A 221817-nucleotide genomic window follows, 5' to 3' on the forward strand; every position below is an offset into this window, starting at 1 on the left:
AGAAGGTCACCTCGGTGCCGGTCAGGGTCTCGCCCGCCTTCGGCCCCTCCTGACGCACGGGGGAGTCGCCGGTCACTTTCAGCGAGGTCACGGCGTCGCCGCGCTCGAAGCGCATCTGGTGGACCTTGCCGTTGCGGTGGATCAGCAGCTCCAGCCAGTCCGATAGCGCGTTGACCACCGAGACGCCCACGCCGTGCAGGCCGCCCGAGACCTTGTAGCTGTTCTGGTCGAACTTACCGCCAGCGTGCAGCTGGGTCATGATGACCTCGGCCGCCGAGACGCCTTCGCCCTCGTGCATGTCGACCGGGATGCCGCGTCCGTCATCGGTGACCGTCACCGAGCCGTCGGCGTTCAGGATCACCTGGACCTTGGTCGCGTGCCCGGCGAGGGCCTCGTCGATGGCGTTGTCGACCACCTCATAGACCATGTGGTGCAGGCCCGAGCCGTCGTCGGTGTCACCGATGTACATCGCCCGGGCGTTTGCGAACGGCGTCGAGGCCTTTCAGCACCTTGATCGAGTCGGCGCCGTACTGGGCGGCGGCTTCCTCGGTCGTCATTTCCGGGGTCGACAGTTCGGGAACTTGGTCTTCGGTGTTCTCGGTCATTCGTCTTCCAGAGTAGTCAGGCCGGCGTCGCACACGCGAACACCTAGCGCCCGACCCTTGAGATGGTCGAACAGCGACTCGTCCGTGCCGGTGAGGAAGGCCTGGAGCTTGAGCGCCGTGAGTTCGTCGGCCAATGCGGCTCGTCTCGCAAGATCGAGATGCGCGGCGACTTCGTCGAGCAATATTACAGGATTCGGCGCGGATTCCGCACGCGAAAGTCGCGCGGCCTGGGCCAAAACGAGGTTCAAAATCAGCGCTTTCTGCTCCCCAGTCGAGCATTCGGCCGCGGGCCGGTCTTTCTCGACATGGAAGATGGCCAGATCGCCCCGGTGCGGACCCGTCAGGGCCCGTCCGGCGGCGCCATCTCTTGCCCTGGCGGACAGGAGCGCAGCGGCGAGCTTCTCTTCTATTTCAGCGAAGGGAACGCCTTCCAGCGCGAGCTTTTCCCAATCGCCGGTCAAGGTCAGGCGCGCCTGGGGGAAAGGACGATCGCCGCGTCCATCGATCTCGGCCTGCAAGGCCTGGAGCGTGCGAGCCCGGGCTTGCGCCATCAGCGCGCCGCTCTCGGCCAGCCTCGCCTCCAATGCGTTGAGCCAAGTCGCATCGGGTGGCGCTCCGCGTTCGACCGCCTCGATCAGAAGACGCATCCGTTCGCGTTGGGCCTTGTCATAGGCGTTGGCGTTCGCCGCATGCTGAGGCTCGCCGGCGAAGACGAGCCGGTCAAAGAAACGCCGGCGCTCCGACGCCGCTTCCAGGAAAAGGCGATCCTGGGCGGGGGTGAGCCAGATTGGCCGGACGTGATCGGCCAAGCGGCCCGGTGAGACGGTTTCACCGTCGAGGCGAACCGTCCGACGGCTGGCGCCGCCCTGCTCGACGCCCGTTCCGATCCGAACGGGCGCGTCGGGGCCGCTCTCGACCTCCGCCGCGACAGCCCATGGTCGGCCAGTCGCCTCGCCGGGAAGCCTTCGTCCAACCTCGGCGAGGTTGGCGCCTCGCAGCCCCTTGCCGGGCGTCAGAAGGCTGATGGCTTCCAGCAGGTTGGTCTTCCCAGCGCCGTTAGGGCCGAACAGATAGACGCTGCGCCCGCTCGTCTCGAGTCGCGCGCGCTCGTAGGAGCGGAAGTCGGTCAGTGTCAGGGAAAGCAAAGCGGCCGACGCCATAAGCGCCTAATAGCACTTCACGCGAGATACGCAGCCTCGGACTTCAGGTGAAGCGGCCGCCCCCGGTCGCCAAATGCGCGAAGGCCTGAAGATCGCCCCGAAGGAGGTGAATCATATGCCGCCCGCCCACCAGGACGACCGCCCAGACGCCGACACTCAGAACGACCGCGGCGACGCGTTCCCAGGAAATGCGCATGTCCAGACTCCGTGAGAGTACGGACATGCGCCAGCACCTTGGCCGCAACAGGTCGGGATAATGGCGAAAGCTTGCGCCTTAACCGATCCTGTAGCCGCAGAGCTTGTTGCCATCGAGATCGCGGAAATAGGCGAAGTAGGCTTTGGGCATGCGCGAGCCTGGAGCGCCCTCGTCCTTGCCGCCGAGTTCGATCGCCTTGGCGTGAAAGGCGTCAACCTCCTCGACCGTGTCGAATGCGAACCCGCCCATCATGCCGTTGCCGACACAGGCCGGATTCCCGTCATAGGGGCCGAGCACGCCGAACATGCAGCCGTCGCCGCGGTAAAGGCGACCGCCCGAAGGATGGTCGAACAGCGGCTTGAAGCCGATCGAGCCCAGGAGAGCGTCGTAGAAGGCCTTGGCCTTCTCCAGATCGTTCGAGCCGACCGTCACATAGTTCACCTTGGCCATGGCCACCTCCCGTTTTCTTAGAAAACGGACCTTGGCATGAGCTTGGCGTGATCGCAACCGGACGAACTATTGGCCCAGGCCGAGGACCTTGCGCAGGAACTGTGTCTCCACCTCGCGGCGGCGGTCGTTATTGGCCTTCTTCAGGAAGCCGTGACCCTCGTCCTTGAACTGCACGTACCAGGTCTCCACGCCCTGCTCACGCAGCTTGGCGACAACCTGGTCGGACTCGGACTTGGGGACGCGCGGATCGTTCCAACCCTGCATGACCAGCATCGGCTTGTTGATCTTGCCGACATTGTTGAGCGGCGACATCGTCTCGAACGCCTTCAACATTTTGGGATCGCGCTCGTCGCCATACTCGGCGCGGCGCAGGTCGCGGCGGTAGGCTTCGGTGTTCTGGAGGAACGAGACGAAATTGCTGATCCCGTAACGCTCGACCCCGCCGGCCATACGGTCGGAATAGTGGGTCATGACGGCCAGAGACATGTAGCCGCCGTACGACTGGCCATAGACGACGACCCGGCTGGAATCGAGGTCGGGCTGGGTCGCGATCCAGTCGAGCAGCGCGCCGATGTCCTTGACCGAATCCTCGCGTTTCTCGGCGTTGTCGAGGTTCAGGTAGGTCTTGCCGTAACCGCTGGAGCCACGAACGTTCGTGACGATCACCGCCGCGCCCAGTTCGGCGACGCTGTGCTGGTGGAAGGCGTTGAAAGTGGGCCGCGACTGGCCTTCCGGTCCGCCGTGGATATCGATGATCACCGGCGCCTTCTGGCCCGCCGCCAGCTTGGGCTTGTAGAGGAAGGCGGGGATCGAGCGCTTGTCGAACGACGGGTAACGGATCAGCGTCGGCGCCGTCAGCGCCTCGGAGTCGAGACCGCCCAACTCCGAAGCCGTCCAGCGCTCCAGCTTGCCGTCGACCACGCCCCAACTCCAGGCGTCGCTGACGGACGTCGGCGTCGCGAGACTGAAGCCCAGTTTTGCGCCGTCCGCCGAAAAGACCAGGTTGCTGACCACGCCGGCGGGCAGGGGAGGGCTGGGGCAGCGCCCGGCGCGTGATGAAGTCCTGGACGATCAGTTTCGAATAACCGTCCTCGTTGACGACATAGGCCAAAATCCGTCCGTCACCCGAGAGCGCAAATTCCTCGACGTCCCAGGGCCGGTCCCCGGACACGATGCTCTTCGCGCCGGTCGCCAGGTCGATCCGTACGAGACGCTGGAAGTCCGAACCCTCGTCCGAAAGCAGCAACACAGATTTGCCGTCCGGCGTGAACGATCCGCCCTGATAGGCGACCTTGCCCTTCGAGGGGTTCAGTTCGGTCAGCTTCCCGCTGGCCACGTCGAGCAGCCAGCGCTTGGATTCGACGATCGAGAAGTAACGCCCCAGCAGCACGGTCTTCCCATCGGGCGACACCGCCATCGGCGAGACCTGACCCTCGCCCTTGAAGATCACCTTGGTCGCGCCCGACGCGTCGCGCATCAGCACGTCATAGTTCGCCGAGCCCTTGACCGCGCGCGACCAGACCAGAACCGAACCGTCCTTGGACCAGGCCGGCGAGCCGTTGCGGGTGGCGGGCTCGGTCAGTTGGACGGTCTTGCCGTCGGGACCGCGCAGGAAAAGCTGGAACCACTCGTCGCCGCCGGTGTCCTTGGAGAACAGGATTTGGCCGTTCGGCAAGACGTGGGGCGAGGCCACAGGCTCGTCATAGAAGGTGATCTGGCTGCGATCCGCGCCAGGCGCGCTGACCACATGCAGCTGATTGGTGTTGCCGAACCGCGTGGTGATCAACATGCCGCCGTCCGACAGCCAATCGCCGAACGCGGCGGATCGGGCGTTCTGGTAGCGCGCCAGGCCTTCACGGATCGAAGACGGCGCGACCGGCACATTCTCGAGGATCTGATTGCCGATTTCGCGGCGCTCGACGGCCTGCGAGAAGGCCGGCGCGGCGGAGGCCAAGGCCAGGACGGCGACGGAGGCGACGAGCAGCTTCTTCATGCGAGACCCCAGACAGCAGAACGGGCGCCTGTAAGCGCCCGTCCTTGAACTCGGAAAAGACCGCGGATCAGACCCGCAGCGGCATCAGAACGTACTTCACGCCGGGGTCCACCGGATCGACCACCAGGGTCGGACTGGCTGGATCGGCGAAGCGGAACTCGGCCTGCGGACCGGCGATCTGGCCGCAGACGTCCAGCAGGTAGCGGGCGTTGAAGCCGATTTCGAAGGGCTCGCCGTCGTAGTCGACCTCGACCTCTTCGACCGCCTGGCCGGCTTCCATGTTGCGGACCGTCAGGGTGATGCGGCCCGGCTCGACCGCCAGCTTCACCGAGCGGCTCTTCTCGGCCGAGATCGTCGCCACGCGGTCGACGGCCTTGGCGAACAGGTCGTTGTCGAGCGTCAGGATCTTGGCGTTGTCGCGTGGAATGACGCGCATGTAGTCCGGGAAGGCGCCGTCGATGACCTTGGAGGTCAGGGCGGCCGCGCCGAACTCGAAGCGGACCTTCTGGGGCGAGACCTGCAGGTCGACCGTCTCGCCGGCCGACTCCATCAGGCGGCGGGCCTCGGCGATGGTCTTGCGCGGCACGATCACGCCCGGCAGACCCACCGCGCCTTCGGGCGCCGGCATCTCGGCCAGGGCCAGGCGGTGACCATCGGTGGCCACGGCGCGCAGCTTGGTCTCGCCGCCGTCGTTGACGGTGTGGAGATAGAGGCCGTTCAGGTAGTAGCGAGTCTCTTCGGTCGAGATCGCGAAACGGGTCTTGTCGATCAGGCGGATCAACTCGTTGGTGTCCACCGCGATGCGGCCCGAAAGACCGTCGCTGCTCATCACCGGGAAGTCGCCGGCCGGCAGCACCGGCAGGTTGAACCGCGAGCGGCCCGCCTGGATCACGAGGCGCGGATCATCGCCGCTGAAGCTCAGCGAGACGTCGGCGCCGTCCGGCAGCTTGCGGACGATTTCGTAGAGCGTGTGGGCGGGCGCCGTGATCTGGCCAGGCACATCGATCTGGGCCAGGCCCTCGTCGATGATCTCCATGTCCAGGTCGGTCGCGGAGAACGACAGCTGGTCGCGCTCGGCCGACAACAGGATGTTCGACAGGATCGGGATGGTGTTACGCCGCTCGCGACGACGCTCTGCACGTGCCCCAGCGCCTTCAGGAGCGCCGCCCGTTCGATGGTAAGCTTCATAGTCCGGTCCAGATCGTGCGAGCGCCCGAAAACAGAATCGCCCGCTACCCCCGTGATGATTGGACCGCCGACATTATCGCAAAGCGCGAAGGGGGAAAGGGGGCGCGCCCTTCATTTGCGCGCCCCAAGAGGCAAAATCGAGGAAGCTCAGGCCTTGGTGTCGAGAGAGCCACCCGAACCGTCGGCGTCGGAAGCCGCTTCGGCGTAGGGATTACCCCCGACCGAGGCTTCGGCCGCGGCCGGACCAGTCGAGCCCTTGGCGGCGACCGCGACCATGGCGGGGCGCACGAGGCGCCCCATCAACTCGTAGCCGGCCTGCAGGACCGCGACGACGCCGCCAGCGGCGACCTCGTCCGACGGCTGCTCCATCATCGCCTGGTGCAGGTGCGGGTCGAACTTCTCGCCCTTGGCCGGATCGATCTTCTTCAGGCCGTTGCGCTCGAAGGCCGTGAGCAGCTCCTTCTCGGTCATCTCGACGCCGATGACGAAGTTCTTCACGACCGGATCGGCCGAGTCGCGCGGGCTGTGGGCCGTCGCCCGAGCCAGGTTGTCGGCCGCGCCCAGGAGGTCGCGGGCGAACTTCTGGATCGCGTAGGCGCGCGCGTCGTTCATCTCGCGCTCAGCTCGGCGCTTGGTGTTCTCGGCCTCGGCGGCGTAGCGCAGGGCCTGCTCCTTCAGAGCGGCCACCTCGGCCTTCAGCGCCTCGACCTCTTGGGCGAGATCTTCGGTCTCGAACGTCGTGTCTTCAGCCGGCGTTTGTTCGTCGGTCATCTCTTGAGGTCCTTATCCATCCATCATGCGTCCGAGCACCCGGGCGGTATAATCCACCAGCGGGATGACACGGGCGTAGTTCAAGCGGGCGGGTCCGATCACGCCGATCGCGCCCAGCACCTTCTGCCGGCCTGTCATATAGGGCGCCGCGATCACGGAGGAACCCGAAAGCGAAAACAGACGCGTTTCGGCCCCGATATAGATGCGCACGCCCTCGGCGTCGCGCACATCGTCCAGAAGGCCGATCAGCTGTCCTTTCTGCTCCAGGTCGTCGAACAGCTGACGAACCCGGTCGATGTCCTCGCGGGCTCGGGCGTCAGCCAGCAGGTTGGCCTGCCCCCGGACGATCAGCGAACGGGCGTCGCCCTCTCCACCGCTCCACGCCGCGAGTCCGTCCTCGACCAGGCGGGCGGCCGTCTCGTCCAGTTGGCGGCGCGCGAAGTCCAGTTCGGCGCCCATCTCGACGCGGGCCTCGCTGAGGGTGCGGCCTCGCAGGCGGGCGTTGAGAAAGTTGCTGGCCTCTTGCAGCGCCGAGGGCGTCACGCCCGGCGCCTGGCGCATCAGCCGGTTCTCGACCTGGCCGTCCTCGAAGACCATGACCGCCAGCACCTGGCCGCCGCCCAGCGGCACGAACTCCACGTGCTTGACGCCGCCTTCGCGGACTGGCGTCACGACAATCCCGGCGCCGCCGGCCAAGCCCGACAGCACCGCAGAAGCCTCGGCCAAAGCCTCCTCAAAGGAGCGGCCCTTGACCGCCAGTCGCGCCTCGATCGCCTGCTTCTCGGCCTCGGCGACGTCGCCGACCTCCAGAAAGCCGTCGACGAACATGCGCAGGCCGGCATGGGTCGGCATGCGGCCCGCGCTGGTGTGTGGCGCGTCCAGCAGGCCCAGCTGCGCCAGATCCTGCATGGTGTTGCGGATCGAGGCGGGCGACAAAGCCACGCCACCCTTGGAGATCGTCCGCGAGCCGACAGGCTCGCCCGTCTCGAGATAGGATTCCACCACACGCCGGAAAATGTCGCGGGCGCGGGCGTCCAGATCGGTGAGACCGGGCGTGCGGACGATCGGCCCTGGAAACAACTGCGTCATGTCGACGTCATCCTGAGCGTGTCGTCCCGAGTCGTGTCGTTTGGGACCCGGTGGGCGAACAAAAGCAGTCGGCCTCTTTCAAGTTCCGCTGCCAATAGGATAAGCGGCCCCATCGACCTATTCAAACCCCGGAGTTTCCCATGCGTCCGTCCGAACGCGCCCCCGACCAGATGCGCGCCGTCACGCTGGAAACCGGCGTCAACCGCTACGCCGAGGGCTCGTGCCTCATTTCGTTTGGCCACACCAAGGTTCTGGTCACCGCCACGGTCGAGGAGAGCCTGCCCGGCTGGCTGCGCAACAAGGGCCAGGGCTGGGTCACCGCCGAGTACGGCATGCTGCCTCGCGCCACCCACAGCCGGGGCCGCCGCGAAGCGGCCGCCGGCAAGCAGAGTGGCCGCACCCAGGAGATCCAGCGCCTGATCGGCCGCTCTCTTCGGGCCGTCGTCGACCTCAAGGCTTTGGGCGAGCGCCAGATCACGTTGGACTGCGATGTCGTGCAAGCCGACGGCGGCACCCGCACCGCCGCAATCACCGGCGCCTGGGTCGCGCTACGGCTGGCCACCAAGTACCTGCTGGACGAAGGCGTTCTGAAGACCGACCCGATCGTGGGCCAGGTCGCGGCCGTCTCGTGCGGCGTCTTCAACGACACGCCCGTCCTCGACCTCGACTACGAGGAAGATTCCAGCGCCGAAGCCGATAGCAACTTCGTGCTGACCAACGCCGGGGACATCGTGGAAATCCAGGCCACCGGCGAGAAGCGCGGCTTCAGCCGCGCCGAGTTCGAGGCGCTGTTCGGCCTGGCGGAGAAGGGCATCGGCGAACTCTTCACCCTCCAGCGCGCGGCGATCGGCGGCTAAGCCCTTGCCGGGGGCGGCGCCAGGACCCAGATTCATATCCTGTAGATCAGGAGTTCTGTGTGCCCACCCCGTTCGAAGGTTACGAAGTCGAAGCGCGCCTGCGTCCGTCGGCCGAAGCCTATCGGTTCGACCTGGACCAGACCTTGGCCAGCGTCGTCGCGCTGGAGGCGAAGGTTCCGTCTGACGCCTACACGGCGGCGATCCTGGGGACCGAGCGCGTCGGCAACGGCGTGGTCATCAGCCCCTCGGGATTGGTGCTGACCATGGCCTATCTGATTACCGAGGCCGAAGGGGTCATGCTGACCAGAGGTGACGGTCGCCGCATTCCGGCCCACGTGCTGGGTCTCGACAGCCGTTCAGGTCTTGGCCTGGTCCAGGCTCTGGAGCCTCTGGATCTGCCGGTTATGAGGCTGGGCAGCGCCAAGGACCTCGAAGCCGGCGCCCCGGTGATCGCCGCTGGCGCGGGCGGGCGGGCGCACGCGGCCGCCACGAAGGTTTTGGCCCGCATCCCCTTTGCGGGCTACTGGGAGTACCTGCTGGACGAAGCGATCATCACGGCGCCCGCGCACCCGCATTGGAGCGGCGCGGCCCTGATCGGCCCCGATGGAGACCTCGTGGGCCTCGGTTCGCTGACGCTGGAAGGCCGCGACCAGAATGGCGAGACGCGGCCGCTCAACATGTTCGTGCCGGCCGAACTGCTGCCGCCCATCCTCGACGACCTGGCGCGGGGTCGGTCACCCCATCCGCCCAGGCCCTGGCTCGGCGTCTTCGCTCAAGAGATGGAAAACCACGTCGTGGTGGTGGGCGTCTCGCCGAAAGGCCCAGCCGCTCGCGCGGAGATCAAGCCTGGCGACCTTATCCTGGCAGTCGACGACAAGCCTGTCTCGGACCTCACGGAATTCTACGCCGTGATGTGGAGCCTGGGCGAAGCCGGCGTGACGGTGCCGCTCAAGATCCTGCGCGAAGGCGACGCTTTCGAGGTCGAGGTTCGCTCGATGGACCGCAACACGCTGCTCAAGAAGCGACGCCTGAACTAGTCTTCCTCATAGCCGCTGGGCGGACCGCTTTCGAAGGTCAGCAGATCCCCCGGCTGGCACTGCAGCTCGCGGCACAGGGCGTCCAGCGTCGAGAACCGCACCGCCCGCGCCTTGCCGGTCTTCAGGATCGAGAGATTGGCGATCGTGACGCCGACACGGTCGGACAATTCCGTCAGCGACATGCGGCGATCCAGCAGCACGCGGTCGAGGTTCACGCGGACGGGCATAGAGAGGTCGCTCCGGGTCAGATCGTCAGTTCGGCTTCGCGGCGAAGGCGCGCGCCTTCGCGGAACACCTCGGCCAGAACGAACACCACCAGCACCGAGAACCAGGCGGTCAGGGTGAAGCTGTCGTCGATGACCTTTGTCTTGGGGGCCAGCCACCGGGCCATGCCCGAGAAGACGTAGCGGCCGACCTCCAGCCCGGCGAGCACGAGGCCGATCAGGCGCAGGCGCACGACATTGTCGGGGTGGAAGGGGTCGCCGGCGGTCAGGGTCGCGAAGATCTTCCGCAGGCGCTCGACAATCACCATCCAGCCACCGAGCAACAGCGCCCAGGCGGCCAGGGCGCCGGCGAACAGCGGGCCGTCACGGCTCACCGCTTCGACCGCGTCGCTGATCGGCAGCATCGAGGCCAGCAATTCGGGATTGAAGCTGAACAGCAGGGCGACCAGCGTGAACAGCGACAGAAGACTGACGAAGATCCATAGCCCGACGTAGATCACGTCGAGGATGATCTTCAGGAAACTCGAAACGGAGCCTGGCCCCAAGGCGCGCATGGCTGCTCCCCGACAGCGACGCTGAACAATACGCCCCGCGTCGCGGGAGACGTCAAACGGCGGCCTCGCGCCGGACTTGGCCCTTAGAGCGTCTGCGCCACGAAGGCCACGGCCGAGACCGGCACAGCCACGATCAACGCGGCGGTGATGGCGGTCATGACGACCTTGTCGGCGAGGCGGAACAGGCTGGCGGCGGACATCGGGTTTTCCGGTTTGAGAAGTGGGGCGCGCGCCGACGATCCGGCGTCGCCCACGATCAACAAATAGGATCCGATTTCCGTTCCGCCAATCGCGATTATCGAAAAACGATATTAAACTCTAGTAATGTTGCGCGGCCATCGAGGGACGTGTCTCGGCGGCCACAGTCAGCCCGCGCTCGGATCGCTAGCCACCATCGACGCGCGTTTCGAGACGATCTCGAACCACGACGCCAGCGCGGGTCGCCCATCACGCCAATCCACCACCTTGCGCGCGTCGAGATAGCCGAGCTGAGCGGCCACGGCGATCTCGCCAACGCCAAAGCGATCGGCCGAAAGCCCCGCGCCATCGAACAGGTCGAGCGCCGCCGCGATCGCCTTGAGCTGGCGGTCGAACAAGTCCTGCCGATGCTCCCCCTCGGGTCGCATCCGCTCGCGGACGACCAACAGCGCCGCATCGCCCATACCGTCCGCGGCGGCTTCCAGCGTCAGGGCCCGGTGACGTTCGGGTTGGGCGGGAGGGATCAGACGCGGCTCCGAGAGGCCGTCGAGATAGTCGCAGATCACCGCGGAGTCGTAGACGGCCTCGCCCTCGTCCGTGACCAAGGTCGGAACCTTGTTCAGCGGGTTCAACGACCGGACGGCGTCGTCCTGATACGGTGTGGCGGGCTCCAGCGCGATCCGGTCGGACAGACCTTTTTCCAGCGCCAGAACGCGAACCTTGCGCGCAAAAGGCGACAGGGCGGAGTAAAGGAGCCGCATCGATCTGTTTTCCTTGGTGCTCGGAGGGACGAATGGCGCTGAAGCTTGAGATGGGGATGAAGCTTGTGGCCGCCACCCACAATCCTGGCAAGGTCCCCGAGATCATGGCGCTTCTGGACGGTCGCTTCGAGATCGTCACCGCTGGCCAGCTAGGCCTGCCGGAGCCGGAAGAGACCGAGAGCACCTTCGTCGGCAATGCGCTTCTGAAGGCCCGCCACGCAGCCGATCGCTCGGGCCTCGTCGCCCTGGCGGACGATTCGGGCCTCTCCGTCGCGGCGCTTGAGGGTTCGCCCGGTGTCTATTCGGCCCGCTGGGCGGGACCGAGCAAGGACTTCATGGCGGCTATGCGAAAGGTCGAGGAGCGGTTGGAAGAAACAAGCTCCGACGACCGCTCGGCCTGGTTCACTTCGGCCCTGGCCGTGGCCTGGCCCCACGGGCCGGCGGTGGTCGTCGAGGGCCGGATCGACGGAATGTTGACGTTCCCGCCGCGTGGCGACCGGGGATTCGGCTACGACCCGATCTTCATTCCCGCAGGCCATGAGACGACCTTCGGCGAGATGGAGCCCGCGGCGAAGGACGCGATGAGCCACCGCGCCCGAGCCTTCGCCAAGCTGAAGGCGGCGCTGTTTGAGTGATCCCGCTCCGCTGGGCGTCTACGTCCATTGGCCGTACTGCGCGCGCATCTGCCCCTATTGCGACTTCAACGTCGTGCGCGATCGAGGGCGGACCGTCGAGCAAGCTGCGCTGGCCGACGCCATCGTGATGGACCTGGAAGGTCAGCGCGCGCTGACCGGCGAAAGAAGGCTGCTGTCGATCTTTTTCGGCGGCGGCACGCCCTCGCTGATGGATCCGGCCCAGGTCGCCCGCGTGATCGAGACGGCCAAACGACTCTGGTCGCCGGCGAACGACCTTGAGATCAGTCTGGAAGCCAACCCGACAGACGCGGAGAGCGATCGCTTCGCGGCCTTGGGGAACGCCGGCGTCCAGCGACTTTCCCTTGGCGTCCAGGCGCTCGACGACGACGCCTTGAAAACGCTCGGTCGCAATCATGACGCCGGTGCGGCGCGACGGGCCATGGCCGCGGCGCGCCGGGCGTTTCCGCGCCTTTCGATCGACCTGATCTACGCGCGTCCCGGCCAGACGGACGCCGCCTGGCGCGCAGAGCTGGCGGAAGCCTTGGCCGAGGGCCCCGAACACGTCTCGCCCTACCAACTCACCATCGAGGCCGGCACCGCCTTCGACCGCGCCGTGGGCCGGGGAACCCTGAGGGTCCCGAATGAAGACCTCGCCGCCACGCTTTTCGAGAAACAACCCAGGAAATTCTCGAAGCCGCAGGCTTCGACGCTTACGAGGTGTCGAACCACGCCCGGGGCGAGGCGGCGCGGTCTCGGCACAACCTCGTCTATTGGCAAGGCGTGGACTATGTCGGCGTCGGTCCTGGGGCGCACGGACGTCTCGCCCTGGCCGAGGGACGCACGGCCACCACCGCACACCGCGCGATCGGCGAGTACGTGGCCGCCGTCCAGACGATCGGACTCGGCTTCACGCGGGAAATCCTGACGCCGGAAGAGGCGGCCGAGGAGCGTTTGGTGCTGGGACTGCGAATCGACGCTGGCGTGGCCTTCGCCGAAATGACGCCGCTGGGCCTCTCACCGGACGCGCCCAAGGTCCGCGATCTGGTCGAGGCCGGCCTGCTTGTGGACGACCCCAATCGTTTGCGAGCGACACGGGCGGGGCGCCTGGTCCTGGATCGGCTGACAGGCGTGCTTGCGACCTGATATGAGTATGGCCCGCGAAGGTTTAGCGCGGACGCCTGCTACCAACTAAGATTGAGCTACACCCAAAGGACGCGTGATTTGAGCCGTCAGATCCCCCCGCCAGCGTTATCCGACGCGCCGCTCGCACCGGGGCTCTATCTCGTGGCGACGCCGATCGGCAACCTGCGCGACATTACGTTGCGCGCGCTTGACGTGCTGGCGGGCTGCGACGTGCTTCTGGCCGAAGACACCCGCGTCACCGGAAAGCTTTTGTCCGCATACGGAATTCGCACGCGACTCGAGCGCCATGACGAGCATGTCGCCGAACGCGCCATTCCCGGCATCCTTGAACGCCTTGAGGCCGGCGAGCGAGTCGCCCTGGTGTCGGACGCCGGCACGCCGATGGTGTCCGATCCAGGCTATCGCCTGGCGCGAGAAGCGATCGCTGCGGGTCATCCGGTGATCCCGATCCCCGGCGCCTCCGCGGCGCTGGCCGCGCTGACGCTGGCGGGCCTGCCCACCGATCGTTTCCTGTTCGCTGGCTTCCCCCCGCCCAAGAGCGCGGCGCGGCGCACCTTCCTGGAGGAGTTCGCCAATGTCCGCGCCACGCTCATCTTCTACGAGGGCGCATCCCGGGTCGCCGACTGCCTCGCGGACATGGCGGCCGTCTTCGGACCGCGCCCGGCGGCGGTCTGCCGGGAGTTGACCAAGCTCTACGAAACCTGCGTGCGCGGAAGCCTGACCGAGCTGGCGGCCGATCCCAGGTTCGAGGCGCCCAAGGGCGAGATCGTCATCCTGGTCGGCCCCGGCGTCGAGAGGGCGGCGAGCGCGAACGATGTCGAGGCCGCCCTGCGCGAGGCCCTCACGAGGCTTCCGCTCGGTGAGGCGACCTCCGAGGTCGCCAAGGTTTTCGGCCTGTCGCGCAAAGACCTCTATCGGCAAGCCCTCGCGCTCAAGGAGGAGGCGGCGGGATGACGGCGAGCGCGCGCCAAATCCGGGGCGCGGCGGCGCGCAAGCTCGGTCGGCGCGCCGAGGTCCTGGCGGCGCTGTGGTTGATGGCCAAGGGCTATCGGATTCTGGGCTTCCGCCTGACGACGCCACTGGGCGAAATCGATCTTCTGGCGCAACGCGGCGGCGTCCTGGCCGTTGTGGAGGTCAAGCAACGGGCCACCATCGAGGACGCTCTGGACGCCGTAACGCCCACCCAGCGCGATCGCCTTCGCCGCGCCGCCGCTCATTTGACCGCGCACCGAGCCGGCTTGCGCGCGTTAGAGACGCGTCTCGACCTCATCGCTCTATCCCCCGGCAAAGCGCCGCGCCATCTGGCCGACGCGTGGGGCGCTGACCTTTCCCAAGGCGGACGCGCATGACGCGGGAGGAAGCCGAGGACATTCTCACCCGTGCGGGTGAAGGGCCAGACGAGGGCTTTCCGCTTTTCGAGGCGGCGCTCGCCTGCGCAGTGCATGACGACCCCAGTCGAGACACTGCGGCGGCGTTGGCCCTGGCCGCCGAGACCGTGGAGCGCCTGCGCCGTCGCCTGGAGTCTGAATCCCCGGAGGAGGCGATCGCCGAGGCCTTGGCGGGCGATCTTCGCCTGACGGGCGACGTGCTGACATATGACCATCCGGACAACGCCGACGTCATCGCCATAGCGCACCGCCGCAAGGGTCTGCCGGTGGCGCTGGGCGTCTTCTATCTGCACGCCGCCCGCGCCGTGGGTCTCGAGGTCCACGGCGTCGACTTCCCCGGCCACTTCCTGCTGCGCATCGAAACCGACGAAGGCCCGCTGGCGCTGGACCCCTTCAGCGAAGGTCGCGTGGTCCTGCCCTCCGAGCTGTCGCGGCGGGCCCTGCGAACAGGCTTGATGCCCGATGTCGCCGCGCGGCTGGAGCTGCTGATGGCGCCGATCTCGGATCGGGCCGTGTTGATCCGGCTACAGAACAACATCTTCGCCCGCGCCCAGCAGGCCAAGGACTGGGTGCGCGCCGAGCGCTCCGCCCTGCGCCGCGCGCTGCTGAATCCCAATGACCACCGCCCCTGGCTGGACGTCGCGGCGGCTCGAGAGGGCCAGGGCGCGCTGGCGGGCGCTTTGCAGGCTCTGTCCCGCGCCCAGGTCCTGGACGGCGGCGCGGCGATGGCGGCCCGGGCGGCGCGTGAGCGGATGCGGCTGAGACTGAACTGAGCTCTTGTGGGCTTCCTTGGTTGGAGCCGCGCACAAGAACGCCTAACTAAGCCGTCGCGCCAGACGCCCGAAGAACCCCAGGAGCCCCCATGTCGCTGCGAGTCGCCGTTCAGATGGATCCCGTCCTGGGGATCAACATCGACACCGACACGACCTTCCTGATGATGATGGAGGCTCAGACTCGCGGCCACAGGCTTTGGTTCTACACGCCGGACAAGCTTTCGCTGGAGGACGGCCGCGTCTTCGCCCGCGCGCAGCCGCTGGAGGTGTTCGCGGAGAAGGGCGCCCATGCCAAGCTCGGCGAACCTGTTCTCCTGGATATGAAGGACGACGTCGACGTGGTGCTGATGCGCCAGGATCCGCCGTTCGACATGGCCTACATCACCGCGACCCACTTTCTGGAGAAGGTCCATCCCCACACGCTGGTGGTGAACAACCCGGCGGAAGTGCGTAACGCGCCCGAGAAACTGTTCGTCACCGACTTCCCCGGCGTGCAGCCGCCGACCCTGATCACCAGCGATCACGAAGCCATCTACGACTTCCGCGCCCGCCACGGCGACATCGTGCTCAAGCCGCTCTACGGAGGCGGCGGCTCGGGCGTGGCGCGCTTGCTGAAGGACGACCCGAACCTCGACGCGCTGCTGGAACTGCATGCCATGATCGGCCGCGAGCAGGTCATCGCCCAGAAGTTCGTGCCGGCTGTCAGCAAGGGTGACAAGCGCGTGCTGCTGGTTGACGGCGAGCCCGTGGGCGCGATCAACCGCGTGCCGGCCGACGGTCAGGTTCGCTCCAACCTCCGCGTCGGCGGTCGCGCCGAAGCCGTAGAGTTGACCGCCCGCGACATCGAGCTTTGCAAGATCATCGGACCGGAACTAAAGCGCCGTGGACTGATCTTTGTCGGCATTGACGTGATTGGCGAGTACCTGACGGAGATCAACGTCACGTCGCCCACGGGCGCCCAACAGCTGCTGCGTTTCAGCGGCGTCAACGCCGCCGCTGTACTTTGGGACCGCATCGAGGACATTCGCGGAGTCCGTGGGTAACTTTTCCGAAATCTCGGATTTTCCTGAAACGTTCGTTTTTCGTTCTTGCTCCTCCCCATAAGCTATGCTGCAAGTTGTGGATAAATTGATTATCCGCAAGGTGGGGACATGGCGGCCAGAGTCGTCACGGTGGCGTTCGAGGGCGTCGAGGCGCGACGGGTCGACGTAGAGGTCCAACTCACGACAGGGCAGCATGCCTTTGTCGTCGTTGGCCTCGCCGACAAGGCCGTGGCCGAGAGCCGCGAGCGCGTTCGCGGCGCTTTCGCGGGCCTGGGCCTTTCGCTCCCTGGTAAGCGGATCGTCGCCAATCTGGCGCCAGCGGACATGCCCAAGGAGGGCACCCACTTCGACCTGCCGATCGCCCTGGCGGTCATGGCGGCGCTCGGCGTCATTCCCCTGGACGCCCTCGATGGTTGGGCGGCCATGGGCGAGCTGTCGCTAGACGGTCGCATCGTCCCGGCGGCCGGCGCGCTTCCCGCCGCGATGGCGGCCGGCGCCATGGACCTCGGCCTGATCTGTCCAGAGGCGTCAGGCCCCGAAGCGGCCTGGGCCGGGGGGACCCGGATTCTGGCGCCCCGCTCCCTGGTGTCGCTGATCAACCACTTCCGCGGGAGCCAGGTCCTGTCGGCGCCGACGCCAGGGCCCATCGTGGAGGGTGAGCGCCCCAAGGACCTCCGCGACGTGAAGGGTCAAGAACACGCCAAGCGCGCGTTGGAGATCGCCGCGGCTGGCGGCCACAACCTCCTGTTCTGCGGGCCGCCGGGCTCCGGCAAGTCGATGCTGGCCCAACGGTTGCCAGGTTTGCTGCCGCCGCTGACCTCGGCCGAGTTGCTGGAAACCTCGATGGTCCATTCCGTCGCGGGGCTGATCGCGCGCGGAACCCTTAGCCGCGCTAGGCCCTTCAGAGCGCCGCACCATAGCGCCAGCATGGCCGCCCTGACCGGCGGCGGCCATCGCGCCAGGCCCGGCGAAGTGTCGCTGGCCCACAACGGGGTGCTGTTCCTCGACGAATTGCCGGAGTTCGGCGTACAGGCGCTCGACAGTCTCCGAGCGCCGCTCGAAACCGGCGAAGTGATGGTCGCGCGCGCCAACGCCCACGTTCGCTACCCCGCCCGGCTGCAACTGGTCGCGGCGATGAACCCCTGCCGCTGCGGCCATGGGGGCGCGGGCCGCGGCGCGTGCGGCAAGGCTCCCCGCTGCCAAAAGGACTATCAAGGCCGCGTTTCAGGCCCCTTGATGGATCGGATAGATCTGGCGGTCGACATGCCCGCCGTGACGGCGGCGGACCTTTCGCTGCCGCCGCCTTCCGAAGGCTCCGCCGAAGTCGCCGCCCGTGTGGCCCGCGCACGTCGGCTACAGGCCGATCGCGCGGCCGACCTCGACGGCGGCGAGGCGCTGAACGGGCGGGCCGAGGGCGCCTTTCTCGAACGGATCACGGCGCTGGATGACGCTGGACGGGCGCTTCTGGCGCGCGCCGCCGAAGCGGGGCGCATCAGCGCGCGCGGGTGGACTCGCGTTCTTCGCCTGGCGCGGACCATCGCCGATCTCGAAGGCGCGGAGGCCGTTCGACGCGTCCATGTCGCCGAGGCGCTAGCCTACCGCCGGACGGCGGCCATCGGCGAGGAGGCCCTACAGGGTTGACCCGCCGTTAATTCGCTCCGGCTAAGGTCGCGCCTCATGAGCGACCCCAAAGCGACGATTGGGCGACCCGGCGTCACGCCCGAGCAGCTGGCCACCCTGAGCCATGAATTTCGCACGCCTCTCAACGGCGTGCTCGGCATGGCGCGCCTGCTCGAGAACACCAAGCTGACGGCCGAGCAACGGTCTTATGTCACCGCCTTGCGCGAGAGCGGCGACCACCTGCTCTCGCTGGTCAACGACGTGCTGCACTTCGCACGCCTCGGTGCGGCCTCCATCGAGCTGAGCCTGGGGCCGGTCGACGTGGAAAGCTTGCTGCGCCAGGTCGCTGAACTGATGAGCCCCCGCGCTCATGAGAAGGGCGTCGAGATCGCGTGGGCGCTGACCGCGCCGCTGCCCGTGATCCATGCAGACGAGGGCCGCCTGCGGCAGATCCTGCTGAACTTCGCCGGCAACGCCGTGAAGTTCACGGAAGCGGGCGGCGTCCTACTCTCCGCCTCGGCGGGCGAGAACGGCCGAATCCGCTTTTCGGTGGCCGACACCGGGCCCGGTGTCGCGCCCGAGGCCCGCGCGCGCATCTTCGAGGCCTTTGTCCAGACAGACATCACCCACAGCACCCAGCTCGGCGGCGCCGGCCTGGGGCTCGCCATTGTTTCCCGCCTGGCGACCGCCATGGGCGGCGACGTGGGCGTCGGCGGCGAGGTCGGCCACGGGGCCGAGTTCTGGTTTGAAGCGCCATTCAGCTCAAGCGCGTCCGCGACCCGCGAGGCGCCCCTGGCCGGGCGCAATGTGGCGATCGCCTCGCCCAACGCCATCGTCCGCATCGCCACGGCGCGACAGATCGAGGCGGCGGGCGGACGGGCTTTCACCGCGGTCGATGTCAACGCAGCTCTGACCGGCGCGCCGGCCGACGCCGTGCTTCTGATCGACGCTGCTCTTTCCGGTTCGCGGGGCGCGCTCAAGCCGCCGGCCGGCCGCAAGGCCGTGGTGCTGCTGACGCCGGAGCAGCGCGACCGTATCGATCCCCTGAAATCGGCCGGATTCAGCGGCTATCTGATCAAGCCGCTTCGGACGGCCTCCCTGGTCGCCCAGGTGCTGCAGGCCGACGCCGCGGAAGCCGCGCCGGGGCCCAGCACGCACCATGACGACGACCGCATCGCCGGCGCCGTGGCCCATGGTGTTCGCGTCCTGCTGGCCGAAGACAACCCGATCAACGCTCTGCTCGCCCGCACGCTATTGGAGCGCGAAGGCTGCAAGGTGGACCGCGTGGCCGACGGTCCACAGGCGATCGCCGCAGCGGTGTCGGGATCTTACGACCTGATCCTGATGGACCTGCGCATGCCCGGCATGTCGGGCGTCGAGGCCGCAAAGGCCCTCCGCGGCAAGGGCGTCACCGCGCCGATCGCCGCCCTGACCGCCGACGCCTTCGACGAAGACAAGCGTGCCTGCCTGGCTGCCGGTATGGATGACTTCCTGGTCAAGCCGCTGACCCAGGAAGCCTTGCGCGACGTGTTGACCCGCTGGACCACCTCTGGCGTCGTGGGCGCCGGCTGGACGAAAACCGCGACGCGATCCAAGGTCGCCGGCTGAAGAAGCGGGGGCGGTCCCCTCGCCGGGGATTCCGCCGCATGACCGAACAGACCACGGACACCAAGGCCAAGCCCGAGAAGAAGAGCCTGCTTCAGACTCTCGCCTTCTTCGGCGAGCGGCGTAGCCTGGTGATGCTGGGCCTCGGCTTCGCATCCGGCCTGCCCTACATGCTGATCTTCGACACCCTGTCGCTGTGGCTGCGAGATGCGGGCCTGTCGCTGGCTGTGATCGGCTTCTTCAGCCTGGCTACGCTGTCCTTCTCGTTCAAGTTCCTTTGGGCGCCGTTGATCGATCGGGCCAAGGTTCCGGTGCTGCACGGCGTTCTGGGACACCGTCGGGCCTGGATGCTCGTCTTCCAGACCGCGATGATCCTGGGCCTTTGGATGATCTCGGGCCTGAACCCGGCGGCGAACCTCGCTCTTCTCGGCGCGGTCGCCGTCGCCGTCGGTTTCGCGACCGCCTCCCATGACATCGTCATCGACGCTTGGCGCATCGAGGTCGCCGACGATGAAGAGCAAGGCCCGATGGTCGTCGCCTATCAGTGGGGCTTCCGGGTAGCGATGATCGCGGCCGGCGCGATTCCCCTTCTGCTTGCGGAACGCTACGGGTGGAACATCTCCTACGCGGCCATGGGCTTCGTCGTTTGCGTCGGCCTCCTGGCGACCCTCTGCGCGCCGCGCGAAGCCGAACACACGATCCGCCCCATCCCCACGGACGACGTCAAGCAATCCAAGGCCCTGGAGATTTTCGAGTGGCTGGCGCGTCTGGCGATCCTGTTGGTCGGCGCCCTGGTGCTGGGCTCCGGTCTCGCCGGCGACGCCACGGTCCTGTCCAAACTGGTAGGTGGCGAAGCGCTTGCGGACGCCTGGACGGCTAAGCCGAACGGCGTCTGGCTGCAGTTGCTCGGCGTCGCGGTGGGCTTGGCCATCGTCGTGATCGCGGCTTGGCCCATCCCCAAGGTCCGCACCAAGCCCGGCGTCTACATGTCCAAGGCCTTCGGTGAGCCGCTAGGAGAATTCCTCACCCGCTTCCAAGGCGTCGCCGGCCTGATCCTGGCCGCGATCTGCGTCTACCGCGTCTCCGACTTCGTGCTGAACATCATGAACCCGTTCTACCGGGACATGGGCTTCTCGCTGACCGAGATCGCCGAGATCCGGAAGGTGTTCGGCATCATCGCCTCGATGATCGGCGTGTTCCTGGGCGGCGTGGTCGTCGCTCGCCTTGGATTGATGAAGGCGCTGGTCATTGGGGCTTTCGCACAGCCGATCAGCAACCTGATGTTCGCCCTGCTGGCCATGAGCGGCCACAACATCCCAATGTTGTTCGTCTCGATCTGCTTGGACAACGTCGCCGGCGGCGTCGCGGGCACGGCTCTGATCGCCTACATGTCCAGCCTGACCTCAGCGGGCTTCACGGCGACCCAGTACGCCCTGTTCTCGTCCCTCTACGCCTTGCCTGGCAAGCTGGTCGCCTCGCAGTCGGGCCGCATCGTCGAGGCCTCGGCCCAGGCGGCCGAGCACGGCGGACCGATCGGCATGCTGAAAGGCTTGTTCACTCGCCTACCGCCCGAGAGCTTCACCGCCGCCGGCGCCAAGCTAGGCGTCAGCGCCCAGGCCATGGCGGCGGGCTATACGGCCTTTTTCATCTACACGGCGATAATCGGCGCGGTGGCGATCGTGCTGTCGTTCATGGTCGCCGCGCGCCAGAAGGCGACTGAGACGCCAGCTAAGGCCTAGACGCCCAGGCACACCACCTGGGCCACGCGCAGGTCGCGGCGCAGGCCGTCGGCGACGCGACCGTAGTTCTCGGTGGTGATCGGCTCGCTCGGCGCGAACTCGGACGGCGACGGATGTCGGCGAGGGCCGAGCAGCGTCTTCAGGGTCTCCGGCGCCGTCGTGTAGATGCGGCCGCGACGCGGCGCCTCGGCCACGGTGACGCCGATCACCCGGCCCGCCGCGTCGAGAGCCGGCGCGCCGGAGAGGCCCGATAGAGTGCCCTTCAAGGTGTCGGTGCGACCGACCTCAGCCCAGACCAACACCGGCTCGGTGCGAGCGCCACGGCCGTGGACCACCAGATTCTCTCGCCCCAGCAGCCGCGAGGCCGCTTCTCCCGGATGCCCCTGCGGGAAGCCCGGATGATAGGCGCGGGCGCCCCGGCGCAACGGTTGATCGATCCCGAGAGGCACCGCCGGCGCGCCGCCTTCGGTGGTCAGGATCGCCGCATCGGCGCGCGGATCGACGTGAATCTTGGCCGCCACGCCGCGTCCGTCGGCGACCACGATCGCGGCCTGCCTGCAACCATCGACCACGTGGCGCGCGGTCAGCCACGCGCCATCATCGCCGATCGAAAACGCCGTGCCCGATCCCGGTTCCGGCCGCTCAGGCACCTGCACCACGATGGAGGGGTCGAACGGCGAGGAGGGGCCCAGCGGCAGGCCCTCTTCTCCGGGCACCGGCGGCGGCGGCGGCGGGGCGTCGGATCGCTCCTGACGGCCCACGGCGACGACCAGCAAGGCGCTGACCACCACCGCGTAGACGAGCCAGTCAGGGAGCTTTGGGAAGTGCATGGGGACGCCTCGCGCCCTCTCAGCCCGCCACGGCGGCGGCTAGGATCAAGGCCGTAGCCAACTTCGCCCCGACCAGAAGGGCCGCGGCCGAGATCTCGCCTTCATGGATGCGCTCGGGCAGCCCTTTCAGCACCATGTCGGTGCAGCGGAAGACCAGCAGTTGGACAGCGGTCGTCGCCGCGCCCCATATGACGATCTCCGCCACCGAGGTCGCGGCGGTCAAGGACACGGCCAACGGAATGGCCAGCCCGACCATAACTCCGCCCAGCGACAGGGCGGCGGCCGAATTGCCCTCGCGGATCAGCGTGATCTCCTTGTGCGGGGTCATCAGCGCGTAGAGCGTCGTTCCCAGGATCAGCATGATCAGCGTCACGCCTGCGTGCAGCAGGGTGATCGGGAAGCCGGTGGCGAAGGCCTGGACCTCGGGCGACTGGAGCTGGGACGGCATGGACGCGAACTACCCCCGGAAAGGTGCTGCCCTCTGACTAACACGGCAAGCCGCGGCTTGCGTAGGGGGCGCGTGCGCCAGCCAATTACTTGTAGAAGCCCTCTCGCAAATTGAGGCCGTGCTCCACGAACACCTTCATCGCGCACAGCATGCCGGTCCAGCCCTCGCAGTTGCCGAACGCCGCCTTCTCGCCCGCCGGCGTGTCACTCCAGCCGGCTTCGTGGATCCTCACGAGGGTGCGGCCGTCGCCGGTGTCGGCGAGGGTCATGGTGACCGTCGTCTGGTAGGTCGCGCCAGGTTCTGATGCGCCCCAACGAAGAACGATCTTTTCGTTCCGCACGACCTCGAGCACCTCCACGGGGAAGGCGCCCGGAAAATCGTGGAAGTCCCAAGTCACCGTCGCGCCCGCCTCAAGCCGGCCCTGCGCGCCGCCCGTCGTGAAATAGCCAGAGAGCTTCTTGGGATCGACGACAGCCTCGAAAACCTCCGCCACAGGGCGGGCTATACGACCGCCAACAGTGAATTCGTGCGCCATAGGATACCTCCATCCTTGCTCGCCAGCACGATATGTTATAATTTCATAACATGTCAAACGAGGACGAGGCCGACCTGATCTTCAAGGCGCTGGGACATCGCGCCCGACGCGCCATGCTGGACTTGTTGAAGGCCGAGCCCCTGACGACGGGGGCGCTCTGCGCCCACTTTCCAGCCCTGGACCGCTGCACGGTGATGCAGCATCTGGGCGTCCTGGAAGAAGCGGGCCTGATCGTGGCCGAACGACGCGGGCGCGAACGGTGGAACCACCTCGACGCGCTGCCGATCCACGCCATCCACGAGCGCTGGATCGGCCCGTACGCGGCCTATGCGGCTAGCATGCTGAGCCGACTGAAGAGGACGGTGGAAGAGACCGAGGGGGCCTAGGCCGCCTCGTCGTCGTCTTCGCTGAGGACGCCGGCCATCGCCGCCAGCGACAACTTGCGCAGGGCGCTGGCGCGGACCTTCTCGCTCTCGCTCTTCAACTGGCCGCAGGCGGCGAGGATGTCACGGCCACGCGGGGTGCGGATCGGCGAGGAGTAGCCAGCCTTGTTGAGGATCGCGGCGAAGGCCTCGATCGTCGCCCAGTCCGAGCACTGATAGTCGCTGCCCGGCCAGGGGTTGAACGGGATCAGGTTGATCTTGGCGGGGATGCCCTTGATCAGGTTGACGAGGGCGCGCGCTTCGGGCGGGCTGTCGTTGACGCCCTTCAGCATCACGTACTCGAAGGTCACGCGGCGGGCGTTCGACAGGCCCGGATAGGCGCGGATGCCGGCCATCAGCTCGGCGATCGGGTACTTCTTGTTCAGCGGCACCAGCACGTCGCGCAGGGCGTCGTTGGTGGCGTGCAGGCTGATCGCCAGCATGGCCTGGGTCGTCGAGCCCAGCTTCTCCAGCATGGGCACGACGCCCGAGGTCGAGACCGTGATGCGGCGACGCGAGATGCCGATGCCCTCGTTGTCGCTGATGATCTCGATGGCGTCGGCGACCTGGCCCAGATTGTACAGCGGCTCGCCCATGCCCATGAACACGATGTTCGAGAGCTGGCGGTCCTCCTTGTCGGACGGCCATTCGCCCAGATCGTCCTTGGCGACCTGCACCTGAGCGACGATCTCGGCTGCGGTCAGGTTACGGACCAGGGGCTGGGTGCCGGTATGGCAGAAGCTGCAGTTGAGCGTGCAGCCGACCTGGCTGGAGACGCACAAGGCGCCGGCGCGACCGACGCCCGGAATGAAGACGCTCTCGACCTCGATGCCGGGCGCCATCCGGATCAACCACTTGCGGGTGCCGTCCTGGCTGACCTGGCGTTCGACGATCTCGGGGCGGGCGATCGTGAAGGCCTCGGCGAGCCGCGCGCGCGTTTCCTTGGCCACATCGCTCATCGACGCGAAGTCGGTGACGCCGCGATGGTGCATCCAACGGAAGATCTGGGTCGCCCGCATCTTGGCCTTGCCGTGCTCGACCACGCCGCTCTCGACCAGAGCGGCGATCAACTGCGGACGCGTGAGGCCCGACAGGTTGACCAGCGGTTTGGCGACGGGGGCTGCGGGCGCGGCGTCGGACGAGACGCGCGACAGGTCGAGGGTGACGCTCAAGGGGATGTCCGGCTCTTCGGGGTGCGGACGGACATATAGCAGGTCCGGGCCGGTTTTCCAAAAGGACCGAGCGCCGCGCCTCCTCAGACCTTCCGGAACCGGCCGCCCTGGTTGGCCATCAGCGCCAGGGCCCAGTCGTCCGGCAGCACCTTGGCGACGGCGGCGATGGCCTTGTTGGGCGAACCCGGAACACAGATCGGACGATTGGCTTCTGCGGCTTCGTAGCCGGCGGCGGCGACCTCGTCCGCCCCGAGCCACATCCAGTCCGGCACGCCCTGGCTGACCTGGGCGCGAGTGCCGTTGACGTCGTGGAATTCCGAATAGGTGAACCCGGGGCAAAGCGCGCTGACATGCACGCCGGTCGACAGGTTCTCCAGATGCAGGCTCTGGGAGAACTTGACCAGGAAGCCCTTGGTCGCCGCGTACAGCGTGTGGCCCGCCGCGCCAGGAACCAGACCCGCTAGCGACGCGACATTCGTGATGCGCCCAAAACGACGCTCGACCATGCCCGGCAGCACCTTATGGGTCATTTCGCAGACCGAGGTCAGCATCACCTGCAGGAAGGTCGCCTGGTCCGCCCAGTTCGTCGCCGCATAGGTCCCCGGCAGGCCGTAGCCGGCGTTGTTGACCAGCGCGTCGACCACGCGCCCCTGCTCGGTGATGGCGGCCAGCACCGTGTCCACGCCTGCCGGTTCGGCGAGGTCGGCGGCGACAGCGTAGGCCTCCACGCCCGAGCGCAGCTTGATCTCGGCCGCCAGGGCCTCGAGACGATCGGCGCGCCGCGCGGTCAGGACAACGTCATAGCCATGGCTGGCGTAGATGCGGGCGGAGGCGGCGCCGATGCCGGCGGAGGCGCCGGTGATCAAGGCTAGACGGCGGGCCATGCGATCGATCCGTTAAGAGCCAAACTTCGCCGGACAGCAGCACGACCGATGATTTGGTTCAAGCCGCGCCGCCGCGCGCCACGAACCAACCATTTCGGAAGCCTTGGTCGGCCTTGCCATAGACGAAGGGTGAGCCGTCCGGCTGGGTGAAGGTTCCGCCGGCGGCGACCAGAACCGCGTGGGCGGCGGCGGTGTCCCATTCGGACGTCGGCCCGTGACGCGGATAGATGTCGGCCGAGCCTTCGGCGATCCGGCACATCTTGATCGAGGAATCCATGGCCGTGCGAAGGTCAAAGCCGTACTCGGCGGCGAGCTCGGCGGCCTTTTCCTCGCGCATGGTGTGACTGATCAAGCCCAAGGCCCGACCGGTCGGCCACGGCCGGACCCGCGCCGCCGCCTCTGGAGCATCAGCGCCCATACGTTTCGTCGCGCCCGCGGCCGTGGTGTACCAGACCTCGCCCGTGGCCGGCGCGCAGACGGCGCCGGCGACCGGAACGCCATGGTCGATCAGGCCGATATTGACGGTGAAGTTCGGGTCGCCGCGAACGAAGGCTTTGGTGCCGTCGACGGGGTCGACGAGGAAGAAACGCGATCCGATGGCGTCGGGCGTCCCGAACTCACTGGCGTGCTCCTCGGAAATCACGGTGACATCCGGAAACGCCTCCGCCAAGCGCTGCAGGATCAGCCGCTCGCCCGCGCGATCCGCCTCGGTGACGGGGCTTTCGTCCGCCTTCTGCGCCACCGCCAATTCCGTTCTCCAGAACGGGAGGATGACCGTCGCCGCCTCTTCGGTGATCCTGGCCAGGGCTCGGCCCCAGTCGGCCAGGTTTTCGGTCGTCGCGGTCTCGCTCATGCCTGTCCTCGAGGGTCATCGCCGACGAACTCCAGCCGAACGCGACGGCCGTCGATCGTCTGCTTGCCCGCCTCTTCGAAATTGACGGTGACCCGATGTCCGATCACGGACTGAACCTGCCCCAGGCCCCAGTCGGGCTGGTCGGGATGGCGCACCAGGACGCCCGGCTCTAGAAACGGATCCATAACGGCCTTCCTGTAGAGGCTTGGCCCAGTTTGCCAAAGCCTCAAATCACGGCAGAGTCCGCCGCTATGACCGATATCGTCCCAGAGACAGTCCCCGCGACCCCGGCGCCCACGACTCCGCAGACGGACGTGCAAGGCCCGGACTTCGCCGCCATGCTGGCTGCGCGCCTGTGCCACGACTTCATCAGTCCGGCCAGCGCGATCGTCTCGGGCCTGGACCTCTTGGAAGACCCGGCGGCGCAGGACATGCGCGAAGACGCCATGAGCCTGATCGCCTCGTCGGCGCGGAAGCTCGCCGACCTGCTACAATTCACCCGGGTGGCGTTCGGCGCCTCGGCCTCGGCCGAGAACTTCGACAGCCGTGAGCTGGAGAAACTGGCGCAAGGCGTCTTCGCCCATGTGCGCCCGACCTTGAACTGGGCCATCGAGCCTCAGGCTATGAACAAGCCGTCCGCCCGGGCCGTACTCAACATCGCGCAGATCGCCGCCAGCGCCTTGCCCGCCGGGGGCGTGGCGACCGTGAAGGGCGTCAACGCCGACGGGCGCTTCTCGATCATCGCCGAGGCGATCGGCCCTCGCGCCCGTCTTCGCCCCGAAGTGCTCGCGGGCCTGAAGGGCGAGCCGTTGGCCGAAGGACTGGGCGGTCCATGGGTGCAGGCCGCCTACCTGAACGCCTTGGTCCGCGCGGCCGGCGGCCAGATCGCCGCCGAGGTTGGCGAGGACCGCGCCTCGGTCGCGGCCTGGGTGCCCGCCTAGGGACGGCTTCGCGCTCGGAAGTTCGGCAAACCGCTCCTTAACCAGAAGCCTTCATTGTCGCTCTCTGGATTGGAGTACGCCGTGAAGACCTGCCTGGTGGTCGACGACAGCCGGGTGATCCGCAAGGTCGCCCGCCGAGTCCTCGAGGACATCGGCTTCGACATCGCCGAGGCCTCCGACGGCATGGAGGCCCTGGCCTGGTGTCGCGCGGCCATGCCCGACGCCGTGCTGCTCGACTGGAACATGCCGGTGATGAACGGTCTCGAGTTCCTGAAGCTGCTGCGCAAGGAACGGCACGGCGACACGCCCAAGGTCATCTTCTGCACGGTCGAGAACAGTGTCGATCGCATCCGCGAGGCGCTCGACGCCGGCGCGGACGAATACATCATGAAGCCGTTCGACGGCGACATTATCCAGGCGAAGTTCGCCGAGGCGGGTCTGCTTTGACCCCTGAGCACATCGACCTTCTGGCCGCGCTCGGACGCGCCCGCGCCGGCGTACGGGTCGAGATCGAAAAGCCGTACCTGATCGAAAGTCGCCTAACCCCGCTGGCGCGTCGCGAGGGTTTCGAGAGCATCGAAGCCTTGGTCGATGAACTGCGCGCCAAACGCGACGAGCGGTTGATCTGGGCTGTCGTTGAATCGCTGTGCCGCACGGAAACGACTTTCTTTCGGGGACGGGAGGCCTTCGCCGCGCTCCGAGACGGGATCCTGCCCTCGTTGTCTCATCGTCGCGACACGCCGTTGCGCATCTGGAGCGCGGCCTGCGCCACCGGCCAGGAGGTCTATTCCATCGCCATGGCGGCGGCCGAGGCGACCGGGCTGGCGCCCGGCGCGCGGTTCGAATTTTTCGGTTCTGATCTTTCGGAACGATGCCTGGAGAAGGCCCAGACCGGGCTGTACACCCAATTCGAGATCCAGCGCGGCCTGCCGATCCGAATGCTGGTCAAGTACTTCGACAACCAGGACGACACCTGGACCATCTCGCCTCGCATTCGGCAGATGGTCCGCTGGCGGCGGATCAACCTGCTGTCGGACCTCTCTGCGCTCGGCGTGTTCGACGTGATCCTGCTGCGCAATGTCCTGCGGAGCATGGTCCCGGCGCTACGCGGCAGGATCGTCCGCAGCTTGGCCGCCCGACTCTCGGCCGATGGCGTGCTGGTGCTGGACCCTGAGGACGATATCTCGGAGCTGGGCGATGTCCTCGTGGCGGCGCCCGGCGGCGCAGGCCTCTATCTGCGCGATCCGACAATCGGGACCGCCGCCGCGGCCTGACCGGCTCTCAAGCCTTCCTGGCCCGAGCTTGCAGGCGAGCCAAGGCGGCGCCGCCCGCCAACCCACCCACCACCTCTGCCACTCGCGCCTTGATCCCGGCCCGCGCCGATGGAAGCGCCGCGAACGCGGGCGCGAGCTTGCGGAACAGGATCGGTGGCGCGCCCGGCCCCACGATGGCCTCGTGCAGATCCATAGCGTCGACCACGGCGCGCGCCGCCTTCCGCCATTCAACAGGCGGCGCCACGCCGTGCGGCGCCGGCGCGCGGCAATCGGAGAAGTTCGGCCTCAGCCCGCAGCCGAGCCAGATGGCCTGCTCGACCTCACGGGCATAGGCTCCGTCGCGGGCCAGCCGATCAACGTCGATCACAAGATCTGCGTGAGGCAGAGCCTTCAGGTGGGACGCGAGCCACACGGCCAGAAAGGCCTGGAAGGACAGGCTCGCGGGGCTGCGCTTGAATTTCCGGCGCACCGCGGCCAGGCGCCGATTCAAAGGGCCTCGGCCGTCGAAGTCGTGGCCCAACAGGCGACGGGCGGCGTCGCGCCAGACAGCCATCTCGGACAGCAGGACGTAATGGCATAGCTCGAAATAGGTCGGCCTGGGGCGCCGGCGCAGCGAGTAGAACGACAGCCACTGCTGGACGGGATCGCGCACCAGCACGACATGGAATCCGCCGAACCGCCTCTTGAGCCATCCCGCCCGCCCGAGCGTCCGGCAACAGGCCAGCACCGGTGTTTCGCCCCGGCGCTTCGCCGCGTCGATCAGGCCCTCGACATAGCTCTGCTGCGCCAGGTCGCTAGCCTCGGGTTCGATCCAGTAGCGGTCCAGCGCGAAGCTCGCGTCAAAGCCGCTTACGCCCCCGGCCGGGTCGAGAACGACCTCGAATTCCTTGAGGTAGGGCTCACTGCCCCCGGGATGCCTCAGGCCGCTGTTGTCTGGCGTTTCGGCCCGTATCGTTTCGGGTGTCACATGCGCCAATTGTTCGTGCCAGGGCTCGTAATAGGCCCGGACGTTCGGCACGGCGCGAAAGCGGTGCCATACGTAGGTGCTGGAACAGCGCCAGCCGCTATGAACAAAGACAGCGCCGCTCGACAATCACTCGATCCCTCTATCCGAGGGTCCAGCATTCATGGGCTGCTTTTCAGCCGTATCTCAGGCCGGGCCCTGAGGGTTGCGCCGCCGAAATACTTTTGGAGCCACTGAAAGAAAAAGGCCCGCTGTCTCCAGCGGGCCTTCATGTCTTCGGCAGGCTTCGTACGTCAGTTGTTCTTGACGTCCTTGGCCGTGTCGGTCACGGCGCGGCCCGCCGACGAGACGTCCTTGCCGGCGCCTTCGACCGTATTGCAGGCCGCCACCGACAGGCTGGCGGCGAGGGCGGCCAGGATCACCAGTTTACGCATGGTATTCTCCGCTGTTCGCCTCCCAGGGCTTCGTGGGAAGGCTGTGAAACAATCGCTCCGAGAGAACGTCAGCAGCGAAGCTCGGTTCCGGTCGAGGTTTCAGGATTCAGGCGGAGGGACCGACAGCCTGCGGCGTGGGGAAGACAAGCCGCACCGTGAGACCACGCGGCTCGTGGGTTTCAAAGGACACCTTCCCGCGAAGCTGACGGGCGAAGGCGGTCATCAGCGTCCGGCCGACGCCGCCGCCAAGGCTGTCCGGCGCGCCGGGACCGTCATCGCTGATCGAAAGCTCGGCCTCTTCGCCGCGGACATGGAAATTGACCCGAAGCGTCCCGCCGCTCGTACCGAAAGCGTGCTTCTGCGCATTGGTGATCGCTTCAACCGCAAACAGGGCGATGGGGGCCAGTCGGTCGGGATCTATGACCAGAGGATCCGCGTGGACCTCGGTCTGAACGAGACCCGACGTGCCCATATCGTTGGCCAGCAGCTGCGCGGTGAGCTCCTCGAGAAACGGACGAAGGTCCACCCGCTTGAGATCAGGCCCCTGGTAGAGCGCACGATAGATCTGGGCCAGCGCGGTGATCCGCTGACGCGTATCATTCATGGCCGCTTTCGCAGCCGGGTCCGCGAGGGCTCGCTGCTGCATGTTCAGCAACGACGTGATGATCTGAAGGTTATTCTTCACCCGGTGGTGGATTTCGCGCATCAGCGCGTCCTTCTCCGCCAGGCTGTCCATCAGCGACGCGTCCCGGGCGACGATGGCGCCGGCCATCGCGTCGAGGGTGGCGGCGAGCTCGCGGATTTCCGGCGGCGCTCTTTCGGCCTGCAAGGGTCGCACGGTGAAGCGCCCCCGCGCATAGATCGCCGCCACGCGCTGCAAGTACACGATCCAGCGGATCACGCCCCGTTCGGCCGTGAACCAGACCGCCCCCAAGCCCAGAACGAAGGCCAAGAGCGGCAGCAGGAGACGCGAGATCGGGTTGATCCAGGCCCAGGACAGCAGCCTTGGGGCTGGCGCCGAAAGGATGACGAACACGTCGTCGCCAACGAGCGGCGCGGCCGAGAAGGTCCGGTCTCGACGCTGGGAGTCGCGCGCGGACCACAACGCCGCGCCACGCTCCGCCGCGATGGCCCGCCAGCCGGCCGGCGGAGCGCCGAACGCCGAGGGATTTGTGGCGGCGAAAACGCGTCCGTTGGAGTCGGCCAAGGCCACTTCAGCCCCGCCTGGCAGGAACCGGTTGGCCGTCTCCACCTTCAGGTCAGCCAGGGTCAGAACCGCGGCCATGGCACCTTCGAACTGCTCTGGGGAGCCCGCGCGAACAGCCGCCAACACCGAGGGCTCGTTAGCGTAGACGGCGCCAGGATCGGCGGCCACCACCAGGGTGGAGCCGCCGCGAAGGGACTGGAACCAGCTGCGCGCGCTGCGTTGCTGGTCATACGGCGTCGTCGCAGCGGCACAGGCTACGCGGCCACGGGCGTCAAAACGGATCAGATTGGCGTAGCCGGGAAGCCGCGCCCGGACATCAGCCAGGCGCTGAGCGCACTCCAACCCCACCGAGCGCGGCCCCAAAGTCTGCAACAGCACGCCGGCGGCCTCGATGCGCGCCCGGGCGATAGCTGCGCTGCGCCCCGCCGCCAGCTCCAGGCTCTGACGGCGCGAGTCAGCCTCCGCGCGGAACGCGAAGATCGACTGCATGCCGCCGAGAATGAGCACAGGCAGAAGCGCCACGCACAGGGCGATAGCGAGACGGAAACGAATGGAGGTGACGGCCTGCTCGGCGCGGCCGGCGAGCACACTCACCGCAACGAGCTCAACCGCTCCGCGTCGGCCAAGATGGCGTGCATCGCATCTCCCGCGGCCGCGCCGTCACGGTCGTAGGCGCCTGTCTCCAGGATGGCCTGCAAGGCGCGACGAGCCCGACTGACGCGGCTCTTCACCGTGCCTACCGCGCAACCGCAGATATCAGCCGCCTCTTCGTAGGCGAAGCCACCCGCGCCCACCAGGATCAGCGCTTCGCGCTGCTCGGCGGGGAGCATGGCCAAGCCCAGCCGCAACTCGTCCAGAGCGACGGGCGCCTCCGGATCGTCGACCGCCACGAGCGTGCGCTCGGCGGCCTCCTGATCGAGCTGGCTTTGGCGCCAGCTCCGACGCTTTTCGGAATAGAACTGGTTGCGTAGGATCATGAAGGTCCAAGCCTTCATGTTGGTCCCCAGCTGGAAACTCGCGCGCGCATCCCAAGCCTTCATCATGGCGTCCTGCGCCAAGTCGTCGGCGGCGGTGGGATCACCCGTCAAGGTGCGGGCGAAAGCGCGGAGATGCGGGATGAGCGTGACAAGCTCACGCTTGAACAGCGCGTCGCGAGCGGGATCAGGCGCCGAACGCCCCACTTTTTCTTCGGCCATGCTCATTGGCCTCCCGTCGGCGGCTCAGCTTTGCGCAGAATATCGAGGAATTCGTCCGGCACGGGCTCGTTGACGACCTCGTCGAACATCTGGCGCAGCTTCACGCCGATGGCCTGTTGGCGCAGGCGCGCCTCGTCAAGCGCCGCGGCGCTCTTGCGTTTGTCTTCCATGGGTACGTGTTCGATCATGTCCTCGACACCGAAGTGCATCGGCGTCCGCCCCCTTTGGCCGAATGTCTTTCCGCCCGATGACAACGTGCTTTTCCGTACCGGGTTCCACAAGCTTGGGCATAAGATGTCAAAAATCCGCGACGGGCGGAACCGGTCAGTTGAGGAGGCGTTATCGACCTTCGATGGAACGGCGCAGCTTGACCGTACGTTCCTTGATTTTCGAGACACCGCATCGGGAGGGGTCATGAGTCTTCTTGCTCGGCTGGCGCCGCATCTACCTTACATCCGCCGTTACGCTCGCGCCCTGACCGGCGATCAGACCACCGGGGATCACTATGTCCGCGTCGCGCTGGAGGCTCTGGCGGCTGGCGAGCGCTCGCTGGACGCCGAGCTATCGCCGCGCGTGGCGCTCTATCGCGTGTTTCACGCCATCTGGCTCAGCTCCGGCGCTCAGCTTGAAGCCCGTCGCGATGAGAGCATCAGTTCCGCCGACGACGCGGCCCAACGTCTGATGCGCATCGCGCCGCGCTCACGCCAGGCTTTCCTGCTCACCGCGCTTGAAGGCTTCACGCCCACCGAGGCGGCGCAGATTCTCGATTGCGACTTTGGTGAGATCGAGCGCCTCATCGCCGACGCCCAGGCCGAGATCGACGCGGAACTGGCGACCGAAGTCCTGATCATCGAGGACGAGCCTGTGATCGCGGCCGATATCGAGGCCCTCGTCCGCGAACTGGGTCACGACGTCACGGACATCGCCGCCACTCGAGGAGAAGCCGTCGACGCTGTCGCGCGCCGCACGCCCGGGCTGGTGCTGGCCGATATCCAGTTGGCCGACGGCTCTTCTGGCATCGACGCGGTGAAGGACATCCTTGGCCGTCTCGACGTGCCCGTGATCTTCATCACTGCCTTCCCGGAGCGTCTGCTGACGGGCGAGCGTCCGGAACCGACCTTCCTGATCACCAAGCCTTTCCAGCCGGAGACGGTGAAGGCGGCCATCGGGCAGGCTCTGTTCTTCCATCCTCGGCGTTCACGCAAAGCCGCCTAAAGACGACGGCTTCAGAAAAGGCGACGGCCTCCCGATAGGGAGGCCGTTTTCTTTTGTCGAGACGAGCTTCGATCGCGCAGGTTAGGGCGTTTGGCGCGCCGGCCGCTGCTCGGTGTCGCCGGCCTGAGCCTCGGCCGGCGTCGTGGCTCCGGTGTTGTCCTGGACCGCGGCGAGGTCGCCGGCGCGGAAGCTCCAGGCGCCGAAGAGGGCCAGGGCCGCCAGGACGGTCGAGACAATAAGAATCCAGAAAATGTGGCGTCCGAAGCGCCCTTGGCGAGCGCGGGTGGCGTTCAGGCGAGGACCAGAAGGCGTCTGTTCGGCGTGATGGATGTCGGCGGGCATGATGTCATACCTCCTGAAAAGTCCTAGGGCGCCCAGGACGTGGTGATATCGGAGCGGGCCAGAGAGGCCGCGCGATGGGTGAAGCCCATCACCGTGGCGGCGGAAATCGCGGTCGCCGCGATCACAACCAGGGCCATGAGGCGAGTGCGCGTGCGGCGCTGGCGCTCGGTAAGCGCTTGAACAAAGACCGTTCCGCCATGTTCGGCTTGATAAGTCCGGATCACGACGCGGCTCCCCTTCTTCGCGGACCTCGACGCCGCTCGGAAGGTCAACGTTCCGCCCATTCAGCCGTTCCCGCTTAGAGGGATTTCGCGGCCGGCGCTCAAAGCGCCAAAAAAAATCGCGCCTAGCGGGAACTCTTTCCCTCTCGCTCCGTTTCCATCTTCGCGAAGGCGGCGACGCCCCCCCGACTTGAGGCTGGTGCAAACCAGCCTGCCGCCTTCGCACCCCCCTTTGTTGATGCGAACTCAGGCGGACCGGCTATCCGGCCCGCCCTTCTTCGCGCCTCAGCGGGCCGGCGACGCCAAGGCGAAGACAATATCAGCGCGTCGGCGAAGGGGGGCAGCGGCGCCGGACGGGGCTCTCGCGCCGGCGTCGCCAACCGCGGCCAGATCGAAATCCGCCTTGCCGAACCCATGCGCCGCCAGAGCGCTGGAGACGACGTCAGCCCGGCGCTTCGACAGAGCCAAATTGGCCTCCGACGCCCCCACCGCGTCGGCCAGCCCAATCACCCTCACACTTTCCACCCGACACCCCTTGGCCTGGGTCCGCGCATTGGCGAGCACCATCCTCGCCTCGGGGGTCAGGGCTGCGCTGTCCTGATCGAAGTAGATCGACGAGGTGAAACTCAGACAGGTCGGACCGGCGACCGCCACGGGCCTTTTCAAGGTCCGCCAAGGTCCCGAGGTCTCGGCGCAAGCCGCTAGCGTCAAAACAGCGCCGATCAGGATAGTGGCTTTCATCGTCTTCATGGTTCCCTCCTCCAGACGTGAGAACACGAAAAAGGCGACCGGCACGGCCGATCGCCTTTCGAAATGAGCGCGACGGCCACCGCCTAGTAGCGGGGAGCGCCGTCTTCCCAATAATAACGACCGCTGCGGGAGTCGTAGTAGTAATAGCGACCCGCGCGCTCATCGTAGTACTGGCGGCGATTGACCGAGTTCGCGCCACAGCCGCCGTCCTCGCGACAGCCCTTGACCGCGCCGACGGTCCCGCCCAGGGCCGCGCCCACGGCCGCGCCCGTCGTAGCGCTGCCGCCGCCGACATTGTTGCCGATCACCGCGCCCGCGAGCGCCCCGAGAGCCGCACCGCCGGCGGCGTTGCGCTCCACATTGCCAGTCGAGGTGCACGCCGCGGCGAGCACACCCACGCCCATCAGGGCGATCATGGTCATCTTCATCTTGGCTCTCCGTTCCGAGCTTGTCCCCTGCCAGCAAACGGCCACCGTCCGGGAGGGTTCCGCGCGAAGCGGAACCATGGCCGCCTCAGGACCGTTGCGTCGGCGAGTTTCTGAAGACAGGGGGCGCCCGTGCGGCGGATCGATATCGTCGTCAACACCGCGTCGGGGTCCGTCGGACCAGATGCGCCGGCGATCGCCGAGCGCCTCTTGGCCGAGCACGGGGTCGCCGGGCGGGTCCATTCGCCGCAGACAAGCGATCTCGAGCTATGCCTGCGGGACGTCATCGACTCCGCGCCGGACGCGGTTCTGATCCTGGCCGGCGATGGCACCGCCCGCGCCGCGGCGGAGCTCGCAGGACCGCAAGGACCTCTGATCGCGCCGCTGCCGGGCGGCACAATGAACATGTTGCCCCACGCCCTCTATGGAGAGCGCCCTTGGGCGGCGGTGATGAGCGACTGCCTGCAGTCAGGCGAGCCCCGGATGATCTCCGGCGGGGAGGTCGGCGGACGCCTCTTCTTTGTGGCCGCCATCCTCGGCAGCCCCGCCTTGTGGGCGACCGCCCGGGAGGCCGCTCGGGAAGGTCGCCTCGATCTGGCGGTTGCAAGGGCGCGCCGTGCGTTTCAACGCGCCTTCTCGGGTCGGCTGCGCTTTGTCTTGGATGGCCGCCCCAAGCAGCGGGCCGAAGCGCTGACCTTGATGTGCCCCCTGGTCTCCACGGCCCTCGACGCCGAAGAACGCGCCTTAGAGGCGGCCGCGCTCGACCCGTCAAGCGCGTTGGACGTCTTTCGCTTGGGGTTCAACGCCGCCCGCGGCCAGTGGCGCGAAGACCCCTCGGTTTCCGTCGGACGGTGCAGGACCGGCAGCGTCTGGGCGGGCGGCCGAATCCCGGCGATTCTCGACGGCGAACCCGCGCGTTTCGATGCGAATGTGTCGATCCGCTTCCGCCCCAAAGCCTTCCGCGCCCTGGTCCCTCCTACATGAAGCTGGTGCAGATTTCGGACATCCACTTCGGCGGCGAAAACCAAGAGGCCGTGGAGGCCGCCACGCAGTGGATACGCGACGCGGCGCCAGATCTCGTCGTCGTCGCGGGAGACCTCACGCTGGACGGCAAGGCGACGGAGTTCGACGCGGCCGCCGCTTGGCTTGAGCGCCTTCCCGATCCGATGCTGGTCGTGCCTGGCAATCACGACACGCCCTTCGTTGGACCGGGCGAGCTCTGGACACGGTTCACGCGCCCATGGCGACGGTTCAGCGAAAGGTTCGGCCTTGAAGACGGCGCGGAATGGCGCGGGCCTGGGATCACCGTCACCTCGATCAACACCGCGCGCGCAGCCCAGTTGCGCTGGAACTGGTCGAAGGGCGCTGTTTCGCGCCGTCAGATCCGCCGGGTTTGCGACAGGCTCGCGGCCGCGCCATCCGAGGATTTGAAGGTCGTGGTCTGCCACCACCCGTTGATGGAGGTCCTGGGCGGGCCGATGACCGCCCGGGTTCGTGGTGGCGTCGACGCCGCCAACCGCTTCGCCCACGCGAGCGTCGACCTGGTCCTCTCAGGCCACATCCACCTGCCTTTCGTCACCACGGTCCCCTTTGGCGACGGCAAGACACAGCTTGTCGGGTCTGGAACGCTCTCCTTGCGCGAGCGCGGCGCCGCGCCCGGGTTCAATCTGATCGACGCGGACTCAGGCTGCGTCCGCGTGACCGCTCTGGCCTATGAGCGCGGTCGCTTCGACGTCTGGCGCACCTGGGCGTTCGACCGACGCTGAAACGAAAACGGCGCGGCCAAGGCCGCGCCGCTCGAAGGGTTTGATCTTTTCCGCTAGGGAGCGCGGCGTCCTCTGAAGAGGTGGCTCACCAGCGACACCAGGAACAGGATCAAGAAGACATAGAACAGGATCTTGGCGATCCCCATCGCCGCGCCCGCGATGCTGGTGAAGCCCAGCAGGGCGGCGATCAAGGCGATCACCAGGAAGGTCAGGGCCCAGTTCAGCATTGGCCTCTCCGGATTAGCCCGGCGGATCGCCGGGGCGGGTTGTCCATCATCGAGACTCAACGGTCTCGCTTGTCGACAACGCGCCTCGCGCGCCGGGCGTTCCGGAAGACGACCTATTCCGGCGCCGGGTAGGCCCAGCCTTGGGCGCCGGCCTTGGCGGCTGCGTATTGGCTGTCGGCCAGGGTCCAGTTGGCCAGGTTATCGAAGAAGGCTTCCAGGAAGGCCTTCCGCAGGTTCTGGTAGTCCAGATAGTAGGCGTGCTCCCACACGTCGCAGACTAGGAGGGCCGTCAGGTCTTGGGTGACAGGGCTCTCGGCGTCGTGGGTCGAGATGATCTTCAGCGCGCCCGAAGCGTCCGAGACGAGCCACACCCAGCCCGAACCAAAGTGGCCGATCCCCTCGGCGACGAACTTTTCCTTCAGGTCAGCGAGACCGCCGAAGGTGCTGTCGATGGCCGCCGCGAGTTCGGCGCCGGGCGCCGTCTTCGTCGGGCTCATGCCGTCCCAGAAGAAGGCGTGATTCCAGGCCTGCGCGGCGTTATTGAACACCTTGCCCGGACCGGCCGACTTGATGACCGCTTCCAGCGAGCCCTTGTCGTCGCCATTCAGCAGACCGTTTAGGGCCGTGACATAGGCGGCATGGTGCTTGTCGTGGTGGAAGTGGAGCGTGTTGGCGGAAATCGTCGGCTCCAGCGCGTCGTAGGCGTAGGGCAGGTCCGGCAGCTTGTACATGTTCACTCCATGGGAAGGCGTTCCCATGAAGGGAGGGCGGGAACGCGACGTGGCATCTAGAGGCAGACAGGCGAAAGTGTAAGTCGCCGAGCGCCTGATCTCGGTCAAATTTTAGAGATAAATTCCCTTGGAAACTTAGGGTTTCCGGAGCTCCGGAAGAACATCTCCGCCCCGGACGGGCGCCGGTGGCGGAGATGCTGTTTTCGCTAAAGCGCTAGCGTTGTGGGGGCTTCGGGTCGAGGAAGGCCTTGGCCAGCGAAGCCGTGAGCGTGGGGTTCTTCAAGGCGATGATCCCCGCCGCGAGGCCTATGCCCAGCGACATGAGCGGGCGCTCGCGCACGATATCCACCACCCTACCGGTGATATCGAAACCGCCCTGCGGGATTTCTTGATGGATGGTTCGGCGATTCTCCGCCTTGCGCGCGGCGATCATACCCGCGATCGCGACGATTAAAGCCGCCACGGCGGCGACGATCGCCGAGGCGCCGGCCGGGCCGACCAGCGGCAACAAGATCGCGTAGACCGCGAAAGCGGCGGATACGACGCTGACGGCGGCGGCGGCGGCGATCGCCGCGGCCGCCGCCAGGGTCATGAGGGTTTTCTCGAACATCAGCGGTTGTTGCTGCGGCCGCCGGCGATCAGCAGGCCGATCAGGAGGCCGACGCCGACGCCCGCGAGCGTGGCGGTGATCGGACGCTCGCGAACGCGTTCCGACACGTAGCGCTGGGCCTCTTCGATCTGCTGGCCAGCGGTGTCGGTATAGGCGCGGCTTTGGGCGCGAAGGGTGTCAAAGCCTTCGGCCACCGACTTCTCGACGCGTTTGGCGGCTTCGGTCAGCGAAATACGAGCGGCGTGCGCGGCCTCGGCGAAGCTGCGCTCGGCGTGTTCGACGGCTTCCAGCGTGGCGCCCTTGGCCTTGTCGGCTTCCTTGGCGGCGGGATTCAGGGAATTGGCGGGCATGGTGATCTCCTGTTCGCGACGCGACCGACCGGGACGCGGGGAAGCGGCGTCCCGACAACGCCGCATTCGTTGCAGCGGTTCCAAGATAGTCAAGGAGACCAAGCTTCACCACTCGAATCCGCCAGGTGGCGCCGTGGTTCAAAGGCGCTCGCGCCGAACGCGAACCAAGTTTAAGGTCGAATCATGGACGACGCCCCAATCGTCAGTGACGATCGCCAGGAATCCGGCCGCCTCAAGGCTTTGCGCGCGCTTGGGATTTTGGACGGCGAGGTGAACGAGCCGCGCCTTCTGAGGTTGGCGCGGCTGGCGGGCCGCCTGTTCGACGCGCCAAAGGCGGCGGTTGCGCTGGTTGATCAGGACCGGATCTGGCGTAAGGCGTTCACCGGCTATTCTGGCCCGGAAGCGCCTCGCGCTGGCGACCTTGCAGACCAGGTCGTCGCCCTCGGGCGCGTGGTCGACCTCGCCGCGCCGATACGCGACTGCCAGGGCCATGTCCTGGGCGCCCTCATGGTCGAGGGCCCCGGCGCGAACGGCCCCGCTCAGCCCGAGGACCTACAGGCCCTCGAGGATCTGGCCGATCTCGCGGCGGAAATCCTGACCGCTAAGCCGGAAGCCGATCGAACGCTGGAGGGCGAGCGCCTCAACCTCGCCATCACCGCCGCGGCGCTGGGCGAGTTCGAGTGGGACATCAAACGAGATGTGTTCAAGATCAGCCCTCGCCTGGCGAAAGTCGCCGGGCTCCCACCGGGTGTAATTCCATCCGAGAACGGCGCGGCGCTCTTTCCCTATATCCATCCCGATGATCGCGAAGCCGCGCGCGAGACGATCAACAGACAGCTCGCCGAGACGGGCCGCTATAGCCTCGAATATCGCCGCCTTCCCGACGCGGACGGAAACGCCGTCTGGTACCACGGGTCGGGCGTCATGCTGTTCGGCCCCGACCATGAGCCGACCCATCTGATCGGCGTCGTTCAGGACATCAGCGAGCGCAAGGCGGAAGAAGAGCAGCGCGAGAACCTCGTCGCCGAGCTGGATCATCGGATCAAGAACCTGCTCGCGGTCGTGCAGTCGGTCGCCGCGCAGTCGGCGCGGAAGTCCGCCTCGCTCGACGTCTTCCTGAAGACCTTCGCCGCGCGGCTGAAGTCCATGAGCTCGGCGCACGACCTGCTCAGCGCGGCGCGGTGGCGGGGCGCGACCTTGGCGCGGATCGCCGCCGCCGAACTTGGAGGGCTCGCCCCGACCCAGACACGCTGGGATGGTCCTGAGCTGTTCCTGACGCCCCGCGCGGCGTCCGCTCTGTCGCTGGCCTTGCACGAGCTCGCGGTCAACGCCGTACGCTATGGTTCGTTATCGACCGAGAACGGCAAGGTGGAGGTCGTCTGGCGACGTTCGCCGGAAGGCGGCTTCGCGCTCGAATGGCTCGAGACCGGAGGCCCGCCCGCAGCCGCCCCCCTGACCAAGGGCTTCGGCGCGACCTTGATCGAGGACGTGGCGGGCCGGGAGCTGGGCGGCTCGGCCAAGATCAACTACCGCTCAAGCGGCGTCACCGCCATGATCGTAGGCTCGGCCGAAGCGCTGGCCGACGCGCCACCGGTCGAACCGGTGAGCGCCGCGCCGGAGCGGATCGTCGAGACCGTCGTGGCGGCCGACGAAACCGTACGCCCCGGCGCGATCGCGGGCCTCAAGGTCCTGATCGTCGAGGACTCGCTGCTGCTGGCCCTGGAGCTGGAGGCGGGCCTCGAGGACGCGGGCGTCGAGGTCGTGGGCTGCGCCGCGGAATTGGGCGAAGCGCTGTCGATGGTGGAGAAGGATTTCGACGTCGCGGTGCTCGACGCCGACCTCAACGGCCAGTCGGTCGCCCCCGTCGCCGAAATCCTGCGCAGCATGGGTCGGCCCTTCGTTTTCGCCACCGGCTATGCCGACAAGGCCGCGCCGATGGGCTTTGACGCGCCGATCGTGCGAAAGCCCTACAACGTTCACCAGATCGCCCGCGCGGTGGCCGGAGTCACGGGGCGGGCTTAGCGGCATGCTGATCCGCCCGGCCGCGCCGAGAGATCTTGACGCTTGGGCGGCGCTACGCGCAGCGCTTTGGCCGGGGGACACGATCGGCGACCACCGCGCCGAACTCGCCGAAGCGCTCGCGTCGGAAGGAGACTCCGCAGCCTTCGTCGCCGAAGCCTCGGACCGCCTAATCGTTGGGTTTATCGAGGCGTCGCTCCGCCACGACTACGTCAACGGCTGCGAGACATCGCCGGTGGCGTTCGTCGAGGGCCTCTATGTGCGCCCCGAGTTTCGAAAGACTGGCGTGGGCCTCGCGCTCTGCGACGCCGTCGCCGACTGGGGCCGGGGTCGAGGCTGCAGCGAACTGGCCTCCGACGCCTTGGCGGACAACCTGGAAAGTCACGCCTTCCATCAGGCCATCGGCTTCGAGGAGACCGAACGCGTGGTGTACTTCCGGAAGCCGCTCTGAAAGACCTCAGATTACGCTGCGCGCCCGCAACGCGACGAGAGCGTCGGCTTCAAGACCCGCCAGTTCCGCCAGAACCTCGTCCGTATGCTCGCCGAGCGTCGGGCCCGGCCAACGCACGCCGCCGGGGGTGTCGGTCAAGCGGGGAAAGGCGTTCTGCATCTTCAGTTCGCCAAAGACGGGGTGGGGAACCGTGACGATGGATCCGCGCGCCTGGAACTGCGGGTCTTTCAGCATATCGGGCGCGCGATAGATCCGACCCGTCGCCAAACCCGCGGCCTCCAGCTTCGGAAGCAGGTCCTCGATATCCTGATCGGCGGTCCAGGCGGCGATGCGGGCGTCGAGCTCGGCCTGATGCGCGCCCCGCGCGGCGTGGTCGCGATAGCGCGGGTCCTCGGCGAGGTCGGGTCGGCCCATCAGGTCGCAGAGCCGCTTGAACAGCGTGTCCTGATTGGCCCCGATCAGCACCAGCTCGCCCGACTTGGTCGGATAGACGTTCGACGGCGCGATGCCCGGAAGCACGGCGCCAGAACGCTCGCGGACGTAACCGGTCAGGTCATACTCGGTGATCAGGTTCTCCATCACAGTCAGCACGCTTTCGTAGATCGCAGCGTCGACCACTTGGCCCTTTCCCGTCCGCTGACGAGCGTGCAAGGCCATCATCACGCCCAGCGCCGCGTTCAGGCCCGAAAGGCTGTCGCCGATCGAGATGCCCGCGCGGGCCGGCGGCCGGTCAGGCTCGCCGGTGATGTGCCGCAAACCACCCATCGCTTCGCCCACCAGCGCATAGCCCGCTCGCTTGGAATAGGGGCCGGTTTGACCAAAGCCGGACACCCGCGCCATCACGAGGCCTGGATTGGTCTTGGCCAGGGCTTCGTAGCCCATGCCCCACTTCTCGAGGGTGCCAGGCCGGAAGTTCTCGACGACCACGTCGGCCTTGGCGATCAGCGCGCGGGCGATGTCCCGGCCGTCTTCAGTGCGCAGGTCGACGGTCACCGATTTCTTGTTGCGCCCGATCACGGGCCACCAGGGCGAGAGCCCCCTGGGCTTGGACCGTCCCCACTGGCGCATGGGGTCGCCGACCTTGGGATCCTCAAGTTTGATCACCTCGGCGCCGAAGTCGCCCAACACCTGACCACAGAAGGGCCCGGCGATCAGCGAGCCCATCTCGATCACGCGCAATCCGGAGAGCGGACCTTCGGCCATCAGCATGTTCCCCCAGCTTCACGGGAACCGATCACGGCCCCGTGATGTTCTTTGTGGCACGACGGCGAACCGCGGCGCCGAAGTTTGATCCCTCTCTAACAAAAAAGAACCCAGGGAAAGACAGAGCCATGACCCGTCACCTGATGATTGTCGGCGCCGCCGTTGCGGCGCTGAGCCTGGCCGCTTGCGGCCAAAAGACCGATGAAACCAAGGGCGCCGCGACGCCGGCCGAGCAGGCCGCCACGCCGGACGCCAATCCCGCCGCGACCGTGCCGACGCCTTCGGACGAAACCAAGGCCGACGTCTTCGTCGCCAAGGCCGCCGCCAGCGACATGTTCGAGATCGAGGCGGCCAAGATCGCCGCCAAGCGCTCGACCAACCCGTCGATCAAGACCTTCGCGGCCAATATGCAGAAGGCGCACATGAAGACGACCGAGGAGCTGAAGGCCGCCATCGCCGCCTCGGGCGCCGCGATCACGCCGCCGACGATGCTGCCGCAAGACCTCCAGGAAGATCTGGACGACCTCAACAAGGCCGACGCCAAGGACTTCGACAAGAAGTACGCCGACAGCCAGGTCGACGCTCACCAGGCGGCCCTGAACCTGCTGCAGCGCTACGCCCAAGACGGCGACACCGCCGCCCTGAAGTCGTTCGCCGCCGCCACGGCGCCGAAGGTCCAGGAGCACCTGAACATGGCCGAAGGCCTGAAGAACGGCTTCGACACTGGCGAAGATGTCGCCAAGGACAACGCCAAGCACTAGTCCGCTTAGCGCTTCAGAAAAATGCGCCCGCCGCCCCTGTGGAGCGGCGGGCGTTTTCGTATCAGTTCCCGACCGCGACCGTGTTGTCGTCTCCGTTTCGGTCGATCACGGTGTTGTAGGGATCGATCCCAGCGAACTTCGGCTTCTTGGCCACCGTGAAGGTGAAGGTCTGAACGCCGGAGCGGATGGGGCGACGCTCGTAGACCAAGACGTCCTGGGCGTCGAAGCCCTTGTCGCCTGGCTTGGCGCTGAAGAGACCGATTTCCATGGTCTCGTTCAGGGCGGCCGAGGTCTCCTTGCCCTTGCCGTCGGCGTACTTCTTCTGAGCGTCGACCGTGACCGTGACGTCGAACTTGCCGTCGGGCCTGGCTTTCACCGAGGCGGTCTTGGTCTTCAGGTCGTAGAGCGTGATCTTCTCGAAGAGGTCGGTGATCAGCGCCTGCTTGTCCGCCGGCGCTTCGGCGCGAAGGTAGGTCAGGAAGTCGGTCGTGATCGGATAGGGCGCTCCCTTGAAGGCGTACTGGGCGATCAGCTTGCGCAGCGCCCGGTTGACGGCCTCCTCGCCGACCTCGTTCTGCAAGCGGTACATGACCAGCGAACCCTTGCGATAATAGACGTAGGGCTGGTTTTCGACCTTGGCCAAGGGCTGTTCGTCGATCACGTCGCCGCCACGCGCCCGCAGGTAGCTGTCGAGCTCGAACTTCAGGAACTTGCGGATCTGGTCCTCGCCATAGGCGTGCTTCATGACCATCAGCGCGGAATACTGCGCGAAGGTCTCGCTCAGCATCGCCCCGCCTTGCTGGTCGGCGCCAATCACCTGGTGGGCCCACCATTGGTGGCCGATCTCGTGCGCCCCGACATAGGTGACCATGTCGATCTTGGAGGGATCGCGATAGTCCGAGATGAAGAACAGGCCCTCCGACCAAGGAATGGTGTTGGCGAACGACTGGGCGAACTGAGCGTAGTCCGGGAACTCCTGGAAGCGCAGCTGCCGGAACTGGTACGGGCTGAAATTGGCCTGGAAGTAGTCCAGAGACCGCTTCATCCCCGTCTTCATCCGCTCGATGTTCCAGGGGTGCTGAGCGTCGTAATAAACGGCCAGCTCCACGCCCTTATAGGTCTCGCGCGAGACCTGATATCGCGCCGACTGGATCGACACGAAGGGCATGATGGGCGCCTCGGTGACGAAGCGCGCGACGCGGCGGCCATTCCTGACGGTGTCCGACACCTTGTAGCCCGGCGCGATCGGCGTCTGGTCCGCGTCTGTCGAGACCGTGATGTCCGAACTGACGAAGTCGGCGTCCTTACGCAGGCCGTTGAACTGGCGTGACGGGACGTCCCCTAGCTTGGCCATTCGCCGCTCGGGCGGAAGGCCATACTTGCGGCGCTTTGCGCGGTCCTGAAGCAGGCCGTCGCGCGCCATGCCCAACAGCGGCGCGATCTCCATATTGTTCACGAACGTGCCATTGTCGACCACACGGCGTTCTTGGCCGCTGTTTGGGAAGCCTCGCTGGGCGCGCAGGGTGATGAAGCTCATCTTGCGCCGCTCGCCCGGCCGCATCGGCGTATCGAAGGCGAAAATCCGATAGTTGAAGGCTTCGAAGGTCTTCTTTGGCCGAGCGCCCTCGATCGACAGCCCCCGGACCTTCAGGTCGCGATCAAAGCGAACGTGAATTTCCTTCAACGGCGCGCCGGTCTTGTTCTCCAGGACATAGGAGCCCTTGGTCTCGACGCTGGGCGCGTGCGGACGCAGATCCACATCCAACGTCATCGCCACGATCTTCGGCTGCGGCGTGTTCTCGAACGGCAGCAGGGTCTTCTCGTAATCGGCCTGCCATTTCTCGTTGTCGATGCTGGTTCGATAGATGTTCCAGACGTTGGTGTTCACATAGATATAGCCGCCGACGGTCGCGAAGATCGCCAAGGACAGACCCATCAGCACGCCGGCGCCGCCGTTCAGGCGCAGCGGCAGACGACGCAGGCGCGGCAGGAGCCGGCTCTCGGTCCCCCGACGCCACAAGGCGTGAGCGAGCACCAACAGCGCGAGGGCGAAGGCGCTCCAGTACAGGCGGAGCCACCAGGCTCCGATCCAGAACTTGCCCTGGCCGTTCATGTCGGAGAACGGCGTCGGGGTCACTGAGCCGAAGTTGTAGAGCTTGTGCTCAAAACCCAAGTTCACGAACGTAATGGTCGTGATCAGATAGAGCACCATCAGGCCCCAGCCGATGAACTTGTGCGGGCTCAGCGCCTGCAGGAACACAGCCAGCGCCGCCAGCAGGATCCAGTCGACCGACTGCGGCAGCAGGTACCAGAGCAGGTACTTCTGAAGCTCGAAATTGAAGTAGCCGTGCAGCGCTTGGCTCAGCATCCCCGCCAGCACGCTGACAAAGAGCGTCGAGATCAGCACCAAGCTGATCGCCAGGGTCTTAGGCGCGACGAACGCCCAGTCTGGGACCGGGGTGGCGTCGATGATCTCGTGCGTCTTTCGCTCCCGTTCGCGCCAGACCAACTCGCCCGAGTAGTAGATCGCGATGATGATCGGGATGAGGCTGAACGAGCCGAGCAGGGGATCCAGAAGGACGCGGGTGACGGGATAGATCACCCCGCCATAGGTCCCCGCCTCGGTCGCGAACCACAGTGAGCCCATCGCATTCGCCAGGCCCAGGAACAGCAGAACGAAGTAAGCGGGGCTCTTGAACACCTGGCCCATGTCGAGCCGGGTGCGGACCACAAGCTGCGCCCAGGCGGTTCGCCGATCGAACTTTGGCGTGGGCAGGGGGCCGGCCAACGCGGGGGGTGCCGCGTCTTCGCTTTTGCCCTTAGCCGCCTTCACCTTCCGCCGACCCGAAAGGTCCGCCGACTGGAACCGGAAGAGACCGTAGGCCAGCGCCAGGAAGCCCGCCGTCAGGGCGAGGGCGAGGCCGCGGTTGAAGAGGAGCGCCCCGGCCAGCGGTGGAACGAGGCTGTTGCGCTCGCTGGCGGTCCAATAGCGCGTGGCCTGACCGAAGGCGGAGGCTCCCAACGGCTCCCAATAGGCGGCGATCTTGGCGTATTCCGGCCGGCGCAGCGCGATGCCGGCGACGATCCAGAGCACGAGGAAAGCGATCACGCCCACATACGTCCACATCATCGATCGCGTGACCGTGGCCAGGGCGAAGAACAGCGCCGAGGTCAGCAGGATCGTGGGCAGCGCCAGGACGAAATACGAGAAGAGATAGGCGTGCAGGTCGTTGGGGCCGAGGCGCTCTGGATCGATCCAGGGCATGAACGAGCCCAGCCAGATGGCCAGGGGCACGGCCATGAACGAGATCGCCGCCGCCAGGAACGCGCCTGCGAAGCGACCATAGAGGTAGTCGAACTTGCGCACCCGTGTGGAGCGCAGGATCGGCCCGAAGCCGGTCTCGTCGTCGCGAACCACCACGTTGGCCACGAAGGCCGTGGTCACGAACATGTAGAAGATGGACAGGATGATGTGCGTCTGCGCGATGGCGAACGGCGCGTTCTTGTGGATGTTGCCGCCACCGCCGATGCGGATCTGGTCGATCGTCGCCGCCCCGAAGGTCAGCAAGAAGAAGACGGTCGCCACCACCCAGAAGACAGGCGACTTCAGTTGGTAGCGGAGCTCGAAGCCCGCGATCTTGCGAAACATCGTCCGCCCTCCGTCAGGCCGCGCGCCGGGTCGTCGAGAGGGTGGAGAAATAGACATCCTCCAGACCGCCTTCGACCGGCGTGAAGCCGTCGCCCGGATTGTCGTCGGACAGGATGTGGATGACGGTCCGACCCGCCAGCAGGCGGGTGGAGATGACCTTGTAGCGAGCCTTGGCGGCCTCGAGCTCGCTCTTGTCGATGATCTTCTTCCAGATGCGGCCCTTCAGCTTGGCGACCAAGTCGACAGGCGCGCCCTCGCTGACGATACGGCCGTCGCAGATAATCGCCATCGCCGGACACAGATCCGACACGTCCTCCACGATGTGGGTGGAGAGGATCACCACCACGTTCTCGCCGATCTCGGCCAGCAGGTTCAGGAACCGGTTGCGTTCTTCCGGGTCGAGGCCCGCCGTCGGCTCGTCGACGATGATCAGGCGCGGATCGCCGATCAGGGCTTGGGCGATGCCGAAACGTTGGCGCATGCCGCCGGAGAACCCGGCGATGGCCTTCTTGCGCACGTTCCACAGATTGACCTGGTTCAGCAGGTGCTCGACCGTTTCCTTCCGGTCCTTGGCGTTGGCGATCCCCTTCAGGACCGCCATGTGGTCCAGCATGTCGTAGGCAGAGACGCGCGGATAGACCCCGAAGTCCTGGGGCAGGTAACCCAGGGTGCGGCGCAGGAGCTCCGGCGTTTTCAGGACGTCGATGTCGCCGAAACGGATGTGGCCGGACGTCGGTGCCTGCAGGGTCGCGATCGTTCGCATCAAGGTGGACTTGCCCGCGCCATTCGGACCGAGCAGCCCGTACATCCCGCGCGGGATCGTCAGATTGACCTCATCCAAGGCTCTCACGCCGTTGCCGTAGACGTGGGTCAAATTCTCGATGATCAGCATGAACGTTCCGATGCCCCCGTATGCCGCCCAAATATCCCCACACCGTCATGACTCGACGGCGCGGACAGGGGCAAGTGAAAGAACGTTTAGGCGTCCCCTTCAACCTAAGGATTTTTGAGGGGGCCCACAGCCTCGCGACTGGCGCGCTGCGCGCGCGACGAGGGTTTTTACGAGCGCGGTTTGGGTCTACAGGAGGCGCCATGACGACTTATGCCTTTCCTCCGCACGCCATCCCGACGGTCCCGGTGGAGGGATCGAACGCGGCCTTCCCGGTTCGAAGGATTCTCTGCGTCGGCCGGAACTACGCCGCGCACCGACGGGAAATGGGCGGCGACGAACGCGATCCGCCGTTCTTCTTCGCCAAGCCCGCGGACGCGGTGGCGCCCTTGCGTCATGAAATTCCCTATCCGCCCGCGACCAGCGACCTGCACCACGAGATCGAACTCGTCGTGGCGCTGAAGGCCGGCGGCTCGGATCTGACGCCCGAGCAGGCGCTCGACTGCGTGTTCGGCTATGCGGTGGGCGTCGACCTGACGCGGCGCGATCTGCAAGGCGCGGCGAAAGCCAAGGGCCAGCCCTGGGAAGCCGGCAAGGCGTTCGACGCCAGCGCCCCGATCAGCGCTATCCGGGTCATGGGCCCGCCCGCGCCCGAGGCCGCGGTGACCCTGTCTGTCAACGGCGCGGAGCGCCAGCGCGGCCAGATCGGCGACATGATCTGGAACGTCGGCGAGGTGATCGCCAAGGCCAGTGCGCTTTGGACTCTCGCGGCCGGCGACCTGATCTTCACCGGCACGCCGGAAGGCGTCGGCGCCATTGCGCGGGGCGATGCTGTGACAGGCGAGGTCGAGGGCGTCGGCCGTCTGGAATTCACCCTGGTGTGAGGCGGGCATGAAGCTCATTCTGCATAGCGCCAAGCGCGCCAGCGCGCCGTATCGGGTGCGGATCGGCCTCAATCTCAAGGGCCTCGCCTTCGACTTGCATCCGGTCGACCTGGTGGCGAACGCCCATCAGTCGGAAGACTATCGCAGCCTCAACGCCCAGGCCCTGGTGCCAACGCTCGAGGTGGACGGGCGGCCTCTGACCCAGAGCCTGGCGATCCTGGAGTGGCTGGACGAGACCTTTCCTCAGCCCCGTCTCCTGCCGGCCGATCCGTTTGACCGCGCCGCCGTCCGGGCCATGGCCGAGATCATCGCCTGCGACATTCATCCGCTGAACAACCTGCGGATTCTGCGGGCGCTGACCGCGCTCGAGGTTGGCGAGGCCCAACGCAACGCCTGGGCTTCGCGATGGATCTCCGACGGCTTTTCCGCGTTGGAGCCGATGGTCGCCCGCCACGGCGGCGCTTTCGCCTTCGGTGACGACCCGGGCCTCGTGGATTGTCTTCTGGTGCCGCAAGTGTTCAACGCCGGCCGCTTCAATGTGGACCTCTCGCCGTTCCCAGCGATCCAAGCCGCCGCCGCCCGCGCGGCGTCGCACCCGGCCATCGCGGCCGCACACCCTGATCACCATCCGGAGCGCTAGATGCTTGAGGATCTGAAAGCCAAGAACGCCGCCTGGTCGAAGAGCAAGACCCAGGTCGATCCCGACTTCTTCAAGCGCCTGGAAGGCCAGCAAAGCCCGGAATACCTCTGGATCGGCTGCAGCGACAGCCGCGTTCCGGCCAATGAGATCGTCGGCCTGGATCCGGGTGAACTGTTCGTGCACCGCAACGTCGCCAACCTCGCGCCGCCGCAGGACGCCAACTATCTCAGCGTGCTGCAGTTCGCGGTCGACGTGCTGAAGGTTAAGCACATCATGGTCGTCGGCCACTACGGCTGCGGCGGCGTGGCGGCTGCGATCGACGGTCAACGCCGCGGCCTCGTCGACCACTGGCTGCACCCGATCCGCGAGGTCCACGCCGAGCATAAGCACGAGCTGGAACAGATTCCGGAAAAGCGGGCCATGCTCGATCGGCTGACCGAGCTGAACGTGGCCCGCCAGGTGCGCAACGTCGCCGCCGACGTCTTCGTCCAGGACGCCTGGGCGCGCGGCCAATCGCTGGCCGTGCACGGCTGGGTCTATTCGCTGCACGACGGCCTGGTCACCGACCTCGATATCGGTATCGCCAACCTGGCCGACTATGAACGCGTCGTCGCGGAATCGATGGCCAGCTAAGCTGCCGGCCTTCGGCGTCAGGCGTCGAAGGCCACGGTTCCCATGGTCAGATCATAGCAGGCCGAAACGATCTTGAGCCGGCCTTCCTCCATGCGTTCGGCCAGCGTGCCGTCAGACACTTTCAGGCGGCGAGCGATGTCGCGGACGTTCTGGCGAATGGCCGCGTCCTGAAGGTCGGCCGGATGCTGTTCCTCGGCCTCCATCACGGCCGGCAGGATCGGCAGCACCATCTCGTGCAGGGCGCCATGCAATTCGGCGTGCTTGGTGGCGACATCCACCGCCGCGCCGACCGCGCCGCACTTGGTATGGCCCAGGACGACAATCAGCGGCGCGCCCAGGTGCTCCACCGCGTAGACGATCGAGCCTAGCCCTTCCCGGCTGACGGTCGAGCCCGCCACGCGAACCACGAACAGTTCGCCCAGATTGCAGTCGAAGATCAGCTCCGGCGCGGCACGGCTATCCGAGCAGCCGATGATAACGGCGAAGGGCTTCTGTCCCTTCGCCAGTTCGGCCACGCGGGTCATCGAGGGCAGCGAGATGTTGGCCCCGCCTCGCGCGAAAATGGCGTTGCCCTGCTTCAGGCGCCCCAGCGCCTCGTCCGGGCTGATGGCCATGGCCGCCTCGGCGGCGTGGGGCGCATGGGCCGGCTCCGCCTCCATCGGCTTGACCGTCGTCAGCGCCTTATCCAGCGCGGCCTTGTCGGTGGCCTGGTGCTTCAGAGCCCGCGAAGTGCGCCGGCCCTTTTTGGTCAGGAGGCTGGGCGAGCCACCTTCGCCCTCGGCGAAAGCAAAGGCCGGCGCAGCCACGCCAATGAGAGCGCCCAGCAGCAGTCGTCTCGAAACCATGTCGTCCCCCGACGTCGATGTCGGGAAGCAGCTAAACCATAACGGCTCTAAGGAACGTTAATCTGAGGCTACAGCGGCAATTCAACGCGCTTGACCACGGTGCGCATGGCGATGCTGGAGCTGACCCGCACCACGCCGGGAATCCGGGTCAGTTCCTGAGCGTGGACCCGTTCGAGGTCATCGACGTCACGCACGACCAGACGCAGCAGGTAGTCCGATCCGCCCGTCATCAGGTAGCACTCGGCGACCTCGCGCACACCGGCGATCGCCTTTTCGAAGGCGCTCAACGCCGACTCCGCCTGGGACGACAGGGTGACGGTCACGAAGACGCTGAGGGGCAAGCCGACGGCGCGCTCGTCGATCACCGCGGCGTAGCGGCTGATCACCCCGGCCTCCTCCAGGGCCCGCACGCGACGAAGGCAGGCGGACTCGGAAAGATTCACCGCCTCGCCCATTTCCACATAGCTGGCTCTCCCCCGCCTCTGCAGGAGGTTGAGGAGCTTCCGGTCGAAACCATCGAGGTTGGCGGTGGGTTTCGTCATGCTTGGCCTATCTGGCGCAGGAATCCTGCATCACGGTAGCCTCAAAGCATGAAATCACCAAGGAAACTGCGCTGATCGAAGCGCAGAATTCCAGGAAAGCGGCTTTGGAGGAAGCATCATGCGGGTTGGCGTCCCATCAGAGATCAAACCGGGCGAGCACCGCGTCGGCCTGACGCCGACGGCCGTCCGCGAATATGTCGCCCATGGACATACCGTGCTGGTCCAGTCGGGCGCCGGGCTCGGCGCTGGCTATGCCGACGAGGCCTATGTGAGGGCCGGCGCGACCATCGCCTCCGACGCCGCCGCTGTGTTCGCGGGCGCGGACATGATCGTGAAGGTCAAGGAACCGCAGAAGGTCGAGTGGGAAAAGCTCGAACCGCGCCACATCCTGTTCACCTACCTGCACTTGGCGCCCGATCCCGCCCAGACCGAAGGCCTGCTGAAGAGCGGCTGCGCGGCCATCGCCTACGAGACCGTCACCGACGCCCGCGGCGGCCTGCCCCTGTTGGCGCCGATGTCGGAAGTCGCCGGCCGGATCGCGGTCTTCTCCGCCGCCGAGACGCTGCTCAAGCACAACGGCGGCATGGGCCTTCTGCTCAGCGGCGTGCCCGGCGTCCCGCCGGCGCGCGTGGCCGTCCTGGGCGGCGGCGTGGTCGGCAGCAACGCCGCCCGCATGGCCGCGGGCCTGGGCGCCGAGGTCGTGGTGCTGGAGCGCTCCATCCCGCGCATGCGGGAACTGGACGACCTCTACCAGGGTCGCATCCTGACCCGCTACTCGACCTTCGCCGCCGTCGAGGATGAAATCCTCAAGGCGGACGTGGTGATCGGCGCTGTGCTGACCGCCGGCGCGGCCGCGCCCAAGCTGGTGCGCCGCGAGCACCTGAAGCAGATGAAGCCGGGCTCGGTGCTGGTCGACGTGTCGATCGACCAGGGCGGCTGCTTCGAGACCAGCAAGCCGACCACCCACGCCGAGCCGACCTACACGGTCGACGGCGTGGTTCACTACTGCGTGGCCAATATGCCAGGCGCGGCGCCGCGCACGTCGTCGGAAGCGTTGGGCAACGCCACGCTGCCGTTCGGTCTGGCGCTTGCCGACAAGGGCCTCGACGCCCTGAAGGCCAACGTCCACCTGGCGCGCGGCCTCAACGTGTTGAAGGGCGAATTGACCCATCCCGCCGTCGCCGAAGCGCTGGGCAAGACGTCAATCGACCCCTACGGCGCGTGGAAATAGTTTGAACGGGTCTCCCCGGCGCTGGCCCGGGGAGAGCTCATCACGCCGCGAAACGGGCGATGTCCTGTCGGCTGCCGATCAGGTCCAGCACGTCGTTCATCCGGAAGCCCGGATCCACAGGGTGCAGGGCGTCATAGACCGAGCGGGCGAAAGCCAAGTCGGCTGCGGTCTTGACCCGCCAGTCGAGACGCGACCAATCGCGGGGCGCCGTCAGATGCGCTTGGCTCCAGCGGCCGGGTTGGCTGCGGATCGCGGCGGTCGGCGAGATGCGCGCCATCGGATCGCGCTCCTCGGCGGCGGCGGCTTGCAGCGCGCCAGCCTTGATCACCTCGACCTCGAGGCCGGCGGGATAGGTCTGCCGGACCCGGTTGGAAGTGTAGTCGGCGCCGCTGGCCAGGGCCAGGCGCACCGCCTCATCGATGACGCCCGGATCGATGAACGGCGCGTCGCCCTTGAGGCGGACGACATGACTCACCGAACTGATCGTCTCGGCGCAGCGGGCGATGCGCGCCAGGATGTCTGCGCCGGCGCCGCGATGCGCCGTGTAGCCGCGCGAAACCAGGAAGCCAGCCAAAGCGTCGTCGACCGTGTCGGCGCTGGTCGCGACAATGATCTTGGAAAGGCAACGCGCGCCGCGCAGGCGCTCCAGCTGGCGGATGATCATCGGCTCGCCGCGAAGCGTGGCCATCGACTTGCCCGGCAGTCGAGTGGACCCCATGCGGGCCTGCAGCACGGCGAGGATCATATCGCGTCTCTCCCTCAGTTGGGATCAAGCTAGGCTTTAAGTCTTAAAATCCGAGTGAACCATAGGGTTAATGGGCGTTAGCGAGCGTCGCCGCGGACCTCGTCCGAGATCCTCAGCCTTGGGCATTGTCGAAGATGATTCTAGCGACGCGCCAGAGGATGAAGCGCGTCGACCGGGCATGGCTCAGGCGACCCAACGTCGCGGGTCGAGCGCGACGGGATCGTCGATCGCCATCTCGTCCCAGTCGAGATCCGGCGGCGGGCTCGAGGCGGCCGCCACCACCGCCGACAGTTCGGCGGCCGAGTTCACGCCGACCAGAACGGCCGAGCCCTCGGGGCGCGACAGAGCGAAGCCCAGCGCAGCCTGGAGCGGATCCGAACGCCCTTCGGCGATCATGCGGCGCACGCGCGACAGCCGGCCCGAGGCGCCTTTCAGCTGAGCGGGGACACGGTCGGGCGGCAGGAACAGCAGGCCGTTGAGGAAGATCGAGCGCAGGTGGACCTCGACGCCCATGCCGGCGATGCGCTGCAGCGAACCGTCAGCCAGCAGGCGCTGGTCGAGCAGGCTGGCGGGCGCTTGCAGGATATCGGGCTTGAAGCGCTTGGCGACGCCGACCGGGTCGTCCGAGGCGTGCGCCGCGACACCGACCTTGGCGAACAGCCCCTGATCTTTCAGGCGCTGGAGGCGCTCCCAGAGCGCCGGACCATGCGCGCCAAACAGTTCGGACGGCGAATGGACGATGATCGCATCCGCGCGCTCGACGCCCAGTCGGCGCAGCGTGGCGCGAGCCTCGGCCTCGACATAGTCCGGTCCGCGATCGGCGCGGCCGGCGGCGAGGGTGATACGGAACGGCGTCGGCCGCGGCAGCAGTTCGCCCAGGATGGTTTCGGCGCGGCCAAACAGGCCCGAAGCATCGAGAACCGACAGGCGCGCGCGAGCGGCGATATTCAAAATGTCGCGCGTCTCGGCGTCGGGCGAGCGGCCGCGAGGAGCGGAACCGCTTCCGTCGAGGCCGAACTGCGCGGCCGCGAGACCCAATTTTGAGACCGAAATGGACATGCCATCCGTGCGCGAAATCACTAATCGAAGATCGACGGTACGCGCCAAGGTTTGAACATGAGGTTTCTGGAACCTTGCCGAGGAGTTAAAGTTGGTCCCAATGATGAACCATCGCTATGACGACGCATGGCCGATGCACGGCATGGTCGACGACGCTCGCCCGGCCTTATCGGAGGCGCTTTCGAAGGGGGCGGCGGCGCTCGCCACGATCGTTTCGCTGGGCGACGGCGGCCCCCGTCCCGTGGGGACGCAGATGGTGTTCGGCGAAGGGATCGTTTCTGGCTTCCTATCCGGTGGCTGCATCGAGGCTGACGTTGAGGGCCACGCGCGGGCGTGCCTGTCCGATGGACGTCCTCGCCGCCTCGTCTACGGCGAAGGAAGCCCCTGGCCCGACATTCGCCTGTTGTGCGGCGCGAGGATCGAAATCCTGGTCGAACGGATCACGCCGGAAGAAGCGGCGGTCCGAACGCTTCTCGACCTCGCCCAGCGGCGGCTTCCGGCGTTCTGGATCAGCGACGGGTCTCGCCGCCTTTGCGCCGAGGAACCCCTAGCGACCTGGAGCGGCGCTTTCGAGCGCGCCTATGACCCTCAACCACGGCTCATCGTCGTCGGAGGAGATCCCACGGCCCTCGCCGTGGCCAGCCTGGGCGCGCAAGCGGGCTTCGAGACCACGCTTGTTCGTCCCAAAGGTCCGTCTTCGCCCCCGGCGCTCGCCGGCGTGGCCTATCGTCGCGACGGCGTCGAGACGGCCTTGATCGACATCGGCCTCGACGCCTGGACGGCGGTCGCGGTCTGCGGTCACGAGCCCGAGCAGGACCACGCCGCCTTGTTGGCCGCCCTGCCCTCGGATGCGCCTTATGTGGGCCTGCTCGGCGCTCGACGCCGGCTTCCCGAGCGCCTGGCGCGCCTCCGCTCCGATGGCCTGTCGGAGCGCGATCTCGCAAAGCTTCGGGCGCCGATCGGCCTCGACCTGGGCGGCAAGGCGCCGTTCGAGGTGGCGGTGGCGGTGATCGGCGAGGTGATGGCCGCGCGCCATGGCCAGCCGGCCTTGGCGCGACACCCCCTCGGCGTCTAGCCCGGGGTCGCCTCGGCCGAAAAGGCCTCGAGATCCTCAATCAGCGACTTGGCGGCCAGGTCGACCAGCGCGCCACCTTTCTCGGGCGTGGCCTGGGCCGGATCCGAACCCATCCGCCCGTCGGCGTAGCGCGCGCGGAAATCCAGCGCCTCGCGGATTGGCCCGGTGGGCGCGATCCGGGGCTCGTAAGCGGCGGTCTTGATGGTCTGGGGGTAGGCCCACTGGGTCACGGCGATCTCGGACGGCGTGGCGTGGCTGCCGTGACCGGTCGGAAACTGGCTGTTGGCCAGAGCATTGACGCCGGCGAGGTCCCACCAGTTCTTCAGCTTCAGCGCGAACGGCGCCCGCTCCTTGCGGAAGCTGTAGTCGGCGTAGATCTCGGAGAAGGCGGCCTCGATCGAAGCGACATTGCCGCCGTGGCCGTTCAGGAAATAGATACGCTTGAAGCCATGGGCGCCGAGCGAGCGCACCCAATCGCCGATCGCGGCGATGAAGGTCGAGGGGCGCAGGAAGATGGTGCCGGGGAACGCCAGGTGGTGCTGGGCCATGCCGATGTTGAAGGTCGGCGCCACCAACACCTTGTCAGCCCGTTTGTGGGCCTCGTGGGCGATGATCTCCGGGCAAAGCCAGTCCGTGCCCAACAGGCCCGTCGGCCCATGCTGCTCGTTCGAGCCGATCGGCACCACGACCGTCTGGCTGGTCTTTAGATAGGCTTCGATCTCGGCCCAGGTGGACAGCGCGAGCAGCATGAGAGAACTCCAGGAGAACGCAGCCTCGGTTTAAGCCCAAACAGGGGACCGGGCACGTAAAATGCCGTATTGCGCGATCGACGGACGTGGCGTCATGCTCAAGGTCTGGATGGGGGACACTCGTCCGCGGAGGAAACGCTATGGCCGAAGGCCATGCCGAAAGGGTTCTTTCGGTGCTGCGCGACGGCGTCGCGCCGGCCCTGTCGCCGATCGCCGCCTCGTGGCGACGGTGCCTGACCCAGCATAACCTGGATCCAGAAAACCGAAGGCCGCCCGAGACCCTTACGGGCGCGGAGCTACGCTTCGCGCAGGCCCGCATGGGCCCGCTGCTAGCCGCGGCCCAGGACAATCTCGACGCCCTGTTCCAGGCGTTGGGAGACGCCGGCTGCTGCGTACTGCTGACCGACGCCGATGGGGTGCCCGTCGACCGCCGGGGCGCGGAGAGCGACGACGCAGTCTTTCGCCGCTGGGGCCTTTGGGAAGGGGCGGTGTGGAGCGAGGCGCGCGAAGGTACGAACGGCATCGGCACCTGCCTGACCGAACAGCGCGTGCTGACGGTCCACCGGGACCAGCACTTCCACACCCGCAATATCGGCCTCTCCTGCACCGTCGCGCCACTGTTCGATCCGACCGGACGTCTCGCGGGGGCTCTCGATGTCTCTTCCTGTCGTCCAGGCATCGAGGCCCTGACCGGAATGGTCGAGCGCATCGTCACCGACGCCGCCAGGCGGATCGAGGTCAAGGCTTTCCGCGAGGCCTTCCCAACCGCCCGGATCGTTCTGCTGCCCGAAACGGGCGCTGAACGCGCCTCTGTCCCGATGCTCGCGGTTGACGGTGACGATGTCGTACTCGGCGCGACCCGGGCGGCCCGCCAAGCGCTGAAATTGAGCGACGAGACGTTGCGACGCGGGCTCGCGTCGCCCGACCGTTCGACCGACTTGGACGAGGCCGAGCGCTCCGCCGTCCGCCGGGCCCTCAATCAAGCCGGCGGTAATGTCTCCGCGGCCGCCAGCCTTCTGGGCCTGTCGCGCGCCACGCTAAACCGCAAGCTCCAGAGGCTCGACCTGAAACGCGGTCGGGAATTTCACTGAACGTGTCTCAGATCTGAGACACATCACCCTCCAGCCTTCGTGGAATAGCTTCGCTGAGCGCCGCGACAAGTCGCAGACTTCCTACCAGAGCCCGCCGGAAAGGCGGCATGGAGGAAACCATGACCAAACCCGAATTCATCGAGTCCTTGTCGCGCCCGCCGTTCAAGGCGCGCTACGACAATTTCATTGGCGGCCAGTGGGTCGCACCGGCCGACGGCCGTTACTTCGACAACAGCTCGCCGATCCACGGCAAGAAGATCTGCGAGATCGCCCGCTCGCAGGACGTCGATATCGAGCGCGCCCTGGACGCGGCCCACGCCGCCAAGGCCGCGTGGGGCAAGACGAGCCCCGCCGATCGCTCGCGCATCCTGTTGCACATCGCCGACCGGATGGAGGAGAACCTCGAGGTCCTGGCGACGGCGGAGACCTGGGACAACGGCAAGCCGATCCGCGAGACCCTGGCCGCCGATATCCCGCTAGCGATCGACCACTTCCGCTACTTCGCCGGCTGCCTGCGCTCGCAGGAGGGCTCGATCTCCGAGATCGATCACGACACCATCGCCTATCACTTCCACGAACCCCTGGGCGTGGTCGGACAGATCATTCCCTGGAATTTCCCGCTGCTGATGGCCTGCTGGAAGCTCGCCCCGGCCCTGGCGGCCGGCAACTGCGTGGTGCTGAAGCCGGCGGAGCAGACCCCCGCCTCTATCATGGTCTGGGCCGAGCTGATCGGCGACTTGCTCCCCGCCGGCGTCCTCAACATCGTCAATGGCTTCGGAATCGAGGCCGGCAAGCCCCTGGCCTCCAGCCCGCGCATCGCCAAGATCGCCTTCACCGGCGAGACCTCCACCGGGCGGCTGATCATGCAGTACGCCAGCCAGAACCTGATCCCGGTGACGCTGGAACTGGGCGGTAAGTCGCCGAACATCTTCTTCGACGACGTCGCCCGCGAGGACGACGATTATTTCGACAAGGCTCTTGAGGGCTTCACTATGTTCGCCCTGAACCAAGGGGAGGTCTGCACCTGCCCGAGCCGCGCGCTCGTGCAAGAGTCGATCTACGAGCGGTTCATGGAAAAGGCCCTCAAACGGGTGAACGCCGTGGTCCATGGCAGCCCGCTCGACCCCGCGACCATGATCGGCGCCCAGGCCTCCGAGGAGCAGCTGAACAAGATCCTCGGCTACATGGACGTCGGCCGCGAGGAGGGCGCAAAGCTGCTGACCGGCGGCCACCGCAAGGTCCTGCCGGGTCAGCTGGCCGACGGCTACTACGTCGAGCCAACGGTCTTCGAGGGCCACAACAAGATGCGGATCTTCCAGGAGGAGATCTTCGGCCCCGTCCTAGCCGTCACCACCTTCAAGACCGAAGAAGAGGCGCTGGCGATCGCCAACGACACCGCCTTTGGTCTTGGGGCTGGCGTTTGGAGCCGCGACGCCAACCGTTGCTACCGCTTTGGCCGCGGCATCGAGGCGGGCCGGGTTTGGACCAACTGCTATCACGCCTATCCGGCCCACGCGGCCTTCGGCGGCTATAAGCAGTCGGGCGTGGGCCGCGAGACCCACAAGATGATGCTGGACCACTACCAGCAGACCAAGAACCTGCTGGTCAGCTACAGCCCGAAGGCTCTGGGCTTCTTCTAGTCCGACCTCGATCTCTGGGCGGCCGGGCCGGACGCGAGAAACCTAAATGGTCTTCTTGCGCCCGGTGCTTGGCTTCGCCTATTCCGACGGCAATAATACTAAGGGAGTGAGCGGGTGAGCGACGGCATGCTGTTTCCGGTTCCTAAGGCCTGGGGCGAGCGCGCCCACCTTGACGCCGACGCTCTGGCGGCTGCGCGGCGACGCGCCAATGAAGATCCTCATGGCTACTGGAAGGACCTGGCGGGCCGCCTCGACTGGATCACGCCGCCGACCAAGATCAAGGACGTCTCCTTTCACGAAGAGGACTTCCGAATCCGCTGGTACGAGGACGGCGTCCTCAATGTCTCGGCCAACTGTATCGACCGGCACCTGCCCCATCGCGCCAATGAAGTCGCGCTGATCTGGGAGGGCGACGACCCCGCCGCCTCGCGCAAGATCACCTACGCCGAACTGCACGAGCAGGTTTGCCGCATGGCCAACGTGTTCAAGGCGCATGGCGTGACCAAGGGCGACCGGGTCACCATCTACCTGCCCATGATCCCGGAGGCGGCCTACGCCATGTTGGCTTGCGCCCGGATCGGCGCGATCCACTCGGTGGTGTTCGCCGGCTTCTCGCCCGACAGCCTGGCCGGCCGCATCAATGACTGCGACTCCAAGCTGGTGATCACCGCCGACGAAGGCGTGCGCGGCGGTAAGCGCATTCCGTTGAAGCTGAACGTCGACGCCGCGGTCGCCCATTGCCCCGGCGTGGAGAAGGTCCTGGTCGTCACCCGCACGGGCGCCAGCGTCCCGCTGACCGCCGGCCGCGACGTGATCTACGAGCACGCCGCCGCCAAGGCCTCGATCCACTGCGCCCCGGAGCCGATGAGCGCGGAGGATCCCCTGTTCATCCTCTACACCTCAGGCTCGACGGGTAAGCCCAAGGGCGTGCTGCACACGACGGGCGGCTACCTGGTCTGGGCCAGTTGGAGCCATGAGGTGGTGTTCGACTATCGCCCCGGCGAAATCTACTGGTGCACGGCCGATGTGGGCTGGGTCACCGGCCACACCTACATCGTCTACGGCCCGCTCGCGAACGGCGCGACCAGCTTGATGTTCGAGGGCGTGCCGAACTATCCCTGCAACAGCCGCTTCTGGCAGGTGATCGACAAGCACAAGGTCGAGATCTTCTACACCGCTCCGACGGCCTTGCGGGCCCTGATGCGCGAGGGCGAGGCGCCGGTGGAGCGCACCTCGCGCGCGTCCCTGCGCCTGCTGGGCAGCGTGGGCGAGCCGATCAATCCCGAGGCCTGGCTCTGGTATCATCGCGTGGTTGGCGAGAGCCGTTGCCCCATCGTCGACACCTGGTGGCAGACGGAGACCGGCGGAACCCTGATGACTCCGCTTCCGGGCGCCGACGCGCTGAAGCCGGGCTCGGCCTGCGGCCCGATGCCGGGTGTGAAACCCGAACTCGTCGACGCCGAGGGCGTGGTCCTGGAAGGCGCGACCGAGGGCAACCTCGTCATCACCGACAGCTGGCCCGGCCAGATGCGGACCGTCTATGGCGACCACCGCCGCTTCTTCGAGACCTATTTCTCGACCTATCCCGGCAAGTACTTCACCGGCGACGGCTGCCGCCGCGACGCTGACGGCTACTACTGGATCACGGGGCGCGTTGACGACGTGCTGAATGTCTCGGGCCACCGCCTAGGCACCGCCGAGGTGGAGAGCGCCCTGGTCGCCCATCCACGCGTCGCGGAGGCGGCCGTCGTCGGCTATCCGCACCAGATCAAGGGCCAGGGCATCTATTGCTACGTGACCCTGAACGCCGGGGTCACACCCAGCGAAGCCTTGCGCAAGGAGCTGACAGACTGGGTCCGACGCGAAATCGGGCCGATCGCGACCCCGGACGTCATCCAGTGGGCGCCAGGCCTTCCAAAGACCCGCTCGGGGAAAATCATGCGCCGCATCCTGCGCAAAATCGCCGAGAACGAGCTGGAGAGCCTGGGCGACACCTCGACCCTGGCCGATCCGTCAGTGGTGGACGACCTCGTCCAGAACCGCGCCGGCGCGTGAGGCCTGACGAAAATCACGTCGAAGCGTTAGCTTCGGCGTGATGCGCTTGATCGTCCTCGCCCTCAGCCTTTCCACCACCCTCGCCACATCTGTCGTGGGCGCGGAGGGCGACGAACGCGGTGGAGACGTCGAGGTGTCGATGCGGCAGGACGCGCAAGGCCACGGCGTGGTTCAGGCGCGCACCGAGATCGCCGCGCCGCCCGAGGTGGTCTATCGCACCTTGCTCGATTGCGACCGCGCCGCCCGGATCATGCCGGGCGTCCGACGGTGCAAGGTCGTTTCGTCGGACGCCGCGGGCGAGATTCGCGAACACGTGGTCCGCTTCAGCTTCTTCCTGCCGCCCTTGCGCTCGACCTCGCGGGTGACGCTGGAGCCGAACCGTCTGATCCGCTTCACCTGTATCCGCGGCGACATCCGCGCCTGTGAAGGAGCGTGGCGTTTGACGCCCATCGACGGCGGGCGACGCACGCAGGTGGCTTATGACTTCTGGGCGAGCCCGCCGTTCGGCCTGCCGATCGATCTGGTGGGGCGCATGATGCGGCGGAGCGCGCCGGCGGCGTTGCAGGCCCTTCGTCGCGAATGCGAGCGGCCGTGACGCCAGAAGCCGATCAGGCCCCCGACGGCCTCATGCTGTTCGACGGCGCATGCAACCTCTGCAACGGCGCGGTGCGAGCGGTGATGGCGATCGATCGCGAGGGCGCGATCCGGTTCGTCCCCCTTCAGACGCCCTATGGCCTAGAGCTCGCCGCGCTTCACGGCGTGGACCCGGCTTCGCCCGAAAGCCTCGTCTTTCTCGACCAAGGCCGACCGCTCACGAAGACGGCGGCGTTCGGGGCTATATTCCGACGGACTCCGCCGCCTTGGCGTTGGCTCGCGGTCGTTGACCGCCTGCCTCGCGGCGTGACCGACCGCGTCTACGACTGGGTCGCGCGCAATCGCTACCGTTTCTTTGGGCGTCATGAGCGCTGCATGGTCCCCACGGAAAGCCAACGCGCCCGGTTCCTGACAGGGGAGCCCTAGAACAGGGCTGCGACGCTTTCGGCGCTATAGGGCTTTTGTAGAACCGGCGTGTCCCGGAAGCGGTCGGGGAAAGCCGCGCTATCGCCAAAGCCCGTTCCGAACGCGAACGGCACGCCTGCGATCTGCAACGCCTCGGCGATCGGAAAGCTGGTCTCCGCGCCGAGATTGACGTCGAGAATGGCGAAGGGCGGCAAATCCTCGTCCAAAGCCTCCAAGGCTTGGGAAACGCTCGAGGCCACCATGACCTGCTTGACGCCCAGACGCGTCAGCATGTCCTCGAGGTCCAGCGCGATGATCATGTTGTCTTCCACCACCAGCATGCGCTCCGGCGCGCGCACGGGGGTGTCGGCGCGCTTGGCCTTTGCGGCGGTCACTTCGACCCCCTCGGTGGTCACATAGCGGGCGGGAATGCGCATGCGCACCCGAACTCCCTCGGGTCGATAGTCCAGCGCGACCTCGCCATCGAGATCATGGGGTATGGAATGCTCGATGATCGTTGAGCCGAAGCCCCTGCGCGTGGGCGGCTTGACCGTCGGGCCGTCACGCTCGCTCCAGTCGATGATCAGGTCGCCCCGCGCATCGCTTTTCCACTCGACCGTCACATAGCCGCGCTGATCGCACAACGCGCCGTACTTGGCCGAGTTCGTCATCAGCTCGTGGATGACGAGCGACAGAATCGAGAAGGCGTCCGGCGCCAGCGCCGTAGGCGCTCCCTTCAGCCGCACGCGATCGGCCTTGTCGCTGAGATAGGCCTCCGCTTCGGCGGTGATCAGGTCGCTCAGCGCGCCAGGGCCCCATTGATGGCGCGTGATCTGGTCGTGCGCGCGCGCCAAGGCCTGGACGCGCCCGCCCACCACCTCGGCGAACTGCTCGACGGTCGACACGCCCGCCCGGCTCTGACTGATCAGTCCGCGGATCAAGCCCAGGATGTTGCGGACCCGGTGGTTCAGTTCGGCGATCAGCAGCTCCTGCCGCTGATTGGCCCGCTGGCGTTCTTCATCGGCCAAGTCGGTCAGGCGGAAGACGATCTCCAGGAGGCTGACGCGCATGCTCTCGGCGAGAAAGCGCTCCACCTGGGTCCAGGGGCGGCTCTGCCCCCTCACCGTCTCCTCCCAGGCCTCGAAGCTCTTTCGCGGCGTCAGGCGGTCGCCCATCGGGCCAACCTGGACCAGCTTCGCGGGTTTGCCGGCCCAGACGACGGTCTGGGCCTCCTCCTTGCGGAAGAAGATCAGATAGTCTCGGGGCGCGCGCGACAAAGGCACCGCCATCATGCCCGCCGCCTTGCCGGCCCAGGACACGGCGGACGGCAGAAGCGAGCCGATCTCGCTGGTGGCGAACACCGTGTGGGTGTCCTTCTCGCGCAGCAGTCGAATGAGCGCGTGGACGTTGCTGGCGTCGGGCGTGGAATCCCGCAACGTCAGCCGCCCTTCCAGCCACAACGCCAGACCATCGCACTGGACCAGCCGGCACAGGTCGTCGAGATAGGGACTGAGCGTGTCGGAGCCCTGCGGGGATCCGACGACCGTCGCCATCATCCGGTCGTGCAGAGCCCGCGCCTCGGCGTGCCGGCGCGTCTCGATCTCGCGCTCGCGGCTCTCGAGCGTCAGGGAGAACAGCTGCCCAAACAGCTCCGCGGCGGTGCGGCGCTCATAGCTGATGTGCTTGGGCGCGTAGTGATGGCAGGCGAACAGCCCCCAAAGCTTCCCATCGCGCAGGATCGAGATCGACAGAGAGGCCGCGACCCCCATGTTGCGCAGGTACTCGATATGGATCGGCGACACGGCCCGCAACATGCTCATGGACAGATCCACGGGCTCGCCGGTGACGCTGATCCGCGGCACGATCGGCGAAACCTCGGCGTCGATATCCGCGATGATCCGCAGCCAATTGCGTTCGTAGAGGGCGCGCGCCTGGGCGGGGATGTCGGACGCGGGATATCGCTGTCCCAGGAACGAGCCGATGCCGGGCCGGACGGACTCGGCGATGACCTCGCCCGCGCCGTCATGGCCGAAGCGATAGATCATCACCCGGTCGAATTCCGTCAGCGCGCGCACCTGGCGGGCGGCTTCGTGGCAGAATTCCTCGAAGCTCGATCTTGCAGCGATCCGCATGGTCATCGAACGAACCGCCGAAGCCGCCTCTATCAGGGCCTCGGTCTGGCTGGGCTCGCCCTCAATAATCAGCATGCGGCCGGAATAGTGCAGCGCCAGGTCGAAGTCCTCGCCGCCGTCGACCAGCGGCAGGCCAAAGATCCGCTCCACGGCGTCGGCGCCGCGCATGATCTGCAGACGGCCTCGGATGGCGTGGAGGGCGTGGGCGCTGACGACTTGGGTTAGAGGATTGCCGACAAGATCCGCGGGAGAGTCGCCCAGATAACGCAGGGTCGTGGTCGAGGCGTGAACGATCAGCCAGTCGGTGTCGACCGCCAGCAGGAAGCCAAAAGGCTGCACCCCGCCAAGGATGTGGATCGGTTCACGATCGCAATTGGTCAGGTCGACTTCAAATCCGGGCATGGGCGCCGGCTCGGACATTCAGGACTCCAGGCGAGGCGACTGTCTCGAACGCGGCCGAGAAACACTGAAACCCATATCGCGCACCCGCGATGGCCTCGTCTGTCCGCAAGCCGACTCTCGGTTGGCCTTCAAGCCACGCCAGAAAGGACCGCCAGAGGTCAGCGTCATCGCCATGGGTCAGATACCCAATCGGCAGATCCGGTCCCGCACGGCGGACACGGCGCGCCAGGAAACGCGCGCCCAGCCTCGAGCCCTCAAGCACGTAAAGAAGGCCTACGCCGAAGGCGCGCGATGGCGTGGACGGGACTGTGATGGGCGGCGATGGAAGACCCATGGCGGCCAAGTCACGCGCCAACGTGGCGCGCCGGCTTCGTTCAGGCCAATCGCCTATCCAGGCTTCGACGCCCGCCAGCTCCAAGGCCAGCTCCAGAGGCGTCAGAGCGGCGGCGGAGGCCGAAAGGAACCGCCCGTATCCTGAGACGCTTTCGAAATCCAAGGCCGCAGCCATCGCGTCCAACGCCGCGTGATCGCTAGATGTGGCCGCGCGTAAGCGGTCGCGAAGCAAGGTTTCAGACAAGCAGCCCCCACACTCGCGACCCACCACGGGGGAGACGAGACGAACGTCTTGAACGACCTTTGGGCGTTTCGGTTCCAGCCAAATGACAGCTCGGTAAGGTTTATCTCGAAATCGAGAGTGCTAGGGTCCAACGCGACTGTTCAGGAGATCCTCGCGCATGATCCGCACCGCCAAGTTCGCCTTCGTGGCGGCCGCTCTCTCGACCACGGCGCTTTCGCCCGTGGCTCTGGCGGCGGCGACCGCGCCCACAAAACCCCAGGTCGCGGCTGCGTCGATCAAGGCGCCGCCGATCGTCTATCAGCAGCGCGTCCTCTCGAACGGGATGAAGGTCTTCACCTCGCGCGACGCCACAACTCCGAACGTTTCGGTGCAAGTCTGGTACGGCGTTGGCTCCAAGGACGATCCGCGCGGTCGCTCCGGCTTCGCGCACCTCTTCGAACACCTGATGTTCAAGGCCACGCGCAACATGCCCAGCGAGACGCTGGACCGCCTGACCGAGGATGTCGGCGGCTTCAACAACGCCTCGACCTGGGACGATTTCACCAACTACTACGAGGTTGCGCCCGCCAACCACCTGGAACGCCTCCTCTGGGCGGAGTCCGACCGTCTGAAGTCGCTGGTGATCGACGAGAACGTGTTCTCCTCGGAGCGCGACGTCGTGAAGGAAGAGCTGCGCCAGCGCGTCCTTGCCGATCCCTATGGTCGCTTCTTCGCGCTCTCGATTCCCCAGCAGTCGTTCACGACACACCCCTACCAACGCCCGGGCATCGGCTCGATCGAGGAGCTGGACGCCGCCACCGTCGACGACGTGCGCGCCTTCCACCAGACCTTCTACCGGCCGGATAACGCCGCCCTGATCGTCGTGGGTAATTTCGATCAGGCCAAGCTGGATGCGATGATCGACCAGTACTTCGGCGGAATCGCCAAGCCGGCCGGCGACATTCCCAAAGTCACCGTCGTCGAGCCGGCGCGCTCAGGCCCGAAGACCGTGAGCACCTACGGTCCGAACGTACCGCTGCCCGCCCTTGCGATCACTTGGCTGGCGCCGGCCGCCGCCGACAAGGACGCTCCGGCCCTGACCGTGCTCGACGCCATCCTGTCGGCCGGCAAATCCTCGCGCCTCTACGACAGCCTCGTCTATGAGCAGAAGATCGCCCAGTCGGTCTTTTCCAGCGCCCCCAACAACGCTCAGCCGGGCCTCTTCTATGTCGGCGCGATCATGGCCGGCGGCAAGACGGTGCAGCAGGGCGAGACCGCCCTGCGCGCCCAGGTCGCCCGCCTTCGCGACGGCTTGATCACGCCGGCCGAGCTCGCTGAAGCTAAAGCGGGGCTGCTGGCCGATGCGGTCCGCCGCCGCGAAGAGATTGACGGCCGCGGCTTCGCCATCGGCTACGCCCTGATGACCGAGGGCGACGCCGCCCGCGCCAACGCCAATCTGGCCGCGCTGCAGGCGGTCACGGCCACGGACGTTCAGCGCGTGGCGCGCAAGTATCTGGCCGACGACAAGCGCACTGTGATCCGATACCTGCCGGAGAAAGACCGTCCGGCGGGTGAGAAGGACGCCACGCCGCCAATCCCGAAGGTCGCTTCGGTGAAATACGACGGCCCCGTCACTACGCTTGCGCCGGAAGGCGAGCGCCAGGCGCCGCCGCCGATCGCTCCGCCCATTCCGGCGACACTGCCGACACCGGCGGAAAAGACGCTGGCCAACGGCTTGCGGGTCATCGTGGCCAAGTCCAGCGACCTCCCCCTGATCACCGCAGACCTGACGGTGCGCGGCGGCGCGAGTTCCGACCCCACGGGTCTGGCGGGTGTTTCCAGCCTGACCGCCGAATTGCTGACGGAAGGCACGGCCACGCGTTCCGCGACCCAGGTCGCGCGCGAGACCGAGGCTCTGGGCGCCAACCTCGAAGCTGGTTCGGGGTGGGAGGCGGCTTCGCTGACCCTGAGCGTCACTGAGAACAACGCCGCGCCCGCCATGACCATCATGGCCGACGTGGCGCAGAATCCAGCCTTCGCGGCGACCGAACTCGACCGGGTCCGCGCCGAGACGCTCGACAGCCTGTCCGTCGCCTATCAGCGCCCCGGCAGCCTCGCCAGTTTCGCCGCCGCACCGGTGCTCTATGCGGGCTCGTCGTACGGCCATGTAGCGGGGGGCACGCCGGGCTCGCTGCCGAAGATCAAGCGCACGGACCTCGCCAAGACGCACTCGGCTTATTGGCGGCCCGACAACGCCGTCCTGGTGCTGACCGGCAACCTGACGCCCGAAGCCGGCTTCGCTCTGGCCGAGAAGGCGTTCGGCGATTGGAAGAAGCCCGCCTCGCCGGCGCCCGCGCCCCCCGCCGCCCCCAGCGGCTACCAGCCTCGCAACGTGGTCATCGACCTGCCCGGCACAGGCCAGGCGGCCGTGGTTCTCGCCAAGCCGGCGATCACCCGCACCGACCCGAACTACTATCAAGGCGTCGTGGCCAACACGGTCCTGGGTGTGGGCTTCTCCTCGCGCTTGAACCAGGAAATCCGCATCAAGCGCGGCCTTTCCTATGGCGCCGGCTCCAGCCTGACGCCCCAGGGGCGCTTCGGCGGCTTCTCCGCGCGGGTGCAGACCAAGAACCCGTCAGCGGCGGAGGTGGTGTCGTTGACGCGCGCCGAGCTGACCCGTCTGGCCTCCGAACCGGCCACGGCCGGCGAACTGACCGCGCGCAAATCGGTGCTGGTCGGTGGTTTCGGCCGCGATCTCGGTACGTCGGAAGGCCTGGCCAATATCCTCGGCAATCTCGCCGTCTACGGTGTGCCGCTGACGGAAATCCAGACCTACGCCGCCAAGGTCGAGGCGGTGACGCCGGAAGAGGTGCAGGCTTTCGCCAAGACTCAACTGGATCCCGCCCAGATGAGCGTGATCGTCGCGGGCGACGCCAAGGCCATGGGCGAGGACCTCGCCAAGGTGGCCCCCAACGCCACGGTGATCCCGGCCGCCAAGCTCGACCTCGACAGCCCGACCTTGGCTAAATGACGAAGGGCCAGGAGCGCCGTAGGCGACACGGCGCTCCGGGCTGCTCGACCGGCTACTTTGACTGGGCGAGCAGGTCGCGGATCTCTGTCAGGAGCTTCTCTTCCGGCGTCGGCGCCGGGGGCGCGGACGGCGCGGGCGTTTCGGCGTCCTTGCGGCGGATACCGTTGACCAGCTTGACCAGCATGAACACCACGGCCGCGACGATGAAGAACTGGATCAGGGTGTTGATGAAGGCGCCGTACTGGACCGCGACCTTCTCGGCGGCCTCGGTCGCTGGATTATCGGGCCTAAGGACCCATTCCAGTTTGGAGAAATCCAAGCCGCCGGTCAGAAGGCCTATCGGCGGCATGATCACCTGATCGACCAGGCTCTTGACGATCCCGTTGAACGCCGCGCCGATGATGACGCCGACGGCCAAGTCGATGACGTTGCCGCGCGCGATGAACTCGCGGAATTCTTTGACGACGCTCATGACGGCCTCCTCACCTCTTCAGAATGAGCGGAAGGCTGCGGGCGTTCGCGAGGCCGGGTCAAGCCCGACCGATTTGAAGCCTACTCGTCGCCATCGGCGTTCAGGCGCGCCCGAAGCTCCTTGCCGCTCTTGAAGAAGGGCACGTGCTTGGCGCGAACCTCGACAGCCTCCCCGGTGCGCGGGTTGCGCCCGGTGCGGGCCGGACGGGAGCGCACCGACAGGGCCCCAAAACCCCGCAGCTCCACGCGGCCGCCGTCCTCTAGAGCGCCGATCATGCGTTCCAGGATCACGCCAACGACGCGCTCGACGTCCTTCTGCGTCAGGTGCGGATTTTCATTCGCGAGCCTGGCGATGAGTTCAGACTTGATCATCGATATCCCCGGAACGCCCCAAGACTAACAAGGCGCGATCGGACCTTTGCCCAACGATGGCTGAGTCTTCAAGGGGTTGCGTGCGATTCCCGAACGAGGTTCGGTTAATGGGACGGATCATGAGCCCTTCGGCGCGCGTACGATCTGGACTTCGCCGGCAAGACGCCGGGCGGCCTTGTTGGCCTCCTCGACATCGGCGAAAGGCAGTTCGCGGCCAATGCTCCGACTGGACTGCGTGAACCGCGCCACGCCGTCGCGCAGCTCAGCTGTCCGGCTGACCTCGACATTGGCCACCCGCCCGGACCAGTTCGGGCCCTTCACGGAAAAGCCGCCGCCCTGGTTTGGCAGAACCACTTCGATCACCGCGCTTGAATAGACCGGAAAGGCCGTGGCGTAGGGTGCGTCGGCATTGGGCCCCGGCTCTCGTCGCGGGAACGCTTTGACCGATCCGGAACCGGACCCCGGCAGCTTGTATTCCAGCGCGCCGACATCGTCGTTCAACCGCCATTCCATGTCGGCGACGCCGCTGATCACGATGCGGGCGACGCCTTGAGGGGTCACGTCGAAATCGATCTTCTCGATCGTCAGCCAGCTGTTGCTGCTGGAGAATTGCTGCTTCAGGGAGCGCTCGAGGTCCGCGCGCGGCGCAACGCGCAACGCGCGCGCCAGGCCCAGTCCCCCCTCGCCGCGCAGGGTCGTGGTCATGACCGTCGGCGCGGGCTTGTCGAGACCGCCGGACGCGTCGATGCGGATCAGCCCCTCCGTGTCAGGTCTGTCGAGCGGCTTCTGCACGATCTCTTCGATGGCGGCGCCGCTCGCCCGGACAGGCAGGGCCCAACGGAAAGGCGGCGGCCGAAGATCATCGATGGCGCCCACGTCTCCTGAGCGCGTCCCGTCCAGCCAGTAGCTTTTGCCGTCGATGCGGGCGCGGACGAGCACATGGTTGAACAGGGCCGCGGAAGGCAGCCGCGCATCGAGCCCGTCACCACCGTTCGTCGACACCAGCACCGGCTCGGCCTCGACGCCCAGCTCCCGTAGGACCGTCAGGAGCAGCACTGTCTTGCCCTTGCAGTCGCCAAAGCGCCGCGACCAGGTCTCGTCGACAGAAGCGGGCTTGTAGCCGCCGTCGCCCATGCCCAGGAACAGATAGCGGGTCTTGTCCTCGACAAGCTGAAGAGCCTTGAAGGCCCGCACCTTGGGATCGGCGCTGGCGGCGGCGATCTGGGCGATCTCGGGCCGCAATGACGAGTCGGCCGACAGCTCGGAGGCCTTGGCGTACAGCGGCGCCATGCGACGCGAGATGTCGTCCCAGCCGGTGTAGGTCGTCGCCTCAAGCATGCCTGGGCGCAGGAAGCGCATCGGCGCGCCGATCGGCGGCTTGGGCGACTTGGCGTCCGTGAGATCGACCAGCAGTTCGTTCGTCTTGCCCGTCTTGCTGACCTTGGGCTGTGGGAAGCCCGTGGTGACCCGCCAGGTCAGGGGCGTTCCGTCGGCCCACAGAAGGCGGACCCGATAGCGGCTGGCCACGCCGCTCCAGGCCATCGCCTCGAAGTCACTGGTGCGGCCTCCCAGCAGCGCTTCCGTGTGCTCCTGGGTGTAGGCCCAGTCGACGATGTCGCCGACCTGAAGATCCTTGATCTGGACCGAGGCGGTCATCCGCCCATCCAGCATCGCCCGCTCCAAGTTCTTTTCACGGCGAAGGACCAGCACGTCCTGGCCCTGGTTCAGGAGGTCTATCCGTTGACCGTTGCGGATGATGGCGAGGGTGTGGAGGGTGATCTTGTCGCGGACGGGATCCCAGGTGATCGAGCGCGATCCGCTTTGCAGCCCCTCGGGCTTCAGCACCTTCACGATGCGACGGTTGTAGAAGGCCGAGCCGGCGGTGTCGTGCAGGGACTGGTTGTCGTTCAGCAAGAGTTGCGCGGAGGGCGGCTGGTCGTCGACCGGCGGCGCGGGAATATCAGCGACCTGAACCCACTTCGCGGGCGGACCGTAGCTGGGCTTCTCGTCGGCTCGGGCGGCGCCAGCCAACGCCAGGGCGGATAAGGCGGCGACGGCCGTCAGGGGAAAGCTCAAAACGCCACGATCCGACACGAACACCTCCCGGAACTCAACCTTGAGAGTTGTCGCAGGCTTTCGCGCAAAAGAAAACGGCGGCCGGATCGCTCCGGCCGCCGCCAACTTCAACTCCGATGGAGCGGAAGCTTATTCCTTGTTGGCGCGCTCGCGCAGAGCGGCGCCCAGGATGTCGCCCAGCGAAGCGCCGGAGTCCGACGAGCCGAACTGCTCGATGGCTTCCTTCTCTTCGGCCATTTCCAGCGACTTGATCGACAACGAGACGCGGCGCGCGGCCTTGTCCAGGTTGGTGATCTGAGCGTCGATGCGATCGCCGACGGCGAAGCGCTCCGGACGTTGCTCTTGACGGTCGCGCGACAGGTCCGACTTGCGGATGAAGGCCGACATCGGAGCGTCGTCTTCACCGAAGCGGACTTCGATGCCGCCCGAGGTCACTTCCGTGACGGTGACAGTCACCGTCTGGCCCTTGCGGTAGGTGTCGCCCGACATCGGGTCGCCAGCCAGCTGCTTGATGCCCAGCGAGATGCGTTCCTTCTCGACGTCGACGTCGAGAACCTTCGCCTTGACCACGTCGCCCTTCTTGTAGCGCGCCATGGCTTCTTCGCCCGGGACGCTCCAGTCGATGTCCGACAGGTGCACCATGCCGTCGATGTCGTTGTCGAGGCCGACGAACAGACCGAATTCGGTCGCGTTCTTGACTTCGCCTTCGACGGTCGAACCGACCGGGTGCGCTTCCAGGAAGGCTTCCCACGGGTTGGCCAGAGCCTGCTTCAGGCCCAGCGAGACGCGACGCTTGGACGGATCGACGTCCAGCACCACCACGTCGACTTCTTGCGAGGTCGAGACGATCTTGCCGGGGTGGACGTTCTTCTTGGTCCAGGACATTTCCGAGACGTGCACCAGGCCTTCAACGCCGGCTTCCAGCTCCACGAAGGCGCCGTAGTCGGTGATGTTGGTGATGCGGCCCGTGAACTTGGCGCCGACCGGGTACTTGGCTTCAACGCCGTCCCACGGATCCGACTGCAGCTGCTTCATGCCGAGGCTGATGCGCTGGGTGTCCGGGTTGATCTTCACGATCTGGACCTTCACGGTGTCGCCCACGGCGAGCACTTGGCTCGGGTGGTTGACGCGCTTCCAGCTCATGTCGGTGACGTGCAGCAGGCCGTCGATGCCGCCCAGGTCGACGAACGCACCGTAGTCGGTGATGTTCTTGACGACGCCTTCGCGGATTTCACCCTCTTGCAGCTGCGACACCAGTTCGGTGCGCTGCTCGGCGCGGGCTTCTTCCAGGATGGCGCGACGCGAGACGACGATGTTGCCGCGCGGACGGTCCATCTTCAGGATGGCGAAGGGCTGTTCCTTGCCCATCAGCGGGCCGACGTCGCGGACCGGACGGATGTCGACTTGCGAGCCCGGCAGGAAGGCCGAGGCGCCGCCCAGGTCGACGGTGAAGCCACCCTTCACGCGGCCGACGATCGCGCCCATGACGGGCTCGTTGCGGGCGTAGACGCCTTCCAGACGGGTCCAGGCTTCTTCGCGCTTGGCCTTCTCGCGGCTGATGACCGCTTCGCCCATCGCGTTTTCGAGGCGTTCCAGGAACACTTCGACGGTGTCGCCAGCCTTCACGGTCGGCTTGCCGGCTTCGTCGACGCCGAATTCCTTCAGCTGGACGCGGCCTTCGGTCTTCAGACCGACGTCGATGATGGCGAAGTCCTTTTCGATCCCGACGACCTTGCCTTTGACGACGGTGCCTTCGGCGAAGTCACGGCCGCCCATCGAGTCGTTGAGGAGCGCTTCGAAATCGTCGCGCGTCGGGTTGAAGCTCATATCGTCAGCCATGCTGATCTTTGGTCTCTAGGTTGGGGGAAGCCCTGAAACGAGCGCCGTCGTGAGACGGTTCTCGGGATTCCGGATGAAGTGAGTTTGATAAAGCGGGCCCGCGATGTTCTCTGATCGCGGCGAGGCCGGGCGGTGGATTTGCCCAGCCGGCTAGAGCCGGTGACGGGCGCGCGCGTCCTCGACGATACGGCGGGCCGCATCGAAGGCCTGCTCTATAGTCATTTCCGACGTATCGAGCAAGACGGCGTCGGGCGCCTGCGTCATCGGGGCGTCCTTGCGACCGCCGTCCCGCGCGTCCCGCTTGTGGATGTCGGCCAGGATATCCTCGAAATCGACCGCCTCGCCCTGCCCGACCAGTTGCTTCCAACGCCGCTCCGCGCGGACCTCGGGACGGGCCGTGACATAGAGCTTGGCCGGGGCGTGCGGCGCGATGACCGTGCCGATGTCGCGGCCGTCGACCACCGAACCCGGCTGCCGCTTGGTGAAGTCGCGCTGCAAGTCGAACAGGGCGGCGCGAACGCCGGGGTGCACGGCGACCCGGCTGGCGGCTTCCCCGGCGGCGCGCGTCCGCACCTCGGCGCGATCAAGGTCGGAAAGGTCGAGCGCCCTCGCGACGGCCTGGGCCGCGATTGGGTCGTCAAGGTCGCCCGCGCTGGCCAGCACGCCGACACCCACCGCCCGGTAGAGCAGACCTGTATCCAGCAGCGGATAGCCATAGAGCGCGGCCAAGCGCCCGGCGATCGTTCCCTTGCCGGATGCGGCCGGTCCGTCGACGGCGATCACGAAGGCCATGGCTCAGGCTTCCGCCAGCGTCGCGCCCAGGCCACGCATCAAGTCGGCGAAGCCTGGGAAGCTGGTGGCGATCATGCCCGGCTCGTCGACCGCCACCGGCGCCTGGGCTGCCATGCCCAGGATCAGATGGCTCATGGCGATCCGGTGGTCGCCGTGGGTCTCCACCGTCGCGCCGCCGCGCGGCGGCTGGCCCGTGCCGTGCACGATGAAGCCCTCGGGCTCCTCCTCGACATCGACGCCGCAGGCTTCGAGGCCGGCGGCGGTCAGGGCGATGCGATCGCTTTCCTTGACGCGCATCTCGCCGACGCCGCGCATGACGGTGTCACCCTCGGCGAAGGCGGCGGCGATGGCCAGGATCGGATACTCGTCGATCATCGCCGGGGCGCGCTCGGGCGGGACGACGACGCCCTTGAGCTTGGAATGGCGCGCGGTGATGTCGCCGACCTCTTCGCCGCTCGACATCCGACGGTTCGAGATCACCAGGTCGGCGCCCATCTCCCGCAGGGTGGTGAAAAGACCGGTGCGCAGTTCGTTGAGCATCACGCCCTCGACCGTGACCTCGGAACCCGGGACGATCAGGCCGGCCACCAGCGGGAAGGCCGCGGAAGACGGATCACCCGGCACGGCCACGTGCGTTCCGGTCAACTTCTGGCTTTCGGGCAGACGGATGTGGCGGATGGTCTTCTCGCCGACAACGCGATCCTCGACGATCACTTCGGCCCCGAACGCGCGCAGCATGCGCTCGGTGTGGTCACGGGTGGCTTCAGGCTCGATGACCTCGACGCCGCCTTCGGCGTGCAGGCCCGCCAGCAGAACGGCCGACTTCACCTGGGCCGACGCCATCGGCAGGGTGTAGTTGAGGCCGCGAAGGTTCCCGCCTTTCAGCGTCAGCGGCAGACGGCCCTTGTCGCGGCCGAGCCACGTCGCGCCCATGCGGGCCAGCGGATCCAGAACCCGTCCCATCGGCCGGCCGCGCAGCGAGCTGTCACCGGTGAAGGTGGCGCACATCGGGAAACCCGCCGCCGCGCCCATGATCAGACGAACGCCCGTGCCGGCGTTACCGCAGTCGATCACGTCCGAGGGCTCGGAGAAGCCGCCCTGGCCCTCGATGCGCCAGCGACCGACACCCTCCTGTTCGACCCGCGCCCCAAAGGCCTGCATGGCCCGGGCGGTGGCGAGGACGTCGTCGCCCTCGAGCAGCCCTTCGACCGTCGTGGTCCCGGTCGCGAGCGCGCCCAGGATCATCGAACGGTGGGAAATGGACTTGTCTCCCGGAGCGCGCACGATCCCTCGCAGAGCGCCTCCGGGGGCGCTCTTCAATCCAGCCGACGACATGCCGAAACCGGCTCCTTAGTATTTGGTGGTTTTCGCGAAGGGGATTGCTTTTGACAGCGGCCTCTCGTCATGGCAAGTGACCCGCCGCTTTTCCCATCCGGATCAAAGGGTCGCCACCTTGGCCAATCCCGACCTGGGCGCAAAACAAATCTGCCCCAACTGCCAGTCGAAGTTCTATGACCTCAACCGCCGTCCGGCCGTTTGCCCCAAGTGCGGCGAGCAGTTCGACCCGGAAGAGGCTCTGAAGTCGCGCCGCGTCCGCGCCCGCGCCATCACGCCGGACTACGAGTCCGACGAGGAAAAGGAGCCCGTCGCCCCGAAGGAGGAGGACGGCTTCGAGGACGAGGTCGACGAGACCCCGGAAATCGACGAGGCGGCTGAGGCCGACGTCGTCGAGACCGACGACGAGGACGCCGAACCCGGCGCCGCGCCCGCCGGCGACGCCGACCTCGGCGTTGATTTCGCCGAGGACGACGATCTCGCCGAAGACGAGGCCGACGACGTTCCGTTCCTGGAGGACGAGGACGACGATGATATCCTCGACGAGGAAATCGAAGGCCTGCCCGGCGAGGGCGACGACGACTGATCCGGCGGAAAGCCGGTCCGGACCTTACCGCGACCGGCTTTCCACAGGCGTTTTCGGGCCTGCGACATTTTTCTCGAAAAAAGTTCGCAGGGAGGGTTGATCCCCGGAAAATCCCGGACTAGGTTCCGCGCCTCTTCGGGGAGCGACACCAGTCGAAACGCCGAAGAGACCAAGGATTTCCGAGAGTTACCGCAAGGTTCCCTCAGAAAAACTCGGGGCTATAGCTCAGCTGGTAGAGCGCTTGAATGGCATTCAAGAGGTCAGCGGTTCGACTCCGCTTAGCTCCACCATCAAGGCCCGGACGGAAACGTCCGGGCCTTGTCCATTTTTACTCCCTTGAAATCACGGCCCAAGTGAAGCGCGTCGACCCGACGCTCTTGCCTCTTGAACCCTTCGTCGCCGCTCGCCATGTCTAGCGAAGTGTCGCGGGGGTAAGCGCCGATCCTCGGGTTTGTCGCCGCGAACGAAGTCGCTTGAGCGAGGACTTCGCGATGACCCGGACGATTCTGTTCGACAGCCCCTTCCTGTTGGGCTTCGAGCACACCAGAGACCTGATCGAGCGCGCGGCCAAGGCCGCGTCCGAAAGCTATCCGCCCTACAATGTCGAGCAGGCCGAGAACGGTGGGGTGCGTATCACCCTGGCCGTGGCGGGCTTCTCGCCAGAGCAGCTTCAGGTGACGGTCGAGGGCGGTCAGCTGATCGTAGCGGGCAAGCGCGACGCCGATGGCCGAAGCGACGCAGAGCGCGCCTTCCTGCATCGTGGGATCGCCGCGAGGGGCTTCGTGCGCACCTTTGTCCTCGCCGAGGGCATGGAGGCGCAGGCCGCCACCTTGGAACATGGGCTTCTGCACATCGATCTGGCGCGCCCCGAACCCGAGCGCCTGATCAGGCGCATTCCGATCCGCAGCGCGGGCTGACCGCGCGCCCAAACTTAATTTGCAGCACGGGCTCTAGGGCCGTGCGGAACAAGCCCATCCCGGCGCGGGCTGAACCGGCCGGTGCAAGGCGCGTTCCCTAATCAAAGGAGGTGGTCATCATGACGCCTAACACCCATCGCAGCCCGCTTTTCACGAGCGAAGCTTTCGCGGCCCTTGGCGCCCCTGACCTCGTCTATGTGCGACCGATCAAGGCCGCTGAAGTGCTCGCCGACGCGCCGGAAGGCGTGGAGGACTTCAATCTCTCTCCCGATCAAACACTTTACGCTGTCTGCCGCGCGGACGGCGCGCGCCTGGCCGTCTTGATCGACCGCGACACCGCTATCGCGGCCGCCCTGGCGCACGAACTGGCGCCCGTGTCGGTCCACTAGCGGAGAAGGGCTCAGGCGGCCGTGCTGGCGGCCTCCTGGGTCAGGAGGACATGTATGGCGTCGGCCGACTTGGCTTGGCGCAGGGCGGAGCGGATTTCCGGCTGACGCAGCACGCGCGCGACGCGCGCCAGGGCCCGCAAATGTTGAGCGCTCGCGTCCAGCGGCGCGAAGAGCGCCACCATCAAGTCGACGGGCTTGTCGTCGAGCGCATCAAAGGGAACGGGCGTATCCAGGCGAAGGACGACAGCTCTGACCCTGTCCACGCCTTCGACGCGAGCGTGCGGGATGGCGACTCCTTCGCCGACCCCGGTGGACCCGGCGGCTTCTCGATCAAGCAGACCTTCGAGGGTCGAGTCGGCGTCGACGCCCAACACGCGCGCGGCGACATCGGCGACCAGCGAAAGCGCTTGGCGCTTGCCAGGCGCGCCGGCGCGCAACGCCACCGCCCCCGGATCCAGAAGATCGCCAATCGTCATGGATTTCTAACGCTCGCTCGTTGTCGACCGCCTTGGCGCCGTCGCCGCGAATCCGCCGACGGCGCCACCGGCCGTGACACGGTCCGTTAGCTCGCGGTTGACCCGTGCCCGTTCAGCGACTTCGTGCGTTCGGGATCGATCCAGCCGATATTTCCGTCTGGACGCCGATAGACCACGGACAATCCGCCGTGGGCGGCGTTCCTAAACACGATTGCCGGGTAGCCGGTCAAGTCCAGTTCCATGACAGCCATGGAAACAGTCATTGTCTTCAAAGCGGCCTGGGTTTCCGCGATGACCATCGCCGCGGGCGCGCCCGTCGGGTGGTCTGCATCCACATCCCAATCATGATCCTCGCCGCCCTCGGCGTCGGGCGCGCGGAGGACGAACATGGCGGCGTTCTCGACCTTCTTGGCCGTCGCCGCCGCCGAATGGCTCTTGAGCCTGCGCTTGTATCGTCGGATCCGCGTGTCGATCTTGGCCAGGGCCGCGTCGAAGGCGGCGTGAGCGTCGCCTCCGGACCCGTGGCTGATCAGTTGCTGGCCGGAGGCCAACTTGACCGAACAATCGACACGGAAGGCGTAGCCCTCCTTGCTGACCACGACCTCGGCGTCGCCGCCACGGTCGAAGTATTTGCCGATGCTTTGGGCGATTTCGTCGGAGACTCGCGCTCGCAGAGCCTCGCCAACGTCGACATGCTTGCCGGAAACTTGGACTTGCATATCGATACAACGCGCCTGTCTCGAACAGGTGTCAAGCGGTCCGCACGCTCCTTAAGGAGCCTTCAGAACAGACCCGAAAATACGCTGACGAGCTTGCGCACGGCCATGATCACCACGTGCGCGCTGACGAACAGAAGACCCCCGCTGAACAGCGCCATCAAGTAGCCCGCCAGCGCCAGGATTCCGTCGCGCTGGAGCAGGGCCAGGGCCAGGATCGCCACCGTCGCGCCGGGCGCGAGATTGCCCAGCGGGATCGGCAAGACCAGCACCATGGCGAGAAGCGTGCAGACCACGCCGATAGCGCGCTCGCCCACAGGTGCGAACATTGGCCGCAGCCTGGGACGGGTGATCAGCTCCATGCTCCGGACGACCGGTCCCAAGCGGCGAAACAGGCCGCGCATGTCATCTCGCTTCAGCGGCTTGTCGGTGAGCTTCCTGGGCAGCCACGGGTGATCGGCGCCCATGGCGATCTGCGGCGCCAAGAACAGGATCGGCAGAGACAGGATCGTCGATGAGCCTGGCGGCAGGGGCAGCGTGTTCAGCAGGCCGAAAACCAGCAGCATGGCGCCGAAGGCCCGACTGTCGAACGCATCCAGCATCTCGCCGACGGTCAGGGTGGGACTGACGTCCTCTCCGAACCCCTCGATCACGTCCGCCAGGCTCTTCTCGCTCATCGGTTCCTCGTCACGCCCACACGGAAACGCGCGGGAGCCGATTAGGCCGCGCGGCCGGTAAGCGCCAGCGGTGTTCACGCCTCATATAGGGGCGGTTAGGCCATTTCCTTCATCTGCCGTCTGCGCTCGACAGACGACGGGATGCGCATGGCCTCGCGATACTTGGCGACCGTGCGGCGCGCGATGTCGACACCCGCGGCCTTCAGGATCTCCACGATACGGTCGTCGGAGTGGACGTCCGCCTCGGTCTTCTCCGCATCAACCAAGCCCTTGATCTTGTGGCGGACGCTGGCCGCCGAGTGGGCCTCGCCCCCCTCCGACGACTGGATGGCCGAGGTGAAGAAGAACTTCAGCTCGAACACCCCTCGCGGCGTGGCGATGTACTTGTTCGACGTGACGCGGCTGACCGTGCTCTCGTGCATGCCGATCGCATCGGCGACCGTCTTGAGGTTCAGGGGGCGAAGATGCTCGACCCCGTAGACGAGGAAGCCGTCCTGCTGGCGCACGATCTCGCTGGCCACCTTCAGGATGGTCTTGGCGCGCTGATCCAGGCTCTTCACCAGCCAGTTGGCCGAGGCCATGCAGTCGGCGACGAAGGTCTTTTCCTGGTCGGTGCGCGCGCCCTTGGCGACCCGCGCGTGATAGCGTTGATCGACCAGCACGCGGGGAAGGGTGTCGGTGTTCAACTCGACGTGCCACATGCCGCCAAGACCTTCGCGGACCATGACGTCGGGCACCAGGGTCTCGGCCGGCTCGCTGTGGTAGGCCGCGCCCGGACGAGGGTTCAATGCGCGCACCTCGGCGATCATGTCGCGCAGGTCTTCGTCGTCGACGCCGCAGACACGCCGCAAGGCCGCCATATCGCGCTTGGCCAACAGCTCCAGATGGTCAAGCATCGCGGCCATGGCCGGGTCGTAGCGGTTCAAGTCCTTCAGCTGCAGCGCCAGGCACTCGCGAACGTCGCGGGCGAAGACGCCGACGGGCTCGAAGCCCTGGAGGACCGTCAGAACCTCCTCGACCATCTCCAGCTTGCAAGCCAGCCGGGCGGCCAGCTCGATCACGTCGAGACGTAGATAGCCGCCCTCGTCGACCGCATCGATCAGGATCTCGGCGATGGCGTGGCGAGCGGGTGAGAGGGCGGCCTGCAGGAGCTGCCCGCGTAAATGTGTCGACAGGGTCGGGATATCGACCAAGGCGTTTTCGTAGCCGCTCTCGCCGTCGAAGGACCCGCCGGACCCGGCGCGCGACCAGTCGATCTGGCCGCCGGCGTGCTCGGCTTCGGCGCCGTCACCCGTGGCGCGTTCCCCGGGCGAGACGTCTTCGGCGGGCGCGTCCATTTCGCGCCCAGCGGACGTATCGGCCACACCATCGACCTGAGTCAGGCTGGGGTCACGCTCGGCCTCGCCCTCAACCGCGGGCGCCGGCTCGCCCTCGTCGCGCAGCAATAGAGGATTGCGTTCGAGCTCAGTCTCGACGAAGGCGTCGAGCTCGATGTTCGACAGTTGCAGCAGCTTGATCGCCTGCTGCAACTGGGGGGTGATGACGAGGCCCTGGCCTTGCCGGAGCTCAAGTCTGTGGCTGAGCGCCAATGCGCCCTCCTGACGAACGAACCAATCTCGACCGTCATTGAAGGGCTGGTTTGGTTAACGGCTTGCGAACGCCTGCAAATATCGGGCCGGTGCGACCTTCCGCCTCGGGAAAATATCGTGCCAGTCGTTAAGCGGTTGTCTGGGAAGGCTTTTACGGTCGACTCTCGCCCCCCTGAACGCCCTTCCGGACCGAATGGCGCGGGATTAGGCCCCCAACCTGGGTTCGGAGAAGCTGTCGCCGAGATACACGCGCTTAACTTCCGGGTTGTCGACGATCTCGCGCGGCGAACCTTCGAAGAGCACCTCACCGGCGTGAATGATCGAGGCGCGGTCGATGATGTCGAGCGTCTCGCGCACATTATGGTCGGTGATCAGGATGCCGATCCCACGGCTCTTCAGGTAGCCGACGACCTCGCGGATGTCGGCGATCGCCAAGGGATCAATGCCCGCGAACGGCTCGTCGAGCAGCATGAAGGACGGCTCGCTGGCCAGGGCGCGGGCGATTTCGACGCGACGACGCTCGCCGCCCGACAGCGCCACGGCGGGCGACTTGCGGATGTGGGTGATGCGCAGCTCTTCCAGGATGCTGGTCACCTGCTCACGCGCCTTGCGCGCATCCTTCTGGCGCATCTCGACCACCGCCATGACGTTCTGCTCCACCGTCATGCCCCGGAAGATCGAGGCTTCCTGCGGCAAGTAGCCAACGCCCAGCCGGGCGCGCTGGAACATGGGTTGAGCGGTGATGTTCTCGCCATCGAGATAGATCGCGCCGTAGTCGGCCGCGATCAGGCCCGTGATCATATAGAAACAGGTCGTCTTGCCGGCGCCGTTCGGTCCCAGCAGGCCCGCCACTTCGCCGCGCTTGAGACGCAGGGAGACATTCTTGACGACGGGGCGGTCGCCAAACGATTTGCCCACGGAATCGACGAACAGGCCGTCCATGTCGCTGGAGGTCAGGGTCATGAAACAGTCCTAGCGCTGGGCCGGCTGATCGGCGGCGGCGGCCGTATCGCTCTTCTTGCTGTCGTCCTGATAGAACACCGCCCGGACCCGACGCGCGGAGCCACGCCCCGTGGCGTTGGACTCCAGCTTGGCGTCGTTGGTCTTGGTGTTGACCGTGAGACGGTCGCCGCGGGCTACGTCCTTGCCCTTGGTCAGGATGACATCACCGGTGAGCACGGCGGTGTTGTCGCTGAACGTGTAGACCGCGCGATCGCCGCGCGCCTTCTGGTTCTCGCTGACGACATAGACGTCGCCTTCGGCCTCGAGGCGCTGCGCGTTACCGCATCCGCTCTCCGAACCCGCGCGCTTGGCGCTGTACACCGTCACCTGCTGGGCGCGCATCCGCGAGCGATCCTGCAGGATCTCCACGTTGCCGCGGAAGATGGTGATGCACTTGCTGTTGATCGTTTCCTGCTGATTAGCGGACACGTCGATCGGCGCGCTCGAGTCGCCTTGTTGAGCGTGGGCCACGCCAGCGGCTCCATACCCAGACAGGACCAACGCGGTCGCCGCTGCAGCCGTCCATCGCTTCATCAGAACCATGTCCTCATCCGTCGCGGCCGCGTCAGCGAACCTGCGCCATTTACGTTCTTTACTGCCGTTCTAGCCGCGCGCGAACCCCGCCCCGGAAAACGATGCGGTCGCCCTTGTCATATACGGAGTAACCGCTCGATTGCACCTGTCCGCTGGGCCCTTCGCCGTTGAGCGCGCTCTCGCTGTTCACGTCGCCGGTGCGCGTATCGACGAACGACTCTTCCGAAGCGAAGCGATAGCCCGTCCCATCGTCCAGCCGCACGTCGTCCTTCAGGCTCAGGCCGAAGTCGTCCTGGCGATAGACGCCGCTTTTGGCCGTCATGCGCGTCGGCGTCGGCGAGCCGAGGTCAAGGGTCAAGGCCGGCTCGTCCAGCAGGATCCGACGCGGGTCGGCGTCATCGCGGATTGCCGAGCGCGCGGTGATCATGAAGCTGCGGCCATCGGTCGACTGACCGTAGAAGCGTGGCGTGATCAGACGAATCTCGGTCTTGGCCTCGGTCGGCGGATGGGTGGCGGCCATATAGGTCCGCCAACCGACCTGCGAGATAACCACCAGCAGCAACGCCCCGATCGCGATCGGCAGGACAATGCGCGCCAGCAGGACGCGGCGCGAGCGGCGGCGCCAGCGCGCGAGATCGGCGCTGATCGCTCGTCCGGTCATGACCGCCGTGGGGTGCATCCGCCTTCCGTCAGCTGTGCGCGAAGATGTCGACGTCTTCCCAGCCGGCCAGGTCCAGCGAGGCGCGGTGGGGGAGATAGTCGAAAGCGGCCTGAGCCAAGGCCATACGGCCCTCGCGCTCGAGCATGGCGTTGAGCTTCTGGCGCAGCCCATGCAGGTGCAGCACATCCGAGGCCGCGTAGGCGACCTGATCGGCGCTCAGCGACGCCGAACCCCAGTCCGAGGACTGCTGCGCCTTGGAAAGCTCCACGCCCAGCAGCTCGCGCGTCACGTCCTTCAGGCCGTGCCGGTCTGTGTAGGTGCGCGCCAGCTTCGAGGCGATCTTGGTGCAGTAAACGGGTGCGGTCACCACGCCTAGATGGAGTTGGAACATGGCGATATCAAAGCGACCGAAGTGAAAAAGCTTCAGGATCGCCGGATCGGTCAGCAGGGCTTTGAGATTCGGGCAGTCGTAGTCCGGACGGCTCAGGCGCACGACATGGGCGTCGCCGTCACCGGACGAGAGCTGCACGACGCACAGCGGATCGCGGCCCAGGCGAAGGCCCATGGTTTCCGAATCGATCGCAATGATGCTCGCACCCGCGAACACGCCATCGGGCAGGTCGCCCTCGTGAACGAAATTGGCCAAGTCTCAGACGTCTCCGGCGAAAATCTAGATTCGGCGCGTGCAGGGCGCCGAAACCGGGATCCGCTTTCGATCGCCACGCTCCGCCGCGCCACGCGAGCACGTCGGATCACACGCCCGATTTGAGCGTGCGACACTTATACTCACGATGAACGGATTAGCTATCCGGACGATAGCTTGGCGCCACCCCCGCGCTTCCCGAAGAAGCTTGTAAGGGGTGGTGCCCAGGAGAGGACTCGAACCTCCACGACCTTTCGGTCACTGGCACCTGAAGCCAGCGCGTCTACCAATTCCGCCACCTGGGCCCGCAGTCGCAACCGGTTAGGTCGCCGCGAGGCCGGGACGTTTAGGGAAAGCGCTCGGCCGCGTCAACAGCGAAAAAACGACAAATCGTGATTTCGTTGCGTCGCCGCGCGCGGTCGTCTAATTCCCGCCTCATCGCATGCGATGAGGAATGAAGATGCAGGGTCTTGTCACGGTGTTCGGCGGCTCCGGTTTCGTGGGCGGCCAAGTCGTGCGGGCGCTCGCCAAGGCGGGCTATCGAGTGCGGGTGGCCGTACGTCAGCCAAACCTCGCCTATCGCATGCGCATGCTGGGCGACGTCGGCCAGATCGAAGTGGTCCAAGCCAACGTCCGGGTTCCCAGCTCGGTGGCCCGGGCGCTCGACGGCGCCGAGGCCTGCGTGAACCTGGTCGGCGTGCTCTGGGAGAGCGGCCGCCAGAAGTTTCAGTCGATCCACGCCATGGGCGCGCGCAATGTCGCCGAAGCCGCCGCCAAGGTCGGCGTGAAGCGTCTGGTGCATGTCAGCGCGATCGGCGCCGACGTCAACGCCACCGCCAAGTACGCCCGCTCGAAGGGTGAGGGCGAGGCCGCCGTGCGCGCGGCCTTCCCCGGCGCCACGATCGTGCGGCCGTCCATCGTCTTCGGGCCCGAGGACGATTTCTTCAACCGCTTCGCCCAGATGGCCGTCCTGGCGCCGGTGATGCCGCTGGTGGGTGGCGACACCCGGTTCCAGCCGGTGTTTGTCGGCGATGTGGCCGCGGTGATCGCCAACGCCGTCGCCAGCCCGGCGGCTGTCGGCGTGACCTATGAGCTCGGCGGGCCGACCGTCTACACGATGCGCGAGATTCTGGAGCTGATCCTGACCGAGACCGGTCGCAATCGTCCGCTGCTTCCCGTGCCGTGGCCGCTGGCCGGCCTGATCGGGACGCTGGGCGACCTGCAGGCTTCGATCCTGCCGCTGGCGCCGCCCCTGACGACCGACCAAGTCGAAATGCTGAAGAGCGACAATGTCGCGGAGACCGGCTTGCCGGGCTTGGCCGAGGCCGGCGTCGTTCCCACCGCCGTCGAGGCCGTGGTTCCGACCTACCTCTATCGCTACCGCAAGGGCGGGCAGTACGCCGAGACGCCGGCCGGAGCCTTCTGACCTCGGCTTCTTTAGGTTCATGTGCGAAAAAGCGGGCGCTACGCGGCGTCCGCTTTTTTGTTGTCCCGCGTTGATCAGCGCGGGATGTAGAGCAGGGCCAGCCCGACAACGCCCACGGCGATGCGCCAATAGGCGAACGGCGCGAAGCCGTGGCGCGTGATGAAGTTCAGCACCGTCTTGACGACGAAGACCCCCGACACCAGAGCCGCGACGAAGCCCACGCCGATCAGACCCAGGTCGTTGGTGCTGAGCTGGTCGATGTTCTTGTAAAGGTCGTAGGCGAAGGCGCCGGCCATGGTCGGCATGGCCAGGAAAAAGCTGAACTCAGCCGCCGAGCGCTTGTCGCACTTCAACAGCAGGGCCCCCGCGATTGTCGCGCCCGAGCGGGACACGCCGGGCACCAGGGCCAGGCATTGGAAGAGGCCGATGATAAACGCGGTCTTCAACGGATAGTCCGCCACGTCGGTGTAGCGCGGCTCGAACTTCATACGATCCAGCGCCAGCAGGATGAAGCCGCCGACGATCAGAGTGGCGCAGACCAAGGCCGGCGTCTCGTAGAGCACGGTCTTGATGAAATCGTGCGCGGCGACGCCGACAAACACCGCCGGGAGAAACGCCAGCAGAATGCCGATCACGAACCGACGGGAGCCCGGGTCGGTCGGCAGGGTGGTGAGCAAACCCCACAGCCGGCCGAAATAGACGCTGGTGATCGCCAGGATAGCGCCCAGCTGGATCAACACCTGAAAGGTGTTGCCCGGACTGTGGAAGCCCAGAAAATGGCCGACCAGCAGGAGGTGTCCTGTCGATGAAACTGGGATAAATTCGGTCAGACCTTCGATCAGCCCGAGAATAAGTGCGATGAGCCAATCCGGCATGAAGGTCCCCTAGAGCGCTACCCCCTGGGCGTGCGCCAAACATCGTAAATACCGCGTTAATCCACAAAGTAGACCAATTAGCCCCCGCGTTGCGACACGTTCGCAATAACCGCGTCTAGGACAGGGATATATTTGTCTATATTTTTGACCAACACATTCTTCTTGCGCCAAAGAGTCCTTAAGACGCCTGCCAGAGCAATTTTTCTCCCGCAAGGGATGAAGAGGGAAGTCGCATGGCCGAGCGCATGCTGAAATTCATCACGGTGCCCCGCAAGACGCCTGAAAAGCGCGCGGCGGCGGAGCGTTCTGGCGACTTTCACGAGATCTACGCCGACTTCATCGACGCCAAGGCGACCGAACAGGCCTCGCGGTGCTCGCAGTGCGGCGTGCCGTTCTGTCAGACGCACTGCCCGCTTCACAACAACATCCCTGACTGGCTCCGGATGACGGCCGAGGGCCGCCTGGAAGAAGCCTACGCCCTGTCGCAGGCGACAAATTCCATGCCGGAAGTCTGCGGCAGGATTTGCCCGCAGGACCGGCTGTGCGAAGGCAACTGCGTCATAGAGCAGTCCGGTCACGGCACCGTGACGATCGGTTCGGTCGAACGCTACCTGACCGACAAGGCCTGGGAACAAGGCTGGGTGAAGCCGCTCGTCGCCGGCGAGGCGCGCGGCCAGTCGGTCGGCGTCATCGGCGCGGGTCCCGCGGGCCTGGCCGCCGCCGAAAAGCTGCGCGAGGCTGGCTATGACGTCACCGTCTATGACCGCCACGATCGCGCGGGGGGCCTGCTGATCTACGGGATTCCCGGCTTCAAGCTGGAAAAGGACGTCGTCGAGCGCCGCACCAAGCGCCTCGCCGATGGCGGTGTGGTGTTCAAGCTGGGCTTCGAAGTCGGCAAGGACGCCACCCTTGAGGACCTGCGCACCGAACACGACGCGGTGCTGGTCGCCGTCGGCGTTTACGCCGCACGCGACCTGACCGTGCCCGGCGGCGGCAGCAAGGGCGTGGTGCCCGCCCTCGACTACCTGATCACCTCCAACCGCCTGTCCCTGGGCGACAGCGTCCCGGCCTACGACTCCGGCGAGCTGAACGCCGAGGGCAAGGACGTCGTCGTGGTCGGCGGCGGCGACACCGCCATGGACTGCGTGCGCACGGCGATCCGCCAGGGCGCGGCCTCGGTCACCTGCCTCTATCGCCGGGACAAGGCGAACATGCCCGGCTCGATGCGCGAAGTGGCCAACGCCGAGGAAGAGGGCGTCACCTTCGAATGGCTGGCCGCGCCGCGCGCCCTGTCGGGCGAGGCCGAAGCCGTCACCGGCGTGCGCGCCATCCGCATGCGCCTGGGCGCGCCGGACGCCTCGGGTCGCCAGAGCCCCGAGGAAATTCCCGGCGGCGATTTCGATCGTCCCGCCCAACTGGTCGTGAAGGCCCTGGGCTTCGAGCCCGAGAACCTGCCCGAACTGTGGTCGGCGCCCGACCTGAAGGTGACCCGCTGGGGCACCGTGAAGGCCGACGTCCGCAATCAGATGACCAATCTCGACGGCGTGTTCGCCGCCGGCGACATCGTCCGTGGCGCCTCGCTGGTCGTCTGGGCGATCAAGGACGGCCGCGACGCCGCCGACGCCATACACCGCTACCTGCAGGCCAAGGTCGGCGCGCCCGCGCTGATCGCGGCGGAATAAGAAAGAGGACCCCGAGACCATGACCGCGATGGACCTCTATCTGAAGAACCGCCAGGCCCTGATCGATGGCCACGCCTATGACCCGTCGACCGAGCGCGACGCTTGCGGCGTGGGCCTGGTCTGCGCCATCGACGGCCAGCCTCGCCGCGAGGTCGTCGAACTGGCGATCAAGGCCTTGAAGGCCCTCTGGCACCGGGGCGCGGTCGACGCCGACGGCAAGACCGGCGACGGCGCCGGCGTGCTGGTCAGCGTTCCTCAAGATTTCTTCGTCGACCAAGTGCGCCGCACCGGCCACGCCCTGCGTCAGGGTCCGATCGCCGTCGGCCAAGTCTTCCTGCCCCGTACCGACCTCGGGGCCCAGGAACTGTGCCGGACGATCGTCGAGGCCGAGGCCCTGCGTTTCGGCTTCTACATCTACGGCTGGCGCCAGGTGCCGGTCGACACTTCGGTGATCGGCGAGAAGGCCAACGCCACGCGGCCCGAGATCGAGCAGATCATGCTGGCCGCCCCCGCCGGTCTGGAAGGCGAGGCCTTGGAGCGCGCCCTGTTCCTGTGCCGCAAGCGCATCGAAAAGCGCGTCCACGCCCAGAACGTCACCGACTTCTACATCTGCTCGTTCTCGGCCAAGTCGCTGATCTACAAGGGCATGTTCCTCGCCGAACACATCGACGAGTTCTATCCCGACCTGAAGGACGAGCGCTTCGCCGCAGCCGTGGCGATTTTCCACCAGCGCTATTCGACCAACACCTTCCCGCAGTGGCGCCTGGCCCAGCCCTTCCGGATGCTTGCCCACAACGGCGAGATCAACACGATCAAGGGCAACATCAACTGGATGAAGTCCCACGAGATCAAGATGGCCGCCCAGGCCTTCGGCGAGTTCGGGGACGACGTGAAGCCGGTGATCCAGCCGGGAGCCTCCGACAGCGCCAACCTCGACAACACCTTCGAGGTTCTGGTGCGCGCCGGTCGCGACGCGCCGATGGCCAAGGCCCTGCTGGTGCCGGAAGCCGCCAACCCGAAGATGAAAGAGTCGCACAAGGCGCTCTATTCCTACTGCAACGCCGTCATGGAGCCGTGGGACGGTCCGGCCGCCCTGTGCGCCACCGACGGTCGCTGGGTCGTGGCCGGCAAGGACCGCTCGGGCCTGCGCCCGCTGCGCGTGGCCTATACTGACGACGGCTTGGTCATCATGGGCTCGGAAGCCGGCATGTGCGGCGTCGAGGAATCCCGCATCACCCGCAAACTGGCCATCTCGCCGGGCCGGATGATCGCCATCGATCTCGCCGAAGGCCGCCTCTACGGCGAGGACGAGATCATCGACGAACTGGCCGGCCGCCACCCCTACACCGAGTGGCTGGGCAACATGGTCGATCTTGAGAAGGAGATCGGTCCCGGTCCCGAGCCGCGCAAGTTTGGCCGCGAGGAACTGACCCGTCGTCAGGCCGCCGCCGGCTACAGCCTCGAAGACCTGGAGATGGTCCTCGCCCCCATGGTCGAGGAAGGCAAGGAAGCCGTCGGCTCGATGGGCGACGACACTCCGCTGGCGGTGCTATCGGAGAAGTACCGCCCCCTCAGCCACTACTTCCGCCAGAACTTCAGCCAGGTGACCAACCCGCCGATCGACCCCCTGCGGGAGACCGGCGTCATGAGCCTGAAGACCCGCTTCAAGAACCTCGGCAACATCCTGGCGCAGGACGCGGCCCAGGCGGACGTCTACGTGCTGGAAAGCCCCGTGCTGACCACCGGCATGTACGAACGCGTCCACACGCTGCTGGGCGAGAAGAACGTCGCGGTCATCGACTGCACCATGCCGCTGCCGGCCGCCGAGGCCCGCGCCGGGGACGCCCTGCGCGCCAACCTCGACCGCATCCGCGCCGAAGCCGAGGACGCCGTGCTGCGCGGCTGCGGCGCCATCGTCCTGACCGACGAGGCCAGCGACGCCGAGCGCGTGGCCCTGCCGATAATCCTGGCCACCGGCGGCGTCCACGCCCACCTGGTCGCCAAGGGCCTGCGCTCCTACGTCTCGATCATCGTCCGCTCGGCCGAATGCCTGGACACGCACTACTTCGCGGTGCTGGTCGGCGTCGGCGCCACGGCCGTGAACGCCTATCTCGCCCAGGAGAGCTTCCAGGACCGCCTGGAGCGCGGCCTGATCGGCGACAAGTCGCTGCGCGACGTCTGCATCAACTTCAAGACGGCCATCGAGGGCGGCCTGCTGAAGATCATCTCCAAGATGGGCATCAGCGTCATCTCCTCGTACCGCGGCGGCTACAACTTCGAAGCCGTCGGCCTGTCGCGCGCCCTGGCGGCTGAGTTCTTCCCCGGCATGCCGTCGCGCATCTCGGGCATCGGCCTCGCCGGCATCGAGAGCAAGGCGGTCGAGCTGCACCGCAAGGCCTGGGGGACGCCCGCCGTCACCCTGCCGGTCGGCGGCCTGTACAAGGCCCGCCGCTCGGGCGAGGCCCACGCGTTCGAGGCGCGCTTGATGCACACCCTGCAGACGGCCTGCGACACCGGCGATTACGAGCTCTATCGCCGCTGGTCCAACGGCCTGCGCACGCAGAAGCCGATCCAGCTGCGCGACCTGCTGGACTGGCGCTCCGACCGTAACCCGATCTCGACCGACGACGTCGAGAGCGTCAACGAGATCCGCAAGCGCTTCGTCACGCCGGGCATGAGCCTGGGGGCCCTTTCTCCCGAAGCTCACGGCGCCCTGAACATCGCGATGAACCGCATCGGCGCCCGCTCGGTCTCGGGCGAGGGCGGCGAGGACAGCGCGCGCTACAAGCCGCTGCCCAACGGCGACAACCCCAACAGCGCCATCAAGCAGGTGGCCTCGGGGCGCTTTGGCGTCACCGCCGAGTACCTGAACCAGTGCGTCGAGCTGGAGATCAAGGTCGCCCAGGGCGCCAAGCCCGGCGAGGGCGGCCAGCTTCCCGGCTTCAAGGTCACCGAGATGATCGCCCGCCTGCGTCACTCGACGCCCGGCGTGATGCTGATCAGCCCGCCGCCGCACCACGACATCTACTCGATCGAGGACCTGGCTCAGCTCATCTATGATCTGAAGCAGATCAACCCGATCGCCCGGGTCACGGTGAAGCTAGTGGCCGCAACCGGCATCGGCGCGATCGCGGCTGGCGTGGCTAAGGCCAAGGCCGACGTGATCCTGGTCGCCGGCGGCGTCGGCGGCACGGGCGCCTCGCCCCAGACCTCGGTGAAGTACGCCGGCGGTCCTTGGGAGATGGGCCTGTCGGAAGCCAACCAGGTGCTGACGCTGAACAACCTGCGCCACTCCGTCGTCCTGCGGGCCGACGGCGGCATGCGCACGGGCCGCGACATCGTCATCGCGGCGATGATGGGCGCCGAGGAGTTCGGCATCGGCACCGCATCGCTGGTGGCGATGGGCTGCATCATGGTGCGCCAGTGCCACTCGAACACCTGCCCCGTGGGCGTCTGCACCCAGGACGAGGCCCTGCGCGCCAAGTTCACCGGTACGCCCGACAAGGTCATCAACCTCTTCACCTTCGTCGCCGAAGAGGTGCGCGAGATCCTGGCGGGCCTGGGCTTCAGGAGCCTGCAGGAGATCGTCGGTCGCACCGACCTGCTGGCCCAGGTCAGCCGCGGCGGCGAGCACCTCGACGACCTCGACCTGAACCCGCTGCTGGTCCGCGCCGATCCGGGCGCGAACAAGCCCTATTGCACGGTCGAGGGCCGCAACGCGGTGCCGGACACGCTGGACGCCCAGATCGTCCGCGACGCCGCCCCGCTGCTGGAGCGCGGCGAGAAGATGCAGTTGACCTACACGGTCCGCAGCACCGCCCGCACCATCGGCACCCGCACCTCCAGCCACATCGTCCGCAAGTTCGGCATGAAGGGCCTGCCATCGGGCCACCTGACCGTCCAGCTGAAGGGCTCGGCCGGCCAAAGCCTGGGCGCCTTCGCAGTCCAGGGGCTGCGGATCGAGCTCACCGGCGAGGCCAACGACTATGTCGGCAAGGGCCTGTCGGGCGCGACGATCGTGATCAAGCCTGCGCGGGGTCTCGCGGCCCCCGAGACCAACACCCTGATCGGCAACACCGTGCTGTTCGGCGCCACCTCGGGCCGACTGTTCGCGGCCGGCCAGGCGGGTGAGCGCTTTGCGGTCCGCAACTCGGGCGCCGTGACGGTGGTCGAGGGCTGCGGCGCCAACGGCTGCGAGTACATGACCGGCGGCCAGGTGGTGATCCTGGGCCCGACGGGGAACAATTTCGGGGCCGGCATGACCGGCGGCATGGCCTTCGTGCTCGACCAGCACGACCGCTTCCAGTCCAACATCAATCCCGACAGCATCCTCGTTCAGCGCCTGGCCTCGCCCTACTGGGAGGGCGTGCTGCGTTCGCTGATCGCAGAGCATGCTCGCGAGACCGACTCGGTCTTCGCCGCGACCTTGCTCCGCGACTGGGACCGCGTCCGCGACCAGTTCTGGCAGGTCTGCCCGAAGGAGATGGTCAATCGTCTGCCCCAGCCGCTGGCGGCGGAAGAGGCCGTTCACGAACGCGCCTGATCGCCCCGAAACCTTGAAGACTGGAGCCGCCGCGAGAGCCTCACCGCTTTCGCGGCGGTTTTGTTTCTGGGCGGAGCGCCGGTCCCTTGCCCGCGCGCGAAGGAGCTGTGCGTATTGGCTTGAGCTGAACGAAGGGAGCCGTCCGACATTCCATGTCCATGCGCGCCTTCGCCCACCTGCTCGACCGGCTGTCCCTGACCAGCTCGCGCAACGCCAAGCTGACTCTGATCGAGGACCACCTGCGCCAGACGCCGGATCCCGATCGCGGCTACGCCCTGGCCGCGCTGACGGGCGCGCTGTCGTTCAACGCCGCCAAGCCGGCCTTCATCCGCAAGGCGGTCGAGGCGCGGATGGACGCCCAGTTGTTCGGCTGGTCCTACGACTATGTCGGGGACCTCGCCGAGACCGTCGCCCTGGTCTGGCCCGCCAAGCCCGGCGCGAACCGGCCGCCGGAGCTTTCCGAGGTGATCGACGCCCTGCACTCGGCCTCTCGCGCCGAAGTGCAACGCTTGATCGAGGGATGGCTCGACGCCCTGGATCCCGACGGCCGCTGGGCGCTGTTGAAGCTGATGACCGGCGGCCTGCGGGTGGGTGTCTCCTCGCGTCTAGCCAAGCAGGCCTGCGCCAACTTTGGCGGCGTCGAGATCGGCGAGATCGAAGAAGTCTGGCACGCGATGAGCCCGCCCTATGGCGACCTCTTCGCCTGGCTGGAAGGACGCTCGGAGCGCCCTTCGCCCGATGCGCCGGGACGCTTCCGACCGGTGATGCTGGCCCAGCCGATCGACGAGGCTGTCGACTTCGCCAAGCTCGATCCCGCCGACTACGTCGCCGAATGGAAATGGGACGGCATCCGCGTCCAGGCCGTCAGCGAGCGGGGGATGCGCAAGCTGTACACGCGCACCGGCGACGACATCTCGGCCAGCTTTCCCGACGTGATCGACGCGCTGGACTTCGAAGGCGCGATCGACGGCGAGCTGCTGGTGCTGCGCGACGGCGCCCTGGCCCCGTTCGGCGACCTGCAGCAACGCCTCAATCGCAAGACCGTCGACGGCAAGCAGTTGGCGAACTTCCCCGCCGGCATCCGCGCCTACGATTTGATGCTGGACGGCGAGGAGGATCTTCGGAGCCTACCCTTCGTCGCGCGGCGCGCTCGGCTGGAAGCCTTCGTCGGTCGCCTGAAGACCACACGCATCGACCTTTCGCCCCTCCAGCCCTTCTCGACCTGGGAAGAGCTGGCCGCCCTGCGCCTCGATCCGCCCTCGGGCGACGCCCGCCTGTCCGAAGGGCTGATGCTCAAGCGCCGCGACAGCGTCTACGAGCCGGGACGGCCGAAGGGCCCGTGGTTCAAATGGAAGCGCGACCCACACCTGATCGACGCGGTGCTGATGTACGCGCAACGCGGCCACGGCAAGCGATCCAGTTTCTATTCCGACTACACCTTCGGCGTCTGGCGTGAGGACGAGGAGGGACGCCGAAACCTCACCCCCGTCGGCAAGGCCTATTTCGGGTTCACCGACGAGGAGCTGAAGCAGATCGACAAGTTCGTGCGCGACCACACGATCGAGCGCTTCGGTCCCGTGCGTTCGGTCCGCGCGGACCTGGAGTTCGGCCTGGTCTTCGAGGTCGCCTTCGAGGGCCTGCAGCGCTCGACCCGTCACAAGTCGGGCGTCGCGATGCGGTTTCCGCGCATCAACCGCATCCGCTGGGACAAGCCCTCGCGCGAAGCCGATGAGCTCGCCACGCTGGAAGCCATGCTCGACTAGGCGTTGGGCCCCGGGCGCCTATATAGCTCGCCAGGCGTCGCTTCGCGTTGTGGCCGGATGGGCCGCTCGGCGTTCGCTCGGAGTCTCGGATGACCCAAGCCTCGGAAGCCAGCGGCCTGAGCCGCGGACTGACCCTCGCCATGGCCGCGGCCACCGGGATCGGCGTCGCCAATATCTACTACAACCAGCCGATGCTGGGCCTGATGCTGCGCGACGTGCCCAGCGGGCTGACCGCCATGGTGCCGACCGCGACTCAGCTGGGCTACGCCGCCGGCCTGTTCCTATTGGTGCCGCTGGGCGATCTGATCGAGCGTCGGCGATTGATCGTGCTGCAGTTCCTGGCCCTGGCGGCGGCCCTCGTGGCGGCGGCCGTCGCGCCAACGGCGGGGCTGATGATCCTGACTTCGCTGCTGGTCGGCGCGGCGTCGACCGTGGCCCAGCAGATCGTACCGTTCGCCGCGCATCTCTCGTCTCCAGAGCGACGCGGGGCGACGGTCGGAACGGTCATGGCCGGCCTTCTGTGCGGCATCCTGCTGAGCCGAACGCTCGCCGGGTTCGTCGGGGAACATGCCGGCTGGCGGGCGATGTTCTGGCTGGGCGCGCCGATGGCCCTGGCCGCGGGCGGCTGGATGGCGTGGAAGCTGCCGCGCAGCCATCCGCAAGCGGGGCTCTCCTACGGCGCCTTGCTGGCCTCGCTAGGGCGGCTTTGGACGGAGTTCGGCGCCCTGCGCCTGGCCGTGGTGACCCAGGCCCTGTTGTTCGCGACCTTCACGGCCTTCTGGACAACCTTGGCTCTGCGCCTCCAGGAGCCGCGCTTCCATCTCGGCGCCGACGTCGCCGGCCTGTTCGGCGTGATAGGCGCGGTCGGCATCCTGGCCGCGCCGTTGGCGGGCCGTATCGCCGACAAGCGCGGACCGCGCCCGATCATCGCCCTGGGCGCGGGCTTAGCGTTGGTTTCGTGGCTGATCTTCGGCCTCTGGACCACGATCCCGGGGCTGGTCGTCGGCGTGATCCTGTTGGACTTCGCGGTGCAGAGCGCCCTCGTCTCAAACCAGCATGTCGTCTACGCGCTGCGGCCGGAAGCTCGCTCGCGGATCAACACCGTCTTCATGGGCGGCATGTTCCTGGGCGGCGCGGCCGGCTCCGCGGCCGCCGCCTTCGCCTGGAAGAGCGCCGGCTGGACCGGTGTCTGCGCTTTGGGCGTGGCCCTGACGGGAGCCGCGGCCCTACTTCAGCTGGTCAACCTGGCCCGCCGGCGCGCACTGAAGGCCGCTTAGGCCCCGAACGACCGGATCGCGTCGATGATCTTCCGCTGGTCGGCTTCGCCCAGATACGGGTGCATCGGCAGAGCCAGTACGGTCTCGGCCTTGGCCTCGGTCACCGGCAGGCCGCCCGCGCCCCGCGGGAAGGCCGCGTACGGCGCCTGTACGTGCATCGGAACCGGATAGTAGACGGCGGTCGGGATCCCGTGAGCCTTCAGATGCGCGGCCAAACCGTCGCGATCACGGTGCTCGATCACGTATTGGGCCCAGACCGAGACACCGCCCTCGATCACCGCGGGCGTCGAGATCACCGCGCCCTTCAGGCCCTCGGCATAGCGATCGGCCACGACCTGCCGCAGCGCGATCTCCTCGGCGAAGATCGCCAGCTTCTCGATCAAGATCGCGGCCTGGATCGTGTCCAGGCGCGAGTTCATGCCGATGCGGGTGTTCAGGTACTTGGGGTCGTGGTCGAAGGTCTTGCCCGCGAGATCGGGGCCGACGGCCTTGCCGTGGACGCGATAGCTGTCCATCAGGTCCCACAGCGTGGTGTCGTTTGTCAGCACCGCGCCGCCGTCGCCGTAGCAGCCCAGCGGCTTGGCCGGGAAGAAGCTGGTGGTCGCCACGTCCGCCCAATGCAGCGGATGCTCGCCGTCCAGCGTGCAGCCGAAGCCCTGGGCGCTGTCGGCGATCAGCTTCAGGCCTTCGCGGTCGCAGATCGCCTTGATCGCCGGATAGTCCGCCGGCTGGCCGAACAGGTCGACCGCGATGACCACCTTGGGGGTGAGCTTGCCCTCGGCCTTCACGCCCGCGATGGCGGCGTCCAGCTTGGCGGGGTCGATATTGTAGGTGTCGGGCAGCACATCGACGAATACGGGCGTCGCGCCGACCCACGGCACGACTTCCGGCGTCGCGGCAAAGGTGAAGGACGGGCAGAACACCGCGTCGCCCGGACCAACATCCCAGGCCATCAGCGGCAGAGCGATGGCGTCGGTCCCGTTGGCGCAGGACAAGGCCAGCTTGGCCTGACCGAATTCGGCGAGCTTCGCCTCGAACTCCCGCACCTGCGGGCCCATGACGTAGGCGCCGCTGTCCAGCACCTTGGCGATGGCGGCGTCGATCTTGTCGCGGATGCGGCGCTGCTGCGCGGCGAGGTCGATGAAGGGCATGCTCATGGGCGGCGCTCTTAGTCTCCGTTCATGACGAATTCGAGCCAATTGATGTAACTGACTGTTTCCATTCGCTTGGCCAACGGGCGCAAGCGGAACCACGGGCGCATCCTACCGTTGACCTGGACGCGCGGGGGCGCCTATCGAGACCTTCATGCAGACTAAGCCTAACCCGATCCCAGCGAACACGCCGCTGCCGTCGCTGATGAACGTGCGCGCGGATGAGACCATGTTCGGCCACTTCCTGGATTGGCTGGGCGGAGTGGCCGTCAATCTCGTGGTCGCCGGCCTGACTCTGGCGGTTACCTTCTGGGCGGCCGGCTGGGCCGCCCGGTTCATGCGGCGCACCCTGAGCCGCGTTCATCGCAACGCGCCAGATCCCACATTGGAGAGCTTCAGCGCGTCGTTGGCGCGTTATGCGGTGATCGCGGTGGGGCTGGTGGCCGTCCTCCAGCAATTGGGCGTGCAGACGACGTCGATCCTGGCGGTGCTGGGCGCGGCGTCCTTGGCGATCGGTTTGGCGCTGCAAGGCGCGCTATCCAACGTAGCGGCTGGGGTGATGATCCTGCTGTTCCGGCCCTATCGCGTTGGAGACGTCATCGAGACCGCGACCCGCCAAGGCACGGTGAAGGCGCTGGACCTGCTGTTCACCGAGATCGCCACCCCTGACAACGTCAAGGTGATGATCCCCAACAGCAAGGTGTTCGGGGATGTCATCCTGAACTACTCCACCCACCGCTATCGTCGGGCCGACGTGCTGTTCAAGGTGCCGCTGAAGACGGACCTGGTTCTGGTGCTCAAGCGCCTGCGCGAGCGCGCCGAGAGCGATCCCCGCATCCGCAAGGACCCTGCGCCGATGATCGAGGTGACCGATCTGTCGGAAGCCTTCGCCCAGGCGGCGATCCGCGTCTGGACCGCTGCGGCCGATTTCGGCCCCGTGAAGACCGACATGATGCTCTCGGCGCACCTTCTGGCCGAGAACCCCACGCGCGACGATCTGCCTCCGCCGCGCCCGTCCAAGGCTGCGGACCCTTCCCCCGCCATGCCCGGCGAGGGCGAACATCACCTGCTGGACCTGATAAAGGCCCGCCGCAAACGAACGACGCGGACAGCCCCCAAGCCTTAGACCGCTTCGATCGTTCGGGATTTACGAAGCTTTTCGCCGCCCATAGCGTCGATTCATGAGCGACGCCTTCGCCTCCGAATTCGAGGACCTTTTCCGGGCGACCTATCGCGCGGCGGTTCGACGTGTCCGCGACAAGCGCGAGCGGCTTTCGCCAGAGACGATCGCCTTGCTGGATCACCTGGCGGCGGCGGGACCGCTCACGGCCGGCGAATTGGCGCGGCACATCGATCGCGCCCCCAGCACGCTCAGCGAAATGGTCGATCATATGGTCGACAAGGGCTTGCTGACCCGGGACCGTGACCCGACCGACGCACGCCGCAGCCTGATCTGGCTGACCAATGATGGTCAGGCCGCGCTGCTGGAGGCCCGCACCGTCCTCGATCTCGCCCGATTGGCCGCCGCCGCCAGGGGCCTAACAGCTGACCAGCGCCACGCCCTACTCGAGGCCCTGCGTGCGCTCGTCACCCAACTGAAAGGAGAAGACCGATGAGCCAAGCCTGTGAAAGCTGCGGCATGCCGATCGAGACGGGTCACTATTGCGCATACTGTGTCGATGAGGCTGGCGTTTTGCAGGACTTCTCGACCCGCTTCGAACGCATGGTGCAATGGCAACAGCGACGCGGCAGTCCGCGGGGGCAAGCCGAGCAGGAGACCATCGCCTACATGGCCAAGATGCCAGCGTGGAAAGACCACCCCGAGGTGCTGGCGCGACTAGGGGGCTAGGCCGCGCCCTGCCCGTGCGTCCATTCCCGCGCGAACTTCAAGCTGAGGCTGACTTCCTCGAACACCACGCGACGCAGCTGACCCAGGCGCTCCGGCGCATCGTGGATGATCACGAACGGGAAGCCATTGTCGGACAGGAAATCGTGCAGGAAGCGCGAGAACCGATCAGCCTCTTCGGGGCCGGTCAGGCGGACTTCGGTCTCGGCGATCTTGGGAACCATGAGTGTGGCCCTCTGTGAACGGACCACCTCTAACGCGCGAGCTCGCGTTTGCGAACCAGCTTCGCCTCTGCGAAATAAACTGTGATCATTTGATCGCCCTTCAGGCGAGCGAAACGCCCGCCCGAAGGGCGGTGTCGCTTACAGGATGGACTGTCCCGTTGAAGCCCAGTCCTTCAAGAACTGCTCCAGGCCCTTGTCGGTCAGGGGGTGCTTATAAAGGTCCGAGAACACCGCCGGCGGGATCGTCACCACGTCGGCGCCGACAATGGCGGCTTCCTTGACGTGGGCGGCGTTGCGCACCGATGCGGCCAGGATCTCGGTCTCGTAGCCGTAGTTGTCGTAGATCGTACGGATGTCGCGGATCAGGTCCATGCCGTCGAAGCCATAATCGTCCAGGCGGCCGATGAACGGCGAGACGAAAGTCGCGCCGGCCTTGGCCGCGAGCAGCGCCTGGGTCGGCGAGAAGCACAGGGTGACGTTGGTCTTGATCTCTTCGTCGGCGAAGGCGGCGCAGGCGATCAGACCGTCGCGCGTCAGTGGGATCTTCACGACCACGTTCGGCGCGATCTTCGCCAGCTTCTGGCCTTCAGCGATCATGGCGTCCGCCGTCGTGGCCGCAACTTCCGCGCTGATCGGGCCCGGGACGATGTCGCAGATCTCGGCGATGACCTCGAGCATAGGACGCCCCGACTTGGCGATCAGGGTCGGATTGGTGGTCACGCCGTCGATCAAGCCCGTGGAGGCCAGGTCGGCGATGACCTTCGTGTCGGTGCTGTCGAGGAAGATCTGCATGGTCGCTCGCGCTGAATTGTCTTGGAATGTCCCGCCGGTTTATCCCGCGGACGCTCGGGGCGCCAGCCGCTAGCCGATCGCTCCCATCGTAACGAGCCGATCCGCCGTCCGTTCAACCGCGGGCCGCCAGGGCTCTGGCTCGAAACCGAACACCGCGCGCAGCTTGGCGGTGTCGAGCGGCGAACGCGGCGGGCGAGGCGCGGGTTCGGCGAAGGCGGCCTGGGTCGTCGGCTCAAGCTTGGCGCGCGACAGCGGATCACGCTCGATGGCCGCCTTGGCGAACTCGAAGCGGCTGGTCTCGCCGGCGTTGGCGAAATGGAAGAGGCCGAACGCCGGATCACCCGACGGCGCGGCGGCCCAGCGCGGCGCGGTCTCGACCAGAAACGCGGCAAGGGCCTCGCCATCGGTCGGCGTCCCGAACTGGTCGGCGACAACCTTCAAGACATCGCGCTCACGCGCCAGACGCAGCATGAAGCTGACATAGTTGCGGCCGTAACGCGAAAAGACCCACGAGATCCGCAGAACGGCCGCGCGCGGATGGGCTAGCGCCGCCTGCTCGCCGGCCAGCTTGGAACGGCCGTAGACGTTGAGCGGCCTCGCCTCGTCGGTCTCGACATAGGGGCGGTCCGTCAGACCGTCGAACACCGCGTCGGTCGAGAGGTGGATGAACGGCAAATCGCGCGCGGCGCAGACCTCCGCCATCACCCCAGGCGCGGTCGCGTTGACGGCGAAGGCTTCGTCTGGATGAGACTCGGCGGGGTCTACGTGGGTGAAGGCGGCCGTATTCAACACGAGGTCGCACTGGGCCGCCTGGATCGCCCTGCGGATGGCGGAGGGGTCCTCGAGGTCGCATTCGGCGCGGGAGAGCGCGACGACCTCAGTCCCCTCGCGCGCGGCGGCCTGAACAGCCGTAGCGACCTGACCGGTCCCGCCAAACTGCAGGATCTTCATTTCAGTTCTGGAACGCGATCGCCCAGCACCTGGGCGACGAAAGCGCGCAGATTGCCGCCCTTGAAGAGATAGCCGGGCATGCCGGCGCGGTTGCCGGCCTCCACGTCGATGTGACGATCACCGATGATCACGGCTTCTTCCGGCTTCAGGTTCCAGTCGGCCAACCCCCGCAAAATCATGCCAGGATTGGGTTTCCGATCAGGGTGGTCAGCCACGCGATAGGCCTCCACGATCGCCGCTTCATGGAATGGCGAATAGTAGAAGGCGTTGATCTGCCCCCCGAGTTCAGCGAGTTGGTCCTGCATGGCGTCATGGAAGCGGTCCATGTCCGCCTCGTCGAAATAGCCTCGGCCAATGCCCGACTGGTTGGTGACGACCAGGACCTTCAAGCCCGCCCTGCTGATCGCCGCCACGGCTTCACGGGCGCCCTCTATCCACTCCAGCCGCGCCGGATCGAAGACATAGCCGTGATCAATGTTGAGCACGCCGTCCCGATCCAGGAAGACGGCTTTCAGGGGCGGAAGATCAGAGGCGCCGGTCATGCCTTGAGCAGTAACCCGCGCGAGACGAATTCGCCAGACCGCCGTCTTGGCCTTGACACGGGTTGCGCTCTAGAAGGTCTCATCCCTGGAGACGCCCTCTGATGACCAAAGCCTTCGCCGAAGCCACTCGCCTGTGCGACCGCCTCAAGACCTGGGCGACCGAGGCGGCCTATCCGCTTTGGTGGACGATCGGCGCAGACCACAAGAAGGGCGGCTTCTTCGAGAAGCTCGATCTTGAGGGCGCGCCCGTTGAGGGCCCGCGCCGAGGCCGCGTCCTGCCGCGCCAGATCTTCTCGTTCGCAATCGCTGGCGAGCTAGGCTGGGAGGGGCCTTGGCGCGAGGCCGTCGAACATGGCCTGTCTTTCTATCTCGCCGCGTATCGCCGCCCCGACGGCCTCTTCCGCACCCTGATCGGACCTAATGGCGAAAGCCTGGACGAGACCGCGGAGCTTTACGACCAGGCCTTCGCCATGTTCGCCCTGGCGGCCGTGGCCCAAGCGCTGCCGGCCCGCGCGGCCGAGGCCAAGGCGATCGCCGTGGAGGTCCGTCAGAGACTGATCGTTGAGCGCAAACATCCTATGGCGGGCTTCCATCAATCCAACCCGCCCACCACACCGCTGCAATCCAACCCGCACATGCACCTGTTCGAGGCCATGCTGGCCTGGAACGCGATCGACGACGATCCTGCCTGGCGCGCCTTGGCCGACGAGATCGCGGAACTAGCCCTTTCGAAGTTCATTCAGGCCGAAAGCGGCCAGCTCCGGGAGTTCTTCGACCTCGACTGGAACGCCGCGCCGGGCGTGGAGGGCCGGATCTGCGAGCCGGGGCACCAGTTCGAGTGGGGCTGGCTGTTGCTGCGCTGGGGCAGGCTCTCGGGCCGCGCCGACGCGACGAAGGCGGCCCTGCGCATGATCGACGACGCCGAAGCGCATGGGATCGATCTGTCTCGCGGGGTGGCGATCAACGCGCTGTTGGATGACTTCTCGATCCACGACAATGGCGCGCGCCTGTGGCCTCAGACCGAACGGATCAAGGCGGCGGTGTTGGCCGCCGAGATCACCGGCGAGGACAAGTACTGGGACATGGCCGCGGCCGGCGCGGAAGGGCTGCTGGCCTATCTGCGCACGCCGGTTCCGGGCCTGTGGCGTGACAAGTACCAGCCCGACGAAACCTTCGTGGAAGAACCGGCTCCGGCGAGCTCTTTCTATCACATCGCCCTGGCGATCCTGGAGCTGGACCGGACGGTCAGCGCTCGCGCCGCCAACGCCTGAAGGTAGGCGCTGGCGCCACGATCGTGATTAGCGAGGGCGCGTGACCAACAGGGTCGCCGCCCCGATCGCCCGGGCGCGGCTCTCGCGCTCCAGCGGAATGACGGCGCCGGCGGCGTAGACGTCGCCGTCCATCTCCAGAACGCCCTCCAGCAGTTGGATCGTCGAGATGGGCAGGGTGAGGGCCTCACCGGCCGGGGCGCGCCGCAGCTCGACATCGAACCCGTCCGTCGAAACCAGGGTCTCGGTTCCATTGGGCGAGGCGCTGCGGCGCGAAGCGATCGAACGACCCTTGGCCTTCAGGCCGTCCACCAGCGTCTTGACCGCCTGGCTGTCCTTGCGATGGCAAACGAGCACAGCGTCCGGCTCAACCACGACGACGATGTCGCTGACTCCGATAACGCCGACATAAGGGCCGGTGGAGCGGACGAGCACGCCGGTCGCACCGTGCAGGTCGACGTCGCCGGCCTGGGCGTTGCCCTCGCCGTCGCGGGTTGAGGCCTCCCAGATCGCATCCCACGCGCCGAGGTCCGACCAGGCGAAGGCGGCGGGCACGACAGCGGCTTTTTGGGTCCGCTCCATGACCGCGTAGTCGAGCGAGATCTTCTTGGCCTGAGCGAAGGCGGCGCGATCAAGGTGGCCGATGCCGGCTTCGAGCGCCAGGCCGTCGACACAAGCCTTGGCGGCGGCCGCCACCGTCGGCTCGAACGCCTCGAACTCGCCCAGCAGCGTGGCGGCCCTGAAGGCGAAATTGCCGCTGTTCCAGAGATAGCCCTCAAGCAGGTACCGCTCGGCGGTGGCTTGGTCCGGCTTCTCGACAAACGCGGCGACCTCCCGAACCGAGCCGTCCAGCAGGGCTGCGCCCGGACGGATATAGCCGAAGCCGGTCGCCGGCACGGTCGGCTGAACGCCGAAGGTGACGATCAGGCCTTGCTCGGCCGCCTTAGCCGCGACCAGCGCCGCTTGCTCGAAGACGTCTGGCTCTGAGATGTGATGGTCGGCCGCCAGCATCAGCACGACGCCGTCCGGATCCTGGCGCTCGACATAGGCGGCCGCCGCGGCCACAGCCGGCGCTGAATCCCGCGCCTCCGGCTCGACCAGGATTGTCGTCCAGGCGCCGATCTCGGCGGTCTGTTCGGCGACGAAGCCGACCATGGCCTCGCCGGTGACCACCACCACTTCGGCGACGCCGGGGATGTCCTTGACTCGCAGCACCGTCTCCTGGAACGAGGATCGATCGCCGACCAGCTTCAGGAATTGTTTGGGTTGGTCGCTTCGCGACGCGGGCCACAGACGCGTGCCCGAACCGCCGCACAAGATCACCGGATAGATCGCAGCCAAGACTTATCCCCACACACTTAGTCTTTTGCCCCTGATAGGGCGTTATTGCGAAGAGTGCTTAAAGGGAAAGTCGTCAGTAACGAAGAATTTTCGTCAGTCTGGAACGCCCGCGCGCAGTTCCGCGAGCCAGGCGTTCGCGGTGACGTCGGAAGGCATCCGCCAGTCGCCGCGCGGAGACAAGGCGCCACCTGACGAGATCTTCGGACCGTTCGGCACGGCCGAGCGCTTGAACTGGTTGGCGAAGAAGCGCTTCAGGAACAGCTCCATCCAGCGCTTGATCTCGGGCAGGTCGTAGGCGCGGCGAGCGTTGTCGGGCAGGCCGACTGGCCAGCCCCCCTTCTCCGCGTCATGCCAAGCGCTCCAGGCCAGGAAGGCGATCTTGGACGGCGCCATGCCATAGCGGGTCATGTAGTAGAGATTGAAGTCCTGCAGGGCGTAGGGCCCGACGAAACTCTCGGTGGCCTGGACCTCCTCGCCCGGCACAAGCTCCGGCGAGATCTCCGTGGCCAGGATGTCTTCCAGCAGAGCGGTCGTGGCGGCGTCCACGTCGCCGGAATGGGCCACGAAGCGGATCAGATGCTGGATCAGCGTCTTGGGCGCCCCGCAATTGGGGTTGTAGTGGCTCATGTGGTCGCCGACCCCGTAGGTGCACCAGCCCAGGGCCAGCTCCGACAGGTCGCCCGTACCGACCACCAGGGCGGCGTTGTGGTTGGCCAGGCGGAACAGATAGTCGGTGCGCAGGCCCGCCTGCACATTCTCGAACGTCACGTCATAGACGGGCTCGCCGCGCCCGAACGGATGGTCCAGGTCCTTCAGCATCTGGGTCGCGGCGGGGCGGATGTCGAGCTCGGCGGCGGTCACCCCCATGGCCTTCATCAGCGACCAGGCGTTGGACTTGGTGCGGTCGGACGTGGCGAAGCCCGGCAGGGTGTAGGCCAGGATGTTCTCACGCGGCAGGGCGAGTTGATCGACGGCCTTTGCGGCCACCAGCAGCGCCTGGGTGGAATCGAGCCCACCCGAGATGCCGATCACCAGTTTCTTGAGGCCCGAAGCCTCCAGGCGGCGGGCCAGGCCCTGAACCTGGATGTTGTAGGCCTCGTAACAGTTCTCGCGCAGCTTGGCGGGATCCGACGGCGTGAACGGGAAGCGCTCGACGCCGCGCGCCAAGGCCAGGTCGCCGGCGGGCGGCTGGAAATCGAACGGGATCACCCGGAACGGGACCCTGGGCGGCGCCAAGGCCATGGCGTCGCCGAAGCTGCCAACCCGCATCCGCTCCTGGCGGATGCGCTCGACATCGATATCGGCGAAGGTCCAGGCCGGTCCCGTTGAGAACCGCGCGGTCTCGGCCAACAGCTGCCCCATCTCATGAATATCGAGGTGACCGTCCCAGGCGAGATCGGTGGAGCTCTCGCCCGCCCCGGCGGCGGAATAGACATAGGCCGCGATCGCCCGCTCCGACTGGCTGGCGCACAGCAGGCGACGGGTCTCGGACTTTCCGATGGTGATGTTGCTGGCCGACAGGTTCAGCAGGATTTCCGCACCGGCCAGGGCCTGCGCCGTACTCGGCGGGTTGGGCGTCCAGACGTCCTCGCAGATCTCGATTCCGACGGTGAACGGCGTCGGACCGCTCGCTTTGAAGAGGACGTCGGTCCCGAACGGAACGGCCTGGCCCGCAAGGCTCAAGGTCTTGCCCGTCACGCCGGCGCCCGGGGTGAACCAGCGCCGCTCATAGAACTCGCGATAGTTGGGCAGGAAGCTCTTGGGAACGACGCCCAGCACCGCGCCGCCCTGGATCGCGACGCCCGTGTTGTAGAGCCGCCCGGCGTCCCGAAGAGGCGCCCCGACCACGATCATCGGCGAGAGGTCGCGGCTCGCTTCGGCCAGGGTCGCGATCGCCGCCTCGGCGGCGTCCAGCAACACCTCCTGCTGCAGCAGATCATCGATCGTGTAACCAGTGAGGCCGAGCTCGGGGAACACGATCACCGCGACGCCCGCGTCATGAGCCTCGCGCGCCAGGGCCAGAACGCTCTGGGCGTTCGCGACGGGGTCGGCCAGCGTCACCTTCGGGACAGCGGTGGCCACCCGGGTGAACCCATGGCGATAGGGCGAGAAGAACGACGGACTACCCAAGCGACCGGCCTTTCCCATCTGACGATCGCCTTATGCTGAAAGTGAGCATAAGGCGCGCTCCAGCTATAACGCCTGCGGAGCATGTTGCATAGCGTCCACGGCGGGCGTCCGGCGCCCGTCTTAAGCCCTTGTCGCGGGTTGACCCCTCCGGGTTCCCATGCGACTGCGCCGATCGCGCAGCCCCGCAAAACAACGATAAGACGGAACTTCCATGCCCGTTTCGCCCATCAAGATGGCCGACGCGATCCGCGTCCTTTCCATGGACGCCGTGCACAAGGCCAAGTCCGGACACCAAGGCATGCCGATGGGCATGGCCGACGTGGCGACCGTGCTGTGGAGCAAGTTCCTGAAGTTCGACGCGAGCAAGCCCGACTGGGCCGACCGCGACCGCTTCGTGCTGTCGGCCGGCCACGGCTCGATGCTGCTCTATTCCCTGCTTCACCTGACCGGCTTCAAGGCCGTGACGATGAAGGAGATCGAGAACTTCCGTCAGTGGGGCTCGCTGACCCCCGGCCACCCGGAAGTCCATCACACCCCTGGCGTCGAGACCACCACCGGCCCGCTGGGCCAGGGCCTGGCCACCGCCGTCGGCATGGCGATGGCCGAAGCCCATCTGGCCGCGCGCTTTGGTCATGAGCTCGTCGACCACCGCACCTGGGTGATCGCCGGCGACGGCTGCCTGATGGAAGGCGTCAGCCACGAGGCGATCAGCATCGCCGGCCGCCTGCGCCTGAAGAAGCTGACGGTGCTGTTCGACGACAACAACACCACCATCGACGGTGAAGCCACGATCTCCGAGACCGGCGACCAGGTCGCCCGGTTCAAGGCGGCCGGCTGGGCCGTGAAGGTCGTCGACGGCCACGACCACGGCAAGATCGCCGCGGCCCTGCGCTGGGCCACCAAGCAGGACCGCCCGACCATGATCGCGTGCAAGACGCTGATCTCGAAGGGCGCGGGTCCCAAGGAAGGCGACCCCCACAGCCACGGCTACACCCTGTTCGACGACCAGATCAAAGCCGCCCGTGAAGCCATGGGCTGGGACGCCGCGCCGTTCACCATGCCCGACGACATCGCCAAGGCCTGGAAGAGCGTCGGCCGTCGCGGCGGCAAGGTCCGTAAGGCCTGGGAGGCCAAGCTGGCCGCCGCGATCAACGCCAGCGACTTCAAGCGCGCCATGGCGGGCGAGCTGCCGGCCAACGCCTTCGAGGCCCTGGACGCTCATATCGCCAAGGCCCTCGAGACCAAGCCCGTCAACGCCACGCGCGTGCACTCCGGCTCGGCCCTGGATCACTTGGTTCCGACGATCCCCGAGATGATCGGCGGCTCGGCCGACCTGACCGGCTCGAACAACACCCTGGTCAAGGGCATGGGCGCGTTCGACACGCCCGACTACAAGGGCCGCTACGTCCACTACGGCGTGCGCGAGTTCGGCATGGCCGCGGCCATGAACGGCATGTCGCTGCACGGTGGCGTGATCCCGTACTCGGGCACCTTCCTGGCGTTCGCCGACTACAGCCGCGCCGCCATCCGTCTGGGCGCGCTGATGGAAGCGCGCGTCATCCACGTGATGACCCACGACTCCATCGGCCTGGGCGAGGACGGCCCGACCCACCAGCCGGTCGAGCACGTGGCCTCCCTACGCGCCATTCCGAACCTGCTGGTCTTCCGCCCGGCCGACGCGGTGGAAGCCGCCGAGTGCTGGAAGGTCGCCCTGCAACAGACGCGCACACCGTCGGTGATGACCCTTTCGCGCCAGAAGACCCCGCACGTCCGCGCGCAAGGCGGCGACCTCTCCGCCAAGGGCGCCTATGAGCTGCTGGCGGCCGAGGGCGGCGAGGCGCAGGTGACGATCTTCGCCTCGGGCACCGAGGTCGGCGTCGCCGTCGCCGCGCGCGACATCCTGCAGGCCAAGGGCAAGCCGACCCGCGTCGTCTCAACCCCCTGCTGGGAGCTGTTCGACAAGCAGGACGCCGCCTACCAGGCGGCCGTCATCGGCAAGGCGCCGGTCCGCGTCGCCGTCGAGGCGGGCATTCGGATGGGCTGGGAGCGCTTCATCGGCGAGACCGGCAAGTTCGTCGGCATGAAGAGCTTCGGCGCCTCCGCGCCGTTCGAGGTGCTCTACCAGAAGTTCGGCATCACCGCCGAAGCCGTCGCCGAAGCGGCGCTGGCTTAAGGTCTAGGACGGGGTGGCGTCAAAACGCCACCCCGAACCGCACCGTGGCGACCAGGGCGTGGCCGACGCTGCTGTCTGCGCCGGGGTTTCGGACATATTGCAGGTCCGGCTGGATGGTGACGGGTCCGATCTTGTCGGAATAGGTGACTTCTATCGCGCTCTCCGCGCGCGTGAGGAGCTGACCTTCGTCCAGCGCGTTCGCGCGGAACTTGCCCGTGAGGAAAGCCTGGTTCACCCCGACCGAGAAGGCGCTGTCGGGGCGGCTTTCGAAAACGCGCTCGACCAGCAGACCAGCCTGCCAGCCGCCGCTGAAGGCCGTGGTGTCGCCATCGGAAAGACCCAGACGAGCAAAAGCGGTCGTCTTGCGTACCGCGTCCTCGCCTTCGCCCGTAAGCTGTCGCTCCAACAGGAGGTAGGCGCCTTGCGCCGTCCGAGAGGCTGGGAGACCGTCCGCGACGACGTCTCGAATATCCGGCTGCTTCTTGGTGTAGCGCCAAGCTCCGAAGGCGACCTTGCCACGCCCCCGCCAGCCCGCTTCGGCGATCGTCAGCAAGCCATTCTCGAACTCGGTGCAGACGCCGCCGGGATCGCCCAGAACACCGGAATGGGCGTTGATCGCCGCGGCCTGGACGTAGACGTGCTCGTTCGGCGTCCAGCTGCCGCGCACGGACAGGGCCGTCGATGGGAAGATGGAGGGGCCGTTCGGGCCGGTGGCCGCCAATTCCGAGCCGATGCCGAAAGCCGGCGCCAGCAGCAATCCCGCGCTGTCATTGGCGTAAAATTCGCTGTTGAGGTCGTAGAGGCCCACGAGCAACGAGCCCTTGTCGCCGAAGCTTTGCTCGACCCAGGCCTCGAACAGACGAGCTCTCTGGCGCGTCACTTCGATATTGTTGACGCCCTGCACCGTGCCGGCGTCATCGTTGGGCATGGCGCCGCTGTTGTTCAGCAAAAGCGCATGGGCCTTTGCGCCTTCCCAGCCAAACGCCTTGTCCAAGTCGATGTCGGCGCCGAATTGGAGATCGTCCAAGACGCGCCCCCGTTTGGCGAGACCTCCGCTAACCACGCCCGCGACATCGACAGTGTAACCGCCGCTGAGGGTGACGGCCTTGCTCGGGGTCTCGGCCGCGAACGCGCAAGCGCCCGCGAACGCGGCGCAAGCGGCGGAGAAGATCGCTCCGATCCGGAGCGCGATAGGGTGACGCTGATGCATTTGACCCTCGACGCCGATCTCGTGGACAGGCTCGAGAGGCTAGGCTTCGATGCCCACGATCCCGTTAACCAGGGCTGTGGCGCGTGGTCGCAGGTCACGGCGTCCAGAAGCTGAACCCGCGACGTACGAGGGCGCGGGCCTGAGTCTTCTCAGGCTCTCTCGAGAGTCACGCTTTCTGGGAGGTCCTTGGTGGAGCCGAGGGGAATCGAACCCCTGACCTCCTCATTGCGAACGAGGCGCTCTACCATCTGAGCTACGGCCCCAAGGAGCGGCGGAGATACGGCCCCTGAGCCGTCTCGTCAAGCGGGGTTGTAACAGCGCCTTGTCAGCATCGTTCCGGCGGGGCAAGAAGCTCAGGCGTCTAGACGGAAACCCCATGGCCCCGATCATCCATCTCGTCTTCTTCATCATCAACGCGCTGGTGGACCTCCTCTGGTGGGCCATCGTCATCTCGGCGATTCTGAGCTGGCTGTTCGCGTTCGAGGTCATCAACCGCCGCAACCAGTTCGTCTACAATGTCGCCACCGTTCTGGATCGCATCACCGACCCAGTCCTGCGTCCGTTCCGCCGGTTCATCCCGGCGATCGGCGGCGTCGATATCAGCCCGATCATCGTGCTTCTGCTGCTGCGCGGCGTTCAGCTGTTCATCCTGCCGGCGCTTGAAGCGGCCCTGATCGGTCCCTTTGGCTGAGATCCTGGCGATTCGGCTGACCCCGCGCGGCGGCCGCGATGCGGTGGAGGGCTGGGCGCTCGATCCCGAAGGCCGGCCCTATCTGAAGGTCCGGGTCGCCAGCCCGCCTGTCGATGGGGCCGCCAACGCGGCCCTGATCGCCTTCCTGGCCAAGTCACTGAAGATTCCGCGCTCAGCCGTCAGGCTCGCCTCAGGCGAAACGGCGCGGATCAAGCGCCTGGAAATCGACGACGTCGACCAGGCCGATTTCACCCGCGCCTTCGGGCCACGGCCATAGATACGCGGACGCACGATCGCCGCGCACCCAAGACGCGCCGACCCCGTTTTGGGTCAAGTCATTGATCAACCATATTTCTTTTCACACCCTCTTAGCCCTTCAGGCCTAAGCTCTCGCCGAGGCCTTCAGTCGGGCCCTCAGGGGAATGGCGCTGATGAGCGCGGCAATGGAGAGACGGCGGACCGCCCACGCGCTCGCTTCACGACGCGCGAACACCTCTCTGCGCCTGATCGCCGCCTTCGCGATCGCTCTGATCCTCGACGTCTTCATACATCTGCGTTGGGTATGGCTGTGGGCGGCGATCTACGCCTCCCTGCAGTTCGTGGAGCTCTGGGGCTGGAGGTGGGTCCGCGGGCGCTCGGAGCGGGCGCAGGCGCTGTGGCGACGTCTGACGATAACCGTCCTGCCCGTCCTGACCTCGACCGTCTTCGGCTTCCTCTCCTTGCCGCTGTTCGCGTCCCAGGCGCGTTTCGCTCCCACGTTGGGCGGCATGTTGCTGGCCGGGGCCCTGCTGAACGTGGTGGTGATCAACGGCAGCCAACGCGCGGCGATCATCTCGGCCTCGACCCCGTATGTCCTGTACCTCCTGATCGTTCCGCTTGTGGCCCGATCGGCCAATCCGGGGTCTCCCCTGGCCAACGCGCTCTGGTTCGGCGCCTTGCTGCTGATCGCGACCGTGACGATCGCGGCCCACACCCTGCATACCGCGCTGAGGGCCGAGGCCGAGGCCAAGGATGAGGCCGAACGGAGACGGCACGAAGCCGAGGAGGCCGTCGCCGCGAAGTCGGCCTTCGTGGCGATGATCAGTCACGAACTCCGCACACCGATCAGCGCCATCATGGCCGGCGCGACCCGCCTGCACAGTGAGGTTCCGGAGGCCAGTTCGAAAGTCCAGGCGCAGCTGATCGCCGACGCTGGCGGCCTGATGCGCGGCCTTCTGAACGACCTGCTGGACTTTTCGCGGCTGGAGGCCGGGCGGATGTCGGTCGAGAAGGCGCCCTTCAATCTGCGCCAGACGATCGCCGACACGGTGCGATTGTGGCGCCCCGAAGCGACCCGCAAAGGTCTGCGCCTGCGGGTCAAGGGCGCCGCTGCGCTGCCTCGCTGGGTCGCGGGCGACGCCATGCGTCTTCGGCAGGTCCTCAACAATCTGCTGTCGAACGCCCTGAAGTTCACCACGCGGGGCGAGATCACGGTCGCTCCGCGCGCCGAGATCGAAGGCTCCGTCGTCCTGCTGTCGATCGAGGTGATCGATACGGGTCCTGGCATACCCGAGGCCGCGCTTTCTCGGCTCTTTACGCCCTTCGAACAGCTCAGCGAAGCGATCGCCCGTCACCACGGAGGGTCTGGCCTTGGGCTCGTCATCAGCCGCGAGCTGGCGCGCCTGATGGGCGGCGATCTTTCCGCGAGCAGTCCGTCCGGCGGAGGCGCGCGCTTCACCATCACCGCCAGGCTTGAGATCGCCGAAGCGCCGGCGGATGCGCCGCAATCGCCGCTGATCGCGGACCTGCGGGTGCTGGTGGTGGACGACCATCTCGTCAATCGTCGCGCGCTTGAACTGGTGCTTGAGCCGCTTGGCGTCCGAGCGACGCTGGCGGAGTCCGCCGAACAGGCCCTGGAGCTGTTGCAGTCCGAGGTTTTCGACGTGGTTTTGATGGACGTCTACATGCCAGGCATGGACGGCCGCGCCGCCACTCAGCGCCTACGCGCAAGCGGCGGGCCGAACCAAGACGTGCCCGTGATCGCCGTCACCGCCTCGGCGAACCCCAAGGATTGGGAGACGTGCGCCGCCGCGGGGATGAACGATCACGTCTCCAAGCCGATCGATCCCTTCGAGCTCTATTCCGCCCTGGCCCGCGTGACGTCGGAAGGCGCTTCGGGATCGCGCCCGCCAGAAGCCGAGGCTCGATCCAGCGGTTAGGGGGCGGAGTCCCTGGAGGTCAGCGCGAGCCGGCTGGCCAGGCGATCAGCAAGGCCAGCCTCGTCCTTCAACTCACATTCCCAGATGGTCTCCACGGCCCAGCCTTCGGCGCCCAAGGCCGCCGCGGCCTTCTCGTCGCGCGCCGTGTTACGGGCGACCTTGGCCAGCCAGTAGTCGCGATTGGCCTTGGGGACACGAGCGCCCCGCGCGCAGTCGTGGCCGTGCCAGAAGCAGCCGTGGACGAAGATGGCCAGCTTGCGACCCGGCAGGACGATGTCGGGACTGCCGGGCAGGTCCTTCCGATGCAGACGATAGCGGGCGCCCAGGCGGGTGAGCATCCGGCGCACCGCCATTTCCGGCGATGTGTCCTTACTCCCGACCCGCGCCATGACGGCGGAGCGCTTTTCCTTGTCGTAGACGTCGGTCAAGCGCCCGCCGGCTCCTAGAGCCCGTCGAACAGCGCGGTCGACAGGTAGCGTTCGGCGAAGCTGGGAATGATCGTGACGATCGTCTTGCCCTTGTACTCGTCGCGCAAGGCCAGATCGAACGCCGCCACCAGCGCCGCGCCCGAGCTGATGCCGACAGGCAGACCTTCGACGGCCGCCGCGCGGCGGGCCATGGCGAAGGCGTCGTCATTGCTGACCTGGACGATGTCGTCGATCACGCCGCGATCCAGCACGCCCGGCACGAAGCCCGCGCCAATGCCCTGGATCTTGTGTGGGCCCGGCGCGCCGCCCGACAGCACCGGCGAGGCCTCAGGTTCGACCGCCACCATCTTCAGCGACGGCTTGCGGGCCTTCAGCACTTGGCCGACGCCAGTGATGGTGCCGCCCGTGCCGACTCCCGAGACCACCGCGTCCACCGCCCCGGCGGTGTCGTTCCAGATCTCTTCGGCCGTCGAAACCCGGTGGATCAGCGGATTGGCGCTGTTTTCGAACTGCTGGGGCATGACCGCGCCGGGCGTGGCTTCGATGAGTTCCTGGGCCCGGGCGACCGCGCCGCGCATGCCCTTCTCGGCCGGAGTCAGCTCCAGCTTGGCGCCCAGCAGCAGCAGCATCTTGCGGCGCTCGATCGACATGCTTTCCGGCATGACGAGCGTCAGCTTGTAGCCCTTGGCCGCCGCCACGAAGGCCAGGGCGATGCCGGTATTGCCGCTGGTGGGTTCGACGATCGTGGAGCCGGGCTTCAGGATGCCCTGGGCCTCGAGCGACTCGATCATCGAGACGCCGATCCGGTCCTTGACCGAGGAGATCGGGTTGAAGAATTCCAGCTTGGCGAGGACTTCGCCCTTGGGCTTCAGCTCGGCCGACAGACGGGGCAGGCGCACGAGCGGCGTGTCGCCGATCGTATCGATGATCGAGTCGTAGACCTTGCCGCGCCCCGCGCGCTTGAAGCGGGCGGCGTCATAGAGGGAGGAAGCGTCGTCCATCGGAACACCTCGGAGACTTGGGTTGCGGGAAGCGGCGCACCCTAGCCCCCTATCCCCCGACTGTCAGGAGGTCATTCGGCGGCAAGGCTTGCAGTTTTGCTATAGACGAGCGGCTCCAGAAGCGTTTCGGCGAGCCACCGCACCGCCGGAACCGCGACCCCGTCGCCGACCACCTGCAGGCCCGATGTCTGTGACGCCGGGAGCTGGTAGCTGTCGGGCAAGCCCATCAGGCGAGCGCCTTCGCGCGGGGTCAGGAGACGCGACCGGACCCGGCCTTCGTCGATCACCAGCAAGGTCTGCCGGGACGAACCGCCCCGCGGCGTGCGCAGGCATCCGGCCAGGCCATCGAACCGCACCTCGGCGCGCTGCTGGCCGCCGCGCATCCGCCTAAAGACCGCGCCCACCGAACGACCGCCCGCCTGGATCCTCGCCTCGACCGCCTGGCGATGCGACAAGGCCATCAGAGCCAGCAAGGCCTCGGTCCGTTCCGGCGGATTCCAGGTCACGGCGGTGTCAGGCTCCAGCATGGCCGCAAGATCGGTGTTGCGCGCCGGAGGCGAAGGAACGCCCCACCAGATCCAGTGCGCCTTCAGATCTTCGGGCAGCCGCGCGGCCGCTTCTCGGATGGCGCGGCTGTGGAAGCCGCTCGCGCCCTCCAGCCCCGCCGTCGGCAGGCGCGTGGCGATCACGAAAACCCGAGGGCGCGACTGGGGGACGAAGGCCGACGCGTCGATCTCGACCGCGCCAAAGCGATAGCCTTCCTGGCTCAGCGCGCCGCACAGGGCGTTGAAGTCATCGCCGTGATGCGAGGTCAGAAGTCCGACGACGTTCTCGATGACGATCACGGGCGGCGCCCGCTCCTCGGCCGACATCGCCTTCATCAAGGTCCAGAAACCGAAGAAGGCCGAGGACTTGCCGCCGGCGAGGCCCGCCCGGGCGCCGGCGAGGCTGAAGTCCTGGCAAGGGCTGGAGGCCCAAGCCAGATCCGCCGTCGGCAAGGTCTCGGCGGAGAGCGCGAAGACGTCACCTTGCTGGAAATGCCCCTCGTCGGCGCCGAAGTTGGCGCGGTAGGTCGCGGCCTTCACCGGATCGAAGTCGTTGGCGAAAGCGCAGGTCCAGCCATTCCCCAGGCCGATGCGGGCCATGCCGCCGCCAGCGAAGAACTCCAGAAAGGTGGGGCGCGGGTTTCGATTCATCGTCAGGGAGTCTAGCCTCACAAGGCCCGAAGGGGGATAGCCAAGACATGCGCGCCGCCGCCCCTATCATCGCCGCCCTGTTGATAACCGCGTGTGGGCCCTCGCCCATGGGATCCCCAGCGACGCAAGCCCCGCCCGCGGACGCCCCGACCGCCGTCGCCCCGGACTATGCTGGCGACTTCGACGCCTTGGGGACCGAGCCGTTCTGGAGCGTGAAGGTCCGAAGCGCGGGCTTGATCGTTTCGCGGCCTGATCACCAAGACATCGCCACGACCGGAACGACGCTGGAGGTGATGGGCGAAGAGGCCTTGTTCCGCGCCCGGACAGACGGGCAAGACTTCAGCCTGCGCCTGACGCCGGGAGAATGCTCCGACGGCATGTCCGACCGGCGTTACGACTACCTCGCCGAGGCCCGGATAGACGGTCTAATCCTGAAAGGCTGCGCGTCGCGGCCGCGGGACCTGGCGACCCAGCCCAGGCCCTAGTCGCCCTTGGGGCCCCTATAGTCGGCGCCATACACCGCCGCGCGCAGATCGCGGTGCAAGGTGGCGTCGAAGGGATAGGTCTGCACGAAGAAGACGGCGGTCAACCTGTTGACTGGATCGACCCAGAACAGCGTGCTGTCACGCCCATCCCAGAAGAATTCCCCCACCGCGCCACGGCTTTCCTCGGGCGTCTGCGGTTGCTTCACACGCACGGCGAAGTCGAAGCCGAATCCGACCGAGCCCTTGCTGGGCAGCCACCACCGGTCGGTGACGCGCGGATCCAGATGGTCCGTCGCCATCAGGCGCACGGTCGAGGGGTTGAGGATCCTCACGCCATCCAGAGAACCTTCGCCCAGCAGCATGCGCGAGAAGCGCGCATAGTCGTCGATCGAGGCGACAAGCCCCGCTCCGCCCATCGTCATGCGACGCGCGGGGTCGAAGTTCATCCGCCGGGTTTCGACGGGACTTTCCTTGGCGAGCTTGCCGTCGGCCCCTTTGTTGTAGACGGCGGCCAGACGCGGGAAGACGGACTCCGGCTGCGTCCAGGCGGTCTCCTTCATGCCCAGCGGATCGAGAATGTGCGCCTTCGCATAGGCCTCGAACGGCTGGCCGGAGAGTTTCTCGACGAGCAGCGCCTGGACATCCACGGCGGCGCTGTAGCTCCAACGCTCGCCCGGATCGTAGAGCAGCGGAACCTTGGCGAGACGGCGGCCGAACTCGCTCAGGTCATTCTGAAGGCTCAAGGGATCGGCGGCCTTGAAAGCCGCGTCGGCCGCCGTGTCACGCATGCCGTACGAGAAGCCGGCCGTATGGCGCAGAATGTCCCGGATGAGGATCGGCCGCGCCGGCGGGCGCACGCCGCCCTGGCCGTCGAGCACCTTGATGTCCGCGAATTCGGGAAGATAGCGCGACAGCGGGTCGTCCAGGCCGAACTTGCCCTGCTCCCACAGCTGCATCAGAGCCACGCCCGTGACCGGCTTGGTCATCGAGAAGATCTGCACCAGCGTATCGCGGCGCATCGGCTTGCCCGCCTCGCGGTCGGCCATGCCCGCGGTTCCGAAATAGCGCTCGCGGCCGCCCTGCCAGACCAGGGCTGAAACGCCCACGGCTCTTCCGCTCTCGATCATGGCCTTGAGCGCGGCGTCGATGCGCGCCCTGTCGATCGTCACCGCGGAGGTCTGGGCCGCCGCCGGAGCCTGGCGCGCCAAGGCCGGCGCCGCCGGAGCGGCCAGCAAGGCGGCCGCCATGGCGACATGGATCATCTTTCTGGACACGAGACCTCCCGGCGGACCTTGTTATCGGCGCGGACTGTCGCCGACGCCGAAGCCGTTTTCCAGCGGGTCGAGGTCGTAGATGCGGGGATCAGCCTTGAGAGGCGATCATCTTCAGATACGCGCCGTAGGGCGAATTCTTCAGGTCATGGGCCAGGCCCAGCAATTGTTCGCTCGAAATCCAGCCGTTCTGGTGCGCGACCTCTTCAACGCATCCGATCTTCAGGCCCTGGCGGTGCTCCAAGGTGCGGACGAACTCCGAGGCCTCCAGCAGGCTGTCATGGGTGCCCGTGTCGAGCCAGGCGAAGCCGCGCCCCATGCGTTCGACCGACAGGTCGCCGGCCTCCAGATAGAGGCGATTGATGTCGGTGATCTCGAGCTCGCCCCGCGCGGAGGGCTTCAGGTCGCGCGCGAAGTCCACGACGCGGTTGTCGTACATGTAGAGGCCGGTGACCGCCCAGTTCGAGCGCGGCGTCTGGGGCTTTTCCTCGATAGAGATCGCCTTGCCTTCGGAATCGAACTCGACGACGCCGTAGCGTTGCGGGTCGTTGACGAAATAGGCGAAGACGCTGGCGCCCGTCTTCGAGCGCTCTTTGGCGCCCTGCAGGATCCGGCCCAGGCCCGCGCCGTAGAACAGGTTGTCGCCCAGCACGAGGACGCTCGGCTCGTTGCCGACGAAATCAGCGCCAATGCGGTAGGCTTCGGCCAACCCATTGGGGTTCGCCTGCTCGGCGTAACTGATGTTGATCCCCCACCGGGCGCCGTCGCCCAGCAATCCTTCGAACAGGGGTAGGTCGCGCGGGGTCGAGATGATCAGGACGTCGCGTACGCCGGCCATCATCAGGACCGACAACGGATAGTAGATCATCGGCTTGTCGAAGACCGGCAGCAGTTGCTTGCTGATCGCCAAGGTCACCGGGTGAAGGCGCGTGCCCGACCCGCCGGCGAGGATGATACCCTTCATTACGTCTTCTTCTTCAGTCCTGACGGTCGAACCTAGAGCGGAATTCCGCGAAACGTGAACCCTTTCGCGCGGAGGCCGGTGGTTCAACGTGATGATCGTGGAGGATTTGAGGCGCGGTTCAGATGCGCCCCTTGGCGCGGAGATAGCGGTCGAGCGCGTCTGTCCAGTGCGGCGTCGAACGGCCGATGGCCGTGCTCAACTTGGCGTTGGAGAGCGCGCTGTAGGGCGGTCGCCTGGCCGGCGTGGGGAAATCGCTCGTCGGGATGGGCGCGACCTCAGCGGCGATCCCCGCCCGCTCGATGATCCGCGCGGCGAAATCCCACCAGCTGGCGGCGCCGGAATTGACGACGTGGTAGTCGCCGGCGGGCGCTTCGGCGGCGATCAGGTCCAAGATCGCCTCGCCGGCGTCCCACGAGCCGGTCGGCGACATCATCTGGTCGGCAACGACGGTCAGGCGACCCCGCTCCTGGCCCAGCCTCAGCATGGTCTCGACGAAGTTGCCGCCCTTGCCGCTGGCGCCGGCCACGCCGAACAGCGAGGCCACGCGGGCGACGATCACGTCGTCGTGCTCCAGGCGCGCGAGGTCCTCTCCAAGCGCCTTGGTCGCGCCGTACACATTGACCGGGGCGCGGCCGATCTCTTCGGACAGGGGCTCGCGCTGGGCTTGTCCGCCATAGACGTAGTCGGTCGAGACCTGCACGAGCCGCGCGCCCCGGGCGGCGCAGGCCCTGGCCAAGCGGCCCGCGAAGTGAGCGTTGATCGCAACGGCGGGCGCCGGATCCTTCTCGCAGTCGTCGACGCGGGTGACGGCGACGCAATTGATGGCGACGTCGAACGCTAGGCCATCGAAGCTTGGAGTCGGATCGCTCGCGTCGAGCTGAGCGCGCGTCACCGGCACGAGATCGAGACCCCGCTGCGCCGCCAGCGTAGAGATGTCCGAACCGAGCTGGCCGTTGGCCCCGAACAGGGCGATGCGCGGGCCGGCCATCAGGCGGTCTTCAGGCCCAGGCGCTGGCCGGCGTAGCGTTCGCGCAGCGGCGCCCACCAGGCCTCGTTGTCGAGGTACCACTGGACCGTCTTGCGCAGGCCGGTCTCGAAGGTCTCCTGGGCCTTCCAGCCCAGCTCGGCCTCCAACTTGGTGGCGTCGATGGCGTAGCGGGCGTCGTGGCCCGGCCGGTCGGCGACGAAGGTGATCAGCTCGCGGCGCGTGCGGCCCTGCAGAGGGCGCAGTTCGTCCAGCACGTCGCAGATCGCCTCGACCACCTGCAGGTTGGTGCGCTCGTTGCGGCCGCCGACATTGTAGCTTTCGCCGGGAACGCCCCTGGTCGCGATCAGATGCAGGGCCCGGGCGTGGTCCTCCACGTGCAGCCAGTCGCGGACGTTGTCGCCCTTGCCGTAGACGGGCAGCGGCTTGCCCTCCAAGGCGTTCAGCGTGACCAGCGGGATCAGCTTCTCGGGGAAGTGATAGGGCCCGTAGTTGTTCGAGCAGTTCGAGACCACCACCGGCAGGCCGTAGGTGTGATGCCAGGCGCGGGCCAGATGATCGGACGAGGCCTTCGAGGCCGAATAGGGCGAGCGCGGGTCGTAGGGCGTCGTCTCGCTGAATAGGCCCTCGGGGCCGAGGCTGCCGAACACCTCATCGGTCGAGATGTGATGGAAGCGGAAGGCCTCTTTCTCAGCGCCTTCCAGGGCGCGCCAATGCTCAAGCGCCGCCTGAAGCATGACGTATGTGCCGACGATGTTGGTCTGGATGAACTCGCCGGGCCCGGTGATCGAGCGGTCGACGTGACTCTCAGCGGCCAGGTGCATGATGACGTTTGGGCGGAACGCCTGGATCGCGCGCGACACAGCTTCGGCGTTGGCGACGTCGCCCTGGACGAACTGGTAGTCGGCCTTGCCTTCCAGCATGGCCAGGCTGGCGGGCGAGGCGGCGTAGGTCAGCTTGTCGAAGTTGAGGATCGCGACATCGTTCTGGCCGGCGAGGTGACGGCACACGGCCGAGCCGATGAAGCCGGACCCGCCGGTCACCATCACACGGAGATTCTGTTGCGGCATGCGCTGGAAGCCTCGGCCTTCGAAGTGGAAGCCCCGTACTCCAGTTTTTAGTGTACTTGCAACTGTCGAGGCCGACGGGAGGCGCTAGTCCGTGAAGACGACCGTCTTGCGGCCGTTCAGCAAAACGCGGTCTTCGAGGCGGTAGCGCAAGGCCCGCGCCAGCACGCGGCGTTCGATATCGCGGCCCTTGCGGACCAAGTCTTCGGGCGTATCGCGGTGGCTGATGCGCTCGACGTCCTGCTCGATGATCGGCCCTTCGTCGAGGTCGCCGGTGACATAGTGGGCGCTGGCCCCGATCAGCTTCACGCCCCGCGCGTGGGCCTGATGATAGGGCTTGGCGCCCTTGAAGCCCGGCAGGAACGAGTGGTGGATATTGATGCATCGGCCCTGCAGCTTGGCCGACAGGCCGTCAGACAGAACCTGCATGTAGCGCGCCAGCACGACGATTTCGGTCTGGGTTTCCTGGATGAGCTTCCAGAGTTCTGCCTCCTGCTCGAACTTGGTCTCCTTGGTCACCGGCAGATGATGGAAGGGCAGGTCCGACAGGTCGATGTGAGCGTAGGTCTCGGCGGGGTGGTTGGACACCACGCCGGTGATGTCCATCGGCAGCTCGCCGATGCGCCAACGGTAGACAAGGTCGGCGAGGCAGTGGTCGAACTTGCTGGCCAGCAGCAGCACGCGATAGCGCTCGGCGCGGTCACGCAGGGTCCACTTCATGGCCAGGGTGGAGGCGAGCGTCCCGAACGCATCACGGAGCGCCGCGCGATCGGCGCCGTCGGCGTCGAACACCACGCGCATGAAGAACTGACCGGTCTCTTGGTCGTCGAACTGCTGGGCGTCCAGGATGTTGCAGCCGCGCTCGTAGAGGAAAGCGGACACCTTGGCGACGATGCCACGCTGGTCGGGGCAGGAGAGGGTCAGGATCATGGTTCGCTCCCTCTAGAGAACCGCGACCGTCAAGAAAAGCCCGCAGTCACGACGCCAGAGCATGAAATCGCTCGCCATAGCGCCCGGCTGGCGGGCGGCGCGCACGCTCATGCCCCTCCAAAGACCAATGAATGGCGACAGGGCCGAGTCGGGTAGGCGTCGCGGGGGGAACGGGTCTAGGCTCGCCCCCATGATCTCCTCTTCCGAAGTCCTATCCGACCGCGCGATCGAGATTCTGGCCCAGTTGGTGGCCTTCGACACCACCTCGCGGCGCTCCAATCTTGAGCTGATCCAGTGGGTCGAGGCCTACCTCGCCGATCTGGGCGTGCCCTCGCGGCGCGTGCCAAGCGCCGATGGGATGAAGTCGAACCTGATGGCCATGATCGGCCCGGCCGTCGAGGGCGGGATCGTGCTGTCCGGTCACACCGACGTCGTGCCGGTCGACGGTCAGCCCTGGTCCAGCGATCCCTGGACGCTGACCGAGCGCGACGGACGCCTCTACGGCCGCGGGACCTGCGACATGAAGGGGTTCCTGGCGCTCGCGCTGGCGGCCGCGCCCGATCTCGCCAAGGCTACGCTGAGCAAACCGGTGCATCTCGCCTTCTCCTATGACGAGGAAGTCGGCTGCCTCGGGGCGCCGGACATGATCGATGTTATCGCTCGGGACGTTCCCCGCCCGGCGCTCGTCGTGGTCGGCGAACCAACGGACATGGTCGCCGTACGGGCCCACAAGGGCATCGCCAGCTTCATCGTCACCGTCACCGGCCGCGAGGCCCACTCCAGCCTGACGCACCTCGGCGTCTCGGCGAACATGGCCGCCATCAAGCTGATGGGCATGCTGGTCGAGCTCTCCGAGCGTCTGGAACGCGAGGCTGATCCCAATTCGCCGTTCACGCCCAAGGGCGCGACGCTGACGATCGGCCAGGTCCATGGCGGCACGGCCGTCAATATCCTGGCGCGGGAGTGCGTCTTCGTCTTCGACCTGCGTACGCCGGCGGGCACGGACCCCGAGGCCTTGCTGGCCGACTTCTTCAAAGCCGCACAGGCCATGGACGCCGAGATCAAGGCCAAGGCGCCCGAGGGCGGCGTGAAGATCGAGCGCCGCTCGCTGACCCCGGCCTTCGCGCCGGAAGAGGACGGTGTCGCCGAGGCCTTCGCTCGCAAGCTGGCCGGCGATAACGGCCCCGCGCGCGCGCCGTGCCCTACGCCGCCGAGGCCGGGCAGTTCCAAGGCGCGGGCTTTTCGACCGTGATCTGCGGCCCCGGCTCGATTGATCAGGCTCACCAGCCGGACGAATATGTCGAGATCAGCCAGATGCAGCGCGGCGCGGCCTTCATGCGGCGGCTGATCGAAGACCTTTCCGTTTAAGGGCCCTTTTTAGAGTCCTCTGGCCTTTCGGATCACAAACCGCCGGCCGACGAAGGCCGCCGGATCGATCGACATGACCCGCAGGATCGCAGTCGGAGACGCTTTCCGTTTGGCCTGGATCGCGCGGCGATCAGCCATGACGGCGTCGAGATCGTCACGCTTCAACGCCGCCTTGATCCCACGGACCGCCGGCCCGACGTCGCCGCGCCGCCAATGCAGCAGCAGAAGTCCCGCCGTCACCGCCACGTGCAACGGCAGGGTGACCGGGAACAGCCAGCCCGGCGTGTTCTTCAGGAAGGTCCAGACGCGATTGCGCGAGCCGTGAAAGATGGCGAAGTCGGACCGGACGCCCGTGCTGGCCGAGCCGACGTGGGCCACTCGGGCTTTCGGTAGAAGCAGCGTGGGCTCGCCTAGAAGCCGCAGGCGATAGCCCAGGTCGACGTCCTCGCAGTAGCAGAAGTAGCGCTCGTCGAAGCCGCCAACGTCCAGGAACAGCTGGCGATCGATCAGCATCGCCGCGCCGCAGGCCGAGAACACCTCGCCCTCCGGCAAGGCGGCCGGCGCCTTGCGGCCATAGCCGCCCCGGAATGGAATCCCCGCGCTGGTCAGGTTGTCGCCGGCGCCGTCCAGCAGGCCGGGCCGGTCGGCGGACAGCTGCAGCGAGGCGAAACTCTTCACCGCCGGATGGCGACCGACGCCGGCCATCAGCTCCGCCAGCCAGTCGGGTTCGGGATAGGCGTCCGGGTTCAGCAGGACCAGCCACCGCCCCCCGGCCCGACGGGCCGCGAGATTGTTGCCAACCGCGAAACCGAGATTGGCGCCCGCCTCGACGAAATCGACCCACGGATAGGCCTTCGCCGCCGCCTGCGGCGCGCCGTCGGTGGAGGCGTTGTCGATCAGGATCGTCTCGAAATCGCGGAAGGTCTGGCTTTCCAGTCGCGACAGGCACTCGGCCAGGGTAGGGCCGCTCTGGTAGGAGACGATCACCACGGTCACCGCCGGGGCCTTGTCTTCGGTCGTTTCAGGCGGCATCGGTGGCCGATCGTTTCTCAAATCAAAGTACGCGTCATGAAGATCACGCCGCTGGCGATCCCCGAAGTGCTGCTTATCACGCCCGCGCGCCATGGCGATGAGCGCGGCTGGTTTTCCGAGACTTTCCGCCAGTCCGCGCTGGAGGAAGCCGGTTTCAAGGCGGCCTTCGTCCAGGACAACCATGTCCGCTCGACGACGCGCGGCATCCAGCGCGGTCTCCATTACCAGAAGCCGCCGCACGCCCAGGACAAGCTGCTACGCTGCGTGGTCGGCGCGATCTTCGACGTGGCGGTCGACATCCGAAAAGGGTCGCCGACCTATGGCCAGTGGGTGGGCGCGGAGCTCTCGGCCGAGAACCGCCAGCAGTTGCTGGTGCCCAAGGGCTTCGCCCACGGCTACGTCACCCTGACCGACGCCTGCGAGGTGCTCTACAAAGTCACCGACTACTACGCGCCCCAGGCCGAAGGCGCGGTGCGCTGGAGCGATCCGGCGGTCGGAATCGACTGGCCGATCCCGGCTTCGGAGATTACGGCCAACGACCGCGACAACGCCGCGCCGCTGCTGGCCGAGATCGACTCACCGTTCGTCTACGAGGACTGAAGATGCAGGATTTCACCGACTTCTTCTGGACCTCGCCCGAGGGTCTGCCGCTGCACGCCCGAGACTATGCGCCTCGCGAAAAGGCCCAGAAGCTTCCGGTGATCTGCATCCACGGCCTCACGCGCAACGCCCGCGATTTCGAGGACCTGGCCCCGCGCCTCGCCGCAGAGGGGCGGCGCGTGCTGGCCGTCGACGTGCGCGGTCGCGGCCTCTCGGCCCGCGATCCCAACCCGATGAACTATCATCCAGGAACCTATGCGGCCGATATCCTGGCCCTGCTCGAGGCGGCGAAGATCGAGAAGGCGGTGTTCATCGGCACCAGCATGGGCGGGCTGATCACCATGGTGCTCACGTCGATCATGCCCGAGGCGATCGCCGCGGCGGTGCTGAATGACGTGGGCCCCGAGTTGTCGCCCATCGGCCTGGCCCGCATCGCCGGCTATGCGGGTCTGGCGAGCCGGTTCGAGACCTGGGACGAGGCCGTCGCCTACGCCAGGGCGATCAACGAGGCCGCTTTCCCTGGCTACGGCCCCGATGACTGGGACGTCTTCGCCCGCCGGCTGTTCGACGAGAAGGACGGCGCTTTCGTTCTCGCCTACGATCCCGACATCTCCGCGCCGATCAAGGCGGCCGCGGAGGCCGCGGCCAAGACCCAGGCCGAAGGTGGCCAGGCGCTGGCCCCGCCGGACATGTACCCCCTGTTCCGGGCTCTGGCGAAGGACCGTCCGCTGCTGTTGGTGCGAGGCGGAATTTCGGACCTGATCGACCCCGCCATCGCCGAGCGCATGCGCGCCGCCGCGCCCCACATGGCCTATGCGGAGGTCCCCGGCGTCGGCCACGCGCCGATGCTGACCGAGCCGGAAGCCTGGGCGGCGATAGAAAAGCTCCTCGAAACGGCGTCCTAAAGGGGTGGGCCCGGATGGCTTGGCCGTGTTAGAGCCCCCGCCACGGCCCGTTCTTCGCCGCGACAGAGTGCTGACCCGATGACCCTCGACCTTGCCGCCATCCAAGCCGCCGCCGGCCGCCTGAAGGGCCAGATCGAGCGTACGCCCTGCCGTCACTCCAAGACCCTCTCGAAGATCACCGGCGCCGAGGTGTGGGTGAAGTTCGAGAACCTGCAATTCACCGCCGCCTACAAGGAGCGCGGCGCGCTGAACAAGCTGATGCTGCTGTCGGAGGCCGAAAAGGCCCAGGGCGTCATCGCCGCCAGCGCCGGCAACCATGCGCAGGGCCTCGCCTATCACGGCGCACGCCTGGGCGTTCCCGTCACCATCGTCATGCCCAAGACCACGCCCTTCGTGAAGGTGCAGCACACCCGCGACTTCGGCGCGACCGTGGTCATCGAGGGCGAGACCTATGACGACGCCAACGCCCACGCCCGCAAACTTTGCGCGGAACAAGGCCTGACCTTCGTCCATCCGTTCGACGACTACGACATCATGGCTGGCCAAGGCACGATCGCCCTGGAAATGCTGGAAGACGCGCCGGACCTGGAGATCCTGCCGGTGCCCATCGGCGGCGGCGGCCTCATCAGCGGCGTGGCGACGGCGGCCAAGGCGCTCAAGCCCGACATCCGGATCATCGGCTGCGAGCCCGCCATGTATCCGTCTTTCACCGCCCGGATGCGCGGCGTGGCGGCTCACTGCGGCGGCCAGACCATCGCCGAGGGCGTGGCGGTCAAGCAGGTCGGCGACCTGACCTACGGTGTCGTGCGTCCGCTGATCGACGACGTGTTGCTGTTGGAAGAGCCGCACCTGGAGCAGGCCGTCTCTCTGTACTGCAACGTCGAGAAGACGATCGCGGAAGGCGCCGGCGCGGCCTCGCTGGCCGCCCTGCTGGCCTATCCGGAGCGCTTCCGGGGCAAGAAGTGCGGCCTGATCCTGTGCGGCGGCAATATCGACACCCGCCTCCTGGCCTCGGTGCTGACCCGCGAGCTGGTGCGCGCCCAGCGCCTGGCCTCCCTGCGGATCATCGGCGACGACCGCCCGGGCCTGCTGTCGACCGTGGCCAGCGTGATCGGCGCGATGGGCGCCAACATCATCGAGGTGAACCACAACCGCCTGGCGTTGGACGTCCCGGCCAAGGGTGCGGAGTTCGACATCACGATCGAAACCCGCGACGCCCAGCACACCCAGGAGGTGATGGACGCTCTGCGCGAGAGCGGCTACCCGCCCCGCGCCGTCTAGGGCCGTCTAGAACCTATTCCTTGGGCTTGCCCGGACCGATCCGGTTCACGTCCAGCAGCTCGATCCGGAAGATCATCACGCTGTTGCCGGGGATCGGGCCCTTATCCTGCGCGCCATACCCCAGCGCCGGCGGCACGTAGAGAACCCATTCGTCGCCCGCCTTCATGCGCTGGAGGGCGATGACCCAAGCCGGCACCAGACCGTCCAACGGAAACACCGCCGGCACGCCGCGCTCGTAGCTGCTGTCGAACACCGTGCCGTCCAACAGCTTGCCTTCGTAGTGGACCTTCACCTCGTCGGCGGTCGTGGGATGCATGCCGCCCGGCGGCCCCTCGCGCACCACCTTGTACTGCAGCCCCTGGGGCAGCGTGACGACGCCAGGCTCCTTGGCGTTCTTGGCCATGAAGGCGTCGGCGGCGGCGAGGTTCTCCTGCGCCTGCTTGCTGGGCCCGCAGGCGGCAAGCGTCAGGCTGGCGGCGGCGAAGGTAAGAAGCAGGGAACGACGGAGCATGGAGACCCTCAGGCGAAGCTGGCCATCCAGCTAGCATGGACAGCGCGGTATTCCACCTCCAACCCGATATGCCAACGATTTCACGGAACAGTGGTGGCTTTCCGTCGCCCTCTTTCCTAGAAACGGCGTCCCAACACTAGACGAGCCGCTCATGAAACCCGTTCGTAAAGCCGTCCTTCCCGTCGCTGGCCTGGGCACCCGCGTTCTTCCCGGCACCAAGACCACGCCGAAGGAGCTTCTGAACGTCGTCGACCGGCCGATCCTCTCCTACATCGTCGAGGAAGGCCGCAAGGCCGGCATCGAGCACTTCGTCTTCGTCACCGGCCGCTCGAAGGGCGCGATCGAGGACTATTTCGACCACCAGGTCGAGCTCGAAGCCCAGCTCGAGGCCAAGGGCAAGACCGACATCCTCAACCAGCTGCGCGCCGAACTGCCCAAGCCGGGCGAGATGAGCTTCGTGCGCCAAATGGCCCCGCTGGGCCTGGGCCACGCCGTCTGGTGCGCCCGTGACATCATCGGCGACGAGCCGTTCGCCGTCATGCTGCCCGACGTCATTGTTGACGCCGAGCCGTCGGCGCTGAACCAGCTGATCGAGGTCTACAACAAGGTCGGCGGCGGTAACGTCGTCGGCGTCGAGGAAGTCCCCGCCAGCGAGACCCACAAGTACGGCATCGTCGCGCCGGGCAAGGTCGACGGCCGTGTCGCCACCATGACCGGAATGGTCGAGAAGCCTCCGCAAGGCACGGCCCCCTCGAACTGGTCGATCGCCGGCCGTTACATCCTGCAGCCCGAGATCTTCGGCCTGCTGGCGAGCCAGGAGAAGGGCGCGGGCAACGAGATCCAGCTGACGGACTCGATGGCCAAGCTGATGCAGCAGCAAGCCTTCCACGCCTATGTCTATGACGGCGTCACCCACGACTGCGGCGACAAGATCGGCCTGCTGCGCGCCAATGTCGCCCTGGCCCTGAAGCGTCCGGATCTCGGCGCGGCCGCGCGCTCGGCGATCGAGGCGGCCCTGAAGGCCTAGAATAAATCCTCCCCCCAGCGCGGGAGGCGGCCGAAGGCCGGAGGGGGAAGTCCGGGCTATCCAGCTTCTTCCCCCTCCGTCGCCTACGGCGACACCTCCCCCGCTAGGGGGAGGATTGCCCATTCGGCCAGAACCTCCGGGTCGACCTCGGCGTTTCGTAGCGCCGCCGCCGCGTCTCCCAAGAGCCGGCGCGCGGCCCAGACCGCCGCCCCGCGCACCACGGGCGCCGGGTCCGTGAGCAAAGGCTCGACCACCGCCACCAGGCTGGTGTCGCCGCTGTTGCCGATCGCGTAGAGTACGTTGCGCACGAACCGGTCGCGGCCGATCCGCTTGATCGGGTTTTTCGAGAACAGCGCCCGGAATTCGGCGTCGTCCAATCGGGCAAGTTCGGCCAGGGACGGCTGCCTCAAAGCTTCTCGCGCCTGCAGCTTCGCCTCGCTCGATAGCGACGCGAACTTATTCCACGGGCAGACCGCCAGGCAGTCGTCGCAGCCGTAAATCCGGTTGCCGAGAGCCGGCCTGAACTCGGCTGGAATCGGACCCGAAAGCTCGATCGTCAGGTACGAGATGCACCGCCGCGCATCCAGTTGGCGCGGCGCCGGGAAGGCGTTGGTCGGACAGATGTCGAGGCACGCGCTGCACCGGCCGCAGTGGTCGGTCTCTGGCGGGTCCGGCGGCAGATTCAAGGTGGTCAGCACACTGCCCAGGAACAGCCAGGAGCCGAACTCCCGGGAGACGAGGTTGGTGTGCTTGCCTTGCCAGCCGAGCCCCGCCCGTTGGGCCAGCGGCTTTTCCATCAGCGGCGCGGTGTCGACGAAGACCTTTACGTCCTGGCCGAACCGGCGGTGCATCCAGCCGGCCAGCACTTTCAGCCGCTTCTTGATGACGTCGTGATAGTCGTCGCCCTGGGCATAGACCGAGATCGCGGCCCGATCGGTTTGGGCTAGCTGCTCCAGCGGGTCGATGTCGGGACCGTAGTTGACGCCCAGCACCACGGCCGACTTCGCCTCGGTCCACATGGCGGTCGGATGCGAACGCCGCTCGAGCGTCTCCTCCATCCAGCCCATGGCGCCGTGGCGGTCCGCCTCGACGAATTCACGCAGCCATTCGCCGTTCGGCCAGGCGGCCGCCGCGTCGGCGAAGCCGCAGGTCGAGAACCCCAGCGCGAGGGCCTCGGCGCGGATCTCGTCCTTGATCGCGTCTGGAGAAAGCTCAGAAGTCGAGGTCGTCATAGTGCGCGGCCGGCGCGAGGCCGGGCCAGCGATCGGCCAGGATGGGCCGGAAGGCCGGCCTCGACTTGAGCTTCATGTACCAGGTCTTAGCCGCCTGGAAGTCCTTCCAAGGCACATCGCCGAAATAGTCGATCACCGAAAGGTGCGCAGCGGCGGCGAAGTCGGCCAGGCTCATCCGTCGACCGGCCAGCCAGTCGCGGGTCTGCAGCAGGCTCTCGATGTAGCCGAGGTGCATGCGCAGCGCCTCGCGACCTTGGCGCAGGGCGGCCAGGTCCGGCGCGCCCATGCGCAGCAGCCGCTTCTCCATCTTCTCGTGCAGGAGGAAGCCGTTGACCTCGTTGTCGAACTTGCGGTCGAACCACTGCAGCAGCCGGCGCGCCTCGGCCCGCTCGGCCGGGTCGCGGCCCAGCAGCGGCGGCTCCGGTTCGGTCTCCTCGATGTGTTCCAGGATCGCGCGGGTCTCGCAGGCGGTCACGGTGCGCTGGTTGCGTGTCTCGACCAGCACCGGCGGCAGGCCCGACGGATTGAGCGCCGAGAACTCGGGCGGCATCTCCCAGTAACGGACCTGGACCTCGACGAACGGCAGCCGCTTCTCGCCCAACGCCAGGCGCACCTGTCGCGAGGCGGGATCGAGGGGGAAATGATGAAGGGTGCGTTCGACGCTCATGCCCAGGTGCGCTCAGGCTGCATCGAAAGAGCGATGCGCCGTTTTGCTTAACAAGAGATTGCTGAACCGCGATTACTCAGGAAAACCAGGCTTTTGCGCGGCGGTTTCGATCAGGCCTATGTGTTCATGCGTCCGATCAGGGCCGTGGTGCTCTGACCCTGCTTGAGCTCGGCCAGCACGACCTTGCCGCCGTAGCCCAGCACGATGTCCGAGCCGACCACCGTCTCGACGGTGTAATCCGCGCCCTTGACCAACACGTCCGGCTTGAACGCCTTGATCAGCGTCAGAGGGGTGTCCTCATCGAACAGCACGACGAGGTCGACCGACGACAGCGAGGCCAGCACCGTCGCACGACCCTGCTCCTTCTGCACCGGGCGGGTCGGCCCCTTCAGCTTGGAGACGGAGGCGTCGGTGTTGAGGCCGACGATCAGACGATCGCAAGCGGCCTTGGCCTGCGACAGCAGCGAGACGTGACCCGGATGCAGCAGGTCGAAGCAACCGTTGGTGAAGCCGACCTTCAGTCCCCGCGCGCGCCAGCCCTCAACGATGTCCCGCGCCTGGGCGAGGTCGGCGATCTTGATCTCGCCCGGCTCGCCCTGCTGGGACCCCGCGCGGGCGGTCAGTTCGGCGGCGGTGACGACGTCGGTGCCCAGCTTGGCGACCACCAGGCCGCCGGCCAGGTTGGCCAGATGCGCGGCCTCGACGAGGCTGGCGCCCGCCGCCACGGCCAGGGCCAGGGTGGCGGCCACGGTGTCGCCGGCGCCCGAGACGTCGAACACCTCCACGGCCGTCGCCGGCAGGTGCACGGGCGCTTCCCCTCGCACCGCGAGGGTCATGCCGGCCCCGCCGCGCGTGATCAGCGCGGCCTCCAGCGCGGGGGCCATGGCTAGGATCGCCGCGCCGGCCTCCTCCGAGGCCTCATCGCCGTTGTCGACGATCCCCGTGGCGTCGGCGGCTTCCTTGCGGTTGGGCTTGATCAGGGTCGCGCCGTCATAGCGGGCGAAGTCGCGGCTCTTCGGATCGATGATGACCGGCTTGCCGGCGGCGCGAGAGGCCGCGATCGCGTCCCGCACCACCGCGTCGGTCAGCACGCCCTTGGCGTAGTCGGACAACACCACCACGTCGGCGGTGGCAAGCCGGGCCTTGAAAGCCGTCAGCAGCGCCGCCCCGTCGCCCGGCGCGCGGTCCTCGCGGTCGACGCGCAGCATCTGGTGGGAGCCGGAGATGTAACGAACCTTCTCGGTCGTGCGACGGCCAGCATCCGCGATCAGCTCGGCCTCGAGGCCCGCCTCGGCGTCGATCATGTCCCGCAGGGCGGCGCCGGCGTCGTCCTGGCCGATCAGGCCGACCAGCACGGCCTTGGCGCCGAGGGCGGCGACATTACGGGCGACGTTGCCCGCGCCGCCCAACATCGCGGTTTCCTTCTCGACCGCGATCACCGGCACCGGCGCCTCGGGCGAGATGCGGTCGACCGCGCCATAGACGAAGCGATCCAGCATCACGTCGCCGAGGACCAGCACGGTCTTGCCGGCGAAGGCGCGGGGCAGATGGGCGAGGGTGTCGTTCATGCGGAGTTCCGTACCGCTCCGCCCCGAAAACTCAACCCTCGACGCTCTCGGCGAACACGCCGCCGTGCTTCTCGGCCAGGCCCCGCGGGTCGGGATGGATGATGATATCGGCCGACGGGAAGGCTTCCAGCAGACGGTTCTCGGCGGCGACCATGATCGTATGGGCCTCGGCCAGCGAGATGTCGGCGGCGAGGTCGGCGTGCATCTGCATATGGACGTAAGGTCCCGAGGCGCGGGTGCGCAGCTGGTGGACGCCCAGGATGCGCGGGTCGACGGTCGCCAGCTGGACGATCCGGGTCCGCTCCTCCTCCGGGAGCTCCTTGTCCATCAGCTGGCCCGAGGCCTCCCGGAACACCCCGATCGCGCCCCAGATGAGCCATAGCGCCACCAGAAGGCCGGCGGCCGCGTCCAGCCAGGGCAGACCCAACCAGGCCGCCGCGCCGACGCCGACCAAAGCGACCAGGTTCGAGGCGAGATCTGCCGCGTAGTGGGCCCGGTCGCCCGAGATGGCGATCGAGCCGCTGGCCTTCACGACGCGGGTCTGGGCGGTGATCAGGGCGAAGGTCAGGCCGATCGAGATCAGCATCACCACGACGCCGGCCAAGCCATGTTCGACGGGACGCGGGTGCAACAGAGCGTTGATGGCTTCCCGCCCGATCAGCGCGCCCGAGGCGAACACGAGGCCGCCCTGCATCAGGCTAGAGAAAGCCTCGGCCTTGCCGTGGCCAAAGCGGTGTTCGGCGTCCGGTGGCTCCGCCGCGTAGCGCACGGCGTAGACGGTGATCAGCGAGGCCACGAGATCGAGTGCGGAGTCCGACAGCGAAGCCAGGATCGCGACGGAGTCGCTGGCGACCCAGGCGATGGCCTTGATCACGATCAGGATCGCCGCGGTCGCCACCGAAAGGAGAGCGACCCGGCGGGTGGCGGCGCGGACTTCGGGCGAGTTGGCGGTCGGGGACATGGCCGCCTTTTAGCAAGGCGGCCCGCCCAGCCCCAGCGCGAACGACTCGCGACGCCTCAGGCGGCGATGCGCGGCTCCGGGCCGACATAGACCGACTGGGGCCGGATCAGGCGCCCGCCCGCCAGTTGCTCGCGGGCGTGGGCGATCCAGCCGGACACCCTGCCCATGGCGAACACGCAGGTGAAGCTCGACGGCGGCAACCCCAGCGCTTCCAGCAACAGCGCCGTGTAGAACTCGACATTGGTGTCCAGAGGGCGGTCGGGTTTGTGCTCGCGCAGGATCTCCAACGCCGCCTGCTCCACGGCTTCGGCGAAGGCCAGCCGGCCCGGCAAGGCGCTGGACGCCGAGGCGAGCTTGCGCACGGCGGTCTTCAGGGCGTCGGCCCGCGGATCGCGGACACGATAGATGCGGTGGCCGAACCCCATCAGCCGATCGCCGCGCGCCAAGGCCTTCTCCAGCCACGGCCGAGCGTTGGCGGGGGCGCCGATCGCGTCCAGCATCTCGATCACCGGTCCCGGCGCGCCGCCGTGCAATGGGCCCTTCAGCGCCGAAAGCCCGGCCAGCACCGCCGAGGTCAGGCCGGCGCGGGTCGAGGCGACGACGCGGGCGGCGAAGGTCGAGGCGTTCAAGCCGTGGTCGCAGACGGTGACCAGATAGGCGTCGAGCGCGGCGGCTTCCGCGTCGGACGCCGGCCCGGCGCGGGTCATGCGCAGGATGTCGGCGGCGTGCGACAGCGACGGGTCCGGCGCGATGGCGCTCTGACCTGCGGCGACACGCAGCACGGCCGGGGTGAAGACAGCGGGCGCGGCGATGAGCAGCAGCGCAGTCTGCAGGTCGTCACCGTCAGGCAGGCGGGCCAGTAGGGCGCGCATGGCCTCGACCGGATCGCGGCGCGCGAGACCTTCGTCCAGCGCAGCGACCTCGGCGAAGGCGCGAACTCGGGCCGCGCCGAGCGCCGGGGCCAGGTCGCTGGGCGCGTCTTCAAAGAAGCCGTCGAACAGCAGGTGGGCGGCGTCCTCGTAGCGCGTGCGCCCCGAGAGATCCTCGACGGGATAACCCCGGATCACCAGGCGGCCCCGGGCACCATCGACATCGGACAGGACAGTGCGGGCGGCTATGACGCCCTCAAGACCATCGGACATGTGCGGTCTCCTTTCGCCGCCACCGAGCGCCCGAGCGACTTGATCGTCAATCTTGATCAATATAATCAATCTATATGGCCGACTGGATGGACGCGGAGCAGGTTATGGAACGGCTGGGGATCCGGCCGCAGACGCTCTACGCCTATGTCAGCCGGGGACGGATCGAGGCGACCGCCCATCCGCAAGACCCCCGCCGCAGCCTCTATCGGGCCTCCGATGTCGCCGCCCTGGCCCAGAAGAAGGCCCGAGGCCGACGCGCCGCTGACGTCGCCGCCGAAGCCATCGCCTGGGGCGAGCCTGTCTTGCCCTCGGCGATCACCACCGTGGCGGGCGGAAAGCTCTGGTATCGCGGCCGCGACGCCGTCCAGCTCGCCGATCAGGGCCTGACGCTGGAGAATATCGCCCGCCTGCTGCGGCGCGGGCACGGTGTCGCCTTGAAGGCCGCGCGCCAGGCCGAATCGCTGGTTGGCGACACCGCCCGCCAGCGCCTGTTCCTCACCCTGGCGACGCGCGCCGGCCGCGAACCTCCGGCCCGAGGCCGCGCGCCGCTGGCCTTGGCCATGGAGGCGGCCGATCTCCTGGAAGCGATCGTCGATGCGGCGACCGGCCAGGCTGGAGATGGGCCAGCCCATGTCCGCTTCGCCGCGGCGTGGAGCCTAAACGCTGAAGGCGCGGACCTTGTCCGGCGCACCCTCGTGCTCCTGGCCGATCATGAGTTGAACGCCTCCACCTTCGCCGCGCGCGTGGCGGCCTCGACGGGGGCTTCATTGTCGGCGGCGTGCCTGGCCGGACTCTCGGCGCTCTCCGGGCCGCTGCACGGCGGCATGGCCGCGCGCGTGGAGGCCTTCGTCGAGGAGGCCGAGCGGCGCGATCCATTCCAGGCCGTGGCCGCTCGCTTATCGCAAGGCGCGTCCATGCCTGGCTTCGATCACCCGCTCTATCCGGAGGGAGACCCGCGCGCCGCCGCGCTGCTGGCCGCCTTCGATCCGCCGCCCCCGCTGGCCGAGCTGCGCGCGGCGACCGAGGCAGCCACCGGCCTCGCGCCCAATATCGACTTCGCCCTGGTCAGCCTGGCCCGCGCCTTGAAGCTGCCAGCCGACGCGCCCTTCATCCTGTTCGCGACCGCACGAAGCGCCGGCTGGACCGCCCACGCGATCGAGCAGTTGCAGAGCGGCCGCTTGATCCGCCCACGCGCGCGCTATATCGGCCCGTCGCCCGAAGGCTATTCGCCCTCCTCTTCGTCGTAGCCGACCAGCCGTAGCGCCCGCGCCGGCAGGCCCTCCAGCTCGCACCAGCGCTCCAGCGCCTCCTCGCGGCCGTGAGTTATCCAAACCTCACCGGGGCGGAGCTCCGCCAGCGTGCCCGTCAACTCGTCCCAGTCGGCGTGATCCGACAGGATCAGCGGCAGCTCGACGCCGCGCTGGCGAGCCCTCGCCCGCACCCGCATCCAGCCAGAGGCGAAGCAATCGACCGGGTCGGGGAAGCGGCGCGACCAGCGGTCAGCCACGGCGCTGGGCGGGGCGATGATGATCTGGCCGGCGAAGGCCTCCTTGGGGCCCGACGCGGTCGCCGGCGCGAGCGGACCCAGTTCGACGCCGTGCGCCTCGTAGAGGGCGTTCAGCCGCTCCAGGGCGCCGTGGACAAAGATGGTCTTGTCCCAGCCGCCCTCGCGCAGCAACCGGATAACCCGCTGGGCCTTGCCGAGCGCATAGGCGCCGACGATGTGGCAGCGCTCGGGAAACTGCTCGACCGAGGCCAGCAAGCCGCGGATCTCGCCGGCGTCGTCCGGGTGACGGAAGACCGGCAGGCCGAAGGTCGCCTCGGTGATGAAGACGTCGCAGGGCACGGGCTCGAACCGCGCGCAGGTCGGGTCGCGGCGGCGCTTGTAGTCGCCGGAGACCACCATGGTCAGGCCCTTCCAACGCACGACGGCCTGGGCTGAACCCAGGACGTGACCGGCCGGGACCAGGGTCACCTCGACTCCGTCCCGCGCATAGGTTTGGCCATACGCCACGGCCTCCCGCCGACCGGCGAAATCCTCGCCGTAGCGGACGGCCATGATCGCCAGCGTCTCGGGCGTGGCCACGACGACGCCGTGGCCCGCGCGGGCGTGATCGGCATGGCCATGGGTGATCACCGCCCGGTCCACGGGGCGGACCGGGTCGATGAAAAAGTCCCCCGGCGGGCAGTAGAGGCCTCCGGGCCGGGGACAGAGAAGATCTTCGGGCTTGATCACGGCTGGATATGACAACGCCTGAGGCGCTAAGCCTATCCCTGTTGAAGGAGACGGCATGAGCGACAACGAACAGAGCCGCCTGATCGCCACGGCGATGAACGAGGGGAGCCCGCAGGCCAGGGCCCTGGGCTTCTCCACGCTGGAAATCGGCGACGCTACGGCGTTGCTGAAGGTCCCTTATCGCCCCGAGATCGTCGGCGATCCGGAAACCGGCGTGATCGCCGGTGGCGTGGTGACCACGCTGCTGGACCACGCCAGCGGCCAGGCGGTGCATGCGGCGCTGGAGGCCTGGACCTCCATCGCCACCTTGGATCTGCGCATCGACTACATGCGGCCGGCCGAGCCCGGGCTCGACATCCTGGCGCGCGCCCACTGCTACAAGCTGACCCGTTCGGTCGCCTTCGTGCGCGCCGTGGCCTACGACCGCGATCCGGAAGATCCCGTGGCCACGGCCCAGGCCACCTTCATGCTCGACTCCAGCGCCGGCAAGAAGCCGGGCGCCAACCTCAAGCCCTCGCGCGCCAACCGCGCACAGACTGGGGGAGCCGACCAATGAGCGACGCCGACAGCCGCCTGGTCTCGATGCTGGAGTCCATTCCCTATGCTCGCTTCCTGGGCGTGCGCGCCGAGCTGGCCGGGGATGAGATGACGGCGATCCTCCCGTTCGCCCAGCACATCGTCGGCAATCCGATGCTGCCGGCCATCCACGGTGGCGTCCTGGGCGCCTTCATGGAGATGACGGCGCTGGCGCAGCTCTCGGTGGCCGCCCCGATGACGCGTCAGCCGCGCACCATCGACGTCTCGATCGAGTACCTGCGCTCGGGCCGCCCGCTGACCACCTACGCCCGCGCCAGCATCAAAAAGCTGGGCCGGCGCATCGCCAACGTCCATGTCGAGGCCTGGCAGGAGACCCGCTCGGCCCCGATCGCCACGCTGCGCGGCCTGTTCCTCGTCGCGCCGAGCGAAGAGGGCGCGTGAAACTCTCACGAAAGGGCGGAAAGGCGGTCGCCAAGGGCGATCTGCCGTCCAAACCTTGTGCGGCGTGCGGTCGGTCGTTCACTTGGCGAAAGAAGTGGGCCAGGGATTGGGAATCGGTGAAGTTTTGTTCTGACACGTGCAGATCACGTAAAATTACACCCCCGTAATGTGAATTGACTGCGATAACCTCCTTAAAATCGACGTAATGAAGCAAAGGTAACGTGCAGTAACCAAGGCCCGGGCCTATATCCCTGATCACCGGACGCCAACGGGGCGGCCGGAGAAAAAGGGATCAAGACCATGACCATGAAGACCACCGCCGTGTCCGGCCTCGCTTCGCTCGTTCTGGCGGTTCTGCCGCTCATCATCGTCGCCGGCTCGCTCGCCCAGAGCCTGTAGGTGATCGCCGCGTAGCCTCCGTCGGGCGCTCCTTAAAGCGAGCCCCCCGACGGAGATGGCGATCTAAGACAAACGACGAGAAGACTACCCAGAATACAAAGACTTGGCCGTCCGATGCAGGATGGCGTGGCGGGCCGCCAGACGATCGATATCCGCGTCGTAGCCGCCGCCGATGACCCCGACCAAGGGGATCTCAAGAGCAAGACAAGCGCCCAGGACATAGGCCTCCCGTCGCCCCAGACCCTCGTCGGTCAGCGACAGCCGGCCTAGCTTGTCGTCCGCGTGGGGATCGACCCCCGCATTGAAGAAGACGATGTCTGGCCGGACGCTGGAGAGCAGCGCCGGCAGGATCTCCGCCAGTTTCCCAAGATAATCCTCGTCGCCCATGCCGTCGGCCAGCTCGACATCGAGGTCGCTCGTCGCCTTGCGGTGCGGGAAGTTCTTCTCCGCGTGCATCGAGAACGTGAAGACGCTGGGATCGTCCTCGAAGATCCGCGCCGTGCCGTCGCCCTGGTGGACATCGAGGTCGACGACCAGCACCTGGCCGACCCGGCCTTCGGCCTGCAGCCGCCTGGCCGCCACCGCCACGTCGTTGAAGACGCAGAAGCCCGCCCCGCTCTCGGCCGAAGCATGATGGCTGCCGCCGGCGGTGTTGCAGGCGATCCCGCGTTCCAGGGCCAGGCGCGCCGCGAGCAGGGTGCCGCCGGTCGCGGCCCGAGCCCGCGTCGCCACGCTTTCGGTGTTGGGCAAGCCGATCCGCCGCACGACCTCGGGCGGCAAGGAGAGCTCGATCACGCCGCGGACATAGTCCTCATTATGAGCCAAACGCAGCGTCTCGACATCGACGGGTTCCGGCCGCGCGAAGCCGTCAGCCCCCGGAACGCCCTCGGCCTCCAGGACGGCGGCCAGACGCGAGAACTTGTCCATCGGAAAGCGATGCCCCGCCGGCATCTCGGCGCGGAAGGCGGGGTGGTGGACGATCGGCGGCGCGCTGGGCATGGCCTGACGATGGGCGCCGCGACCGCCTGACGCAAGGTGACGACTTGCGGCGGCGCACGGCTGCGCCTATCGCACTGCGCCATGCAGACGACCGAGACCCTCGCCGACATCCTCGACCTCGAACCGATCGAGGTGAACCTGTTCCGGGGCGTCAGCCCCAATGACGGCTTCCCGCGCATCTTCGGCGGCCTGGTCATCGCCCAGGCCCTGCTGGCGGCCTATCGCACAGTGCCGGACCGCGTCTGCCACTCGCTGCACGCCTATTTCATCCGCCCCGGCGACGTGAACGCGCCTGTCCTCTACGACGTCGAGCGGGCCCGCGACGGCGGCACCTTCACGACCCGCCGCGTCGCCGCCATCCAGCACGGCGAGCAGATCTTCAACCTGGCCTGCTCGTTCCAGACCCCCGAAGAGGGCTTCGAGCATCAGTCGGAGATGCCCGACGCGCCGGATCCCGAGACGCTGCCGACCGAGGTCGAGTTCCTGGAAAGCCTGGGCGACCAGATCCATCCGAAGATGCTGGCCCACGCCCGCAAGCCGCGTCCCGTCGACGTGCGCTGGGAGGATCCCCAGAACCCCGTCACGCCGGTCCAGAAGTCCGGCACCAAGAACGTCTGGATGCGCGCCAAGGCTCCGCTGGGCGACGACATCAAGATGCAGCAGGCGGCTCTGGCCTACGCGTCCGACATGGCCTTCATGGAAAGCGCCCTGCGCCCGCACGGCCTGATCTGGACGACGCCGGGCTTGCAGGGCGCGAGCCTGGACCACGCCATGTGGTTCCACCACCCGTTCAATTTCAACGACTGGACCCTGTTCGCCCAGGACAGCCCCAGCGCCTCGCAAGGCCGGGGCTTGGTGCGCGGCCAGATGTTCAGCCGCGACGGCAAGCTCCTGGCCTCCGTGGCCCAGGAGTGCCTGATGCGGGTGCGGAAGTAGCCTAGAGCGCCTGATCCGCCGCCAGCGCCGCCGCTGGGTTGGCGATGGCGTCGGCGCGCTCCTTCTCCGACCTCGGAGTCGAGACGAGCGGCTTGGCGGCGGCGAGGGCCCGGCGATAGGCCTCGGTCAGGGCGGCTTCGGTCTCGACATCGGGCTTCACGCCCACCCCCTCCCAGCCCTTGCCGGTCAGCGGATGCTCGGTCCAGCCATTTGGCACGAAAGCGACGAGGCCAAAGCCCAGTCCGGGCGTAGGCCGATTGGCCGGATTGCCGCCGCCGCGCGTCTTCGTCCCGATCAGCACGCCGCGCTTGTTGGCCTGGATGTCGTAGGCGAAGGCCTCGGCGGCCGAAAAGGTGCGATGGGCCGTCAGGACGAAGACCGGCTTGTCGGCGTAAAGCGGTCCCGAAGACGGGACTGTCGGCTGCCGCTGCTCGACCGTCTCGCCACCGTCCGGCGTACGCCAGTGGATCCGGGTCATGGCCAGCGGCGTCTTCGACAGGTGTCCGAGCAGGCGCTCGTCGGACGCCCCGCCGCCACCGGTATTCTCGCGAAGGTCGATGATAAGGGCGTCGGTGTGCTGCAGCAGACCCATGGCGGCGTCGATCAGGTCGGCGCCGGCTTGCGTCTGCTCGAAATAGCGTAGCTTCAGATAGCCGATGTTGGCCGGCAGCCGGCGCACCGCCATCAGGCCGTAGGCCAAGCGCTGGTCGATCAGGGCTTGGTCGGCGTCGCTGACACGGGCGACCTGAGCGCTGGCCGTGGCGACCGAAACCTTCAGGTGTTGGTCGCCCGAGGTCTCCAGGGTGATAGCGGTGAGCGCCTCAGCCAGGGCTTGCCGGTCGTGGATCTGGATCAAACGGGTGCGCTGGGACTTCAGCGCCGCGCGCACTTGCTGCGCCTTAGCGGGATAGGCGTAGTCGTTCATCTGGCCGACCAGTGCGTCGACCACCTGGCCAGCCTGCTTCGAGGTCAGTTCCTCTGCGGCGAAGGCCTGCGAAGTCAGGCACAGAGCCAAGGCGTTGGCGATCAACAGGCGGCGCATGCGGGTCCCCTAGCGAATTCGCGGTGAGGTCGCATCGGATGGGCGCAGACGCCAGTTAAGCTTGCGTCATGACCTGTTTGTCATCCGCCCATTCGCGGCGCCATCGTCATCTCGATGACGCCGGCCGCCGCCAGGCCCCGCAGAAGCGACGCGGCCTGCATGCCGACGGTGATTTCACCGGTCAGGGCCATCCGGATCGCCTCGGGGAGCGAGACCCAGACGCTTTCGATCCGCTCGCTGGGCTCGTCCTGGGGCTCGGCGACCTTCACGACGTCGCGCGCCAGGATGATGTGGGTGCGGTTGGTGTGGGTGCCGGCGTTGGGACGGGTCTCGCCGACCAGGCTGAGGGTCCCCTGGCAGCCGGCCTCCTCCAGCAGTTCGCGCCGGGCCGCCTCGACGGGATCGGTCTCGCCGGGATCCATGCCGCCCGCCGGCAGCTCGACGGAGATGTCGCCCAGGGCGTGGCGGTATTGCTTGACCAGCAGGACGTTGTTGTCGGCGTCCAGCGCGACCACCTCGACCCAGTCGGGATATTCCAGGACGTAGTAGGGCGCGATCACCGCGCCCTCGTCGGTGACGCAGTCATCGGCGCGGACGCTGATCCAGCGATCCTTGTGGATGTGGCGCGAGGCGGTGACCCGCCATTTTCCGTCCGACATCGCTGGGGTCTCCTTAGCGGAAAGTCAGTCCCGGTCGCCGAGCTCTTCGTCTTCCGAGGGGCCCTCGTGCTCGCCGACCAGAGCCGGCGGATCGGCCAGGATCAGGCCCTCGCTGATCTTGACCTCGGGAACGGCCGCCCGCGTGAACGGCAGGTACCAGGTGGGGCCGCCCAGGTCCGGCGTGATCTCGAGGATATCCCCGGCGCCGAAGTTCTGGACGCTCTTCACGCGACCCAACAGCTGATCGGTCTGGATGTGGCGGACCGTGAGACCGACGAGGTCGGTCAGGTAGAACTCGTCTTCATCGGGCTCGGGCAGGGCCGAGCGCGGGACGTAGAGCCGGAGGCCGCGCAAGGCGTCGGCGGCTTCCTTGGTCTCGACGCCGGGACAGCGGCAGACGACGCCGTCCTTGGTCTTGCGGGCCGAAGCAATGGTCAGGGCGGGCGAGCCGTCCTGGCGCTTCAGCGCCTTGAAGGCCGCGATGCTCATCGGGTCTTCGGTATAGGTCGAGATCCGCACCTCGCCGCGCACGCCGAAGCCGCCGGCCACGCGGCCGACAAGGATCAGCGGATCATCGGGAGAGACGGCCATCGCGTAGACAGAGTCGCGCCGCCGACCCGGCCGGGGCCCCTCCTGATCCGATCGTCATGATCGGATCAGGATAAAGGGGGTCCGCAAACCAAGGATCGGCGGCGCTGGAACCCTTAGCCTTCGGTGGTTTCTTCAGCGGCCGGAGCTTCAGCTTCAGCGGCCGGAGCCTCTTCAGCCGGAGCTTCTTCGACGGCCGGAGCAGCAGCCGCGGCGGCGGCGGCTTCAGCGGCGGCGGCCTTTTCAGCTTCAGCGGCCGCCTTGGCGTCGGCTTCGGCTTGCTTGCGGTCTTCTTCGCGCTGAGCGCGCTCGGCCAGGCGCTCTTGCGCCTTCTTGCCCGGGGCGCCCTTGTTCGGGTTGTTGCCGGCGGTCCAGGTGGTCAGGCCTTGGGCGGCCAGGAAGCGCGCGACGCGGTCGGTCGGCTGGGCGCCCTTCTTGAGCCACTCTTGGATCGACTCGACCTTCAGGGTGACGCGGTTGGCGTCGTCCTTCTTGAGGAGCGGGTTGTAGGTGCCGACCTTCTCGATGAAGCGGCCATCGCGCGGCGAATGGCTGTCAGCGACGACGATCGAGTAGTACGGACGCTTCTTGGCGCCGCCACGGGCGAGACGGATCTTCAGCATTGCGGTAGTCCTTGGTCTAAAGTTCTATTTCTTGAACGGGTTGAAGCCGGGCAGGCCCAGGCCGGAGAGAGGGTTGGGCTTGGCGTCGCCGCCAGTCCCGAGGCCCGGCAGACCGGGCAGCCCCGAGAGGCCTTGGCCCCCCGCTGCGTTGGGGTCGGGCTGAGGCATCTTACCCCCGCCCAAATTCTTGAGGCGCGCCATGTCGCCGCCGCCCATCATCTGGGCCATGCGGGCCAGGCCCTTGCCGCCGTCCTTGCTCATGGCCTTGAACATGTCGGCCATCTGACGGTGCTGCTTGAGCAGGCGGTTGACCTCGGCGACATCGACGCCCGAGCCGGCCGCGATGCGGCGCTTGCGCGAGGCGGCCAGGATGTCGGGCTTCTTGCGCTCTTCCTTGGTCATCGAGCTGATGATCGCCTGCTGGCGGCGGAAGATGCTGTCGTCGATCCCGCTCTCGGAGATCTGCTTCTTGACCTTCTGGACGCCCGGCAGGAGGCCCATGATGCCTTCCATGCCGCCCAGCTTCTGCATCTGCCGCAGCTGAGCGGCCAAGTCGTCGAGGTCGAACTTGCCCTTGGCCAGCTTCTTGGCCATGCGCTCGGCCTCGGCCTGGTCGAGGTCGGCCGCGGCCTTCTCGACCAGCGCCACGACGTCGCCCTGGCCCAGGATCCGGCCAGCGACGCGACGGGCGTCGAACACGTCCAGCTGGTCGATCTTCTCGCCGGCGCCGAGGAACTTGATCGGCAGGCCGGTGACATGGCGCATCGACAGCGCCGCGCCGCCCCGGCCGTCGCCGTCGGCGCGGGTCAGGATCAGGCCCGTGAGCGGCAGGCGCTCGTGGAAGGCCTTGGCCGTGCGCACGGCGTCCTGACCGGTCAGGCTGTCGGCGACCAGGATGGTCTCGGACGGGTTGGCGATGCGAGCGACTTCCGCCGCCTCGCTCATCATCGCCTCGTCCAGCGTGGTGCGGCCAGCGGTGTCGAGGATCAGGACGTCGTAGCCGCCCAGCTTGGCGGCCGAGACGGCGCGCTTGGCGATGTCGACGGCGCTCTGGCCGGCGACGATCGGCAGGCTCTCGACCCCGACCTGCGTCGCCAGCAGCGCGAGCTGCTCCATGGCGGCGGGACGGCGGGTGTCGAGCGAGGCGACCAGCACCTTCTTGCGATCGGTCTTGCTCAGACGCAGGGCCAGCTTGCCGGTGGTCGTCGTCTTGCCCGAGCCCTGCAGGCCGGCCATCAGGATGATGCTGGGCGGGTTCAGCGCCAGGTTCAGGCCGGTCGGGACGTCGCCGCCCAGCATGTCAACGAGACCGTCATAGACGATCTTGACCACCTGGTCGGCCGGCTTGACCGAACGGATGACCGCCTCGCCGCCGGCCAGTTCCTTGGCCTTGCTGATGAAGTCCTTGACGACCGGCAGGGCGACGTCGGCCTCGAGCAGCGCGACGCGGACCTCGCGCAGCGCCTCGTCGATGTCCTTCTCGGACAGCACGCCGCGACCGCCGAGACGTTCGAAGACGCCGGAAAGTCGCTCTGTAAGGCCGTCGAACATGTCGAACCCTGGGTCTAAACAAGCTCCAAACGCGATCAGCCCCCGTGGACGATCACGTCGACGGGGGTCCTCGCCGTCCTCGTCCGGATGGATCCTGCGCTAGCAGGCCGGGGTCGTGACGGTGGAGGCGCTGCTGATAAAGCGCCGGAAGCCGGGGCTTATGGCTGAAAAAGGCCACGGAGTCAAAAGAGGCCGTCCCAACCCGTCCCCGCCAATCACGCACGCCTCCCCAGGCCTTGTGCCTGGGGCCCATCGGCCAGCCCTCCCGGCGCAGGACACGCGCTCGCCCACGCTGGCGGCGTCCGCCATCCGAAGCCGAGCCAAGCTACGTCATGGGTCCTCGCCACAAGGGCGAGGAAGGCTGTTCTGGGAATGCGGGTGAAGCTTAAGCCATGCCCAGGAAGTCGCGCTTGCCGACCTCGACGCCGTTGTGGCGAAGGATCGCGTAGGCCGTGGTCAGGTGGAAGAAGAAGTTCGGCTGGGCCTGACCCTGGAAATAGGCCAGCCCCTTGACCACGCTGGTCTCGCCGCGACGGGTCAGGGTGATGTCGCGATCCTCGGCGCCCTCGAACGCCGCCGGGTCCAGACCCTCGACATAGGCGATGGCCCGGTCGATGCGGGCGATCAGTTCAGCGAAGCTGGTTTCGACATCGTCCCAGGCCGGAACCTCTTCGCCGGCCAGACGCGCGCAGCAGCCCTTGGCGAAGTCGGTGGCGATCTGGATCTGGCGGACCAGCGGGAACATGTCGGGATAGAGCCGCGCTTTCAGCAGGGCGTCCGGATCCCACCCCTTGGCCTCGACGTGGGCGGCGGCCTTGGTCAGAACGCCTTTCAGCCCCTTCAGGCCCTGGATGAATACGGGCGCGCTGGCCTGATGGATCGAGATCGACATGAGAAGCTCCACTTGAGGGATGCGCCTAGATAGGGCCCTGCGGTCGCCTCCGAAAGCGGAACGGTTGGGGCGCGGCGCGGGTTTTAGAGCCTCGAGTTCAAACCCAAGAGGTTCTCCATGAAAGTCAGCGACGCCATGACCACCCAGGTCTCGATCGCGCGCCCCACCGACAGCATCCGCCAGGTCGCCCAGACCATGGCCCAGGTCGAGAGCGGGGTCGTTCCCGTTGTCGAAGACGGCAAGGTGGTGGGCGTGGTCACCGACCGCGACATTGTCCTGCGCGTCGTCGCCGAAGGCCGCAGCTTCGACAGCCCTATCTCCGAGGCCATGTCCGATGGCGAGGTCCTGAGCGTGAAGGAAGATGACGTCCTGGCCGACGCCACCGCCAAGATGGCCAACCATCAGGTCCGGAGACTGGTCGTTCTGAACGACGCCGGCGCGCTGACCGGCATCCTGTCGCTCGGCGACGTCGCCAAGGACTATGGCGCCAAGCAGGTCGGCAAGACGCTGGAAGAGATCTCCCAGGAGTCCGACGAGGCGCAGTAGGCGTACAGAAAAGGGCGGCCCCGCGAGGAGCCGCCCTTTCCTTATTCGCTCAGGCGAGGAGGCTTAGACCAGCGAGCTGTCGATGGCCTTACAGGCTTCCATCAGGCCCTGAACCGACTCGACCGACTTGGCGAACATGGCCTTTTCGGCGTCGTTGGTTTCGAACTCGACGATCTTCTCGGCGCCGCCGGCGCCGATGACGACCGGCACGCCGACATAGAGATCCTTCAGGCCGTACTGGCCGGTCAGGTAGGTGGCGCAGGGCAGGACGCGCTTCTTGTCCTTCAGGTACGAGGTCGCCATGGCGATGGCGCTCTCGGCCGGGGCGTAGAAGGCCGAGCCGGTCTTCAGCAGGGCGACGATCTCGCCGCCGCCCTTGCGGGTGCGCTCGACGATGGCGTCCAGCTTTTCCTGGGTCAGCCAGCCTTGCTTGACCAGTTCCGGCAGCGGCAGGCCGCCGACGGTCGAGTGACGGACCATCGGCACCATGTCGTCGCCGTGGCCGCCCAGGGTCCAGGCGTGGATGTCTTCGACCGAGACGCCGGTGGCTTCGGCCAGGAAGTAGGCGAAGCGGGCCGAGTCGAGGACGCCGGCCATGCCGATGACCTTTTCCTTCGGCAGGCCCGAGAACTGCTGCAGGGCCCAGACCATCGCGTCCAGCGGGTTGGTGATGCAGATCACGAAGGCGTTCGGAGCGTGGGCCTTGATGCCTTCGCCGACGGCCTTCATGACCTTCAGGTTGATGCCCAGCAGGTCGTCGCGGCTCATGCCCGGCTTGCGCGGCACGCCGGCGGTCACGATGCAGACGTCGGCGCCGGCGATGTCGGCGTAGTCGTTGGCGCCCTTCAGGGCCACGTCCTTGCCGAACACGGCCGAGGCTTCGGCGATGTCGAGGGCCTTACCCTGCGGGGTGCCTTCGGCGATGTCGAACAGGATCACGTCGCCCAGCTCTTCGCGAGCGGCGATGTGGGCCAGGGTGCCGCCGATCATGCCGGCGCCGATAAGGGCGATCTTCGCGCGAGCCATGGGGTCTCCATCAAGGCTGTGGACAGTGAAATGTCGCGCGCGGTCTAGACCTGTCGCGGCCCGGCCTCAAGCCCCCTTTCCCGTTTCGCTGCACTGCGGCAAAGATGCATGAACAATGATAAGCAGCGCAGGGGATGAAAGCCGTGACGACCAAGACCGATCCGGGCCATTTCTTCGAGGACTTCAAGCTGGGCCAGAGACTGGTCCACGCCACGCCTCGGACGGTCACGACGGGGGACGTGGCGCTCTATACGGCCCTCTATGGTCCGCGCTTTTCACTGTTCTCGTCCGATGCGTTCGCCCGGGGGTGCGGCCTTGTGTCCGCCCCCGTCGATCCGCTGATCGCCTTCCACATCGTGTTCGGCAAGACCGTGCCGGACATCAGCCTGAACGCCGTGGCCAATCTGGGCTACGCCGAGGGCCGTTTCCTGGCCCCGGTCTTTCCGGGCGACACGCTGAGCGCCGTCTCCGACGTGATCGGGCTGAAGGAGAATTCCAACGGCAAGACCGGCGTCGTCTATGTCCGCACGACCGGAACCAACCAGCATGGCGAGGCCGTGCTGAGCTATGTGCGCTGGGTCATGGTCCGCAAGCGCGACGAGGCCGCCGAGATCGTCGAGCAGACCGTTCCGACGCTGTCGACGGCCGTCGCCCCCGCCGACCTGGCGCTGCCCCCCGGCCTCGACTTCTCCGCCTATGACTGGGCGCTGGCCGGCGCGCCGCACGCCTTCGAGGACTATGAGATCGGCGAGAAGATCGACCATGTCGACGGCATGGCGGTCGAGGAGGCCGAGCACCAGATGGCCACGCGCCTTTGGCAGAACACCGCCAAGGTCCACTTCAACCAGTTCGAGCGGGCCCGCGATCCGTCCGGCCGCCGCCTCGTCTATGGCGGGGTGGTGATCTCGACGGCCAAGGCGCTGTCGTTCAACGGCCTGCAGAACGCCGGCCTGATCCTGGCGATCAACGGCGGACGCCACGTCGCGCCCTTCTTCGCCGGCGGCACGGTGTTCGCCTGGAGCGAGGTGCTGGACAAGGCCGACCTCGGCGCGGCCGGAGCCCTGCGGCTGCGTCTGGTGGCGACCAAGGACGCGCCCTGCGCGGAATTCCCGGACAAGGGCGGCGAAGGCGTCTACGATTCCAGCGTGATCCTCGACTTCGATTACTGGGCGGCGGTGCCTAAGCGTGTCTGATTTTGTGCTCGATCCCGCGTTCGTGGCGACCTCGCATCTGGTCGCCGATCTTCCCCTCTGCGAGGTGCGGCTTCAGGACGACGTCCGCTATCCGTGGCTCGTCCTGATCCCCCGCCAGCCCGGCCTGACCGAGATCGAGCAGCTGGACGTCGGCCATCGCCTGCAGCTGATGGAGGAGATCGTCCTGGCCGGCGCCGCCGTGCGGGCCATCGGCTCGGCGCTCGGCCTGGCGGTCGACAAGCTCAATGTCGGCGCCCTGGGCAATGTCACGGCCCAGCTGCACGTCCATGTCGTCGGTCGGCGACCGGAAGACCCGGCCTGGCCCGGGCCCGTCTGGAGTCACAGCCCGGCCAGCCCCTACGGCCCCGACGCCCTCGAAGCCGCGATCACGGCGGCCGAGGAAGTCCTGGAAAACTAGAGCGTGGCAGCCGAAGTTGTGAGCGGTTTCGGCGCCCGCCACGCTCTAACTATTTGAGATAGAGCCTGTTTATCCGTTTCCGATCTTCATCGGAAACGGACAGGCTCTAGCGCCGCTTCTTCCGCGACGAGGCCTTCTTGCCCTTGGCCTTCGTGGCCTTGCCTTTCTTCAGCGCCGGCGACTTGGCCTTGCGGGCGGCCGCCGCGCACTTGGCCTTGGCGGCCTTCAGCGCCTTGCCCTTCTTGCCCTTGGTCGAGCAGACGGCGGCCTTGGCGGGCGCGGCGCGCGGGGGCCAGACATAGGGCCGCGCGCCGCGCGCCTCGTAGCCAGGCGGCGCCTCGGGCAGCAGGTGCTCGGCGGACACGCTCGCCGCCGCCCCGGCCTCGACGAGCTGGCCCGACCAGCGGCCGTCCGCGTCGGGGCGCAGGCTCAGGGTCGAAGCCTGACCGCCTTCCTGGGCCGTGAAGCGCGCCGACAGACCCTCGCCGTCGCGTTGAAGGTCGTCGATCAGGCCGGTCGAGCCCGGCGCGCCGGTCCGGCGAAGATCACGCCAGGCGCCTTCCAGCGGCGCGCCGCCGCCGGCCTTGTCGACGATCTGCAGGGCGTAGAGCGGCGTCCCGTCGGGACCCGCCACCCGCCATTGCCCGTCCAGCGGGCCCTGCAGGTTCTGGGCGGCGGCGATCGACCCGCGCACCCGCAGCTCGTAGACCTGCTCGGCGGGCGAGGTCTCGCCTGGGGCCGGGATCGGCAGGATGTTCGGCTTGCGGCGCGGCGCGGGCTTGGCGGCCGTCTCGGCCTGGTCCTCGTCCATGTCCTGGCCGGACTGCGAGATCAGGTCTGCCAGCGGGTCCAACGCCTGAGGGACCTCGGCCGCCGGCGGCGCGGTCGTGACAGGCGGCGCTTGCGCGGGCGGAGCCGTCGTCGGGCTCTGCTGGGCCAGCGCGGGGCTGGCGGCCAGGACGACGGAGAAGACGATAGCCCGCATTCGCAACCTTCTAGAGCCCCCTTCGGCTTCACCCCCGCGCGGCGATCACCTCGACCACCGCCACCAGGCGCTCGGCCTGCGCCAGGTGCAGACGTTCGGCCATCTTGCCGTCCACCCGCAAGGCGCCTTTGCCAGAATTTTCCGGCGCGTTGAAGGCCGCGATCACCGCGCGGCTCCAGACGATGTCCTCGGGCGAGGGCGAGAAGACGCGGTTGCAGATCTCCAGATGCTTGGGATGGATCAGGGTCTTGCCGTCGAAACCGAAGTCGACGCCCTGGACGCAGACCGCCTCCAGCGCCGCCAGATCCTCGATGTCGTTGTGGACGCCGTCCAGGATCGTCAGGCCGTGGGCCCGCGCCGCCGCCACCGACAGGGTCAGCAGCGGCAGGAACGGCGCGCGGTCGGGCGTCTGGCGCGCCCGCATCTCCTTGGCGAAGTCGTTGACGCCCATGACCCAGGCCGACAGCCGCGTGCCGTGGGCGGCCTCGCCGATCTCCCATAGGTGAAAGGCGGCCTTGGCCGTCTCGATCATGATCCACAGGCGCGTGGCCGGCGGAGCGGCGTGCAGGCGCTGGTCGTAGAGGCGCACGTCGGCGGCGTCGTTGACCTTCGGGACCAGCACCGCATCCGGCCCGGCCTCGGCGGCGGCGGCCAGGTCCTCGGCGCCCCAGGGGGTGTCGAGGCCATTGACGCGGATCACGACCTCGCGGGCCCCGAAGCCTCCGGCCTGCACCGCCGCCACGGCCGCCTCGCGGGCCGCGGGCTTGGCTTCAGGCGCGACCGCGTCCTCCAGGTCCAGGATGATCACGTCGGCGTCGAGGGTGCGGGCCTTTTCGACCGCCTTGGCGTTGGAGGCGGGCATGTAGAGGGCGCTGCGGCGCGGGCGGCTGGGCAAGTCGACGGTCATGGTGCTCCCCGGATCGGTTCTGGCTTTGCGCCGAGCTTAGCATTGCTGCGTCGCAGCAAAAGCCTTCCGCTTGCGGCAGGCCGGGCAATAACCGCCTTGGCCTCTCCTCGGCTTGGCGTAGGATCGGGCTATGACCACGCGCTACGACGAGAACGCCAAGAACGTGCTGGGCGGAGAACTCAAGCCCTGCTCCCTGAACCCGGTGACCGGATTCTATCGCAACGGCTGCTGCGAGACCGGGCCGCACGACCTAGGCCTGCACACTGTCTGCGTCGTGTTGACTGACGAGTTCCTGGCCTTCTCGAAAGCCCAGGGCAACGACCTGTCCACCCCGCGCCCGGAGTACGCTTTTCCGGGCCTGAAGGCCGGCGACCGCTGGTGCCTGTGCGCCGGCCGCTGGACCGAGGCGCTGGAAGCCGGCATGGCGCCCCAGGTGGTGCTGGAAGCCACCCATGAAGAGATGCTGGCCGTCGCGCCGCTGGGCGTGCTCAAGGATCATGCCGTCACCTGACAAGGCTCCGCCGCTTCACGCGATCGCTCGCTGAAGGGATAGAAGGGATGCGGAGCGCCGGACATCCGTCCGGAGGTTTGAAGTGTGTGTACCGTTTCGACGAAGCCAGACGCTCCGCGCAGCCGTTATCCGGTGAGCCCTCGACTCGCGGGGTTTTAACCCGCTTCCGAAAGAGGCCCCCGACGGGCGGGCCGGGGCGACGACCCCGGTCCCGGAACGCCCGGGCGATTTCAGCCCGAACCTGCCGCGTCGCCTATGCCTTCGCCGCCAGGGCTTCGTCCCGATATTTCAGGGAGCCTGCGCCTGGATCCGCCGCGAAGACGCCTTCCCGAAAGAAGACCGGCGAGCGCTTCCCGCTCGACCACCCCCGACAGCCGTCACGATCGCCGGCCGGACGTCCCTTCCAAGCCATCGGGTGAGGAAGAGTATGGAATGGGTTTGAACGCGGATGATCCAGCGGCGTGTAAAAGTGAGAAGTGATTGAAATCGTTCCGTTCGATTCCGGATACCCGGATCATACAGCGCCGCGAACGCTCGTACTTGCCCCCTCCGCGCTGACGCGCTCCTCCCCCGGAGGGGGAAGAAGGCCCGCGTCTCCTTCCGCCCCCTCCGGGGGCGGACGACCACGCATAGCGTGGTCAGGTGGGGGCCTGCAGCGGTGGCCGATTGGCGCTGAAACCCGTCCCCCCGCGACGGGAGTCCTTACATCTCACGGCGAGACGATCGCAGGGCTGACCGGGTTGCTCAAGGACCGCCCTCCGGGCGGCCGCGCCGCGGCGGCGAAGCCGTCCTTGACCAACCCGGTCAGCCCTGCACGCTGCAGCCTCCAAGAGATGTAAGGTTCGCTCCGACCCCGGGAGGTCGGCTTGCGACCCATTGCGGGCTTCCTCCTAAACGGTTCCGGTTGCCGCCGAGGCTTTCGCGCGCTACCTTGCCGTGCATGAGCGGATCACATTCGTCCTTCGCGCGTCCGATGACGACAAAGCAGAAGCGTCAATTCTTCAAGGATCGGTACGCTTTGATGGTGGCGCCTCTGCTGCTGCTGCTGCTGCTGGGCGTAAGCCTAGGTTCTGCCAACCACTATTCGGAATTGCTGGCTTGGGTTTCGGGCTCGATGCTCGCTGGACTTACAGTCAATCGCTTGGTGCGCTGACCGACTTTTGCTGCGGCGAGGCCCATAGTGTCCGCTCTCCACCCATCGCCGACATTCAGTAGGCCTGCTCTTCGCGCTCCCGCATTGAGATCGCGATCTGCGCCACCACCGCCACGAGCCCCACCAGCGCGCCGAGGCTGACCAGGGTCGACACCTCGAAAATGCCGGGCGCTATCTGCTTGAGGGTCGGATCGAACGGGAGCTTCTGGATGGTACGGCCCATGTGGAAGCTGTTGAGCCCGCCCACCAAAAGGCCCGGCGTCGGGCCGGCTATCCGCAAGTCGGCGACGATACGTCGCCAGATGTTCCTGGGAGTCCTCGCGCCCAGCACGGCGGCGATCAGGACGCCCGGAAGCGCGGCGCAAAGCAGGATCAGAACGGCCTTCTGAGGGAGCGCCGCATGTTCGAAGACACTCCAGAGCGCTTGCGCCGTCATGATCGCCTCCCCAAGCGGGGATTAGACTACGCGTGTAATCTTTTGTGTCAAACGGCGCGCCTGGCCCTCAAACCTGGCACACCGGGCAGAAGAACGTCGACCGCCCGGCCTGAACCTCCCGCGCGATGATGCCCTTGCAGCCGGGCGTCGGGCACGGCTCGCCCTCGCGGTCGTAGACGCGGAAGCGGTGCTGGAAATAGCCCAGCGCCCCGTCGGCGGCGGCGAAGTCCTTCAGGGTCGAGCCGCCGACCTCGACCGCCTCGGCCAGCACGTCCTTGATCGCCGTGGTCAGGGGCCCGAGCCGCTTCCTAGCGACGGCCCCCGCCGGCTTGAACGGCGAGATGTGGGCCCGGTGCAGGGCCTCGCAGACATAGATGTTGCCCAGGCCCGCCACGGTGCGCTGGTCCAGCAGCAGGGTCTTGGGGCCCTGCTTGCGGTTTGCAAAGGCCTTTTCCAGCGTCCTGGTGTCGAAGGCCTCGCCCAGCGGCTCGGGCCCCATGGTCGCGAACCAGGGGTGGCGATCGACGCGGTCGGTCGGAATCAGGTCCATGAAGCCGAAGCGGCGGGGGTCGTAATAGGTGACGGTCGCGCCGGCCTCGGTCTCGAAGACGACGTGGGCGTGCTTGTCGTCCGGCGTCACTTCGCGGGCGAAGTCGCCGGGCCTGACGGTTCCCTCCGGCGCGGCGATCTCGAAGCGGCCTGTCATGCCTAAGTGCATCACCAGGGTGTCGCCGCGATCCAGCGGGGCCAGGATGTACTTGGCTCGGCGGTCCAGCCGCAGGATCCTCGCGCCCGTCACCCGCTGGACGAAGCCGTCGGGCAGCGGAAACCGCAGGTCGGGCCGGTTGGCGCGCACGCGGGCCAGGCGCGCGCCGGACAGGACGGGCTCGAGACCGCGCCGGACGGTCTCGACTTCGGGCAGTTCGGGCAAGGATCATTCCTTAAGGCGATGACGCGGCGCGATGCGCGAGCTAATAGCGGACCTTCCTATAGCGACTTCGCCCCCGGGACGTCATGAGCAACACCTCCGCCAGCTTCGGTTTCAAGGATGTCGACGCCTCGCAGAAGGCGGGCCTGGTGCGCGGCGTGTTCGACCGCGTGGCCAAGAACTACGACATCATGAACGACCTGATGAGCGGCGGGGTGCATCGCCTCTGGAAGGACGCCGTCGCCGCGCGCCTGAACCCGCAGCCGGGCGAGGTGATCATCGACTGCGCCGGCGGCACCGGCGACATGGCCCGGCGCTTCGCCAAGATGGCGCGGGCCGCCCAGGAGCGGCGCGGCGGTCCGGACGCGACCATCAACATCGTCGACTACAACGCCGAGATGATCATGGCCGGCATCGAGCGCGGTGGCGAACCGGAGATCACCTGGACCGTCGGCGACGCCCAACGCCTGCCGCTGCCCGACAGTTACGCCAACGCCTATGTGATCAGCTTCGGCATCCGCAACGTCACCGATATCGACGCGGCCCTGCGCGAGGCGCGCCGGGTGCTGAAGCCCGGCGGCCGCTTCCTGTGCCTGGAGTTCTCGCGCCCGGTGACCGAAGCGTTGGCGAAGGCCTACGACGCCTACAGCTTCAAGATCATCCCGCAGGTCGGCGAATGGGTCGCCAAGGACCGCGACGCCTATCAGTACCTGGTCGAGAGCATCCGCCGCTTCCCCGACCAGAAGACCTTCGCCGGCATGATCGAGAACGCCGGCTTCAAGCGGGTCAGCTACACCAACTTCACCGGCGGCGTCGCGGCCCTGCACCAGGGTTGGGCGCTCTAAGCAGTGACCTCGTTCTCCGCCTTCTGGCGCCTGACGGGCGCGGGCTGGGCCCTGGTGCGGGCCGACGCCCTGATCCCGCGCGAGGCCGAACCCCTGCTGCCGCCGGCCGCCAAGCTGGCCGGGCGGGTGCTGCGCCTGTTCGCCGGTAGCGCCGCCAAGCGTGGCCGGCCGGGCGAGCGCCTGGCCCGCGTGCTGGAGAAGCAGGGGCCGGCGGCGATCAAACTGGGCCAGTTCCTGTCGACCCGCGCCGATATCTTCGGGAGCGCCTTCGCCGAGGACCTCTCGCACCTGAAGGACCGGCTGCCGGCCTTTCCGCTCGCGGTCGCCAGGGCCGAGATCGCCCGCAACCTCGGCAAGCCGCTGGACGAGATCTTCGCCGAGATCGGAGAGCCGGTCGCCGCCGCCTCGCTGGCCCAGGCCCATCCCGCCACGCTGGTCGACGGGCGCAAGGTCGCCGTGAAGGTGCTACGGCCGGACGTCGAGCGCCAGGTCGCCCGCGACACCGCCGTGCTGCGGCTGACCGCGCGCCTGGCCGAGACTCTGGCGCCCGCCTCGCGCCGCCTGCGGCCTACCGAGTTCGTCGAGGTGGTGATCCGCGCCCTCGAACTGGAGATGGACCTGCGCTTCGAGGCCGCCGGCTGCGCCGAGCTGGGCGAGGCCATGGCCAAGGACGCCTATATGAGCGCCCCGAGCGTGTGCTGGGAGGGCGTGGGCAAGCGCGTCCTCACCTTGACCTGGGCCGAGGGCGCGCCGCTGTCGGACCCCGCCGCCCTGACGCTGCCGGGCCTGGACCGCAAGGCCCTGGCCGAAAACGTCACCCGCGGCTTCCTGGCCCAGGCCCTGGACCACGGCCTGTTCCACGCCGACCTGCACGAAGGCAACCTGTTCGTCGCCGCGCCGGCCAGCGTCACGGCCGTGGACTACGGCATCGTCGGGCGCCTGGGGCCCGGCGAGCGCCGCTACCTGGCCGAGATCCTGTACGGCTTCCTGAACCGCGACTACGCCCGCATCGCCCAGGTGCATTTCGACGCCGGCTATGTCCCCGCCCACCAGGACAAGGACGCCTTCGCCCAGGCTCTGCGCGCCGTCGGCGAGCCCGTGTTCGGCCGCAACGCCCGCGACGTCTCGATGGGCCGCCTCCTGGCGCAGCTCTTTGAGATCACCGCGCTTTTCGACATGGCCCTGCGGCCGGAACTGGTGCTGCTGCAGAAGACCATGGTCACGGTCGAGGGCGTGGCCCGCCGCATCGACCCGACCCACGACCTGTGGGCCGCCGCTGATCCGGTGGTCCGTCGTTGGATCGGCCGCGAGCTCTCGCCCGCCGCCAAGGTCCGCGACTTCGCCGAGGAGGCTCTGCGCGCCCTCCGCGCCATCGCCCGCCTGGCCGAGGCCTCGCCCCCGGCGACGACAGAAGTCCATATCGAGCGATCGCACGTCTGGCCGCTGCTATGGTTCTTGGTCGGCGCCGCGACGGCCGGGGCGGCCTTCGTGACCGGGCTGCTGCTCTCGCGCTAGGCCGGAGCGACGTCTCTGGCCCGGGCCTCGCGTGTCGCCACGGAAGCGAATCATCGCGGCGAGCCAAGCGAAGACGCACGACCGCCCTCGCCCAACCCATCATCCCCGCCCCAGACCCGCCCTGGTCCGGGACCTGAAGCCCAGATGGCGGGGAGGATCCCCCTTACCCTTCCGCCTCGTCCCGCTCTCGCTTCTTGGCGGCGGTCGCCCGGCGCGCTTCGCGGGTCTTCTGCTCGGTCCAGTAGGCCGCGCCCTCGTCGGGCTTGAACATCGTGCGGGGCGCGCCTTCGCGCGACACCACCGCGAAAACATTGTCCTTGGGATCGTAGATCAGCAGATCGCCATTGGCGCGCTTCAGCGTTTGCGAGCCCTTGGGCGGATCGCTGACGAAGGCGTGGACCTTGGCGACATAGTCGTCGGCGCTCTTGGCGCCGAACGTCTCGCCGTTGCGCTGGAACGAGCGCTGGGCGTTCTCCTCGGCCGTGCGGTCGCGGTTGGCGGCCCAATAGGGCTTGCCGGCGATCAGCTTGACCGGCGCGTCGCGCGGATCGCTTCGGCGCGGACTCTCGGTCGACGCCTCGACCGCGGAGCCTTCAGACGCCGCGCTGGCCCGCTCCCCGCCCTTCGGCGCCTTGACCGCCGACGCGCCGCTGTCGCACGCCGCCAAGGACAGCAGGCCCAACCCAGCGACGACGCCGACAGAAATCTGCCTCACAATCTTCATGATCGTATTCGCCCCATTGCTCTACCTTGACGTTTAATGAACGAAAGCGGAACAGGAGTCGAGTCCCTAAGTTCACGGCAGGATTGTCACTGGCGCTTTGGCGCGGGGATGGGCATGTGCAGGGGACGAGACGAACGCGGAAAGCGGGAGCTGGGCGTGAGCGACAAGCGGGTTCTTCTGATCGTCGGCGGCGGCGTGGCGGCCTACAAGTCTCTGCTGCTGGTGCGCCTGCTGCGCCGGGCGGGAATCGCCGTGCGGCCGATCCTGACCAAGGCGGGCGAGCAGTTCGTCACGCCGCTGTCCCTCTCGGCCCTGGCCGAGGACAAGGTCTATCAGGACCTGTTCTCCCTGACCGACGAACACGAGATGGGCCATATCGAGCTGTCGCGCTCGGCCGACCTGGTCGTGGTCGCCCCGGCGACGGCCGACCTGATCGCCAAGGCCGCGGGCGGCCTGGCCGGCGATCTCGCCTCCACCACCCTGCTCGCCACCGATAAGCCCGTGCTGATGGCGCCGGCCATGAACGTGCGGATGTGGCTGCATCCCGCCACCCAACGCAATGTCGCGACCCTGAAGGCCGACGGCGTGTCGTTCGTCGACCCGGCCGAGGGCGCCATGGCCTGCGGCGAGTTCGGGCCCGGTCGCCTGGCCGAGCCGGAGGAGATCTTCGCCGCCATCGTCGCCATGCTGGAAGGCCCCGCCGCCAAGCCGCTGGTCGGCAAGCGGGCCCTGGTCACGGCCGGCCCGACCTTCGAGCCGATCGACCCCGTGCGCGGGATCACCAACCGCTCCAGCGGCAAGCAGGGCTTCGCGATCGCCGAGGCCCTGGCCCGCCTCGGCGCGGAGGTCACCCTGATCGCCGGTCCGGTGTTCCTGCCGACCCCGCCGGGGGTCAAGCGGGTGGACGTCGAGACGGCCCGCCAGATGCTGGCCGCCAGCCAGGCCGCCCTGCCGGCCGATGTCGGCGTCTTCGTCGCCGCCGTCGCCGACTGGCGCGTCGACGAAGCGTTCGGCGCCAAGCTGAAGAAGGAGAAGGGCGGTCCGCCGGCCCTGACCTTCGTGGAGAACCCCGACATCCTGGCCACGCTCTCGGCCTCGGGTCCCCAGCGGCCCAAGCTGGTCGTCGGTTTCGCCGCCGAGACCGACCATGTCGAGGAACACGCCCGCGCCAAGCTGGCCCGCAAGGGCTGCGACTGGATCATCGCCAACGACGTCACCCAGCCTGGCGTGATGGGCGGCGGCGAGAACGCCGTCCTGCTGGTGACCAAGGACAAGACCGAGCGCTGGGACCGCGCCGCCAAGGACGCGGTGGCCGCCCAGATCGCCGCGCGGATCGCCCAGGCCTTGGCCTAGGGCGCATTCTCCCGCTGGCGCGACCTGTTAGAACGCCCGGCTAGCGGCTGGCCGCCTGGTATTCGGCCTCCCACCAGCCCAGCAATCCCCTCTCTCCCATGATGGAGAAGAAGCGTTTCAGGATCTGGCCGTGGCGCTCGGCGAACTGCCGCCAGACCGGCGTCTCGAGAAGCTCGGGCGTGATCAGGTAGCCTCGGGGGGTCTTGAGGCAGAGACCCGCCTCGGCGAGCCGCAGCGCATTTCGCCGCACGGTCTCGAACGGCAGGCCCAGGGACCGCGACAACGACGAGGCCGAGACGGGCTTTCCCGCGCCAGGCTGCGTCGCATGGCTCGCGCGCAGAATCGAAAACAACAGGACGATGGCGAAGGGTTCGTGAACGATGGGTAGGAGCATCTCGACCAGCCGCAGGAAGTGATCCCCCCAGAGCCGCATCGTGTAGCGATGGGGAAACTCCCCATCGCCGGCCTCCTGGTCGGGCGCGCCCAGCGCGCCTAGGCGCCTGAAGGCGCCGTAGAGATCGCCGATCGCCTGACAGGTCGCTTCAGCGGTCGCGATGTAGGCAGGCGTCTCCGTGATGCTCTTGGGCATGAGGACGCCGGCGTCCGTCTGGGTCAGAAAGCCGGCCTCCACCATCGAGGCCACTCGCCGCCGGGCGGTCTCCTGAGGAACGCCGAGCGACATGGCGATGGAACGGACCCGCACGGGCCGGCGCAGTTCGTCCGGCGGCGAAGCGCTCAACGCGGCGTAGGTTTTCTGGAACGCCAGGTTGCGAGCCATGTGCGCCAGGTTGGCTTGGCCGATGGCGAGCGCCAGGAGCGTGTCGAGCGCCGAGCGATAGGTCCCGCGAAGGAATCCGCTGGAGATCAACTCAGCCGAAAACGCCAGGCAAAGTTGTTCGACGGCCCTGTCCGTGCTCGAGACAGACGACGTCATGTCCTCGCTCCCTCGCGAAGGCTCCGCCCCAATCGTTTGCACACAACAGCCCCCCATATCGAACCGCGCCCCGCGAACGTCTAGTCTCCGCGTTTGGCGAACGAAATTGAAGGGCGTCGAGACCTGGGCCTGTTCACAATTCTTACGCGGAAAGCGGCGCCCGCGGGGACAGGGCCGCCATGAATTGGGCGCTTCACCGCCGCCACGCCTCCTCACCAGGGGGACGCACAAGGGCCAGCCCCTGGCCCCGCCCCCCGCAAATCAGCTAAAGCCGGCCTGTCTCCAGAACAGGAACTCTACATGTCCGCCCTTCCCGCCGGTCTCGTCATCCGCTTCAAGCGCTGGGAAGGCAACGCCGACCTGCCGGTTCCGACCTACGCCACGGCCGGCGCGGCGGGGTTCGATCTGCGGGCCGCCGTGCCGGAGGCTGAGCCGATCGTCCTGAAGCCCGGCGCACGGTGCATGGCGCCGACCGGCTTCTCGGTGGCGGTCCCCGATGGCTGGGAAATGCAGGTGCGGCCGCGCTCGGGCCTCGCCTTCAAGAACGGCGTCACCGTGGTCAACGCGCCGGGCACCGTCGATAGCGACTATCGCGGCCAGGTCTGCGTGCTGCTGATCAATCTGGGCGAGGAAGACTTCACGATCCGTCGGGGCGACCGCATCGCCCAGGGCGTCATCGCCGCGGCTCCGCAATGGCCGCTGGTCGAGGTCGAGGACCTGGACGAGACCGACCGCGGCGCCGGCGGCTTCGGGTCGACCGGATCGAAATAGGCTATAGCCGCCCGGTCGTCTGGGCCGCCTTGATCGCGACCGCCAGATAGCCGCCGAACCCGGCCGCGAAGGCCGCCGCGGCGAGCCATAAGGTCGGCCGCAACATATCGAGCGGGGACTGGCCCTTCGAAGATGGTGGCGTCATCGGAACCTCCCATGACGCTTAACGGACGTCGCCCAGAACGGTTGCGGCTCATCGCGACGCCCAAGCGGCGGCGGCGATGGGGCGCGAGAACGCGCCTCGGAAAATCTCAAAGTCAATATTCCAGACTAGTTAGATAGTCTCTATACGGATTGTATTGAAAGGAGACTACTTTCACGCGTCGCATTCTGCGTCAAAATGTCGCTCGAAGATATGAATTCTCCAGTCTACTCACGCTCTACAGCGATTCATCCATCGAAGACTCCGGTTATCCCACTAAATCCCGAAACTCAGTGCGGGTTTATTAACCCTGATAGGCGGTGATGTCGGCCGATTGCGGGATCGGGATAGGACCCATGTCTAATTTGAAAGTTGCGCACAAGCTGCTGTTGGCGTTCGCGGTTCTAGTTCTGGGCGTCGTCGCCGCCGGAGCGGTCGTCGCGGTCGGCCTGACCTCGATTCAGCGGATCACCGATCTGAACGCCCACAGCTACGCCTATGTCGCCGCGATCACGGATACGACGGCCGCGCTTGTCGAGGAGCAGAACGCGGTGCGGGGCTATGTCGCCAGCCTGGACGCGTCGTTCCTGAAGAAGCGCAAGAAGTACGAAGGCGAGTACAAGAAGGCCTACGAGCGCCTCGTCGCCGGCGTCGAGAGCCCCGATGAAAAGGTCCGCGTCGAGAAATTGGCGGCCGCGGTCGCCGTTTTCGAAACCGAGATCGCCAAGCAGATCTCGGACGTCGAAAATCCGGCCACCGTCGAGATCGCGCGGCTCGAAATCGCCAAGACGGGCCGCCTGACCAACATCCGCAAGGTGTTGGAGGAGATGTCCAAGGTCGAGACCCAGCAACTGGCCGCCCGGAGGGCCGAACAGGACAAGGCCTTCACGACCGCTCTGGTCACCCTGGCCGTCGCCGGCGCCCTGGCCGTGGGCACGGCCGGCCTGATGGGCTGGCTGCTGTCGAACGCGATCGCGACGCCGGTCACCGCCATGACGGCGGCCATGCGCCGCCTGGCCGGCGGCGACAACACGGTGGACGTGCCCGCCGTGGGTCGCAAGGACGAGATCGGCGGCATGGCCGCCGCCGTCCTGACCTTCAAGGAAGCGGCCATCGAGAAGATTCGGCTGGAAGGCCTGGCGGCCGAGCAGCGCGCGGAAGCCGAGCGCGTCCGGCAGGCCGGGGAGGCCGAACGCGCGGCCAACGCGCGCGAACAGGCGACCGTCGTCGCCCAGGTCGGCGAGGGCCTGGAGGCGCTGGCCGGAGGCGACTTGACCTTCCGCCTGCGCGAGACCTTCCCCGACGCCTATCGCAAGCTCCAGGCCGACTACAATGCGGCCATGGATCAGCTGGCCCAGACCATGGGCGTGATCAACGGCGTGGTCGGCGGCATCCAGGCCGGCTCTTCCGAGATCAGCCATGCCGCCGACAACCTGTCGCGGCGCACCGAGCAGCAGGCCGCCAGCCTGGAAGAGACCGCCGCCGCCCTGGACGAGATCACCGCCACCGTGCGCAGGACCGCCGAGGGGGCGAGCAGCGCCCGCCGCACGGTCGACAACGCGCGCAAGGACGCCGAGAGCGGCGGCGACATCGTCGATCGGGCCGTGGCCGCCATGGGCCAGATCGAGTCCAGCTCGCGCGAGATCGGGGCCATTATCGGCGTCATCGACGAAATCGCCTTCCAGACCAACCTGCTGGCCCTTAACGCCGGGGTGGAAGCGGCGCGGGCGGGCGAGGCGGGCAAGGGCTTCGCGGTGGTGGCGCAGGAGGTCCGCGCGCTCGCCCAGCGGTCGGCGGAGGCCGCCAAGGAGATCAAGACCCTGATCTCGACCTCGACCCAGCAGGTCGACGAGGGGGTGAACCTGGTCGGCGAGACGGGCGAGGCCCTGCGGCGCATCATCTCGGGCGTCCAGGACATGAACCGGATCGTCGCCGAGATCGCCGCGTCGGCCAACGAACAGTCGACGGGCCTTCAGCAGGTCAACACGGCCGTGAACCAGATGGATCAGGCCACCCAGCAGAACGCCGCGATGGTCGAGGAGAGCACCGCCGCCAGCCACACCTTGTCCAACGAGGCGCGCGAACTGGGCCGGCTGGTGCAGCGTTTCCGCCTCGCGGAGGGCGGTGGCGCGCAAGACCGGGGACGCCGCGCGGCCTGACCGAAAAAACTTCTTCCAGCGTTCATTGATTTCTGGACGGGTGCGTCCATTTATCCCTTGCCCCGCGCGCCGGGCCGAAATATCCGGCGCGCCTGAGCCTTCTCGACAGGGATCTGGACGCATGGCGACGCCGCAAAACAAGAAGCTTGTCCCGATGATCGTCGGCGGGATCGTCGGGATCGCCGTCGTGGTCGGCGGGACCCTGTGGTTCCTCGACAAACAGCGCTTCGAAAGCACCGACAACGCCTTCGTCCAGGCCGATACGGTGCAGATCAGCCCGCAGGTCTCCGGCTATGTGGCCGAGGTGCTGGTCGCCGACAACCAGCGGGTCGAGGCCGGCCAGGTGCTGGCCAAGATCGATCCGTCGACCTTCCAGGCCATCGTCGACCAGGCGATCGCCAACGCCAACGCCGCCGACGCGGCCGTCCGCGCCATCGACGACAAGAACAGCCTCGAACAGGCGATGATCGCCCAGCGCGCGGCCGGCGTGACCAGCGCCCGGGCCGACGCGGGCCGGGCCACGGCCGATCTCGAGCGCTACAACGCCCTGGCCGCCCAAGGCTGGGTGTCGCAACAGAAGGTCCAGACCGAGCGCGCCGCCGCCACCCAGACCGCCGCCAGCGTGGCCAGCGCCCAGGCCGCGCTGGAGGCCGAACGCCGCGCCGCCCAGTCGCTGGGCTCGGCCAAGGACCAGGCGATCGCCCAGGCCGCCGCCGCCCACGCCGCCGTCGAACAGGCCAAGCTGAACCTGGAGCGCACCGTGATCCGCGCGCCCGCCGCCGGCGTTGTCGGCGCCCGCTCGGTTCGCCCGGGCCAGCTGGTCCAGCCGGGCGTGGCCCTGATGTCGGTCGTTCCGCTGGGCCAGGCCTATGTCGTCGCCAACTTCAAGGAGACCCAGGTCGCGCGGATCCGCGTCGGCCAGCCGGTCGAGATCAAGGCCGACGCCTTCGGCAAGGAGAAGATCGTCGGCAAGATCGACAGCTTCGCCCCCGCGACCGGCCAGGAGTTCGCCCTGATCCCCGTCGAGAACGCGGTCGGCAACTTCACCAAGATCACCCAGCGCCTGCCGGTGAAGATCGCCGTCGACCGCAGCCAGCTGGGCGCGGCCCTGCGTCCGGGTCTCTCGGTCGAGGTCAAGGTCGACGTGCGCGACCGCTCGGGGCCCTCGTTCGCCGAGGCGGGCCAGGCCACGCCGCAGGTCGCCCGCCAGGGCGTGGCCCGCTAGCCGGCGGACGCGTCATGACCGACGCCGCCCTCCCCGCCTCGGGCGCCGCCCAGGCTCCGGCCAAGCCCGAGGTGAACTGGACCAAGCTGTTCCTCGGCTTCGGCGCGATGGTGATCGGCCAGTTCATGGCCATCCTGGACATCCAGATCGTCGCGGCCTCGCTGCCGCAGATCCAGGCCGGCGTCGGCGCCAGCACCGATCAGATCAGCTGGATCCAGACCGCCTATCTGATCCCCGAGGTCGTGATGATCCCGCTGTCGGGATATCTGTCGCGGCTGTGGGGCACCCAGCGCCTGTACCTGGCCTCCTGCACCGGCTTCATCGTCATGAGCGTGCTGACGGGTCTTAGCTCGTCGATCGACATGATGATCCTGACGCGGGCGCTGCAGGGCTTCATCGGCGGAGCGATGATCCCGACGGTGTTCGCCGTGGCCTTCACCGCCTTTCCGCCGGAGCGCCGGATCACCGCCAGCGTGATCATGGGCCTGATCGTCACCCTGGCCCCGACCGTCGGCCCGACCCTGGGCGGCCATCTGACCGAGGCCCTGTCCTGGCGCTGGCTGTTCTTCATCAACGTGCCGACCGGCCTTATCGTGCTGTTTGGCGTGGCGCGCTGGGGCGACTTCGACAAGGGCGACCCCAGCCTGGCCAAGGGCTTCGACTGGTTCGGCCTGGCCGTCATGGCGGTCTTCCTGATGAGCATGCAGTACGTGCTGGAGGAAGGCGCCAAGGACGACTGGTTCGACGACACCGCCATCCTGTGGCTGACGGTCACCGCCGTCATCGGCGGGTCGCTCTTCATCTGGCGGCAGCTGACCTACAAGAACCCGATCGTCGAGCTTCGAGCCTTCTCGAACCGCAATTTCACGGTCGGCGTCCTGATGACCGCGGTTTCGGGGGCCAGCCTGTTCGGCGGCACCTTCCTGCTGCCGCAGTTTCTGGGCCGGGTGCGGCACTATTCGGCGTCGGAGGTCGGCACCACCATGGTCGTGTCGGGCCTGTCGATGTTCCTGACCGGACCGATCGCCGGACGCCTGGTGCGAAAGACCGATCCGCGCGTGCCGATGTGCCTGGGCTTCCTGCTGGCCGGCTGGGGCATGTACATGGCCCATGGCGTGACCAAGGACTGGGGCTTCTGGGAATTCGCCGGGGTCCAGGCCTGCCGGGGCGTGGGCGTGATGATCGCCATGATCGCCACCCAGCAGGTCACGATGAGCACCCTGCCGCCGCACATGGTCAAGAACGCCTCAGGCCTGGTCAATCTGGCCCGCAACACCGGCGGCGCCGTTGGCCTGGCCCTGCTGGCCACCTCGATCACCCAGCAGACGGCGCTCTACTACGACGACATGACCTCGAAGGTGACCCAGGGCGGGCCGACGGCCAGCATGATGGCGGGCCTGACCGAGCGCATGATGCAGCTGGGCGTCGCCGATCCCGCCGGCGCGGCCCGCAAGGCCATCGGCGGCATGATGGAGCAGCAGGCCACCGTGATGGCGTTCGGCGACAGCTTCACCCTGCTGGCGATCGGCTGCTTCCTGGCCGCCTTCGTCTCGCTGCTGGCCACCCCCGCCAAGGGCGCGCCGCCCCCGCCGTCGGACGCCCACTGATGCCGCGCGTCCCCGGACAGATCGACGTCGCCAAGACCGAGGCCATTCTCGACGCCGCCGTCGAGGTGATCGGCCAGCGGGGCCTGGCCGCGCCCATGGAAGCCATCGCCAAGCGGGCGGGGGTCTCCAAGCAGACGGTCTACAATCACTACGGCTCCAAGGCCGAGCTGATGCGCGCCCTGATGCAGCGCCGGGTGGAGCGGGTCACCGCGCCCCTGCGCGGCCAGGCGGCCGTCGACAATCCGACCGCGGCGCTGGAGGCCTACGCCCTCTCCCTGCTGGAGACGGTGATCATCAACAAGAGCTATTCGATGTTGCGGGTGGTGATGATGGGCGCGGGTGAGATGCCCGACGTCGCCCAGGAAGTCTACGAGGCGGGCCCCCTGAGCGCTCGGCGCGAGCTCGCGGCGTTTCTGCGGACCGAGACCGAGCTGGGCCGGATGAAGGTCGAGGACTGCGATCAGGCGGCGGAGTTCTTCTCCGGCATGATCATGGGCCAAAGCCAGATGCGCTCGCTGTTGCGGCTGCCTTCGGACAAGACGCCCGAGGAGTTCGGCCGCTTCGCGCGGGAAGCGGCCGAACGGTTCATGCGGGCCTACGCGCCTTAAAGGGCTTACGCCTCTTCCTGGTCGGGCATGCCCATCATGTGGAAGCCGGCGTCGACGTGGACCACTTCGCCCGTGGTCGACTTGCCGAGGTCCGAAGCCAGCCACAGGGCGCAGCCGGCGACGCCTTCCATCGAGGTGTCTTCCTTCATCGCCGAGAACGCGCGGCCCTGGGCGATCATGCTGCGGCCGCCCGAGATGCCGGCCAGGGCCAGGGTGCGCATGGCGCCGGCCGAGATGGCGTTGGCGCGGATGCCCTTGGGACCGAGGTCGCGGGCGATGTAGCGCGTCGAGGCTTCCAGCGCCGCCTTGGCCACGCCCATGGTGTTGTAGTTCGGGATGGTCCGCTCAGACCCCAGATAGGTCATGGTGATCAGCGAACCGCCGTTCGGCATCAGCTTGGAGGCGCGCTTGGCCACGTCCACGAAGCTGAAGGCCGAGATGTTCATGGCCATCAGGAAGCCCTCGCGGGTCGTGTTGTCCACGAACGAGCCCTTCAGCTCGTTCTTGTTGGCGAAGGCCACCGAGTGGACGACGAAGTCCAGCGTGCCGAACTCCTTCTCGATCGTGGCGAAGGCCGCGTCCATCGAGGCGTCGTCGGTGACGTCGGCCGGGATCATCGTCTTGACGCCGATGCTCTCGGCCAGCGGGCGCACGCGGCGCTCCAGCTCTTCGCCCTGATAGGTGAAGGCCATCTCGGCGCCCTGGGCGGCCAGCTGGCTGGCGATGCCCCAGGCGATCGAGTTGTGGTTGGCCACGCCCATGACGAGGCCCTTCTTGCCCCGCATCAGCTCGCCCTTGGGGAACGCGTAATCGTCGGCCATGTGTCGGGCCCTCTTTGGCAAATCGTTGAGCGCTGGTTAGCAGGGCTGGCCGTTGGGCGGAACCCTGCCGCTCAATCCTAGACCTTCCCGAAGATCAGCGTGCCGTTGGTGCCGCCAAAGCCGAAGCTGTTGGACATCACCGTCTCGAGCGGCTTGTCGACGCGCTGGCGCAGGATCGGCAGGTCGGCGAACTCGGGATCCAGCTCCTCGATGTGGGCGCTCTCGGCGGCGAAGCCGTTGTCGAGCATTAGGATCGAGTAGATGGCCTCCTGCGCGCCTGCCGCGCCCAGGCTGTGGCCGGTCAGGGACTTGGTCGACGAGATCATCGGCGGCTTGTCGCCGAACACCTCGCGCACCGCGCCCATCTCCTTGCTGTCGCCGACCGGCGTCGAGGTGCCGTGCGGGTTCAGATAATCGATCGCGCGGTTTCCCGCGTCGGCCATGGCCAGCTTCATGCAGCGCGCCGCGCCCTCGCCCGAGGGGGCGACCATGTCGTAGCCGTCGGAATTGGCGGCGTAGCCGACCAGCTCCCCGTAGATCTTGGCGCCGCGCGCCTTGGCGCGCTCGTACTCTTCCAGCACCACGATCCCGGCGCCGCCGGCGATCACGAAGCCGTCGCGGGCCTTGTCATAGGCGCGGCTGGCCACGGCCGGACGGTCGTTGAAGTTGCTGCTCATGGCGCCCATGGCGTCGAACAGGTTCGACAAGGTCCAGTCCAGCTCCTCGCAGCCGCCGGCGAAGACGACGTCCTGCTTGCCCATCTGGATCTGCTCGGCGGCCGCGCCGATGCAGTGGGCGCTGGTCGCGCAGGCCGAGCTGATTGAATAGTTGATGCCGCGGATCTTGAACCAGGTCGACAGCACGGCCGACGGGCCCGAGCTCATGGCCTTGGGCACGGCGAACGGACCGATCCGCTTGGGACCCTTTTCCTTGGTCGTGGCCGCGGCCTCGACGATGACGCGGGTCGAGGGACCGCCCGAGCCGACGATCAGACCGGTGCGTTCGTGGCTGATCTCGCCCTCGGTCAGGCCCGAGTCGGCGATCGCCTGCTCCATGGCGATGTGGGCATAGGCGGTGCCGGGCGCGAGGAAGCGCGCCGCGCGGCGGTCGACCAGCGGCTCCCACTCGATCTGAGGCGCGGCATGGACCTGGCAGCGGAAACCCAGCTCGGCGTATTCCGGCGCGGCGACAACGCCGGATTTGGCCTCACGCAGGGAGGCCAGCACCTCATTGGCGTTGTTGCCGATGGACGAGACGATCCCCAGTCCGGTGACGACGACGCGACGCATTCTGTAAATCCTCTTCTCCCCCTCCGATCCGTCAGGGGCCGGTTCTATCGCTAAACGACCGGTCTCGACTAACGGATCAAGCCATTTGCTCGGGCGTGAACAGGCCGACCTTCAGGTCCTTGGTCTCGTAGATGACCTTGCCGTCGGCCTCCAGAACGCCTTCGCCGATACCCATGACGAGCTTGCGCATGATGACCCGCTTCAGGTCGATCTTGTAGACGACTTTCTTGACGTCCGGGGTGACCTGGCCGGTGAACTTGACCTCGCCCACGCCCAGGGCGCGGCCGCGACCCGGCGCGCCCGACCAGCCCAGGAAGAAGCCGACCAGCTGCCACATGGCGTCCAGGCCCAGGCACCCGGGCATGACGGGGTCGCCGATGAAGTGGCAGCCGAAGAACCAGAGGTCCGGATTGATGTCGAATTCGGCTTCGACATAGCCCTTACCGAACTTTCCGCCTTCCGACTCGATGCGGACGATCCGGTCGAACATCAGCATCGGCGGGGCCGGCAGCTGGGCGTTCCCGGGGCCGAAAAGCTCGCCGCGGCCGCAAGCCAGGAGTTCTTCGTAGGAGTAGGCGTTCTTCTGCATGGGCCACGCCCTAGCACGGCGGCGGGCCGCGCCTCAATGTTTCCCTGTCGAAACAGGTCGTGAAGCGGTCAACCCTTGCGGCACTGGACGGCGGGATCGGCGCCCCAGATCTCGCGCTCGCGCGCCCATCCGGAGGCCCCGTCGGCGCGAAGCCGGCACCAGCCGTCCTCGCACTTGTCGAGCGCCGCGACGCTCCGCGACTTCAGATAGGCGTTGATCTTGGCCCCGTCTTTCGGCGCGCTCAGCAGCGGCAGGTTGGTCGGCTGGACCCGCATCGCCGATCGCCGGCCGTCGACGGTGCGTCTGTGCACCCAGGCCAGGCCGCCCTCGGGGTCGCAGATTCGCCGCCACTCGCGCGTTTCGGCCACGACCTGCACCGGCAGGCCCTTGGCGCGGTAGACCCACAGAAGCTGGTGGGCTTCGTCCGGGCCCTTGCGGGCGTTCACCTCGGCGTATTTCAGCGAGACGTAGCGCGGGACCTCCAGCCCTGACGGCGTGATCCGGGGCCCCTCGGCGGCCGCCGGACCGGCGGCGAAGGCGGCGAGTCCCAAAAAAAGTCGCGTGAAACGCTTCCGGGCCGAACCTTGTTCTGTTTTCGACGGCATGTTGCTTGGCCCCTTCGGGCCCCTTTGCTACAGCTTTCAAACGCCCGTCAGTGAGAGCTTTTCAGTCCGACCATGGCCGCCCGCAAGCTCAAAGTCGTCGTCACCCGCAAACTCCCCGATCCGGTGGAGACGCGGATGTGCGAACTGTTCGACACCGAACTGAATATCACCGACACCCCGATGACGGCCGACGAGCTCGTCGACGCCATGAGCCGGGCCGACGTGCTGGTGCCGACGATCACCGATCGCATCGACTCGCGCCTTCTGTCGCGATCCGGCGACCGGCTCAAGCTCATCGCGAATTTCGGCGCGGGCGTGGACAATATCGACGTCGCCACGGCCAATGCGCGCGGCATCATCGTCACCAATACGCCCGGCGTCCTGACGGAAGACACCGCCGACCTGACCATGACCCTGATCATGGCCGCCTCGCGCCGGATCGTCGAAGGCGCCGAGGTGGTCAAGGCCGGCGGGTTCCACGGCTGGTCGCCGACCTGGATGCTGGGCCGCCGCCTGTGGGGCAAGCGCCTGGGCATCATCGGCATGGGCCGCATCGGCCAGGCCGTCGCCCGCCGCGCCAAGGCTTTCGGCATGCAGGTGCACTACCATAACCGAAAGCCCGTCAGCCCGCGCATCGCCGAGGAGCTGGGCTGCACCTATTGGGAAAGCCTGGACCAGATGCTGGCCCGGATGGACTTCATCTCGGTCAACTGCCCGCACACGCCGGCGACCTACCACCTGCTGTCGGCCCGCCGGTTGAAGCTGCTGCGACCGCAGGCCGTCGTGGTCAACACCGCTCGCGGCGAGGTGATCGACGAGGGCGCCTTGGCCAACATGCTGGCCAAGGGCGAGATCGCCGGCGCCGGCCTCGACGTCTACGAGCACGAGCCGGCCATCAACCCCAAGCTCCTGAAGCTGCCCAACGTCGTGCTGCTGCCCCACATGGGCTCGGCCACGGTCGAGGGCCGCATCGACATGGGCGAGAAGGTCATCGTCAACGTGAAGACCTTCATGGACGGCCACCGGCCGCCGGACCGCGTCATTCCGGCGATGCTGTAGGGGCGGGCGGGGATAGACGCCCCCTCCGTCTCGTCGCTTCGCGCCGAGCCACCTCCCCCGCAAGCGGGGCAGGAGGGTGACCACCTCTTCCTCACCCGTGAAACGGGGGAGGTGGCGCGATGCGGATACGCATCGTGACGGTGGGAGCGCTGAATGTGAGCCCCGCCCCCTACCCCCTCAACAAATACTCCCGCTCCAGCCGATAGACCGACCCGGCGCTGGTCTGCCAGCTGGAATAGAGCCCGAAGCGGTCGACGGGAAAGCTCGGCGACTTCAAGAGATTGTGCGCCTGGATCCAGGCGCCGACCTCGGGAACGGCGGCGCGCTTCAGATAGGCCAGGGTGACGTGCGGCGTATAGATCCGCGTCTCGGGCTTGAGCTCGGCCGCGCGGGCGGCGCTTTCGTTGGCCTTCTGCAGGCGACGCAGGGGGGCGCTGTCCTCGACCCCGGCCCAGACCGCGTGGATGTCCGCGCCCTCGCCGAAATGCCCCACGCCGGCCAGGGTCAGGTCGAAGGCCGGGGCGTCGATCTGCATCAGCGCCTCGTCGAGATCATCGGCCACATTCTCGGCCACGTCGCCGATGAAGCGCAGGGTGATGTGAAAGGCCTCCAGAGGCCGCCAGCGCGCGCCCTCGATCCCGTGCTGGCGCGACAGCAGGCCCTCGCCGATCTCCGGCGGGATGGCTATGGCGGTGAAGAGACGGAGCATGTCCAACCTAACGCTTACGGGCACGGATTGGGGTGGCGGGCGTGGATGGCGTTGACCGCGTCTTCCAGGTCGTCGGTCCAATCGAGGTCGAAGGCGTCGATATTGGTCTTCAGCTGCTCCATCGAGGTCGCGCCGATGATCGTGGCGGTCACGAACGGACGGGCGTCGCAGAACTTCAGGGCCAGCTGGGCCGGGTCGAGGCCGTTGGCCTGGGCCAGGGCGACATAGGCGTGGAACGCCTCCTGCGCGCCCGGCCCCTCGTAGCGCTGCATGCGGTTGTAGAGCGCCTTGCGCGAGCCGGCGGGCGCGGCGCCGTCCAGGTACTTGCCGGTCAGCTGACCCTGGGCCAGCGGCGAATAGGCCAGCAAGCCCACCTGCTCGCGCATGGCGATCTCGGCCAGGCCGTATTCGAAGGTGCGGTTGGCCAGGTGGTAGGCGTTCTGGATCGAGGCCACGCGCGGCAGCCCCTTGGTGTCGCTTTCGGCCAGGAACCGCATCACGCCCCAGGGGAATTCGTTCGAGACCCCGACGTGGCGGATCGAGCCCTTCTTCACGTGGGCGTCCAGCGCCTCGAGGATGTCGCCGAAGCTTTCGAAGTCTTGGTCGTAGTCCTTGTAGGTCTGGCCGCCGAACACCCGCACCCGGCGGTCGGGCCAGTGCAGCTGGTAGAGGTCGATGTAGTCGGTCTTCAGCCGGCGCAGCGAGCCTTCGACGGCCTCGTCGATCTGGGCCTTGGTCTGGCGCGTGGTCGCGCCGTCCTTGCGCATCCAGGACAGCCCCCCGAACGCCGCGCCCTGGCCGGCGACCTTGGAGGCCAGCACGACCTCGTGGCGCTTGCCGGTCTTCTGGAACCACGAGCCGATGTATTCCTCGGTGCGGCCCTGGGTCTCGGGATTGGGCGGGCTGGCGTACATCTCGGCCGTGTCCCAGAAGGTCACGCCGCGACCGAGGGCGTAGTCCATCTGCTCGTGGGCCTGGCTTTCAGTGTTCTGCGAGCCCCAGGTCATGGTGCCCAGGCAGCAGCGCGAGACCGTCACATCGGTCCGACCCAGCTTGGCGTACTCCATCGGCGCTTTCCCAATCCTGTTTTCGTCTTCGTTCTAAGGCGTCGAGCGGCGGGTTGGGAAGCGTCGCGGCGGCGCGCGGGCGCATACCATGAACACTTTTCGAACGGGGATTGCGCCAAGCGCGAGGACACCCGATATTTGGGAAGCGTCCACCGTGGACGCCTAGCTCAAGGGCTTAATTCGATGAACGACTTCAACCGCGGCTACGCGCGCTCGATCCCGGCGGATCGCGCCGACATGTCGGTTGACGCCGGCCTGCGTAGTTTCATGCTCGGCGTCTACAACAAGGTGGCGCTGGGTCTCCTGCTGTCGGCTGGCCTGGCCTTCCTGACCAGCGCCTATCAGCCGGTGGCCAGCCTGCTTTACGTGCTGACCCCCGACGGCCGCCTGGCCGGCTTCACGATGCTGGGCACGGTCATCCGCTTCGCGCCGCTGGCGATGATGCTGGTGGCCATGTTCGCCATGCGCAACCCGACCGCCCGCTCGTCCGGCATCCTCTACTGGGCGCTGGTCGCCTCGATGGGCGCGGGCCTCGGCGTCTGGCTGCTGGCCTATACGGGCGCCTCGGTCGCCGCGACCTTCCTGATCACCGCCATCGCGTTCGGCGGCCTCAGCCTGTTCGGCTACACGACCAAGAAGGACCTGACCGGCTTCGGCAGCTTCCTGATCATGGGCCTGATCGGTCTGGTTCTGGCCTCGCTGGTGCAGATGTTCTTCCCGATGCCGGGTCTGGGCTTCATCATCAGCATCCTGGGCGTGTTCATCTTCGCGGGCCTGATCGCCTATGACACCCAGCGCCTGAAGATGACCTACTACCAGCTGGGCGGCGACCAGCAGTCGATGGCCGTGGCCACCAACTACGGCGCGCTGAGCCTCTATCTGAACTTCATCAACCTGTTCCAATTCCTGCTCAGCATCATGGGCAGCCGCCGCTAAGCGACGGACGGAAGACGGAAGCCAGGAGCCTCGGCGGGAAACCGCCGGGGCTTTTTGCTGCGGCCACGCTCGACGCGGCGACCCCGCGCGCCCACATTGTCGGGCAAGGACCTTGGAGGACGCGATGATCCGGACCCTTAGCCTCGCCGCCGCGCTCGCCCTGGCCGCGGCCGCCGCGCACGCCCAAGCCCTCCCCGCCTATCCGAAGATCGCGCCCGGTCCCCTGCTGGCCTCGCCCCGCCTGAGCCTCTCCAAGCCCGTCGACCCCCCGCGCCGCTACGCTACGAGGGCGCGCCGACGCCGCTGCCCCGCGGCGTGGCCAAGACCTCGGTCGAACGGCGTGAAGGCGGCGTCACCGGGGCCGCCGGCCTCCTGTGCGGCATCCAGCCCAGCGCCGACGACAGCGGCGTCGGGACGGCCCGCGGCTACGACAAGGACGGTCGCTTCGTCGGCGCCAAGCTGGCCTTCTCGTTCTGACCCAGGCGGTCAGTCGACGACCGAGAACTTGCCTTTTTCGAACACCCTCAGCACCTGGGCCAGCTCGTGGCCGCGCTTGAGGATTTGCCCGCCTTGGCCAAACACCGCCCAGGCGCCCTGCCTGCGAGCAAGGGCCGGATGCTTCTCCACCCGATAGAGCGGCGCCTCCGCCGCATGACGGAAGATCGAGAAAACGGCTCGGTCGGCGAGGCCGGCGATGCCGTAGTCGCGCCACTCGCCCGCGGCGACCATCCGGCCATAGAGGCGCATCAGCTGATCAAGCTCTCGTCGCTCGAAGAACACGACGCCGCCGACCGGGTTGGGCTGCGATTCCAGGGCCATGAGGCGAATCTAGTCCGAAAACGGCCAATTGGAACAGCCGCGTGTCAGTCGGGTCACAGCCGGCGAAAATGACATGGGATGGTCATGGTGCGCCCTGAAAGGACCTTATTTCGGTCCTTCGCCCGCCTGTTTGCGGCTCGATAAGATCAATGTCGGCTGATCGGAGACCCTGTGGTCAGGATCCTGAACAGCCCCCCCAGCCCCCAGATCGCGGGCCGGTCAGCCGACAAACTTGAAGTATCCCCCTCCCCCAACGAGCCCGTGCGGATCCCCTCCCGCGCGGGCTTTTTGCGTTAGCCCTCTCTGTAACAGGGCGGAGATGCTCGCCGCACGACGGCCACGCCGCGCCTCTAAACGACCTTGGTTTGGCCCATCCCTGGCCGGCTTGGCGGTCGATAACAGCAGGGTCGACGAAGACGGACCGGGGACCCTGTCCAGCCCCCCCAGCCCCTCCGGTCCCAAGCCTTCGGCGATGCTTAAGGAACCCGCGCGGCCATTCCCCTCCCCGCCGCGCGGGTTTTTCCTTGTCCGGAAGCGCAGGGATCTCAGGACGCGCCGAGGTCAGTTCTCGGCGGCGGAGGGTTGCAGAACACCCAGGATGCGGCCGCCCTTGGCGCCTTGCACCAGCACGACCGTCACCAGATCGGATTCGCCTGCCGGCGGCAGGCGATAGAGCTTGGGCCTGCCCGCCCAGGGCCCGAGGCGCACCAGCTCGCGCACCACATTGCGGTGGACCAGGGTCTGGCCCTTGTTGTCGCCGCGCTTGACGGCGATGTCCTGCTCGCGCGGGTCGTAGCGCACCAGCCAGACCTCGCCGCCGCCGCGCGGAGCGGGACCCGAGCCGACGGCGACCCGCGTCTTGCCCACGAACTCCATGTCCGGCGGGTTGGACGGCGCCTTGGCCGCCGACTTCACCAGATCCTCGACCGCCTCGGCCTTGGTTCCGGAAGCCTGCACGCGGCCGGCGACCACCATCTGCGGGGTGGGCACGTCGCGCAGGGCGAACTTCTTGGCGTATGCGCGCTGGCGCTCGGCGAAGACCGGCTTGGCGAAGGTGTCCTTCCAGCCGAGATAGTCCCAGTAGTCGACCGAGTAGGTCAGGGCCAGGACGCCGTCGCGCTGGGACAGCTCGGCCGCCAGCTGGTTGGCCTTGCCGCAGGACGAGCAGCCCTGGGCCGTGAACAGCTCGACCACCACGGGCGGCTTGCCCGCCCACGCGGCGGGAGCCCAAGCCAGGGACGAAGCGACGCCGGACAGGGCCAGGCAGAACAGGGAGAGGGCGGCCTTACGCATTGCGGGTCACTTAAGCCAAGAACGCCCAGGATATCCGTTCACGAGGCCGTGAATAGCGGCGGTCCATGGGGAGAAATCGTGGAGACATCGTTTTCACGCGCCCCAAAACGACGATGTCGAAGCCAGATGGGGCCGAAACGAAAACGGCCGGCCCCGCGAGGAGCCGGCCGTCTCGTGATCAAGCCCGAAGGCTGTCGCTTAGTCCGCGCGCGCCAGGTTGCGCAGCACGTAGTTCAGCACGCCGCCGTTCTTGAAGTATTCAAGCTCGGTCGGGGTGTCGATGCGGCAGCGGACCGGGAAGCGGGCGATGCGGCCGTCGGTCGGGCGATAGAGCTCGACGATCAGCTGCTTGCGCGGCGCCAGGTCCGTCAGACCACGGATCGAGACGATTTCCTCGCCGGTCAGCTCCAGCTTCTGCCAGCCGTCTTGGACGAACTGCAGCGGCAGAACGCCCATGCCGACCAGGTTCGAGCGGTGGATGCGCTCGAAGCTCTCGCAGATCACCGCGCGCACGCCCAGGAGCTTGGTGCCCTTGGCCGCCCAGTCACGCGACGAGCCGGTGCCGTATTCCTTGCCGCCGAAGACGACCGCCGGACGGCCTTCTTCCTGGTACTTCATGGCCGCGTCGTAGATCGACATCACTTCGCCGGTCGGGAAGTGCTTGGTCACGCCGCCTTCGATGTCCGGGGTGATGCGGTTGCGGATCCGGATGTTGGCGAACGTGCCGCGCATCATCACCTGGTGGTTGCCGCGGCGGGCGCCGTAGCCGTTGAAGTCCACCGGCTGGACGCCGTGGTCGATCAGGAACTTGCCGGCCGGGCTGGACGCCTTGATCGAACCGGCCGGGCTGATGTGGTCGGTGGTGATCGAGTCGCCGAAGACGGCCAGGATGCGGGCTTCCACGATGTCGGTCACCGGAGCCGGCGTCATCGACATGTTGGGGAAGTACGGCGGGTTCTGGACGTAGGTCGAGTCGGCTTCCCAGGCGTAGGTCTGGCCGCCGGTCACCTTGATGCCCTGCCAGTTCTTGTCGCCCTTGAAGACGTCACCGTAGCGGGTGGCGAACATCTTCTCGTTGATCGCCTTGCGCTGCAGGGCGGCGATGTCCTCGTTCGAGGGCCAGATGTCCTTCAGGTAGACGTCGTTGCCCTTCTTGTCCTGGCCGATCGGCTGGGTGGCCAGGTCGATCTTCAGGCTGCCGGCCAGGGCGTAGGCCACCACCAGCGGCGGCGAGGCCAGGTAGTTGGCGCGGACGTCCGGGTTCACGCGGCCTTCGAAGTTGCGGTTGCCCGAGAGCACCGAGCAGGCGACGAGGTCGGCGTCGTTGATCGTCTTGCTGATGGCTTCCGGCAGCGGACCCGAGTTGCCGATGCAGGTGGTGCAGCCGTAGCCCACGAGGTTGAAGCCCAGGGCGTCCAGCGACTTGGTCAGGCCGGCCTTGGCCAGGTAGTCGGTGACCACCTGCGAGCCGGGGGCCAGCGAGGTCTTCACCCACGGCTTGACCTTCAGGCCCTTGGCGACCGCGTTCTTGGCCAGCAGGCCGGCGGCGATCAGCACCGAGGGGTTGGAGGTGTTGGTGCACGAGGTGATGGCCGCGATGACCACGTCGCCGTGACCGACGTCGAAGTTTTCGCCCTCGACCGGGGCGCGCAGATCGGGGGTCTCGGCCTTGCCGAACTCACCCACCAGCGACTCGGCGAACTTGGCGGCGGCGTCTGCCAGCAGGACGCGATCCTGCGGACGCTTCGGGCCGGCCAGCGAAGGCTGGACGCTCGAGAGGTCGAGTTCCAGGGTGTCTCGGTGAAGGTCGGCTCGGGCACGCCCGGCTCCCACCACAGGCCTTGCTCCTTGGCGTAGGCTTCGACCAGGGCGACGCGTTCCGGCGTGCGGCCGGTGCCCTTCAGATAGGCGACGGTCGAGGCCGAGATCGGGAAGAAGCCGCAGGTGGCGCCGTATTCCGGAGCCATGTTGGCGATGGTCGCCTGGTCTTCCAGGGTCAGGTTGGCCAGGGCGTCGCCGTAGAATTCGACGAACTTGCCGACCACGCCCTTCTTGCGCAGCATCTGGGTGACGGTCAGCACCAGGTCGGTGGCCGTCGCGCCTTCCGGCATGGCGCCGGTCAGCTTGAAGCCGATGACTTCGGGGATCAGCATCGGGATCGGCTGGCCCAGCATCGCGGCCTCGGCCTCGATGCCGCCCACGCCCCAGCCCAGCACGGCCAGGCCGTTGACCATGGTCGTGTGGCTGTCGGTGCCGACGACGGTGTCGGGATAGGCGACTTCGGCGCCGTCGACTTCGTTCGTCCAGACGGTCTGGGCCAGGTATTCCAGGTTCACCTGGTGGCAGATGCCGGTGCCGGGCGGCACGACGCGGAAGTTGTTGAACGCCGACGAACCCCAGCGCAGGAAGCGGTAGCGCTCGATGTTGCGCTCGTACTCGCGCTTGACGTTGTCGTCATAGGCCTTCGGGTTGCCGAAGTTGTCGACCATCACCGAGTGGTCGATGACCAGGTCGACCGGGTTCAGCGGGTTGATCTTGGCCGGATCGGCGCCCAGGGCGACCATGGCGTCGCGCATGGCGGCCAGGTCGACGACGGCGGGAACGCCGGTGAAATCCTGCATCAGCACGCGCGCGGGGCGGAAGCTGATCTCGTGCTCGACGCTGCCCTTGTTTTGCAGCCAGGCGGCGACGGCCTTGAGGTCTTCCTCGGCGACCGAGACGCCGTCCTCGTTGCGCAGCAGGTTTTCGAGAAGCACCTTCATCGAGACCGGCAGCGAAGAAGTTCCGGCAAGACCGGCTTCCTCGGCGGCGCGAAGGCTGTAATAGACGTAGGTCTTGCCGCCGACGTTAAGCTCGCGACGGGCTTTCAGGCTGTCCACAGACGCCATATTCAAGGATCCTTCTCTGTCCACGGCCGCCCGAAAACCACTCCCGGGATCACGCGCTGATCGGAAGGGACACACAGGTTCCGCCTCCGCGCCGCGTACCACCCAAACCGACTGGAGGGGGACGACCGCGCGCTTCTTAGCGCTGCGTTGGCTCAACGTCCATGTCGCGCGCGGGGTCTTGGCGTGTTGAGAGTTGTTCTCATAAAGGATTTGGCGATTACACGCGGCGAGCGTCGTCTGTTCTCGGGCCTGGACCTGACCCTCGCGGCGGGCGAAGCCGCGGTGCTGGTGGGACGAAATGGCGCGGGCAAGACCAGCCTGCTGCGCGCGGTCGCCGGCCTGCTGCGCCCGGCCGAGGGGACGATCACGTTCGACGGCGCTAGCGGGCCCATGGAAGCTGATGCGGCTCGCGCCGAGCACCTGCATCTGCTGGGCCACCAGGACGGGCTCAAATCCAGCCGCACCGCCTGGGAGGAGCTGCGCTTCCAGACCCTGTGGACCGGCGGGACCGAGGAGTCGGCCCGCGCGGCGGCGAAACGCTTTGACCTGTTGCGCCTGCTGGACCTGGAAGTCCGGCGCCTGTCGGCCGGCCAGCGACGACGCCTGGCCCTGGCGCGCCTGGCCGCCAGCCCCCGCGCCCTGTGGCTGCTGGACGAGCCGATGGCCCCGCTCGACGCGGGCCAACGCGCCGCGTTCGGCGAGGTCATGGCCGAGCACCTGGCCGGCGGCGGCATGATCCTGGCCTCGGTGCACGACCCTCTGCCGATCCCCACGCGAAGCATCGCCATTGGGGAGATTGGCCAATGAAGGCGTTCGGCGTCCTTCTGCGGCGCGAGCTGTCCCTGGCCTGGGGCCGGGGCGGCGGCCCGCTGCTGGCCCTGACCTTTTACGCCTGCGTCGTGGTGCTGCTGCCCATGGCCTCGGGCCGCGCGCCCGAGCGCCTGGCCGCGATCGCGCCGGGTATCGCCTGGCTGGCCCTGGCGCTCGCCGCCCTGCTCTCCCTCGAAAGGCTGTTCGAGCGCGACTACGAGGACGGGACGCTGGACCTGCTGGCCCTGGGCCCCGCGCCGCTGGAGGCTGTCGCGGTCGCCAAGTGCCTGGCCCAATGGCTGGCGACGGGCGCGCCCCTGGCCCTCGCGGCCCCCGTCGCGGCGCTGATGCTGGGCGCCGACATCAAGGTGATGCCGCTGCTTGTGCTATGCGCCCTGATCGGGGGCCTGGCTTTCGCCTTCCTCGGCGGCCTGGGGGCGGCCCTGGCCTTGGGCAGCAAGCGTGGCGGCCTCCTGGTCGCCGTCATCGTGCTGCCGCTGTTCGCCCCGCCGGTGATCTTCGGCGCGGGGGCGCTGGACGGCTATTCGGCCGGCCTGCCCTGGACCGGCGGCCTGCTGCTGATGCTGGCCTATTGCGCCGGCGCGGTGGCCCTGTCGCCGCTGGCCATGGGCGCGGCCTGCCGCAACGCGCTCGACTAGGGCGCCAGGATCAAGGGGTGGGCGCCACGGTCGCCTGCAGATCGCCCGGCGCGGCGTTGCGTTCGCCCAGCACCACCGCGAAGCTGCCGCCGATGATCATCAGGCCGCCCGCGAGCAGCGGCAGGGTCAGGTGGTCGCCGAACAGCAGCACCCCACAGCCCGCGCCGATCAGCGGCTCGATGTTGATGAACACCCCGGCGCTGGCGGCGCCGACCCGGGCCGCGCCGAACTGCCAGGCCGCCGTCGCCAGCAGGGTGGCCAGGACGCCCTGGGCGACCACGGCGGCCCAGACCGGCGCGCTCAGGTCCAGCCTTGGCGCGCCATGCATGACGAAGGCGATCGGCAGGACGGTCGCCGCGGCGACGATGATCGACACCGCCGGAATGGCCATCGGGTTGGACGTGGCCGGGGCGCGGCGCAGCACCAGCAGCCAGGCCAGGAAAACGAACAGGGCCGCGATCGACAGGGCCACGCCCCAGGGCGAGCTGGCGCCGTCCGGCTTGCCGGCGATCAGGGCCGCGCCGAGGGTCGCGGCGGCCACGCCCGCCCAGGAGGCCTTCGAGACCTTCTCGCCCAGCACCCGGGCGCTGACGGCGATCAGCGCGGGCATGGCGCCGACCAGAAGGGCCGCCACCGTCACGCTGACATGAGCCAGGCCTTCGAACTGAACAAGAAAGGCCACGCCGTAGAGCACGCCCGCCGCCAGGACGATCGGCGAGCGGAACAGGGCGCGCACCTCCGGCCGGCGCAGGGCGAACGGCGCGGCGGCCAGGGCGGCGACCGCGAACCGCAGCAGCACCATGTGAGCGGCCTGCGTCTCCGTCAGGATCAGCTTGCCCGTGGGAAAGCCAAGACCCCAGCAGACGCCGGCCAAGGCCAGGGCCAGGAACGCGATCGACTTCATGCGGACTCCGCGGATGAGGGGCGGGCAGGAGCAGGCCGCGCGGCCCGCCTCATGGCGACGTCTAGCGTCGGTGAGGCCCGAAATTGTCAGTGGTGATAGCGCCCCTGGGCCGACGCGCAAACCCGTGTGTCTCCGCCCCGCGTCAAGTCTGTAGAATTGTTCATCTATCCTGACATTTTCGCGCCACATCGCGATGGCCAAGCTTTTGTCCGTAGAACGACAGGAGCTCACACCATGCGTAAAAGCCTTATCCGTCTGGCGCTCGCGAGCGCCGCCGTCACCGCCCTGGCCGCCGGCGCCGCTTCGGCTCAGATTCCCGCCCCGCCAGCGCCGCCGGCTCCCCCTGCGCCGCCCGCGCCGCCCGCGCCGCTGCCGCCGATGGACGCCATGATGGCCATGGGTCCCGGCATGATGATCATGCACCACGGCCGAGGGGCCGATCCGGAGAAGCGCGCCGATCACCTGCGCGACATCCTGCAGCTGCGTCCCGATCAGGAGAGCGCGCTGAAGGCCTATGTGGACGCCACCTCGCCCAAGATCATGGTTCGCAAGGACAAGGACGACGACAAGGCGGACGAGAAGATGGACCGCCTGGTCGACCGCAAGCCGCCGACCACGCTGGAGCGTCTGGACCAGATGACCAAGGCCGCCGAGGCCCTGCAGAAGCGCGCCGCCGCCACCCGCGCCTTCTACACCGCCTTGTCGCCCAGCCAGCAGAAGGCGTTCGACGCCCTCGGCCCGGAAGCCGGCGGCGACCACATCTTCGTCCGTCGCTTCGAGACCCGCGGCCCGGTCCCGTTCAAGGGCTCCCGGACCACGGTGATCCAGCGCAAGGTCGGCTGACCCCGACCTTACGTCCGGAGGGCGGCGCGCCTGCACGCGTCGCCCTTCTTCTCCGGCTCCGTAGCGATACGGCCATTGCCCGCGCCGCCCGGCCGCTCTAGAGCGTGATCCATGGACGCGCGCCACACGTTCGATTTCCTGACCAACCCCGAGCGGTTCATGGCCTTCTCGCGGTGGGCCGCCCCGCTGCTGGGCGTGCTTTCCGCGATCGCCGCCGCCGTCGGCCTGGTCCTGACCTTCCTGGTCCCCGAGGACTATCAGCAGGGCGACACGGTGCGGATGATGTTCATCCACATCCCGGCCGCCTCGATCTGCATCTTCATCTATCTGTGCCTGGGCGTGGCCAGCTTCCTGGCCCTGGTGTTCCGCCAGGCCCTCGCCGACCTCGCCGCCCAGGCCTGCGCCCCGATCGGCGCGGTCTATACCGCCCTGGCCCTGATCACCGGCTCGCTGTGGGGCAAGCCGATGTGGGGCGCCTGGTGGGTGTGGGACGCGCGCCTGACCTCGGTGCTGGTCCTCCTGCTGTTCTATCTCGGCTACATGGCCCTGCGCGGGGCGCTGGAGGACGAGCAGAAGGCCGCGCGCGCCGCCGCGATCCTGGCCCTGGTCGGTCTGATCAACCTGCCGATCGTCAAGTTCTCGGTCGAGTGGTGGAACACCCTGCACCAGGGCTCCTCGACCTTCATGGCCGCCAAGGGCGACGGCCTGCCGGCGATCTACGCCTGGCCAGCCCTCTTGATGGGCCTGGCCTATCTCGGCGCGTTCGGCGCGCTGTGGCTGGTGCGCATCCGCGCTCTGGTCTGGCGTCGGCGGGCCCGGAGCCTCTCCATGAAGCTGGCGGAGGGCGCGCGATGAGCTTCGACTTCGACGCGGGCAAGCACGCCCTCTATCTGTGGCCGGCCTTCGCCATCTCGGCGGTCGCCTTCGCCTGGATGATCACGAGCAGCCTCCTGATGGCCCGTCGCTGGCGGCGCGAGGCCGAGCGCCTGCAGGCCGAGCTGGACTCGACCAAGTCGTGAAGCGCTGGCTGGCCTTCGTTCCGCTGCTGGTCCTGCTGGCCCTGGCCGGCCTGTTCGCGGGCTATGCGCTGAAGCGGGACCCGCGCGTCCAGCCTCACGCCCTGGTCGGCAAGCCCGCGCCCGCCCTGTCGCTACCCGAGCTGACCACCGGGACGGCGACGGCGATCCGCATGCCGGGCCAGGGTCCGATCCTGGTCAACTTCTTCGCCTCCTGGTGCGCGCCCTGCGAGGTCGAGCATCCGCAGCTGATGGCCCTGAAGGCGCAGGGCGTGAAGGTCGTCGGTGTCGCCTACAAGGACGCCCCGGCCAACACCCAGGCCTTCCTGACCCGCCTGGGCGACCCCTTCGCGCTGAAGCTGGTCGACCGCGACGGCCGGGCGGGGCTGGAGTTCGGCGTCACCGGCGTGCCGGAAACCTATCTGGTCGGTTCGGACGGCGTGATCATCGCCAAGCACACCGGCCCGCTGACGCCCGACGCGGCCGAGGACCTGCTGAAGAAGGCGAAATAGCCTCCAAAGGTGCGCGGACAGGTCGCGGCCAGGGCGCGTTAACTTCGCGTTGACCATACTCGCGCAGCTTTCGTTAACCATGCTAGACTTCGAGTCATGAGCAACGTCCGTCCCGCCGGCTGGCCCGTCGTTCCGTCGCAGACCCCGTCGGTCCCCGCCAAGGCCGGCGCCGGGACGCGCGCGGCCTTCTTCCAGGCGGCCCTGACCGACGCCGCGCCGACCCGTCCGGCGGTCGCGCCCTCGACGGTGCAGTTGCAGACCCAGGCTCAGCCGCAACAACGCGTGGCCCCGCAGAAGCCGTTCGTGCAGCCCGACGTCCAGCCGCAGAAGATTCTGCGGCCTGGGTCGCTGCTGAATATTTTGGTTTAAGTGAGCTTGGAGCAGCGCTTCAAGAAGCTGCTGTCACCGAGTAGTTAATTGTTTCCTACTCTTAACGCACTTCGTTAACTAGCCAGAAACCATGACGGGTTAAGGTTTTGACGTCACAGGCGCACAACCCGTGGCGCTAAGGTGCCCCGTTACCCACAGCCGCCCCAACAACATATTGTGCCGCAGTGGGCCCTGGCCACTAGATAGGTTGGGGAATCGCGGTTATCGTAGCAATACATAAGCTGGGGCCGCCCCTTTCGGAACGGCCCCTCATATGGAAGCGTGGCAGAGCGGTCGATTGCAGCGGTCTTTAAAACCGCCGGACTGTGGAGGTCTCGTGGGTTCGAATCCCACCGCTTCCGCCAAACCTCTACGGGGTCGATCAGCTGGCAGGCTGGTCGGCCCCTTCGTTTATCTACGCATTGACTCGCGAAAAAGCGAATCACGCATGCGTTGGGACTGAGGTTATGGCAATGTTCTTACATTGCAAGAACATTGTGTGTGCCGATGCCACGGAAGCGCGAGCCTGCAAGCACAGATCAATTTTCGATCACGCTACCTGTACAGGCACTTGAAATGATTGAGAATTTGAGGAAGCTTGGCCTACACGGCTCGTCTCGAGCCGAGATCGTTCGCACGCTTGTTACGAACAGCTTAGTCGATCTTGTCGCACGGGGAGTGATTAAGCCCCCGCCTAGCGACTAAGCCGCCTTCTTCGCGGCCTTGTCCTTCTTCGGCTTCTTGTCCTTCTTCGGCTTGTCGGCCTTTTCGGCCTTGGCCTTCTTGGACTTCGGAGCCGCCTCTTCCGGGTGCAACTCGGCGCCGGCGACGTCGGCCAGCAGGTCGAGGAAGCCCTCGCGCTTGCTGGGCTTGAGCAGGGCCAGGATGCGGGCGTCGGCCATGGCCACCATCGGTCGGACGGCTTCCAGCGTCTCGCGGCCGGCGTCGGTCAGGCGGACGCTGTTGGCGCGGGCGTCCTCGCTCGACCTTTGACGTTCAAGGTGGCCCTTGGTGATCATGCGGGCGACCATGTCGGCCAGGGTCGAGCGGTCGATGCCGGTGGCGCGGACCAGGGCCGTCTGGGTGACGCCTTCGTTCTCGGCCACGGCGGCCAGGACGGCGAACTGGCGCTGGGTCACGCCCGCCTGTCCGCACTCCTCGGCGTAGATGTCGAGGGCCAGCTGCAGGACCCGGTGCAACAGATGGCTGGGCGAACGCTCCAGCAGGCTGCCGACCGACTTGTCGCCCTTGCTCTTGGCCATCTCGCGTCCCCATCTCGCACGGCCTGCTCGGCCGACGGACGAACGCTAGCACCGTAACACGTCGGTTTGACGACAACGGTCCGTGGACGGTTGAAACTAGAACCCGGCGTCCGGCGGCTCGGCGGCCGTGGGGGCGTCGCCCTTGGCCATGTGCTTCATCATGAAGGGAATCTGGGTCGCGACGAACACCAGGGCCAGCGGCAACAGGCCCAGGCGGAACTTCACCCAGGTGTCGGTGTCCTGGGTGTTGCGGACGATCTCGTTCAGCACCGCGACCAGGGCGAAATAACCGCCGTAGCGCAGGGTCAGGGTCCGCCAGGCGGCGTCGGGCAGATGCAACGCCTCGCCCATCAGCAGCTTCAGCGGCTGGCGACCAGTCAGCGTGCCGCCCAGCAGGAAGGCGGCCAGGGCCAGGTTGATCACCGTGACCTTGATCTTCACGAACACGTCGGAGTGAAACACGAGGCCGAGGGCCCCGAACACCAGAGCCATGCCGCCGAAGAACAACGGCAGCAGGGCCAGGCGCCGCTCGACCGCATAGCCGATCGCCAGGGCGGCGGCCGAGGCGGCCACCAGCACCCAGGTCGCCTTCTGGAAGTCCTTGGTGACGAAATAGGCGACGCCGAACGCGATGGCCGCGCCGTAGTCGACGACCGTCCGCACCCAGCCTGTATTCTTCTTGGAAGCCGCTTGTGGGGCTTCAGCGGGCGCTTGGCTCACGGATCAGTCCTTCAGGCCGACGAGAGAGCGCGAGAAGGCGCGGGCGTCGAACGGTTGCAGGTCCTCGACCCCCTCGCCCACCCCGATCAGCTTGATCGGGCTGTCGGAGGCGCGCGCCACCGGCACCAGCACCCCGCCGCGCGCGGTGCCGTCCAGCTTGGTCATGACAATCCCGGAGACGCCGACCTGGTTGCCGAAGATCTTCTCCTGGGCCAGGGCGTTGCGGCCCACGGTGGCGTCCAGGACCAGCAGGGTCTCGTGCGGATAATCCGGATCGACCTTCTTCACGACACGGATGACCTTCAGGAGCTCGTCCATCAGGCCCTGCTTGTTCTGCAGGCGGCCGGCGGTGTCGATCAGGACGACGTCGTAGTGCTCGGCCTTGGCGCGCTCGACGGCCTCGTAGGCCAGGCCCGCGGCGTCCGAGCCCGTGGGCTTGGACATGAAGTCGGCCCCGGCCCGGTCGGCCCAGACCTTCAGCTGCTCGACGGCGGCGGCGCGGAAGGTGTCGCCGGCGGCGATCAGCACGCGCGCGCCCTTCTCGGTCAGGTCGGCGGCGATCTTGCCCAGGGTCGTGGTCTTGCCCGAGCCGTTGACGCCGATGAACAGCACCACATAGGGGCGCGGGCCGCTCAGGGGGTCGAAGTCGCCCTGACGGTCGGCCAGTTCGGCGGCGATCAGCTCGGCCAGGGCTTCCTTGACCTCATCATCGGTCGACGACTTGCCGAAACGCGCCTTGCCGAAGGCGTCGGTGATGCGGGCGGCGATCTCGGGGCCGAGATCGGCCTCGATCAGCATCTCTTCCAGGGCGTCCAGCTGTTCCTGGTCCAGGGGCTTCTTGGTGAAGACCCCGGTGACCTGCTCGGTCATCGCTTGCGACGTCCGGGTCAGGCCGGACGTCAGGCGTTGGAACCAGCCTTTTTTCTGATCGGGCTTGTCGCTCATCCGCGCCCCTTTAGCCGACCCGGCGAAAGTGTAAATCGGGATTTAACCGAGGACGGTTAGCGCGGCCCGTCCAGTCGTGCGATGGAAAGGGCATGGACGTGCAACTTGACCCTTTGGGAACCGCGCTTTTCTGGCTCGACTACGCGGCTGCGGCCGTTTTTGGGGCAACCGGCGCCCTCGCGGCGGCCCGGCGCAAGCACGACATCATCACCTTCGGATTTTTCGCCGCGATCACCGGCGTGGGCGGCGGGACGCTGCGCGACCTGCTGATCGGGGCGCCCGTCTTCTGGGTGCAGCGGCCCGGCTACATCGTCGCCTGCCTGGCCGCGGCCACGGTGGTCTGGCTGCTGGGCAAGCGCGGCTGGCGGTTCCGGGCGCTGCTGTGGCTGGACGCCCTGGGAATGGCGGCCTACGCCGTGGTCGGCACGGCCAAGGCCTTGAGCCTGGGCGTGCATCCGTTCAGCGCCGTGGTCATGGGGGTTCTCACCACCGCCTTCGGCGGCGTGATCCGCGACGTGCTGGCCGAGGAGCCGAACCTGCTGCTGCGCCGCGAGATCTACATCACCGCCGCCCTGCTCGGCGCCAGCGTGTTCGCCGTCCTGAAGCTGGCCGGCGTCCCGTTCTGGCCGGCGGGGATCGCGGGCTTCGCCGCCGCCTTCGGCCTTCGAGCCTGCGCGATCAAGTTCGGCTGGAGCCTGCCGGGGTTCATGGGGGAAGACCGGGCGGACTAACCCTCGCCCCCTCCGGGCCTGCGGCCCTCCTCCCCCAGAGGGGGAAGAAGGTTCCCCTTCCGCCCGCCTTCGGGGGCGGACGACCCGCGAAGCGGGTCAGGTGGGGGGAGTATCGAAATCCGGATGCTGCCGGCTCACCACCGCTCCCGTCGGCCCCATCGGCGGCCGGACCGGCATGTCGGCGAGGTGGTCCATCCAGGCCGGCCGGCTCTCGACCGCCAGCTGAACCCCCGGCGTCACGGCGGACGGATCGTCGAAGGCAAAGACCGCCAGGTCGATCTTGTCGGGGCTCCACTCATAGGTCAGCGGCGTGCCGCAGGCGGCGCAGAAGCCCCGCTGAATCTTGTCCGAGCTCTGGAAGGTCGCGCGCCGGCCGCGCGTCCAGGCCAGGTCGGCCACGTTGACCGTCACCAGCGCCCCGAACGGCCCGCCGAACGCCTTCTGGCACATGCGGCAATGGCAGATGGAGGCTCGACCCACTCCAGAATTAGGGGGCTCGCCCTCGACCCGGAACCGCGTCGCGCCGCACTGGCACCCGCCGCTTAAGCTCATGACCTACCCCTTCGGCGCCAGCTTGAACGTCACCTTGTAGCCGTCGTGGTCCGACAGCACGGGCTCGGACGCGCCGTCGAACGTGGCCTCCACCGCGACCGGCGTCACCGTCACCTGTTCTCCGTCGAGAAAGCCGATCAGGTCCTGGGTGTCCAGCCAGGGCGCGTCGCCGTCATAGGAGATCTGGGTGTCGCAGGCCCCGGGACGATGATGACACCAGCGGCTGACCACCTCGAACGGATAGTCGGCCATCACGTGGTTGAAGCGCTCGGGCGAGTGCATGACGTTGAAGTCGCCGCCGACGATCAGCGGCGCGCCGGGCGTACGGTCTTCCTGCATGAACCGCTTCAGCTCGTCGGCCTGCAGGCGGTGGGCCTGAGTGGCCCGGCGACGGGGCACGCCCGAGGCGCCCTTGGAGTTCAGATGGGTGTCGGCGATTTCGACCGGCGTCGGCAGGCCGGCGACCTCCAGGCTGACCAACATGGCGCCCTTGTTGGCCAGGCAGTCCAAGCCCGCGCAATAGTGGTAGGCGTGCGACTTCACCCAGTTGATCGGATGGTCGCTCAGCACCCACAGGCCGCTGGAGCCCCACTTGCCCAGGCCCTCGCCTTTGCGGCGATATTTCACGCGGCGGAAGTCGGTCTTCTGGCCCTTCAGCATGTTCGGATCGCGCTGGCCCTTGTTCGGCCCTCGCGCGACGTAGTCGTAGCCGCTCTCGTCGATCAGATCCCAGATCTCGGAGCGAAAGCCCTCCTGGATCAGGACGACGTCGGGCTGACGTCCCGCCGCGCGCATGGCCGCCAGCTCGCGGCCGATCGCCTTCAACGCCTTGCCGCGCCCCGTTCGGACCGGCCAGGGCAGGCCCTCGACATTGTAGGTCATGACGCTGAACGTCACCGGAGGCAAGGTTTCGGCGCGCGCCGGCGCCAGCGTCAGGCTCGCGAGCAGGAAGGCGGCGGCCAACGCTCGCCGGATCAGGAGACCCGCTCCGCGATCACGCGCGCGCCGTCATGGCCCGTCACCTTGAAGGCGACGATCCGGCCCGCCGGCGCCTCGCCCTCGAAACGAATCTCGGTGAAGTCCTCGGCCCGCGCCAGGCCCTCGCGCTCGACGAGGCCCGACAGGAGGCGGCCGACCTGGCGCTCCAGGTGACGCTCCAGGCCCCGCTGACCCGCCTCGCGCAGACGGCGGGCGCGGTCCTTGATCAGCGGGCCCTTCACCGGCGGCATCCGCGCGGCGGGGGTGCCGGGGCGCGGGCTGTAGGGGAAGACGTGCAGGAAGGCGAGATCCGCCTCCTCGACCAGACGCAGGGTGTTCTCGAACGCCTCGTCGCTTTCGGTCGGGAAGCCGGCGATCAGGTCGGCGCCGAAGGCGGTGTCGGGGCGCACGCGGCGGACCTCGGCCACCAGCTTCAGGGCGTCCTCGCGGCTGTGGCGGCGCTTCATGCGCTTGAGGATCATGTTGTCGCCGGCCTGCAGCGACAGGTGCAGGTAGGGCATCAGGCGCGGCTCGGTCTCGAGCAGGGCGAAGAGGTCCGGGTCGATCTCGGCCGCGTCGATCGACGAAAGTCGAAGCCTGGGCAGGTCCGGGACCATGCGCAGGATGCGGCCGACCAGCTGGCCCAGGGTCGGCTGCTCGGGCAGGTCCGCGCCCCACGACGTGACGTCCACGCCGGTCAGCACCACTTCCTGGTAGCCCTCGGCGGCCAGCTTGCGGACCTGTTCGACCACTTCGGCGGCGGGGGCCGAGCGCGCGAGTTCCCGCGGCCATAGGGGATGATGCAGAAGGTGCAGCGGTGGTCGCAGCCGTTCTGGACCTCGACATAGGCTCGCGCGCGGTCCTTCAGGCCATCGATCAGGTGACCGGCGGTCTCCTTGACCGACATGATGTCGTTGACCCGCACGCGGCCGGTCTCCAGCAGCGCGCCGGGCGCGGCCTTCTCGGCGTTGCCGAGCACGAGGTCGACCTCGGGCATGGCGGCGAAGGCGGCCGGATCGACCTGGGCGGCGCAGCCGGTGACGATGACCCGCGCGCCCGGCCGCTCCCGGCGGGCCTTGCGGATCGCCTGGCGGGCCTGACGCACGGCCTCGTTCGTCACGGCGCAGGTGTTGAACACCACCGCGTCGGTGACGCCGTCGGCGGCGGCGCGGGCGCGGATGGCCTCGCTCTCATAGGCGTTCAGGCGGCAGCCGAACGTCACGACCTGGACGCCGTCCGGGCCGGAGGAAACGACGGCGGGACCGCCCTCCTCCCCGATCTCCGGCTTGGGCTTGGGCGTCGCCTTGATGACGGTGTAGGTCGCCATGGCTTAAGCGGCGACCGCCTCGGGCAGCTTGCCGGCGAAGTCCATGCTGACCGGGCCGGTCATGATCACGTGGCCATCGCTTTCGCGCCATTCGATGGTGAGCGCGCCGCTCTCGAACTCGACCTTGGCCTTGCGGTCGGTCAGTCCCCGGCGCACGGCGGCGACCTGGGCGGCGCAGGCGCCGGTGCCGCAGGCGGCGGTCAGGCCCGCGCCCCGCTCCCAGACCTTCAGCCGGATGTGGTCGCGGCTCTCGACGTGCGCGAAGCCGACATTGACGCCCTCCGGGAACAGCGGGTGGTGCTCGACCAGGCTGCCGGTCTTGGTGGCGAACTCGTCGCTGACCGGCGCGTCGACGAAGAAGACGACGTGCGGATTGCCCATCGAGACGCAGACCGGGGTGTGAACCCACGGGGCGTCGATCGGGCCGACCTGCAGCTCGACGCGGGCGGTGTCCATCGCCTCGGCCAGCGGGATCTGGCTCCACTCGAGGCGCGGCGGACCCATGTCGACCGTGACCAGCTTCTCGCCGGCGGCGACGCCCGACAGGCGCCCGGCGACGGTGTCGAAGGCGACCTCGGTCTTGCCGGCCGACTGCATCAGCAGCCACGCCACGCAGCGCGTACCGTTGCCGCAGGCGCCGGTCTCCTCGCCATCCGAGTTCCAGAACCGCACATAGGCCGACGCGCCCTCGGCCTTGGGCGGGTCGATGGCGATGACCTGGTCGCAGCCGATCCCGCCGTCCCCGCGTTTGGCGATCGCACGGATCTCCTCGGGGGTCGGCTCGAAGTTCTGGGTCAGGGTCTGGACCACGACGAAGTCGTTGCCCAGGCCGTTCATCTTCAGGAAGGTGCGGCTCATGGTCGGGCTATATAGTGGAAAGCCAAGAAAAATGCACCGCGACGATCAGCGTCAGGACAAGGGCGAACTTCGCCTCCGGGCCCGATTGCGCGCGCTGTACCATGGCGCATCGCCGACAGCGGTCCGGTTTCGCTACGCGATCATCCTGATCGACATCGCGATCATCGCCTTCTTCATCGCCGCGCCGCTGATGCAGCGGCATGGCGTGACCTTCTATCTCATCGACTATGGGGTCGCGACTTTCCTGGCGCTGGATCTGGCCGCCCGGGCCGTGGCGCACGGGGACATCAAGGCGTGGCTGAGAAAGCCGATCGTCTGGCTTGATCTGTTTGTCCTGGCGACCCTGCTGTTCCCGGCCTGGCTGTTCAACTTCGGATTCCTGCGCGTCCTGCGGCTTTGGACCCTGATCCACAGCGAGTTCTTCTGGCGCACGATCGGGCGACGCTACGACGACACCCGGGTCGAGGACGTGACCCGCGCGGCCAGCTCGCTGATCACCTTCGTCTTCGTGGTGACGGGGTTCGTCTATACGAGTTTCGCGGGCCGGCACGAGGGGATCGGCGGCTACGTGGACGCGCTCTATTTCACGGTGACCAGCCTCACGACCACCGGCTATGGCGACGTCACCTTGCCAGGCGTGTGGGGCAAGCTGCTGTCGATCGCCGTGATGCTGGGCGGGGTGTCGCTGTTCATCGGCCTGATCCAGTCGATCCTGCGGCCCCACAAGGTCGTCTACCAATGCCACGCCTGCGGCCTGCGCCGGCACGATCCGGACGCTGTCCACTGCAAAGCCTGTGGCGTTCTGCTGAACATTCCCGACGACGGGGTCTGAACTTCCTTTCTTGCGGCCCGGCAAGCTCTGGCGCTGGAGAAAATTTCCGATACCGTCCCGCGCCATGATCCTGCTCCGCACCTGCTCCGCGATCGCCTTGGCCGCGATCCTGTCCTCCGTCTCGGCCACCGCGGCCACAGCGCAAGACACCGATCCTCATCTGGCCCTGGAGGGCGTCGAAACGCCCTCGTCGCTAGCCTGGGTGAAGGCGCAGAACGACAAGACCCTGCCAATCCTGTCGGCGGATCCGCGCTTCGCGGGGCTGCAGGCGAACGCCTTGACGATCCTGGCCAGCAAGGACCGGATCGCGATGCCGAACTTCATCGGCAAGACGGTCTTCAACTTCTGGCAGGACCAGACCCACGTGCGCGGCGTCTGGCGGCGCACGAGCCTGGAGTCCTACAAGTCGGCCAGTCCGCAATGGGAGACGGTGATCGATCTGGACGCCCTGGCCGCCGCCGAGGGCAAGAACTGGATCTGGAAGGGCGCCGACTGCCGCCCCAAGACCCATGACCGGTGCCTGGTCAACCTGTCCAACGGCGGCAAGGACGCCGTCACGGTCCGCGAGTTCGACCTGACGACCAAGGCCTTCGTCGATCCGTCGGCCGGCGGCTTCGTCCTGCCCGAGAGCAAGCAGACGATTGAGTGGCTGGACGCCGACACCCTGATCCTGACCCGCGACTGGGGTCCGGGCACGACCACCGACAGCGGCTACGGCTTCGTGATCAAGACGCTGAAGCGCGGCCAGGTCCTGGACCAGGCGGTCGAGGTCTATCGCGGCCAGAAGACGGATGTGTCGGCGCGGCCGAACGTGCTGCGCGACGCCAAGGGCAACCGGGTCGTGCTGATCGAGCAGGCGACCGACTTCTTCAACAGCCTCTATTTCGAGTGGACCCCCAACGGGCTGGCGCAACTGCCGCTTCCGAAAAAGGGTGGCGTGGTCGGCATGCTGGACGGGGCGCTGGTTGTGAAGACGGAGGAAGCCTGGACCTTCGCCAACATCACAATGCCAGCGGGCAGCCTGGCTCTCGTATCGCCTGAGCGTCTGCGTCCGGGCAACGAGATCGTGGTATCCACCGGCTGTGACCCTTGCGCGATCCTATCGCCTGGGCCTCGTCAGTCGATCGCCCAAGCCACGGTCACCGACAACCGCGTGGTCGCGGTCGTCTATGACAATGTTCGCGGGTCTCTGGTTAGCCTGGAGGACAAGGGCGATCGGGGTGGCGTGGTGAAGACCAGCCTGCCGGTCACCGACAACGCGGCCGTGACCCTGGGCTCGCATTCGGACGAGGGCGACCTCGTATTTTACACCGACGAGGGCTTCACTACCCCAACCCAGCTAAGACTAGCCGACGCGACGAAATCGACCGCTGAGACCGTCAAATCCCTGCCCGCTCAGTTCAACGCCACGAACTTGGTGGTCGAGCAGAAGTCGGCGACGTCGAAGGACGGCACGAAGATCCCCTACTTCCTGGTCCACAGGAAGGATTGGACGCTGAACGGCCAGAACCCAACCCTGCTGCACGCCTATGGCGGCTTCAACCTGTCGAAGCTGCCGGTCTACGACCCGCTGATCGGCAAGCTGTGGCTCGAGCGCGGCGGGGCCTACGCGGTGGCCAACATCCGGGGCGGCGGCGAGTTCGGTCCGGCCTGGCACGAGGCGGCGCTCAAGGCCAATCGCCAGCGCGCCTATGACGACTATTTCGCCGTGGCCGAAAAGCTGATCGCCGACAAGGCCACCTCGCCGCGCCACCTGGGCGCCTATGGTCGCTCGAACGGCGGGCTCCTGATGGGCGTGGCGATGACGGAGCGCCCGGACCTGTGGAACGCGGTGGTGGTCGAAAGCCCCCTACTCGACATGATCCGCTACACGGTGCTGCCCGCCGGCGCCTCGTGGATCGGCGAGTATGGCGACCCGGCCATCTCGGCCGAACGCGCCTGGATCGAGAAATACAGCCCCTATCAGAACCTGAAGCCGGGCGTGAAATACCCGCTGGCCTACATCACGACCTCGACCAAGGACGACCGCGTCCATCCGGGCCACGCCCGCAAATTCGCCGCGCGCCTGGACGACCTGAAGGTCGACCACCTCTATTTCGAGAACACCGACGGCGGCCACGCCAACGGCGCCGACCCCAAGGCCAACGCCCGCCGGTGGGCGCTGCACTACACCTACCTGTCGCGCCAGCTTATGGACCACTAGATGAAGCGTCTTGTTCTCGCCCTCCTTGCTTCCACGAGCTTTATGACCCTGACCCCCGCGATCGCCGCCGACAGCGCCAAGCCCGCCGAGGCCCGCACGCCGCTTTCCGAACTCGGCAAGGACGATCCTTATCTGTGGATGGAGGAGATCGAGGGAACCCGCGCCCTCGACTGGGCCAAGGCCCAGAATGCGCGCAGCCTGGGCGTGCTGCAGGGCGACGCCCGCTACGCCGACCTTCAGGCCAACGCCTTGGCCATCCTGAACGCCAAGGATCGGGTGCCGGGCGTGTCGTTCGCCGGCGACGGGTCCTTGCGCAACTTCTGGCAGGACGCCGATCACGTGCGCGGTCTGTGGCGCAAGACGACGCTGGACAGCTATCGCACCGCCGAGCCGGTCTGGGAGACGATCCTCGACATCGACGCGCTCACCAAGGCCGAGAACGCCAACTGGGTGTTCAAGGGAGCCAGCTGCATCCCGCCGGAGGAAACCCGCTGCCTGGTCGCCCTGTCGAACGGCGGCAAGGACGCCGTGACCGTGCGTGAGTTCGACACCACGACCAAGAGCTTCGTTCCGGGCGGCTTCGTCCTGCCCGAGGGCAAGCAGAACTACACCTGGTTGGACAAGGACACGCTGCTGGTGGCCCGCGAGTGGGCCCCGGGCGAGCTGACCGACTCCGGCTACGCCTATGTCCTGAAGACCCTGAAGCGCGGCCAGACGCTGGATCAGGCGGTCGAGCTGTTCCGAGGCCAGAAGACGGACGTCTCGGTCAGCCCCTTCGTGCTGCGCGACGCCGACGGCAAGGTCGTGGCGGTGTTGGCCCACCGGGGCGTCACCTTCTTCGAGAGCGAGGTGTACCTGCTGGAGGGCGCCAAGCCGGTGAAGCTGGACCTGCCGTTGAAGAGCTCGATCCAGGGCTATGTCGACGGCCAGATGATCGTGCTGGTGGAGCAGGACTGGCCGGCGAAGGGCTTCAAGACCGGCGACCTGATCAGCTTCGATCTCGCCAAGCTGAAGGCCGCCCCGCACAAGGCGACCGCCACCCTGGTGCTACGCCCCACCGCCCGCCAGTCGGTCGAGCAGGTCCAGACCACCCGCACCAAGCTCGTGGTCGGCATGCTAGACAATGTGAAGGGCGCCGCCAAGGTCTTCACCCACGGCCCCTCCGGCTGGACCGTCCAGAGCCTGGACCTGCCGGCCAACAGCGCCATCGGCCTGGGCTCGTCGGACGACAAGAGCGAGCGCCTGTTTGTCACCGTCACCGGCTACCTGACGCCGACCACCTACTGGCTGGCCGACGCCGGCGCGTTGAAGCTCGAACAGGTCAAGGCTTCGCCGGCGCGGTTCGACGCCTCGACCCACGTCGTCGAGCAGTTCGAGGCGACCTCGTCCGACGGCGTGAAGATCCCTTACTTCGTCGTCCGCCCCAAGGGCGTGAAGTACGACGGCCAGGCCCCCACCCTGCTCTACGCCTATGGCGGCTTCCAGGTGCCGATGACCCCCGGCTATTCGGGCGTGATGGGCAAGCTGTGGCTGGAGCGCGGCGGGACCTACGTCGTCGCCAACATCCGGGGCGGTGGCGAGTTCGGCCCGGCCTGGCACGAGGCGGGCCTGAAGGCTAACCGCCAGAAGGTCTATGACGACTTCTTCGCCGTGTCGCAGGACCTGATCGCTCGCAAGATCACCTCGCCCCGACGCCTGGGGATCATGGGCGGCAGCAACGGCGGCCTCCTGATGGGCGTGGCCCTGACCCAGCGGCCCGAGCTCTACAACGCCGTCGTCGTGCAGGTGCCGCTGTTCGACATGATCCGCTACAGCCAGATCGGGGCCGGCGCCTCGTGGGTCGGCGAGTACGGCGACCCGGCCATCCCATCCGAACGGGCGGTGATCGCCAAGTACGACCCCTACTCCAACCTGAAGCCCGGGAAGAAGTATCCCGAGGTGTTCATCGAGACCTCGACCAAGGACGACCGCGTCCATCCGGCCCACGCCCGCAAGGCCGCGGCGCGCATGATGGAGCTGGGCTATCCGGTGCTCTATTACGAGAACATCGACGGCGGCCACGCCGGGGCGGCCAACCTCGCCGAGACCGCCCGCCGCCAGGCGCTGGAGTACACCTATCTGACCCGCCGATTGATGGACTGATCGGCGTTAGTGGACGGCGTTGATCCGGATCGCCGCGGGATCGACGCCGCCGGCCGGCCAGGCTCTCGTCCAACCGTATTTCAGTTCGCCCTCGCGGAAAGCGAAGCGGTCGAGGTGCTTGGCCACCACGTCCTCCAGGCGGGCAAGGCCCTCCAGGTCGGCGGCTTCGACGGTGATGTCGAGGCCGTCGGCGTGGGCGACCATGCGGCAGGTCCCCAGCGGCAGCGGGAACAGGGCCGAGGTCTCGTCGTAGCGGACCTCGAACTTGTGGCTCCAGTGCTTGGCCAGTTGGGTCATGTAGCGGGCCGCCTTGTCGGTGGCGACGCGAGCGTGGCTCTCCATGATCGCGCCTCCCCTCAGATCGACTCGATGGCGGCGGCCGCGTCGTCCAGCGCCTTGGCCACGGCGGTGATCTGCTCGGCCGAGAGCTGGCCGCCGTGCAGCTTGAGCCGCAGGGCCGTCTTCAGGTTCTCGCGGGCCCGCAGGATCTGCGGCGAGAAGGCCGCGCTGGCCGAGGCGGCTTCGGCCATGCGCTCGAACAGCGAGCGGACCGGCGCGTCGTTGCTGGCCAGGAAGGCCTCGCCCTCGGGCGTGATCGTGTACAGCTTCTTGCCGCCGCCGGCGTCGCTGGCGGTGACGTAGCCCATCTCCTCGAGCAGGGTCAGGGTCGGATAGACCACGCCCGGGCTGGGGCTGTAGGCGCCGCCCGCCGCCGTCTCGATGGCCTTGATCAGCTCGTAGCCGTGGCTGGGCTTCTCGGCGATCAGCTTCAGGACCACGAAGCGCAGGTCGCCGTGATCGAAGAACCGGCCCATGCGGCCGCCGCGGCCGCGACCCGGATGGCCGCCGTGGAAACCGAACGGGTGACGGCCGTGATGCTCGTCGCCTCGGCCCTCCCAGCGGCCGCGATGGTGGTGATGATGTCTTCCAAACATGTCTTTTCGACTCCGTTTCGTTATATCGGAATTACAGATATATCGGAATCGGATCGCGTCAAGAGCTATTTTCGATATATCTGATTGTGCCGAGAATCGGTTGCACGCCGGAAAGGGCGGCGGCGCGGACCGCTCAACCTTGGGAAAGTATCCCCCGACTGCGACCTCTCCGCCTCAGTCCCACCGCAATCGGCGCAAAAGAAGACCAGAGTGTACGGAAATGATCGCTTCAATCTTGATACGGAGCAGAGCGTCAATACATGGGGGCTTCAGAAGCAGGAGCACTCGCGTGAGCGACCAGGATCAGAGCGCGCGCCGCAAGGCGGCAGGTCGGCGTTTCTTCGCCGCCGGACTCGCCGCGGCCTCGGGCCTGCTGGCGTTCGCGCCCATCGCCCACGCTGAGGAAAAGGTCGCCGGCTCCGTCGAGGCGAACGATCCGCTCGAAGGCTTCAACCGTGGGGCCTTCAAGCTCGGCATGGGCCTGGACAAGGTGCTGCTGGCGCCGATCGCCCACGGCTACATGGCGGTGACGCCCAAGCCGGTCCGCGAGCGGGTCAGTTCGGCCGTCTATAATCTTGGCGAGCCCAACACCGTCATCAACATGGTGCTGCAAGGCAAGCCCAAGCGCGCCATGCGGTCGACGACGCGCTTCATCGTCAACTCGACCGTCGGCGTGCTCGGCCTGTTCGACGTGGCGTCGAAGATGAACCTGCCGCGCCGCGACTCCGACTTCGGCCAGACCTTCGGCTACTATGGCGCGGGTCCCGGGGCCTATATCTACGTGCCGCTGATGGGCCCGCTGAACGTTCGCGACGGCGTCGGCCGGGCGCTCGACATCGCCACCGACCCGGTCGGCGCGGTGGCGGGGGGCGTCAGCACGGACTTCGGCAAGGCGCGCCTGGGCGTGACCATTCTCGACGTCCGCGCCTCGGCCGATCCGGCGTTCCATGCGTTGAAGGACTCGTCGGACCCCTATGTCACGGTCCGTTCGGCCTATGGCCAATACCGCGAAGCCTTCATTCGGCAGGCGACCGGCGAAGCCGAGGACCTGCCCGATTTCGACGCGCCGCCCCCGGATGCTTCAGCGCCGGCCGCGACGCCCAATCCATAGTTTGACTGGTAAGATGATGAACACCTCCACCACCCGGCGCGGCGCCCACGCCGCGCTTTTGGCTTTCTTCGGCGCCGTCGCGATCGGCGCGCCCGCCATGGCCCAGCAAGCCCGCGACCCGGGCGCCGAAGCCTTCGTGCAGGCCAAGGCCCAGCGCGTCATTTCGGTGCTGGCCAACAAGGGCATGAGCGAAGCGCAGAAGAAGCAGATCTTCCACCAGGCGGTGGACGAGCTGGCCGACGTGCCGCGCATCACCAACTTCGTGCTCGGCAAGTACGCCCGCACCATCACGCCGGACCAGCGGGCCCGTTTCGCGCCGGCCTTCCGGACCTACGCCGAGAACGTCTACCAGGACCGCATCGACGACTATAAGGGCGAGGTCCTGAAGGTGACCGGCTCGGTCGTGCGCAAGCCCGGCGACGTCATCGTCAACACCACCATCTCGGGCGGCCAGATCAGCCAGCCCCTGCCGGTGGCCTGGCGCGTGCTGGGCGGCGGCCAGACCTGGAAGGTCGTGGACGTGCAGTTCAAGGGCGTCTGGCTGGCGATCACCCAGCAGCAGGACTTCGTCTCGACGATCGACAACGCCGGCGGCAACATCGACGTGCTGATCAACCAACTTCAAAAGGGGCAGGCCGCCAAGGGTCGCTAGGCGACACGGGGCGTCCGAGGACGGATAAGACATGGCGTTGCGCGAACAGTGGGCCGAGACGGCCATGGGCGTGGTGGTCCTGGCTCTGGCCGGCGGCTTCCTGACCTATTCCCTGAGCGTGGGAGGCGTTTCGACCAAGCGCGGGAACTACGAGATCAGCGCCAAGTTCGGCGAGGCCGGCTCGCTGGCGGCCGGCGCGGCCGTCAGCGTGGCGGGCGTCAAGGTCGGCACGGTCTCGCAGGTCACGCTCGAGCCCAAGACCTACCTGGCGGTCGCCAAGCTCAGCATCGATCCGACCGTCAAGCTGCCGGCCGACTCGACCGCCAAGATCACCAGCGACGGCCTGCTGGGCGGCGCCCATATCGCCATCGCCCCCGGCGCCTCGCTGGAGGACCTCAAGCCGGGCGGCGAGATCGAGAATACGCAAGGCGCCGTCGACATCTTCGGCCTGATCGGCTCGGTGATCCGTCCGCAAGGCGGCGGCTCGGGCGACAGCGCGGCGGCGCCCGCGCCGTCGGCCTCGCAACCGGCCGAGAGCTACTGAGATGACCGCCGGCGAGGCGGCCCGGAAGGTCGCCCTCAATCCTATCCAAGCGCTGGGTCGCTCGACGCTGGCCGCCGTCCGCATGGTCGGGGCGGTCGGGGTGTTCGCCGCGCGCGGAACGGCGGCGGCGCTGAGCCCGCCGTGGTTTCCGGGTCAGCTGCTGCGCCAGTTCATGGCGATCGGCTTCTTCTCGCTGCCGGTCGTCGGTCTGACCGCCGTCTTCACCGGCGCGGCCCTGGCCCTCAACATCTTCACCGGCGGCGGCCGCTTCAACGCCGAGCAGGTGATGCCGCAGATCGTGGCCCTGGGCATCACGCGCGAGCTCGGGCCCGTCCTGGCCGCCCTGATGCTGGCCGGCCGCGTCTCGGCCGCGATCGCCGCCGAGATCGGGGCCATGCGCGCGACCGAACAGATCGACGCCATGCGCACCCTGTCGACGGACCCCTTCCGCTACCTGGTCGGGCCCCGCCTGCTGGCCGGCGTGCTGATGCTGCCCCTGCTGACCGCCGTGGCCGACACCATCGGCGTCGCGGGCGGCTGGCTGGTGGCCACGCGCGTGCTGGACTTCAGCCCGACCGTCTACATCCGCAACACCATCGACTTCCTTGAAAGCTGGGACATCGTCTCGGGTCTGATCAAGGCGGCCGTCTTCGGGTTCATCGTGGCGCTGATGGGCTGCTACCACGGCTACAACGCCTCGGGCGGGGCGCGCGGCGTCGGACGCGCCACGACCCACGCGGTCGTGTCTTCGGCGATCCTGATCTTCGCGTCCGACTACCTCCTGACCACCTTCTTCACCCATATGTCATGACGCAGACCCCGAAACTGGCCTGGAAGGGCGTCACCAAGCGCTTCGGCGACCGGGCGGTCCTGGACGGCCTCGACCTGTCGGTCGCGCCCGGCCGCTCGCTGGTGATCATCGGCGGCTCGGGGCAGGGCAAGTCGGTGACCATCAAGACCGCGCTCGGCCTGATGCGGCCCGAAGGCGGGCAGATCGAGCTGGACGGTGAGAACATCGTGGGCCTGCCGGAAAGCAAGCGCCGCAAGCTATTCTCGCGGATCGGCGTGCTGTTCCAAGGCGCGGCGCTGTTCGACAGCCTGAGCATCTGGGAGAACGTCGCCTTCCGTCTGCTCAACGCCGACGGCGTGCCGCGCAAGCAGGCGCGCGAACGGGCGATCGACGCTCTGGAGCAGGTGCGCCTGGACCCCGCCGTCGCCGACCGCTTCCCGTCGGAGCTGTCGGGCGGCATGCAGAAGCGGGCGGGCCTGGCCCGCGCCGTCGTCGCCCAGCCCGAGATCCTGTTCTTCGACGAGCCGACCACGGGCCTCGATCCGATCACGGCGGCGGCGATCAACCAGCTGATCTCCGACCAGGTGCGTCGCCTAGGCTCGACGGCGGTGTCGATCACCCACGACCTGGCCTCGGCCCAGACCATCGGCGACGAGATCGCCATGCTGCACGGCGGCAAGATCGTCTGGCGCGGACCGGCCGCCGACCTGCACGTGACCGACAATCCCTATGTCCGGCAGTTCGTGGAAGGACGCCCGGACGGCCCGATCGCTCACGCGGTCTGATCCGGCGCTCAGGCCGCTTCGCGCAGGGTCTCGGCGAGCAGCCGACCCTCGACGGACCGGCTGGAGCCCGAACGCCACGCCACCACGATCTCCCGGCTGGGATGCTCCGTGGCCAGGGGCCGCACGGTGACGGCGGCCTTGTCGGTCAGCCCCGCCTGCACCGCCATGGCCGGCAGGAACGAGACGCCGAGGCCCGAGCCGATCATCTGCACCAGGGTCGGCAGGGAGGTGGCTGCGAAGCTCTCTTCCTCGCCCACGCCCCCATTTCCATACCGGGACGGCGCCTCGAGGCCGCAGGCGGCCAGGGCGTGGTCGCGCAGACAGTGACCATCCTCCAGCAGGATCAGATCGTCGCCCCGCAGGCTGTCGGGATCGACCCGGATCGAGGCGGCCATCGGATGGTTGGCGGGCGCGGCGGCCAATAGCTCGTCGTCCTCGACGTGAGCCCAGTCGAGGCCGCTCATGTCGTAGGGCAGGGCGATCAGGGCCGCGTCGAGCGCCCCGGCCTTCAAGGCGCCGATCAGCCTTTGGGTCAGGTCCTCGCGCAGGAACAGCTTCAGCTTGGGGAAGCGGTCGCGCAGGACGGGCAGGGCGCGGGGCAGCAGATAGGGCGCCACGGTCGGGATCACACCTAGCCGGAACCGGCCGGCCAGCGGCTGGCCAGCGCCCCGGGCGGCCTGAACCAGGTCCTCGGCCCGGGTAAGGATATCCTCGGCCCGGCGCACGGCCTCCTGGCCGGCGGCGGTCAGGATCACACCCGATCGCGCCCGGTCGACCACCGGCGCGCCCAGGATCTTCTCCAGCTCCTGGATACCGGCCGAAAGGGTCGGCTGGGTGACGTGGGCGTTCTCGGCCGCGCGGCTGAACGAGCCGTGCTCGGAGAGCAGCTTCAGATATTGCAGTTGGCGCAGGGTCGGCAGCATGAGCGACATATAGGCGCTTTCTATCGAAATTCCAAAAACTATCGATTGGATAACTTTGGGGCGGAGGCGTATCACCACGCGTGGCGAAAGGCTTCGGGCGTCTCCCCCCACCGGCCCGAAGCGCCCCGCCAGCCTCCCGGTCCGCCGCCAGCCCCTCTCCGGCGGACCGGGACGCCCCTCTCGGACAATGCTATGCGGCGGTCTTCGCATTGGAGCCGCCCATGTCGATCGAAGCCTTGCGCGCCGCCCTGCCGGCCTATGCGCGGGATATCGCCACGAACCTCTCGGTCCTGGCCGAGGAGACCGTCCTCCCCGACCAGGCCAAGTGGGGCTGCTTCGTCGCCAGCGCGCATGCGGTCGGCGAACCCTCGGCCCTGCGCGCCATCGAGGCGGCGGCCGTCGCGGCGGGCGCCTTTCGGCCGAAGCGCTCGAGGCGGCCAAGACCGCCTCGGCGATCATGGCCATGAACAACGTCTATTTCCGCGCCCTGCACCTGATGACCTCGCCCGCGTACCGCGACCTGCCCTCGCGTCTTCGCATGAACCGCCTGTCGCGCCCGGGCGTGGCGGCGGTCGACTACGAGCTCTGGTGCGTCGCGGTTTCGGCGATCAATGGCTGCGGCGCGTGCCTCGACAGCCATGAGGCCGAGCTGCGGGAACGCGGCGTCCCTACGGCTCAGGTCCAGGCGGCGCTGCGGATCGCGGCCGTGGTGAACGCGGTGGCCCGGGTGCTGTCGGCCGAATCCGCCGCTAATCCCCAGAAATGGGGCGTTTGAGCGGGGTCCGCGACTCCCGGTCGCGGTTAGCCCTACTCGACATTCATCCTGTCCGTGAACTAGGTTGTTAACCTCTGGGTAAGAGATTCGCGGCGTTCGGCCGTCGTTCCTGAGGAACGCGTCGGGCTCGCATGGGGCGAAGGTGGGCGAGATGAGACTGCTGTCCAAGAATTCTCGGGAGAAGAACGTCAAGCCGGCCGTCCTCGGGGACGATCGCAGCGAGACGATGCTTCACCAGATCGAGTCCACCCAGGCCATCGGTCAGCGCTACGAAACCATCCATGGCGGCCTCGACAGCATCGGTCGGGTCATGGAGCACCTGAAGGCCATCGAACCGCTAATCGCCGAGATCCGCGGTCCCGTCGCCCAGGAGTTCGAAGCCCGCCGCGCCGAGCACGCCGAACTGATCGCCCTGCGCGCCAACTTCGATAGCGCCCAGCGCCAGATCGCCCAGATCCAGGCCGAGGAGCGCGAAGTCAGCGCCCGTCTCTCGGCCGCCGAAACCGCCCTCGGCGAGTCCGAAGCCCGCCGCCAGAGCCAGGATGTCACGCTCGAGGACAACGCCCTTGAGATCGACCGTCTGCGCAACGCCCTGCTGCAGTCGGACCTGAAGGTCTCCAACCTCGACGCGTCCTTGCGCGACGCCAACGCCCGCATCGAACACCTGGTGCAGGACGTCGAAGGCCTTCGCGCCCAGGCCCAGGACATCGACACCCGTCGCGGCGACGCCGAGGCCGCTCTGGCCCGCGCCAACCAGGACAACGCCCTGCTGGGCGAGGAAGCCGCCACGCTCAAGAAGCGCGTCGACCAGGCGGGCCTGGATCTGGCCCGTCTGTCGCGCATCGAGACCGATCTCGAAGCCCAGATCGCCGCCGAGCGCGCCCGCGTCCAGGCCCTCGAGAACGCCCTGGCCGCCCACCAGACCGACAGCGGCCGCACCGTCCGTGGCCTGGAAAGCCAGGTCGAGGCCAGCCGCGCCGAGATCTCGGCGCTGCAGACCCGTCTCGAGACCGCCTCGGGCCGCGCCGACAAGCTGGAAGAGATGAACACCCAGCTCTCGGCGCGCCTCGCCGAGTCCAGCGCTCACCAGAAGGCGGTGGAGCGTCGCGCCGGCGATCTCAACGTCGCCCTGGAGCGCGCCCTGGAACGCATCCGCGCCCTGGAGGAAGAGGCCGAAAGCCTGCGTCAACGCCACGCCGGCGTCGACACGGCCCGCGCCACGGCGATCGAACGCGCCGACCAGCTGGCCAAGAGCGGCGTGGCCCAGGAAAAGGCGATGAAGCGGGCCGAGGAACGCGCCCAGCAGCTGCGGGCCCGCCTGGACGCCATGCAGGAAGCTCAAGACCAGATCCGTCGCGAACACGAGGAAAAGGTCTCCGAGCTGCAGGCCACGATCGAACGCCTCACCTCGGAAAACGCCCTGGCCGAAGGCGCCCTGGAAGCGGCCCGTCGCGACCGTTCGCGCCTGCAGATGGCGCTGCTGGGCGCCAGCGGCGACAGCGACCTGGCCGACGTCGGCTGATCCGAGATACACGCCCGGCGAACGCCGGGGCGGTCGCCAGAAATGATAGCGCCCGCGATCCTGTCCGGATCGCGGGCGTTTCTCATTCAGGCCTGGGACCGCGCGCTATTTCGCCGCCTCAACCGCCGCCTTCAGCCCCGCGACCTGCTGGCCGATGACGCCGTCAACGCCGCCGGCCCATTTGTCGAGACCGCCCTTCAGGTAGCCGCCGACGTCGTAGGCGACGGTCACCGTGGTCTTGCCGTCCTTCTCCGCGAGCAGAACGGTCAGCGCCCCCGTCGCGCCCGAGGTTTGCAGCGGCCCCAGCGCGCCGAACAGCACCAGCTTCTGTCCCGGCGCGGCATGGACGGTGGTCATGTGCAGCACCGATCCGCCGTTGGGCAGCCGCTCGCAGAAACAGCCGCCCGACGCCGCCGCGAGCGACAGGTTCGCGGCCGAGCCTGACCAGGTATGGGCCGGCGACCACCACTTGGCGGGCTGGACGAGCACGCCCCAGACGACGGCGGCCGGCGCGCTCACCACCACCTCGTGCTTGACCTCGAAGCCGTTGGGCTGGGCGTCGACCACTTCCGCCAGCGCCGCGCCCGGGGCGAGCAGGGCCAAGCTCGCGGCCATGATCATCCGTCTCATGTGGGTTCCTCCCCCAGAAGCGGAGCGGAGGCTGACGGCTTCAGCGGCAGGCCGTCAAGACGCCGCTACTCGACCGGCGAGGTTATCGTCGCGCCGCCCGCCTTCAGGCGGTCGAGCACGCCGTTGGCGGGCAACAGGAAACCCAGATCCACCACCGCCACGGTGACGCCAGGCCGCTTCAGGGCCTGGGTCATGGCGTCGGTCGTCAGCACAAGGCCCTTCTCCAGCAGCTCGGCCCCACCCGGCGCGTGGATCAGACACCGCTGGGCCGCGCTGGCGCGATAGCGGGCGCGGACAGATGCGAGGTCGCCCTCGGCCCAGTCCTGGCCGATGGTGGTCGAATGCGCGCCGTCATAGGCGATCTCGTCCAGCGCCACGCGCAGGCAGTAGAGCTGGTCGTCGGCCGAGAGCTTCGAGGCGATCGTCGTCACCGCGCTCATCCGGTACTGGCCCACGGCCTTGACCTTCAACTTGCGGGCCTTGGCCATGCGCTCGACCGTGCTGACCGGCTTGGCTTCGGAGAGGCCCGCCGCCTGGCGGAAGTCCGACAGCAGCAGGAAGCCCGCCACGGCCGGCTTCCAGTTCTTGTACTCGCCCGCGCCCTTGCGGGCCTGGGTCCGGGACTCGACGAACCGAGCCTTCAGGTCCGGCGGCAGCTGGTCCTCCAGCGACTTGCCCAGCGGCTGGCGCAGGCCGGCCCCGAACCGCAGCACGAAACTGGCGATCTGGGTCACGCCCACCGAAGCCTCCGGCGGCACGAGCACCAGGCTGGCCTTGTCCAGCGCCTTCTCCAGGCGCGGGCTGGACCATTTCAGCTGGTGGGGCAGGGGCGGGGCCGAGCCCAGGATGTAGAGCCGCGCGCCGTCCTTCTCGACCAGCCAGACAGCGGGGCCCGGCGGCTTGGCCACGACCGTCAGCTCGGCGACCACCGCGCTTTCGTCCTGGGCGGGCGCCGGACCAAGCTCGACGGTCGGCGGCGGCGCGGTCTGGGCCAGGGCCGAGGTCGACAGGATGAGGGAAAGGGCGAGGGCGGGCAGGACGGACTTGGACGCGGCCATCGAAACTCCTTCAGCCCCCGCCGATATCTAGCCCTTCTGCCCTGGCGGGAGAAGAGCTTGCCCCGCACCCGATCCGGGGTGTCAGCGAAGCTGGCGGACGAGGGGTCGCACAAACGGAAACAGCCGCGACAGCGGTCAGGCTGTCGCGGCGGTCCTGGTCTTCAAACCCTCATCCGCGAAGGGAGAGGAAGATCGCTTAAGCCCCCGGCGGCACGGGGAAGCCGCGCTTGCGCATCAGGGCGCCGATCTTGACGTCGCGGCCGCGGAAGGCGCGGAACTGCTCGACCGGATCGATCGTGTTGCCCTTGGACATGATGTCCTCGTAGAGGCGCTTGGCCACGGCCTTGTCGTAGAAGCCGCCCGGTGCTTCCTGGAACGCCTCGGCCGCGTCGGCGGTCAGGGTGTCGGCCCACAGATAGCTGTAATAGCCGGCCGAGTAGCCGTCGCCGGAGAAGACGTGGCCGAACTGCGGCGTGCGGTGCCGCATGACGATCTCCTTGGGCATGTTCAGCTTGGCCAGCTCCTCGCGCTCGAACTTGTCCGGATCGATGTCGGCGTCGCCAGCCAAGTGCAGCTTCATGTCGATCAGGGCCGAGGCCAGGTACTCGGTCGTGCCGAAGCCCTCGCCGAACTTGCCGGCCGCCTCGATCTTGTCGACCAGGGCCTGCGGGATCGGCTTGCCGGTCTGATAGTGCAGGGCGAACTGGTTCAGCACCTGCGGCGTCGACAGCCAGTGCTCGTTCAGCTGGCTGGGGAACTCGACATAGTCGCGCGCCACCGCCGTGCCCGACACCGAAGGATAGGTCGCGTTGGCGTTCAGGCCATGGATGGCGTGGCCGAACTCGTGGAACAGGGTGGTGGCGTCGTCCCACGAGATCAGCAGCGGCTCGCCCGGCTTGCCCTTGATGAAGTTGGAGTTGTTCGAGACGATCGTGGTGACCTCGCCCTTGAACCGCTCCTGCGTGCGATAGGCGTTCATCCAGGCGCCCGAGCGCTTGCCCGGACGGGCGTAGGGGTCGAAGTACCACAGGCCGACGTGCTTTCCGCCGCGAGTCACCTCGTAGACGGTGATGTCCTCGTGATAGACGGGGATGCCCGAAAGCTTCTTGAATTCAAAGCCATAGAGCTGGCCCGAGGCCCAGAACATGCCCTCGCGCAGCTTGTCCAGCTGCAGGTAGGGCTTCACCTCGTTCATATCGAGGTCGTACTTGGCCTTACGGACCTTCTCGGCGTAGTACCGATAGTCCCAGGGCTCCAGCTTGAAGCCGCCCCCCTCCTTGTCGATGATCGCCTGCATGTCGGCGACGTCGATGGCGACCTGGGCGATGGCCGGCGTCCAGACCGCCTCCATCAGCGCCATGGCGTTCTCGGGGTTCTTGGCCATGGCGTTCTCGAGACGCCAGTGGGCGTGGGTCTGATAGCCCAGCAGCTTGGCGCGCTCGGCCCGCAGCTTCAGGATCTTGGAGATGATCGCGTTGTTGTCGGTCGCGCCGCCGTTGTCGCCGCGATTGACGAAGGCGCGCCAGACCTTCTCGCGCGCCGCCCGGACCGGGGACTCGGTCAGGAACGGATCGACGCTGGAGCGGGTGTTCACGATCACGAACTTGCCGGGCAGCTTGCGCGCGGCGGCGTTCGAGGCGGCGGCGGCCTTCAAGCCCTCGGGCAGGCCGGCGAGGTCGGCGTCGGAGAGCTCGATCCAGGTGTTCTCGTCGGCCAGCAGGTTCTGGCTGAACTTGGTGTAGAGGCCGGCCAGCTCGGTGTTGATCGCGCCGACCCGCGCCTTGGCCGTCGGGCTGAGCTTGGCGCCCGACCGAACGAAGTTGGTGTAGTAGATCCACAGCACCCGCTGCTGCTCAGAAGTCAGCTTGGCCTTGTCGGGCGCGTTGTAGACCGCCTCGATGCGGGCGAAGAGCGGGGCGTTCTGGTTGATCTTGTCAAAGTGGGCCGAGAGCTTCGGATCCATCTCCTCCTCGACCTTCTGGAACTCCGGCGTGCTCATGTTCGAGCCCCAGATGTAATAGTAGGTCTGGACGTCGTTCAGGCCGCGACCCGCGTCCTCCAGCGCCGCGATGGTGTTCTCGAAGGTCGGCGCGGCCTTGTTGGCGGTGATCGCGTCGATCTCGGCCAGGTTCTTGGCCATGGCCGCCTCCAGGGCGGGCTTGAACTGCTCGACCTTGACCTTGTCGAACGCGGGCACGCCGCCGTAGGGGCCCGTCCACTTCTGGAGCAGGGGATTGGTCGCTTGGGCCATGGACACGCTGGGGCTGAGGGCGGCGACCGCGCCGGTGGCGGCCGCGGAGGCAAGGAAGGTTCGACGTTGCACGGAGGGTCTCCGGTGGAAGTTTGGCAGGACCGTAGGGCAAGGCTTTCGAGCCGTCACATGACAGGACTGTAACCTTTCGCGCCCCGCGTGACAGGCGCCCGCTTGGGGCGCTAAAGCTGGCGCATGATCGGCGTCTTCGACTCCGGCGTGGGCGGCCTGACGGTCCACCGCGCCCTCGTGCAGCGTCTGCCCCAGGCGGACTTCACCTATCTGGCCGACCAGGCCAACGCGCCCTATGGCGTGCGGACCGGCGAGGACATCGTCGCGCTGACCAAGGCCGGCTGCGAGCACCTGTTCGACCGGGGCGCCAGCGTGGTGGTCCTGGCCTGCAACACCGCCTCGGCCATCGCCCTGCGCCGCCTGCAGCAGACCTGGCTGCCCAGCTATCGCAAGGAACTCGGCCGGCCGGTCAACATCCTGGGCATCATCGTGCCGACCATCGAGAAGGCCACGGGCCTGCCCTGGGAGCACGAGGCCGAACGGCGCGGCGAGAAGGTCGAGCAGCTGGACATCCTGGGCGTCTTCGCCACCCAGGCCACGGTCCGTTCGCGCGTCTATGAGATCGAGATCGACAAGCGCAAGCAGGACCTGGCCGTGTTCTCCGAAGCCTGCCCCGAACTGGTGCCGCTGATCGAGGGCGACGCCTCGGCGGTCGATCTGGCCAAGGCGGTCCAGGGCCATGTCGAGGCGCTGAAGACCCGCATCGGCCGCTATCCGGACCGCGTGGTGCTGGGCTGCACCCACTACGAGATCATCGCCGACATCTTCCGCGCGGCCCTGCCGGCCGGCACCCCGCTGATCCAGCAGCCCGAGGCCACGGCCGACGCGCTGGAGCTCTATCTGGAGCGCCACCCGGAATATGACCCGGGGCAGGGGGGAAGCCGCGTCTTCCTAACGACCGGAACGCCGGGGCCGCAGAACGGCCTCGTCCAGAGCTTCTGGGGCGGCCCGGTGGCGTTCGACGCGGCCTGATAAGAGAGCAGAGACAAGCCCTGCTCTCCCAGGAAAGTAGCTTACTTTAAGGCGTTTCTTGCACGAATAGCCTGAGCTAGCGCGTTTCCGGCTTTCATTTCGTTTCCAAGAAGCCCGCCTAGGCTCCGGTTAGAACGCCAATGCAGCGCTCTTAAATTCCCCGGCGCGTCAGAGCCGCCGAGAGCGACGGGGTGGATGTGATCAATTTCCCAGCCGTATTCGGAACGCTTTCCAAATTGGTCGAAGGCGAGGATGTTGCCAAAGTCATCTTGTCTGAAACCCATGGCTCCGAGAAGTCCGGCAGCTGGTGAGCACTTGCTCCAAGCAGCCAGCTTTTTCTGTTCAGGAGATGGCGATTGAGTTAGGAAGCTCAGCATAGGTTTTCCTCTAAAGCGTCCCTTGCGGGACTGGATCCTTGCCGATGTTCTTTTGCGGGAATCGCTCGGCCAAGGTTCGAAACCTATACCATGGGGGGTAACCCACTACGAGTGGTGTTACCCCCTTTTTGTTCTCACAACATGTAGAGGACTGTCGGGCTTCGAGCTAGGCAGGTTTTCTTCCCCGCCTCAGCTGAATCCAATCCTGACGAACGTCGTAAACGCCTCTTAACCCTCTTCGGCCAAAACATGGTGGTTCGACCCATTCTGGCGGGTCGCGAGACGTGTTGAGTTCGGAGACTTTCATGGCGCGAGCGGCGCGGCGATCCCCGACGGAGCTCCTTTGGGATGCGATCCGTTTTGGCTGGGTCCAGCCCTGGACCGCCCGATTCCGGGGCGGGGTGGTGACGGTCGTCGGGGCCGTCCTGCTGCTGGCCATCGCCACCTACAACGCCACCGACCCCAGCCTGAACGCCGCCAGCGGCGAGCCGGCCCGCAACGCGCTGGGAAGCGTCGGCGCGGCGATCTCCGACATGCTCATGCAGTCCCTGGGCCTCGCGGCCTGGGGCGTCGCGCTGCTGATGCTGGTGTTCGGCGTCACGCGCGTGGCCCAGGCCGACCCGGACGCCGAGCGGAAGTCGATGCGCTTGCGCGCGGTCGTCGGGGCCCTGGGACTGCTGGCCCTGGCCGCCGTGCTGGCCGCGCCCCCGCCGCCCGCCATCTGGCAGCTGGAGAAGGGCCTGGGCGGCTTCTGGGGCGAGGCCCTGCTGCACGGCGTGGCCTGGACCCTGCGTTTCGCCCACATCCCCGGCGCGACCGTGATCGCCGCCGTGCTGTTCGCCGTCGCCGCCGTGTTCGCCCTGGGCTTCGCGATCGGCGTCCGCGACATCGATCCCGAGGTGCTCCAGGCGGCTTTCCGCCCCCGTCCACGCCAGGAGCCGGCGCCCGCCAAGGCCGCTCCGGCCAAGGCGTCGCGCGTCAAGAAGGAGAAGGCCGAGGCCCCCAAGCGCGAGCGCGCTGGTCGTCTGCCGCCGCTCGATGACGAGGATGACGCCACGGCGATCGCGGCCGCGCCGATGACGCCCGAGCGCGCCTATACGCCGCCGCCGGCCGAGCCGGACGACGAGGATGACTTCGAGGACTCGCTGGACGCCCGCCCAATGGCGATCGCCAAGCCCAAGCTCACCCCCAAGGAGTCCGGCCGCGAACAGCGCGAGCAGCAGAAGGCCTTCGATTTCGAGGGGAACGGCGGCTTCCAGCTGCCGGAGCTGGCCATGCTGGCCAAGTCCAAGCCGCGCTCGTCGGAAGTCGACGCGGCCGCCCTGCGCCAGAACGCCCGCCTGCTGGAGAGCGTGCTGGCCGAGTTCGGCGTGAAGGGCCAGATCGACCAGATCCGCCCGGGTCCGGTCGTCACCATGTACGAACTGGTGCCGGCGCCGGGCGTCAAGACCGCCCGCGTCGTGGCCCTGGCCGACGACATCGCCCGCTCGATGAGCGTGATCTCGTGCCGCGTGGCCGTGGCCCAGGGCCGCAACGCCATCGGCATCGAAATGCCCAATTCCCGGCGCGAGACCGTCTATCTGCGCGACCTGCTCTCGAGCGCCGACTACGAGAAGGCCAGCCAGATCCTGCCCATGGCGCTGGGCGAGACGATCGGCGGCGAGCCCTATATCGCCGACCTGGCCAAGATGCCCCACCTGCTGATCGCCGGCACCACCGGCTCGGGCAAGTCGGTGGGCGTCAACGCCATGATTCTGTCGATCCTGTACAAGCTGCCGCCCGAGAAGTGCCGCTTCATCATGGTCGACCCCAAGATGCTGGAACTGTCGGTCTACGACGGCATCCCGCATCTCTTGGCCCCCGTCGTGACCGATCCGAAGAAGGCTGTCGTGGCCCTGAAGTGGACGGTCCGCGAGATGGAGGACCGCTATCGCCGCATGTCCAAGATCGGCGTGCGCAACATCGCGGGCTACAACGAGAAGGCCAACGAGGCGCTGGCCAAGGGCGAGCACTTCGAGCGCACCGTCCAGACCGGCTTCGACGACGCGGGTCGCCCGATCTACGAGACCGAACAGATCCGTCCCGAGGCCATGCCCTATCTGGTCGTGGTCATCGACGAGGTGGCCGACCTGATGATGGTGGCCGGCAAGGACATCGAAGGCGCCGTTCAACGCCTGGCCCAGATGGCCCGCGCCGCCGGCATCCACCTGATCATGGCCACCCAGCGCCCGTCGGTCGACGTCATCACCGGCACCATCAAGGCCAACTTCCCGACCCGGATCAGCTTCCAGGTCACCAGCAAGATCGACGCCCGCACCATCCTGGGCGAGCAGGGCGCCGAGCAGCTGCTGGGCCAGGGCGACATGCTCTACATGGCCGGCGGCGGCCGCATCACCCGCCTGCACGGTCCGTTCGTAAGCGACGGCGAGGTCGAGCAGGTGGCCAAGTTCCTCCGCGACCAGGGCGTGCCCCAGTACCTCGAGGAAGTCACCGCCGGCGGCGACGAGGAGCAGGAAGAGGCCATCGAGGCGGCGTTCGGCGGCGAGGGCGGGAGCAACGACCTCTACGACCACGCCGTCGCCGTGGTCACCCGCGACCGCAAGGCCTCGACCAGCTACATCCAGCGCCGCCTGCAGATCGGCTACAACCGCGCCGCCTCGCTGATGGAGCGGATGGAGAAGGAAGGCGTCGTCGGCGCGGCCAACCACGCCGGCAAGCGCGAGATCCTGGCCCCGCCGCCGCCGGCGCTGTGACCGGGAAAGGCGGCAACCTTCGCCTTGCCCGCCGCGTTCCTCGGCTCCCAACCTGAACGGCGCTTCATCGGCGCGCCGGAAAATGGCCTCGCGGCGGCCTTCGCGCGGGCCAAGGTTGCGGCTAAGGAGTTCGCATGACCACTCGCCGTTTCCTCATCGCGGCCGGCCTGGCCGCCGCCGTCGCCTCGGCTGGAGCAGCCTCTCCGGCCCTGGCTCAGAACACCGCGCCGGTCCCGGCCGCCCTGACCGCCGAGCAGAAGGCCCTGGTCAACAAGGCCACGGCCTATGTCCAGAGCCTGGGCTCGGCCAAGGGTCGGTTCGTCCAGACCGACGCCCGCGGCACGCGGACGCAAGGGACCTTCTATCTGCAGCGCCCCGGCAAGGCCCGGTTCGCCTATGACGCGCCGGCCGGCCTGCTGGTCGTGTCGAACGGTAACAACGTCAACATCTGGGACAGCCGGCTGAAGACCTACGAGAGCTATCCGCTCAGCAAGACGCCGCTGAATCTGCTGCTGGCGCGCGAGGTGCGGCTGGACCGCGGCGTCGTGATCACCGACGTGCGCCGCCTGGCCGACGGGTTCTCGATCGTGGCCCAGGACGCCAAGCGCCAGGCGCTGGGCAAGATCGCGCTGGATTTCTCGGACGGTCCTGTCGCCCTGATGGGCTGGACGGTCACCGACATCAAGGGCGGGCAGATCCGCGTGCGCCTGACCGACTTTGGTCCCGCCTCGGGGCTCGACCCCAAGCTGTTCGTCCTGACCGATCCTCGTCCCAAGGTAGGCCGGCCCTAGTGGTTTTGTGACATTCTCACAACATGCAAGAATCAACACGCCTTTCACTTGACTAAAAATTAGGACGTGGCATATTTAACACGCATGGCGAAGAGCGACCGACCCGCTCCTCGCGAACCGTGCCGGATTCTATCCCCTCCCGGCGGCGGCATGAGAGACTAGACTTTCGTCCCCGGGCGCCGATGCGCCCGGGGCGTTTTTCTTTGGACTCCCCCGGTCGGCTGAGCGCGCCCGATGCGCCCCGGGTGTTTTTCTTTTCAGGGCCGGCCAAACGCCCTAAAGCCAGCCCATGCGCCTCCGTATCGCCACCTGGAACGTCAATTCCGTCCGCCTTCGCGCCGAACAGGCCGCCCGTTTCGTCGACGAGCACGCGCCGGATGTCCTGTGCATGCAGGAAATCAAGTGCCAGGACGGCGAGTTCCCGCGCGAGGCCTTCGAGGCCATGGGCCTGCCGCACCTGAAGATCGCGGGCCAGAAAGGCTGGCACGGCGTGGCCATCGCCTCGCGCCTGCCGATCGAGGACGTCCCGACCCTGATGAACTGCCGAGAAGGCCACGCCCGCTGCGTGGCGGTGAAGGTCGCAGGGGTCGAGATCCAGAACTTCTACATCCCGGCCGGCGGCGACCTGCCCGACCGGGCGGCCAACCCCAAGTTCGACCACAAGCTCGACTTCTACGAGACCCTGACGGCCGCGCTGAAGAAGCGCGACCCCAAGGACCCGCTGATCGTGACGGGCGACCTCAACATCGCGCCCGGCGAGAACGACGTCTGGAGCCACCGGCAGATGCTGAAGGTCGTCAGCCACACGCCGCCCGAGCTCGAGGCCTTCGACGCCCTGATCAAGTCCATGGACCTGCTGGACCTGCCGCGCCTGGCGACGCCGGAGCCGGACAAGCTGTTCTCGTGGTGGAGCTACCGCGCCGCCGACTTCCGCAAGTCCAACCGCGGCCTGCGGCTGGACCACATCCTGGCCAGCCCGGGCCTGCGTGACGCGGCGATCGTGGACGGGCAGGTCGCCTCGCGCGTCCACGACGACGTCCGCGAATGGGAGCGGCCCAGCGACCACGCCCCGGTGACGGCGGACCTGAAGGTCTAGAAGTAGCCCGCCTCCGCGATATCCTCGATCAGGCCCGGACCGGTCGGGGCCCAGCCCAGGGTCTCGCGCGTCCAGGCGCTGGAGGTCGCCGCGTCCATGCCCGCGAACATGGCGAACCACCCGAAGTGCTCGGCCGGACGGCTCTCGACGGGCAGGTTCAGGCCCTGTCCGATGGCGGCGGCGATCTCGCGGAACGGCACGCCCTCCTCGGCCACCGCGTGGTAGCGCTCACCGCCGACGCCGCGTTCGAGCGCGAGGCGATAGACCTTGGCCGCGTCCAGGCGATGCACGCCCGACCAGCGGTTCTCGCCGTCGCCGATATAGGCCGAGACGCCGGTGCGGCGGGCGATATCGATCAACATCGGCACAAAGCCATGATCGCCGGCGCCATGGGTCGAGGGGGCCAGCCGCACGGTCGAGGCGCGGACACCCTTGGCGAGCAGGCTCGCCGCCGCTGATTCCGAGACGCGCGGATAGCCGCCGACGCCCTCGGCCGGCAGGTCATTCTCCGTCGCCAGGCGCCCGGACGCCAGCCGCGCCGTGCCGGAGGTGACCAGCAGCGGCCTATCCGATCCGGCCAGGCCTTCGCCAAGAGCCTCGATCGCGCGCCGATCCAACTGGCAGCTCTCCGCGAAGCGCGAGAAGTCGTGGTCGAAGGCGGTGTGGATCACGCCATCGGCCGAGGCGGCCGCCTCGGTGAGGACATCGGCGTCCTCGAGAACGCCCCGCACGACCTCCGCGCCCAGCGCCTCCAGCGCCGCGGCGCCGCCGTCGGAGCGCGCGAGCCCCACGACGGCATGCCCCTGAGCGAGCAATTCCTGGACGACGGCCGCGCCGACGAAACCCGTGGCGCCGGTGACGAAAACACGCATGAGACTGATCTCCGAGATTTACCCGGCGATCCTGTCTGGTAGGCTTATCATGTTAAAGTAGGGACTTTATACAGGTATAACGCCTAACAGGATGAGCGTGTCAGTTCCGAGCGAGACCCGTCTGGGGGCTTATCTGCGCGACCGCCGAGCGCGGCTGGACGCCATGGCGTTGGGCTTTTCGGGCTCGCGCCGACGGACGCCCGGCCTGCGTCGCGAGGAGGTCGCGCAGCGCGCGCACATCAGCGCCACCTGGTACACCTGGCTGGAGCAGGGCCGCGGCGGCGCGCCTTCCGCCGATGTTCTCGACCGCATCGCCCGCGCGCTGATGCTGACCGATGTGGAGCGCGAGCACCTGTTCCTGCTGGGTCTCGGGCGTCCGCCCGAGCCTCGATATCGCGGGAACCTGGATGTCTCGCCCCGGCTTCAGCGCGTCCTGGACGTGCTGGACCCCAGCCCGGCCATGATCAAGACCCTGACCTGGGACGTCGTGGCCTGGAATCGCGCCGCCGCCATCGTCTTCGGCGACTACGGCGCGGCGGCGCTCGAGGATCGCAACATCCTGCGCCGCATCTTCTGCGATCCGCGATCGCGCGCCGCCAACTTCGATTGGGAAGCGGTGGCCCGGTTCGTGGTGGCCGCGTTCCGGGTGGACGTGGCGCGCGCCGGCGCGGGGGCCGAGGCGGCGGCCGCCGCCTTGGTCGACGAACTGCGCCGCCGCAGTCCCGATTTCGCCGCCATGTGGGCCGCCAACGACGTCGGCGATCACCATCAAGGTGTAAAGCGGCTGCGCCACCCCCTGCTGGGCGAGGTCGCCTTCGAATATTCCGCCTTCGCCGTCGATGGCCGGCCGGATCTCGGCATGATCGTCTACAACCCGACGCAGGCCGAAACGGTCAAGCGCCTGGGCGAGCTCGTGGACGCGACGGGGCTTTAGGCCGCCAGCGCCCGCGCCGCCGCTTCGCTGACCTTGAACTGGCTCATCAAGCGGGCCAGGTCGTCGGCCTCGCTGGCGAGGCTGTGGCTGGCGGCGGTGGCTTCCTCGACCATCGCCGCGTTCTGCTGGGTCACCTGGTCCATCTGATTGACGGCGACATTGACCTCGCCCAGGCCGGTGGCCTGTTCGCGCGCCGAGGCGGCGATCTCGGTGACGATCCCGCTGACGTCGATGACCTTGGCGACGATGCTTTCCAGCGCCTTGCCGGTCTGGCCGACCAGATCGACGCCCACCGTGACCTGGTTGGTCGACAGGGTGATCAGCGACTTGATCTCCTTGGCGGCGTCGGCCGAGCGTTGGGCCAGAGCCCGCACTTCCTGGGCGACGACGGCGAAGCCGCGACCCGCCTCGCCCGCCCGGGCGGCTTCGACGCCGGCGTTCAGGGCCAGCAGGTTGGTCTGGAAGGCGATTTCGTCGATGACGCCGATGATCTGGCTGATCTGGCTGGACGAGCTTTCGATCTCGCTCATGGCGGCCACCGCGCGCTCGGCGATCTGGCCGCCGCTCTCGGCGTCGACCTTGGCGCCGCTGACGGCCGAGCGGGCGTGGCCCGCGCCTTCGGCGGTCTTGTTGACCGTGGCGGTGATCTCCTCCAGCGCCGCGGCGGTCTCTTCCAGGCTGGCGGCCTGCTGTTCGGTGCGACGCGACAGGTCGTCCGAAGCCGCCGAAATCTCACGGGCCCCGCCGCTGATGGTCATGACGGCATGGCGAACGCCCGACATGACCCCTTCCAGCTTCGCGATCGACGCGTTGAAGTCGCTCTTGAGCTGCTCGGTCTTGGGAGAGAGCTGCTCGGTGATACGGTGCGTCAGGTCGCCGGTCGACAAGGCGTGCAGCCCCTTGCCCAGAGCCTCGATCGCGGCGCGATCCTCGGCCGCTTCCCGCGCCCGCTGAGCCTCGGTCCGGGCGCGCTCGGCTTCGCCGGCTTCGCGCATCGCGCCGGTTTCCTGCTCGAGACGGATGGCCCGGAGGCTGTTTTCCTTGAAGGTCTCGAAGGCGCGAGACAGCGAACCCACCTCGTCGGCGCGGTCGCGGTCCGGCGTTTCGACATCGAAATCGCCATCGGCCAGCCGCAGCATCGACTGGGTCATGCGCCCGACCGGCGCGGCGACCAGGCTGGTCAGTTGCCAACCCATGCCCACGGCGATGACCAGAAGGCCGACGCCGCCACCGATCAGCATGGCGACCGACGAGAAGATCGCCTTGTGCTGGGCGGCTTCGCGCATGGCCATCCGCGCCTGTTCGGTCTTGCGGATCGCGGTCACGCCCTTGGTGATGTGGGTGACACGAGCCTTCTCACCGGCGCTGATCAGGGTTTCACGGCCCACGTCCCGAGCGGCCGGATCGAGCCCGGCCTGGGTCAGGGGCTGACCGTATTGGTCGAGCCAGACCTTGGCGTCGGCCTTCGCCTTGGCCAGAGCGGCCTTTTGCTCGGCGGTGAGGTCTGAGGCCTCCAGCTTCGCAACGGACTCGTCGAACTGTTTCCAGCCTTCGGTATAGGAGCCCATGTACTTGGCGCTGCCGGTCAGCAGGACGCCGCGCATCTGGGAATTGACGCGAAGGATACCCTTTTCGGCGGTCTGGGTCTGATCGACGATCGACTTGCTCTCGTCGTTCAGCCGGATGGCCTTTTGCATGCCCGAGAGCTGCAGGAAGACACTGAGGATCATCGCCACGGCGGCGCCCAGCAGAAGGCCGAACGACAGCATGATCTTGTTACGGATCGACATGTTCTTCAGGAAAGACATCGGATCTCCAGACCGCCTAAGTTGACAATTCGAATTCGGCTTAGAACTCGATCTGCATGCGGGCCTGGAAGACCGTCACGTCAGCGTCGTTCTCGATCGTGCCGATGCGACGATTGTTGACCTTCGCCTTGGTCACGTTCGCCATGAAGCGGACGTTGCTTTGCGGATACCAGTTCACGCCGGCGGTCAGGCCCTTGTAGGTGCCCGCGGTCGCCAGGCCCGGCTGGCTGGCCAAGGCGGTCACGGCGTTGGGGCTCATCTTGGTCAGGTCGGCGTAGTCGTAGCGACCCGCCAGTTCGAAGGCGCCCATGCCGCCCTTGTCGACCGGATGCAGGATCTTGACCTTGCCGAATTGACCGGCCGCGCTGTAGGGGCGGGTTTCGCCGGTCGGGAACCAGCTGGCCAAGGCGTAGCCGGTGACGATGTTGAAGTCCTTGCCGCCGTTGGCCGCGCTTTGGGTCGTGGCGACGCGGTTGACCTTGATCTGGGCGAGTTCGCCCTGCACCGAGACCGTCTTGTGCTTCCAGGCCGCTTCGGCGGCGATGGTGGTGTCGCTCTTGCCGACGGCGCCGGTCGACAGCAGCACGCCGCCCGCCGAGGTCTGCGGCTTGTAAGCCGTGTTCGCCGCCGCCGAATAGGTGAAGCCGGTTTCGCCGCCGGTGTCGCGGTAGCGAGCCGAGACACCCAGGTGAACCGCGTCGTCCGCCGTCATGATCGGCGCATAGGTGCCGCGGACCATGAAGCCCGAGCGCTCCTTGGCGTTGTTGGCGACATAGCCGCCCGACGAGACGTCGGCCTTGTTGATCGAGTCGCCTTGCAGCGCGCCGCGCAGCGACCAGTTCTTGCCGACCTTGGTGGCCTGCGCCGCGAGCACGAAGCCGTTGTCGGTCAGATCACCGAACGGACCACGCTCCATAAAGGTGATCGTCTTGATCGAGGTGAGGTTCTCGAGACCGCCGACCTTCTGGTTGCCGACGGTGAGCAGCACGCCGCTCTTGGTCTTGTATTCGATGACCGCGTCATCCCAGCCCCAGGCGCCGCCGTTGGCCGCGCCGCCTTCGATCCGATAGGCGAAGGCGCCGAACTGGCCCTCGGCGCCGAGGAACACCTGGCGGGCGCGATATTGGCGAGACTTGTAGGACGCGCCGGTGTCGCGATCGACATTGACGTTGACGCCGTCGATCAACACGCGACCGCGCAGCTTGAAGGTGGCGCCACTGGCGTCCGTGAAGCGCGGCGAGCCTTCCCACTTGATCTGGGTGGCGGGGGCCGGAGCAGCGGCGGGCTTGGCCGCGCTCTTGGTCTCCAACGATTGGAGCCGCTCCTGCATGACTTTGATCTGCGCCTTCAGCTCCTCGAGCGAAGCGGCGTCAGTTTGCGGCGCCTCCTGGGCGGCGGCGACGCTGGCCAGCATGGAAGCGGCCAGCAAAGTTACGGAGAATATTTTGCGCACGAGAGATCGCCCTGTTTTCCGAGAAAACTAGATTTGTTGGGCGCAGTTGATCGGCTCGGCCGGTGAATTCGTGATTAATCCATCGTGAGCCGCGACAATATGACCTATCCAGGAACGAAGTTTTGCATCAGTTCCTCAAAGAGCGTCCGTGAGACGCGGCTTTTCATGGATAATCTTTTGGTTGCGGGGCGAAGTCCCATCAACTCCACGGATCCGAAGTGTCGCGAGGAAGACCGAAGGAACGCGGCGTTTCCTAACGCGGCGCGTTCAACCCTCGGCCGCGACCACCCCGAACTTGATCCAGAGGGCCTGGTCCTTGAGGTTCTTGCGAACCCAGGCGGCGTGGACTTCGCGCTCGGCGTCGGTGGAGCGGGGGGCGAGCGGCCGGGGGCGTGACCCGTACGAGCCTTGGATCGCGGCGGAAACAGCAAGGGTCTCGACCACGTGGGTCAGCTCGAGAGCGCGCTCCTTGCCGCCCTGCAGCTCGAGATAGACCTCGGCCAACAGGTGGGCGTCGATCAGGGCGCCGTGCTTGTCGCGGCTTTCCAGGCTGATCTTGAAGCGTTTGCACAGCGCGTCGAGCGAGTTGTACATGCCCGGAAAGCGCTTCTTGGCCATGGCCAGGGTGTCGACCCAGCGATCCTCGCGGATCGGGGCGCGGCCGCACTTCTCAAGCTCGAAATTGACGAACTGACGGTCGAAGGCGGCGTTGTGGGCCACGACGACGCTGTCGCCGACGAACTCGACGAAGCGGTCGGCGATCTCGTGGAACTTGGGCTTGCCGGTCAGGAAGGCGCTCGAGAGGCCGTGGACCTTCTCGGCCTCGGCCGGCATGTCCCGCAGCGGGTCGCAATATTCGTGGAACGAGCGGCCGGTCGGCATGAAGTCGACCACCTCGATACAGCCGATTTCAACCAGGCGATCGCCCGTCTTGGGATCGAAGCCGGTCGTTTCGGTGTCGAGGATGATCTCGCGGGCCATGGCCCTTCTTTGCGACCGTTCGACTTCCGCATCAAGCGTGACGGGAAGTTCTCAACAGAGTCAGAAGGTCGCGGACCTGCTTCCGGGCATGCTCGACGCCCTGGCCGGTGTCGATGACGAAATCGGCCAGGGCGCGCTTCTCGGCGTCCGGGGTTTGGCGCGCCAGGATCGCCTCGAACTTCTCGGGCGTCATCTCCGGGCGAGCCAGCACGCGGGCGCGCTGGACCTCGGGCGGGGCGGACACCACGACGACCTTGTCGACGCTTTTCTGGCCGCCGGTTTCGAACAGCAAAGGGATATCGAGGACGACGATCTCGTGGTTCTCGGCCTGGGCTTTCTGGAAGAAGCCGATCCGGTGGGCGCCGACCAGGGGGTGGACGATCGCCTCCAGCTTGGCCAGCGCCTCGGGATCGCCGACCACCTTTGCGCTCAGCTTGGCGCGGTCGATCGCGCCGTCGACCACCACGCCGGGGAAGGCGGCCTCGACCGGCGCGACGGCCGCGCCGCCGACGGCATAGAGCGCGTGGACGGCGGCGTCGGAGTCGTAGACGGGCACGCCCTCGGCCTCGAACATGGCGGCGGTCGTGGACTTGCCCATGCCGATCGATCCGGTGAGACCCAGGATCAGCATGACTTAGGCCTCGCCCAGCAGCGTCAGGGCAAGTCCCCGGACATCGACGTCGGCGGAGGGCGCGACACCATAGATCGCCTCGAAGGTCGGTATGGCCTGGCGCAGCAGCATCTCCAGGCCGTCGACCGTGCGAAGACCCGCCGCCTCGGCGCGGCGCAGGAACTCGGTGCGCAGCGGCTTGTAGACCATGTCCATGACCACGGCGGTCTTCGGCGTCAGGGACAGGTCGGCCGCCGGGCCCTCGCCGCCGCCCAAGCCTAGCGAGGTGGCGTTGATCACAAGCCCTGCGTCAGCCAGCAGGCCGGGGAGGGCGGCTTCTTCGACCGCGACGACCTTGGCGCCGAACGCGTCGACCAATTCCTGGGCGCGGGCCAGGGTGCGGTTGACGATACGGATCTCCGGCGCGCCGGCCAGGAGGAGGGCGGCGACCGCCCCCCGCGCCGCGCCGCCGGCGCCGAGGATCACGACCGGGGCGGATTTGGCGTCGAAGCCCGGCGCCTGGGTTTCAACCGCGCCCAGCAGGCCCGGCCCGTCGGTATTGTCGGCATGGACGGAGCCGTCGGCCGCGAACAACAGCAGGTTGGCCGCCCCGGCCATCCTGGCCAGGTCGCTGGCGGTGTCGGCCATCGCCAACGCCCGCTCCTTGAAAGGAATGGTGACGTTGACGCCGCGCACCGCGCCGCCGCGCAGGCCGTCGACGAAGGTCTCGAACCGATCGGCCGCCGGGGCGAAGGGCACATAGACCGCGTCGAGGCCCGCCGCCGCGATCCAGGCGTTGTGGATCACCGGGCTCATCGAGTGCTTGATCGGCTGGCCGCAGACGCCGCCGACGATGGCCGCGCCCGAAATCGTCCCCGAAATCGTCGAAGTCATGCGACGAGGGCTCCGTGAAGGCGCAGGAAATCCAAAAGTCCGACCAGGGGCAGACCCAGTATGGCGAAGTAGTCCCCGTCGACCTCGTCGAACAGCTGCACGCCCTCGCTCTCCAGTTCGTAGCAGCCGACCGACCACAACAGGGCCTCGCCGCGACGCTCTATATACTGGTCGAGCCAGGCCTCGCTGAACGGCCGCACCGAAAGCTTGGCGGTCTCGACGATCCGCCAGATCGGCTGGCCGTCGCGGGCGACGACCACGGCCGAGTGCAGCTTGTGGACCTGGCCGCGCAGCTCCAGCAGGCGCGCGCGGGCTTCGTCCAGGGTGTCGACCTTGTCGATCAGCTTGCCGCGCAGGTCGAGCGTCTGGTCAGCGCCGATCACCAAGCCGGACCGCTTGGTCGAGACCTTGACCGCCTTCATCTCGGCCAGGGCGTCGGCGACGTCGCGCGGGGTGACATCCTCGGCCAGCAAGGCCGCCTTGGCGGCGTCCTCGTCGACGCCCGAGCCGACCGCCTCGAAGGCGACGCCGGCGTTTTTCAGGATCATCTGGCGGGCCGAGCTTTTGGACGCCAGGGTTACGGGGGTAAGCGTCACGGACGTCAGGCTCCCAGGACCTCGACCTTGCCGCGGCCGCCGGACAGAAGGTTGATGACCGCCGCCGCGGTTTCCTCGACGGAGCGCCGGGTGATGTCGATCACCGGCCAGCCCTGGCGCTCGAACAGGCGGCGGGCGGCGATGATCTCCTGGCGCACGGCGTCACTGTCGACATAGTCGCTTTCGCGGCTCTCCTTCAGGGACAGCAGTCGGTTGCGACGGATCTGGATCAGCCGGTCGGGCGAGGTGATCAGGCCGACGATCAGGGTGTTCTTCAGTTCGAACAGCTCGGCGGGCGGCGGACGGCCCGGCACCAGCGGCACATTGGCCGCGCGCACCCCCCGGTGGGCCAGGTAGATGCACGTCGGGGTCTTGGAGGTGCGCGACACGCCCACCAGGATCACGTCCGCCTGGGTCAGGTCCTGACCGCCCTGGCCGTCGTCGTGGGCGATGGCGTAGTCCAGCGCCTCGATCCGGTCGAAATAGTCGTTGGTCAGGGCGTGCTGCGCGCCGACCCGGGTCGAGATCCGCGCGCCCAGATAGCGCGACATGGCGCTGACCACGGGATCCAGCGCGGCGATGCAGGGCATCTCCAGCTTGCGACATCCTTCCTCGAGCGCGGCGCGCAGCCCCGGATCGACGATGGTGTGCATGACCACGCCCGGAGCCCCGCCGATCTCCTCCAGGGCCCGGTCCAGCTGCCGGGTGGAACGGACCAGGGCGTAGATGTGTTCGATCGGCAGGATGTCGGTGAACCGGGCGCAGACCGCGCGCGCCATGGCGTTCAACGTCTCGCCCGTCGAGTCGGACACCAGATGGATGTGGAAGTAGGTCGCAAAGCGGGGCGGTAAGCGTTCGCTCTCGCCCCCCGAGCCCTGACTCTCCTGTGGATCATCCGTTAACGGTTGTTTAACCACTTGGCCTGCCTCTGGGGACGCCTGGGCGCCGATAGGCCCGCGAGGCGTCGTGACACGGCGCCGCTGTGATCAACGGTCGCATTGCTCGCGTACCATCCCCAGGCTCGACCCGCATCCCCCGAAGTCTGAATCCTCGTTTTCCATACCCGGGGACGAGTCCCGCGTGGGGTCTTTCGCGCACCGCCGTTAATTAAGTTTTCATTAAGGGGTTCAACGGCCTGCAAGGCCTTCCACAGGATTAACAGAACGTTAACCACATGTGCGGGGCCTTGTGGGCAAAGGCGGATCGGGTGTGGGAGTCAGCCTCGAGGCCGGGGTTTTCCCCACTTTGCAGTTGCCCTCCTGCTCCCTCTTCCAAATCCTAATTTCTTATTAAGATATGTTAGAAAGGGCTTAAGGGGACTCCGGGCTTGAGCCGAAGCCCGCGCCGGGCTTTAACCCGAGCCATGACGTCGCCTTCCCAGACCCTGAAGTTTCTCGCCGCGCTTTCCGGCGAGACGCACGCCCATCCGCCGATCTGGTTCATGCGTCAGGCTGGGCGGTATCTGCCGGAGTATCGCGCTGTTCGCGCCACGGCCCCGGACTTCATCAGCTTCTGCTTCGATCCGGAGAAGGCCGCCGAGGTCACGCTGCAGCCCATGCGGCGCTTCCCGTTCGACGCGGCGATCGTCTTCGCCGACATCCTGCTGATCCCGGGCGCCCTGGGCCAGAAGGTCTGGTTCGAGGCCGGTGAGGGACCCAAGCTCGGCGACATGCCGTCGGTCGAGTCCATGGCCGAAAAGGCCGGCGAGGCGGGCAAGGCCCTATCGCTCGTCGGGGAGACGTTGACGCGGGTTCGCTCGGCGCTCGATCCGTCCAAGGCCCTGATCGGCTTCGCCGGCGCGCCCTGGACCGTGGCGACCTACATGATCGAGAAGGGCTCCAGCGATCGCAGCGGCGCGCGGACCTTCGCCTACCAGAACCCCGAGACGACCGACGCCCTGATCCAGGTGCTGGTCGACTCGACGATCGACTACCTGGCCATGCAGGTCGACGCCGGCGCTCAAGCCGTGAAGCTGTTCGAGAGCTGGGCCGAGGGCCTGTCCGAGCCGCTGTTCGATCGTCTTGTCACCCAGCCCCACAAGAAGATCGTCGAGGGTCTGCGGGCGCGCGGCGTGACCGTGCCGATCATCGGCTTCCCGCGCGGGGCCGGCGCCTTGGTCGAGGGCTACGCCGCGCAGGTTCCGGTGCAAGGCGTGGCGCTTGACACCCAGGCCAGCGCCAAGCTGGGCCAGGCCATCCAGAAATCGAAGACCATCCAGGGCGCGCTGGATCCGCTGCTGCTGCGCGCCGGCGGCGATGCGCTGCTGAGGCGGGTGGACGAGCTGCTCGAACAGTGGAACCAGGGTCCCTATATCTTCAACCTGGGCCACGGGATCCTGCCGGACACGCCGATCGCGCACGTCGAGGCGGTGCTGGAGCGGGTGACCGGCCAGAAGGTGGTCAAGTGAGCAAGAAGCTCGCCGTCGTCCTGTTCAATCTCGGCGGACCCGACGGTCCGCGCGCGGTGCGGCCGTTCCTGTTCAACCTGTTTCGCGATCCGGCGATCATCGGCGCCCCGGCGCTCATCCGCTATCCGCTGGCGGCCCTGATCTCGACGACGCGCGAAAAGATGGCCAAGGCCAACTACGCGATCATGGGCGGCGGCTCGCCGCTGCTGCCAGAAACCCAGAAGCAGGCCGAGGTGCTGGAGACCGCGCTGGCGACCGCGCTGCCGGGCGTCGAGGCCAAGTGCTTCATCGCCATGCGCTACTGGCATCCGCTGACCGGCGAGACCGCGCGCCAGGTCGCCGCCTTCGCGCCGGACGAAGTCGTGCTGCTGCCGCTCTATCCGCAGTTCTCGACCACCACGACCGGCTCGTCGTTGAAGGCCTGGCGCAAGACCTACAAGGGCCCGGGTTCCGAAACGACGGTCTGCTGCTATCCGACGGATGGCGGCCTGATCGACGCCCACGCCCGGATGATTCGCGAGACCTGGGAGAAGGCCGGTTCGCCGACCAACATCCGTCTGCTGTTCTCGGCTCACGGCTTGCCCGAGAAGGTGATCCTGGCTGGCGACCCCTACCAGAAGCAGATCGAGGCCACGGCCGCCGCCGTCGCCGCCAAGCTGCCGGCCGGGATCGACTGGACCGTCTGCTACCAGAGCCGGGTCGGGCCGCTGAA

Annotated in this window: 220 protein-coding genes, 3 tRNA genes and 12 pseudogenes (2 of these 235 cut by a window edge); 106 read left to right on the forward strand and 129 right to left on the reverse strand. The window is 67.4% G+C overall.

Translation table 11 applies throughout. The features are described 5' to 3' along the window. The 5 genes and pseudogenes from gyrB to CSEG_RS23020 form a co-directional block, all read right to left on the reverse strand. Positions 1-605, reverse strand: a pseudogene (gene gyrB / locus CSEG_RS20025) (DNA topoisomerase (ATP-hydrolyzing) subunit B); it reaches 1862 nt to the left of the window's first position. Continuing rightward, positions 602-1765, reverse strand: a complete 1164-nt coding sequence (recF, locus tag CSEG_RS20030; RefSeq protein WP_013081056.1) for a DNA replication/repair protein RecF — start codon at positions 1763-1765, stop codon at positions 602-604. The pseudogene gyrB and the gene recF overlap by 4 nt, the downstream one beginning before the upstream one ends. 43 nt (positions 1766-1808) lie before the next feature. Continuing rightward, positions 1809-1961, reverse strand: a complete 153-nt coding sequence (locus CSEG_RS22940; protein ID WP_013081057.1) for a hypothetical protein — start codon at positions 1959-1961, stop codon at positions 1809-1811. A gap of 78 nt (positions 1962-2039) precedes the next feature. After that, positions 2040-2411 (reverse strand): VOC family protein, encoded by a 372-nt coding sequence (locus CSEG_RS20040; RefSeq protein WP_013081058.1) that lies wholly within the window; start codon positions 2409-2411, stop codon positions 2040-2042. 66 nt (positions 2412-2477) lie between these two features. After that, entirely contained in the window at positions 2478-3425 is a 948-nt protein-coding gene (locus tag CSEG_RS23020; RefSeq protein ID WP_208854792.1) for an alpha/beta hydrolase family protein, read from the reverse strand. 568 nt (positions 3426-3993) lie between these two features. Between CSEG_RS23020 and CSEG_RS23490 the strand changes: the two genes are divergently transcribed. Next, on the forward strand, positions 3994-4452 hold the full coding sequence (locus CSEG_RS23490; protein WP_244264916.1) for a hypothetical protein: 459 nt from the start codon (positions 3994-3996) through the stop codon (positions 4450-4452). A gap of 19 nt (positions 4453-4471) precedes the next feature. Here CSEG_RS23490 and dnaN read toward each other — a convergent pair. The 3 genes and pseudogenes from dnaN to hrcA all read right to left on the reverse strand — a co-directional run bounded on the left by dnaN (position 4472) and on the right by hrcA (position 7452). Beyond that, a pseudogene (gene dnaN / locus CSEG_RS20050) lies at positions 4472-5592 on the reverse strand (DNA polymerase III subunit beta). A 147-nt stretch (positions 5593-5739) separates the two neighbouring features. Beyond that, positions 5740-6363, reverse strand: coding sequence for a nucleotide exchange factor GrpE (gene grpE / locus CSEG_RS20055; protein ID WP_013081059.1), 624 nt, complete (start codon positions 6361-6363; stop codon positions 5740-5742). Between the two features lie 12 nt (positions 6364-6375). Beyond that, a complete protein-coding gene (gene hrcA, locus CSEG_RS20060) occupies positions 6376-7452 on the reverse strand; it encodes a heat-inducible transcriptional repressor HrcA (protein ID WP_013081060.1) in 1077 nt (358 codons plus the stop codon). A 140-nt stretch (positions 7453-7592) separates the two neighbouring features. Here hrcA and rph point away from each other — a divergent pair, with 140 nt between their 5' ends. Continuing rightward, a complete protein-coding gene (rph, locus tag CSEG_RS20065) occupies positions 7593-8309 on the forward strand; it encodes a ribonuclease PH (protein WP_013081061.1) in 717 nt (238 codons plus the stop codon). 59 nt (positions 8310-8368) lie between these two features. Continuing rightward, positions 8369-9346: a S1C family serine protease gene (locus tag CSEG_RS20070; RefSeq protein ID WP_013081062.1), complete on the forward strand. Its 978-nt coding sequence runs from the start codon at positions 8369-8371 to the stop codon at positions 9344-9346. Here CSEG_RS20070 and CSEG_RS20075 read toward each other — a convergent pair. The 4 genes from CSEG_RS20075 to CSEG_RS20090 all read right to left on the reverse strand — a co-directional run bounded on the left by CSEG_RS20075 (position 9343) and on the right by CSEG_RS20090 (position 11083). Next, positions 9343-9573: a helix-turn-helix domain-containing protein gene (locus CSEG_RS20075; RefSeq protein ID WP_013081063.1), complete on the reverse strand. Its 231-nt coding sequence runs from the start codon at positions 9571-9573 to the stop codon at positions 9343-9345. The two genes, CSEG_RS20070 and CSEG_RS20075, sit on opposite strands and share 4 nt — an antisense overlap. A 17-nt stretch (positions 9574-9590) precedes the next feature. Continuing rightward, entirely contained in the window at positions 9591-10124 is a 534-nt protein-coding gene (locus CSEG_RS20080; RefSeq protein ID WP_013081064.1) for a DUF2975 domain-containing protein, read from the reverse strand. An 83-nt stretch (positions 10125-10207) separates the two neighbouring features. Next, the gene (locus tag CSEG_RS20085; protein ID WP_013081065.1) at positions 10208-10324 is read right to left on the reverse strand and encodes a hypothetical protein; all 117 of its coding nucleotides are present in this window, start codon (positions 10322-10324) and stop codon (positions 10208-10210) included. A gap of 165 nt (positions 10325-10489) precedes the next feature. Further along, complete coding sequence (locus tag CSEG_RS20090; RefSeq protein WP_013081066.1) at positions 10490-11083, reverse strand: glutathione S-transferase N-terminal domain-containing protein; 594 nt, start codon at positions 11081-11083, stop codon at positions 10490-10492. A gap of 32 nt (positions 11084-11115) precedes the next feature. Here CSEG_RS20090 and rdgB point away from each other — a divergent pair, with 32 nt between their 5' ends. The 9 genes and pseudogenes from rdgB (at position 11116) to CSEG_RS20135 (ending at position 21029) form a co-directional block, all read left to right on the forward strand. Continuing rightward, the gene (gene rdgB / locus CSEG_RS20095; protein WP_013081067.1) at positions 11116-11718 is read left to right on the forward strand and encodes an RdgB/HAM1 family non-canonical purine NTP pyrophosphatase; all 603 of its coding nucleotides are present in this window, start codon (positions 11116-11118) and stop codon (positions 11716-11718) included. Then, positions 11711-12861 (forward strand): annotated as a pseudogene (gene hemW / locus CSEG_RS20100) (radical SAM family heme chaperone HemW). Before rdgB ends, hemW begins: the two are co-directional and overlap by 8 nt. Before the next feature lie 78 nt (positions 12862-12939). Beyond that, the gene (gene rsmI, locus CSEG_RS20105) at positions 12940-13815 is read left to right on the forward strand and encodes a 16S rRNA (cytidine(1402)-2'-O)-methyltransferase (RefSeq protein ID WP_013081068.1); all 876 of its coding nucleotides are present in this window, start codon (positions 12940-12942) and stop codon (positions 13813-13815) included. Next, positions 13812-14210: a YraN family protein gene (locus tag CSEG_RS20110; RefSeq protein WP_013081069.1), complete on the forward strand. Its 399-nt coding sequence runs from the start codon at positions 13812-13814 to the stop codon at positions 14208-14210. The genes rsmI and CSEG_RS20110 overlap by 4 nt, the downstream gene beginning before the upstream one ends. Continuing rightward, positions 14207-15022, forward strand: coding sequence for a SirB1 family protein (locus tag CSEG_RS20115; RefSeq protein WP_013081070.1), 816 nt, complete (start codon positions 14207-14209; stop codon positions 15020-15022). The genes CSEG_RS20110 and CSEG_RS20115 overlap by 4 nt, the downstream gene beginning before the upstream one ends. 89 nt (positions 15023-15111) lie before the next feature. Next, positions 15112-16065, forward strand: coding sequence for a glutathione synthase (gene gshB, locus CSEG_RS20120; RefSeq protein ID WP_013081071.1), 954 nt, complete (start codon positions 15112-15114; stop codon positions 16063-16065). A gap of 108 nt (positions 16066-16173) precedes the next feature. Then, a complete protein-coding gene (locus CSEG_RS20125) occupies positions 16174-17706 on the forward strand; it encodes a YifB family Mg chelatase-like AAA ATPase (RefSeq protein WP_013081072.1) in 1533 nt (510 codons plus the stop codon). A 36-nt stretch (positions 17707-17742) separates the two neighbouring features. Then, positions 17743-19293 (forward strand): response regulator, encoded by a 1551-nt coding sequence (locus CSEG_RS20130; RefSeq protein ID WP_013081073.1) that lies wholly within the window; start codon positions 17743-17745, stop codon positions 19291-19293. 38 nt (positions 19294-19331) lie between these two features. Beyond that, entirely contained in the window at positions 19332-21029 is a 1698-nt protein-coding gene (locus CSEG_RS20135) for an AmpG family muropeptide MFS transporter (protein ID WP_013081074.1), read from the forward strand. On the opposite strand, the gene CSEG_RS20140 is transcribed toward CSEG_RS20135, so the two are convergent. From CSEG_RS20140 to CSEG_RS20150, 3 genes are all read right to left on the reverse strand, one after another. Next, on the reverse strand, positions 21026-21859 hold the full coding sequence (locus tag CSEG_RS20140) for a S1 family peptidase (protein WP_013081075.1): 834 nt from the start codon (positions 21857-21859) through the stop codon (positions 21026-21028). The genes CSEG_RS20135 and CSEG_RS20140 overlap by 4 nt on opposite strands. Positions 21860-21878: 19 nt before the next feature. After that, on the reverse strand, positions 21879-22307 hold the full coding sequence (locus tag CSEG_RS20145; protein ID WP_013081076.1) for a DUF350 domain-containing protein: 429 nt from the start codon (positions 22305-22307) through the stop codon (positions 21879-21881). Positions 22308-22392: 85 nt separating this feature from the next. Continuing rightward, a complete protein-coding gene (locus CSEG_RS20150) occupies positions 22393-22842 on the reverse strand; it encodes an SRPBCC family protein (protein ID WP_013081077.1) in 450 nt (149 codons plus the stop codon). Positions 22843-22892: 50 nt separating this feature from the next. Between CSEG_RS20150 and CSEG_RS20155 the strand changes: the two genes are divergently transcribed. Next, positions 22893-23228, forward strand: a complete 336-nt coding sequence (locus CSEG_RS20155) for an ArsR/SmtB family transcription factor (RefSeq protein ID WP_013081078.1) — start codon at positions 22893-22895, stop codon at positions 23226-23228. On the opposite strand, the gene rlmN is transcribed toward CSEG_RS20155, so the two are convergent. From rlmN to CSEG_RS20175, 4 genes are all read right to left on the reverse strand, one after another. Then, entirely contained in the window at positions 23225-24436 is a 1212-nt protein-coding gene (rlmN, locus tag CSEG_RS20160; RefSeq protein ID WP_013081079.1) for a 23S rRNA (adenine(2503)-C(2))-methyltransferase RlmN, read from the reverse strand. The two genes, CSEG_RS20155 and rlmN, sit on opposite strands and share 4 nt — an antisense overlap. Positions 24437-24519: 83 nt before the next feature. Then, complete coding sequence (locus CSEG_RS20165) at positions 24520-25320, reverse strand: SDR family NAD(P)-dependent oxidoreductase (RefSeq protein WP_013081080.1); 801 nt, start codon at positions 25318-25320, stop codon at positions 24520-24522. 58 nt (positions 25321-25378) lie between these two features. Continuing rightward, positions 25379-26173, reverse strand: coding sequence for a 3'(2'),5'-bisphosphate nucleotidase CysQ (gene cysQ / locus CSEG_RS20170; RefSeq protein ID WP_013081081.1), 795 nt, complete (start codon positions 26171-26173; stop codon positions 25379-25381). Beyond that, the gene (locus CSEG_RS20175) at positions 26170-26358 is read right to left on the reverse strand and encodes a DUF3553 domain-containing protein (RefSeq protein ID WP_013081082.1); all 189 of its coding nucleotides are present in this window, start codon (positions 26356-26358) and stop codon (positions 26170-26172) included. The genes cysQ and CSEG_RS20175 overlap by 4 nt, the downstream gene beginning before the upstream one ends. Positions 26359-26424: 66 nt before the next feature. Here CSEG_RS20175 and chpT point away from each other — a divergent pair, with 66 nt between their 5' ends. From chpT to CSEG_RS20190, 3 genes are all read left to right on the forward strand, one after another. After that, positions 26425-27114, forward strand: a complete 690-nt coding sequence (chpT, locus tag CSEG_RS20180; RefSeq protein ID WP_013081083.1) for a histidine phosphotransferase ChpT — start codon at positions 26425-26427, stop codon at positions 27112-27114. A gap of 69 nt (positions 27115-27183) precedes the next feature. After that, positions 27184-27561: a response regulator gene (locus CSEG_RS20185; RefSeq protein ID WP_167535165.1), complete on the forward strand. Its 378-nt coding sequence runs from the start codon at positions 27184-27186 to the stop codon at positions 27559-27561. Then, entirely contained in the window at positions 27558-28388 is an 831-nt protein-coding gene (locus CSEG_RS20190) for a CheR family methyltransferase (protein ID WP_013081085.1), read from the forward strand. Before CSEG_RS20185 ends, CSEG_RS20190 begins: the two co-directional genes overlap by 4 nt. A 7-nt stretch (positions 28389-28395) precedes the next feature. Here CSEG_RS20190 and CSEG_RS20195 read toward each other — a convergent pair whose 3' ends face one another. The 5 genes from CSEG_RS20195 to nepR form a co-directional block, all read right to left on the reverse strand. Next, complete coding sequence (locus CSEG_RS20195) at positions 28396-29481, reverse strand: hypothetical protein (RefSeq protein ID WP_013081086.1); 1086 nt, start codon at positions 29479-29481, stop codon at positions 28396-28398. Between the two features lie 164 nt (positions 29482-29645). Beyond that, positions 29646-29786 carry an entericidin A/B family lipoprotein gene (locus tag CSEG_RS20200; protein ID WP_013081087.1) on the reverse strand — a complete coding sequence of 47 codons (141 nt, stop codon included), beginning with the start codon at positions 29784-29786 and terminating at the stop codon, positions 29646-29648. A 106-nt stretch (positions 29787-29892) separates the two neighbouring features. Then, on the reverse strand, positions 29893-31587 hold the full coding sequence (gene phyK, locus CSEG_RS20205; protein ID WP_013081088.1) for a sensor histidine kinase PhyK: 1695 nt from the start codon (positions 31585-31587) through the stop codon (positions 29893-29895). Then, the gene (locus CSEG_RS20210) at positions 31584-32189 is read right to left on the reverse strand and encodes a sigma-70 family RNA polymerase sigma factor (RefSeq protein WP_013081089.1); all 606 of its coding nucleotides are present in this window, start codon (positions 32187-32189) and stop codon (positions 31584-31586) included. The genes phyK and CSEG_RS20210 overlap by 4 nt, the downstream gene beginning before the upstream one ends. A 2-nt stretch (positions 32190-32191) precedes the next feature. Beyond that, positions 32192-32377 (reverse strand): anti-sigma T factor NepR, encoded by a 186-nt coding sequence (gene nepR, locus CSEG_RS20215; protein ID WP_167535166.1) that lies wholly within the window; start codon positions 32375-32377, stop codon positions 32192-32194. A gap of 226 nt (positions 32378-32603) precedes the next feature. Here nepR and phyR point away from each other — a divergent pair, with 226 nt between their 5' ends. Next, positions 32604-33404 (forward strand): anti-anti sigma factor/receiver protein PhyR, encoded by an 801-nt coding sequence (gene phyR, locus CSEG_RS20220; RefSeq protein WP_013081091.1) that lies wholly within the window; start codon positions 32604-32606, stop codon positions 33402-33404. 81 nt (positions 33405-33485) lie between these two features. On the opposite strand, the gene CSEG_RS20225 is transcribed toward phyR, so the two are convergent. From CSEG_RS20225 to CSEG_RS20240, 4 genes are all read right to left on the reverse strand, one after another. Continuing rightward, positions 33486-33746 carry a hypothetical protein gene (locus CSEG_RS20225; protein WP_013081092.1) on the reverse strand — a complete coding sequence of 87 codons (261 nt, stop codon included), beginning with the start codon at positions 33744-33746 and terminating at the stop codon, positions 33486-33488. A gap of 23 nt (positions 33747-33769) precedes the next feature. Beyond that, entirely contained in the window at positions 33770-33970 is a 201-nt protein-coding gene (locus CSEG_RS20230) for a hypothetical protein (RefSeq protein WP_013081093.1), read from the reverse strand. A 282-nt stretch (positions 33971-34252) separates the two neighbouring features. Then, positions 34253-34717: an OmpA family protein gene (locus CSEG_RS20235; RefSeq protein WP_013081094.1), complete on the reverse strand. Its 465-nt coding sequence runs from the start codon at positions 34715-34717 to the stop codon at positions 34253-34255. Positions 34718-34800: 83 nt separating this feature from the next. Next, on the reverse strand, positions 34801-35145 hold the full coding sequence (locus CSEG_RS20240; RefSeq protein WP_013081095.1) for a YMGG-like glycine zipper-containing protein: 345 nt from the start codon (positions 35143-35145) through the stop codon (positions 34801-34803). 129 nt (positions 35146-35274) lie between these two features. On the opposite strand from CSEG_RS20240, the gene CSEG_RS20245 reads away from it, so the two are divergent. Both CSEG_RS20245 and CSEG_RS20250 read left to right on the forward strand, forming a co-directional pair. After that, positions 35275-36126, forward strand: a complete 852-nt coding sequence (locus CSEG_RS20245) for a diacylglycerol/lipid kinase family protein (RefSeq protein ID WP_013081096.1) — start codon at positions 35275-35277, stop codon at positions 36124-36126. Then, entirely contained in the window at positions 36123-36908 is a 786-nt protein-coding gene (locus tag CSEG_RS20250) for a metallophosphoesterase family protein (RefSeq protein ID WP_013081097.1), read from the forward strand. The genes CSEG_RS20245 and CSEG_RS20250 overlap by 4 nt, the downstream gene beginning before the upstream one ends. A 53-nt stretch (positions 36909-36961) precedes the next feature. Here CSEG_RS20250 and CSEG_RS22160 read toward each other — a convergent pair whose 3' ends face one another. The 4 genes from CSEG_RS22160 to CSEG_RS20270 all read right to left on the reverse strand — a co-directional run bounded on the left by CSEG_RS22160 (position 36962) and on the right by CSEG_RS20270 (position 38826). Next, positions 36962-37135 carry a DUF1328 domain-containing protein gene (locus CSEG_RS22160; RefSeq protein WP_013081098.1) on the reverse strand — a complete coding sequence of 58 codons (174 nt, stop codon included), beginning with the start codon at positions 37133-37135 and terminating at the stop codon, positions 36962-36964. 113 nt (positions 37136-37248) lie between these two features. Next, positions 37249-37866, reverse strand: coding sequence for a superoxide dismutase (locus CSEG_RS20260; protein ID WP_013081099.1), 618 nt, complete (start codon positions 37864-37866; stop codon positions 37249-37251). A gap of 214 nt (positions 37867-38080) precedes the next feature. Further along, positions 38081-38479 carry a hypothetical protein gene (locus tag CSEG_RS20265; protein ID WP_041538390.1) on the reverse strand — a complete coding sequence of 133 codons (399 nt, stop codon included), beginning with the start codon at positions 38477-38479 and terminating at the stop codon, positions 38081-38083. After that, positions 38476-38826, reverse strand: coding sequence for a hypothetical protein (locus tag CSEG_RS20270; RefSeq protein WP_013081101.1), 351 nt, complete (start codon positions 38824-38826; stop codon positions 38476-38478). The genes CSEG_RS20265 and CSEG_RS20270 overlap by 4 nt, the downstream gene beginning before the upstream one ends. Before the next feature lie 183 nt (positions 38827-39009). Here CSEG_RS20270 and CSEG_RS20275 point away from each other — a divergent pair, with 183 nt between their 5' ends. Both CSEG_RS20275 and aac(6') read left to right on the forward strand, forming a co-directional pair. Further along, entirely contained in the window at positions 39010-40848 is a 1839-nt protein-coding gene (locus tag CSEG_RS20275; RefSeq protein ID WP_013081102.1) for an HWE histidine kinase domain-containing protein, read from the forward strand. Positions 40849-40852: 4 nt separating this feature from the next. Next, positions 40853-41296, forward strand: a complete 444-nt coding sequence (gene aac(6'), locus CSEG_RS20280) for an aminoglycoside 6'-N-acetyltransferase (protein WP_013081103.1) — start codon at positions 40853-40855, stop codon at positions 41294-41296. A 6-nt stretch (positions 41297-41302) separates the two neighbouring features. On the opposite strand, the gene CSEG_RS20285 is transcribed toward aac(6'), so the two are convergent. Then, positions 41303-42499: a CaiB/BaiF CoA transferase family protein gene (locus CSEG_RS20285; protein WP_013081104.1), complete on the reverse strand. Its 1197-nt coding sequence runs from the start codon at positions 42497-42499 to the stop codon at positions 41303-41305. A 128-nt stretch (positions 42500-42627) separates the two neighbouring features. Here CSEG_RS20285 and CSEG_RS20290 point away from each other — a divergent pair, with 128 nt between their 5' ends. Then, positions 42628-43260 (forward strand): DUF4142 domain-containing protein, encoded by a 633-nt coding sequence (locus CSEG_RS20290; protein WP_013081105.1) that lies wholly within the window; start codon positions 42628-42630, stop codon positions 43258-43260. 61 nt (positions 43261-43321) lie between these two features. Here the strand turns inward: CSEG_RS20290 and CSEG_RS20295 are convergent, their stop codons facing one another. After that, positions 43322-46909 (reverse strand): ABC transporter permease/M1 family aminopeptidase, encoded by a 3588-nt coding sequence (locus tag CSEG_RS20295; RefSeq protein WP_013081106.1) that lies wholly within the window; start codon positions 46907-46909, stop codon positions 43322-43324. Between the two features lie 13 nt (positions 46910-46922). Then, entirely contained in the window at positions 46923-47801 is an 879-nt protein-coding gene (locus CSEG_RS20300; protein ID WP_013081107.1) for an ABC transporter ATP-binding protein, read from the reverse strand. Between the two features lie 200 nt (positions 47802-48001). Between CSEG_RS20300 and CSEG_RS20305 the strand changes: the two genes are divergently transcribed. The 3 genes from CSEG_RS20305 to CSEG_RS20315 are packed head-to-tail and all read left to right on the forward strand — an operon-like array spanning position 48002 to position 49955. Then, positions 48002-48682: a fumarylacetoacetate hydrolase family protein gene (locus tag CSEG_RS20305; protein ID WP_013081108.1), complete on the forward strand. Its 681-nt coding sequence runs from the start codon at positions 48002-48004 to the stop codon at positions 48680-48682. Positions 48683-48689: 7 nt separating this feature from the next. Beyond that, the gene (gene maiA / locus CSEG_RS20310; RefSeq protein ID WP_013081109.1) at positions 48690-49322 is read left to right on the forward strand and encodes a maleylacetoacetate isomerase; all 633 of its coding nucleotides are present in this window, start codon (positions 48690-48692) and stop codon (positions 49320-49322) included. Beyond that, positions 49323-49955: a carbonic anhydrase gene (locus tag CSEG_RS20315; protein ID WP_013081110.1), complete on the forward strand. Its 633-nt coding sequence runs from the start codon at positions 49323-49325 to the stop codon at positions 49953-49955. 17 nt (positions 49956-49972) lie between these two features. Here the strand turns inward: CSEG_RS20315 and CSEG_RS20320 are convergent, their stop codons facing one another. After that, a complete protein-coding gene (locus tag CSEG_RS20320; RefSeq protein ID WP_013081111.1) occupies positions 49973-50800 on the reverse strand; it encodes a carbonic anhydrase in 828 nt (275 codons plus the stop codon). Between the two features lie 68 nt (positions 50801-50868). Beyond that, positions 50869-51342 carry an Lrp/AsnC family transcriptional regulator gene (locus CSEG_RS20325; RefSeq protein WP_013081112.1) on the reverse strand — a complete coding sequence of 158 codons (474 nt, stop codon included), beginning with the start codon at positions 51340-51342 and terminating at the stop codon, positions 50869-50871. 118 nt (positions 51343-51460) lie between these two features. On the opposite strand from CSEG_RS20325, the gene ald reads away from it, so the two are divergent. After that, a complete protein-coding gene (ald, locus tag CSEG_RS20330) occupies positions 51461-52573 on the forward strand; it encodes an alanine dehydrogenase (protein WP_013081113.1) in 1113 nt (370 codons plus the stop codon). 40 nt (positions 52574-52613) lie between these two features. On the opposite strand, the gene CSEG_RS20335 is transcribed toward ald, so the two are convergent. Then, positions 52614-53318, reverse strand: coding sequence for a glycosyltransferase family protein (locus tag CSEG_RS20335; protein ID WP_013081114.1), 705 nt, complete (start codon positions 53316-53318; stop codon positions 52614-52616). A 183-nt stretch (positions 53319-53501) separates the two neighbouring features. Further along, positions 53502-54377, reverse strand: a complete 876-nt coding sequence (locus CSEG_RS20340; protein WP_013081115.1) for a bifunctional regulator KidO — start codon at positions 54375-54377, stop codon at positions 53502-53504. 57 nt (positions 54378-54434) lie between these two features. Between CSEG_RS20340 and CSEG_RS20345 the strand changes: the two are divergent. Beyond that, positions 54435-55452 (forward strand): annotated as a pseudogene (locus tag CSEG_RS20345) (XdhC family protein). Here CSEG_RS20345 and CSEG_RS20350 read toward each other — a convergent pair. Next, complete coding sequence (locus tag CSEG_RS20350; protein WP_013081117.1) at positions 55449-56201, reverse strand: creatininase family protein; 753 nt, start codon at positions 56199-56201, stop codon at positions 55449-55451. The pseudogene CSEG_RS20345 and the gene CSEG_RS20350 sit on opposite strands and share 4 nt — an antisense overlap. 140 nt (positions 56202-56341) lie before the next feature. On the opposite strand from CSEG_RS20350, the gene CSEG_RS20355 reads away from it, so the two are divergent. The 5 genes from CSEG_RS20355 to CSEG_RS20375 all read left to right on the forward strand — a co-directional run bounded on the left by CSEG_RS20355 (position 56342) and on the right by CSEG_RS20375 (position 62007). Then, complete coding sequence (locus CSEG_RS20355; protein WP_013081118.1) at positions 56342-57292, forward strand: GAF domain-containing protein; 951 nt, start codon at positions 56342-56344, stop codon at positions 57290-57292. Positions 57293-57411: 119 nt separating this feature from the next. Continuing rightward, on the forward strand, positions 57412-58932 hold the full coding sequence (adh, locus tag CSEG_RS20360) for an aldehyde dehydrogenase (RefSeq protein WP_013081119.1): 1521 nt from the start codon (positions 57412-57414) through the stop codon (positions 58930-58932). 126 nt (positions 58933-59058) lie between these two features. After that, positions 59059-60987, forward strand: a complete 1929-nt coding sequence (acs, locus tag CSEG_RS20365) for an acetate--CoA ligase (RefSeq protein WP_013081120.1) — start codon at positions 59059-59061, stop codon at positions 60985-60987. A gap of 40 nt (positions 60988-61027) precedes the next feature. Next, positions 61028-61582, forward strand: a complete 555-nt coding sequence (locus CSEG_RS20370) for an SRPBCC family protein (protein ID WP_013081121.1) — start codon at positions 61028-61030, stop codon at positions 61580-61582. Continuing rightward, on the forward strand, positions 61579-62007 hold the full coding sequence (locus tag CSEG_RS20375) for a thiol-disulfide oxidoreductase DCC family protein (protein WP_227878867.1): 429 nt from the start codon (positions 61579-61581) through the stop codon (positions 62005-62007). The genes CSEG_RS20370 and CSEG_RS20375 overlap by 4 nt, the downstream gene beginning before the upstream one ends. On the opposite strand, the gene CSEG_RS20380 is transcribed toward CSEG_RS20375, so the two are convergent. Further along, positions 62004-64538: an HWE histidine kinase domain-containing protein gene (locus tag CSEG_RS20380; RefSeq protein WP_013081123.1), complete on the reverse strand. Its 2535-nt coding sequence runs from the start codon at positions 64536-64538 to the stop codon at positions 62004-62006. The genes CSEG_RS20375 and CSEG_RS20380 overlap by 4 nt on opposite strands. A 716-nt stretch (positions 64539-65254) precedes the next feature. Here CSEG_RS20380 and CSEG_RS20390 point away from each other — a divergent pair. Continuing rightward, on the forward strand, positions 65255-68107 hold the full coding sequence (locus CSEG_RS20390; protein WP_013081124.1) for a M16 family metallopeptidase: 2853 nt from the start codon (positions 65255-65257) through the stop codon (positions 68105-68107). Positions 68108-68159: 52 nt separating this feature from the next. On the opposite strand, the gene mscL is transcribed toward CSEG_RS20390, so the two are convergent. From mscL to aroA, 6 genes are all read right to left on the reverse strand, one after another. Next, the gene (gene mscL, locus CSEG_RS20395) at positions 68160-68579 is read right to left on the reverse strand and encodes a large-conductance mechanosensitive channel protein MscL (protein WP_013081125.1); all 420 of its coding nucleotides are present in this window, start codon (positions 68577-68579) and stop codon (positions 68160-68162) included. Between the two features lie 80 nt (positions 68580-68659). Continuing rightward, the gene (locus tag CSEG_RS20400) at positions 68660-68950 is read right to left on the reverse strand and encodes an integration host factor subunit beta (RefSeq protein WP_004617135.1); all 291 of its coding nucleotides are present in this window, start codon (positions 68948-68950) and stop codon (positions 68660-68662) included. Positions 68951-69067: 117 nt separating this feature from the next. Then, positions 69068-71044: a DUF3857 domain-containing protein gene (locus CSEG_RS20405; protein WP_013081126.1), complete on the reverse strand. Its 1977-nt coding sequence runs from the start codon at positions 71042-71044 to the stop codon at positions 69068-69070. 111 nt (positions 71045-71155) lie between these two features. Continuing rightward, positions 71156-72865 carry a 30S ribosomal protein S1 gene (rpsA, locus tag CSEG_RS20410; protein ID WP_013081127.1) on the reverse strand — a complete coding sequence of 570 codons (1710 nt, stop codon included), beginning with the start codon at positions 72863-72865 and terminating at the stop codon, positions 71156-71158. Between the two features lie 150 nt (positions 72866-73015). Further along, positions 73016-73657, reverse strand: a complete 642-nt coding sequence (gene cmk, locus CSEG_RS20415; RefSeq protein WP_013081128.1) for a (d)CMP kinase — start codon at positions 73655-73657, stop codon at positions 73016-73018. A gap of 3 nt (positions 73658-73660) precedes the next feature. After that, entirely contained in the window at positions 73661-74992 is a 1332-nt protein-coding gene (aroA, locus tag CSEG_RS20420) for a 3-phosphoshikimate 1-carboxyvinyltransferase (protein WP_013081129.1), read from the reverse strand. Between the two features lie 118 nt (positions 74993-75110). Here aroA and CSEG_RS20425 point away from each other — a divergent pair, with 118 nt between their 5' ends. From CSEG_RS20425 to CSEG_RS20440, 4 genes are all read left to right on the forward strand, one after another. Next, entirely contained in the window at positions 75111-75578 is a 468-nt protein-coding gene (locus CSEG_RS20425; RefSeq protein ID WP_013081130.1) for a TIGR02300 family protein, read from the forward strand. 214 nt (positions 75579-75792) lie between these two features. Then, positions 75793-75868 (forward strand) — tRNA-Ala (locus tag CSEG_RS20430). 201 nt (positions 75869-76069) lie between these two features. Then, positions 76070-76495, forward strand: coding sequence for an Hsp20 family protein (locus CSEG_RS20435; protein WP_013081131.1), 426 nt, complete (start codon positions 76070-76072; stop codon positions 76493-76495). A gap of 119 nt (positions 76496-76614) precedes the next feature. Further along, positions 76615-76884 carry a DUF1150 family protein gene (locus CSEG_RS20440; RefSeq protein ID WP_013081132.1) on the forward strand — a complete coding sequence of 90 codons (270 nt, stop codon included), beginning with the start codon at positions 76615-76617 and terminating at the stop codon, positions 76882-76884. An 11-nt stretch (positions 76885-76895) separates the two neighbouring features. Here CSEG_RS20440 and CSEG_RS20445 read toward each other — a convergent pair whose 3' ends face one another. From CSEG_RS20445 to CSEG_RS20485, 9 genes and pseudogenes are all read right to left on the reverse strand, one after another. Further along, positions 76896-77360, reverse strand: a complete 465-nt coding sequence (locus CSEG_RS20445) for a PTS sugar transporter subunit IIA (protein ID WP_013081133.1) — start codon at positions 77358-77360, stop codon at positions 76896-76898. Between the two features lie 86 nt (positions 77361-77446). Continuing rightward, on the reverse strand, positions 77447-78079 hold the full coding sequence (hpf, locus tag CSEG_RS20450) for a ribosome hibernation-promoting factor, HPF/YfiA family (protein ID WP_013081134.1): 633 nt from the start codon (positions 78077-78079) through the stop codon (positions 77447-77449). Between the two features lie 62 nt (positions 78080-78141). Then, positions 78142-78753 carry an exopolysaccharide biosynthesis protein gene (locus CSEG_RS20455; protein ID WP_013081135.1) on the reverse strand — a complete coding sequence of 204 codons (612 nt, stop codon included), beginning with the start codon at positions 78751-78753 and terminating at the stop codon, positions 78142-78144. A 95-nt stretch (positions 78754-78848) separates the two neighbouring features. Further along, the gene (gene rpoN / locus CSEG_RS20460) at positions 78849-80342 is read right to left on the reverse strand and encodes an RNA polymerase factor sigma-54 (RefSeq protein ID WP_013081136.1); all 1494 of its coding nucleotides are present in this window, start codon (positions 80340-80342) and stop codon (positions 78849-78851) included. Between the two features lie 204 nt (positions 80343-80546). After that, positions 80547-81305 (reverse strand): LPS export ABC transporter ATP-binding protein, encoded by a 759-nt coding sequence (gene lptB / locus CSEG_RS20465; RefSeq protein WP_013081137.1) that lies wholly within the window; start codon positions 81303-81305, stop codon positions 80547-80549. A 9-nt stretch (positions 81306-81314) separates the two neighbouring features. Continuing rightward, positions 81315-81878, reverse strand: coding sequence for an LptA/OstA family protein (locus CSEG_RS20470; protein ID WP_013081138.1), 564 nt, complete (start codon positions 81876-81878; stop codon positions 81315-81317). Between the two features lie 58 nt (positions 81879-81936). Further along, positions 81937-82601: pseudogene (gene lptC / locus CSEG_RS20475) on the reverse strand (LPS export ABC transporter periplasmic protein LptC). Next, entirely contained in the window at positions 82568-83185 is a 618-nt protein-coding gene (locus CSEG_RS20480) for a ribonuclease D (protein WP_013081140.1), read from the reverse strand. Before CSEG_RS20480 ends, lptC begins: the two are co-directional and overlap by 34 nt. Before the next feature lie 215 nt (positions 83186-83400). Beyond that, positions 83401-83487, reverse strand: a tRNA-Leu gene (locus CSEG_RS20485). 155 nt (positions 83488-83642) lie between these two features. Here CSEG_RS20485 and CSEG_RS20490 point away from each other — a divergent pair. Then, complete coding sequence (locus tag CSEG_RS20490) at positions 83643-84608, forward strand: complex I NDUFA9 subunit family protein (protein WP_013081141.1); 966 nt, start codon at positions 83643-83645, stop codon at positions 84606-84608. 74 nt (positions 84609-84682) lie between these two features. Here CSEG_RS20490 and CSEG_RS20495 read toward each other — a convergent pair whose 3' ends face one another. Continuing rightward, positions 84683-85483: an undecaprenyl-diphosphate phosphatase gene (locus CSEG_RS20495; protein WP_013081142.1), complete on the reverse strand. Its 801-nt coding sequence runs from the start codon at positions 85481-85483 to the stop codon at positions 84683-84685. Positions 85484-85716: 233 nt separating this feature from the next. Between CSEG_RS20495 and CSEG_RS20500 the strand changes: the two genes are divergently transcribed. From CSEG_RS20500 to CSEG_RS20515, 4 genes are all read left to right on the forward strand, one after another. Then, the gene (locus tag CSEG_RS20500; RefSeq protein WP_013081143.1) at positions 85717-87165 is read left to right on the forward strand and encodes an NAD(P)-dependent oxidoreductase; all 1449 of its coding nucleotides are present in this window, start codon (positions 85717-85719) and stop codon (positions 87163-87165) included. A gap of 19 nt (positions 87166-87184) precedes the next feature. Beyond that, positions 87185-91708, forward strand: coding sequence for a glutamate synthase large subunit (gene gltB / locus CSEG_RS20505; RefSeq protein ID WP_013081144.1), 4524 nt, complete (start codon positions 87185-87187; stop codon positions 91706-91708). Positions 91709-91860: 152 nt separating this feature from the next. Continuing rightward, the gene (locus CSEG_RS20510; RefSeq protein WP_013081145.1) at positions 91861-93471 is read left to right on the forward strand and encodes a cisplatin damage response ATP-dependent DNA ligase; all 1611 of its coding nucleotides are present in this window, start codon (positions 91861-91863) and stop codon (positions 93469-93471) included. An 89-nt stretch (positions 93472-93560) separates the two neighbouring features. Then, positions 93561-94748 carry an MFS transporter gene (locus tag CSEG_RS20515; protein ID WP_013081146.1) on the forward strand — a complete coding sequence of 396 codons (1188 nt, stop codon included), beginning with the start codon at positions 93561-93563 and terminating at the stop codon, positions 94746-94748. Here CSEG_RS20515 and CSEG_RS20520 read toward each other — a convergent pair. Then, positions 94745-95905 (reverse strand): DegT/DnrJ/EryC1/StrS family aminotransferase, encoded by a 1161-nt coding sequence (locus CSEG_RS20520; RefSeq protein ID WP_013081147.1) that lies wholly within the window; start codon positions 95903-95905, stop codon positions 94745-94747. The genes CSEG_RS20515 and CSEG_RS20520 overlap by 4 nt on opposite strands. A 148-nt stretch (positions 95906-96053) precedes the next feature. Between CSEG_RS20520 and CSEG_RS20525 the strand changes: the two genes are divergently transcribed. Genes CSEG_RS20525 through CSEG_RS20535 form a run of 3 tightly spaced genes read left to right on the forward strand, consistent with a single transcriptional unit; the run spans position 96054 to position 97748 of the window. Beyond that, entirely contained in the window at positions 96054-97025 is a 972-nt protein-coding gene (locus tag CSEG_RS20525) for a mechanosensitive ion channel family protein (protein ID WP_013081148.1), read from the forward strand. Positions 97026-97080: 55 nt separating this feature from the next. Beyond that, a complete protein-coding gene (locus tag CSEG_RS21725; RefSeq protein WP_013081149.1) occupies positions 97081-97515 on the forward strand; it encodes a MarR family winged helix-turn-helix transcriptional regulator in 435 nt (144 codons plus the stop codon). Continuing rightward, on the forward strand, positions 97512-97748 hold the full coding sequence (locus CSEG_RS20535) for a zinc ribbon domain-containing protein (protein ID WP_013081150.1): 237 nt from the start codon (positions 97512-97514) through the stop codon (positions 97746-97748). The genes CSEG_RS21725 and CSEG_RS20535 overlap by 4 nt, the downstream gene beginning before the upstream one ends. Here the strand turns inward: CSEG_RS20535 and CSEG_RS20540 are convergent. The 4 genes from CSEG_RS20540 to CSEG_RS20555 form a co-directional block, all read right to left on the reverse strand. After that, the gene (locus tag CSEG_RS20540) at positions 97745-97969 is read right to left on the reverse strand and encodes a hypothetical protein (protein ID WP_013081151.1); all 225 of its coding nucleotides are present in this window, start codon (positions 97967-97969) and stop codon (positions 97745-97747) included. The two genes, CSEG_RS20535 and CSEG_RS20540, sit on opposite strands and share 4 nt — an antisense overlap. Before the next feature lie 138 nt (positions 97970-98107). After that, positions 98108-98761, reverse strand: a complete 654-nt coding sequence (gene fsa / locus CSEG_RS20545; RefSeq protein WP_013081152.1) for a fructose-6-phosphate aldolase — start codon at positions 98759-98761, stop codon at positions 98108-98110. Positions 98762-98830: 69 nt separating this feature from the next. Further along, entirely contained in the window at positions 98831-99712 is an 882-nt protein-coding gene (rfbD, locus tag CSEG_RS20550) for a dTDP-4-dehydrorhamnose reductase (protein WP_013081153.1), read from the reverse strand. Then, complete coding sequence (locus CSEG_RS20555; RefSeq protein ID WP_013081154.1) at positions 99709-100254, reverse strand: D-glycero-alpha-D-manno-heptose-1,7-bisphosphate 7-phosphatase; 546 nt, start codon at positions 100252-100254, stop codon at positions 99709-99711. The genes rfbD (CSEG_RS20550) and CSEG_RS20555 overlap by 4 nt, the downstream gene beginning before the upstream one ends. A 101-nt stretch (positions 100255-100355) precedes the next feature. On the opposite strand from CSEG_RS20555, the gene CSEG_RS20560 reads away from it, so the two are divergent. Then, positions 100356-101525 carry an AGE family epimerase/isomerase gene (locus tag CSEG_RS20560; protein ID WP_013081155.1) on the forward strand — a complete coding sequence of 390 codons (1170 nt, stop codon included), beginning with the start codon at positions 100356-100358 and terminating at the stop codon, positions 101523-101525. Positions 101526-101552: 27 nt separating this feature from the next. Here the strand turns inward: CSEG_RS20560 and CSEG_RS20565 are convergent, their stop codons facing one another. Next, on the reverse strand, positions 101553-102863 hold the full coding sequence (locus CSEG_RS20565; RefSeq protein ID WP_013081156.1) for a mannose-1-phosphate guanylyltransferase/mannose-6-phosphate isomerase: 1311 nt from the start codon (positions 102861-102863) through the stop codon (positions 101553-101555). Between the two features lie 93 nt (positions 102864-102956). After that, on the reverse strand, positions 102957-104993 hold the full coding sequence (locus tag CSEG_RS20570) for an NAD(+) synthase (protein WP_041538774.1): 2037 nt from the start codon (positions 104991-104993) through the stop codon (positions 102957-102959). 211 nt (positions 104994-105204) lie between these two features. Here CSEG_RS20570 and tkt point away from each other — a divergent pair, with 211 nt between their 5' ends. Next, positions 105205-107166: a transketolase gene (gene tkt, locus CSEG_RS20575; protein ID WP_013081158.1), complete on the forward strand. Its 1962-nt coding sequence runs from the start codon at positions 105205-105207 to the stop codon at positions 107164-107166. Between the two features lie 19 nt (positions 107167-107185). On the opposite strand, the gene CSEG_RS20580 is transcribed toward tkt, so the two are convergent. Continuing rightward, a complete protein-coding gene (locus CSEG_RS20580) occupies positions 107186-108376 on the reverse strand; it encodes a carbohydrate porin (RefSeq protein ID WP_013081159.1) in 1191 nt (396 codons plus the stop codon). A gap of 187 nt (positions 108377-108563) precedes the next feature. Next, a tRNA-Ala gene (locus CSEG_RS20585) sits at positions 108564-108639 on the reverse strand. A gap of 113 nt (positions 108640-108752) precedes the next feature. Here CSEG_RS20585 and CSEG_RS20590 point away from each other — a divergent pair. The 3 genes from CSEG_RS20590 (at position 108753) to CSEG_RS20600 (ending at position 111265) form a co-directional block, all read left to right on the forward strand. Then, positions 108753-109067: a YggT family protein gene (locus CSEG_RS20590; protein ID WP_013081160.1), complete on the forward strand. Its 315-nt coding sequence runs from the start codon at positions 108753-108755 to the stop codon at positions 109065-109067. Beyond that, a complete protein-coding gene (locus CSEG_RS20595) occupies positions 109060-109344 on the forward strand; it encodes a DUF167 domain-containing protein (protein ID WP_013081161.1) in 285 nt (94 codons plus the stop codon). Before CSEG_RS20590 ends, CSEG_RS20595 begins: the two co-directional genes overlap by 8 nt. A gap of 166 nt (positions 109345-109510) precedes the next feature. Further along, complete coding sequence (locus CSEG_RS20600) at positions 109511-111265, forward strand: ATP-binding protein (protein ID WP_013081162.1); 1755 nt, start codon at positions 109511-109513, stop codon at positions 111263-111265. Here the strand turns inward: CSEG_RS20600 and CSEG_RS20605 are convergent. The 3 genes from CSEG_RS20605 to CSEG_RS20615 form a co-directional block, all read right to left on the reverse strand. Then, entirely contained in the window at positions 111262-111693 is a 432-nt protein-coding gene (locus CSEG_RS20605; protein WP_013081163.1) for a very short patch repair endonuclease, read from the reverse strand. The two genes, CSEG_RS20600 and CSEG_RS20605, sit on opposite strands and share 4 nt — an antisense overlap. A 14-nt stretch (positions 111694-111707) precedes the next feature. Next, positions 111708-112694 carry a cysteine synthase A gene (gene cysK / locus CSEG_RS20610; protein ID WP_013081164.1) on the reverse strand — a complete coding sequence of 329 codons (987 nt, stop codon included), beginning with the start codon at positions 112692-112694 and terminating at the stop codon, positions 111708-111710. 71 nt (positions 112695-112765) lie between these two features. Then, entirely contained in the window at positions 112766-113890 is a 1125-nt protein-coding gene (locus CSEG_RS20615; protein ID WP_013081165.1) for a DNA cytosine methyltransferase, read from the reverse strand. A gap of 107 nt (positions 113891-113997) precedes the next feature. Between CSEG_RS20615 and CSEG_RS20620 the strand changes: the two genes are divergently transcribed. Beyond that, on the forward strand, positions 113998-114375 hold the full coding sequence (locus tag CSEG_RS20620) for a COG3650 family protein (RefSeq protein ID WP_227878869.1): 378 nt from the start codon (positions 113998-114000) through the stop codon (positions 114373-114375). On the opposite strand, the gene CSEG_RS20625 is transcribed toward CSEG_RS20620, so the two are convergent. From CSEG_RS20625 to purU, 5 genes are all read right to left on the reverse strand, one after another. Then, positions 114372-115649, reverse strand: coding sequence for a serine hydrolase domain-containing protein (locus tag CSEG_RS20625; protein ID WP_013081167.1), 1278 nt, complete (start codon positions 115647-115649; stop codon positions 114372-114374). The genes CSEG_RS20620 and CSEG_RS20625 overlap by 4 nt on opposite strands. 88 nt (positions 115650-115737) lie before the next feature. Then, positions 115738-116610, reverse strand: a complete 873-nt coding sequence (rfbA, locus tag CSEG_RS20630) for a glucose-1-phosphate thymidylyltransferase RfbA (protein WP_013081168.1) — start codon at positions 116608-116610, stop codon at positions 115738-115740. Positions 116611-116728: 118 nt separating this feature from the next. After that, on the reverse strand, positions 116729-117598 hold the full coding sequence (gene rfbD / locus CSEG_RS20635; RefSeq protein WP_013081169.1) for a dTDP-4-dehydrorhamnose reductase: 870 nt from the start codon (positions 117596-117598) through the stop codon (positions 116729-116731). After that, positions 117598-118665, reverse strand: coding sequence for a dTDP-glucose 4,6-dehydratase (gene rfbB / locus CSEG_RS20640; protein WP_013081170.1), 1068 nt, complete (start codon positions 118663-118665; stop codon positions 117598-117600). The genes rfbD (CSEG_RS20635) and rfbB overlap by 1 nt, the downstream gene beginning before the upstream one ends. An 84-nt stretch (positions 118666-118749) precedes the next feature. Further along, a complete protein-coding gene (gene purU / locus CSEG_RS20645; RefSeq protein ID WP_013081171.1) occupies positions 118750-119592 on the reverse strand; it encodes a formyltetrahydrofolate deformylase in 843 nt (280 codons plus the stop codon). Positions 119593-119782: 190 nt separating this feature from the next. Between purU and argE the strand changes: the two are divergent. After that, positions 119783-120960: pseudogene (gene argE / locus CSEG_RS20655) on the forward strand (acetylornithine deacetylase). Between the two features lie 9 nt (positions 120961-120969). Here argE and CSEG_RS20660 read toward each other — a convergent pair. After that, entirely contained in the window at positions 120970-121992 is a 1023-nt protein-coding gene (locus tag CSEG_RS20660; RefSeq protein WP_013081172.1) for a glycosyltransferase family 2 protein, read from the reverse strand. A gap of 36 nt (positions 121993-122028) precedes the next feature. Between CSEG_RS20660 and rfbC the strand changes: the two genes are divergently transcribed. The 3 genes from rfbC to CSEG_RS20675 all read left to right on the forward strand — a co-directional run bounded on the left by rfbC (position 122029) and on the right by CSEG_RS20675 (position 124778). Then, positions 122029-122592: a dTDP-4-dehydrorhamnose 3,5-epimerase gene (rfbC, locus tag CSEG_RS20665; protein ID WP_013081173.1), complete on the forward strand. Its 564-nt coding sequence runs from the start codon at positions 122029-122031 to the stop codon at positions 122590-122592. 2 nt (positions 122593-122594) lie between these two features. Beyond that, positions 122595-123497 carry an alpha/beta fold hydrolase gene (locus CSEG_RS20670; RefSeq protein ID WP_013081174.1) on the forward strand — a complete coding sequence of 301 codons (903 nt, stop codon included), beginning with the start codon at positions 122595-122597 and terminating at the stop codon, positions 123495-123497. 78 nt (positions 123498-123575) lie between these two features. After that, positions 123576-124778: a threonine ammonia-lyase gene (locus CSEG_RS20675; RefSeq protein WP_013081175.1), complete on the forward strand. Its 1203-nt coding sequence runs from the start codon at positions 123576-123578 to the stop codon at positions 124776-124778. A gap of 13 nt (positions 124779-124791) precedes the next feature. Here the strand turns inward: CSEG_RS20675 and CSEG_RS20680 are convergent, their stop codons facing one another. After that, positions 124792-125289, reverse strand: a complete 498-nt coding sequence (locus CSEG_RS20680) for an FKBP-type peptidyl-prolyl cis-trans isomerase (protein ID WP_013081176.1) — start codon at positions 125287-125289, stop codon at positions 124792-124794. 151 nt (positions 125290-125440) lie between these two features. On the opposite strand from CSEG_RS20680, the gene CSEG_RS20685 reads away from it, so the two are divergent. Then, positions 125441-126316 carry a UTP--glucose-1-phosphate uridylyltransferase gene (locus CSEG_RS20685; protein WP_013081177.1) on the forward strand — a complete coding sequence of 292 codons (876 nt, stop codon included), beginning with the start codon at positions 125441-125443 and terminating at the stop codon, positions 126314-126316. Positions 126317-126328: 12 nt separating this feature from the next. Beyond that, positions 126329-126433: pseudogene (locus CSEG_RS23495) on the forward strand (hypothetical protein); the annotation flags it as partial. Here CSEG_RS23495 and queG read toward each other — a convergent pair. The 5 genes from queG to CSEG_RS20710 form a co-directional block, all read right to left on the reverse strand. Continuing rightward, positions 126400-127548, reverse strand: coding sequence for a tRNA epoxyqueuosine(34) reductase QueG (gene queG / locus CSEG_RS20690; RefSeq protein ID WP_013081178.1), 1149 nt, complete (start codon positions 127546-127548; stop codon positions 126400-126402). The pseudogene CSEG_RS23495 and the gene queG overlap by 34 nt on opposite strands. Beyond that, complete coding sequence (gene fzlA, locus CSEG_RS20695; protein WP_013081179.1) at positions 127529-128215, reverse strand: FtsZ-binding protein FzlA; 687 nt, start codon at positions 128213-128215, stop codon at positions 127529-127531. The genes queG and fzlA overlap by 20 nt, the downstream gene beginning before the upstream one ends. Positions 128216-128331: 116 nt before the next feature. Continuing rightward, positions 128332-129783 carry a D-glycero-beta-D-manno-heptose-7-phosphate kinase gene (rfaE1, locus tag CSEG_RS20700; RefSeq protein ID WP_013081180.1) on the reverse strand — a complete coding sequence of 484 codons (1452 nt, stop codon included), beginning with the start codon at positions 129781-129783 and terminating at the stop codon, positions 128332-128334. Between the two features lie 31 nt (positions 129784-129814). Beyond that, positions 129815-130744 (reverse strand): cation diffusion facilitator family transporter, encoded by a 930-nt coding sequence (locus tag CSEG_RS20705; RefSeq protein ID WP_013081181.1) that lies wholly within the window; start codon positions 130742-130744, stop codon positions 129815-129817. Between the two features lie 56 nt (positions 130745-130800). Beyond that, positions 130801-131886, reverse strand: coding sequence for a citrate synthase/methylcitrate synthase (locus tag CSEG_RS20710; RefSeq protein WP_013081182.1), 1086 nt, complete (start codon positions 131884-131886; stop codon positions 130801-130803). A gap of 74 nt (positions 131887-131960) precedes the next feature. On the opposite strand from CSEG_RS20710, the gene CSEG_RS20715 reads away from it, so the two are divergent. Beyond that, positions 131961-133133 (forward strand): citrate synthase family protein, encoded by a 1173-nt coding sequence (locus CSEG_RS20715; RefSeq protein ID WP_013081183.1) that lies wholly within the window; start codon positions 131961-131963, stop codon positions 133131-133133. Here the strand turns inward: CSEG_RS20715 and CSEG_RS20720 are convergent. Then, positions 133109-134137 carry a ligase-associated DNA damage response exonuclease gene (locus tag CSEG_RS20720; protein ID WP_083778434.1) on the reverse strand — a complete coding sequence of 343 codons (1029 nt, stop codon included), beginning with the start codon at positions 134135-134137 and terminating at the stop codon, positions 133109-133111. The two genes, CSEG_RS20715 and CSEG_RS20720, sit on opposite strands and share 25 nt — an antisense overlap. 40 nt (positions 134138-134177) lie before the next feature. On the opposite strand from CSEG_RS20720, the gene CSEG_RS20725 reads away from it, so the two are divergent. The 4 genes from CSEG_RS20725 (at position 134178) to CSEG_RS20735 (ending at position 135499) form a co-directional block, all read left to right on the forward strand. Continuing rightward, a complete protein-coding gene (locus CSEG_RS20725) occupies positions 134178-134678 on the forward strand; it encodes a PaaI family thioesterase (RefSeq protein WP_013081185.1) in 501 nt (166 codons plus the stop codon). Beyond that, complete coding sequence (locus CSEG_RS20730; RefSeq protein WP_013081186.1) at positions 134675-135100, forward strand: PaaI family thioesterase; 426 nt, start codon at positions 134675-134677, stop codon at positions 135098-135100. Before CSEG_RS20725 ends, CSEG_RS20730 begins: the two co-directional genes overlap by 4 nt. Beyond that, positions 135097-135267, forward strand: coding sequence for a DUF2256 domain-containing protein (locus tag CSEG_RS22165; protein WP_013081187.1), 171 nt, complete (start codon positions 135097-135099; stop codon positions 135265-135267). The genes CSEG_RS20730 and CSEG_RS22165 overlap by 4 nt, the downstream gene beginning before the upstream one ends. A gap of 133 nt (positions 135268-135400) precedes the next feature. Beyond that, the gene (locus tag CSEG_RS20735; protein ID WP_013081188.1) at positions 135401-135499 is read left to right on the forward strand and encodes a hypothetical protein; all 99 of its coding nucleotides are present in this window, start codon (positions 135401-135403) and stop codon (positions 135497-135499) included. Positions 135500-135583: 84 nt separating this feature from the next. On the opposite strand, the gene CSEG_RS20740 is transcribed toward CSEG_RS20735, so the two are convergent. Next, positions 135584-136498 carry a histone deacetylase family protein gene (locus tag CSEG_RS20740; RefSeq protein WP_013081189.1) on the reverse strand — a complete coding sequence of 305 codons (915 nt, stop codon included), beginning with the start codon at positions 136496-136498 and terminating at the stop codon, positions 135584-135586. An 81-nt stretch (positions 136499-136579) separates the two neighbouring features. Here CSEG_RS20740 and CSEG_RS20745 point away from each other — a divergent pair, with 81 nt between their 5' ends. Further along, entirely contained in the window at positions 136580-137434 is an 855-nt protein-coding gene (locus tag CSEG_RS20745; RefSeq protein ID WP_013081190.1) for an acyl-CoA thioesterase, read from the forward strand. Between the two features lies 1 nt (position 137435). Here CSEG_RS20745 and CSEG_RS21730 read toward each other — a convergent pair whose 3' ends face one another. The 6 genes from CSEG_RS21730 to CSEG_RS20775 all read right to left on the reverse strand — a co-directional run bounded on the left by CSEG_RS21730 (position 137436) and on the right by CSEG_RS20775 (position 142789). Further along, positions 137436-138476: a S41 family peptidase gene (locus CSEG_RS21730; RefSeq protein ID WP_013081191.1), complete on the reverse strand. Its 1041-nt coding sequence runs from the start codon at positions 138474-138476 to the stop codon at positions 137436-137438. Positions 138477-138556: 80 nt separating this feature from the next. Further along, positions 138557-139135, reverse strand: coding sequence for an NUDIX hydrolase (locus CSEG_RS20755; protein ID WP_013081192.1), 579 nt, complete (start codon positions 139133-139135; stop codon positions 138557-138559). 24 nt (positions 139136-139159) lie between these two features. Beyond that, a complete protein-coding gene (gene rimM / locus CSEG_RS20760) occupies positions 139160-139726 on the reverse strand; it encodes a ribosome maturation factor RimM (RefSeq protein WP_013081193.1) in 567 nt (188 codons plus the stop codon). Between the two features lie 113 nt (positions 139727-139839). Continuing rightward, positions 139840-140346: a 30S ribosomal protein S16 gene (gene rpsP / locus CSEG_RS20765; protein WP_013081194.1), complete on the reverse strand. Its 507-nt coding sequence runs from the start codon at positions 140344-140346 to the stop codon at positions 139840-139842. Positions 140347-140370: 24 nt separating this feature from the next. Continuing rightward, positions 140371-141897 (reverse strand): signal recognition particle protein, encoded by a 1527-nt coding sequence (gene ffh, locus CSEG_RS20770; protein WP_013081195.1) that lies wholly within the window; start codon positions 141895-141897, stop codon positions 140371-140373. Positions 141898-142282: 385 nt separating this feature from the next. After that, a complete protein-coding gene (locus CSEG_RS20775) occupies positions 142283-142789 on the reverse strand; it encodes a DUF1993 domain-containing protein (RefSeq protein ID WP_013081196.1) in 507 nt (168 codons plus the stop codon). A gap of 117 nt (positions 142790-142906) precedes the next feature. Here CSEG_RS20775 and CSEG_RS20780 point away from each other — a divergent pair, with 117 nt between their 5' ends. Next, a complete protein-coding gene (locus CSEG_RS20780) occupies positions 142907-143335 on the forward strand; it encodes a CBS domain-containing protein (protein WP_013081197.1) in 429 nt (142 codons plus the stop codon). Between the two features lie 63 nt (positions 143336-143398). Here CSEG_RS20780 and mdh read toward each other — a convergent pair whose 3' ends face one another. Next, positions 143399-144361: a malate dehydrogenase gene (mdh, locus tag CSEG_RS20785; protein WP_013081198.1), complete on the reverse strand. Its 963-nt coding sequence runs from the start codon at positions 144359-144361 to the stop codon at positions 143399-143401. Positions 144362-144495: 134 nt separating this feature from the next. On the opposite strand from mdh, the gene CSEG_RS20790 reads away from it, so the two are divergent. Further along, positions 144496-145554, forward strand: a complete 1059-nt coding sequence (locus CSEG_RS20790) for a MaoC family dehydratase (protein WP_013081199.1) — start codon at positions 144496-144498, stop codon at positions 145552-145554. After that, positions 145547-145972, forward strand: a complete 426-nt coding sequence (locus CSEG_RS20795) for an HIT domain-containing protein (RefSeq protein ID WP_013081200.1) — start codon at positions 145547-145549, stop codon at positions 145970-145972. The genes CSEG_RS20790 and CSEG_RS20795 overlap by 8 nt, the downstream gene beginning before the upstream one ends. Before the next feature lie 106 nt (positions 145973-146078). On the opposite strand, the gene CSEG_RS20800 is transcribed toward CSEG_RS20795, so the two are convergent. Both CSEG_RS20800 and CSEG_RS20805 read right to left on the reverse strand, forming a co-directional pair. Then, on the reverse strand, positions 146079-146957 hold the full coding sequence (locus CSEG_RS20800) for a hypothetical protein (RefSeq protein ID WP_013081201.1): 879 nt from the start codon (positions 146955-146957) through the stop codon (positions 146079-146081). A gap of 28 nt (positions 146958-146985) precedes the next feature. Beyond that, positions 146986-147864: an HpcH/HpaI aldolase/citrate lyase family protein gene (locus tag CSEG_RS20805; protein ID WP_013081202.1), complete on the reverse strand. Its 879-nt coding sequence runs from the start codon at positions 147862-147864 to the stop codon at positions 146986-146988. A 130-nt stretch (positions 147865-147994) separates the two neighbouring features. On the opposite strand from CSEG_RS20805, the gene CSEG_RS20810 reads away from it, so the two are divergent. The 4 genes and pseudogenes from CSEG_RS20810 to CSEG_RS20815 all read left to right on the forward strand — a co-directional run bounded on the left by CSEG_RS20810 (position 147995) and on the right by CSEG_RS20815 (position 149528). Continuing rightward, complete coding sequence (locus tag CSEG_RS20810) at positions 147995-148375, forward strand: DUF2237 family protein (RefSeq protein WP_013081203.1); 381 nt, start codon at positions 147995-147997, stop codon at positions 148373-148375. A gap of 41 nt (positions 148376-148416) precedes the next feature. Further along, positions 148417-148510: pseudogene (locus tag CSEG_RS23830) on the forward strand (hypothetical protein); the annotation flags it as partial. Positions 148511-149081: 571 nt separating this feature from the next. Next, positions 149082-149153, forward strand: a pseudogene (locus tag CSEG_RS22775) (hypothetical protein); the annotation flags it as partial. A gap of 195 nt (positions 149154-149348) precedes the next feature. Next, the gene (locus CSEG_RS20815; RefSeq protein ID WP_013081205.1) at positions 149349-149528 is read left to right on the forward strand and encodes a hypothetical protein; all 180 of its coding nucleotides are present in this window, start codon (positions 149349-149351) and stop codon (positions 149526-149528) included. Between the two features lie 55 nt (positions 149529-149583). On the opposite strand, the gene CSEG_RS20820 is transcribed toward CSEG_RS20815, so the two are convergent. Next, the gene (locus tag CSEG_RS20820; RefSeq protein ID WP_013081206.1) at positions 149584-149964 is read right to left on the reverse strand and encodes a hypothetical protein; all 381 of its coding nucleotides are present in this window, start codon (positions 149962-149964) and stop codon (positions 149584-149586) included. 67 nt (positions 149965-150031) lie between these two features. Beyond that, positions 150032-150895 (reverse strand): bifunctional DNA-formamidopyrimidine glycosylase/DNA-(apurinic or apyrimidinic site) lyase, encoded by an 864-nt coding sequence (gene mutM, locus CSEG_RS20825; protein WP_013081207.1) that lies wholly within the window; start codon positions 150893-150895, stop codon positions 150032-150034. An 83-nt stretch (positions 150896-150978) separates the two neighbouring features. On the opposite strand from mutM, the gene CSEG_RS20830 reads away from it, so the two are divergent. Both CSEG_RS20830 and ubiB read left to right on the forward strand, forming a co-directional pair. Then, positions 150979-151737, forward strand: a complete 759-nt coding sequence (locus tag CSEG_RS20830) for a class I SAM-dependent methyltransferase (RefSeq protein ID WP_013081208.1) — start codon at positions 150979-150981, stop codon at positions 151735-151737. A gap of 3 nt (positions 151738-151740) precedes the next feature. Continuing rightward, positions 151741-153252 carry a 2-polyprenylphenol 6-hydroxylase gene (gene ubiB, locus CSEG_RS20835; protein WP_013081209.1) on the forward strand — a complete coding sequence of 504 codons (1512 nt, stop codon included), beginning with the start codon at positions 151741-151743 and terminating at the stop codon, positions 153250-153252. Between the two features lie 163 nt (positions 153253-153415). On the opposite strand, the gene CSEG_RS20840 is transcribed toward ubiB, so the two are convergent. Beyond that, positions 153416-153976, reverse strand: a complete 561-nt coding sequence (locus CSEG_RS20840; RefSeq protein WP_013081210.1) for a hypothetical protein — start codon at positions 153974-153976, stop codon at positions 153416-153418. 156 nt (positions 153977-154132) lie between these two features. Between CSEG_RS20840 and coaBC the strand changes: the two genes are divergently transcribed. Further along, complete coding sequence (coaBC, locus tag CSEG_RS20845; RefSeq protein WP_041538395.1) at positions 154133-155329, forward strand: bifunctional phosphopantothenoylcysteine decarboxylase/phosphopantothenate--cysteine ligase CoaBC; 1197 nt, start codon at positions 154133-154135, stop codon at positions 155327-155329. 40 nt (positions 155330-155369) lie between these two features. On the opposite strand, the gene CSEG_RS20850 is transcribed toward coaBC, so the two are convergent. Further along, a complete protein-coding gene (locus CSEG_RS20850) occupies positions 155370-156263 on the reverse strand; it encodes a Fic family protein (protein WP_013081212.1) in 894 nt (297 codons plus the stop codon). A gap of 300 nt (positions 156264-156563) precedes the next feature. Between CSEG_RS20850 and dut the strand changes: the two genes are divergently transcribed. Next, positions 156564-157034 (forward strand): dUTP diphosphatase, encoded by a 471-nt coding sequence (gene dut / locus CSEG_RS20855; protein WP_013081213.1) that lies wholly within the window; start codon positions 156564-156566, stop codon positions 157032-157034. Position 157035: 1 nt separating this feature from the next. Here the strand turns inward: dut and CSEG_RS22945 are convergent, their stop codons facing one another. Continuing rightward, positions 157036-157179 (reverse strand): hypothetical protein, encoded by a 144-nt coding sequence (locus tag CSEG_RS22945; RefSeq protein ID WP_013081214.1) that lies wholly within the window; start codon positions 157177-157179, stop codon positions 157036-157038. Between the two features lie 353 nt (positions 157180-157532). On the opposite strand from CSEG_RS22945, the gene CSEG_RS20860 reads away from it, so the two are divergent. The 4 genes from CSEG_RS20860 to CSEG_RS20875 all read left to right on the forward strand — a co-directional run bounded on the left by CSEG_RS20860 (position 157533) and on the right by CSEG_RS20875 (position 162775). Beyond that, positions 157533-159335 carry a methyl-accepting chemotaxis protein gene (locus tag CSEG_RS20860; protein WP_013081215.1) on the forward strand — a complete coding sequence of 601 codons (1803 nt, stop codon included), beginning with the start codon at positions 157533-157535 and terminating at the stop codon, positions 159333-159335. A 121-nt stretch (positions 159336-159456) separates the two neighbouring features. Beyond that, positions 159457-160560 carry an HlyD family secretion protein gene (locus CSEG_RS20865; RefSeq protein ID WP_013081216.1) on the forward strand — a complete coding sequence of 368 codons (1104 nt, stop codon included), beginning with the start codon at positions 159457-159459 and terminating at the stop codon, positions 160558-160560. A gap of 14 nt (positions 160561-160574) precedes the next feature. Then, entirely contained in the window at positions 160575-162167 is a 1593-nt protein-coding gene (locus CSEG_RS20870) for a DHA2 family efflux MFS transporter permease subunit (protein ID WP_013081217.1), read from the forward strand. After that, positions 162167-162775, forward strand: a complete 609-nt coding sequence (locus CSEG_RS20875; RefSeq protein ID WP_013081218.1) for a TetR/AcrR family transcriptional regulator — start codon at positions 162167-162169, stop codon at positions 162773-162775. Before CSEG_RS20870 ends, CSEG_RS20875 begins: the two co-directional genes overlap by 1 nt. Before the next feature lie 5 nt (positions 162776-162780). Here the strand turns inward: CSEG_RS20875 and CSEG_RS20880 are convergent, their stop codons facing one another. The 4 genes from CSEG_RS20880 to CSEG_RS20895 form a co-directional block, all read right to left on the reverse strand. Next, positions 162781-163596 carry an enoyl-ACP reductase FabI gene (locus CSEG_RS20880; RefSeq protein ID WP_013081219.1) on the reverse strand — a complete coding sequence of 272 codons (816 nt, stop codon included), beginning with the start codon at positions 163594-163596 and terminating at the stop codon, positions 162781-162783. 77 nt (positions 163597-163673) lie between these two features. Beyond that, positions 163674-164885, reverse strand: coding sequence for a beta-ketoacyl-ACP synthase I (fabB, locus tag CSEG_RS20885; protein ID WP_013081220.1), 1212 nt, complete (start codon positions 164883-164885; stop codon positions 163674-163676). A gap of 76 nt (positions 164886-164961) precedes the next feature. After that, the gene (gene fabA / locus CSEG_RS20890; RefSeq protein ID WP_013081221.1) at positions 164962-165474 is read right to left on the reverse strand and encodes a 3-hydroxyacyl-[acyl-carrier-protein] dehydratase FabA; all 513 of its coding nucleotides are present in this window, start codon (positions 165472-165474) and stop codon (positions 164962-164964) included. 68 nt (positions 165475-165542) lie between these two features. Then, positions 165543-166079: an SH3 domain-containing protein gene (locus tag CSEG_RS20895; protein WP_013081222.1), complete on the reverse strand. Its 537-nt coding sequence runs from the start codon at positions 166077-166079 to the stop codon at positions 165543-165545. Between the two features lie 72 nt (positions 166080-166151). Here CSEG_RS20895 and CSEG_RS20900 point away from each other — a divergent pair, with 72 nt between their 5' ends. Then, positions 166152-167138 (forward strand): 2-hydroxyacid dehydrogenase, encoded by a 987-nt coding sequence (locus CSEG_RS20900; RefSeq protein WP_013081223.1) that lies wholly within the window; start codon positions 166152-166154, stop codon positions 167136-167138. 169 nt (positions 167139-167307) lie between these two features. On the opposite strand, the gene thpR is transcribed toward CSEG_RS20900, so the two are convergent. Further along, positions 167308-167847, reverse strand: a complete 540-nt coding sequence (gene thpR, locus CSEG_RS20905) for an RNA 2',3'-cyclic phosphodiesterase (protein WP_013081224.1) — start codon at positions 167845-167847, stop codon at positions 167308-167310. Positions 167848-167861: 14 nt separating this feature from the next. Beyond that, a complete protein-coding gene (locus CSEG_RS20910; protein ID WP_013081225.1) occupies positions 167862-168914 on the reverse strand; it encodes an aldo/keto reductase in 1053 nt (350 codons plus the stop codon). 183 nt (positions 168915-169097) lie between these two features. Here CSEG_RS20910 and CSEG_RS20915 point away from each other — a divergent pair, with 183 nt between their 5' ends. Together CSEG_RS20915 and CSEG_RS20920 are read left to right on the forward strand one after the other, a co-directional pair. Beyond that, on the forward strand, positions 169098-169850 hold the full coding sequence (locus CSEG_RS20915) for a Bax inhibitor-1/YccA family protein (RefSeq protein WP_013081226.1): 753 nt from the start codon (positions 169098-169100) through the stop codon (positions 169848-169850). Between the two features lie 315 nt (positions 169851-170165). Then, positions 170166-170327: a hypothetical protein gene (locus CSEG_RS20920; RefSeq protein ID WP_013081227.1), complete on the forward strand. Its 162-nt coding sequence runs from the start codon at positions 170166-170168 to the stop codon at positions 170325-170327. A gap of 9 nt (positions 170328-170336) precedes the next feature. On the opposite strand, the gene CSEG_RS20925 is transcribed toward CSEG_RS20920, so the two are convergent. The 3 genes and pseudogenes from CSEG_RS20925 to acnA form a co-directional block, all read right to left on the reverse strand. Next, positions 170337-170669, reverse strand: a complete 333-nt coding sequence (locus CSEG_RS20925) for a DUF2794 domain-containing protein (RefSeq protein WP_013081228.1) — start codon at positions 170667-170669, stop codon at positions 170337-170339. Between the two features lie 561 nt (positions 170670-171230). Beyond that, entirely contained in the window at positions 171231-171962 is a 732-nt protein-coding gene (locus CSEG_RS20930; protein WP_013081229.1) for a DUF1223 domain-containing protein, read from the reverse strand. 198 nt (positions 171963-172160) lie between these two features. Further along, positions 172161-174850: pseudogene (gene acnA, locus CSEG_RS20935) on the reverse strand (aconitate hydratase AcnA). Positions 174851-175033: 183 nt separating this feature from the next. On the opposite strand from acnA, the gene ccmA reads away from it, so the two are divergent. After that, on the forward strand, positions 175034-175657 hold the full coding sequence (gene ccmA, locus CSEG_RS20940) for a heme ABC exporter ATP-binding protein CcmA (RefSeq protein WP_013081230.1): 624 nt from the start codon (positions 175034-175036) through the stop codon (positions 175655-175657). Continuing rightward, positions 175654-176319: a heme exporter protein CcmB gene (gene ccmB, locus CSEG_RS20945; protein ID WP_013081231.1), complete on the forward strand. Its 666-nt coding sequence runs from the start codon at positions 175654-175656 to the stop codon at positions 176317-176319. Before ccmA ends, ccmB begins: the two co-directional genes overlap by 4 nt. A gap of 10 nt (positions 176320-176329) precedes the next feature. Here ccmB and CSEG_RS20950 read toward each other — a convergent pair whose 3' ends face one another. Beyond that, complete coding sequence (locus tag CSEG_RS20950) at positions 176330-177223, reverse strand: DMT family transporter (RefSeq protein ID WP_013081232.1); 894 nt, start codon at positions 177221-177223, stop codon at positions 176330-176332. 234 nt (positions 177224-177457) lie between these two features. Here CSEG_RS20950 and CSEG_RS22170 point away from each other — a divergent pair, with 234 nt between their 5' ends. From CSEG_RS22170 to CSEG_RS20975, 5 genes are all read left to right on the forward strand, one after another. Then, the gene (locus CSEG_RS22170) at positions 177458-178066 is read left to right on the forward strand and encodes a Spy/CpxP family protein refolding chaperone (protein ID WP_013081233.1); all 609 of its coding nucleotides are present in this window, start codon (positions 177458-177460) and stop codon (positions 178064-178066) included. Between the two features lie 111 nt (positions 178067-178177). After that, complete coding sequence (gene ccmC, locus CSEG_RS20960) at positions 178178-178921, forward strand: heme ABC transporter permease CcmC (RefSeq protein WP_013081234.1); 744 nt, start codon at positions 178178-178180, stop codon at positions 178919-178921. Then, complete coding sequence (gene ccmD, locus CSEG_RS20965; RefSeq protein ID WP_013081235.1) at positions 178918-179085, forward strand: heme exporter protein CcmD; 168 nt, start codon at positions 178918-178920, stop codon at positions 179083-179085. The genes ccmC and ccmD overlap by 4 nt, the downstream gene beginning before the upstream one ends. Further along, positions 179082-179594 (forward strand): DsbE family thiol:disulfide interchange protein, encoded by a 513-nt coding sequence (locus CSEG_RS20970; protein WP_013081236.1) that lies wholly within the window; start codon positions 179082-179084, stop codon positions 179592-179594. Before ccmD ends, CSEG_RS20970 begins: the two co-directional genes overlap by 4 nt. A 96-nt stretch (positions 179595-179690) precedes the next feature. Next, positions 179691-179963 (forward strand): hypothetical protein, encoded by a 273-nt coding sequence (locus CSEG_RS20975; RefSeq protein WP_013081237.1) that lies wholly within the window; start codon positions 179691-179693, stop codon positions 179961-179963. Positions 179964-180664: 701 nt separating this feature from the next. On the opposite strand, the gene CSEG_RS20985 is transcribed toward CSEG_RS20975, so the two are convergent. The 3 genes from CSEG_RS20985 to ftsY all read right to left on the reverse strand — a co-directional run bounded on the left by CSEG_RS20985 (position 180665) and on the right by ftsY (position 182890). Continuing rightward, positions 180665-181225, reverse strand: a complete 561-nt coding sequence (locus CSEG_RS20985) for a MarR family winged helix-turn-helix transcriptional regulator (protein ID WP_013081238.1) — start codon at positions 181223-181225, stop codon at positions 180665-180667. Positions 181226-181321: 96 nt separating this feature from the next. Further along, the gene (locus tag CSEG_RS20990) at positions 181322-181945 is read right to left on the reverse strand and encodes an inner membrane-spanning protein YciB (RefSeq protein WP_013081239.1); all 624 of its coding nucleotides are present in this window, start codon (positions 181943-181945) and stop codon (positions 181322-181324) included. Between the two features lie 3 nt (positions 181946-181948). Further along, positions 181949-182890, reverse strand: a complete 942-nt coding sequence (gene ftsY, locus CSEG_RS20995; protein ID WP_013081240.1) for a signal recognition particle-docking protein FtsY — start codon at positions 182888-182890, stop codon at positions 181949-181951. A 92-nt stretch (positions 182891-182982) separates the two neighbouring features. Here ftsY and CSEG_RS21000 point away from each other — a divergent pair, with 92 nt between their 5' ends. Then, complete coding sequence (locus tag CSEG_RS21000; protein ID WP_013081241.1) at positions 182983-183621, forward strand: trimeric intracellular cation channel family protein; 639 nt, start codon at positions 182983-182985, stop codon at positions 183619-183621. Positions 183622-183717: 96 nt separating this feature from the next. On the opposite strand, the gene CSEG_RS21005 is transcribed toward CSEG_RS21000, so the two are convergent. The 4 genes and pseudogenes from CSEG_RS21005 to dapF form a co-directional block, all read right to left on the reverse strand. Then, complete coding sequence (locus CSEG_RS21005) at positions 183718-184173, reverse strand: GFA family protein (protein WP_013081242.1); 456 nt, start codon at positions 184171-184173, stop codon at positions 183718-183720. Positions 184174-184176: 3 nt separating this feature from the next. After that, positions 184177-185136 (reverse strand): endonuclease/exonuclease/phosphatase family protein, encoded by a 960-nt coding sequence (locus tag CSEG_RS21010; RefSeq protein ID WP_013081243.1) that lies wholly within the window; start codon positions 185134-185136, stop codon positions 184177-184179. Positions 185137-185147: 11 nt separating this feature from the next. Then, a pseudogene (mtaB, locus tag CSEG_RS21015) lies at positions 185148-186478 on the reverse strand (tRNA (N(6)-L-threonylcarbamoyladenosine(37)-C(2))-methylthiotransferase MtaB). 3 nt (positions 186479-186481) lie between these two features. Next, positions 186482-187336 (reverse strand): diaminopimelate epimerase, encoded by an 855-nt coding sequence (gene dapF / locus CSEG_RS21020; RefSeq protein ID WP_013081244.1) that lies wholly within the window; start codon positions 187334-187336, stop codon positions 186482-186484. A gap of 31 nt (positions 187337-187367) precedes the next feature. Between dapF and CSEG_RS21025 the strand changes: the two genes are divergently transcribed. The 3 genes from CSEG_RS21025 (at position 187368) to CSEG_RS21035 (ending at position 192513) form a co-directional block, all read left to right on the forward strand. Next, positions 187368-188168: a potassium channel family protein gene (locus CSEG_RS21025; protein ID WP_013081245.1), complete on the forward strand. Its 801-nt coding sequence runs from the start codon at positions 187368-187370 to the stop codon at positions 188166-188168. Between the two features lie 64 nt (positions 188169-188232). Next, positions 188233-190371: a prolyl oligopeptidase family serine peptidase gene (locus CSEG_RS21030; protein ID WP_013081246.1), complete on the forward strand. Its 2139-nt coding sequence runs from the start codon at positions 188233-188235 to the stop codon at positions 190369-190371. Next, positions 190372-192513, forward strand: a complete 2142-nt coding sequence (locus tag CSEG_RS21035) for a prolyl oligopeptidase family serine peptidase (RefSeq protein ID WP_041538398.1) — start codon at positions 190372-190374, stop codon at positions 192511-192513. A gap of 6 nt (positions 192514-192519) precedes the next feature. Here the strand turns inward: CSEG_RS21035 and CSEG_RS21040 are convergent, their stop codons facing one another. Next, positions 192520-192855, reverse strand: a complete 336-nt coding sequence (locus tag CSEG_RS21040) for a DUF2218 domain-containing protein (RefSeq protein ID WP_013081248.1) — start codon at positions 192853-192855, stop codon at positions 192520-192522. A gap of 14 nt (positions 192856-192869) precedes the next feature. Next, on the reverse strand, positions 192870-193448 hold the full coding sequence (locus CSEG_RS21045; protein WP_013081249.1) for a PadR family transcriptional regulator: 579 nt from the start codon (positions 193446-193448) through the stop codon (positions 192870-192872). A 289-nt stretch (positions 193449-193737) separates the two neighbouring features. Here CSEG_RS21045 and CSEG_RS21050 point away from each other — a divergent pair, with 289 nt between their 5' ends. The 5 genes from CSEG_RS21050 to CSEG_RS21070 are packed head-to-tail and all read left to right on the forward strand — an operon-like array spanning position 193738 to position 197330. After that, entirely contained in the window at positions 193738-194559 is an 822-nt protein-coding gene (locus tag CSEG_RS21050) for an MlaA family lipoprotein (RefSeq protein ID WP_013081250.1), read from the forward strand. Positions 194560-194572: 13 nt separating this feature from the next. Next, a complete protein-coding gene (locus tag CSEG_RS21055; RefSeq protein WP_013081251.1) occupies positions 194573-195211 on the forward strand; it encodes an MlaC/ttg2D family ABC transporter substrate-binding protein in 639 nt (212 codons plus the stop codon). Positions 195212-195242: 31 nt separating this feature from the next. Beyond that, positions 195243-195755, forward strand: a complete 513-nt coding sequence (gene mlaD, locus CSEG_RS21060) for an outer membrane lipid asymmetry maintenance protein MlaD (protein ID WP_013081252.1) — start codon at positions 195243-195245, stop codon at positions 195753-195755. A gap of 1 nt (position 195756) precedes the next feature. Further along, positions 195757-196566 carry an MlaE family ABC transporter permease gene (locus CSEG_RS21065; protein WP_013081253.1) on the forward strand — a complete coding sequence of 270 codons (810 nt, stop codon included), beginning with the start codon at positions 195757-195759 and terminating at the stop codon, positions 196564-196566. After that, positions 196563-197330 carry an ABC transporter ATP-binding protein gene (locus CSEG_RS21070; protein ID WP_013081254.1) on the forward strand — a complete coding sequence of 256 codons (768 nt, stop codon included), beginning with the start codon at positions 196563-196565 and terminating at the stop codon, positions 197328-197330. Before CSEG_RS21065 ends, CSEG_RS21070 begins: the two co-directional genes overlap by 4 nt. An 8-nt stretch (positions 197331-197338) precedes the next feature. Here the strand turns inward: CSEG_RS21070 and CSEG_RS21075 are convergent, their stop codons facing one another. Next, complete coding sequence (locus tag CSEG_RS21075) at positions 197339-198262, reverse strand: hydrogen peroxide-inducible genes activator (RefSeq protein ID WP_083778437.1); 924 nt, start codon at positions 198260-198262, stop codon at positions 197339-197341. A gap of 212 nt (positions 198263-198474) precedes the next feature. Here CSEG_RS21075 and CSEG_RS21080 point away from each other — a divergent pair. Together CSEG_RS21080 and creS are read left to right on the forward strand one after the other, a co-directional pair. Continuing rightward, a pseudogene (locus tag CSEG_RS21080) lies at positions 198475-199028 on the forward strand (carboxymuconolactone decarboxylase family protein). A 151-nt stretch (positions 199029-199179) separates the two neighbouring features. Continuing rightward, positions 199180-200550: a crescentin gene (gene creS, locus CSEG_RS21085; protein WP_013081256.1), complete on the forward strand. Its 1371-nt coding sequence runs from the start codon at positions 199180-199182 to the stop codon at positions 200548-200550. Positions 200551-200655: 105 nt separating this feature from the next. Here the strand turns inward: creS and CSEG_RS21090 are convergent, their stop codons facing one another. The 3 genes from CSEG_RS21090 to CSEG_RS21100 form a co-directional block, all read right to left on the reverse strand. After that, entirely contained in the window at positions 200656-201180 is a 525-nt protein-coding gene (locus CSEG_RS21090; RefSeq protein WP_013081257.1) for an SRPBCC family protein, read from the reverse strand. Between the two features lie 65 nt (positions 201181-201245). After that, positions 201246-202238: a TraB/GumN family protein gene (locus CSEG_RS21095; protein ID WP_013081258.1), complete on the reverse strand. Its 993-nt coding sequence runs from the start codon at positions 202236-202238 to the stop codon at positions 201246-201248. 196 nt (positions 202239-202434) lie between these two features. Next, on the reverse strand, positions 202435-204561 hold the full coding sequence (locus tag CSEG_RS21100; protein WP_013081259.1) for a M3 family metallopeptidase: 2127 nt from the start codon (positions 204559-204561) through the stop codon (positions 202435-202437). Positions 204562-204684: 123 nt separating this feature from the next. On the opposite strand from CSEG_RS21100, the gene CSEG_RS21105 reads away from it, so the two are divergent. Further along, entirely contained in the window at positions 204685-205533 is an 849-nt protein-coding gene (locus tag CSEG_RS21105; protein WP_013081260.1) for a glutamate racemase, read from the forward strand. 41 nt (positions 205534-205574) lie between these two features. On the opposite strand, the gene CSEG_RS22175 is transcribed toward CSEG_RS21105, so the two are convergent. Continuing rightward, entirely contained in the window at positions 205575-205910 is a 336-nt protein-coding gene (locus tag CSEG_RS22175; protein WP_208854793.1) for an HNH endonuclease signature motif containing protein, read from the reverse strand. A gap of 287 nt (positions 205911-206197) precedes the next feature. On the opposite strand from CSEG_RS22175, the gene CSEG_RS21110 reads away from it, so the two are divergent. The 3 genes from CSEG_RS21110 to xth all read left to right on the forward strand — a co-directional run bounded on the left by CSEG_RS21110 (position 206198) and on the right by xth (position 210550). Beyond that, positions 206198-208663: an FtsK/SpoIIIE family DNA translocase gene (locus tag CSEG_RS21110; protein ID WP_167535145.1), complete on the forward strand. Its 2466-nt coding sequence runs from the start codon at positions 206198-206200 to the stop codon at positions 208661-208663. Positions 208664-208797: 134 nt separating this feature from the next. Continuing rightward, the gene (locus CSEG_RS21115) at positions 208798-209454 is read left to right on the forward strand and encodes an outer-membrane lipoprotein carrier protein LolA (protein ID WP_013081262.1); all 657 of its coding nucleotides are present in this window, start codon (positions 208798-208800) and stop codon (positions 209452-209454) included. Between the two features lie 289 nt (positions 209455-209743). After that, positions 209744-210550, forward strand: a complete 807-nt coding sequence (xth, locus tag CSEG_RS21120; protein WP_013081263.1) for an exodeoxyribonuclease III — start codon at positions 209744-209746, stop codon at positions 210548-210550. Here xth and CSEG_RS21125 read toward each other — a convergent pair. After that, positions 210547-211422 (reverse strand): SDR family oxidoreductase, encoded by an 876-nt coding sequence (locus CSEG_RS21125; protein WP_013081264.1) that lies wholly within the window; start codon positions 211420-211422, stop codon positions 210547-210549. The two genes, xth and CSEG_RS21125, sit on opposite strands and share 4 nt — an antisense overlap. Positions 211423-211513: 91 nt before the next feature. On the opposite strand from CSEG_RS21125, the gene CSEG_RS21130 reads away from it, so the two are divergent. Further along, complete coding sequence (locus tag CSEG_RS21130) at positions 211514-212356, forward strand: helix-turn-helix transcriptional regulator (RefSeq protein ID WP_041538399.1); 843 nt, start codon at positions 211514-211516, stop codon at positions 212354-212356. Here CSEG_RS21130 and CSEG_RS21135 read toward each other — a convergent pair. The 7 genes from CSEG_RS21135 to CSEG_RS21165 form a co-directional block, all read right to left on the reverse strand. After that, entirely contained in the window at positions 212353-214164 is a 1812-nt protein-coding gene (locus CSEG_RS21135) for a methyl-accepting chemotaxis protein (RefSeq protein WP_013081266.1), read from the reverse strand. The genes CSEG_RS21130 and CSEG_RS21135 overlap by 4 nt on opposite strands. A gap of 40 nt (positions 214165-214204) precedes the next feature. Further along, entirely contained in the window at positions 214205-215578 is a 1374-nt protein-coding gene (locus tag CSEG_RS21140) for an OprO/OprP family phosphate-selective porin (protein ID WP_013081267.1), read from the reverse strand. A 306-nt stretch (positions 215579-215884) separates the two neighbouring features. After that, on the reverse strand, positions 215885-216598 hold the full coding sequence (gene dnaQ / locus CSEG_RS21145; RefSeq protein ID WP_013081268.1) for a DNA polymerase III subunit epsilon: 714 nt from the start codon (positions 216596-216598) through the stop codon (positions 215885-215887). 31 nt (positions 216599-216629) lie between these two features. Beyond that, positions 216630-217229, reverse strand: a complete 600-nt coding sequence (coaE, locus tag CSEG_RS21150) for a dephospho-CoA kinase (protein ID WP_013081269.1) — start codon at positions 217227-217229, stop codon at positions 216630-216632. Between the two features lie 3 nt (positions 217230-217232). Then, the gene (aroE, locus tag CSEG_RS21155) at positions 217233-218102 is read right to left on the reverse strand and encodes a shikimate dehydrogenase (RefSeq protein WP_013081270.1); all 870 of its coding nucleotides are present in this window, start codon (positions 218100-218102) and stop codon (positions 217233-217235) included. Then, a complete protein-coding gene (locus tag CSEG_RS21160; protein WP_013081271.1) occupies positions 218099-218698 on the reverse strand; it encodes a Maf family protein in 600 nt (199 codons plus the stop codon). Before CSEG_RS21160 ends, aroE begins: the two co-directional genes overlap by 4 nt. A gap of 5 nt (positions 218699-218703) precedes the next feature. Continuing rightward, complete coding sequence (locus CSEG_RS21165; RefSeq protein WP_013081272.1) at positions 218704-219615, reverse strand: pyruvate, water dikinase regulatory protein; 912 nt, start codon at positions 219613-219615, stop codon at positions 218704-218706. 446 nt (positions 219616-220061) lie between these two features. Between CSEG_RS21165 and hemE the strand changes: the two genes are divergently transcribed. After that, on the forward strand, positions 220062-221105 hold the full coding sequence (gene hemE, locus CSEG_RS21170; RefSeq protein ID WP_013081273.1) for a uroporphyrinogen decarboxylase: 1044 nt from the start codon (positions 220062-220064) through the stop codon (positions 221103-221105). Beyond that, positions 221102-221817, forward strand: the 5' portion of a protein-coding gene (gene hemH / locus CSEG_RS21175; protein WP_013081274.1) for a ferrochelatase. It continues 328 nt past the right edge of the window; 716 of the gene's 1044 nt are visible here — the first part of the coding sequence; its start codon is at positions 221102-221104; the stop codon falls past the right edge of the window. The genes hemE and hemH overlap by 4 nt, the downstream gene beginning before the upstream one ends.

The sequence above is a fragment of the Caulobacter segnis ATCC 21756 genome (assembly GCF_000092285.1).
GTDB classification, from domain to species: Bacteria; Pseudomonadota; Alphaproteobacteria; order Caulobacterales; family Caulobacteraceae; genus Caulobacter; species Caulobacter segnis.

What these genes read in the sequence shown, in the direction of transcription:
- recF (WP_013081056.1), bottom strand. Translation starts at nt 1,765, where the DNA reads ATGGCGTCGGCCGCTTTGCTTTCCCTGACACTGACCGACTTCCGCTCC.
- CSEG_RS22940 (WP_013081057.1), bottom strand. Translation starts at nt 1,961, where the DNA reads ATGCGCATTTCCTGGGAACGCGTCGCCGCGGTCGTTCTGAGTGTCGGC.
- CSEG_RS20040 (WP_013081058.1), bottom strand. Translation starts at nt 2,411, where the DNA reads ATGGCCAAGGTGAACTATGTGACGGTCGGCTCGAACGATCTGGAGAAG.
- grpE (WP_013081059.1), bottom strand. Translation starts at nt 6,363, where the DNA reads ATGACCGACGAACAAACGCCGGCTGAAGACACGACGTTCGAGACCGAA.
- hrcA (WP_013081060.1), bottom strand. Translation starts at nt 7,452, where the DNA reads ATGACGCAGTTGTTTCCAGGGCCGATCGTCCGCACGCCCGGTCTCACC.
- rph (WP_013081061.1), top strand. Translation starts at nt 7,593, where the DNA reads ATGCGTCCGTCCGAACGCGCCCCCGACCAGATGCGCGCCGTCACGCTG.
- CSEG_RS20075 (WP_013081063.1), bottom strand. Translation starts at nt 9,573, where the DNA reads ATGCCCGTCCGCGTGAACCTCGACCGCGTGCTGCTGGATCGCCGCATG.
- CSEG_RS20080 (WP_013081064.1), bottom strand. Translation starts at nt 10,124, where the DNA reads ATGCGCGCCTTGGGGCCAGGCTCCGTTTCGAGTTTCCTGAAGATCATC.
- CSEG_RS20085 (WP_013081065.1), bottom strand. Translation starts at nt 10,324, where the DNA reads ATGTCCGCCGCCAGCCTGTTCCGCCTCGCCGACAAGGTCGTCATGACC.
- CSEG_RS20090 (WP_013081066.1), bottom strand. Translation starts at nt 11,083, where the DNA reads ATGCGGCTCCTTTACTCCGCCCTGTCGCCTTTTGCGCGCAAGGTTCGC.
- rdgB (WP_013081067.1), top strand. Translation starts at nt 11,116, where the DNA reads ATGGCGCTGAAGCTTGAGATGGGGATGAAGCTTGTGGCCGCCACCCAC.
- CSEG_RS20110 (WP_013081069.1), top strand. Translation starts at nt 13,812, where the DNA reads ATGACGGCGAGCGCGCGCCAAATCCGGGGCGCGGCGGCGCGCAAGCTC.
- CSEG_RS20115 (WP_013081070.1), top strand. Translation starts at nt 14,207, where the DNA reads ATGACGCGGGAGGAAGCCGAGGACATTCTCACCCGTGCGGGTGAAGGG.
- gshB (WP_013081071.1), top strand. Translation starts at nt 15,112, where the DNA reads ATGTCGCTGCGAGTCGCCGTTCAGATGGATCCCGTCCTGGGGATCAAC.
- CSEG_RS20125 (WP_013081072.1), top strand. Translation starts at nt 16,174, where the DNA reads ATGGCGGCCAGAGTCGTCACGGTGGCGTTCGAGGGCGTCGAGGCGCGA.
- CSEG_RS20130 (WP_013081073.1), top strand. Translation starts at nt 17,743, where the DNA reads ATGAGCGACCCCAAAGCGACGATTGGGCGACCCGGCGTCACGCCCGAG.
- CSEG_RS20135 (WP_013081074.1), top strand. Translation starts at nt 19,332, where the DNA reads ATGACCGAACAGACCACGGACACCAAGGCCAAGCCCGAGAAGAAGAGC.
- CSEG_RS20140 (WP_013081075.1), bottom strand. Translation starts at nt 21,859, where the DNA reads ATGCACTTCCCAAAGCTCCCTGACTGGCTCGTCTACGCGGTGGTGGTC.
- CSEG_RS20145 (WP_013081076.1), bottom strand. Translation starts at nt 22,307, where the DNA reads ATGCCGTCCCAGCTCCAGTCGCCCGAGGTCCAGGCCTTCGCCACCGGC.
- CSEG_RS20150 (WP_013081077.1), bottom strand. Translation starts at nt 22,842, where the DNA reads ATGGCGCACGAATTCACTGTTGGCGGTCGTATAGCCCGCCCTGTGGCG.
- CSEG_RS20155 (WP_013081078.1), top strand. Translation starts at nt 22,893, where the DNA reads ATGTCAAACGAGGACGAGGCCGACCTGATCTTCAAGGCGCTGGGACAT.
- CSEG_RS20165 (WP_013081080.1), bottom strand. Translation starts at nt 25,320, where the DNA reads ATGGCCCGCCGTCTAGCCTTGATCACCGGCGCCTCCGCCGGCATCGGC.
- cysQ (WP_013081081.1), bottom strand. Translation starts at nt 26,173, where the DNA reads ATGAGCGAGACCGCGACGACCGAAAACCTGGCCGACTGGGGCCGAGCC.
- CSEG_RS20175 (WP_013081082.1), bottom strand. Translation starts at nt 26,358, where the DNA reads ATGGATCCGTTTCTAGAGCCGGGCGTCCTGGTGCGCCATCCCGACCAG.
- chpT (WP_013081083.1), top strand. Translation starts at nt 26,425, where the DNA reads ATGACCGATATCGTCCCAGAGACAGTCCCCGCGACCCCGGCGCCCACG.
- CSEG_RS20200 (WP_013081087.1), bottom strand. Translation starts at nt 29,786, where the DNA reads ATGCGTAAACTGGTGATCCTGGCCGCCCTCGCCGCCAGCCTGTCGGTG.
- CSEG_RS20210 (WP_013081089.1), bottom strand. Translation starts at nt 32,189, where the DNA reads ATGGCCGAAGAAAAAGTGGGGCGTTCGGCGCCTGATCCCGCTCGCGAC.
- nepR (WP_167535166.1), bottom strand. Translation starts at nt 32,377, where the DNA reads ATGATCGAACACGTACCCATGGAAGACAAACGCAAGAGCGCCGCGGCG.
- phyR (WP_013081091.1), top strand. Translation starts at nt 32,604, where the DNA reads ATGAGTCTTCTTGCTCGGCTGGCGCCGCATCTACCTTACATCCGCCGT.
- CSEG_RS20225 (WP_013081092.1), bottom strand. Translation starts at nt 33,746, where the DNA reads ATGCCCGCCGACATCCATCACGCCGAACAGACGCCTTCTGGTCCTCGC.
- CSEG_RS20235 (WP_013081094.1), bottom strand. Translation starts at nt 34,717, where the DNA reads ATGAAGACGATGAAAGCCACTATCCTGATCGGCGCTGTTTTGACGCTA.
- CSEG_RS20240 (WP_013081095.1), bottom strand. Translation starts at nt 35,145, where the DNA reads ATGAAGATGACCATGATCGCCCTGATGGGCGTGGGTGTGCTCGCCGCG.
- CSEG_RS20250 (WP_013081097.1), top strand. Translation starts at nt 36,123, where the DNA reads ATGAAGCTGGTGCAGATTTCGGACATCCACTTCGGCGGCGAAAACCAA.
- CSEG_RS22160 (WP_013081098.1), bottom strand. Translation starts at nt 37,135, where the DNA reads ATGCTGAACTGGGCCCTGACCTTCCTGGTGATCGCCTTGATCGCCGCC.
- CSEG_RS20260 (WP_013081099.1), bottom strand. Translation starts at nt 37,866, where the DNA reads ATGTACAAGCTGCCGGACCTGCCCTACGCCTACGACGCGCTGGAGCCG.
- CSEG_RS20270 (WP_013081101.1), bottom strand. Translation starts at nt 38,826, where the DNA reads ATGCCCGCCAATTCCCTGAATCCCGCCGCCAAGGAAGCCGACAAGGCC.
- CSEG_RS20275 (WP_013081102.1), top strand. Translation starts at nt 39,010, where the DNA reads ATGGACGACGCCCCAATCGTCAGTGACGATCGCCAGGAATCCGGCCGC.
- CSEG_RS20285 (WP_013081104.1), bottom strand. Translation starts at nt 42,499, where the DNA reads ATGGCCGAAGGTCCGCTCTCCGGATTGCGCGTGATCGAGATGGGCTCG.
- CSEG_RS20290 (WP_013081105.1), top strand. Translation starts at nt 42,628, where the DNA reads ATGACCCGTCACCTGATGATTGTCGGCGCCGCCGTTGCGGCGCTGAGC.
- CSEG_RS20295 (WP_013081106.1), bottom strand. Translation starts at nt 46,909, where the DNA reads ATGTTTCGCAAGATCGCGGGCTTCGAGCTCCGCTACCAACTGAAGTCG.
- CSEG_RS20300 (WP_013081107.1), bottom strand. Translation starts at nt 47,801, where the DNA reads ATGCTGATCATCGAGAATTTGACCCACGTCTACGGCAACGGCGTGAGA.
- CSEG_RS20305 (WP_013081108.1), top strand. Translation starts at nt 48,002, where the DNA reads ATGACGACTTATGCCTTTCCTCCGCACGCCATCCCGACGGTCCCGGTG.
- maiA (WP_013081109.1), top strand. Translation starts at nt 48,690, where the DNA reads ATGAAGCTCATTCTGCATAGCGCCAAGCGCGCCAGCGCGCCGTATCGG.
- CSEG_RS20315 (WP_013081110.1), top strand. Translation starts at nt 49,323, where the DNA reads ATGCTTGAGGATCTGAAAGCCAAGAACGCCGCCTGGTCGAAGAGCAAG.
- CSEG_RS20320 (WP_013081111.1), bottom strand. Translation starts at nt 50,800, where the DNA reads ATGGTTTCGAGACGACTGCTGCTGGGCGCTCTCATTGGCGTGGCTGCG.
- CSEG_RS20325 (WP_013081112.1), bottom strand. Translation starts at nt 51,342, where the DNA reads ATGACGAAACCCACCGCCAACCTCGATGGTTTCGACCGGAAGCTCCTC.
- ald (WP_013081113.1), top strand. Translation starts at nt 51,461, where the DNA reads ATGCGGGTTGGCGTCCCATCAGAGATCAAACCGGGCGAGCACCGCGTC.
- CSEG_RS20335 (WP_013081114.1), bottom strand. Translation starts at nt 53,318, where the DNA reads ATGATCCTCGCCGTGCTGCAGGCCCGCATGGGGTCCACTCGACTGCCG.
- CSEG_RS20340 (WP_013081115.1), bottom strand. Translation starts at nt 54,377, where the DNA reads ATGTCCATTTCGGTCTCAAAATTGGGTCTCGCGGCCGCGCAGTTCGGC.
- CSEG_RS20350 (WP_013081117.1), bottom strand. Translation starts at nt 56,201, where the DNA reads ATGCTGCTCGCGCTGTCCACCTGGGCCGAGATCGAAGCCTATCTAAAG.
- CSEG_RS20355 (WP_013081118.1), top strand. Translation starts at nt 56,342, where the DNA reads ATGGCCGAAGGCCATGCCGAAAGGGTTCTTTCGGTGCTGCGCGACGGC.
- adh (WP_013081119.1), top strand. Translation starts at nt 57,412, where the DNA reads ATGACCAAACCCGAATTCATCGAGTCCTTGTCGCGCCCGCCGTTCAAG.
- acs (WP_013081120.1), top strand. Translation starts at nt 59,059, where the DNA reads ATGCTGTTTCCGGTTCCTAAGGCCTGGGGCGAGCGCGCCCACCTTGAC.
- CSEG_RS20370 (WP_013081121.1), top strand. Translation starts at nt 61,028, where the DNA reads ATGCGCTTGATCGTCCTCGCCCTCAGCCTTTCCACCACCCTCGCCACA.
- CSEG_RS20380 (WP_013081123.1), bottom strand. Translation starts at nt 64,538, where the DNA reads ATGTCCGAGCCGGCGCCCATGCCCGGATTTGAAGTCGACCTGACCAAT.
- CSEG_RS20390 (WP_013081124.1), top strand. Translation starts at nt 65,255, where the DNA reads ATGATCCGCACCGCCAAGTTCGCCTTCGTGGCGGCCGCTCTCTCGACC.
- mscL (WP_013081125.1), bottom strand. Translation starts at nt 68,579, where the DNA reads ATGAGCGTCGTCAAAGAATTCCGCGAGTTCATCGCGCGCGGCAACGTC.
- CSEG_RS20400 (WP_004617135.1), bottom strand. Translation starts at nt 68,950, where the DNA reads ATGATCAAGTCTGAACTCATCGCCAGGCTCGCGAATGAAAATCCGCAC.
- rpsA (WP_013081127.1), bottom strand. Translation starts at nt 72,865, where the DNA reads ATGGCTGACGATATGAGCTTCAACCCGACGCGCGACGATTTCGAAGCG.
- cmk (WP_013081128.1), bottom strand. Translation starts at nt 73,657, where the DNA reads ATGGCCTTCGTGATCGCCGTCGACGGACCGGCCGCATCCGGCAAGGGA.
- aroA (WP_013081129.1), bottom strand. Translation starts at nt 74,992, where the DNA reads ATGTCGTCGGCTGGATTGAAGAGCGCCCCCGGAGGCGCTCTGCGAGGG.
- CSEG_RS20435 (WP_013081131.1), top strand. Translation starts at nt 76,070, where the DNA reads ATGACCCGGACGATTCTGTTCGACAGCCCCTTCCTGTTGGGCTTCGAG.
- CSEG_RS20440 (WP_013081132.1), top strand. Translation starts at nt 76,615, where the DNA reads ATGACGCCTAACACCCATCGCAGCCCGCTTTTCACGAGCGAAGCTTTC.
- CSEG_RS20445 (WP_013081133.1), bottom strand. Translation starts at nt 77,360, where the DNA reads ATGACGATTGGCGATCTTCTGGATCCGGGGGCGGTGGCGTTGCGCGCC.
- hpf (WP_013081134.1), bottom strand. Translation starts at nt 78,079, where the DNA reads ATGCAAGTCCAAGTTTCCGGCAAGCATGTCGACGTTGGCGAGGCTCTG.
- CSEG_RS20455 (WP_013081135.1), bottom strand. Translation starts at nt 78,753, where the DNA reads ATGAGCGAGAAGAGCCTGGCGGACGTGATCGAGGGGTTCGGAGAGGAC.
- lptB (WP_013081137.1), bottom strand. Translation starts at nt 81,305, where the DNA reads ATGACCCTGACCTCCAGCGACATGGACGGCCTGTTCGTCGATTCCGTG.
- CSEG_RS20470 (WP_013081138.1), bottom strand. Translation starts at nt 81,878, where the DNA reads ATGAAGCGATGGACGGCTGCAGCGGCGACCGCGTTGGTCCTGTCTGGG.
- CSEG_RS20490 (WP_013081141.1), top strand. Translation starts at nt 83,643, where the DNA reads ATGCAGGGTCTTGTCACGGTGTTCGGCGGCTCCGGTTTCGTGGGCGGC.
- CSEG_RS20495 (WP_013081142.1), bottom strand. Translation starts at nt 85,483, where the DNA reads ATGCCGGATTGGCTCATCGCACTTATTCTCGGGCTGATCGAAGGTCTG.
- CSEG_RS20500 (WP_013081143.1), top strand. Translation starts at nt 85,717, where the DNA reads ATGGCCGAGCGCATGCTGAAATTCATCACGGTGCCCCGCAAGACGCCT.
- gltB (WP_013081144.1), top strand. Translation starts at nt 87,185, where the DNA reads ATGACCGCGATGGACCTCTATCTGAAGAACCGCCAGGCCCTGATCGAT.
- CSEG_RS20510 (WP_013081145.1), top strand. Translation starts at nt 91,861, where the DNA reads ATGTCCATGCGCGCCTTCGCCCACCTGCTCGACCGGCTGTCCCTGACC.
- CSEG_RS20515 (WP_013081146.1), top strand. Translation starts at nt 93,561, where the DNA reads ATGACCCAAGCCTCGGAAGCCAGCGGCCTGAGCCGCGGACTGACCCTC.
- CSEG_RS20520 (WP_013081147.1), bottom strand. Translation starts at nt 95,905, where the DNA reads ATGAGCATGCCCTTCATCGACCTCGCCGCGCAGCAGCGCCGCATCCGC.
- CSEG_RS20525 (WP_013081148.1), top strand. Translation starts at nt 96,054, where the DNA reads ATGCAGACTAAGCCTAACCCGATCCCAGCGAACACGCCGCTGCCGTCG.
- CSEG_RS21725 (WP_013081149.1), top strand. Translation starts at nt 97,081, where the DNA reads ATGAGCGACGCCTTCGCCTCCGAATTCGAGGACCTTTTCCGGGCGACC.
- CSEG_RS20535 (WP_013081150.1), top strand. Translation starts at nt 97,512, where the DNA reads ATGAGCCAAGCCTGTGAAAGCTGCGGCATGCCGATCGAGACGGGTCAC.
- CSEG_RS20540 (WP_013081151.1), bottom strand. Translation starts at nt 97,969, where the DNA reads ATGGTTCCCAAGATCGCCGAGACCGAAGTCCGCCTGACCGGCCCCGAA.
- fsa (WP_013081152.1), bottom strand. Translation starts at nt 98,761, where the DNA reads ATGCAGATCTTCCTCGACAGCACCGACACGAAGGTCATCGCCGACCTG.
- rfbD (WP_013081153.1), bottom strand. Translation starts at nt 99,712, where the DNA reads ATGAAGATCCTGCAGTTTGGCGGGACCGGTCAGGTCGCTACGGCTGTT.
- CSEG_RS20555 (WP_013081154.1), bottom strand. Translation starts at nt 100,254, where the DNA reads ATGACCGGCGCCTCTGATCTTCCGCCCCTGAAAGCCGTCTTCCTGGAT.
- CSEG_RS20560 (WP_013081155.1), top strand. Translation starts at nt 100,356, where the DNA reads ATGACCAAAGCCTTCGCCGAAGCCACTCGCCTGTGCGACCGCCTCAAG.
- tkt (WP_013081158.1), top strand. Translation starts at nt 105,205, where the DNA reads ATGCCCGTTTCGCCCATCAAGATGGCCGACGCGATCCGCGTCCTTTCC.
- CSEG_RS20580 (WP_013081159.1), bottom strand. Translation starts at nt 108,376, where the DNA reads ATGCATCAGCGTCACCCTATCGCGCTCCGGATCGGAGCGATCTTCTCC.
- CSEG_RS20590 (WP_013081160.1), top strand. Translation starts at nt 108,753, where the DNA reads ATGGCCCCGATCATCCATCTCGTCTTCTTCATCATCAACGCGCTGGTG.
- CSEG_RS20600 (WP_013081162.1), top strand. Translation starts at nt 109,511, where the DNA reads ATGGAGAGACGGCGGACCGCCCACGCGCTCGCTTCACGACGCGCGAAC.
- cysK (WP_013081164.1), bottom strand. Translation starts at nt 112,694, where the DNA reads ATGGACGACGCTTCCTCCCTCTATGACGCCGCCCGCTTCAAGCGCGCG.
- CSEG_RS20615 (WP_013081165.1), bottom strand. Translation starts at nt 113,890, where the DNA reads ATGAATCGAAACCCGCGCCCCACCTTTCTGGAGTTCTTCGCTGGCGGC.
- CSEG_RS20620 (WP_227878869.1), top strand. Translation starts at nt 113,998, where the DNA reads ATGGGATCCCCAGCGACGCAAGCCCCGCCCGCGGACGCCCCGACCGCC.
- rfbA (WP_013081168.1), bottom strand. Translation starts at nt 116,610, where the DNA reads ATGAAGGGTATCATCCTCGCCGGCGGGTCGGGCACGCGCCTTCACCCG.
- rfbD (WP_013081169.1), bottom strand. Translation starts at nt 117,598, where the DNA reads ATGGCCGGCCCGCGCATCGCCCTGTTCGGGGCCAACGGCCAGCTCGGT.
- rfbB (WP_013081170.1), bottom strand. Translation starts at nt 118,665, where the DNA reads ATGCCGCAACAGAATCTCCGTGTGATGGTGACCGGCGGGTCCGGCTTC.
- purU (WP_013081171.1), bottom strand. Translation starts at nt 119,592, where the DNA reads ATGATCCTGACCCTCTCCTGCCCCGACCAGCGTGGCATCGTCGCCAAG.
- CSEG_RS20660 (WP_013081172.1), bottom strand. Translation starts at nt 121,992, where the DNA reads ATGCCGCCTGAAACGACCGAAGACAAGGCCCCGGCGGTGACCGTGGTG.
- rfbC (WP_013081173.1), top strand. Translation starts at nt 122,029, where the DNA reads ATGAAGATCACGCCGCTGGCGATCCCCGAAGTGCTGCTTATCACGCCC.
- CSEG_RS20670 (WP_013081174.1), top strand. Translation starts at nt 122,595, where the DNA reads ATGCAGGATTTCACCGACTTCTTCTGGACCTCGCCCGAGGGTCTGCCG.
- CSEG_RS20675 (WP_013081175.1), top strand. Translation starts at nt 123,576, where the DNA reads ATGACCCTCGACCTTGCCGCCATCCAAGCCGCCGCCGGCCGCCTGAAG.
- CSEG_RS20680 (WP_013081176.1), bottom strand. Translation starts at nt 125,289, where the DNA reads ATGCTCCGTCGTTCCCTGCTTCTTACCTTCGCCGCCGCCAGCCTGACG.
- CSEG_RS20685 (WP_013081177.1), top strand. Translation starts at nt 125,441, where the DNA reads ATGAAACCCGTTCGTAAAGCCGTCCTTCCCGTCGCTGGCCTGGGCACC.
- queG (WP_013081178.1), bottom strand. Translation starts at nt 127,548, where the DNA reads ATGACGACCTCGACTTCTGAGCTTTCTCCAGACGCGATCAAGGACGAG.
- fzlA (WP_013081179.1), bottom strand. Translation starts at nt 128,215, where the DNA reads ATGAGCGTCGAACGCACCCTTCATCATTTCCCCCTCGATCCCGCCTCG.
- rfaE1 (WP_013081180.1), bottom strand. Translation starts at nt 129,783, where the DNA reads ATGAACGACACCCTCGCCCATCTGCCCCGCGCCTTCGCCGGCAAGACC.
- CSEG_RS20705 (WP_013081181.1), bottom strand. Translation starts at nt 130,744, where the DNA reads ATGTCCCCGACCGCCAACTCGCCCGAAGTCCGCGCCGCCACCCGCCGG.
- CSEG_RS20710 (WP_013081182.1), bottom strand. Translation starts at nt 131,886, where the DNA reads ATGTCCGATGGTCTTGAGGGCGTCATAGCCGCCCGCACTGTCCTGTCC.
- CSEG_RS20715 (WP_013081183.1), top strand. Translation starts at nt 131,961, where the DNA reads ATGGCCGACTGGATGGACGCGGAGCAGGTTATGGAACGGCTGGGGATC.
- CSEG_RS20725 (WP_013081185.1), top strand. Translation starts at nt 134,178, where the DNA reads ATGAGCGACAACGAACAGAGCCGCCTGATCGCCACGGCGATGAACGAG.
- CSEG_RS20730 (WP_013081186.1), top strand. Translation starts at nt 134,675, where the DNA reads ATGAGCGACGCCGACAGCCGCCTGGTCTCGATGCTGGAGTCCATTCCC.
- CSEG_RS20735 (WP_013081188.1), top strand. Translation starts at nt 135,401, where the DNA reads ATGACCATGAAGACCACCGCCGTGTCCGGCCTCGCTTCGCTCGTTCTG.
- CSEG_RS20740 (WP_013081189.1), bottom strand. Translation starts at nt 136,498, where the DNA reads ATGCCCAGCGCGCCGCCGATCGTCCACCACCCCGCCTTCCGCGCCGAG.
- CSEG_RS20745 (WP_013081190.1), top strand. Translation starts at nt 136,580, where the DNA reads ATGCAGACGACCGAGACCCTCGCCGACATCCTCGACCTCGAACCGATC.
- CSEG_RS21730 (WP_013081191.1), bottom strand. Translation starts at nt 138,476, where the DNA reads ATGCGCCGCCTGTTGATCGCCAACGCCTTGGCTCTGTGCCTGACTTCG.
- CSEG_RS20755 (WP_013081192.1), bottom strand. Translation starts at nt 139,135, where the DNA reads ATGTCGGACGGAAAATGGCGGGTCACCGCCTCGCGCCACATCCACAAG.
- rimM (WP_013081193.1), bottom strand. Translation starts at nt 139,726, where the DNA reads ATGGCCGTCTCTCCCGATGATCCGCTGATCCTTGTCGGCCGCGTGGCC.
- rpsP (WP_013081194.1), bottom strand. Translation starts at nt 140,346, where the DNA reads ATGCTGAAGATCCGTCTCGCCCGTGGCGGCGCCAAGAAGCGTCCGTAC.
- ffh (WP_013081195.1), bottom strand. Translation starts at nt 141,897, where the DNA reads ATGTTCGACGGCCTTACAGAGCGACTTTCCGGCGTCTTCGAACGTCTC.
- CSEG_RS20775 (WP_013081196.1), bottom strand. Translation starts at nt 142,789, where the DNA reads ATGTCGATCTCGATCCATCAGGCCAGCGCGCCCGTATTCATCCAGGGC.
- CSEG_RS20780 (WP_013081197.1), top strand. Translation starts at nt 142,907, where the DNA reads ATGAAAGTCAGCGACGCCATGACCACCCAGGTCTCGATCGCGCGCCCC.
- mdh (WP_013081198.1), bottom strand. Translation starts at nt 144,361, where the DNA reads ATGGCTCGCGCGAAGATCGCCCTTATCGGCGCCGGCATGATCGGCGGC.
- CSEG_RS20790 (WP_013081199.1), top strand. Translation starts at nt 144,496, where the DNA reads ATGAAAGCCGTGACGACCAAGACCGATCCGGGCCATTTCTTCGAGGAC.
- CSEG_RS20800 (WP_013081201.1), bottom strand. Translation starts at nt 146,957, where the DNA reads ATGCGGGCTATCGTCTTCTCCGTCGTCCTGGCCGCCAGCCCCGCGCTG.
- CSEG_RS20805 (WP_013081202.1), bottom strand. Translation starts at nt 147,864, where the DNA reads ATGACCGTCGACTTGCCCAGCCGCCCGCGCCGCAGCGCCCTCTACATG.
- CSEG_RS20810 (WP_013081203.1), top strand. Translation starts at nt 147,995, where the DNA reads ATGACCACGCGCTACGACGAGAACGCCAAGAACGTGCTGGGCGGAGAA.
- CSEG_RS20815 (WP_013081205.1), top strand. Translation starts at nt 149,349, where the DNA reads ATGACGACAAAGCAGAAGCGTCAATTCTTCAAGGATCGGTACGCTTTG.
- CSEG_RS20820 (WP_013081206.1), bottom strand. Translation starts at nt 149,964, where the DNA reads ATGACGGCGCAAGCGCTCTGGAGTGTCTTCGAACATGCGGCGCTCCCT.
- CSEG_RS20830 (WP_013081208.1), top strand. Translation starts at nt 150,979, where the DNA reads ATGAGCAACACCTCCGCCAGCTTCGGTTTCAAGGATGTCGACGCCTCG.
- CSEG_RS20840 (WP_013081210.1), bottom strand. Translation starts at nt 153,976, where the DNA reads ATGAAGATTGTGAGGCAGATTTCTGTCGGCGTCGTCGCTGGGTTGGGC.
- CSEG_RS20850 (WP_013081212.1), bottom strand. Translation starts at nt 156,263, where the DNA reads ATGACGTCGTCTGTCTCGAGCACGGACAGGGCCGTCGAACAACTTTGC.
- dut (WP_013081213.1), top strand. Translation starts at nt 156,564, where the DNA reads ATGTCCGCCCTTCCCGCCGGTCTCGTCATCCGCTTCAAGCGCTGGGAA.
- CSEG_RS22945 (WP_013081214.1), bottom strand. Translation starts at nt 157,179, where the DNA reads ATGACGCCACCATCTTCGAAGGGCCAGTCCCCGCTCGATATGTTGCGG.
- CSEG_RS20860 (WP_013081215.1), top strand. Translation starts at nt 157,533, where the DNA reads ATGTCTAATTTGAAAGTTGCGCACAAGCTGCTGTTGGCGTTCGCGGTT.
- CSEG_RS20865 (WP_013081216.1), top strand. Translation starts at nt 159,457, where the DNA reads ATGGCGACGCCGCAAAACAAGAAGCTTGTCCCGATGATCGTCGGCGGG.
- CSEG_RS20870 (WP_013081217.1), top strand. Translation starts at nt 160,575, where the DNA reads ATGACCGACGCCGCCCTCCCCGCCTCGGGCGCCGCCCAGGCTCCGGCC.
- CSEG_RS20875 (WP_013081218.1), top strand. Translation starts at nt 162,167, where the DNA reads ATGCCGCGCGTCCCCGGACAGATCGACGTCGCCAAGACCGAGGCCATT.
- CSEG_RS20880 (WP_013081219.1), bottom strand. Translation starts at nt 163,596, where the DNA reads ATGGCCGACGATTACGCGTTCCCCAAGGGCGAGCTGATGCGGGGCAAG.
- fabB (WP_013081220.1), bottom strand. Translation starts at nt 164,885, where the DNA reads ATGCGTCGCGTCGTCGTCACCGGACTGGGGATCGTCTCGTCCATCGGC.
- fabA (WP_013081221.1), bottom strand. Translation starts at nt 165,474, where the DNA reads ATGCAGAAGAACGCCTACTCCTACGAAGAACTCCTGGCTTGCGGCCGC.
- CSEG_RS20895 (WP_013081222.1), bottom strand. Translation starts at nt 166,079, where the DNA reads ATGCCGTCGAAAACAGAACAAGGTTCGGCCCGGAAGCGTTTCACGCGA.
- CSEG_RS20900 (WP_013081223.1), top strand. Translation starts at nt 166,152, where the DNA reads ATGGCCGCCCGCAAGCTCAAAGTCGTCGTCACCCGCAAACTCCCCGAT.
- thpR (WP_013081224.1), bottom strand. Translation starts at nt 167,847, where the DNA reads ATGCTCCGTCTCTTCACCGCCATAGCCATCCCGCCGGAGATCGGCGAG.
- CSEG_RS20910 (WP_013081225.1), bottom strand. Translation starts at nt 168,914, where the DNA reads ATGGAGTACGCCAAGCTGGGTCGGACCGATGTGACGGTCTCGCGCTGC.
- CSEG_RS20915 (WP_013081226.1), top strand. Translation starts at nt 169,098, where the DNA reads ATGAACGACTTCAACCGCGGCTACGCGCGCTCGATCCCGGCGGATCGC.
- CSEG_RS20925 (WP_013081228.1), bottom strand. Translation starts at nt 170,669, where the DNA reads ATGGCCCTGGAATCGCAGCCCAACCCGGTCGGCGGCGTCGTGTTCTTC.
- CSEG_RS20930 (WP_013081229.1), bottom strand. Translation starts at nt 171,962, where the DNA reads ATGCGTAAGGCCGCCCTCTCCCTGTTCTGCCTGGCCCTGTCCGGCGTC.
- ccmB (WP_013081231.1), top strand. Translation starts at nt 175,654, where the DNA reads ATGAAGGCGTTCGGCGTCCTTCTGCGGCGCGAGCTGTCCCTGGCCTGG.
- CSEG_RS20950 (WP_013081232.1), bottom strand. Translation starts at nt 177,223, where the DNA reads ATGAAGTCGATCGCGTTCCTGGCCCTGGCCTTGGCCGGCGTCTGCTGG.
- CSEG_RS22170 (WP_013081233.1), top strand. Translation starts at nt 177,458, where the DNA reads ATGCGTAAAAGCCTTATCCGTCTGGCGCTCGCGAGCGCCGCCGTCACC.
- ccmC (WP_013081234.1), top strand. Translation starts at nt 178,178, where the DNA reads ATGGACGCGCGCCACACGTTCGATTTCCTGACCAACCCCGAGCGGTTC.
- ccmD (WP_013081235.1), top strand. Translation starts at nt 178,918, where the DNA reads ATGAGCTTCGACTTCGACGCGGGCAAGCACGCCCTCTATCTGTGGCCG.
- CSEG_RS20975 (WP_013081237.1), top strand. Translation starts at nt 179,691, where the DNA reads ATGAGCAACGTCCGTCCCGCCGGCTGGCCCGTCGTTCCGTCGCAGACC.
- CSEG_RS20985 (WP_013081238.1), bottom strand. Translation starts at nt 181,225, where the DNA reads ATGGCCAAGAGCAAGGGCGACAAGTCGGTCGGCAGCCTGCTGGAGCGT.
- ftsY (WP_013081240.1), bottom strand. Translation starts at nt 182,890, where the DNA reads ATGAGCGACAAGCCCGATCAGAAAAAAGGCTGGTTCCAACGCCTGACG.
- CSEG_RS21000 (WP_013081241.1), top strand. Translation starts at nt 182,983, where the DNA reads ATGGACGTGCAACTTGACCCTTTGGGAACCGCGCTTTTCTGGCTCGAC.
- CSEG_RS21005 (WP_013081242.1), bottom strand. Translation starts at nt 184,173, where the DNA reads ATGAGCTTAAGCGGCGGGTGCCAGTGCGGCGCGACGCGGTTCCGGGTC.
- dapF (WP_013081244.1), bottom strand. Translation starts at nt 187,336, where the DNA reads ATGAGCCGCACCTTCCTGAAGATGAACGGCCTGGGCAACGACTTCGTC.
- CSEG_RS21025 (WP_013081245.1), top strand. Translation starts at nt 187,368, where the DNA reads ATGCACCGCGACGATCAGCGTCAGGACAAGGGCGAACTTCGCCTCCGG.
- CSEG_RS21030 (WP_013081246.1), top strand. Translation starts at nt 188,233, where the DNA reads ATGATCCTGCTCCGCACCTGCTCCGCGATCGCCTTGGCCGCGATCCTG.
- CSEG_RS21035 (WP_041538398.1), top strand. Translation starts at nt 190,372, where the DNA reads ATGAAGCGTCTTGTTCTCGCCCTCCTTGCTTCCACGAGCTTTATGACC.
- CSEG_RS21040 (WP_013081248.1), bottom strand. Translation starts at nt 192,855, where the DNA reads ATGGAGAGCCACGCTCGCGTCGCCACCGACAAGGCGGCCCGCTACATG.
- CSEG_RS21045 (WP_013081249.1), bottom strand. Translation starts at nt 193,448, where the DNA reads ATGTTTGGAAGACATCATCACCACCATCGCGGCCGCTGGGAGGGCCGA.
- CSEG_RS21055 (WP_013081251.1), top strand. Translation starts at nt 194,573, where the DNA reads ATGATGAACACCTCCACCACCCGGCGCGGCGCCCACGCCGCGCTTTTG.
- mlaD (WP_013081252.1), top strand. Translation starts at nt 195,243, where the DNA reads ATGGCGTTGCGCGAACAGTGGGCCGAGACGGCCATGGGCGTGGTGGTC.
- CSEG_RS21065 (WP_013081253.1), top strand. Translation starts at nt 195,757, where the DNA reads ATGACCGCCGGCGAGGCGGCCCGGAAGGTCGCCCTCAATCCTATCCAA.
- CSEG_RS21070 (WP_013081254.1), top strand. Translation starts at nt 196,563, where the DNA reads ATGACGCAGACCCCGAAACTGGCCTGGAAGGGCGTCACCAAGCGCTTC.
- CSEG_RS21075 (WP_083778437.1), bottom strand. Translation starts at nt 198,262, where the DNA reads ATGTCGCTCATGCTGCCGACCCTGCGCCAACTGCAATATCTGAAGCTG.
- creS (WP_013081256.1), top strand. Translation starts at nt 199,180, where the DNA reads ATGAGACTGCTGTCCAAGAATTCTCGGGAGAAGAACGTCAAGCCGGCC.
- CSEG_RS21090 (WP_013081257.1), bottom strand. Translation starts at nt 201,180, where the DNA reads ATGAGACGGATGATCATGGCCGCGAGCTTGGCCCTGCTCGCCCCGGGC.
- CSEG_RS21095 (WP_013081258.1), bottom strand. Translation starts at nt 202,238, where the DNA reads ATGGCCGCGTCCAAGTCCGTCCTGCCCGCCCTCGCCCTTTCCCTCATC.
- CSEG_RS21105 (WP_013081260.1), top strand. Translation starts at nt 204,685, where the DNA reads ATGATCGGCGTCTTCGACTCCGGCGTGGGCGGCCTGACGGTCCACCGC.
- CSEG_RS22175 (WP_208854793.1), bottom strand. Translation starts at nt 205,910, where the DNA reads ATGCTGAGCTTCCTAACTCAATCGCCATCTCCTGAACAGAAAAAGCTG.
- CSEG_RS21115 (WP_013081262.1), top strand. Translation starts at nt 208,798, where the DNA reads ATGACCACTCGCCGTTTCCTCATCGCGGCCGGCCTGGCCGCCGCCGTC.
- xth (WP_013081263.1), top strand. Translation starts at nt 209,744, where the DNA reads ATGCGCCTCCGTATCGCCACCTGGAACGTCAATTCCGTCCGCCTTCGC.
- CSEG_RS21125 (WP_013081264.1), bottom strand. Translation starts at nt 211,422, where the DNA reads ATGCGTGTTTTCGTCACCGGCGCCACGGGTTTCGTCGGCGCGGCCGTC.
- CSEG_RS21130 (WP_041538399.1), top strand. Translation starts at nt 211,514, where the DNA reads ATGAGCGTGTCAGTTCCGAGCGAGACCCGTCTGGGGGCTTATCTGCGC.
- CSEG_RS21135 (WP_013081266.1), bottom strand. Translation starts at nt 214,164, where the DNA reads ATGTCTTTCCTGAAGAACATGTCGATCCGTAACAAGATCATGCTGTCG.
- CSEG_RS21140 (WP_013081267.1), bottom strand. Translation starts at nt 215,578, where the DNA reads ATGCTGGCCAGCGTCGCCGCCGCCCAGGAGGCGCCGCAAACTGACGCC.
- dnaQ (WP_013081268.1), bottom strand. Translation starts at nt 216,598, where the DNA reads ATGGCCCGCGAGATCATCCTCGACACCGAAACGACCGGCTTCGATCCC.
- coaE (WP_013081269.1), bottom strand. Translation starts at nt 217,229, where the DNA reads ATGCTGATCCTGGGTCTCACCGGATCGATCGGCATGGGCAAGTCCACG.
- aroE (WP_013081270.1), bottom strand. Translation starts at nt 218,102, where the DNA reads ATGACTTCGACGATTTCGGGGACGATTTCGGGCGCGGCCATCGTCGGC.
- hemE (WP_013081273.1), top strand. Translation starts at nt 220,062, where the DNA reads ATGACGTCGCCTTCCCAGACCCTGAAGTTTCTCGCCGCGCTTTCCGGC.